Genomic DNA, 226,313 nt, shown 5'->3' on the forward strand with positions numbered 1-226,313 from the left:
TTCGTCTTTTTACGAAAGGTGGCGCAGGGGCGGCGGAAATCATGGCTTAACTGTTAAAGTCGAGCCGATTGACAGGAGAGTCATGTGAACGCGCTTGCTGCTACCGCCGCTGCCGACGACGCTGAAGGCCGCATCCTGGATGCGCTGCTGGCGCGCGGCCGGCTGAAGGAAGGCGATCTGGCACGTGCGCGGCCGCTGCACGCAGAGGCCGGCGGCAGCCTGCTGGGCCTGCTGGTGCGGCTGGGGCTGGTCTCCGAGCGTGACCAGGCCCAGGCCAGCGCCGAAGTGCTGGGGCTGCCGCTGCTGGAAGGCAAACAGCTGCCGGAAGCACCGCCACAAGGGCTGGCGGAAGGCTTGCCGTTGTCGCTGCGCTTCCTCAAGCAGTTCCATGTCTGCCCGCTCGCGCTGGATGAACAGGGGGTCCGGCTGTGGCTGGCCGATGCCCATGATCCTTATCCGCAGCAGGCCGTGCAGCTGGCACTGGGGGTACCGGTGACACCGGTGCTGGGCATGCGCGCAGAAATTGATGACCTGGTCGAGCGCTGGTTCGGCCAGGGCCGCAGCGCGATGGGCGCGATCGTCGAAACCGCCGATGGCGAGGGCGGTGCGGTCGATGACATCGAGCATCTGCGTGACCTCGCCTCGGAAGCGCCGGTGATCCGCCTGGTCAACCTGGTGATCCAGCGTGCAGTGGAGCTGCGCGCTTCGGACATCCATGTCGAACCGTTCGAAAGCCGGTTGAAGGTGCGTTACCGCGTCGATGGCGTGCTGGTGGAAGGCGAAAGCCCGCCGGCCAACCTCACTGCTGCGGTGATCAGCCGCATCAAGATCATGGCCCGGCTCAACATCGCCGAGCGCCGCCTGCCGCAGGACGGCCGCATCATGCTGCGCGTGCAGGGCAAGGAGCTGGACCTGCGCGTGAGCACGGTGCCGACCGCGCACGGCGAAAGCGTGGTGATGCGATTGCTGGACCGCGAAACGGTGGTGTTCGATTTCCATCGTCTCGGTTTCACTGACGCCTTCCTGCCGCAGTTCCGCAAGGTGCTGGAACAGCCGCACGGCATCCTGCTGGTGACCGGCCCGACCGGTTCAGGCAAGACCACCACGCTGTACACCGCGCTGAGCCAGCTGAACACTGCCGACGTCAAGATCATCACGGTCGAAGACCCGGTGGAATACCAGATCGAAGGCATCAACCAGATCCAGGCCAAGCCGCAGATCGGGCTCGACTTCGCCAACGCCCTGCGCAGCATCGTGCGCCAGGACCCGGACATCATCATGATCGGCGAAATGCGCGACCTGGAAACCGCGCGCATCGCGATCCAGTCGGCGCTGACCGGCCACCTGGTGCTGTCCACCCTGCATACCAACAACGCAGCCGGCGGCATCACGCGCCTGCTCGACATGGGCGTGGAAGACTACCTGCTCACCTCCACCATCAACGGCATCCTGGCCCAGCGCCTGGTGCGTCGGCTGGAGCCGACCCATGCCGAGCGCTATGAAGCCTCGCCGGAAGAGATCGAACGCTTCGAGCTGCGCCGCCTGCAGCCGGAAGGACCGATCCACCTGTACCGCCCGAAGCCCTCCGCGCTGGCGCCGACCGGTTACCTCGGCCGGACCACCATCATGGAATTTCTGGTGATGAACGACGCGCTGCGGCGCGCGGTGATGCGCCGCGACGGCATGGGCGAGATCGAACGCATTGCCCGCGAAGCCGGCATGCGCACGATGTACGAAGATGGTCTGTCCAAGGCCCTCAGTGGTCAGACGACCATCGAGGAAGTCCTGCGTGTCACCGAGGAAAGCTGATGCGCGCAGGACGCCGGGGCTGACATGCCGACCTACCGTTACAAGGCACTGAATCCGCACGGCGAGATCTTCGACGGGCAGATGGAAGCGGCAAGCGAGGCCGAGCTGGTCGCGCGCCTGCAGGACCAGGGCCATCTGCCGATGGAGACCCAGCTGGCCGATGGCGGTGCGATCGGTGGCAGTACCTGGCGCAACCTGTTCCGCCAACGGCCGCTGCAGGGCGCTGCATTGCTGCAGTTCACCCAGCAGCTGGCGACACTGCTCGGTGCAGGCCAGCCGCTGGATCGCGCGCTGTCGATCCTGCTCGGGTTGCCCGAAGACGAACGCTCGCGCCGCGCGATCACCGACATCCGCGATGTGGTGCGCGGTGGCGCGCCGCTGTCGACCGCACTGGAGCGCCAGCATGGGTTGTTCTCGCGCCTGTACGTGAACATGGTGCGGGCCGGTGAAGCCGGCGGCAGCCTGCACGAAACCCTGCAGCGCCTGGCCGACTACCTCGAACGCAGCCGCGCGTTGCAGGGCAAGGTGATCAACGCGCTGGTGTACCCGGCCATCCTGCTGGTGGTGGTGGGCGGCGCGCTGCTGTTCCTGCTCGGCTACGTGGTGCCGCAGTTCGCGCAGATGTACGAAAGCCTGGATGTGGCGCTGCCGTGGTTCACCAACGCGGTGCTGCAGCTGGGTCTGTTCGTGCGCGACTGGTGGGTGTTGCTGCTGGTGGTGCCAGGGATACTTGCGCTGTTCTTCGAACGCAAGGCGCGGCAACCAGCCTTCCGGCTGGCGCTGGATGGCTGGCTGCTGCAGCGTCGCGGCATCGGCCGCCTGCTCGGCGAACTGGAAACCGCGCGGCTGGCCCGCACGCTGGGCACGCTGCTGCGCAATGGTGTGCCGCTGCTGGGTGCCTTGGGCATCGCCCGCAACGTGCTGGGCAACCGCGCGCTGGCCGCCGATGTGGAAGCCGCCGCGGATGAAGTGAAAAACGGTACCGGCCTGTCGCTGGCGCTGTCGCGCGGCAAGCGTTTCCCGCGCCTGGCGCTGCAGATGATCCAGGTCGGCGAGGAATCCGGTGCACTCGATACCATGCTGCTGAAAGCGGCCGATACCTTCGAACAGGACAGCGCCCGGCGCATCGACCGCCTGCTGGCGGCGATGGTGCCGGCGATCACCCTGGTGCTGGCCTCGGTGGTCGGTGCGGTGATCGTTGCCGTGCTGGTACCGCTGTACGACCTGACCAATGCCATCGGTTGACGATGGATCCCTACGCAACCCCGACACTCCGCAACTGAAAGGACCGACCATGATTGCTTCCCGTCGACCGATCCGCCTTTCCTTCACCGCCGCGCGCAACCAGTCGGGCATGAGCCTGCTGGAAATCATCATCGTCATCGTGCTGATCGGTGCGGTGCTGACCCTGGTCGCCAGCCGCGTGCTGGGCGGCGCTGATCGCGGCAAGGCCAACATCGCCAAGGCGCAGGTGCAGACCGTTGCGTCCAAGGTCGACAACTACCAGATCGATACCGGCAAGCTGCCCGGCTCGCTCAACGATCTGGTGACCGCACCGGCGGGTGTCGGTGGCTGGCTGGGGCCGTATGCCAAGCCGGCTGACCTGAACGACCCGTGGGGCCACGCGCTGGAGTACCGTGCGCCGGGCGAAGGCCAGCCGTACGAGCTGATCAGCCTCGGCAAGGATGGCAAGGCCGGCGGCAGCAGCGTCGATGCCGACATCCGCTACCAGCCGTAATCCTGCATGACGTATTTCCTGCCGCGCCGGCTGCCTCGCCCGCGCCTGCACGGCAGGCGCGCAGCGGGCCTGTCGCTGCTGGAAATGCTGCTGGTGATCGCGCTGATCGCAGCGATCGGCCTGATTACCGCCGCCGGCCTGTCGCGCGGCTTCGCCGGCATGCAGCTGCGCAGCGCCGGCAAGGACATCGCCAACCAGCTGCGGGTGGTACGCGCGCAGGCGATCGCCCGCGGCGAGCCGCAACGCTTTGTCATCGAACCGGCAAAGCGGCGCTGGGAAGGCGCCAACCAGCGCCATGGTGACGTGCCGGCACAGCTGCAGGTGCAGTTCGAAGGCGCCGCGCAGCTGGCCACCGCGCCAGGGCAGGGCGTGATCGAGTTCCATCCCGATGGTGGCTCCAGCGGTGGCCGCATCCGGCTGCAGCGTGACGATGCCGAATGGCGCATCGACGTGGGCTGGCTGACCGGTGAGGTCCGCTCCGGCCCCTGGCGGGCACAATGAAGCGGCACGTTCGCGGCTTCACCCTGCTGGAAGTGATCATCGCCTTTGCCCTGCTCGGGCTGGCGCTGACCCTGCTGCTGGGCAGTCTGTCCGGTGGTGCCAGGCAGGTGCGCGAGGCCGAGCTGCGCACGCGCGCGATACTGCATGCGCAGTCGCTGCTGGCCGAAACCGGTGTCGCCACGCCACTGCAGGTGGGTAGCCAGCAGGGCGACTGGGAACAGGGACGCTACCACTGGGAGCTGCAGGTGCAGCCGTGGGTGGAGCCACGTGCCGGCAACGCCGTGCAGTCACAGTCGGCCGGTGCCCCCTGGCTGGCCGAACTGCAGCTGCAGGTGCGTTGGGGCGACAGCGAACGCGAGCAGCTGCGCTGGCGCAGCCTGCGCCTGCTGCCGCCGGACCTGGAGAGCGCGCGATGAAGCGCCGCGCCGCGGGTTTCACGCTGATTGAAGTGATGCTGGCCACGGTGCTGCTGGCCGGTGGCCTGGCGCTGGCGTTCGCCAGCGTCCGTTCGGCAATGGCGGTCAGTCAGCGTGGCGAGCAGATCGCGGCCGAGAGTGAGCGCATGCGCGCGGTGCAGGCGCTGTTGCGGCGGCAGCTGGCCGGTGCGCTGCGCACGCCGCTGGAAGTACCCGATCCCACCCGCGAACCGATCTTCTTCCAGGGCGAAGAGCAGCGCATGTTGTTCGCCGCCGATCTGCCGGGCTACCTCGGCCGCGGCGGACCCTACCTGCACGCGCTGCAGGTGGACGGCCGCGATGGCCAGCAGCGCCTGCTGCTGGACCTGGTGCTGCTGCAGGAAGGCGAGCGCATCGCCGAGAACCCGCCGCGCCCGCCGGAAGTGCTGGTGGAAAACCTGAAGTCGGTACAACTGCGCTATCGCGGCATCGATGCCAGTACCGGCCAGGTGAGCGACTGGATGCCGCGCTGGGACGATACCCGCCGCCTGCCGATGCTGGTGGAGATCAGGATCGTCCCGGCCAGGGGCGCGCCCTGGCCGACGCTGGTGGTGGCGCCGCGTAACGGTGGCAGCGGAGGCGCGCGATGAACCGGCAACACGGTGCGGCACTGGTACTGGTGCTGTGGTTGATCGCATTGATGACCGCGCTGGTCGGTGCGTTCGCGTTGAGCGCACGGGTCGAGCATCTGCAGCAGCGGGTGCTGGATGACGATGCACGCGGCCAGGAACGGGCGCGCGCCGGCCTGGAGTACGCGCTGCTGCGCCTGTCCGCCGATCCGCTGCGGGCGCCCTGGCGCGCTGATGGCCGAACCTACCGCTGGCAGTTCGATGACGCCAGCATCGAAATCAAGGTGCTGGACGAGAACGGCAAGATCAACCTGAACCTGGCCGACGTGACCTTGCTGACCGCGTTCCTCAAGGCGCTCGGCGAAGACGAAGGGGCAGCCCGGCAGCTGGCCGGTGCCATTGTCGACTGGCGTGATGAAGACAGCCTGCTGCAGCCGGGCGGCGGTGCCGAAGCCCCGGACTATGCGGCGGCGGGGTTGCCGTATGGCCCACGCAACAAGCGTTTCGAGACGCTCGGTGAACTGCAGCGGGTACTGGGCATGCGCGGCCCGCTGTACAAGGCCATGCTGCCGCACCTGACCCTGTACAGCCGCCAGGCACGCCCGGATCCCCAGTTCGCCAGCGCGCCGGTGCTGACCGCACTGGGCCTGGATGCGGATACCGTGCTGGCGCAGCGCGCACAGCAGGAGCGTGACGCAGATACCGCTGGTGGTGCGACAACGCTTGCCAGCAGCAGCGGCACCTATAGTATCGAGTCTCGTGCAACCGACGGCAGTGGACGCCGGTCGGTGTTGCAGGCAGTGGTACGCAATGGCTCGGGCGGGGTTCCCGGGCGGTCCTACACAGTGCTTCGCTGGGAGCAGGGAATGACAGCAAGATGACGGCATGGCAGGACAGTGTGCGGCAGGTGCAGGGCCGGATCGGCCCTGGCGCCGGCCGTTTCCTGCGCTGGTGGCGGCAATCGCTGCTGGCCTGGGTGCCGGCACGTTGGCAGTGGGCACTGGGCTGGGCACAGGCGCGCCTGCTGCTGCAGCGCCAGGGTGAGCAGCTGCAGGTCTGGCGAGAGGCCGGAGAACGCCGCGAAGCAGTTGCCAGCGTGCCATGGCCGCTGTCGCCGGCCGAACTGGACCGCGTGCTGGAACCGCGACTGCGCAGCCTGCCGCGGGTGTGGCTGCTGCCGGCCAGCGAGGTACTGCGTCGTCATCTGCGCCTGCCTGCGGCTGCGGCCGACCGGCTGCGCGCCGTGGTCGGTTTCGAGATCGACCGCCAGACGCCGTTCGAATCCAGCCAGGTCAGCTATGACGTGCGTGAACTCGGGGGCGCCGCCGAGGGCCAGCTGCAGGTCGAACTGATCGCCTGGCCACTGCGCCAGCTTGAGGCGTGGCGGGCCAGCGTAGGCGAATGGGCCGATGCACTGGCCGGTGTCGATGCCATCGACACCGAGGGTGAACCCCTGCAGGTGAATCTGCTGCCACCGGGGCAGCGCCAGCTGCGGGCAGACCCGACGCGGCGCTGGAATGTGCTGCTGGCCGTGGCCGCGCTGGTGATGCTGGTGCTGGCGGCCCTGCAGCTGCTCGACAACCGCCGCGCCGCCGCCGACGAACTGCGTGCGCAGGTCGAGCGCAGTGCACGCAGTGCGCGTGGTGTCGCCAGCGAACGCGCGCAGCTGCAGGCGCTGATCGATGGTGCCGCATTCCTGGAAAAGCAGCGCAGCCAGCGCGCCGGAACGGTGGAAATCTGGAATGAACTGACCCGGCGCCTGCCGGAGGGCACCTACCTGGAAAAGCTGGCCATCGAGAACAACAACCTGCAGCTGATCGGCCTGAGCCGCGAGGCCTCGCAGCTGGTGCAGCTGCTGCAGGACGCACCGCAGTGGCGCAAGGTCAATCTGACCGGCGTACTGCAGGCCGATGGCGCCGCCAGTGGCCGTGACCGCTTCACCATGACCGCCGAACTGCAGCCGTTGCCGGCTGCGGCCCCGACCCGGGAGGCGGCCGATGCCGATGCCAAGCGCACGCCGTGACCGCTGGCTGGCACTGGCGCTGCTGCTGGCAGTGCTGGGCCTGGCCTACCTGCTGCTGGTGCACCCCTGGTTCACCCAGCCACTGCGCGAAATCGACGCCGACGTGGCCGCCCTGCGCGAGCGCGAGCAGCGCGTGCAGGCGCAGCTGCAGCAGCAGCCGCAGATCGAACAGCGCCTGCGCGCCACCCGGGAGGCACTGCAGCAGCGGCCGGGCTTCCTGCGCGAAGCCACCGCCGAAGCTGCGGCCGCTGCGCTGGGCGCGAAGCTGCAGGATGCGGTGGCGATGGCCAGCCCGGGCAACCGCAGCTGCACCATCAGCAACCGTACGCCACTGACCGACAACCGCCGTGACGCCGAATTCGTGCGCGTGGCCATGCAGGTGCGCCTGCGTTGCGGTGTGGCCGAACTGGCCACGGTGCTGCACAGCCTGGAAACCGGCAGCCCGCGCCTGTTCGTCGACAACCTCAACCTGATCGCGCAGCGCTTCCAGCAGTCGCCCAACGAGTCCGGGCTCGGCCTGGACGTGTCGTTCGAACTGGCCGGTTACCTGCTGCCCGGTGCTGCGGCCGATGGCGCTGCGCCGGCACCTGCAGCCGAACCGGGCGCGGCGCCGCAACCGCCTTCGGCCACACCTGCACCGGCCGCCGCACCGGCTGCGCCGGAAGAAGGGCAGGAGGTGGCCGATGAAGCTTGAGCAGATCAGCCTGCGCACCGGCTTCCTGCTGGCACTGGCCGGCTGGGCGGCAGCGGTCTGGCTGGCCACCGGCTTCGGTCTGGGCAGCCAGCTGCCAGGTGCGGACGGTGATGCCGATGCGGTGCCTTCGTTGCCGGTGCTGCCGCCGTTGGCCGCAGAACGCATGGCCAGCGCCGACAGCTACAGCGCGATCGGCGAGCGACCGCTGTTCGCCGAGGACCGCAGGCCGAAGCCCTACCTGCTCGGCGGCAGCGAGCCCGCCGCCAGCGCCGCGCTGCGCCTGACCGGCGTGCTGCTGACCGGCGACTTCGGCATGGCCACCTTCACCACCGAACAGAACCGCTCGCTGCGCCTGCGCCTCAACGGTGAAGCCGTCGACGGCTGGCAGCTGGTCGCACTGCAGCCGCGTCAGGCCACCGTGATCGGCCCCGGTGGCAACCAGGTGCTGGAACTGGCGGTATTCAACGGGCAGGGGGGTGAACCACCGACCGTGCTGCGCGGCGCCAACGGTGCGCCACCGGCCGGTGCGATCGTTGTGCCGCCCCCGGCAGGCGCTCCGCCGGCACCGCCGCCGGCTGCGGCAACCGCATCGCCGTCGCCTGCTGGCAGTGCGCCAGCATCCTCGGCTGCGGCGGCCGCCACACCGCCTGCCAACAACAACGGCCCCAGCGAAGCGCAGATGCAGGCCATCCGCGAACGCATCCAGGCCCGTCGCCGCCAGCTGCAGCAACAACAACAGCAGCAACAACCGTCGCCGCCCCCGGGCGATGGCACCAACCGATAGAGTGAATGCATGAGCCTGCGTTTCCTTCCCTGGTCCTTTGCCCTCGCGCTGCTGGTCGGCTGCAGCACCGTGTCCGCACCGCATGTGCAGCGCAAGGGCAATCTGTCGCCCACTGCCGAGGCCGGCCAGGCGGCCGAAGTCGCCGCTGATGCTGCCCGTGACGCCCAGGGCGCTCCGCAGGCGGTGATCCGCCGTGGCACCGGCACCATGATCAACCGCGAAGCAGCACGCGCACCGGCTCCGGCACTGCATGGCGCCAGCACCGGTGAAGCAACCTTCAATTTCGAAGGCGAATCGGTGCATGCGGTGGTCAAGGCCATCCTCGGTGACATGCTGGGCCAGAACTACGTGATCGCACCGGGGGTGCAGGGCACAGTCACCCTGGCCACGCCCAAGCCGGTGTCGCCGGCGCAGGCGTTGAACCTGCTGGAGATGGTGCTGGGCTGGAACAATGCCCGCATGGTCTACAGCGGCGGCCGCTACAACATCGTCGCCGCCGATCAGGCATTGGCCGGTACTGTCGCGCCGAGCACGGCGCCGGCAGCCAGTGCGCGTGGCTTCGAGGTACGGGTGATCCCGCTGCAGTTCATCTCCGCAACTGAAATGAAGAAGGTGCTGGAGCCGTACGCGCGCCCCAACGCCATCGTCAACGTCGACAGCGGCCGCAACGTGATCACCCTGGGCGGTACCCGCGCCGAGCTGGAAAACTACATGCGCACCGTCGAGATCTTCGATGTCGACTGGCTGTCGGGCATGTCGGTGGGCGTGTTCCCGATCCAGTCCGGCAAGGCCGAGCAGGTGGCCGCCGACCTTGAGAAGGTGTTCGGCGAGGAGAGCAAGACGCCCAGCGCCGGCATGTTCCGCTTCCTGCCGCTGGAAAACGCCAACGCGGTGCTGGTGATCACCCCGCAGGTGCGTTACCTGGACCAGATCCAGCAGTGGCTGGACCGCATCGACACCGCCGGTGGCAGCGCCCGCCTGTTCTCCTATGAGCTGCGCTACATCAAGGCGCGCGATCTGGCCGAACGCCTCAGTGAAGCCTTCGCCAGCAGCGGCAACCGCGGCGGCTCCAGCCCGGCCTCGCTGGCACCGGGTGCAATGCCGTCGCAGCTGGGCAGCGACGGTGAGCGTGGCATGGACAGCAACAACAGCAGCAATTTCGGTTCGACGCCGGGCAGTGGCTCCAGTGGCACCGGCAACGGCAGCATGAACCTGCCGCAGCGCCAGTCCGGCAATGTCAGCGTCAGCCTGGAAGTGGAAGGCGATCGCGTGGGCGTGTCGGCGGTGGAGGAAACCAACACCCTGCTGGTGCGCTCGACCCCGCAGGCCTGGCGTTCGATCCGCGAAGTGATCGAGAAGCTGGACGTGATGCCGCTGCAGGTGCATATCGAAGCGCAGGTGGCCGAGGTCGCACTGGAGGGGGACCTGAAGTACGGCGTGAACTGGTTCTTCGACAACGCGGTGGCCGGGCGCGCGCTGACCGGCGCATTGGCCGGCGTGACCCTGCCGGCCGCCGCCGGCGGCTCCTGGAGCAGCTTTGCCGGTGCCGCGACCGGTGGCGAAGGCCTTGGCTGGGCATTCACCGGCCACAATGGCGCGGCGGTGGTGAGCGCGCTGGACAAGGTCACCGATGTGCGCCTGCTGCAGACCCCCTCGGTGTTCGTGCGCAACAACGCCGAGGCCACGCTCAACGTGGGTGACAAGGTGCCGATCAATACCACCACGGTGAACACCGGTATCGGCACCAGCAGCTACAGCTCGGTACAGTACATCGACACCGGCGTGATCCTGAAGGTGCGCCCGCGCGTCACCCGCGACGGCACGGTATTCCTCGACATCGTGCAGGAAGTGAGCAGCGCCTCGAACGTGCCGGAGAACTGCAACCCGCAGGAGCGCAACTGCAACCCGCGGATTTCCACCAAGAAGCTGTCGACCGAAGCGGCGGTGCAGAGCGGCGACACCATCATGCTGGCCGGCCTGATCACCGACACGGGCACCGATGGCAGCAGCGGCATCCCCGGCCTGAGCCGGATTCCGGTGGTGGGCGCACTGTTCGGGCAGAAGAGCCGCACCAGCCGTCGTTCGGAGGTGATCGTGCTGCTGACGCCGAGCATCGTGCGCAACGGGCAGGAGGCACGCACCCTGACCGACGAGTACAGCCAGCGCTTCCGCGCGATGGAACCGCTGAACCAGCCGCGCGCAAAGAAGTAAGGGGTTTACGGCCGGGCTGCGCCCGGCACCCGCAGAGGCCAGAGCTGGAGCAACGGCAACAGCGGGTTTACTGAGGGGGGCGGGGCACTGTGGGTTTGCGGGGACGCCGTAAATCCGTCCATGGAGGCTTGGTCGCCGCATCCATGCGGCTCACACCCCGCAAACCCACAGTGCCCCGCCTTCGACAGTTTCCTGCTGCTGTTGGTAGGTGTCGACCTTGGTCGACACGGTAGATCCACGCCATGCGTGAATGCTTTTCGATTCCAATTCGAAATATTCGATTCCGATGGAGATTCATCCACGCATGGCGTGGATCTACTGCAGATCGCAGAGATCTGTCGAAGGCGGGGTGGGTCCGGTTGTGGGGGCGTGAGCCGCATGGGCCCGAGGCATGCCTCGGGCGGGTTGGGCAGGACGCCCAACCCCGGTCTTGCCGTGTGCGCAGGACAGCGCACACGAGCAAGCGGCGACCGAGCTTACATGGACGTACTTGCAGCGTCCCCCGCAACCGGACCCACCCCGCCATCCCCCAGGAACCCAGCTTTTGCTCCGGCTGTTGCTTCGGCTCTGGCTCTGGCCTCTGCAGGTGCCGGGTGCAACCCGGCCGATACCCTCCCAGTGCTAGGCTGTGGCTACCGACAACCACGGAGGCGGGATGGGGGCGATCGTGTTGTTGCCGCTGTGCGTGGACGATGCCGCGCTCGACCGCTGCCTGGCCGCGCTGGATGCCGGCACCGCGCCGGGAACCGCGGTCTGGCTGGCCGATGACGCGCAGACCGGCCCGCGTGCGCAGGCGGTGGTGGAGCACTGGTTGGCGCATACGCCATTGCAGGCCGAATACACCCGCCGCGCGCGGCCGTTGGGCGAGGTCGCCCATCTGGATGAGATGCTGCGCGCCTGCGAGGGCATGGACGTGGCGGTGCTGGCGCCGGACAGCGTGCCCGCGCCGGGCTGGCTGCAGCAGCTGCAGGATGCCTTCGCCCGCGACGCCGCCATCGCCACCGCAACCCCGTGGTGCAATGCCGGCGAAACCGCTGCATGGCCGCGGCTGGGCGAAATCAATCCCGAACCGGAGGACCCGGCGCTGCTGGCACACACCTGTGCCACGCTGCCGGTGCTGCATCCGGAGCTGCCCTCGGCGGTCACCCACGCGGTACTGGTGCGCGGCAACGCGCGTCGCCGCGCCGGCGGCCTGGACGTGGACAGCTACGCCGGCTGGAACGCGGCACTGGTGGACCTGAGCCTGCGCATGGCTGGCCTGGGATGGCGCAACGTGCTGTGCGAGACCGCCTTCGTCAGCCGGGCAGGGGAGGCGGTCAGCCGTGATGGCGATCTCGAGGCCCTGGCCGCGCGCTGGCCGGGGTGGGTGCCACGGTTGGCTGACTTCCTCATGCACGATCCGTTGCATGGCCTGCGTGCCGATCTGCAGCAGCGCATGCGGCAGGCGATAATGCCGAAGGAACAGGGTGACCTGTTCGTCTCGTCTTCCGCGCCGGAGCCTCCTGCTTGAATGTTGCCATTGCCGCCATCGTCGTCACCTACCAGAGCGGCAGCACCATCGACGCCTGCCTCTCGCGTCTGCGCCAGGCGCAGGACGTGGCCGAGATCCGGGTGATCGACAATGGCTCGATGGATGGCACGCTGGATATCGTGCAGCGCCATGCCAGCCACGACCCGCGCGTGCGTTTCGTCGGCAATCCGGACAATCCCGGCTTTGCCGCCGCCAACAACCAGGGCGTGGCCGATTCGCACAGCCCATGGCTGGCCTTCATCAACCCGGACCTGATGGTCGAACCGGAGACGTTGGCCGCACTGCGCAGCCGCGCGGAAGGACTGGGGGACTGCCTGCTCGGTGTCGAGCAGGTGGACGAGCAGGGCCATGCCGACGAAGCCGTGCGCCGCCGCGACCCGGATTTCCTGATGATGCTGCGCTCGCCGGGCAAGGGCTCGAAGCTGGCGGTGCCGCGTGACCCGCAGCAGGCGCTGCAGCGGGTGCCGGCGCTGTCCGGTGCGCTGCTGATGATGCCGCGTGCATTGTTCGACTGCATCGGAGGTTGGGACGCCGGCTATCGTCTGCATGCCGAAGACCTGGACCTGTGCCGGCGTGCACGCGAAGCCGGAGCAGTGGTGGCGATCGCCAATGACCTGCAGGTCACCCACGTTCGTGGCGTCTCCAGCCGCTCGCGGCCGTTCTTCGTGGAATGGCACAAGCACAAGGGCCTGTGGCGCTATTTCCAGAAGTTTGAGGCCAGGCAGCGTTCGCTGCCGGTGCGGGTAGCGGTGTGGGGCGCGATCTGGGCGCACGCGCTGATGCTGGTGCCGAAGCTGCTGCGCAGGGCGCTGTAGCGCCGCAAGAGCATCCACGCATGGCGTGGATCTACCAATGTTGTTTCCCGTGAGCTGAGTGTGGCCGCAGGCACCCCGGTTCACCCTGCCGGGCGCATAATCCGCCCCATGCCTATCATCCAGTCCCTGCTCGACACCGACCTGTACAAGTTCACCATGATGCAGGCGGTGCTCCACCAGCACCCCGGCGCCCAGGTGCAGTACCGGTTCAAGTGCCGCACGCCCGGCATCGACCTGGCCCATTACATCGACCAGATCGACGAAGAGATCGACCACCTGTGCAGCCTGCGTTTCAGCGACGCGGAGCTGGACTACATGCGTGGCCTGCGCTTCGTGAAGCCGGACTTCGCCGATTTCCTCGGCCTGTTCCACCTCGACCGCAAGTACATCCAGCTGCGCGCGTCGAAGACCGTGCCCGGCGAGATCGAACTGGACATCACCGGGCCCTGGCTGCACACCATTCTGTTCGAAGTGCCGCTGCTGGCGATCATCAACGAAGTCTGGTTCCGCAACACCACCACCGCCGACTTCGCCGAGGGCGAGCGCCGCCTGCAGGCCAAGGCCGCGCTGCTGCGTGATACCCCGGGGTTCGAGCAGTGCCGCATCGCCGACTACGGCAGCCGCCGCCGCTACTCGCGTGACTGGCATGCCCGTCTGCTGCCGCTGCTGCGCGATGCGCTCGGCCCGCAGCTGGTCGGCACCAGCAACGTGCACTTCGCCCGCCTGTACGGCATGACCCCGCACGGCACCATGGCCCATGAGTACCTGCAGGCGTTCCAGGCGCTGGGCCCGCGCCTGCGCGATTCGCAGGTGGCGGCACTGGAGTCGTGGGCACGCGAGTATCGCGGCGACCTCGGCATCGCGCTGTCCGACGTGGTCGGCCTGGATGCGTTCCTGCGCGACTTCGACATGTACTTCTGCAAGCTGTTCGACGGCGTCCGCCATGACTCCGGCGATCCGTTCGACTGGGGCGACCGCATGCTGGCCCACTTCCAGCAGCGCCGGGTGGATGCACGCAGCAAGGTGCTGGTGTTCAGCGACGGGCTCGACATCGCCAAGGTGATGCGCCTGTACGACTACTTCCGTGGTCGCTGCCAGGTCGCCTTCGGCGTCGGCACCCACCTGACCAATGATCTGGGGCCAACGCCGCTCAACATCGTCATCAAGATGGTCCGCTGCAACGGCCAGCCGGTGGCCAAGCTCAGCGATTCGCCGGGCAAGAGCATGTGCGACGACCCGGGCTACCTGGCCTATCTGCGCCAGGTGTTCGAGCTGCCGCCGGCGTAAACACGTCGGCTTACAGGTAGTCGACCACCACCAGGTAGGCGCCCTGCAGCGGCTGCTGCTTCGAAGCCTGCACGCTGTAACGCTCGGAGAAGGCGATATCGCCGGCGCGCATCGCGCTGGCCGACACCGACAGCTTCTGGCCCTGGCGCTTGCCGTCGCGCAGCGTCGCGGCCTGGCCATCGGCCAGCGCCGTCACGGCCACCGTCGAGCCCTTGGCCGAGGGCGGGCAGGCGGCCAGGCTCAGCTCACCCTGGGACAGGTTCGTCGTGCAGCCCGGCTCGGCGATACGGCCGCTGAAACGGATGCTGCCGCTGCTGGCCTGGGCCAGCGCACTGACGGACATCAGAGCCACACACAGCAGAATGGAGTTCCTCATGACACGTTCTCTGGTTCGGTGTGTCCTAGTTAGCGACAGGTTCGATCCGTCTTTAATAGGACAAATCCGAATCTGCTAGGGCCATCACCAAGAAAGAGTGATGCGCATCAAATAAGGCGATTTCCACCTAAAAAAAGCCTGTTTTCCGCATGCCGAACGCGCCACGGGAAGCGTCATGCAGGGTCGTTTGTGACCTGATCGCCTTGCCGTCAAATCCCCCACGCCCGCCGGGCTCTCATTCCGCCTACCACGTCACATTTGAGGCGTCAATGAATTGGCGTTCAGAAAAATAATGAGACTTTCATCACAGTTGTGCCTATACTTGCGTCACGGATTCAGGGGAAGGTATGTCCGAGTCCGGCCACAGGTGAGACGCAAGGATGGGTCTTGATAGCCCGGCAGTGCTCCTTGCTTCCTCCTCTACTTCTCATCTCTTCAGTAGGGTTAGGTAAAAGCGAATGCACAAGATCAATATCATCGCCGCTCTGATGCTGGCCGCCGCTCCGCTGGCCGCCAACGCCGCCGACGGCACCATCACCTTCAACGGCAAGGTGACCGACAAGACCTGCACCATCTCGACCCCGGGCGGCAAGGACTTCTCCGTCAACCTGCCGACCGTGTCCAAGAACACCCTGGCCGCCGCCGGTAACGTTGCCGGTCGCACCCCGTTCGCCATCAACCTGACCAAGTGCAGCGCCGGCAACGTCGCGACCTACTTCGAGCCGGGTTCGACCGTTGACTTCAACACCGGTCGCCTGCTGAACCAGGCTTCGGCCAACGCTGCCACCAACGTGCAGCTGCAGCTGCTGGGCTCGAACAACCAGGTCCTGCCGATCAAGGCTGCAGGCGCTGGCCAGGCCCAGACCAACTCGCAGTGGGTCACCGTCGGCACCGACGGCTCGGCCGATCTGAACTACTACGCTGAGTACTACGCCACTGCCGCCGCCACCCCGGGCGACGTCACCAGCAGCGTCAAGTACACGATCATCTACAACTGATCGTAGTCGTACCCGCACTGGCCGGCGTACGCGCCGGCCAGTGCATCGCGGCCCCTGGCCACATACCTCGAGCGTAGTACTTCCGATGAAAGCATTCTTTCCCCGGGCGCTGCTGCTGGCAGCGTTCACGCTGCCCTTCTGCCAGAACGCTCTGGCCGGCGTGGTGGTCAATGGCACGCGAGTGATCTATCCGGCGCAGGCGCGCGAAGTCACCGTGCAGGTCGACAACGTGGGCGATTCGCCGGCGCTGGTGCAGGCCTGGATCGACAGCGGCGACGCCAACCAGACCGCCGATACCAGCGATGCCCCGTTCGTGCTGACGCCGCCGATCGCGCGCGTCGAACCGGGCCGCAGCCAGGCGCTGCGACTGATCTTCTCCGGCGCGCAGCTGCCGACCGACCGCGAGTCGGTGTTCTGGCTCAACGTGCTGGATGTTCCGCCGTCCCCGGACAACGCCGACAGCGGCGAACAGAATTACCTGCAGGTCGCGTTCCGTTCGCGCCTGAAGCTTTTCTACCGGCCGCAGGGCCTGAAGGGCGTCGCCAACGACGCGCCGGCAGCGCTGCGCTGGATCCGCACGGGCGACCGTCTGCGGGTGGAAAACCCGAGCCCCTTCCACGTCACTCTGGCCGAAGTACATGCCGTGACCGGCAGCAGTGAAAAGGCCGTCGAGGACAAGGGCGCGATGGTCGCGCCGAAGCAGAGCCTGGAGTTCGCCGCACCGGCGGGCACCGACCAGGTCCGCTTCATCACCATCAACGACTACGGCGGCCGGGTGGAACACACCATCCGCCTCGGCAGCACCGGGGGCTGAACGCGCCGCGCCGGCCTTGGGCCTGCGCATCCCGCCACCGCCGCTGTGCGGCGAATTGAAGGAATGTCAGTGTGATCGGAAACAGATTGACATTGTCGATCCATCAGGCGCTTTGCCTGTTGGTTGCTGGCGTGGCCTGCCCAGGATGGGCGCTGGCTGCCCCGGCCAATCTCGGCGAACAGGCGCTGATGGCGCAGAGTGGTGCGGCCAATGCGCGTGCACCGGAATCGGCCCAGTTCAACTCCAGCTTCCTGTCTGGCCAGGCCAAGCAGGTCGATCTGGCGGCCTTCAGCAACGGCAACCCGATGGTGGCCGGCAACTACCGTGTCGACGTCTACGTCAACGGTGCCTGGCAGGGCCGTCGCGATCTGCAGTTCAAGGCCGATGCGCAGGGCCGTGTCGACGCCTGCCTGCCGCTGCCGATGCTGGAAGAAATGGGCGTGGACAGCGAAGCCGTGCTGCTGCAGCAGGATCCGTCCGTGCCGACCGACAAGACCAGCTGCGTGCCGGTCCAGCAGCGCATGGCCAATGCCTATGGTGTCTATGACAGCGGCAACCTGCGCTACGACCTGAGCATCCCGCAGGTGTTCCTGCGTCGTGAGGCACGCGGCTACGTCAACCCGGCGCTGTGGGACCGCGGCATCAATGCCGGCTTCGTCGGCTACAGCTTCAATGCCATCGACAGCGACAGCCGTGTCGAAGGTGGCCAGCGCAACCGCAGTGCCTACCTCGGCCTCAACGCCGGCATGAACCTGGGTGGCTGGCAGTTCCGCCACGATTCGAACCTGACCTGGTCCGAGGGCGATGGCCGCCATTGGCAGAGCATCGCCACCTATGCGCAGCGCGGCATCCCGCAGGTGCGCGGCATGCTCACCATCGGTGAGGCCTACACCACCGGTGAACTGTTCGACTCGATCGGTTACCGCGGTGCCAGCCTGGCCAGCGACGACCGCATGCTGCCCGATTCGCTGCGCGGTTACGCGCCGGTCGTGCGCGGCATCGCCGAGACCAACGCACGCATCGAAGTGCGCCAGAACGAGCAGCTGATCTACTCCTCCACCGTGTCGCCGGGCAGCTTCGTCATCGACGACCTGTACCCGACCGGCTACGGCGGCGACCTGGAAGTGAGCGTGATCGAGGCCGATGGCCGCCGCCGCGAATTCAAGGTGCCGTTCGGTTCGGTGCCGCAGATGCTGCGCGAAGGCGTGTCGCGTTACTCACTGACCGCCGGCCAGGTGCGCAACAAGCTGCTGGCCGATGAGCCGTGGCTGGTGCAGGGCACCTACCAGCGCGGTATCGGCAACCAGCTGACGCTGTACGGTGGCAGTGCACTGAGCGACGGCTACCTGTCGCTGCTGTACGGCGTCGGCCTGTCCACGCCGGTTGGCGCGTTCGCCGCCGACGTCACCCACGCACGTACGACGTTCGACCACTACGGCAACCACACCGGTGCCAGCGTGCGCTTGAGCTACAGCAACATGATCGGCGAGACCGGGACCAACCTGACCCTGGCCGCCTACCGCTATTCGACCGAAGGCTTCTACAGCCTGCAGGACGCGCTATATGGCCGTGATGCGGACAAGCGCGGCATCGATCCGACCACCCGTGGCCGTCAGCGCAGCCAGTTCCAGGTAACGCTGAACCAGCCGCTGGGCCGTCGCGGCGGCGCGCTGTACGTGACCGGCTCGGTGCGTGACTTCTACGACCGCCCCGGCACCTCCAAGCAGTATCAGGTGGGCTACAACAACGCCTGGCGTTCGGTGAACTACGGCTTCTCGGCGCTGCGCACCGAAGAGGGCGTGCTCGGCCGTTCCGATACCCAGTACCTGCTGTCGATGAGCGTGCCGCTGGGTCGTGGTTCGCACCCGGTGTCGTTCAGCGCCGACCTCGGCGTGCGCGAGCGCGGTGGTTACGACAACAGTCGCGTTGGCATCACCGGTTCGACCGGCATCGACAACAACTTCAGCTACGGTGTGGCGCTGTCCGACTCCCGCGAAGGTGGCACCACCGCGGTGGGCAGTGCGGAATACCGCAGCCGCTACAGCGCGTTGAACGCGACCTACAGCCACTCGCGCGATTTCCGCCAGGCGTCGGTCGGTGCCAACGGCAGCGTGGTCGTGCATCCGGGTGGCTTCACCTTCACCCCGCAGCGTGGCGACACCATGGTGCTGGTGGAAGCGCCGGGCGCACGCGATGCGATCGTCAGCAACGCCCCGGGCCTGCGCGTCGATGGCCGCGGCTACGCGGTGGTCCCGTACGTGTCGCCGTACCGCCTCAACACCGTCACCCTCGACCCGCAGGGCATGGCCCACGACGTCGAGCTGGAAAGCACCAGCCAGTCGATCGCGCCGTTCGCCGGTGCCATCAGCTACCTGCGCTTCGATACCCGCAAGGGCAACGCGCTGCTGATCCAGGTGCGCAACCCCGATGGCCGCACCATGCCGTTCGGTGCGCAGGTCAAGGACGAGCAGGGCCAGCCGGTGGGCATGGTCAGCCAGGGCGGCCGCCTGTACGTGCGCAGCGAGAAGAACCAGGGCCAGTTGCAGGTCGAGTGGGGCGCAGGTGCCGATCAGCGCTGCACCATTGATTACCAGGTACCGGCGGGCGCCGACGCGTCCAAGACCGGCTTCATCCCGCTGGAGGCAGCATGCCGATGATTTCTTCCCGTGGCCGCAAGGCATTGGCCGCGTTGGCCCTGCTGGGTGGCGTGCTGCTGGCGCAGCAGGCCAGTGCGGCCTGCCGCATCCAGATCAACGGCTTCGTTGCACAGGACGTGCAGATGGACATGGGTCAGATCGTGATCCTGCCCAGTACACCGGTGGGTGGCGTGATCAAGGAAATCAGCGTGCCGATCAACCAGCAGAACAGCGTTGCCCGCTGTGACTACTGGTATAGCGGCTACTCGACAGGCGAGTACGTCAACGCGCCGCAGAAGCGACCGGTGGCCGGCTTTGCCAACGTCTATGAGACCGGCGTGGCCGGTGTGGGCATTCGCCTGTTCCGCGACTCCGGCGCGATCCAGGCCTATTACCCACATACCATCAATTTCGCGGCCAACTCCACGATCTCGCTGATCGGTGGCCAGTTCCGCATCCAGCTGATCAAGACCGCCGCGCAGACCGGTTCGGGCGTGATCGCACCGAACGGTCGCTTCACCACCTACTACTTCGATGGTGATGGCCCCAGCCGCCCGGTGCTGACCTCCACCTTCAGGGGCTCGGGCACCACCGTGGTCAGCCCGACCTGCGAAGTGCAGGCGGGCAGTCGCAACATTGCCGTCGATTTCGGCAGCGTGCCCAACACCACGTTCACCGGTGTCGGTTCCAAGGCTGTAGATCGCGATTTCGAGATACGCCTGAACTGCCAGGGCAGCAACGTTGCTGCCTACCAGAGCAAGATCGGCATCCGCCTCGACGCCGACCAGGACAGCTCGAACATGCCGGGCGTGCTGAAGCTCAGCGCGGCCACCAACAGTGCCACCCGCATCGGCATCCAGATGGTCCAGCGTGATGGCAGCACCGAGCGCGAAGTGCGTTTCGGCCAGACCGTCAACGTCGGCACCACCGTGCCGGGTACCAGTGTCATGGCGCTGCCGCTGCGTGCCCGCTATGTGCAGACCCAGGCCGGCACGGTGGGTGCAGGTGTCGCAAACGGCCAGGCCACCTTCACCATCCAGTACGAGTAAGGCGGCCGCAGGCCGCGCCACTGCTGCGTTCCACCGCAACGTCGCCCGTTCCACGGGCGGCGTTGACTGCGTCTTGATCTTCCAACGATGAAGATCAATGCCACGACGCACGTACCATCATTCGAATGTGATGTACGTCGCGATTTTGGAGTTTCCTCATGAGGTGACCGTCTCCTGCCTGCGGGTGTTGGACGGGAACGCCGAAAGGATCCAGACGTGGCTACAGCTCCTGGCATTCCCTCGCGCCGGCCTTTCGGAGCGCTGCGATGAAGGTCCTGTCGGTGTTCGGCACGCGACCGGAAGCGATCAAGATGGGGCCGCTGGTAAGGGCCTTGGCGGAGGCTGCGGGCATCGAATCGGTGGTCTGCATCACCGGCCAGCACCGGGCGATGCTGGACCAGGTGATGTCGCTGTTCGCGATCACCGCCGACCATGACCTCGATGTCATGGTGCCCAACCAGACCCTCAATGGCCTGTGTTCCAAGCTGTTCGAACGGCTTGACGCGCTCTACACGCAGGTTCGTCCGGACCGGGTACTGGTGCACGGCGATACCACCACGGCGATGACCGCCGCACTGGCTGCGTTCCACCACCGTATTCCGATCGGTCACGTCGAGGCCGGCCTGCGCACCGGCGACATCAACCGGCCGTGGCCGGAGGAAATGAACCGGCGGGTGATCGATGTGGTCGGCCACCAGCTGTACGCGCCCACGCCCAGCTCGCGCGCCAACCTGGCCGGTGAACACCTGGGCGGGCAGATCCTGGTCACCGGCAATACCGTCATCGATGCCCTGCAGCAGACCGTAGAGCGGCTGGATGCCGACCCGGCGCTGCGTGCGCGGGCTGACGAACCCTTCCACATGCTTGACCCCGATCGTCGCCTGCTGCTGGTCACCGGCCATCGCCGCGAGAGTTTCGGCCAGGGCTTCGAGGACATCTGCCGTGCGCTGGCCGAACTGGCGCGGCGGCCGGACCTGCAGGTGCTGTACCCGGTGCATCTCAACCCGAACGTGCAGGGCCCGGTCAACGCCCACCTCGGCCATCTCGACAACGTGCACCTGGTGCCGCCGCAGGACTACCTGCGCTTCGTGCGCCTGATGCAGCGCGCCGACGTCATCCTCACCGACTCCGGTGGCGTGCAGGAAGAAGCGCCTGCGCTGGCCAAGCCCGTGCTGGTCATGCGCGACGTCACCGAACGCCCGGAGGCGGTCGAGGCCGGAGTGGTGACGCTGGTCGGCACCAGGCCCTCGCGCATTGTCGAGGCGGTCAACGCGGCACTCGCACAACCACCGCATCCGACCCGCTTCGATCCCGACGCCAGTCCCTACGGCGATGGCCGTGCCAGCGCGCGCATCGTCGCCGCCCTGCGTGGCACGCCCCTTCCCGAATTCTCGCCCGGCCTCCGCAACAGCGGTGCCGCCCACCTCCATCCACGCGAAGTGACGCCATGACCCAGACCGGCCGCTCTCCCCTGTTTGCATCCGCCGCCGCGTTCGTCCTGTCGGGCGTGGTTGCCAGTGCCCATGCCGCCGACAGCGTCGCCGGCCAATTCGCCGAATGGAGCGGCGACAGCACGGTCAACCGGCAGATGACCTTGCGTGAACTCGGTTTCCGCCAACCGCTGGTGCTCAGCGGGCAGGAGAGCCAGCGCGAGGTCTACCTGCCGGTGCCGGTCGGCGTCGCCACCCGCGATGCGCAGCTGCAGCTGGACGGGCGCTATGTGCGCGGCCACGCCGGGCGCACTTCCGGCCTGTGGTCGGTCGATGGCGATCCGATCGCCGCGCGCTCGATCACTGATGCGCAGGGCGACGCCAGCCAGCTACTGGCCATTGATGGCGAACCCCGCCAGAACGGCTTCGTGCGGGTCGGCGTCGGCTGGTGGTCGATCGTCTCCGACTACCAATGTGCCGACCAGAGCGCGCCGGCCAACGTGTTGCGGCTGTCGCCGGACTCGCGTTTCAGCTACCGCTTCGATGGCCGGGCCGTGGACACCGTGGCCAAGGCCTGGGGCGCGCTGCCACCGCAGGTGCGCCTGCTGGTGGACGGCAAGGCGCTGCAGGCGCCGGCCTACGATGCCGCCTGGCGCGTCGGTACCGCGTTGCAGGGCGGTGGCAAGCAGGTGCAGGTGGTGGCGCTACCCAAGGTCGGTGACAGTGTCGACCTGACCGGCATCAGCATCCCGGCCAGCCTGCAGGGCGTGCCGGCCTACGCTGCGCTGGCGACGGGCGAGCGCGCGCATGTGATCAAGGATCTGGCTGAAGTTGGCGCGCTGCTGTCGCTGCGTGACAGCGGGCCCTTGGCCGCTGACGTGATGATCGGCAGTGATGCGCTGCGGGCCGGCGTACGCGCGGCACTGGACGCGCTGGCCGTACAGGTCGCGGCTACGGGTGCCGATGCGGGCGCTGCCTTCGCCGCGTGGCGCGGTACCGATATGGGCGGCCTGGAAAAGCCCACGGCCAACGCATCGGTCAGCGTGGTCGCCGTTGCTGGCCGTCCGACGCTGGTGGTCGGCCCGGCGGCGGCGGGCAAGGTCGCCGGGTTGTTCGCCGAACAGTGGCGCAGCTATGCGCTGGGCCGCAGCCTGCAGGTCAGCGCGGCGGGAACACCGAAGCTGGACGGAGACCAGGTGCTGCTGAGCCGGCTCGGCAACATCGCCGGTACGATGGATGTGGTCACCCGCGCGGACCGCAGTGCCACCTTCGACCTCGGCGCGCTGTCGGCCGATGGGCGCCTGCCCGAGGAAGTGGTGATCGATGTCTCGGCGGCGCCCAACGCCGCCGGGCAGGGCGCGGTGGCCACGATCCATTTCAACGATTACCTGCTGGGCGGCAAGGTGCTGTCGGCCAATGGCCAGCCGCAACGGCTGGTGGCCAAGGTGCCGGCCTACGCGCTGTCGGCGCGCAACGAGATCCGCGTCAGCTTCCTGCGCCAACCGGCACGACCTTATTGCCACGATCCGGCCACCGCCTATCCGGTCTCGATCCTGCCCAGCAGCCACCTGACCCTGGCCAAGCGGTCGCTGGGCAGTGATTTCGTCGGCGCCAGCAGTCAGCTGTCGCGCGGCAACCAGGTGTTCGTGCCGGCCACGTGGCTGCAGGATGCACCGGCATCGCTGCGCAAGGTGATTGCGGTGGCCAGTGCAGTGGGTGCCTCGCCGGAGGCGTCGGAACTGAAGGTGGTCGATGCCGGTGCGGCGGTCAGCCCGGGCGCACCGTGGCTGGCGTTCGGTGTGGCGCCATCGGGTGTCGATGTGGCCGGCCTGAAGGACGGTCATCTGCTGATCGGCGGGAAGCCGCAGCCGCTGCTGGATGTCAGCGGGTTGGATCGTGCCGCGGTGGTGCAGGTCGGCACCTCCGGCGGCCAGCTCGGCGTGCTGTACAGCGACCTGGGCGCACAGGCACCGCCGTTCGGCGCACCGTTCCGGCTGCTGCGCGGTGATCTCGCCGTGCTCGACGGCAGTGATGCCGTGCGCGAGTTCGACCGCCAGGATCCTTACGGGAGCCGCGTTGCCCAGGATGGCAATCCGCAATCGAAGTGGGAACGGCACATGGTCTGGTTGCTGCTGCTGGTCGGCGTGATCGTGTTCGCGCTGCTGGCCGCCCGCGTTACCCAGGTGCGCCGCCGCAAGTCCGCCAACACAGGGCACTGATCCACCGTGGACGGTCTGTTCTGGAACATCCAGCTGGCCAACTACTACGCTGCCCTGGAAACCACGGCGGCGGCGGTGGCCGTGCTGATCCTGATCTCCAGCCTCGATGACCTGTTCATCGATGTCTGGTACTGGGTGCGCGAGAGCTGGCGGGCGCTCACCATCAAGCGTCGCGAGGCGTACCGGCCACTGAGCCAGGAAGACCTGCTGCAGCGGCCGCAACAGCCGCTGGCGATCATGGTGCCGGCGTGGATGGAGTACGACGTCATCGCGCAGATGGTGGAGAACATGATCAACGTGCTCGACTACCGCGAGTACGTGGTGTTCGTCGGCACCTATCCCAACGACCAGCAGACCATCGACGAAGTGGAGCGCATGCGCCGCCGCTACAAGCGCCTGCGCCGCGTGGAAGTGCCGCATGACGGGCCGACCAGCAAGGCCGACTGCCTGAACTGGCTGATCCTGGCCATCTTCGATTACGAGAAGCGCCACGACATCGAGTTCGCCGGGGTGATCCTGCACGACAGCGAGGACGTGCTGCACCCGATGGAACTGCGCTTCTACAACTACCTTTTGCCGCGCAAGGACATGATCCAGTTGCCGGTCACCTCGCTGGACCGCGAGTGGTACGAACTGGTGGCCGGCGTCTACATGGACGAGTTCGCCGAATGGCATGCCAAGGATCTGGTGGTGCGTGAAAGTGTTTCCGGCATGGTGCCGTCGGCCGGTGTCGGTACCTGCTTCTCGCGGCGCGCGCTGCTGGCGCTGAGCGCGCAGACCGACAACCAGCCCTTCAACACCGACAGCCTCACCGAGGACTACGACGTCGGTGCGCGGCTGGCGGCGATGGGGATGCAGTCGATCTTCGCGCGCTTCCCGGTGCAGTTCCGCGTGCGTCGCCCGTCCTGGTTCGGCTGGGGCCCTGTACGCGAGCGCACCCAGCAGATGGCGCTGTGCGTGCGCGAGTACTTCCCCGACAACTTCCGCGCATCGTACCGGCAGAAGGCACGCTGGGTGCTGGGCATCGGGCTGCAGAGCTGGGAGTCGCTGGGCTGGCGCGGCTCGCTGGCCACCAAGTACCTGCTGGCGCGCGACCGCAAGGGCATCATCACCTCGTTCGTCAGCATCATCGCCTACGTCATCTTCCTGCAGCTGCTGCTGTTCTGGCTGTTGAAGATGACCGGGCTGTGGACGATGCAGTTTCCCAGCGTGTTCCAGGCCGGTACCTGGCAGATGAACGTGGCGCTGCTGACCACGGCGGCGCTGGCGACCCGGGTCGTGCAGCGCTTCTACTTCGTCAACCGGCTGTATGGCTGGGAGCATGCGCTGATGTCGATCCCGCGCATGGTGGTCGGAAACATGATCAATTTCATGGCCACCGCACGCGCGTGGAAGGTGTTCCTGGCCTACCTGCTGTTCGGCAAGCGCATGGTCTGGGACAAGACCATGCACGACTTCCCGGATGCGGCGCAGCTGGTGCAGACCCGCAAGCAGCTCGGTGAGCTGTTGACCACCTGGCAGGCGGTGGAACCCGAACGCCTGCAGCAGGCGCTGGATCAGCAGCAGGCAGGCCGCCAGCAGCCGTTGGGCCGCATCCTGCTCACCCAGGGCTGGCTGGATGATGAAACGCTGGCCGAGGCGATCGCCTTCCAGGGCGACCTGCCACGCGCGGTGATCGACGTGGATTACCTGCGTGCCTGCCAGTTCCCGGTCAGTGCCGATGCCTGCGTGCAATGGCGGATGCTGCCGCTGCCGCCGCGTCAGCAAGGTACCCTGCGGCTGGCCGTCGCCAGCCCATTGCCCGAAGAGGCGTTGGCACTGCTGAAGCAGGAAACCCGCAGCGAGCACGTTGAACAGAGCATCGCCCGCGAAAGCGAAATCAACGCGGGCCTGCGCCTGATCGGCGGCGACCGGCAGTGGCACCTGGACAACGTGCCCTTGCTGGGTGACCTGCTGGTGGAGATGCGCCTGATCGATCACGCGCGCTTCGAGATCGCACTGGATGACTACATGCCGCAGCGCGACGGCCGCATCGGCGATTACCTGGTCAAGCAGGGCATCACCACCGAGGAGGCCGTGGCCCAGGCCATGCAGGAACAGCGCCGGCGTGCGGCCACGCTGCAGTCACCGCCTCCCGGAGCCTTGCCGGCATGAAGACCACGCTGCTGTCCACCGTCATTGCCGTGGCGTTGGCCACGGCCAGCGTATCGGTACAGGCCCAGGCCGATGCGCAGCTGCCATTGTCTGGAGCTGCCTACCGTATCGCCGAACAGGCGTTTGCCGCCTATGAGCGTGGTGACTACCGAGCGGCGTACCAGCAGTCCACTGAAGCGATCCGGCTGCGCCCGGACGTGGTGCGGCTGCGCCTGCTGCAGATCTATGCGCTGCAGAAACTCGGGCGTGGTGCAGAAGCGCAGCAGCAGGCGCGGCGTGCGCTGGACGCGGGGATGAAAGATCCGGCCTTGCCGGCGCTGGCGGCTGTCACCGCTGCACGTAGCGCGGCAACCGGAGGCGAAGGTGCGCGCACGACATCCCCATCTCGTCCGGTCGGCAGCGCCGCAGACCGCAGCAGGCAGCAGGCCTACGCGCTGGCCACCGAGGCGTACGCGGCCTATGACGCCGGGCGGATGGGAGAGGCGGCCAGCAAGGCCGAGCAGGCGTTCCGGAAGCAGCCGAAACAGGGCGCATGGGCCCTGCTGTGGGTGGCGGCACTGGAGGCACAGCAACAGCCCGAACAGGCCGACGCCGCCATCGGTACCGCGCTGCAGTTGGGCGCACCCAACGTCGAAGAGCTGCGCGCGCGGCGCGTGGCATTGGGTCGCCAACGCGCGCTGCTGCTGGCCCAGCAAGCCTATCGATCGCTGTCCGCAGGTGATGATGCCGCGGCCATTGGACATGCGCGCGACGCCGTGAAGCTGGCACCGGAGGTGGCTTCGTACCGGTTGCTGCTGATCACCACGCAGCTGCAGGGCGATCAGCTGGCCGACGCGGAGCGCAGTGCCGATCAGGCACTGCAGGTGGATGCCAACGACCTCAATGCACGGGTCATGCGCGGTTACCTGCGCCAGCGCCAGGGCAGCACGTTGCGGGCCAATGAGGATTTCGACGCCGCGCTTGCCACGCCGGGATCAACCGCGCAGCAGCGCAACGTGCGCCTGCTCGCGGTGGATGCGGCACTGGCTGCCGGCGATCGGGTGCGTGCGGCTGCACTGCTGGCACCGTTGCAGGCGCCAGTGCCAGCAGATGAGAGAGACGCACGGGCACAGCTGCTGTTGCAGCAGGGCATCGAGCAACGCGCCCGGGCGATCCGTTCCAGTCGCGCGCTTCCCCGCATCAGCGCCCAGACCTACCCGGCACCGTTCCAGCACTGCCAGTCTAGCGACACAGGCAATGTTTGCGAGCTGATGCCGGCCGACCTGCAGGGCGACGGCGGTGCCGCACAGCGTGCCTATGCTGCCTACGCGCGCCAGGATTACACCGATGCCATCGGTGAGGCACGGCAGGCCGTGCAACTCGCACCGGACGACGCGAACCTGCAGGCCCTGCTGACCACCACGCTGGCAGCGGGCAACCGCGCACAGCAGGACGAAGCACGGCAGCGCCTGGATGCGGCACTGGCACAGCGTCCTGACGATGCGGAGGCGCTGATGCAGCGCGGCTACCTCAACCAGAAGGCGCACGAACCTGCGCAGGCACTGGCCGACTTCCGTGCCGCCGAGGCCACCGGCAAGGCACCGAAAAGCGTGGTGCTGGACCAGGCCTACGCCAGCGCAGCCAACGGCGATCATCCACAGGCGGTGTCACTGCTGCGTAGCGCCATCGACCGCGCCGACGTCGGTGAGCTGCCGCTGGATGAGCATCAGCGCTACAACGTGCGCAATGCCATCGCCAACTATTCACGCGAGTGGGGCGTGGTCGCCTCGGCGGGTTTCCGGGGGGCGCGCCAGGCCGCAACCAATGTCGGCGGTGCGGCGATCAGTACGCCCGGCGATTCGGTGTTCAGTACGCTGGAGGCGTTCTGGCGGCCCCCGGCCTTCAACGACCAGCATGGCACGCTGGAGCTCTACGCACGCCTGCTCAACACGCTGTACGACGAGGGCGGCACCTACGAGTCGATCCGTGCGGTGGATCCGTGCACCGGCGAATCAACGCCGGATGCGCGTGCACGCGCCGAGCGCCTCAGTCATTCGCGCTCGACCACCGGCTGGCCGTCCACCATCGCCTCGTTCGGCCTGCGCTACGCCTTTGGCCAGACCGGTTTGAGCGCCGGCATCGAGCGCCGCCAGTTCCTGGGCAGTGCCACCCGCCAGGGCGAGGTCTACCCCGCATCGGCAGCGGTGCAGTGCCGCCTGCAGCTGGCCCTGAACCGGCCACTGGAAGCCAGCACGCTGGCGCGCTACCGCTTGGCCAGCGGTTCCGGTGGATGGATGTCCTACCTGACCTACGGCTATTACCACGGCACCGATCTGCGCACCGATGTGAACCAGTGGTGGATGGTCAGTGGCTATGCGCAGGGGGGATATACCTGGGACGACAACGGTGCCACCTTCACCCTCGACGCGCTCGATGCCAACGGCACGCCGGTGCGGCGGATCGGCGACGCCAACGGGCGCCTGCATCGCGAACAGTGGTTCGTTGCCGGTGAACTGCGCGCCGGGCGCAGCTTCCGTTTCGGTGCCGGGCAGACCCACTGGGTGGTCACGCCGTACGTGGTGGTGGGAGCGGACTGGCTCGACCAGCACTCGCGCGTGCGCGACATCCGTTACCCGCTGTTCCCGGCGCAGTCGTTCGCGCTCAACGATACGCAGCGCAGCTGGTCACTTGGCGCAGGGCCAGGCGTGGGCGTGCGTTACTGGTTCCGCGAGGACCACTACAACACGCCGCGTTCCTACCTGGACCTGACCGTGCAGTACCGCATCGCCATCGGCGGTGGTGATACGCAGCGTGCCAAGGGCCTGTTCGCCACCGCCATCCTCTACTACTGAGGCAGGCCCCAGCGTCGCCGCAGCGCTGCGGCCTGCGGTGTGTCCTGGGTCAGCCATGGCTCCAATGCATAGACCAGCACGTGCTGTGCGCCGCTGCCGCGTGCCCATGCCAACTGCCGCTGGACGCGCGCGGCATTGGCAGTTTCGCCCTTGAATCCGCTGCCGTCGGCAGGGCCGCCGGGCAGTTCGCGGAACAGTTCAACGATCGCATCGAAGCCGATGCCGTTGGCATGGAGATGATCGAGCAGCGGTTGCAGCTGCTGCACGTTGCCGGCGCCGGCCACCCCCACGCCGTCCTGCACCATGGGCCGCACGGCCGCGTGCGCGAGTACCGCCTGCCACAGCGTGACCAGGTTGCCATTGGTCTGCAGGCGGCTGAAGTAACAGGAGATCGCACAGTCACCGCCGCGTGCGCCGGCGGCCTGCACCAGGCCGTGCAACCACTGCGCCAGCCACAGCTGGCGCGCCGGATCGGCCCAGTGGTACTGCTCCAGCTCGTAGGGCAGGTACCAGCCCCCGAAGGCCGGCTGCTGCGCCCAGGGCGCCTGTGCCAACCAGCGGCGTGCCTGCGCCAGGCTGTCGGCCAGGAAGGCCTGCAGCGAGGCATCGTCGGCGCCGATGGCCTGCCACCAGCGTTGCTGGAAGGGCAGGCCGACGCGGATGCGGATGTCGTTCTCGCTGGCGGCGGTGAACAGCTGCTGCAGGCTGCTGTCCGGCAGCGACCAGTCGCCGTCGCTGCCACCGACGATGCCGGTCCACTGCAGCACCAGCTGCCGGCAGCCCAGCGTACGTGCAAGCTTCAAGGATCGCTGCCAGTCGGCCAGGCCCCACTGCAGGTGGCTGCGCCACGGCTGCAGGAAGGTGCCATCGACCTGCACCGGCAACGAGCAGCCGGGCAGGGTGGTCAGCGCAGCGGCCAGCGGTGCCAGCACTGCCGCACGCAGCAGCCGGCGGCGCAACGGCGAAGACGGATCCGCGGGAAGGTCAGGCCGAACCATGCCCGCATCATCCCAGAGCACCGTGCGCAGTAGGTGAACCAGCACCCGGTAGCGCCGGCCGCTGGCCGAAGCGTGCTCTGGTAGTGCCGGCCGCTGGCCGGCATCACCTACCGCTTATTCCAACGCGTAGCGCAGGGTGAACAGCACCGCCACCAGCCACACCGCCGGATGCACTTCGCGCCAGCGGCCGGTACCGGCCTTCAGCGCGGCGTAGGCGATGAAGCCGAACGCCAGGCCATTGGCGATGGAGTAGGTGAACGGCATCGCCAGCGCGCACAGTGCCGCCGGCACCGATTCGGTCAGGTCGCTCCAGTCCACTTCCACCAGTTCGCGCAGCATCAGGCCAGCCACGAACAGCAACGCCGGTGCGGTGGCATAGCTGGGCACCATCGCCGCCAGCGGCGAGAACAGCAGCGCGGCCAGGAACAGTGCCGATACCACCAGTGCGGTCAGGCCGGTACGGCCACCTACCTGCACGCCCGAGGCGCTTTCGGCAAACGCGGTGGTACTGCTGGTACCGAGCATCGAGCCGGCCACGATCGCCGTGCTGTCGGCCAGCAGCGCACGGCCGAAGCGCTTCTGCGCGCCCGGAAGTTTCAGCAGGCCGGCGCGACCGACCACGCCGTACAGCGTGCCGGTGGCATCGAACACTTCCACCAGCACGAATACCAGCACCACCTGCAGCAGCACCGCGATCGGCGCGCCGCCGTCATGGTGCAGCAGGCCCGGCAGGTCCAGCTGCAGGAAGGTCGGCGCCAGGCTCGGCGGCAGCGAGACCAGGCCCTGGTACTGCACGTCGCCCAGCGCCCAGCCGGCGCCGGTCACCGCCAGGATGCCGATCAGGATCGCACCACGGATGCGGCGCGCTTCCAGTACCGCGATCAGCAGGAAGCCGGCCAGTGCCAGCAGCGGCGGCGCGGTGTTCAACGGGCCCAGCGCCACCAGCGTGTCTTCATTGCCGACGATCACGCCGGACTTCTGCAGCGCGATGATCGCCAGGAACAGGCCGATGCCGGCCACGATGGCCGAGCGCAGCGACGAAGGAATACCCGACACCAGCCATGCACGCACACCAGTCAGCGACAGCACCAGGAACACCAGGCCGGAGATGAACACCGCGCCCAGTGCCTGCTGCCACGGCAGGCCGGCAGCGCCGACCACAGTGAAAGCGAAGAACGCGTTCAGGCCCATGCCGGGCGCCATGCCGACCGGGAAGTTGGCGGCCAGCGCCATCACCGCCGAACCCAGTGCAGCCGCCAGGCAGGTGGCCACGAACACCGCGCCCGCATCCATGCCGGTGGTGCCGAGAATCTCGGGATTGACGAAGACGATGTAGGACATCGTCAGGAAGGTGGTGACACCGGCCAGCAGCTCGGTGCGCACGGTGGTGCCGTGCTGTTGCAACTGGAACAGGCGCTCGAACAGGGACATGGGGGAATCTCGCGACAATAATGCGTCACGACCAACGGTCGTGACCTACCCGAATGCAGAACGTGGGTGCCGACCGTTGGTCGGTACGCTTCACAGCGTCACCACCAACGGTGGCGACCTACCAAAAGGAGAAAGGCCGCGCGAGCGCGGCCTTTCCTGTTGCCTTACTTCAGCGCCTTGAAGCGCAGGCGCTTCGGCGCGGCGTCGTCGCCCATGCGGCGGCGCTTGTCTTCTTCGTACTCGCGGTAGTTGCCCTGGAAGAACTCCACGTGCGAGTCGCCTTCGAACGCCAGGATGTGGGTCGCGATGCGATCCAGGAACCAGCGGTCATGCGAAATGACGAAGGTGTTGCCCGGGAACTCCAGCAGCGCATCTTCCAGCGCACGCAGGGTTTCGATGTCCAGATCGTTGGACGGTTCGTCGAGCAGCAGCACGTTGCCACCCTGCAGCAGGGTCTTGGCCATGTGCAGGCGGCCACGTTCACCACCGGACAGCGAACCGACCATCTTCTGCTGGTCCTGGCCCTTGAAGTTGAAGCGGCCGATGTAGGCGCGCGACTGGATCTCGATGCCGTTGATGTTGAGGATGTCCAGGCCGCCAGCGATTTCCTGGAAGACGTTGTGGTTGCCTTCCAGCGCGTCGCGGCTCTGGTCCACGTAGGACAGCTTCACGGTCGGGCCGACCACGATCTCGCCGGTATCCGGCTTTTCCTGGCCGGTGATCATCTTGAACAGGGTCGACTTACCGGCACCGTTCGGGCCGATGATGCCGACGATGGCGCCGGCCGGCACCAGGAAGCTCAGGTTGTCGAACAGCAGGCGGTCGCCGAACTTCTTGGAGACGTTCTTGAACTCCATCACCGCATTGCCCAGGCGCTCGCCCGGCGGGATGAAGATTTCATTGGTCTCGTTGCGCTTCTGGTAATCGACCGACTGCAGCTCTTCCAGGCGGGCCAGACGGGCCTTGCCCTTGGTGCGGCCGCCCTTGGCGTTCTGGCGCGACCACTCCAGTTCCTTCTGGATCGCCTTCTGGCGAGCCTTTTCCTGGTTGTCTTCCTGCTTCAGGCGCTCATCCTTCTGGGTCAGCCAGTCGGTGTAGTTGCCCTTCCACGGAATGCCGCGGCCGCGGTCCAGTTCCAGGATCCACTCGGCGGCGTTGTCCAGGAAGTAGCGATCGTGGGTGACCGCCACCACAGTGCCGGTGTAGCGCGCCAGGAACTGTTCCAGCCATTCCACCGACTCGGCGTCGAGGTGGTTGGTCGGTTCGTCGAGCAGCAGCATGTCCGGCTTCTGCAGCAGCAGGCGGCACAGCGCCACGCGGCGCTTTTCACCACCGGACAGCTTGCCGACCACGGCATCCCACGGCGGCAGGCGCAGCGCATCGGCGGCCACGTCCAGCTGGTTCTCCAGGGTGTGCGCGTCGCCAGCGGCCAGGATCGCCTCCAGGCGCTCCTGTTCCTTGGCCAGCGCGTCGAAGTCGGCGCCTTCCTCGGCGTAGGCCAGGTACACCGCGTCCAGCGCGGCCTGGGCCTGCAGCACTTCGCCCACGCCTTCCTCGACCGCTTCACGCACGGTCTTGGTCGGGTCCAGTTCCGGTTCCTGCGCCAGGTAGCCGACCTTGATGCCCGGCTGCGGGCGGGCTTCGCCCTCGAAATCGGTGTCCACGCCGGCCATGATCTTCAGCACGGTGGACTTGCCGGCGCCGTTCAGGCCCAGCAGGCCGATCTTCGCGCCCGGGAAGAAGGACAGCGAGATGTCCTTGATGATCTGCCGCTTGGGCGGGACCACCTTGGACACGCGGTTCATGGTGTAGATGTATTGCGAGGACATGCGGTCTCCGTAGGCGCGGCCCTGCGCCCGACCCGTCACGGGAACATCCCGTTGCGGCAGCGGGCACAGACTGAAATGGAATACCGCCAATTATAGCCGGAACCGGTTCCGGGCCGCGCCCGGGCAGGGGCGCCGGGCTGGCCGCGGCCTGAATACCCGGTCACAGTCCTGTAGCGGGAAGCGTTTCCAGCCGGAAACGGTTCAGATCGGGTGCGCAATATGGGTTCACCACCCACCCGAGCAGAGGTCTGACATGCGCATCAATCGAGTAATGGCCGGCGCCGTGGCCTCTGTGCTGGCGCTCGGCGCCGTGGCCCCGGCCTTCGCCGACAACGACCACCGCCGCGACCATGATCGCCGCGAGTGGCGCGAGGACCGCCGCGAGTGGCGCCAGGATCGCCGTGACTGGGAGCGCGACCGCCGCGAGGCCCGGCGCGACTACCGCCAGGATCGCCGCGAGTGGCACCGCGACCATGACCGCTACTACCGCCCGGCACCGCCGCGTGTGGTGTACCGCCCGGCCTATGGCCCGGGCTACGGCTGGAAGGTCGGCCATCGCTACCGCGACTACTACCGTGGCCCGGTCTATGTGGTGAACGACTACCCGCGCTATCACCTGCGTCGCCCGCCGTATGGCCACCACTGGATCCGCGATGACCGCGGCAACATGCTGCTGGTGGCCATCGCCACCGGTGTGATCGCCCAGTACGTGCTCAGCAGCCGCTGAGTCCGCAGCCACCTCCACGCATGGCGTGGATCTACCGGTACGCCGGTACAGCGCACTCGAAACCATACGGGGCCGGATTCCTTCGGGGATGCCGGCCCCGTCCGTTTCGGCCCCGGCAGGCCCGGTGCGGAGCTACAATCGGGGGCTGAGCCGTACCCCTTTTCCCTGCCTGCTGGAGTACCCGATGTTCCCGCGTGACGTCCGCATCGAATCCTACGATCCCGAACTGGCCAAGGCCATCGCCGCTGAAACCCAGCGCCAGGAAGACCACGTCGAGCTGATCGCCAGCGAGAACTACACCAGCCCGGCGGTGATGGAAGCGCAGGGCAGCCAGCTGACCAACAAGTACGCCGAAGGCTACCCGGGCAAGCGCTACTACGGTGGTTGCGAATACGTGGACATCGCCGAGCAGCTGGCGATCGATCGCCTGAAGCAGCTGTTCGGCGCCGACTACGCCAACGTGCAGCCGCACAGCGGCTCGCAGGCCAACCAGGCCGTGTACTTCGCTCTGCTGCAGCCGGGTGACACCATCCTCGGCATGAGCCTGGCCCACGGCGGCCACCTCACCCACGGTGCCAAGGTCAATGCCTCGGGCAAGCTGTTCAACGCCGTGCAGTACGGTGTGAACGACCAGGGCCTGATCGATTACGACGAAGTCGAGCGCCTGGCCCTGGAGCACAAGCCGAAGATGGTCGTGGCCGGCTTCTCGGCCTACTCGCAGGTGATCGACTGGGCGCGCTTCCGCGCCATCGCCGACAAGGTCGGTGCCTACCTGTTCGTCGACATGGCCCACGTCGCCGGCCTGGTTGCTGCTGGCGTCTATCCCAGCCCGCTGGAACACGCGCACGTGGTCACCTCGACCACCCACAAGACCCTGCGCGGCCCGCGCGGCGGCATCATCGTCGCCAAGGGCGCCGACGAAGACCTGGTCAAGAAGCTGCAGTCGATCGTGTTCCCGGGCATCCAGGGCGGTCCGCTGATGCACGTCATCGCCGGCAAGGCCGTGGCCTTCAAGGAAGCGCTGGAACCGGGCTTCAAGGCCTACCAGCAGCAGGTGGTGAAGAACGCCCAGGCGATGGCCAACACGCTGATCGCGCGCGGCTACAAGATCGTCTCCGGCGGCACCCAGAACCACCTGATGCTGGTCGACATGATCGGCAAGGACGTGTCCGGCAAGGACGCGGAAGCCGCGCTGGGCAAGGCCCACATCACCGTCAACAAGAACTCGGTGCCGAACGATCCGCGTTCGCCGTTCGTGACCTCGGGCCTGCGCCTGGGCACCCCGGCGGTGACCACCCGTGGTTACGTCGAACAGGATTGCGTGGACCTGGCCAACTGGATCGCCGACGTGCTCGACGCACCGAACGATGACGCCGTCATCGCCCGCGTGCGCGACGCCGTCAGCGCGCAGTGCCGCAAGTACCCGGTCTACGGCTGATCGCAGCAGGGGTCGGATCCCTTCCCGCCGGGAAGGGCTCCGACCCCGGTATGGGAGTAACCGCGCATGGATGAGCGCCACCTCAAGTACCTCTACACCGTCCTGGCGGTGCTGTTCGGCCTGCCCAGCCTGGCGATGGGCGGCGCGGCGGCGACGATGCTGCTGCTGATGGGGCTGGGCCAGTTTGGTCATGGCACGCTGGCCTCGGTAACGGTGATGCCGCTGTGGGGCCTGGCCGGCATTGCCGGCTGCCTGGCCTGGTTGTGGCTGAGCGCGGGTTTTCTGCTGCAGGGGCGTGCCGGGCTGCACGTGCACCGCCTCTGGTGGTGGATGCTGCTGGCGGGCGGTCTCGCCGCCTTGCCGCCGCTGGGGCTGGCGCTGTGGTGGGGCATCGCCGTGCACGGCGAAGGCCTCGGCTTGTTGCTGCTGGGCCCATCGATGCTGGTGCCGGCTGCGATGCTGGTGTGGATCAAACGCCGCGGATGATGCGGCCCAGGGAAGGAAACCGAACGCATGGATGAGCGTCTGCACAAACGCTGGATGGCCATTGCCGGCCTGTTGGTGGGCCTGCCAACGGTGGCCGCCGGAGGCACGGGTGCCGTGCTGGGTCTGATGGTCGTATGGGATGGCAAGTACCTGACCGGTGACGAGTACAGGATCCTGCTGTTGTGGTCGTCGGCCGGGATCATCGGCCTGCTGTCGTGGTTGTGGCTGAGCGGCCTGTTCCTGTGGCGCGGTGTTACCGGCTTGCGCCAATCGCCGGTTGTCGCCTGGATAGGCCTGGCGCTGGGAAGCCTGGCCGCGCTGGGCGTGGTCGCCGCCACGCTGTACTTCACCTTCAAGCGCGGGGAGATCTCGACCCTGGCCTTCCTCGGGTTCGGCCCGCCGCTGCTGGTGATGGCAGGGCATCTGGCGTGGCTGCGTTGGGCGCGCGCGGCCTCGGCGCCGCCGGCACCCGGTTGAACGCGCAGCGCTGACAGCGCTGACCGCGCTGGCGGCTCTGTTCGGCCGAAATGCAGGCACTTCCGCGCAGACAGCATTTGCTGCGGGGCCCTTTCTCAGGTACCTTTGCGACGCTGCCATGACCGTGGCAATAGGTACTTTCCTGAGCCAGGCGTTCCATGCACTGCCCCTTCTGCCAACATGCCGATACCCGGGTCATCGACTCGCGCGTCTCCGAAGACGGCGCGACGATCCGTCGTCGGCGTGAATGCGAAGCCTGTGGCGAGCGCTTCAGCACCATGGAAACGGTGGAGTTGAAACTGCCCGCCATCGTCAAGAGCGATGGCACTCGTGAAGCATTCGACCAGCGCAAGGTCCGCGCTGGCTTCGACCGCGCGCTGCAGAAGCGTGCGGTGGCCGAAGACAAGATCGAAGCGGCGGTACGCGCCGTGGTCCACCAGCTGCGCATCAGCGGCGAGCGCGAAGTGCCCTCGATCAAGGTCGGCGAGTTCGTCATGAACGAACTGCGCAAGCTCGACCATGTCGGCTACGTACGCTTCGCGTCGGTCTACCGCAGCTTCGAGGACGTGGCAGATTTCCGCGAGGAGATCGAGAAGCTGGAGCGTGATCTGCCCTCCAGTACCGAACAGCTGCAGCTGCTGGGCGACGTGATCGCCCTGACCAAGAAGAAGAAGGGCTGACCGCCCCGGTAGATGCCAACCTTGGTTGGCGCCGATGGCACATCCACTGGTGGGTGCCAACCGTTGGTTGGCACAGTGGCGTCCATCCACGCATGGCGTGGATCTACACCGGCACCGGCGGCGTTACCATGGCCGCATGACCACCCCGTTCTCCGTCCTTGACCACCTGCACATGGCCAACGCACTGCGTCTGGCCGAGCGTGCCGCCTACACCACCCGCCCCAACCCGATGGTCGGCTGCGTGATCGCCCATGGCGAACGTGTGGTCGGGCAGGGCTGGCACCAGCGCGCCGGTGGACCGCACGCCGAAGTGTTCGCGCTGCGCGAGGCCGGCAGCGAGGCACGTGGTGCCACCGCCTATGTCACCCTGGAACCCTGCGCACACTACGGTCGTACGCCGCCGTGTGCGCTGGCCCTGATCGAAGCGGGCGTATCGCGCGTAGTCGCGGCGATGCGCGATCCGTTCCCGAAGGTCGATGGCGGTGGCTTTGATCTGCTGCGCAACGCCGGCATCGAGGTCGCCGAAGGGCTGATGGCGGCGCAGGCACGCGAGCTCAACAAGGGCTTCCTGTCGCGTGTGGAGCGCAACCGACCGTGGTTGCGGGTGAAGCTGGCCGCCAGCCTCGATGGCCGTACCGCGATGGCCGATGGCAGCTCCAAGTGGATCACCGGGCCGGCCGCGCGCGAAGACGTGCAGCACTGGCGGGCACGCGCCGGCGCGATCCTGACCGGCGCCGATACCGTGCTGGCCGACGACCCGATGCTGACCGTGCGCCTGGCGGACACCGAAGTGATGCCGCCACTGCGCGTGGTGCTCGATTCGCGCCTGCGTTCGCTCAAATGCAGCCGCGTGCGCGAGGGCGGGGCACCGACGCTGTACCTGCACGATGCTGCAGTGAGTGCACCGGATGCGGCCGACGCAGAATTCGCCAGCGTGCCCAGTGTTGACGGCCGTCTCGATCTTGGCGCGGTGTTGGCAGTGCTGGCCGAGCGCGGCATCAACGAGGTGCATACCGAGGCCGGCGCGACGCTGGCCGGTGCCTTGCTGCGCGGTGACTGGGTAGACGAACTACTGCTGTATCAGGCGCCTACGCTGCTGGGCGACAACGGCCGCCCGCTGCTGGCCGGTCTCGGCATCGATGCCATGGACCAGCAGCGTCGCCTGCGTGTGGTTGACCAGCGTCAGGTCGGCGGGGACATCAGGCTGCTGCTGCGCCCGTGAGGGAATGACGCAGAGCATGGGCTACGCCTTTGTCGTCAGGCATCTTCGTCGTCTTCTTCGCCGACCGGGCACTGGCCCTTCCATTGCTGCTTCCACAGCGCATGCAGGTTGCGGCAGTACGCGCCCAGTGCCTCGCCCGGCAGGTTCTTCGCCTTCAATCGCAACTGGTGACGGGTAAACCCGTCGTCGTACTCATGCGGCAATACCAGCACTGCACACTGATCGTGGTACATCAGGAACGCGTGACAGTCGTCGTCTTCGCTCATCCACGCATCCAGCTGCCTGTCGCTCAGCAGGGTTGACTCGAAGGCAACCGCTGGGATGACCGAGAAGGTCGTAATCCTGGACTTGGGTACTTTGGCTTGCCCGCACGCCACAAGCGCCAGCAGCGTCAGCAACATGACCATGGTCGACGTCGTGCGGTGTTTCATGCGGTTGCCCCGATGGAAGAGGGCAACAGCATTGACCATGCAGGCCACGCAGGGCCATGCAACGGTTCTGAAAGTGCGGCCGCCCTCGTCGTCGGCGACAATGAGCCGAGCGTGGGCTCGGCTCTACACGCGGCTCACGCGCACTCGTCGGTCCACATCATCTCGGCGATCGGGCGCAGTGCCTTGCACTCCTGCGTCATCTCATCGGCCGACTGCACCTGTGCCTTGGCCTTCAGCTCCTCGGCCATGGCGTCCACGCCGCTGATCTGGTCCGGTGCGACCTTCGCCACGCAGGCACGATGCTGCTGCAGCAACAGGTCGCAGCCCGGTACGCCGGTCACCTTCGGCGCGTTGGCCGCCTGCGCGTCCTGCATCCAGTCCTCGAACGGTGCCAGCGCACCGGCCACGGTGCCCACCAGGTCATCGAAATTGCCGCTGTACCAGTAGCCGTTGTCCTTGGCCGGGTACAGGGTGAAGGTGCCGCTGACCGGCACGCGCGCGCCACTCTGCAGCGCCTGGGTGTAGGCATCGGTGAACTGCTTGCGCGAGGCCGGGCTGGCATCGGATGCGAGGCTGGCGGCGAACAGCGGGCGCACCTTGCCCAGGTCGGGCAGCTGGCAGCTGTAGGTGATCCGCGCCAGCTTCTGGTCTTCAACGTATTCGTTGTCTTCGATCACGCTCTTGGTGGCGCGGCACTTCGAATCACGCAGCGCCTTGGCATACAGCGCTTCGGTGGCCGCAGCGTCGACCTTGGCGCCGGTGCTGGCCAGTACGGTCTGCCAGGGTTCGGCCAATGCCTTGGCCAGCGCACCCGGATTCGGGGTTACAGCGTCCTGGCCTTCGAATGCCGGTTTCAGTGCGTCGTTGAGCGCGCGCGTGGCGGTCGCGTCGTCTTCCAGCAGGGTGCGTGCATACAGGTCGAACGCCTGTTCGGGCGACAGCGTGGCCGGGGCGGCCGTGGCGATCAGCGGGGCGCACAACAGCATGCTGGCCAGCAGAGTACGGGTGGGGGTCTTCATGACGGTGTTTTCCTGTTCCAGAGGCGCGCAAGCCTAGCGCATCTGCGTGGACTTTCGATGGCGCGATGGGGTCACGAGGTCGTGTATGCCGGCCAAAAAAACGGGCCCCTTGCGGGGCCCGTTCGATCGCACGACGAGGAGCGATCGTTGGATCAGAAGCTGGCGCGGACGCCGGCCGAGTACTGGGTGACGTCGCGGTAGCCGGAGATCTCGCCCACCAGACCCCAGGTCCTGGTGAAGTTGATCTGGCCACCGATGGTGCCGACCCAGGTGCCCTTGTAGTTGTTGCCGCCGTCCATGTAACCGGCCTTGGCCCAGGCTTCGGTCATGCGCGACGGCTTGCCGCGGATGCCCATGGTGGCGCGGGCCAGGTTGGTATGGTCCTTGTAGCGGTCGCTGTAGCCGTCATAACGATCGGTCAGCTCAGCGTTCTGGCGCACCCAGGCGATGTCGGCGGTGAAGTCGACGCGGTCGGTCCACGGCATGTGGTAGCCGATGCCCAGCTCCGGCTGATTCAGTTCAACCTTCAGCGAACCGTCGCTGTAGTGATAGGTCTTGCTGGTGCGCGACCAGCCACCAAACACGTAGACCTGTTCGGCGATGGCCACGGAGCCACGCAGGTAGCCGCCGTCGACCTTCGGGTCGTCCAGTGCGTTGTCGTCAACCTTGACCTGCGTCCAACCGCCTTCAACGTAGGTGTAGCTCAGGGCGTCGGCCGAAGCCGAGAGCGGGGCGGCGGCCAGCAGGGCGGCCACGATCAGCATCTTGCGCATGGGAATTCCTGTGAATTTCAGTCCTTTGGCGGGCCTGCCCAGCGGGCTGCCCGTGGCGACCTCATGTCGTCCGGGGCAGAATTTTAATGAAAGTTTTACAAATTGCGAGCGACGGCCGTCACAGCTGTGGCATCCGACCCCGTTCAGCACGGGCTGGTACACTAGCCACGCCGGTTCGCCGGTACACAAACGTCTTCAGGGCGGGGTGCAATTCCCCACCGGCGGTAGGTGCGCAAGCACGAGCCCGCGAGCGCCCCGGCCCACGGCCGGGGGTCAGCAGATCCGGTCCAATGCCGGAGCCGACGGTCATAGTCCGGATGAAAGAAGACGGTGCCACAGGGCTCATGCCCTGCGTGCGCCTGTTTGCCTTGCGGCGTTTTTCGCTCACTTTTCGCGGAGAACGTTACTTGTTTACTGGAATCATCGAAGGCGTCGGCCGTCTGGCCGCACGCGAATCCATCGGCGGCGATGTCCGCTTTACCTTCAACGTCGGGAATCTGCCGTTCGACAACGTGCAGATGGGCGAGAGCATCGCCATCAACGGCGTCTGTCTCACCGTCATCGCATTCGACGCCAGCAGCTTCCAGGCCGATGCGTCCACCGAGACCCTGGGCCTGACCACGCTGGGCCAGTTGGGCGAAGGGGCGGTCATCAACCTGGAGCGCGCCATGCGCCCGACCGACCGCCTTGGCGGCCATCTGGTCAGCGGCCACGTCGACGGCCTCGGCCAGGTGCTGTCCATCCACGAAGACGCGCGTGCCCAGCGTTGGCGTTTCGCCGCGCCGGCCGCGCTGCGCCGCTACATCGCCAAGAAGGGCTCGATCTGCGTGGACGGCGTCAGCCTCACCGTCAACGAAGTGGATGATGAGGGCTTCGAAGTCGCCCTGATCCCGCACACGGTGGCCAACACCGCCTTCTCCGCCGCGGGCGTGGGCAGTGCGGTCAACCTTGAAATCGACCTGGTGGCCCGATACGTGGAGCGCCTGATCAGTGTGCCGGCCAACGGTCAGCACCCGCATGGAGATGCAGCATGAATTTCGCCCCGATTCCGGAGATCCTGGAAGACATCCGCCTGGGCCGCATGGTCGTCATCGTCGATGACGAAGACCGCGAGAACGAAGGCGACCTGATCATGGCCGCCGAGCTGGTCAAGGCCAGCGACATCAATTTCATGGTCACCCATGGCCGTGGCCTGGTGTGCCTGCCGCTGAACCGTACCCGCGCCGCCGATCTCGGCCTGGCGCCGATGGTGCAGGCCAATACCGCGCAGTTCCAGACCAATTTCACGGTCAGCATCGAGGCCGCCGAGGGTGTCACCACCGGCATCTCGGCGCATGACCGCGCGCATACCATCCGCACCGCGGTGAAGCCCAACGCCAAGCCGTCGGACCTGCACCAGCCGGGCCATATCTTCCCGCTGATCGCCCAGCCGGGCGGCGTGCTGACCCGCGCCGGCCACACCGAAGCCGCCGTGGACATGGCCATGCTGGCCGGGCTGGAACCGGCCGGCGTGCTGGTGGAGATCCTGAACCCGGATGGCAGCATGGCACGCCGCCCGGAACTGGAAGTGTTCGCCCGCGAGCACGGTCTGAAGATGGGCTCCATCGCCGACCTGATCGCCTACCGTCTGGCCACCGAGAAGACCGTCGAGCGCGTCGATGAACGCGACATCGATACCGAATTCGGCCCGTTCAAGCTGGTCACCTATCGCGACCGCATCGCCCACGACGTGCATTTCGCCCTGGTGCGCGGCACTCCGGATGCCGAAACGCCGACCCTGGTGCGCGTGCAGGTGGAAAACCCGCTGGCCGACCTGCTGCACTGGCGCCGTGACGACTTCGGCGTGGCCGCCACCGATGCCCTGCGTGCCATCGATGCCGAAGGCGCCGGTGTGATGGTGGTGCTGTCGGCTCCGCGCGACGGTGAGGCCCTGCTGGCGCGTCTGCGCCAGCAGCCGGCGCCGGTGGTGCCGGGCAAGGACAAGGACGTGAGCCAGTGGCGCCGCAATGGTGCTGGCGCGCAGATCCTGTCCGACCTGGGCCTGGGCAAGCTGCGCGTACTGGGCACCCCGCGTCGCCAGATCGGCCTGGCAGGCTACGGCCTGGAAGTGGTGGAGACGGTCACCCTGTAATGGGTAGTGCCGGCCGCTGGCCGGCAACCGCATCCCCGGGATTGCCGGCCAGCGGCCGGCACTACCGGCAGGTGCCGACCCCGTGCCACCGGTGGGTGCCGACCGTTGGTCGGCACGCCCCGGGCCCCCATCGGCCACGACCGGGGCCCATCCACGCTAGAATTACCCCCTTATCGAGTCCCCCAAGCCGCATATGAGCCACTTCGAAGGCGATCTTCGCACTCCCGAAACGGCGCGCTTCGCCATCCTGGCCAGCCGCTGGAATGCCCGCATCACCGACACGCTGGTCGCTGGCGCACGCCAGAGCCTGGCCGGCAACGGCATTGCCGAAGCCAACATCGACGTGATCCGCGTACCGGGTGCCTGGGAACTGCCGCTGGTCGCCGCGCGTCTGGCCGCTGCCCATGAGCACGCCGCCATCCTCACCCTTGGCTGTGTGATCCGTGGCGACACCCGCCACTACGAACACGTAGCCGACCGCTGCGCCGAAGGCCTGATGCGCGTGCAGCTGGACTTCGGCGTGCCGGTACTGAACGGCGTGCTGGCGGTCGAACGCGCCGAAGACGCCGAGGCCCGCGCAGGCGGCAGCCATGGCAACAAGGGTGAGGAAGTCGCACTCGCCGCATTGGAAATGGTCAACCTGCTGGAGCAACTGCCATGAACAAGAACACCCAGGGCAAGCCCTCCGGTAAGCCCGTCCGCCGCGATGGCGTCGACCCGGTGCTGCGCTCGCGCGCGCGCCGTCGTGCCGTGCAGGCCATCTATGCCTGGCAGATCTCCGGCGGCAACGCGCAGTCGCTGATCGCCCAGTTCGCCCACGAGCAGGCCCGCGAAATCGCCGACCTGGCGTACTTCGAAGCACTGCTGCACGGCGTGCTCGACAACCGCCGCGACATCGACGAAGCGCTCGGCCCGTACCTGGACCGTGGCATCGAAGAGGTGGACGCGATCGAACGCGCGGTGCTGCGCCTGGCGGCGTACGAGCTGCGCTACCGCTTGGACGTGCCGTACCGCGTGGTGATCAACGAAGCCATCGAATCGGCCAAGCGCTTCGGTTCCGAGCACGGCCACACCTACGTCAACGGCGTGCTGGATCGTGCGGCCGTGGAATGGCGCAAGGTCGAATCGGGTCACTGACCCACCTGTGGTAGTGCCGGCCGCTGGCCGGCAGCTGCAGGGATCCTGAGGTTGCCGGCCAGCGGCCGGCACTACCGCCCACCGCGCACTGCGCGGCACGTACAACAGCGGGAGCGCCCCATGTCCCTGGCCGAATTCGCCCTCATTGACCGCATCCGCGCCCGTACCCTCGAGCGCGACGACATCCTGCTCGGCATCGGCGACGACGCTGCGCTGCTGCAGCCGCGTGCCAATGAGCAACTGGTGGTCACTGCCGACACGCTCAACAGCGGCGTGCACTTCCCGGTGGAAACCCCGGCCTTCGACATCGGCTGGAAGACCCTGGCGGTCAACCTGTCGGACCTGGCCGCGATGGGCGCGCGCCCGGCGTGGTGCACGCTGGCGTTGTCGCTGCCGGAAGCCTCCGAAGACTGGATCGATGCGTTCGCCGATGGCTTTTTCGCCCTGGCCGATCAGCACGACATCGCGTTGATCGGCGGTGACACCACGCGTGGTCCGTTGTCGCTGTCGGTGACCGCGATGGGCCAGGTGGGACGTGGCCAGGCGCTGCGTCGCGACCGCGCGCAGGTGGGCGATGACATCTGGGTGAGCGGCACGCTCGGCGATGCCGCTGGCGCGCTGCGCCTGTGGCAGCAAGCTGCGCTGAGCATCGCCACCGCCACGCTGCTGGCCGACTACGAAAGCCTGCGCCTGCGTCTGCTGCGGCCGACGCCGCGTGTGACCCTGGGCCTGCGCCTGCGTGCGTTCGCACACGCGGCGGTGGATGTGTCCGATGGCCTGCTGGCCGATCTAGGTCACATCACCACGCGCAGCAACGTGGCCGCACATGTCGATGCCGATTCGTTGCCGATCTCCCACGCGCTGCGTGAGCTGCTCGGCCGCGATGGCGCGCGCGACTGCGCACTGCGCGGTGGCGACGACTACGAACTGTGCTTCACCGCCGCCGCCGACCAGCGCGACGCGCTGCACTACCTGGCCGAATCGCTGGACGTGCCGCTCACCCGTATTGGTCGTACTGCCGAAGGGCAGGGCGTACACGTGGATGGCGAAGCCGCCGACGGTGGATACCAGCACTTCGCGTAGCCGCAGCTGTACTGCTCCGGTGGGTGCCAACCTTGGTTGGCATGAACGTGCCAGCCGCTCGTGCCCCACGGTCGCGGAGGCACATCGGTGTCGCTCTGGTAGGTGCCAACCTTGGTTGGCACGAAGGTGTCAGCCACCCGTGCCCGTACGGTAGCGGAGGCATATCGGTGTTGCTCTGGTAGGTGCCAACCTTGGTTGGCACGAATGTGTCAGCCGCCCGTGCCCCCACGGTAGCGGAGGTGCCTCGGCATTGCTCTGGTAGGCGCCAACCTTGGTTGGCACGGATGTGTCAGCCGCGCGTGGCAACACCGTGTCGACCAAGGTCGACGCCTACCAAAGCGGGGCGACTACACGTGCGGAACTGGCGCACCGAAACGGTTGTCGCCCGGCGTGCTGGGCAGCACCAGGAACACCAGCAGCACCAGGCTGACGAACGGCACGAACGCCAGCAACAACCACCAGCCCGAGCGATCGGTATCGTGCAGGCGGCGAATGGTCGCCGCAATGCACGGCAAGGCGAACACCAGCCACATCACCACGCTCAGGCCGGTTGATGCCAGGGCCAGACCCTGCGAACCGCTGTAACCGGCATAGAAGCCCAGCACGTACAGCGGGATCGAAACGATCACGATGAACAACTGGAACCACCAGTACTCACTGCGGCCGGCACGCCCGCTGAACTGCGCATAGCGGGTAAGCGGAATCATCATCTTCTTCATGTTGCGTGTTTCTCTCATCAAGTAGCGCCCAGCCATTGCCTGGCGTCAATCAGTGAACGACCTTTGCCTGGGCATCGCGCGTGGTGCCGTAGTCGTCCAGCCACTGGAAGGTCAGGCTGGCCGGCGCCGATGCGCCGGCTGGCAGCGGCAGCCGCACCTGTGCACCGGGCGCGATCATGTCCGCCGGTACCCGGCTGCCATCGGGCAAGGTCAACGAAGCCAGCGTCACGTGATAAGCCGTGGGATTGCTCACCTGCAACGCCCCTGCCGCCATGCGCCACTGCAACTGGCCCGGCGCATCGCGCGCCTGGCCCGGCAGGCCCGCGGGGCGATGGAACAGCTTCACCCGCGTGCGCACCGCGAACTGCAGCAGGTTCTTGTCGCCGGCATTGGCGGGCTTGGGCGGAATATCCAGCAGGTTGAAGTAGAACACCGACTCGCGATCGGTCGGCAGCGGCGGCTCCGAGGGCCGCGGCGCATAGGTGATCCGGTAGGCCTGCCCCTGCTTGGCCTGCAACAAGCGCGGCTCGGACGGGGTCAGCCGGAACGGCGTGCGCACATTCTCCGGCCGCGCATGGCTGTCGCCGGCGTCGATCCAGACCTGCGTCATCGCGGGCCGCTCACCCACATTGCTGGCCTTGACCGTGACATCGCGGCCCTTGCTGGCGTCGTGCACGATGCGCGTGCCTTGCAAGGTGACCGCGGCCTGCGCCGGCAGCACAAGCACGATGGCCAGCAGGGCCGGCAACCACAACGATGGTCGGAGTTTCATGGAATACCTCATGCAGGAGGTGCACGCGCGCATCCGTGCGCGCGTACGCCGGATACCGTTTACTTGTAGAGCACCACGAAGTCGCCGGACGCGTTGGCGGTGCCAGCCGTCGCGTTCTGGCCCGGCGAGGCGTACCACGCGCTGTAATCCAGCTGGCCACTGCCACCGGCGGCGATGGTCACCCACTGGGTCGGGTCATCACCGATCTTCTGGTGGTCGCCCGCTGCGTCATACAGCGCCACGCCCACATTGCTCGCGCCCGAGGCAGCAGTCAGAGCCAGATTGCCGGTGCTGCCGTCAGGCGTGCCACCGAAGCGCACGCCGACTTCCTGCGCCGCACCCGAGCCGGTGCAGTCCAGGGCAATGCTGAAATTCTTCTGGCCGGCACGGGTACCGGCATTGACCGACGCCAGGTCCACCTTGCCCATCGGCACGGTGATGGTGCCACCGGCGGAGCCGACGCTGCAGGTGGAGGTCATCAGTTCGCCGGTGATTTCCAGCTGCTCGGCGTGGGCCGCAGGCGCGGCCATGATCGCCAGCGCAGACAGCGCCAGCAGGTTCAGTTTGATCGACATCGACGTTGTTCTCGTTGCGGAATGGGAGGCGCCGGCAGCCGAGGGCCACCGAACGATGCGCAGTGTCGATGTCGTACAGCCGCATCACCATGCAATTTGTTGTAAACGGTTTCCTCTTAGCGGCGAATACAACTTGTTGTATGGGGCGGGAGGAGGGGGCGAACTATCGTGCATGCCCTTGAAAGCCCTTCAACCCCTAGCGGCGCATGCGCAATTGATGCGGCGCCCTGCAGGAGTTCCGCATGAAATTCCATCTGCCACGACCGCTGGCGCTTCCCGCACTGCTCCTGTCATGTGCCGCATTCGACGCTCAGGCCGCTTGCCGTCTCCTGGGCGGAGATACGTTCATCGATCACGAGTTCGACGTTGCTTTCGTGCCCGACCTTCACCGCCCACTGGCCTCGGTGCAGGGAAGCCTGAAGTTCGTCTGCGACTCCGCAGGTGAGACGTACGGCACCATCGTGCCCAGTCTGCTGGGCCTGTCCTATATCGGCGACGTCTACAACGAAGCAAATTTGACGATGACAGCGGCGTACGCGATGGGGCCGGAATCCGCATTGCTGATGTTCCGCTTCGAGTCGCTGTCATACATCGAATGCCCCCCGGGAGATGACTGTCCCATTGAAGAGGGTCAGGCAGGAGGCTACTCCCTGCGCGACGGCAGGGGTGAGCCCTTGGACCGCATGGGCAGCGGGCGCGAGGGAGAGGTTCTGGTCTGGGTGGATGTCTATTCGCGGGGTGGCCAGATGATCGCTACGCCCAAGCGTTCGGTCGGATCGACGGCAACGATGCAGTCGGGCAACGTGGGACGCCACCATCTGAATATCGGGGTGCGCTTCAAGGCCCAGACCTGCGCAGTCACTCCCCAGTCCGTAACACTGGACCCGATCGATGCCCGCACGCTGGATCAGCAGCAGAGTGCAGGCGAGAAGTCCTTCAACGTCGCGGTCAACTGTGGCGCCAGCGGTCGCTCTCTGGTGCTGGAAATGAGCGATGTGCACGACGTGGCCAACACCGGCGATGTCCTGGCGCCCGCGCCGGGCAGCACCACAACCGGCGTGGCGCTGCAGGTCCTGCAGGACGGTACGCCGGTGCGCATGCAGCAGCCCTGGAGCTACGGCACGACCACCGGCACGGTCATGTCCGTGCCGTTCAGCGCCCGCTATCTGCGCACGCCTGCGGAGCTTCGCACCGGGAGCATCCTCGGCGAGGTCTCGCTGCTGGCGGACTACTACTGATGCCTGCGCACGCCTTCCTTTTCCTGTCATCGCGCCGCATCTCGCTGCGCGCCTTCATGCGTCCCCTGTCATGACCGCCGTTCGCTCCTGCGCGCGTTCCCGCGCACTCACCCTCTCCCACTTGCCATGCGCGATTGCAGGGGTGCTCTCCATCTCGCTTCCGCTTGCAGCCGCTGCCGCACCGGCCGTCGAGTTCAGCGAAGGATTCCTGATCGGCGGGCAGTCGATCGATATGCGCCGCTACGCGCAGGGCAATCCGGTCGAGGAAGGCGAGCACCGGGTGGATGTGTGGATCAATGGACAGTTCCACCAGACCCGCGACATCACGTTCAAGGCGTCAGAGGGCGAAGCCCATGCGCGCCCGTGCCTGCCTGCAGACCTGCTGGATGCACTGCAACTGCGCGAGGATCACCGGCAGGGCCTCCATGCACAGGTGGCCGGCGTCGGCTGTATCGATCTGCCAACCGCCATCGAGGGGGCCACCGCAACCTTCGACGACAGTGCACTGCAGTTGCAGCTGACCGTTCCGCAGGCGATGCAGGCACGGCGTGCGCGTGGCCATGTGCCGGCTGAACACCGTGACTCCGGAATCACGGCAGGATTCATCAACTACACCGCCAACCACTACCGTAGCACCCATCGCGACAGCAGCTACGTAGGGGTGAGTGCCGGCTTCAACATGGGCGACTGGCGCCTGCGCCATCGCGCTTCGTTCAATCACAGCAGCCAAGGCTCCCGCTATCGAACCATCAGCAGCCATCTGCAGCGCGACCTGCCGGCCTTGAACAGCCAGCTGTTGCTGGGCGAGGGCAATACTGGTGGCGAGCTGTTCGACAGTGTCCCGTTCATGGGGGCTCGTTTGTACACCGACGAACGCATGCTGCCCGACTCGCTGCGTGGCTATGCACCGGCCGTGCGCGGCATCGCCGAGGGCAACGCGGTGGTCAGCATCCGCCAGAACGGCATCGTCATCCATGAAGTCAGCGTTGCGCCCGGGCCGTTCGTCATCGACGATCTGTACCCGACCAACTCCGGTGGCGATCTGGAAGTGGTGGTTACCGAGGCGGACGGGCGCAGCCAGCGGTTCAACGTGAGCTTTTCCGCCGTGCCACAGGCATTGCGCGCAGGTACGTCCAGGTTCAGCGCGAGCGCGGGAACGCTGCGCGACGCCGGAGGCCGTCTGGCCCATCTCCGTTTCGCCGAGGGGACCTACGCGCGCGGTCTCAGCAATCACCTCACCGCGTTGGGGGGTGTTCAAGTCGCGCAGGGCTATCGCGCTGCGATTGCCGGTGCCGCCGTGAACACGCCAGTGGGGGCCGTCGGCATCGACATCACCCACTCGCAGGCGGAGCTGCCCGGACGCCCCAGCGTTGCCGGCAACAGCCTGCGGCTGAACTACCAGCGCTACGTGGCCAGTACTGGAACCAACGTGGGTCTGGCCGCGTACCGCTACAGTACGCGCGGATTTCTTACCCTGAACGACGTGGCCCATGCTGCGTCCGACGACTGGGGCTACGCCGGCCGCGCGCGACAGCGCTACCAGGCCAATCTCTCCCAGCGCCTGGGGTCGGCAAGCCAGCTGTTCCTCAATGGCGGACACGTGGCTTTCTGGGATACCGCGCAGCGCCAGACCGATTTCCAGTTCGGCTTCAGCAGCACCGTGGGGCGCGCGAACTACGGAATTTCGGTGTTCCGCTACCGGCTGGGCAATGGCCGCCCTGACACACGCTATACCTTCACCTTCGCAATGCCGCTGGGCCGTAGCGAGAATGCGCCGAGGGCGAGCACCCAGATCAGTCACGCCAGTGCTGGGCAGCAGGTGCAGGCGGGGGTGAGCGGCTACCTGGGCGAGCGGCGCGCGATGAACTACTCGGTATCCAGCACTCAAGGCGAGGGTGGCAACAGCAGCAGTGCCTATCTGGATTACCAGGGGCGCTACGCCAACGTCAACGCCGCCTACAGCCGCGCGACCGGGCACAGCAGCCAGACCCTGAGTGCTTCCGGCGCGTTGGTGGTACACGCAGGCGGCCTGAATATGGGGCCGCCGGCAGGCGAGGGCTTCGCGCTGGTGCATGCACCGGGCGCAGAGGGCGCACAGGTGGGTACGGGTGTGGATATCCGTGTGGCACGCAATGGTTACGCATTGTTGCCGCACGTCAGCCCCTACCGCTGGAACCGCATTGATCTGGATCCTTCGGGCCTGCCGCTGGAGGTGGAAATGCTGCAGACCTCGCAACGTGTTGCACCCACCGCCGGTGGCGTCGTGCGCGTACCGTTCGAAGTACGCCGCGAGCGCACCTTGTTCATCGATGCCACCGATGCATTGGGCCAGCCCTTGCCATTTGCGGCACGTGTGCAGCGCGAGGACGGCACGCCCGCAGGCGCGGTGGGGCAGGGCGGTGTCATCCAGTTGCGTGGCGCGCAGCCCGAAGGCGCGCTGATCGTTGACCCGGACGGGCCGCAACGCTGCCGCCTGGCCTATCAACTGCCTGACGCGCCCGATGCCTATGGCCTGTCCTGGGCCCACGCCACCTGCCAGCCCTTCGCTGTCTCACCCGAGCTGGCTGGCGCCGGCCCATCCATCCATTGACCTTCTGGAGTACCCGATGAAACGCTTGATGTTCCCCTCATTCACCCTTCTGGCACTGGCATTGCCCATCGGCAGTGCAGCGGCCGCCACGCTCACCATTTCCGGCCGCGTTCTGCCCGGCACCTGTACGTTGACGGCACCGGCCATCACGCTGGACAACGTAAAGGCCGATGAGCTGAAGGTGGGTGACAACCTGCTGAAGCAAAGTACGTTGAACTTCACGGGCTGCATCGGCGTTGCCAAAGCCACGCTGTCCTTCGACGGCACCGCAGCCGATGGTGATGCGCAGCGCTGGAAGAACACCGCCAGCACTGATCCGGCACGAGGCGTTTCGGTCGCCCTGTTGGCCGGCGCCACGGGCAACGTCTATCTGAAAAAGGGTGACACCGGCATTGAAGTGCCCGTGACCGGCGCCACTGCCAGCTACACGCTGCGCGCGGGCTATTACCTGCCCTCGACCAGTGGCGTCAACGCGGGCGCGATTCAGACGGCCATTACGGTTACCGCGCTCTACGATTGAGCGGGTTGCAGTTGCGGGCTGTCACGCCGCCCGCAACTGCACATCCACATACTCGGCCAGCCCACGGCAGGCCAGCAGCAGGCCCTCGCGCGCACCATCGCCCAGCTCCTGATCCATTTCACCGTCCACGCGCACACGTTCGGTGGCGTGCAGAAGTTCCAGCAGGAAAATCAGCCCCGCATTGGCGCGGTCGATGCTCGCCAATGCCAAGGGCTGCCCGGGCGTACGGGTGTTGCCGGGCCACGGTTGGCCATCGGCCGCGTCACCCTGGCGGATGTGCTGCAGGCAGGCCTGCAGTGTGATGGCGCCAGCGCTGTTGCCGGTCTGCAGCGCAACGAAGGTGTCTTCCAGTGTGCGTGCCAGGTCATCGGGCAGGCGCGTGGCGGCATCGCCCAGGGTGGCGAACAGGTGCGGATAGGGAGAAGTGGTCATGGCGGCGTCCTTGTGCAAGCGGCAAGGGGCCACCCTGCTTAACAGCAAGGGTGGCGGACGGTGCGTGGTTCCAATACCGGGTAGCGTCTGCAAAAGCCGGCGGGCACGAGGCCCCCACGCACCGCCCGCCATGGATGCGCGGGCAGAATGCCTGCCGACGTCACCCACAAGGAATGAGCGACGCCGGCAGGCAAGCGTAACGAACAGACACTACTAACGGGATTGGAAGCCCGTGCCACCCGTTATCGGTGGCGCTACATGATTTGCATGAAGCGCCAATGCTGCCAATGAGAATTGTTGGAAAGTTCGAAAGCGTAGGAATTTCGTCGCTGGCAGGCGGCACAGGGAGTTGCCTGCCGAATGCGACATTCCCTGCAGAGTCGAGCCATGCTCGACTCTGCAACTGCGTCGGGCTATGACCGGACCTGAACGATGTCCTTGCCTGTCGCGATCGTCCATTGAATGACTGCGGCAGCGGTGGTGATGCTGTCGGATCGTTCTCCACCCGTTGCCTGCATGTTCCCTCCCGAACGTTCCCACAATGCGGCCATCGATGGCCTGCGCGCATTGGCGGTGCTGGCCGTCGTCGTCTTCCACACCAACGCGACGTGGCTGCCCGGGGGCTTCACCGGGGTAGACCTGTTCTTCGTGGTGTCCGGCTTCGTGATCAGCCAGTCGCTGGCCTTGCGCACCCACGCGTCGCTGGGCGCGATGCTGCTCGACTTCTACCGGCGCCGCGTGCTGCGCCTGTTGCCGGCGCTGCTGGTGATGCTGATGGCGACCTTCGTGCTGTCGGCACTGTTCATCCCCCGCGCGTGGCGCAATGAGCAGTTCGACCAGACCGGTTGGGCCGCGCTGGTCGGCTTCAGCAACATCGTGCTGGCCGGCCAGCAGGACGACTATTTCTCACCCGGTGCTGAACTCAATCCGTTCCTGCATACATGGACGCTGGGCGTGGAAGAGCAGTTCTATCTGGTCTTCCCGTTGCTGTTCTTCGTGTGGCTGCGCGGGCGTGAGCACTGGCCGTGGTCGCGCTGGTTGCTGCCGGTGCTCACCCTGCTGTCCATGGCATGGGCAGGCTGGCAGGCGCAGACGGCACCGGCGGCAGCGTTCTATCTGCTGCCTGCGCGGTTCTGGGAGCTGGCCGCGGGCGCGCTGCTCTACCAGTGGATGCATGCGCGCACGCCGGGCAAGAACGGTGATGCGGTTGCAGTGATCGGTCTGGTGCTGCTGGGTGCAGGCGTGGTGACCGCACCGCAGCTGGCGATGCCGGTTCCGGGCGTGCTGGCCACCGTGGCCGGTACGTTGATGCTGTTGGCGAGCGTGTCGGCACCGGGTACATCGCGCATTGCGCGCGCGCTGGGCTGCGCACCGTTGGCCTACCTGGGCCGGCTGTCCTATTCGCTGTACCTGTGGCATTGGCCACTGCTGGTGCTGCTGCGCTGGACGTATGGCCTGCATGGCGTCGCGCTGTGGCTGTATCCGGTGCTGCTGCTGGCGGTCTCCGCCGTGTCGTATCACTTCATCGAGCGTCCACTGCGGAATGCGGCACCACTACTGCGCCTGGCGCCGGCCAAGGTGCTGGCGATGGCGCTGCCGCTGGTGGCGCTCTGTGGTGCGGGTGCCTGGGCCGCCGTGGAGTACCACGAGCAGGTCTCGCTGAGCGTCACCCGCAACAGCTATGCATGGCAGGCGCGCCGCTACCCGGCCTGGCGCCCGCTGGAGCCGGTGAGTGCGCCGGCGCTTGAAGGGCGGCGCCTGTTCGTGGCTGGCGATTCGCACGCGGCGGCGTATCGCACCATGACCAGCATGGTCGCGCGGCAGACCGGCATGGAGGTGCACCAGCAGGATCGCGGCGGCTGCAGCTTCGTCAATCTGCTGCGGGCCAGCCCGGTCGACTGCCAGGACTTCATTGAGGACGCGCTGTCGACCATCGAGAGCGAGGCACGTCCTGGTGACATCGTGCTGCTTGCGGCATTGCGCATGCCGGAGCTGCGCGGATTCGACTGGCAACAGCAGGATGCGCAGCAGGTCTATCGTCAATTGCTTGCCGAGCGTACCCCGACCGATGCGCAGGCCGCGCGCGATGAGGCTGATCATGTTCTTGGGCGTTTGCAGACGCTGGGCGTACACGTGGTGATCGACGCACCGCTACCGCTGTTCAAGGCCGGTGCGTACCGCTGTTCGGACTGGTTCAACCGCCACAACCCGGCATGCGCGGGAGGTCTGAGCATGCCGCGCGCTGACCTGGACAGGCTGCGCGCACCGCAGATGGCGCTGCTGGCCGAGCTGGCAGCACGCTATCCATCGCTGACGGTGTGGGACCCGCTGCCGTTGCTGTGCGGGCCAGACACCTGTTCGGCGGTGGAAGACGGTGAACCCCTGTTCTTCGACAATGACCATCTGAGCGGGCACGGTAATCGCGTGCTGTTGCCCAGCTTCCGCCAGACCCTTATCGACAGCGTAGGCAGCGCGCCCCGGTAGCGCCGGGCATGCCCGGCGGCGTTCACACCGGCGGCAGCACCTTGCCCGGGTTGAGAATGCCGTCCGGGTCCAGCGCGGCCTTGATCGCGCGCATCGTCGCCAGCGTTTCCGGGGTAAAGGCCTGCGCCATGAAATCGCGCTTGGCCAGGCCAATGCCGTGTTCGCCCGACAGGGTGCCACCCAGCGCCAGCGTCAGCGCGAAGATCTTTGGCAGCGCGGCATGTGCGCGCGCGTTCTCGTCGGCATCGTCCGGGTGATACAGGATGTTGACGTGTAGGTTGCCGTTGCCGGCATGGCCGAAGGTGACGATGGTCAGCGTGTAGTCGCGCGCCAGTGCCTGCACGCCCGCCACCAGCTCCGGAATGCGCGATACCGGCACCACCACGTCTTCATTGATCTTGCCCGGCGCAACGCTGCGCAGCGCAGGCGACAACGCCTTGCGTGCGGCCCACAGCTGGTCGCGCGCGCGTCCTTCCATCGCCACATCCAGTTCGATCATGCCGTCGCCTTCAGCGGCGCTGGCCAGGGCCTGCAGCAGATAGGGCAGGGTGTCGTGGTCACCATCGGCTTCCACCAGCAGCATTGCACCGGCCTCCGGCACGTCGGCACCGTTCAGCCGCAGCAGCTCGAGGCTACGTGCGTCCATGAACTCCAGGCGGGTGGGTACTACCGGCTGCGACATCAATCGCGATACCGCGGCTGCGGCGGCATCGGCATCGCGGTACAGCACGCGCAGCCCGGCCTGGCTGACCGGCAGCGGGGTCAGTTTCAGCGTGGCTTCCACGATCAATGCCAGCGTGCCTTCGCTGCCTACCAGCAGATGGGTGAGGTCGTACCCGGTGGCGTCCTTGGTGTAGGCGCCGCCGCAGCGGATGACGTCGCCGGTGCCGGTCACCGCCACCAGACCCAGTACGTTGTCGCGGCTGGTGCCGTACTTCACCGCGCGCGGGCCGCCGGCGTTGCAGGCGAGGTTGCCACCGATGCTGCAGATCTCGGCGCTGGAAGGGTCCGGTGCCCAGAACAGGCCATGCGGCGCCAGTGCCTGCTGCAGGGTACCGTTGAGCACGCCCGGTTGCACCACCGCGCAACGGTCACCGGCGCGGATCTCGACGATGCGGTCCATGCGGGTGAACGACAGCACGATACTGCCGGGCAGCGGCACCGCCGCGCCGGTGGTGCCGGTACCAGCGCCACGTGCGACCAAGGCCACGCCATGCGCACGGCAGGCCCGCACCAAAGCCTGCACCTGTTCGATGTCGGCTGGCAGCGCCACCGCCGCCGGGCGCTGGTGGCGCCACGAGTTGTCCTGCGCGTTCGCCTCCAGCGCGCTGTCATCCATGCGCCAGCCCTCCGCGCCCAGCAGGGTGGACAGTTCGGCAACCAGGGCAGCAGGCAGGGCAGGACTCATGACGGATCTCGTGGGGCAACGGGAGCGGGTTGGATCAGTTTCCAGGCAACAACGGCGGTAGCCAGTGGCAGCCACACCCAGCGCAGTTCAGAGAGCAGGGTGGCCACGCCGCGTGCGCTGAAGAACTGCGGCGCGAACGGAGAAACGCGGACGGGTCGCCACGGCGCGAAGAAGCGCTGTTCGCTCCATGGCCAGGCAAGGGCGACGCCGAGGCCGCCGGAGGTCATCGCATCCAGCAACGGATGGCTGGCGGCGGAGACGAAGACGAACACCGCCGCTTGTAGGGTCGATGCCACCGTTGGCCCTGCCTTGGTAGGTGTCAACCTTGGTTGGCACGAAACCGCCGACCAAGGTCGGCGACTACCGGAGTTGCGGGGCGCCGACCAAGGTCGGCGGCTACCAAAGAACGCCAACACCGCGGCCACCGCCGCCAGCACGCAGGCAAACAGCAACGAATGGCTGGCACCGCGGTGGCCGAAGGCATCGGCATAGGGAATGTGCAGTGCAAAGGCCAATACGTCCGCATCGGGCAGCATCGCAGCGATCACACCGGCCGCCAGCAGGCGCGGAGGGATGCGGCCACGGTCAGCGGCGCACCAGAGCGCCAACGGCACAGCGGCATGGGTGATGATCGAAGGCATCAGTCACGCACCGTGGTCGTGCCGGCCAGGCTGCGCTCTGGTAGGTGCCAACCTTGGTTGGCACAGAAGCGCCGACCAAAGTCGGCCTCTACCAGAGCGGACGGTAACCATCAGCAGTCATCCAGCCGGAACGCATCACGCAGCCACCGCAGCTGCGGCGGTTCACCACTGGCTTCAACCACATCGAAACGGCAGGGCGCATTGGCCAGTGCCGGGTTGTCCTGCAGGTACAGCTGCGCGGCATGCGCCAGGCGCCGGCATTTGCGCGCATCCACCGAGGCGGCGCCGCCACCGAAATCGGAGCGCGCGCGATAGCGCACTTCCACGAACACCACGGTGCCGGCGTCGTCCATCACCAGGTCCAGTTCACCGCCGCGATAGCGCACGTTGCGCGCACGTGGCTGCAGTCCGGCCTGTTGCAGGTGCTGCTCGGCGGCGGCTTCCACCGCCGAGCCACGTTGGCTGCGCTCAGCGACCACCGACGATCGGCATCGGCCGGCCGCCATTGAAGGTGGACCATGCCGGCTGGCGCAGGATGTTGCCGTTGCTGTCCAGGAACAGGGTGCCGGTGGCACCGTCCAGGCCGCCCTCGTTGGACAGCTTGTCCAGATAGGCGGTGATCTTCCAGGCATCGGCACCGAAAGCGAACAGGCGGCCAGCGGCGCCGCGAGCGCTGGGCAGCGCGCTGGCCACCTGGCTGGCCGACGGCAGGCCGGACACGCTGCGCACATTCCAGGCTTCGTTCGGGTAGACGATGCCGTCCAGCGCCACGTCTTCTTCCACCTTGCCGCTGCCGACGGTCAGCTGCGAGGTGCCGACGCGGGTCGCGCCACCGGCACCGGCCAACGCCAGCTGCGGCGCCAGCAGCCGGGCCTGCGGGGCGCGCACGGCGAGGAACACGGCGTCGACCTGACCGGCATTGCGCACCTGCGCGCCGACATCGCCGACGGCTTCGCTGACATTGACCGTGGCCACCACCTGGCCGCCGCGCTGTGCGAAGCGCTGGGCGAAGGCGGCGGCGGAACGGCGGCCGGTGTCGTCGTTGCTGCTGATCACCAGCGCGCGGTTGCGCTCGCGGCCACGCAGGTACTCGGCGGCGACGATACCGTCGTCTTCCGGTGCCAGCGAGAAGCCGGCGCTGCCGGCCGGCGGTGCATCCTTGCCGCGGTTCAGGGCCAGCACCGGTACCTGCAGCTGCTGGCGGCCGTACACGGCGTCCACTTCGTCGCGGCCCAACGGGCCGACCACGAAGTCGGCACCGGAGGCGACGGCCTTGTCGTAGGCGGCGAGGGCACCAGCCGGGGTGCCAGCGGTGTCGAAGAAATTGATGTCCGGGCGGCGACGGCTTTCACCGTAGTAGGCGCTCAGCAGGCCATCGCGCACCGGCTGTGCGGCGGTGGCCAGGCGGCCGCTGAGCGGCAGCAGCACGGCCAGCTTGGCCGGCGGCCGGTAACCGTCGCTCATCGCCGGCGGCCGCTTGCTGGTGTCGAACTGAGCCGCGCCATCGCGGTCGAACGGGCGCGGCAGCGGCAGGCCGCGCGCGATCAGCGCACGGCCCGCGAAGTTGTACAGAGGATCGTTGGCCGGCAGGGCGGCGGCACGGCTGCGCAAAGTGGCGTCGTCGAGGGTGCCGAGCAGGCCGGCGATGGCGGCCTGGTTCTCGCTGCGCGCACTGCCGGTCAGGCTGGCATGGGCGCGTGCACGTTCGGTGGCGGCGCCGAAGGCATCGCCGGTGCCCTGCAGGGCCTGGGCGCGGGCCAGCAGCCAGCGGGTGCGCAGGCCGACCGCAACACTGTCGGCATGATCCTTCAGCAGGGCCAGGGCCTGCGCCGGCTGCTTGTCGGCCAGTGCCAGCTCGGCGCCGGTCAGCTGGTAGCGCTGCAGGCTGGCGCCGGACAGCTGGCGCGCGGTGAGCTGGCCCAGCAGGCTGCGCGCGCGCGCACTGTCACCGGCCAGGTGCCAGGCCCAGGCCGCGTCGGCCAGCGCGTTGCTGCGAGCGCCGCCGCGCAGGGTGGCGGCCAGGGCTTCCAGCTGCAGCGCGGCGTCGCGCGGCTTGCCCTGTTCGATCAGCGCCAGCGCCTGGCTCTGGGCCGGCGAATCGGGCGTGCTGGTCAGGCTGGTGGTGGCGCAACCGGCCAGCAGCATCAGCGACAGCGACAGGGCGGAGATCCGTGCGGCGGGCTTGTTCATGATCGGGTCCATGCGATGAGGGCAGCGGCCTTGGCCGGGTACACGCTACGATTCTACCCTTGCCCCGTGAGTACCGCTGAAATGAGTGTGCCAACCCTGTACGTCGTCGCCACCCCGATCGGCAACCTGGCCGATCTGAGCCCGCGCGCGCAGGAGGTGCTGCGGTCGGTGGCGGCCATCTGTGCTGAAGACACCCGCCGCAGTGGCCAGCTGCTGTCCCATTTCGGCATCCAGCAGCCGTTGGTGGCCCTGCACGAACACAATGAAGAGGCCCTGGCCCAGCGCCTGGTATCGCGCCTGCAGGCCGGTGAATCGCTGGCGCTGGTCAGTGATGCCGGCACCCCGCTGGTCAGTGACCCCGGTTTCCGCCTGGTGCGTGCTGCGCGCGCGGCGGGCATCAAGGTCAGCCCGATTCCCGGCGCCTGTGCCGCCATCGCTGCGCTGAGCGTGGCCGGCCTGCCCAGCGACCGTTTCAGTTTCGAGGGTTTCCTGCCGGCCAAGGCCAGCGGCCGCCGCGACCGCCTGCAGGCGCTGGCCGGTGAAGTACGCACCATGGTGTTCTACGAATCCTCGCACCGCATCGCCGAATCGCTGGCCGACATGGCGGCGATCTTCGGCGGTGAGCGCCCGGCGGTGCTGGCCCGCGAGCTGACCAAGCTGTTCGAGACCGTGCTCGATGGTGACCTTGCCGGCCTGCTGGCGAAGGTGGAAGCCGACGAGAACCAGCGCAAGGGCGAGTTCGTGGTGATGGTGCAGGGTGCTGGCGACGATGAGGAAGCGCAGCTGGCGCATGGCCGCCGTGTCTACGCCAAATTGAGCGAGCATCTGCCGCCGTCGACCGCCGCCAAGCTGGCTGCCGAGCTGACCGGCGCACCGCGCAAGGCGTTGTACGGGCGTTGATGGATCGTGCGGACCAAGGTCCGCACCCACCAGAGCGGAATCCGCACCCACCAGAGCAGCGGAATCGGTAGATCCACGCCATGCGTGGATGAACGGGCCGCGCCGGGGTCTGCACCCACCCGGGCGGACCGATAGCGCCAGGCCTTGCGACGTCAGGACTGTACGGGTGTGTCGAGGGTGTCCAGATAGTTGGCAATCTCGGCAATCACCGAAGAGAGGTCCGGCGCGATCAGGCGATTCCTGCGCAGGAAGGCGCGCCACTGGGTCTGCTTCTGGGTATCTGCGGCGAATGACTGAGTCAGTCCGTAGGGCAGGGGCGTTGGCGCCGGGGTCCTTCGTCGATCAAACGTCGCCAATGGCCGCAACAAGGTGCGGGCGATCCATGGCGTCTTCGCGGATCAGTGCCAGCAAGTCGAAGAAGTCCTTCATCCTGCTGTTAGCGATGCCCAGTGCCGCTATAGCCTCGAGCTTTTCGGCAAACACGGTTTCGCGTGGATAGACGCGCAGGCAGGCTGGAGGGAATCCCTCCAGAATCACCGGATAGGTGATTTCCGGCGGCGGGGTGATCACCGCGTCGCCAAACCCGACGTCCCACTGCACATGGCAGCGTGCGCGGCCCAGATGTGCGATCAGGCGCATGCGCAGCCCCTCGTACGTGGCTTCTTCACGTATGGCCTCGATGACGATGCTGCCTGGATCGAAGCGCAGGCCGTCGTCCCCGGGCATTCCACAGAGCGAAAGTGCGATATGTAGCAGGCGATCGGGCTCAGCGCTGCCGGATCCCAGGAAATCGGCATCCCGTGTAGGGCGGTGCGGCGCGTCGAACCACACTGCGAACAGCATGGCACCCTTCAGCAGGAACTGGTCGCGGTATCGAGAAGCGGAGAGCCGGTAGAGCAGGCGCTCAACGGCGAACCTGTCCAGCACGAACTGCAAGTCCTCACCCCGCTTGCGTGCGAGATCGAGCAGCCGTTGCCGGATGGAAGCAACGCGGTGGGGAGGTGTTAGAGAGGGGATCAAGCCAGGGCATCGAGGTACGGTCTCATCAGTCTGGCAACGCGGCAGATCCGCGCATACTCCATCAACGCATCCGGCGTGGTTGCACGGCTGTGAAGCGCGTCACGCAGGGCTTCAAGTGCGACATCAAGCCCTACGAGATTGCGGAACTTGAAGCAATCGACGACGGTTTTGGCAGCGTTGCTGACGTATATGAGACGTCCGCCTACGCGACGTTCTTCCAGCCCCGCATTGAGGGTCGTTGCCGACATGCGGACCACACGGAGGGGCGGCCAGTCGATCCGCGGAACGCGGTCGCTGTTGCCGATGGAGACCCAGCGTTCGAATGGTGCTTGGGTGGTCAGGCCATGCAGGCGCAGGGCACTCAGCAGGCATAGACGGGGGTGTGGCAGGCGTTCTGCAATGATCCGCAGTCCATCATCGGTGTCGTCGCTCTTTCTTTCCGCCAACGCGTAGACGCCACGGGACAACCGGATCAGTGCGCCTGCCTCGACCAGGCGGGTCAGTTGGGCGCGGGCGATCCCGGCAGTCACCAGTTCGCGGGCGCGCAGGGTGCCTGCGCGTCGCAATAGCTTTCGTGCCTTGGCCTCGGCGTTTCCCATGACGGCATTGTTCCATAATGTCGGGTGTTTTGAATATCGACTGACAAAAAGGAACATCGTTGGCTGCGGCGAGTGACGAGTGAATGGTGCGGACCAAGGTCCGCACCCACCAGAGCGGAATCCGCACCCACCAGAGCCGCGCGGGTTTCGCCGGCCCTGTCCAGTGAATCGGTAGATCCACGCCATGCGTGGATGGATGAACCGGACGCCGCGATCAGCACGGCAGGAAGGGCGTGCGTAGGCTAGAATGTGCACTGGCGGAGCCGGCCAGACAGTCGCGTCATCCCTTCGGGGGTGCCGAGGAAAGTCCGGGCTCCATAGGGCAAGGTGCCAGGTAACGCCTGGGCGGCGCAAGCCGACGGAAAGTGCAACAGAAAGATACCGCCTACGTCTTCTTCGGAAGGCCGGTAAGGGTGAAATGGTGCGGTAAGAGCGCACCGCGAGTCTGGCAACAGACCGGCACGGCAAACCCCACCTGGAGCAAGACCAAATAGGGATCCTTTGGCGCGGCCCGCGTTGGATCCGGGTAGGTTGCTTGAGCGTTGCGGTGACGTAACGCCTAGAGGAATGACTGTCCACGACAGAACCCGGCTTATCGGCCGGCTCCGCCTCCTTCTTCCATATGCGTGAACCGCGCATCGGTAGTGCCGGCCGCTGGTCGGCAGCGTCACGATGCCTGCAGGGCGGACAGAGTGCCGGCCAGCGGCCGGCACTACCTCGACGCCGCGTGTTCCTCAACCCGGCGTGCGGTACTGCCCGGCGGAGATGAACTGCGAGAAGCGCTCGCACCACACCACGACCGTGGTGTAGTCGTCCACGTTGACGTCATCGGGTACATCGACCAGGAAGCGGTTGAAGGTCTTCACTTCACCGATGCGTTTCGCCTGTGCCTTGATCTTCAGGAAGTCGGCCTTGTTGTCGACGAAGTCGCGGACCAGGTACACCTTGTAATCCGGGCCCGGCCCCATCTTGCCGTCGAAGGCGACCTGGCGCGGGCTGACGCTGACTTTGCCTTCCGCCCAATGCACTGCATCGCTGCCCTTGAGGTCGCGGCGAAAGGTGGTGCGGTAGGGGGCATCAGTCATGGCGGCCTGCACCTGTGCGACCGGCGGGTCATCGGGGGCAATCAGGATCGGCAGGAAGTACACGCCCAGGCCGAAGCCAAGGCCGAGGGTGAGCAGGTGGGTGACGATCAGGATGAGGATGCGGCGCATGGGGCCTCCATGGGGGTTGCGGTCGATCGCGCGGCGGGGTGCCGGGCGCCACCACCCTGGGAGGTCAGGGGCGACATTTATAGACACAGTGCCGATTGCGAAAAGGGCACAGTGGGCGGACTGCGACGCCGGAGCCCCTGTGGCGTGGGCGGATCGCGGTCGCGGTTGGAAGCTGAATGACGTTTCGAGCCCGTTGCGATGACGACTGCCGTCGCGTGGATCGCGACAACGCGATGCCCGGTAGTGCCGGCCGCCGGCCGGCAGCTTCATGGCGCATCCAAAGATCCAGAGGTTGCCGGCCAGCGGCCGGCACTACCCTGCTGGAAAGGAATTCCCGCCAGCGGCCGGCACGACCCGGTCAGAAAATGACGTGACTCTGTCCGTTGGCTGCGCCCTGTGGGCCAAAGCGGCGCTCGTGGATCTGGCCGTGGCCATCGGCGTCGATCAGCAGCACGGTGCTGGCGCGGGTGCCGTAGTCGTCGCCGCGGATGAAGGCGGGGCTCAGCCAGCGCTCGCGTTCCAGGCCGATGCCGGTGTCGGGCAGGTCGCTGTCGGCGGGGCGATGTTCGTCGGCCAGGGCGGCCCAGAGCGGGGTCAGGTCCGGGGTCAGATCCTTTTCGCTTTGCGAAAGGGATCTGACCCGGTCTTCCTGCAGCCAGGCTTCAAGAGCCGCCATCAGCCGCCGGGTCTTCGGCCAGGGCGCGTCCAGCGCACCGTTGGACATGCCATGCACGCCCGGGCCCAGGCTCTGCCGCTCGGCGGGGTGGTTGCCCAGGAACTCCAGGCTGTGGCCGTCGGCCAGCAACAGGTTGAACGGCGCGTAGGCGCCGGCCACCGTTGCCAGTCGGTCGATATGCACGGCGGCCGGGTCGCGGCCGCGCAGGAAGTCGGCCACCAGCGCGCCCCGTGAAGGACCGGTCTGGGAGGCCAGCGGATCACGCACATTGGTGACCACCGCCATCCGGCCTGCGGCACCGACGCCCGCCCAGCCGCCGCCGGAGCGCAGGTCGCGCCCCCCGATGACGGAGGTCTCATCTTGCCAGGGGGCCAGCGCCGCCGTCGGGCGGGCGTGGAACTCATCACGGTTGCCGGTCATCACCAGCCGCCAGCGCGGGTGGTGCATCCAGCCAAGAGCGAGCAGGCACATGGCCTCATTGTGCACGGTTTGCGCAGTCTGGCGCCGCTTCCAGCCCGTTTTGGATGAATGCGCGGCCGATGTTTCACGCGCTGTCCACAGCCCTGAACTTCCGTTCAATCTCAAAAATTGAGACGGATCAGCAACTTGTGGATAAGCCTTGAACAATTCTCTAAAGGTTGTTGCAAGCCATTGATGTGGCTGGCGATTTCCCCGCTGAAAAGTTGTTGACAACCCTTCGGCCGCTGCTAAGGTGGGCATCAGAGGGAAATCCGGGTGTTTTGTGGGTTTTCGTGGTTCAATGTTTCACCGGGCGAAGGATAGGTGCACGCGTCGTGTTCCAGGGCGAGACGGCCATCACAGTTGACGATAAAGGGCGCATGGCGGTTCCCACCGCTTACCGCGACCTCGTCGCGCGCGCCAGCAACAACCGTCTCGTGCTGACCTACAACCCGTTCGAAGCCGGCTGCCTGTGGCTGTATGCAGAGTCGGAATGGGAGCGGGTCCGCGACGACGTGATGTCCAAGCCCAACACCCAGCGCGTCGTGCGCCTGTTGCAGCAGAAGCTGGTCGGCTCGGCCGCCCATCTTGAGCTGGACGGCAACGGTCGCATCAGCATCCCCGCCAGCCACCGCGGTGCGGTGGGCATTGAGAAGAAGGCGGTATTGCTCGGTATGGGCGACAAGTTCGAATTGTGGAGCGAGCAGGCGCATCGGGCCCTGATCCAGCAGACATTGTCTGACGAGGATCTGGGTGATGGGTTGCTCGACCTGAAGTTGTGAGCCGGGGTGCCCGGATGCGCCCAGAAGCGCAGGCCGGTCACCTTCCGGTGTCGCAGTCGCCGGCGGTGCACCTGCCGGTCCTGTACACCCAGGTCCTTGAAGGCCTGAGGGTGATCGAAAACGGACGTTATCTGGATGGCACGTTCGGTCGTGGCGGTCATGCACGTGGCGTGCTCACCCAGCTCGGTCCCGAGGGGCGCCTGCTGGTCATGGACAAGGATCCGGAAGCCATCGCCGTAGCCGAGCGCGATTTCGCGCCGGACCCGCGCGTGTCCATCTTCCGTGGCAGCTTCGCCCAGCTGCTGCAGTGGGATGCGACGGCTGAAGGCCTGGACGGCGTGCTGTTCGACCTGGGCGTGTCGTCGCCGCAGCTGGACGTGGCCGAGCGTGGCTTCAGCTTCGGCAAGGACGGCCCGCTGGACATGCGCATGGACCCGGACAGCGGTGAAAGTGCAGCGCAGTGGATCAACCGCGTTGAAGAACGCGAGATTGCCGACGTGCTGTGGACCTACGGCGAAGAGCGCCAGAGCCGCCGTATCGCGCGCGCCATCGTGGCCCGCCGCGAGAAGCAGCCGTTCTCCCGTACCGCCGAGCTGGCCGAGTTGATCGCCTCGGTGATGCCACGTGGCAAGGACAAGATCCATCCGGCCACGCGCAGCTTCCAGGCGATCCGCATCCACATCAACCGCGAGCTGGCCGATCTGGAAGCCGGCCTCGATGCGGCGGTGGAGCGGCTCAAGCCCGGCGGTCGTCTGGCGATCATCAGCTTCCACTCGCTGGAAGACCGCATCGTCAAGCAGTACATGAACCGCCTGGCCAAGGCCCCGCCGGCCAACCGCCGCCTGCCCGAGGCGGAGGTGTTCGTGCCGACCCTGGATCTGATCGGTGGCGCCATCAAGGCCACCGACGAAGAACTGGCGGCCAACCCGCGTGCCCGCAGCGCCGTGCTGCGCGTGGCCCAGAAGCGGGAGGCTGATGCATGAGCCGGCTGCTGCTGATCATCCTGTTGGCCTCGACCGTGGCCTCGGCGATCGGCGTCGTGTTCGTGCGTCACCGTCACCGGCAGACGTTCATCGAGCTGTCGCGCGCTGAGCGCAAGCGCGATGACATCAATCTGGAATTCGGCCGCCTGCAGCTGGAACAGGCCACCCTGGCCGAAGCCAACCGTGTGGATCGCATCGCCCGCGAGAAGCTCGGCATGAAGTTCCCCGAGGCCGCCGACATCGTGGTGGTGCGCCCATGAGCAAGACCGGCCGCAACCGCCCCCGCAACGCCTTCAACCTGCGCCAGCGCCTGCGTTGGGTTGCCCTGGCGCTCGGCCTGTGTTCGGTGTCGCTGGTGGGCCGTGCGGCCTACGTGCAGATCATCAACAGCGACTTCTACCAGCGCCAGGGCGAGGCCCGCTACCTGCGCGAGCTGCCGATCAAGACCTCGCGCGGCATGATCACCGACCGCAACGGCGAGCCGCTGGCGGTGTCGACCCCGGTCGCTTCGATCTGGGTCAACCCGCAGGACCTGCTGCGTTCGCCTGAGCGCATCCCTGAGCTGGCCCAGGCGGTCGGCATGTCGGTGGATGAACTGAGCAGCCGCCTGTCGCAGAAGTCGGACAAGGAATTCATGTACCTGCGCCGCCGGATCAATCCGGACGAGGCAGAGAAGGTGGTCGCGCTGAAGATTCCGGGCGTGGCCGCGCAGCGCGAGTTCCGCCGCTTCTACCCGCAGGGTGAGGCGATGGCGCACGTGCTGGGCTTCACCAACATCGACGACCGCGGCCAGGAAGGCCTGGAGCTGGCGTTCGACGAATGGCTGCGCGGCAAGGCCGGTGCCAAGCGGGTGATCCGCAACCGCAAGGGCGAGACCGTCGAAAGCGATCTGCTGCGCGCCGCCGAACCGGGCAAGGACCTGACCCTCAGCATCGACCGCCGCATCCAGTACCTGGCGTTCAAGGAACTGCGCAACGCGCTGGTGGCCAACAAGGCGGCAGGCGGTTCGATGGTGATCATGGATGTGACCACCGGCGAGATCCTGGCCATGGTCAACCTGCCGACCTACAACCCGAACTCGGTGGGTGGTGCGGCTCCGGACACCCGCCGCAACCGCGCGGTGACCGACCTGGTCGAGCCGGGTTCGACGATGAAGCCGCTGACCATCGCCACCGCGCTGCAGTCCGGCGCGGTGACCAAGGACACCATCATCGACACCAACCCGGGCTACATGACCCTGGGTCGCTTCACCATCCGCGACGTGCCGCGCAACAACGGCGTGCTGAACGTGACCGGCGTGATCACCCGCAGTTCGAACGTGGGTGCGGCCAAGGTCGCGGCGAAGATGCCGGACCAGGTGTTCTACGACGGCGTGCGCCGTTTCGGCTATGGCTCGGTACCGCACAGCGGCTTCCCGGGTGAGTCCGGCGGCGTGGTGCTGCGCCCGGCGCGCTGGTCGGGCACCACCAAGACCACGATGTCCTACGGCTATGGCCTGAACGTGACGCCGCTGCAGATCGCCACTGCTTACTCGGCGCTGGCCAATGGCGGCAGGTTGATCGCGCCGACCTTCGTCAAGGGCCAGCGCAACGAAGGCCAGCAGATCATCGACGAGAACGTCGCCAGGCAGGTGGTGGCGATGATGGAAACCGTGGTCACCCAGGGCGGCGCCAAGCAGGCGGCGGTGCTGGGCTACCGCGTGGCCGGCAAGACCGGTACCGCGCGCAAGGCCGGCCCCGGCGGTTACGAGCGCGGCCATTACAACGCGCTGTTCGCCGGCGTGGTGCCGGCCACCAATCCGCGCTTCGCCACCGTCATCGTCATCAACGACCCGCAGGCCGGCAAGTTCTATGGCGGCCTGGTGTCGGCGCCGGTCTACCACAACGTGATGGAAGGCACCCTGCGCCTGATGGACGTGCCGCTGGACGACCTGCAGTCGTGGCTGGCCGCACAGCAGTCCGGCAAGGTCGGCCATTCGGCCTCGATCCTGCCCGCGCCGCCGGCCGAGGCCGCGCTGCCGGTGGATGCCGCCGCTGAATTCGACGCTGCGCTGCCCAGCGCGCAAGCCCAGACGCCGCCCGCTACGGGAGGCACGCAATGAGTCCTTCGATGTTGCTTTCGCAGTTGCTTCCGGATGTGGCTCTGGCGGGCCACGATCCCGTTCTGACCGGCTTGGTGCTGGACAGCCGCGCCGTGCGCCCCGGCAATGCCTTCGTCGCCATCGCCGGTTTCGGCGCGCATGGCCTGGGCTTTGTCGAGCAGGCCCGTGCGGCCGGCGCTGGCGCCATCCTGTTCGAACCGCCGGCACCGGTCGAACTGCCGGCACCGGACGATGCGATCGCCGTGCCGGGCCTGCGCGCACGCATGGGTGCGATGGCCGACCAGTTCCATGGTGCGCCGTCGCGGGCGATGGCGATGGTGGGCGTCACCGGCACCAACGGCAAGACCTCCACCGTGCAGCTGCTGGCCCAGGCCTGGCACCTGCTCGGAACGCCCAGTGGCAGTATCGGCACGTTGGGCGCCGGACTTTATGGTTCGGTTGAGCCGACCGGTTTCACTACGCCGCTGGTGCTGCAGATGCATGCGCTGCTGGCGCAGCTGCGTGACGCCGGTGCGCGCGCGGTAGCGATGGAAGTCAGCTCGCACGCGCTGGACCAGGGCCGCGTGGATGCGGTGCACTACGACGTGGCGGTGTTTACCAATCTCACCCGCGACCATCTGGACTACCACGGCGACATGGCCAGCTACGGCGCGGCCAAGGCACGGCTGTTCCATCGCCCGGGACTGAAGGCCGCGGTGATCAATCTTGACGACGCGTTCGGTCGCCAGCTGTTTGCCGGCCTCCCGGCGGGCGTGCAGCCGATCGGCCTGAGCTCGCGCGGTGCCACCGATGCCAGCGTGCGCGCCGAGGCGCTGCAGCTGGACGGCCGTGGCATTGCCTTCGAACTGGTCATCGACGGCCAGCGCGCGGCGGTGCAGTCGCCGCTGCTGGGCCGCTTCAACGTGGACAACCTGCTGGCCGTGGCCGGCACCCTGCACGCGCAGGGTCAGCCGCTGCCGCGCATTGCCGAGGTGTTGTCGGCGCTGCAGCCGATCCGTGGCCGCATGAACCGCCTGGGCGGCGAAGACGGCCTGCCGACCGTGGTGGTCGATTACGCACATACCCCGGACGCACTGGAACAGGCGCTGGACAGCCTGCACGGCCACCTGCAGGGCACGCTGTTCTGCGTGTTCGGCTGCGGTGGCGAGCGTGATACCGGCAAGCGCCCGCAGATGGCGGCGATCGCCGAGCGCCTTGCCAACCAGGTCATCGTCACCGACGACAACCCGCGTGGCGAGGATGGCGACGTGATCGTGGCCGACATCCTGGCCGGCTTCCAGAACGCCGATGCCGTGACCGTGCAGCGCAGCCGCGCGCGTGCGATCGGCCTGGCGGTGAAGCGTGCCGGTGCCGGCGACATCATCCTGATCGCTGGCAAGGGCCACGAGCCGTACCAGGAAGTGAATGGCGTGCGCCATGACTTCGACGACACCGAAGTGGCCGCCGCTGCGTTGGCCGCCAAGGCCGGTGTGCTCAGCGCGCAGGCCGGGGAGGGCATCGCATGAAGCGCACTCTGCTTTCGCTGATCGCACACTGGGCCGGCGGCGAGATCCACGGCGACGACGTGGCCATCGATGCGGTCAGCAATGACACCCGCAGCCTCGGCCCGGGCAACCTGTATGTGGCGCTGCGCGGCGAGCGTTTCGATGGCCATGACTTTGCCGCCGACGCGCAGGCGCGCGGTGCCAGCGCGCTGCTGGTCGAGCGCCTGCTGCCGATCGAACTGCCGCAGGTGCTGGTGGCCGACAGCGAACTGGCGCTGGCGAAGATCGCCACCGGCATGCAGCGTGACCGTGATACCGAGGTGTTCGCGATCACCGGCAGCAACGGCAAGACCAGCGTGAAGAGCCTGCTGCTGTCGATCCTGCAGCAGGTGGCCCGTCATGCGCACAAGGTGGTCTACGCCAACCCGGGCAACCGCAACAACGAGATCGGCCTGCCGCTGGCAGTGATCGATGCCCCGGAAGATGCCGACTACGCTGTCTACGAGATGGGCGCGGGCAAGCCGGGTGACATCGCCTACCTGACCGACATCGCCCGCCCGCGCTATGCGCTGGTCAACAACATCGCCCCGGCGCACCTGGAACGCATGGGCAGCCTGCTCGGCGTGGCAGTGACCAAGGGCGCGATCTATGCCGCGCTGCCTGCCGATGGCGTGGCCGTGATCAACGTCGACGATGCCTACGGCCGCTGGTTCGAACAGCACTTCGTCGGCACCCCGCCGCGCTGCCGCGTACTGCGCTATGGCCTGGAGCACACCGCGGACATCACCGCGCGCGACATCCGCGCCGGCGCGCAGGGCAGCCAGTTCACCCTGGTCGCACCGGGCGGCGAAGCCCGCGTGGTGCTGGGCCTGCCGGGTCGCCACAACGTCAGCAATGCGCTGGCCGCTGCCAGCCTGGCGCTGGCCGCCGGTGTCGATCTGGCGCTGATCGCGGCCGGCCTGGCCGAAGCACAGCCGGTACCGGGCCGCCAGATCGCCCATCAGCTGCGCAACGGCGCGGTGCTGGTGGACGACAGCTACAACGCCAACCCCGGTTCGCTGGCCGCGGCCATCGACGCCCTTGCCGCCGCACCGGAAGAGGGTTGGCTGGTGCTGGGCGACATGCGCGAGCTGGGTCCGGACGCCGAAGCGCTGCACGCGCAGGCAGGGCTCCGCGCGCGCGCTGCTGGCCTCAAGCGCCTGTATGCGCTGGGCCCGCTCAGCGCCGCTGCCGCCACCGCCTTCGGTGAAGGCGGCCGTCATTTCGCCACCCATGACGCGCTGTCGCAGGCGCTGAAGGACGAGCTGCACGCCGGCGTGCGCTGCCTGGTCAAGGGTTCCCGTGGCAGCGCCATGGACACGATTGTCAAAGCGCTGCTGGCGCAAGGAGAGGAATCCCCGCATGTTGTATGAACTGGCTCGATGGTTGCAGCAGTTGGAGAGCCTGTTCGGGCTGTTCAACTACCAGACGTTCCGCGCCATCCTTGCCGCGTTGACGGCCCTGTTCCTGTCGCTGTGGCTCGGCCCGGCGATGATCCGCAAGCTTGCCCAGTTCAAGGGCGGCCAGCCGATCCGCAAGGACGGTCCGCAGACCCATTTCTCCAAGGCCGGTACGCCGACCATGGGCGGTTCGCTGATCCTGCTCACCATCACCCTGTCGGTGCTGATGTGGGCCGACCTGCGCAACCGCTACGTGTGGCTGGTGCTGGCGGTGATGCTGTGCTTCGGCGCCATCGGCTGGTATGACGACTGGATCAAGATCGTCCGCCGCGACCCGAACGGCCTGAAGTCGCGCTGGAAGTACCTGCTGCAGTCGATCTTCGGCCTGGCCGCGGGCCTGTTCCTGTTCTACACGGCCGACGTGCCGGCCGCGCTGACCTTCTACATCCCGATGTTCAAGTCGATCGCGCTGCCGCTGGCCGGCATCGGATTCGTGGCCATCGCCTACTTCTGGATCGTCGGCTTCTCCAACGCGGTGAACCTGACCGACGGCCTGGACGGCCTGGCGATCATGCCGACCGTGCTGGTGGCCTGCGCACTGGGCGTGTTCGCCTACGCCTCGGGCAACGTGGTGTTCGCCAACTACCTGCAGATCCCGCAGATCCCGGGCGCCGGCGAGCTGGTCATCATCTGCGCGGCCATCGCCGGTGCGGGCCTGGGGTTCCTGTGGTTCAACACCTATCCGGCCATGGTGTTCATGGGCGACATCGGCGCGCTGGCGCTGGGTGCGGTGCTGGGTACGATCGCAGTGATCACCCGCCAGGAGCTGGTGCTGGTGATCATGGGCGGCGTGTTCGTCATCGAAACGCTGTCGGTGATGATCCAGGTCGCCTCGTTCAAGCTGACCGGCAAGCGCGTGTTCCGCATGGCGCCGATCCACCACCACTTCGAACTGAAGGGTTGGCCGGAGCCGCGCGTGATCGTGCGCTTCTGGATCATCTCGGTCGTGCTCGTGCTGATCGGCCTGGCCACGTTGAAGGTGCGCTGAGATGAACGACCTGTCCCGCCAGGCAACACGCCTTGAGGCCATCGAAGGCAGCTACGACAAGTGGCTGCTGGGCGCGATCATCGCGCTCACGGGCATCGGCGTGGTGATGGTGGCGTCCAGCTCGATCGCTCTGATGAGCAGCCCGTTCTACTACCTCAACCGCCACCTGATCTTCCTGGCGGTGGGTATCGTGCTGGCGGTCGTTGCCGCCCGCACTGAACTGAAGTCCATCGAGCAGTACAACCAGATGCTGCTGCTGGGCTGCTTCGTGCTGCTGCTGGCGGTGTTCGCACCGGGCCTGGGCAGCACGGTCAACGGCGCACGCCGCTGGATCAATCTGGGCATCTCCAAGTTCCAGACGGTGGAAGCGGTGAAGGTGCTCTATATCGTCTGGCTGTCCAGCTACCTGGTGCGCTTCCGCGACGAGGTCAACGCGACCTGGCCGGCGATGCTCAAGCCTCTGGGCGTGGCCGGTGCGCTGGTGCTGTTGCTGCTGCTGCAGCCGGACTTCGGTTCCTCGACCCTGCTGCTGGCGATCACCGCCGGCATGTTGGTGCTGGGCGGTGTGAACATGCCGCGCATGTCGATGCCGGTGATCATCGGCCTGGTCGGCATGAGCGCGCTGGCGATCATCGAGCCGTACCGCATGCGCCGCATTACCTCCTTCCTCGACCCGTGGGCCGACCAGCAGGGCGACGGCTACCAGCTGTCCAACGCGCTGATGGCCGTGGGCCGCGGCGAGTGGACCGGCGTTGGCCTGGGCAACTCGGTGCAGAAGCTGTACTACCTGCCGGAAGCACATACCGACTTCATCTTCTCGGTCACCGCGGAGGAGTTCGGCTTCCTCGGCACCTGCGTGATCGTGGCCCTGTACGCGCTGCTGGTCGGCCGCACGTTCTGGCTGGGCATGCGCTGCGTGGAAATGAAGCGCCACTTCTCCGGTTACATCGCCTTCGGCATCGGCCTGTGGATCAGCATGCAGACCTTCGTCTCGATCGGCGTGAACCTGGGCATCCTGCCGACCAAGGGCCTGACCCTGCCGCTGATCTCCTCCGGCGGTTCGTCGGTGCTGATGACCTGTGTGGCGATGGGCCTGCTGCTGCGCGTGTCCTATGAACTCAAGCGCGCCGAGCGTCGCCAGGCCGTGCGCATCGGTGGTGGCGACGAGGCCGTGGCCGATGCACCCGTGGACGCGCCGGCCGCACCGGCTGCGGCCAGCGCGCCGATGAGCGCCGAGCCGACGGCTGCCGCTGCAGCGAACGCCGCACGCGGTACCAGCCGCCTGCAGTCGCGCATCGAACCGACCTTCGGGAGGCTGTCATGAGCGCAGCCACCAATAACGTGCGCCCGGTGATGATTCTGGCCGGTGGCACCGGCGGTCACATCTTCCCCGGCCTGGCCGTGGCCCGCGTGCTGCGCGCGCGGGGTACCGGTCACTTGGATGGGCGCCGATGGTGCGATGGAAACCCGCCTGGTGCCGCAGCACGACATTCCGATCGACACCCTGGCCATCACCGGTCTGCGCGGCAAAGGCAAGCTGGCCCTGCTGGGCGCGCCGTGGCGGCTGATGCGCGCGCTGCGCGCGGCCGGCATGATCATCCGCAAGCGCCAGCCGCGTGCGGTGGTCGCCTTCGGTGGCTTTGCCTCCGGTCCGGGCGGCATGGCCACGCGCCTGCATGGGCTGCCGTTGATCGTGCATGAGCAGAACCGTGCGCCGGGCCTGACCAACCGCATCCTGTCGCGTTATGCGCGCCGCCTGTTGACCGGTTTCCCGGGCACCTTCGCCAAGCGCGAGGAGTTCATCGGCAACCCGGTGCGTGCCGAAATCGCCGCCATCGCACCGCCGGAACAGCGCTTCGCCGACCGCCAGGGTCCGCTGCGCGTGCTGGTGGTCGGTGGCAGCCAGGGCGCGCGTGCGCTCAACACCGGCGTGCCGCAGGCCATCGCTGCGCTGGGTGCCACGGTGCCGGTGCAGGTACGCCACCAGAGTGGCGAAAAAATGCATGCCGAAGCGGTCGAGGCATATGCCAAGGCCGGTGTGCAGGCTGAAATCACGCCGTTCATCGCCGACATGGCCGAGGCCTTCGCCTGGGCCGATCTGGTGGTGTGCCGTGCCGGCGCTTCCACTCTGGCCGAGCTGTGCGCGGTGGGTGTCGGCAGCGTGCTGGTGCCATTCCCCGCCGCCGTCGACGATCACCAGACCCGCAACGCGGAGTACCTGGTCGAGCGCGGCGCGGCGGTTTTGCTGAAGCAGGACGGAACGCTGGCTGACGGCATTGCCGCACTGCTGCGCGATCTGTCCGAAAATCCCGCCCGCCGCATGCAGATGGCGCAAGCCGCGCGTGCCCTGGCCAAGGTCGATGCCGCCGAGCGCATCGCCGATATCATTCTTGAGGAAGCCGTATGAAGAAGGCATGCCACCGCGCCTGCCCTGCGCGAGGCCGCGCATGATCCGTCGCCTGCACGACACCAACGACCTGGTGCGCGCGTTCCCGCGCGTGCATTTCGTCGGCATCGGCGGCACCGGCATGAGCGGTATCGCCGAAGTGATGCTGACGCTGGGCTATGAAGTGTCCGGCTCGGACAACGCCGACAACGTGGCGACCCGCCGCCTGGCCAGCCTGGGTGCGCGCATCATGCGCGGCCACTCCGCTGCCAACGTGCTGGGTACCGACTGTGTGGTGGTCTCCAGTGCCATCCGCGAAGACAACCCGGAACTGATGGAAGCGCGCAGCCAGCGTATTCCGATCATGCCGCGTGCGGCGATGCTGGCCGAGCTGATGCGCTTCCGCCGCGGCATCGCTGTGGCCGGTACCCATGGCAAGACCACCACCACCAGCCTCACCGCTGCGGTGCTGAGCGAAGGCGGGCTCGACCCGACGTTCGTGATCGGTGGCCAGCTGCTGGCTGCCGGCGCCAACGCCAAGCTGGGCGGTGGACAGTGGCTGGTGGCCGAGGCCGACGAAAGCGATGGCAGCTTCCTGCGCCTGAACCCGCTGATGTCGATCATCACCAACATTGACGCCGATCACCTGGAGAACTACGGCAACGACTTTGCCCGCGTGCAGGCAGCGTTCGCCGAGTTCCTGCAGCGCCTGCCGTTCTACGGCCTGGCGGTGCTGTGCATCGACGATCCAGAAGTCGCGGCTCTGGCTGCCAAGACCCCGCGCCACGTGATGAGCTACGGCATGAGCCCGCAGGCCGACGTGCGCGCCGAGAACGTGGTGCAGGAAGGCTCGCGCATGCGCTTCACCCTGCGCCTGCCGCAGGGCACCAGCCAGGAAGTGGTGCTGGCGCTGCCGGGCAAGCACAACGTACTCAACGCGCTGGCCGCCGCTGCGGTGGGCTGGCAGCTGGGCGTGGCACCGGACGCGATCGCGCGCGCACTGGAAAGCTTCGCCGGTGTCGGCCGTCGCTTCAACGATCTGGGCGAAGTGACCACCGCCAGCGGCGCCAAGGTCCGCATCATCGACGACTACGGTCATCACCCGAGCGAGCTGGAAGCGGTGTTCGCCGCCGCCCGTGGTGGCTGGGCCGACAAGCGCCTGGTGGTGGCCTTCCAGCCGCACCGCTACAGCCGTACCCGCGACCAGTTCGACAAGTTCGCCGCGGTGCTGTCCAGCGTCGATGCACTGGTGCTGAGCGAGGTCTACCCGGCCGGCGAGGAACCGATTGCTGGTGCCGATTCGCATGCGTTGGCCCGCGCCATCCGTGCGCGTGGCCGCAGCGAGCCGGTGGTGGTGGGCAAGGCCGCCGAGCTGGCCAGCGTGCTGCCGGACGTGCTGCAGGACGGTGACCTGCTGCTGATGATGGGTGCCGGCGACATCGGTGCCGTGGCCACCCATATCGCGGTGGAAGGCTTCAAGGGGGAGGGCGAGGCGTGAGCGCGCTGACCTTCCCGCCGCTGCGCGTGACCGACCCGGCCGTGTTCGGCCGCGTCGCCGTGCTGCTCGGCGGCAGCTCCAGCGAACGCGAGGTGTCGCTGGACTCCGGCCGCAACGTACTGGAAGCGCTGCAGTCGCGCGGCGTCGATGCGTTCGCGGTGGATGGCATTCCGGCGCTGGCCAAGGCGCTCGCCGCCGGTGGCATCGATCGCGTGTTCAACATCCTGCATGGCCACAACGGTGGCGGTGAGGACGGCATCGTGCAGGGCCTGATGGACGCCTTCGGCGTGCCGTACACCGGCTCGAACGTGCTGGGCTCGGCGCTGAGCATGGACAAGATCCGCACCAAGCAGGTGTGGCTGTCGCTGGGCCTGCCCACCCCGCAGTACCGGAAGGTGGACGCGACCACGGTGCATGCACTGGCAGCCGAACTGGGCCTGCCGGTAGTGGTGAAGCCGGCCAACGAAGGCTCCAGCGTGGGCATCAGCCGGGTCACCGATGACGCCGGCCTGGACGAAGCGGTGGCCCTGGCCGCGCGCTACGACGGCCAGCTGCTGATGGAACAGATGGTGGTCGGCGACGAACTGACCGTGGCCATCCTCGGCGATGTCGCGCTGCCGTCGATCCGCATCGTGCCCAAGGGCCAGTGGTACGACTACAACGCCAAGTACATCGCCGAGGACACCCAGTACCTGTGCCCAGGCCTGGACGGTGACGACGAAGAGGAAATCCGCCGCATCGCGCTGGCCGCGTTCCGTGCCGCCGGCTGCCGTGGCTGGGGCCGCGTGGACGTGATGCGTGACCGCAGCAGCGGCCGCTTCTTCCTGCTGGAAGTGAATACCGCGCCGGGCATGACCAGCCATTCGCTGGTGCCCAAGGCCGCAGGCCAGGCCGGCATCAGCTTCGAAGAGCTGGTGTGGCGCGTGCTGGAACAGACCCTGGAGGCCTCGCACGCATGAACGCGGTGCTGCGCATCTTCGTCTGGCTGTTGGCGCTGTCGGTGGTTGCACTGCCGGTGGTGGCCGTGGTCAATGGCTGGGTCGGCGCCGAGCGCTGGCCGCTGGCGAAGCTGCGCGTGCATGGTGAGTTCAAGCGGGTGCCGGCCGAGCAGTTGCAGCAGGTGCTGCTGCCGTACGCGCATGCGGGCTTCTTCGCGGTCAAGCTGCAGGACGCGCAGGACGCCCTGGAGCAGCTGCCGTGGGTGGAAAGCGCGCAGGTGCGCAAGCAGTGGCCGGACGTGCTGGAAGTGACCCTGGTCGAGCACAAGCCGTTCGCGCGCTGGGGCAACGACCGCCTGGTTTCCGAGCAGGGCAAGTTGTTCCCCACGCCGAAGAAGCTGGCCGATCTGGCGCTGCCCGAACTGGACGGCCCCGACAGCCAGACCGAAGAAGTGATGAAGCTGTACAGCGACTCGCGTGCATTGTTCGCACCGGCCGGCGTCGACGTGCGCCGGGTGACGATGGATGCGCGCGGCAGCTGGTCGCTGGTGCTGAGCAACGGTACCGAAGTGGTGGTCGGCCGCGACGACGCGCGCTCGCGCATGCAGCGCTTCGTCAAGGTGCTGCCGCAGCTCAACCGTCAGGACGCGCCGATCGAGCGCGCCGACCTCCGTTACACCAATGGTTTCACGCTGAGCTGGGGTACCCCGGCCACGCCGGCGAAAACGCCGGCGACCCCAGCCAGCAGGACGCAGGAAAGGACATGAATCGCAAGGGTGACAAATCGCTGATCGTTGGGCTGGACATCGGCACCTCCAAGGTGGTGGCGCTGGTGGGCGAGTACTCGCCGGGCAACCCGATCGAAGTGATCGGCATCGGCTCGCACGAGTCGCGCGGGCTCAAGCGTGGCGTGGTGGTGGACATCGAATCGACCGTGCAGTCGATCCAGCGCGCGGTGGAAGAAGCCGAGCTGATGGCCGGCTGCGAGATCCGCTCGGTGTATGCCTCGATCTCCGGCAACCACGTGCAGTGCAAGAATTCGCCCGGCATCGTGCCGATCCGCGACGGCGAAGTGACCTGGGGCGACCTGGATCGCGTGCTCGATGCGGCCAAGGCCGTGGCGATTCCGGCCGACCAGAAGATTCTGCACGCGATCCCGCGCGAGTACGTCCTGGACGATTCGCAGGAAGGCATCCGCAACCCGGTCGGCATGACCGGCGTGCGCCTGGAAGTGCATGCCCACCTGGTGGTGTGCGCGCAGTCGGCTGCGGCCAACATCAGCAAGTGCGTCCAGCGCTGCGGCCTGCAGGTGGACGACCTGGTGCTGTCCTCGCTGGCCTCCAGCGTGGCGGTGCTGACCGCTGACGAGCGCGAGCTGGGCGTGGTGCTGGTCGACATGGGCGCCGGCACCACCGATATCGCGGTGTTCGTGCAGGGCGCGATCTGCCACACGGCTTCGCTGCCGATCGCCGGCGACCACGTCACCAATGACATCGCGCACATGCTGCGCACGCCGACCCCGGAAGCCGAGCAGATCAAGGTGCGCTATGCCTGCGCCCTGGCCCAGCTGGCCACCGCCGAGGAAAGCATCCAGGTGCCGTCGGTGGGCGACCGCCCGCCGCGCCGCATGCCGCGCCATTCGCTGGCGCAGGCCGTGCAGGGCCGCTACGAGGAAATCTTCGAGATGGTGCAGGCCGAACTGCGCCGCTCCGGCTTCGAGGAACTGGTACGCGCCGGCATGGTGCTGACCGGTGGCGCTTCGAAGATGGAAGGCGTGGTCGAACTGGCCGAGGAAATGCTGCAGATGCCGGTTCGCGTGGGCATCCCGCAGCACGTCACCGGCCTGGGCGAAGTGGTGGGCAACCCGGTGCATGCCACCGGCGTGGGCCTGCTGCTGATGGGCAGCCAGATCGAGCACCCGCGGCGGCCGTCGCTGCCGACCGGGCGCGCTGGAAGCATGTTCAAGAAACTCAAGACCTGGTTCCGCGGCGAGTTCTGACGCGGAACCCGTAACACCGGGCATCGCCCGGGCGCAGCACCCGCAGTACCCGTAGCACAACGCAACACCGGCAACACACAACCCACACAGCCGCAACGTCGGCATGCAGCAGGACGGCAGGACGCCCGAATGCCCATGCCAGCCAAAGCGGATACAACGAGGACACGGACATGGCGCATTTTGAACTGATCGAAAAGATGGCACCCAATGCGGTGATCAAGGTGGTTGGCGTGGGCGGCGGCGGCGGCAATGCCGTGGCGCACATGGTCAACTCGGCGGTGGACGGCGTGGAATTCATCACCGCCAACACCGACTCGCAGGCCATCAAGAATTGCGGTGCCAAGCTGCAGCTGCAGCTGGGTACCAACGTGACCAAGGGCCTGGGCGCAGGCGCGAACCCGGAAGTCGGCCGTCAGGCCGCGCTGGAAGACCGTGAGCGCATCATGGACGCCCTGCAGGGTGCGGACATGGTGTTCATCACCGCCGGCATGGGCGGTGGTACCGGCACCGGCGCTGCGCCGGTGGTGGCACAGCTGGCCAAGGAAATGGGCATCCTGACCGTGGCCGTGGTCACCAAGCCGTTCCCGTTCGAAGGCCGTCGCCGCATGCAGGTGGCGCTGAAGGGCATCGAGGAACTGAGCCAGCACTGCGACTCGCTGATCACCATCCCGAACGAGAAGCTGATCACCGTGCTGGGTCGCAACGCGACCATGATCCAAGCCTTCCGTGCCGCCAACGACGTGCTGCAGGGCGCCGTGCAGGGCATCGCCGACCTGATCGTGCGTCCGGGCCTGATCAACGTCGACTTCGCCGACGTGCGCACCGTCATGTCCGAAATGGGCCTGGCGATGATGGGTACCGGCACCGCCCGTGGTGATGACCGCGCCCAGGCCGCGGCCGAAGCCGCGATCCAGAACCCGCTGCTGGACGATGTGAACCTGGCCGGTGCCAACGGCATCCTGGTCAACATCACCGCCGGCGCCGACTTCACCATGGCCGAGTTCGACGAGATCGGCCGCACCATCGACGGCTTCGCTTCCGAAGACGCCACCGTGGTGGTCGGTACCGTGCTCGACCCGGACATGCAGGACGAAGTGCGCGTGACCGTGGTCGCCACCGGCCTGAACCGCGTCTCGGCCAGCAAGTCCCAGCGTCCGGGCGAGCGTGCGCCGATCAAGCTGGTCCGCAACGCCACCACCGGCCAGCCGGAATTCGGTGACTTCGACAACGGCGGCGACGCCGTGTCCAAGGCCGTGGGCGGCATGGGTCTGGGCCTGCGTCGCGCCAGCAGCGATACCGCGGCAGCCTCCGCTCCCTCGGCCCCGGCCGCTTCGGCCCCGGCGGCGGCGGAACTGCCGAACGATTACCTGGACATCCCGGCGTTCCTGCGCCGCCAGGCGGACTAAGCGGGGCGCCCGGGGCTTGTCCTCCCCGGGTTGCGCCACCATGTCCTGAAAACGCGGGCGCCGGGCCAGGATGGGTCCGGCTGCCCTGCTTCACGCGCGTCCCCGCGGCGTGCCGGTGCGTCCTGCCGGCAGCCTTCACTGGCGTTTCAGCCAGGGTAGGGGAGGGCGCGTGTTAATCTAATGTGTCACTTCCGGCCCATCCCCCATGATCCAGCAACGCACCCTCAAGAACACGATCCGCGCCACCGGCGTTGGCCTGCACAGCGGTGACAAGGTCTACATGACCCTGCGCCCGGCACCGGTCAACCATGGGATCGTGTTCCGTCGCGTGGATCTGGACCCGGTGGTGGAAGTGCCGGCCAAGGCCGAACTGGTCACCGAAGTGACCCTGTGCACCGGCCTGACCTGCAACGACGCCAAGATCCAGACCGTCGAACACCTGATGTCGGCGCTGGCCGGCCTGGGTGTGGACAACATCATCGTCGAACTGTCCTCGGCCGAGCTGCCGATCATGGACGGTTCGGCCGGCCCGTTCGTGTTCCTGCTGCAGTCGGCGGGCATCGTGGAACAGGACGCGCCCAAGCGCTTCATCCGCGTGCTGAAGACCGTGGAAGTGACCGAGGGCGACAAGGTGGCCCGCTTCAGCCCGTACGAGGGCTACAAGCTGGGCTTCACCATCCAGTTCGATCACCCGATGATCCCGGCCAAGCAGTCGCGCCAGGAAATCGAGTTCTCGACGCTGGCCTACACCAAGGAAATCTCCCGCGCGCGCACCTTCGGTTTCATGCGCGACCTGGAATACATGCGCGAGCGCAACCTGGGCCTGGGCGGTTCGATGGACAACGCCATCGTGCTGGACGAGTTCCGCGTGCTCAACGAAGACGGCCTGCGCTACGCCGACGAGTTCGTGCGCCACAAGATCCTCGACGCGATCGGCGACCTCTATCTGGCCGGTGGCCAGGTGCTGGGTGCCTACGAAGGCTTCAAGTCCGGTCACGCCCTCAACAACAAGCTGGTGCGGGCGCTGATGGCCGACGCCACCGCCTGGGAATGGGTCAGCTTCGACTCGCCGGCCACCCCGGACCCGGTGGAATATGCCACTCCGGCCTACGCTTGATTCCTGTAGATCGTTGAATTGAAAGACAAAAACGCCGCCTTCCAGGGCGGCGTTGTCGTTTCAGGCGTGTCCGGCGCATTCAGCATGCTTGACGCGCGTCAAGGCCGGTTCGAGGTCACGGTTTTGTGAACCTGTTGGATCGGAAGCCTGAATTTAACGCGGTTTTAACAACAATCTAACGACAGGCCCCCGGATGGCAGCTAGGATGCGACCCGGCCCCCGAATTGTTTCACGCCGTGGTGACACGCGCGACGGGGAGCGGAGCCGGATGCTCCGTTGTCGTCAGGACCGCTTCTTCGGCTTCGAAGGAACGTCCTGCAGGCAAGCCAAGGCGTCGCGTAGCCCTTTGTGCGTGGCGGCTGAAACTGCGTGGGGTCCATTCCGGTTGTCGAGCGCTGGGGAGCGCGTGGGAGTGGGAGACGCAGTCTTGATGGTCACCCTGGTGGCCTTCAGCCCGATGGAACGGGCCGCGTCGAGCAACTGGGCTTCGGCAAGCCGCAACTTGGCATGCCAGACCGGGGACTCGACGAGAAAAACGAGGTGTTCCCCGTCCACATTGGCCAGCCGGCAACGGCTGCGCAGAGGTGGCGGCAACTGGGGGCGCAACTGACGGTCCAGCGCGTCGAGCCACAAGGCACGCCGCAGCGGGTTCCCGCTTTTGTCCGCCATCACCGCATCCAGCGCCGGCTTCGGCACTGACGCGGGGCGAACGCTGGATTTCGGCTCAGACATGAAAACTCACTGATGGCATTCAAAAAGATCGTAATCAAAACGCGTGAAGGACAGGCCAAAGCGTCGCCGATCGCGCGTTTGCGGTTCTATTTCGAGGACCGCCCCCGCGCCCTGCTGGGCAGCGTGCTCGGGGTAGGCTGCATTATCGGCCTTGCCGGCGGCATTGGCGCCAGCGCGCTGAATGATTCCCGCCTGCAGGCCAAGGTCGAGCGCCAGGATGCAGAGCTGGCCAAGGTCAAGCGCGATGCGCAGACCCAGGTCAACGCGCTGGCGGCCCGCCTCGGCGAGCTGCAGGCCCAGGCCACCCGCCTCAACGCCCTCGGCGAACGGCTGACCCAGATGGGCAAGCTGGAAGACGGCGAGTTCGACTTCAACGAGACCCCCGGTCTCGGTGACGGCGACGCCGGCGGCCCGACCAGCGACATCCCGGTCAAGGACGTCAACGCCGACTTACAGGTGCTGGAGCAGCGCTTCGCTGCTTCAGGTCGCCAGTTGTCGGTGATGGAATCGCTGATGTTCGACCACCAGCTGCAGCAGAACGCCGTGCCGTCGCGCATGCCGATCCGCAACAGCTACGTGACCTCCGGTTTCGGCACCCGTGCCGACCCGTTCGGCCGCGGTGCCGCCACCCACAAGGGCATGGACTTCCACGCCAGGGTCGGTGACCCGGTGATGGCCGTGGCCGAAGGCGTGGTCAGCTTCTCCGGCGTGAAGGGCGGCTACGGCAACGTGGTCGACGTCGACCACGGTAACGGCTACGTCACCCGTTACGCGCACAATTCGCGCCTGGTGGTGAAGGTCGGCGACCTGGTCCGTGCCGGGCAGGAAGTAGCCAAGGCCGGTTCCACCGGTCGTTCGACCGGCGCCCACGTGCACTTCGAGGTGTGGGAGAACGGCAACGTGGTCAACCCGCGCAAGTTCCTCGGCGACGGCGGCAACACGCCGGTCGGCCGCGTCAGCCGCGGCTGATGCCCGGGTCGGACTCCTTCCGCGCCGCGGAAGGGCCCTGGCCCGATTCCGTTGATCTGGTAGTGCCGGCCGCTGGCCGGCAACCTCATGATCTTCGGCAGCATCGCGTACCCGGCCAGCGGCCGGCACTACCGGGAATGTTCGGATGCCATTGCCGCCAAAGGGTTGAAACCCCTTGCGGCCGTCCCAAGCTACAATGGGTGTTGCCATCGACAGGGCGCCAGGCGCCCTGTTTCGTTTGCGGCGGACGGATCCCAAGGGGGAGGCCGGGCGTCGTGTCCATCCAACCCGGTTCCTTCAATGATCAACAGCCTGCTTACCCGCGTATTTGGCAGTCGTAACGAACGACAGCTGCGCCAGCTCAACCGCATCGTCGCCAAGATCAATGCGCTGGAGCCGGAGATCGAGAAGCTTTCCGACGAGCAGCTTCAGGCCAAGACGCCGGAGTTCAAGCAGCGCATCGCCGACGGTGAAGCCCTGGACAAGGTGCTGCCGGAAGCGTTCGCGGTCTGCCGCGAAGCCGGTCGCCGCGTGCTGGGCATGCGCCACTACGACGTGCAGCTGATCGGCGGCATGGTGCTTCACCTGGGCAAGATCGCAGAAATGCGCACCGGTGAAGGCAAGACCCTGGTGGCGACCCTGCCGGTGTACCTCAACGCGCTGGAAGGCAAGGGCGTGCACGTGGTCACCGTGAACGACTACCTGGCCCGCCGCGACGCCGCGCAGATGGGCAAGCTGTACAACTGGCTGGGCCTGAGCGTGGGCGTGGTGTACCCGGGCATGCCGCACAGCGACAAGCGCGAAGCCTACGCCTCGGACATCACCTACGGCACCAACAACGAATTCGGCTTCGACTACCTGCGCGACAACATGGCGCTGTCCAAGGCCGACCGCTACCAGCGCGGCCTGCACTACGCCATCGTCGACGAAGTCGACTCCATCCTGATTGACGAAGCGCGTACCCCGCTGATCATCTCCGGCCCGGCCGACGATTCCCCGGAGCTGTACATCCGCGTCAACCGCGTCGTACCGAACCTGGTCAAGCAGGAAGCGGAAGACGGCGAAGGCGACTTCTGGGTCGATGAGAAGGGCAAGCAGGTGCACCTGTCCGAAGCGGGCATGGAGCACGCCGAGCAGCTGCTGGTCGAGGCCGGCATCCTCGACGGCGAGACCGAAGGCCTGTACGCGCCGCAGAACCTGACCGTGGTCCACCACCTGAACGCCGCGCTGCGCGCGCACGCGATCTACCAGCGTGACGTGGACTACATCGTGCGCGATGGCGAAGTGGTCATCGTCGATGAGTTCACCGGCCGCACCCTGTCCGGTCGCCGCTGGTCCGATGGCCTGCACCAGGCGGTGGAAGCGAAGGAAGGCGTGCCGGTCCAGCGCGAGAACCAGACGCTGGCGAGCATCACCTTCCAGAACCTGTTCCGCATGTACAAGAAGCTGTCCGGCATGACCGGTACGGCCGATACCGAAGCCTTCGAGTTCCAGAGCATCTACGGCCTGGAAGTGGTGGTGATCCCGACCAACCGCCCGACCATCCGCAAGGACAGCCCGGACCAGGTGTTCCTGAACCGCAAGGGCAAGTTCAATGCGGTGCTGGCCGACATCGAAGAGTGCGCCAAGCGTGGCCAGCCGGTGCTGGTGGGTACCACCTCGATCGAAACCTCGGAAATGCTGTCCGAGCACCTGCGCAAGGCCGGCGTGAAGCACGAAGTGCTCAACGCCAAGCAGCATGACCGCGAAGCGACCATCGTCGCCAATGCCGGTCGTCCGGCCGCGGTCACCATCGCCACCAACATGGCCGGTCGTGGTACCGACATCGTGCTGGGCGGTTCGCTGGAAGCGGAAATCCACGAGCTGGGCGAAGGCGCGACCGACGAACAGAAGGCCGCGGTCAAGGCCGATTGGCAGAAGCGCCACGAGGCCGTCAAGGCTGCCGGCGGCCTGCACATCGTCGGCACCGAGCGCCACGAATCGCGCCGTATCGACAACCAGCTGCGTGGCCGTTCGGGCCGCCAGGGTGACCCGGGTTCGTCCCGCTTCTACCTGTCGCTGGAAGACAACCTGATGCGCATCTTCGCCTCCGACTGGGTGCAGAAGGCCATGCGCATGATGGGCATGAAGGAAGACGACGTCATCGAGGACCGCCTGGTCAGCCGCCAGATCGAGAAGGCGCAGCGCAAGGTCGAGGCCCACAACTTCGACATCCGCAAGAACCTGCTGGACTTCGACGACGTCAACAACGACCAGCGCAAGGTGATCTACGCACAGCGCGATGAACTGCTGGACGCCGAGTCGGTGAAGGACAACGTCGACGGCATCCGCGACGACGTGATCTTCGACGTGGTGGCCCGCTTCGTGCCGCCGAACTCGATCGACGAGCAGTGGGACCTGCGTGGCCTGGAAGCGACCCTGGAGTCGGACTTCGGCCTGCAGATGTCGCTGACCGACCTGGTCAAGTCGCACGAAGAGCTGGACGCCGAAGCCATCGCTGCCAAGGTGCAGGAGCGCGTCAACCAGCACTTTGCCGAGAAGGAAGCCGGTGTCGGTGAGGAAACCATGCGCGCGCTGGAGAAGCACGTGATGCTGACCGTGCTGGACCAGAGCTGGAAGGAGCACCTGGCGCGCATGGACTACCTGCGCCAGGGCATCTACCTGCGTGGTTACGCGCAGAAGCAGCCGAAGCAGGAATACAAGAAGGAAGCCTTCGAGCTGTTCTCGGACATGCTGGAGAACGTCAAGCGCGAAGTGGTGACCCTGCTGTCGCGCGTGCGCATCCGCAGCGACGAGGAAGTGCAGGCGCTGGAAGCGGCCGAACGCCAGCAGGCCGAAGCGCGCCTGAGCCAGTCGCAGTTCCAGCACCAGGACGTGGGCGGCTACAGCGCCGACGAGGAAGCCGCGCAGGTGCAGGCTGCCCAGCAGGGCATTGCACAGGCGCAGCGCGATGAGCCGAAGATCGGCCGCAACGATCCATGCCCGTGCGGCAGTGGCAAGAAGTACAAGCACTGCCACGGCCAGCTGAGCTGACCCCGAAAAGCCCCGCGAAAGCGGGGCTCTTTTTTCATGGCGGCTGTTTCGCGGGGCTGATCCGGCCCGATCCGAGATTGCGCGGGCCGCCCTGTTCTGGGCATGCTTCCCCCATGGCTCCCCCCACCCGATCGATCCACGTCGTGGCCGCCGTCATCACCGACGCCCGTGGCCGCGTGCTGCTCAACCGTCGTACCGAGAACCGCGACATGGCCGGCCTGTGGGAGTTCCCCGGCGGCAAGCGCGAATCCGGCGAGACCTCCGAACAGGCGTTGGTTCGCGAGCTGCGCGAGGAACTGGGCATCGAAGCCGATGTCGGCGAATGGCTGATGGATGTGCCGCAGCGCTACCCGGACAAGCACCTGACCCTGGAAGTGCGCCACGTGCGCAGCTGGAAGGGGACGCCACGTGGCCGCGAGGGCCAGGCCATTACCTGGGTGGCGCCGGACAAACTGGGTCGCTATTCGATGCCACCGGCCGATCTGCCGGTGGTGGCCGCGCTGCGCCAGCCCGACAGCTACCTGATCACCCCGGCGCCGTCCGATGACGCCGACGGCGTGCAGCACTGGCATGAGCAGCTGCAGCGTGTGGTGGCGGCGGGCCAGCAGCGCATCCAGCTGCGGTTGCCGACGGCACATCCGGAGCGCCAGGCGATGGTCGAACAGGCCGTGCGCACGCATCGTCGCAGCGGGGTGCAGTGGCTGCTCAACCGCGATATCGAACGCGCGCGCGTACTGGGCGTTGGGGTGCACCTGGGCAGCGAGCAGCTGCTGGAGCTGTCGCAGCGTCCGCTGCCCGAAGGCCAGCTGGTGGCCGCGTCCTGCCATGACCTGCAGCAGCTGCAGGCCGCACAGCGGTTGGGCTGCGACTTCGCCGTGCTGGGCCCGGTGCAGGCCACGGCCAGCCATCCCGATGCCGTGCCGCTGGGCTGGAACGCGTTCGCCGAGCTGCGCGCGCAGGTGTCACTGCCAATCTACGCCCTGGGCGGCATGGGCCGCGGTCACATCGCCGAAGCGCGTCGCCATGGTGGGCAGGGCATCGCCGCCATCCGCGCGCTGTGGCCGGAGTAAAGCTGCTTCGCTCGCCGGGCATGGCCCGGCGCTACCGTGTGGGATGGAGGCAGTAGATCCACGCCATGCGTGGATGGATGCTCGCGATCACAGCGTGATCCAGAAACACCCGTATTGCCGTCGCAACCCCAGCACCGTCGAAGCGCGCGACGCGCTGCCGGGCAGGGTCTGCTCCAGGCGCAGGCCGATGGGATGCCGCGCCACAGAGGCCACAGGGTCGGATCCCAACGCGGCAGAGCTCTGATCCTCATCCTGCGATTGCGGCAGCGCCTGTGACGGATACACCGGCACCACGTCCACCAGGGGCCGCCGCGCCAACGATTCCAGCTGGCCGAGGATGCGCTGCGCGCCCGCATCGGAAACCGCGCCCCACAGATACAGTGAAGACAGCCGATTCACATCGTTGCTGACGATGCCGACGCGCAGCGCGTCCACCAGTTCACTCAGCCGCCGCGGGCAGCGTGCCCCCAGGGTGTCGCGCTGCAGGGTGTTGCCGGCGGGCGCAGGCGGTGGCAACCGCGACCGCGCGCCCAGGCTGTCGCAGGGCCGGTCGGTGTAGACGCTTTGGCCCTGGGCATCGGTGCAGCGGTTCAGGCGCGTGGACTGTGCGTGGGCGGCGCTCGACAGCACGCACGGCAGCAGCAACAGCAGGAAGGAAAGCCGGATCATCCTCGCAGGGTAGCGCCGATCACGCTTGCGCGCCGTGCTTTCAGCCCTGCAGCAGCTTCAGCACCGAAGTGGTCGGCTTGGCCAGGTTCAAGGTGTAGAAGTGCAGGCCGGGTGCGCCGCCTTCGATCAGGCGCTGGCACAGCTTGGCCACCACTTCAGTGCCGAATGCACGCACCGACTCTGCATCATCGCCATAGGCCTGCATCTTGCGGCTGATCCAGCGCGGGATCTCCGCACCGCACTGTTCGGAGAAGCGGCGCAGCTGGCTGAAGTTGGCGATCGGCATGATGCCGGGCGTGATCGGTACCTGCACGCCCAGCCGCCGCACTTCGTCGACGAAATGGAAGTAGGCATCGGGGTTGAAGAAGTACTGGGTGATCGCCGCATCGGCACCGGCGTCGATCTTGGCCTTGAAATGCTTCAGGTCGGCCAGTGCGTCGGAAGCCTGCGGGTGCGTTTCGGGGTACGCGCCCACTTCGATATGGAACGCATCACCGTGCTCGGCGCGGATGAAGTCGATCAGTTCGGCGGCATAGCGCATGTCACCGGGGAAACCCATGCCCGACGGCAGATCGCCGCGCAGCGCGACCAGGCGGCGGCAGCCGATGGCGCGGTACAGCTTGAGCAACTCGCGGATTTCCTGACGGGTGCCGCCGACGCAGGACAGATGCGGTGCGGCATCGAAGCCATGGTGCTGGTTGAGGTGGCGCACGGTCTCGGAGGTATAGCTCAGGGTCGAGCCACCGGCGCCGAAGGTACACGACACGTACTCGGGACCGTAGTCCTTCAGCCTGGCCGCGGCACGGTCCAGCTGGCTGCGCTGTTCGTCGGTCTTGGGCGGATAGAACTCGAAGCTGATGGCGGTCATGGCACGGGCGGCAGCGGCGGGTGCGGATCAGTATATCGCTTCATCAAGATGGATGTTGTAAATTTCTGCGGGCGAACATCGTCAGCCGCCTGCGACCGTTCGCCCCGGCGATCGGCCGCTGCTCCGAAATCGCCCCCCGGGTGCCGTGGCCGGCGGCACGCTGAGCCCATTCCGGCACCACCCACCTGACGAAGGAGCAGACGATGAAGATCTTCCTGGCACTCTGGTATGCAATGAAGGCCCTGGCCCGGCTGGCGATGATCGGCATGGCGATGGCCGTGCTCGGCTCCGGCTCGGCGCACGCCGCCAGCGCCCCGGCGGCGGGCAAGGTGCAGGTCGAGGTGGTCGGCAAGGGCCGCCCGCTGCTGATGATTCCCGGCCTCAACAGCAGCGCCGAGGTGTGGCGCGAGACCTGCCTGGCCCTGAAGGATGTGCAGTGCCATCTGGTGCAGCTGCCCGGCTTTGCCGGTGCGCTCGCGGCCGATCCGCGCCCGGTCGAGTTCCTGCCGGCGATGCGCGGGCAGCTGCTGGCCTACCTGCATGACCAGCATCTGGGGCCGGTGGTGGTGGTTGGCCACAGCCTCGGTGGCCTGCTGGGCCTGCAGATGGCGCAGGCCGAGCCGAAGGCGGTCAGCGCGCTGGTGGTGGTTGACGCCCTGCCATTCCTGCCGGCCGCGCGTGACCCGAAGGCCACCGCTGACAGCGTGCGGCCGGTGGCCGACCAGCTGCGCAAGGGCATGCTGGCCGCCGACGCCGCGCAATGGCAGGCGCAGTTGAAGGCGGGCCTGCCGGGGATGACCCGCGATACTCAGCGCCAGGCCGAACTGGGCCGCTGGGGCGAAGACAGCGATCGCCAGACCACGGCCGATGCCATGCATGCGGTGATGACCACTGACCTGCGTGACAGCATTGCCTCGATCACCGCACCGACGCTGGTGCTGGGCAGCTGGGCCGGCTATCAGCCGATGGGTGGCACCGAGGACGGCACCCGGGCGGTGTTCCAGGCCCAGTACGCGAAACTGCAGGGCGTACAGATCGCGATGAGCGCGCAGGGTTTCCACTTCCTGATGTGGGATGATCCGCGCTGGTTGCAGGAACAGGTGCAGGCCTTCCTCGACCGCCACCACTGAGTTTCAACACGCCTCGGAATGGACATGCCGGATTCCTCCTCGACGGTACGCTTCTGGCTGCTCAATGCGCTGGTATGGGCGCTCTATGGCGTTGCCGGAATCGGCCTGCGCCAAGCCTATTTCAGCGATGCCGGAAGCGCAGGCGTGTTGATCACGCTGGGCCTGGCGTTGGCCCTGTTCGGATGCAGCGGTGCCATCCGCGCGCTGGCGCTGCGTGCAGACTGGTGGGCGCGCGGAACGGCCGGGCTGTTGCTGCGGCTGGCGCTGTCGGTGGCATTGGGCGCGGCAGTGGCGCAGCTGCTGGTGAACATCGCGCTGCACTCGGCGCTGGCCTGGAACTGGGTGAGCCTGGGGCGGCAGACGGCCGACTTCAGCTCCAAGGCGCTGCTGCTCTACTGGTACACCACTGCGGTGATGCTGGCCCTGTGGGCAGCGCTTTGGGCAAGCCTGCACAGCCTGCGCCGGATACGCGGGGCGGAACTGGCCCGCCTGCGCGCCGAAGCCGAGCGCAGTGCGCTGGAACGCGATGCGCTGCGTGCACGGCTCAACCCGCACTTCATGTTCAATGCGCTGAACAACCTGCGCGCGCTGATCCTGGAAGATCCTGAGCGTGCGCGCGACATGGTCACCCGCCTGTCGCGCACGCTGCGCCAGGCGCTGGCGCACAACCGCAGTGAGCAGGTCACGCTGGCCGAGGAGCTGGCGGTGGTCGACGACTACCTGGCCATCGAGGCCATCCACTTCGAACAGCGCCTGCAGGTAAGCCAGCACATTGATGCCGATGCCATGCAGGCGCAGTTGCCGGCGATGGCACTACAGCTGCTGGTGGAGAACGCGATCAAGCACGGCATCGCCAGCCGCCCCGGCGGCGGCGAGGTGCAGATCCGTGCCACGCTGGACAATGACGTGCTGCGCCTGCAGGTGGACAATCCGCTGGGCAGCGCCAACGAGCCCACCCCTGGGCATGGCGTCGGCCTGGCGTACCTGCGTGCGCAGCTCGGTACGCAAGGTCGTTTCACCCTGCAGCCGGTCGGCGACCGCATGCGGGCCCTGCTGGAGATTCCGCAATGAGTGGCGTGCTGCGCGTATTGATCGTTGATGATGCGCGGCTGGCGCGGCAGGAGCTGCGCACGCTGTTGTCGGCGCTGCCGTGGGTGCAGTGCGTGGGCGAGGCCGACGATGTGCCGGCCGCGCGCGAGGCGATCGCCACACTGGCGCCGGACCTGGTGCTGCTGGATGTGCAGATGCCCTCCGGCAGTGGCTTCGATGTGCTGGATGGGCTGGAGACGGTGCCGGCGGTGATCTTCGTTACTGCCTACGACACCTACGCGGTGCGCGCGTTCCAGGCCAATGCGCTGGACTATCTGGTGAAGCCGGTCGAGGCACCGCGCTTGCTGGAAGCGTTGCAGCGGGCGCGCCAGCGCGAGGTGGTGGCGGGCGAAACGCCAGAGCCGCGCAGCACGCTGGGCGCGCAGGACCAGGTGTTCGTGCGCGAGGGCGAACGCTGCTGGTTCGTTGCGGTCTCGGAGATCCGCCGGCTGGTGGTGGATGGCAACTACACGCGGCTGTGGTTCCGCGACCAGAACGCGTTGCTGACCCGCAGCCTGAGTGCGCTGGAAGCACGTCTGCCGCCGGATCTGTTCTTCCGTGCCAACCGCAACACGCTGGTCAACCTGCGCCGTATCCGTGGGGTGTCGCCCAGCATCGCTGATGGTTATGACCTGGCGCTGGATGATGGCAGCGAGGTGGAAGTGTCGCGGCGGCAGGCGCGGGAGCTGCGCGAGCGGATGGCGTTGTAGCTGCCGCTACCGCTCGGCACTGACGGGGCTGGACCGCCGGAGGCGCTTCATGCCTCGGCTGGCTGCCCCCTCAAGCGGGCCATCACCCCGCCACCGCCGTGCTGGATGACCAGTTCGAGCCCGTAGTGGCTGCACAGTCGCCGCATGATATCCAGGCCCAGGCCGTTGCCCTCGCTGCCATCACGCTTGTCGAATGGCCGCGGCTCGGGCCAGTTGCCAAGGAAGGGCGAAGCACCTGCCGTGTTGTGCACCAGCAGCTGAGCGTCCTGCCATGCAATCAGGACCTGGCCCTGCGCGGTATGCGCGAACGCATTGCCGACCAGATTGGCCAGGACTACGCGCAGGGCCGCCTCGGGCGCGCGCAGCGTGGCCCCGTCGGGCACGGTCAGCTGTACCTCGACCGGCCGTGCAGCCAGCAACGGAGACTGCTCGATGATCACCCGTTCCAGCAGCGGCACAAGTTTGACCGGCGGAGCGCCGTGGCTGGCGGTTTCCTCGCGAGCCAGCGCCAGCAGCGCCGCAATGGCCTGCTGCAGCTGCAGTGCCGAAAGACGGATATGCTGCACATGCTGGCGGCCACGCTCGGACAGGCCCGACTCGCTGGCCAACTGGCCTGCCGCACTGGAGATGACGCTCAAGGGTGTGCGCAGTTCGTGGCTGGCATCGCGCGTGAACGCGTGTTCGCGGGCAACGAAGGCAGCGACGCGTGCGGACAATCCATCCAGGGCGCGCGCGAGCACGCCAATCTCGTCATCGTCGAAACGTGCTGCCAGGCGCACGCCGGGGCCTGGTTCCGGCTGCAGCGCTTCAACCTCCTCGACCAGCGCGTAGAGCGAGCGTGTGCTGCGATGGGCGAGCCAGATGCCGAGGACGATCGCCGCGATCAGGACCAGCAGTGCTGTGCCGGCAAGCAGCATTACGACCCGATCGCGGATCGGCCGGACCACCAGTTGCGCACTGACCTCCGATACAAGCCAAGCAGGGCGGGCGCCGGCCGGGGGATCGATCCGCTTGAGATGGTAGTGCCGACCATCGACACCCGCGAACTCCGAGCGCCACGGTTCCTTTGCGAACTCGCTGCGCAGATCGTCGGGGAAGGTAGAGGGTGAACGATGCAGCTGGATTGCGGCATCGGCAGGTGTACGCCAGTCCCCTTCGAGCGCGTGCCAGGCGAGCTGAGCCCGTGCTTCACGGTCCAGTTGGGCGTTGAAGATGCTGTCTTCCACCACATACATGAACACCAGCGAGTAGGTGCCGAACACCGTGGCGGTGAACAGCGCGAAGGCTGTGAATGTGATCAGCAGTCGACGGCGCAGGTGCTGGGTGGGCCGAGGTTTCATGGCGAAGCTTCCAGACGGAAGCCGACACCGTGGACGGTGCGCAGCATCTCGCCTTCGAACGGCCTGTCCAGTACCTGCCGCAACAGGTACAGATGCGAGCGCAGCGGATCGGAAGGAGGTGCTTCATCCCCCCACAGGCGTTGAACGAGCTCGCTGCGGGTGACGGTTCGCGGCCAGGCCTCGGCCAGTACGAGCAGGATGCGCTGCGGAACCTGTGCCAGCTCCAGCAGCAATCCCGCGCGCCAGGCCTGGCCGCTGCGGCGGTCGATGCTCAGCGGCCCAATCTGCAGGAGGTTCGGTTGACCCACGCGATGGCGGCGGGCGAGGGCGAGACAGCGGGCGAGCAGCTCGGCATCGTCGAAGGGCTTGACCAGATAGTCATCCGCGCCCGCAGCGAAGCCCTGCAGCTTGTCGTCGATCGCATCGCGTGCGGTCAGCATCAGGATGGGGACGTGCCGATCACTGCACTCGCGCAACCGACGGCAGACCGTCGTACCATCGGTGCCCGGCAACCCGATATCGAGCAGCAGCACATCCGGCGGTGACGCCAGCGCCAACTGCAGCCCGACGTGTCCGCCAGCGGCGAAATCGACCAGATGGCCATGCGCCTGCAGCATGTCGATGATGGCCGAGGCCAGCGGCAGGTTGTCTTCAATCAACAGCAGGCGCAGGCGCTCGGCGTCCATGGTCAGGGCTGCATGCGGGCCAGGAGAGCGTTAGCTTCGTCCAGACCGGGCTGCTTTTCCAGCACAGCCAGTACCTGCGAACGGGCCAGATCGGTCCGGCCCAGGCGCCAGTGCGCTTCTGCCATCGCGACCTGCAGCCTCGGCTCGTCCATATGCGGGCTGGCCAGCTGCATGATGGACAGCGCGTCGGCGGTTGCAGTGGCGTCCTTTGCTGCTTTCAGCTGGTAGAAACCCAGCATGCCGATCAGCTCGACGTGATGGTCGGACGGGCGCTGCGCCAGTATCTGCGCCGCCTGACCATCACGCTGCTGCAGGTGCTGCTCCACCAGCGCCATGCTGCGCTCATCGCGCCATGCCTGGCGTGCCAGTGGCACACGCCCGCTGGCGCGCACGAAGGCGTCAGCCAGTGCGGCGGTCGAGAACGGGTTCTGACCGGTCAGCAGGCGTCCATCGACTACGACCTTGGGCATCATCAGCGGTGCCTCCTGCCAGCGTGCGCCCAGCTCGCGCATGCGCGGTTCAAGCTGGAACGCGAATTCCTTCGCCCAACGTTTGCCGAACAGTGCTTCTTCCTCTTCCGTGAATCCGGTCATGGCGCGGCCTTCCACCATGGCCCGGCCATCGGGAAGGCGAACACCCGCCAGTGCGGCCGGACCATGGCATACCGCCGCGACCAGTCCTCCCTGCTGCCAGATTCCGGCAATCGTGGCATGCAGGGCCTTGTCGGCCGGAAGGTCGAACATGGCACCCTTGCCGCCGATCACCAGGACGCCCTGGTAGTCGCTGGCACGCAGTTGTGCAGTGGGCACGGTCGCGGCAAGCTTGCCCATGGCCTGGGAATCGGCAAGGACGGCTGCGTTGAAGGCCTCGGAGGGGTTGTACTTGTCAGCCTCGACGGCGCCGCCACGCGGACTTGCCACGTCGATGTCGAAGCCGTTCTGCTTGAGGATGAGCCAGGCCTGGGCGAATTCGTCCATCTCGAAGCCCGGACGGGTCTTCCCTTGGTCCCGGCCTTCGCTGCTGACGACGAGCAGCACGCGCGATGGTGCGGCAGACGCGGAAGATGGGGCCATGGCAGGGAGGAGAAGGACGGCCAGCAGGCCGGACAGCAGGGGGGAGCGGAAGCGGTTCATGCAGGACTCTCCGGGAGATGTGCGCGCACTGTGGCCGGCAAATGTGAAGCAGACTTCAAGCGCATCGACGGTTACCCTGAGGGCCTGTTCCCGTTCGTGCATGCCATGTCCATCGTCCTCACCGACTTCGCCCGTCCCCGCCTGTTCCCGCGCGTGCCGCGTGGCAACACCATCCAGGACTGTACTGCCGAGCAGTTCGAGGCACACCTCAATGCGCACGCGCCGCTGAAGGTGCTCGACGGCTACGCGCCGTTCTGCAAACTGTTCGTCTACGAGAACTGGACCAGCACGCGCTGCCTGACGGTGCCGGTCACCGAGGCCAACCGCCACCAGCTGCGCAGCGGCTACGAGGCGCGCAACCGCGAGGAACTGCCGGTACTGGTGCGCTGGTTCGAGGGCGTGGAGTCGCCGCGCGCGAACTATCTGGTGGTGATCCTGTACAGCGCCGGGCAGCTGGCGAAGGAGGGTTCACCGATCGAGGCCGACTGGGGCATCGTCGGCTGTATCTACACCGCCGAACCCGAAGAGGTACCGATGGCGCCGATCACCATGATGCGCAATGCACTGGGCGTGGAGGAGGGCGGTTCCGGTGTGCCGCTGGATCGCGAGGCTTACCAGCGCTCCGTCGCGTTCTGGGAGAACAACGCCAACTGGCGGCCGTGAGCCCACGCTGCGGCCGGACAGTCGGCATGTGAACAGGGAAGATTGCAGCGGGACGCTACCATGGCGGTGGATCAACGCAGGGAGCACAGGGATGGATGTTCGCAGTTGGATGCCGTTCGCATGGGTCGCCGCAGGCCTGCTGGCCGCGTGTGAGGGCTCTGCAGCAAAATACGATGCAGGCGCTGCCTGTGGTGCTTTGTCCGACGTGACGCCGATCCGCGATGCCGGCGTGGGTTCACTGCAGGCGCAGGCAACGTCGGGGCGCTGCACGTTCCATGTGGAAGCGGATGACGCTGCAGCGCTTTCGCGTCAGCAGTCGTTGCTGCAGAGCGTGTCGGCGATCGCCTGTAGTGCGCCAGCCACCACCCGGCCTTCGCAAGGGGCTGCAGGCTTCGACCTGCAGATGCCTGCACGTTGCCCACTCTCTTCCAGCACGCCCTTGATTGCCCGGGAAGGAGGCTGGCACCAGCGGCGACTTTCGTCGGTCCCGACGTATCCTGCGGCCGCCATGCGCGAGGCCCAGCAGGGAGGTGTCGAGCTGATGCTGCTGCTGGATGCGCAGGGCAAGACCCAGGCGATCATCCTGTCCCGATCCAGCGGCTACCCGCTGCTCGATGCGGCGGCGCTCAAGCACGCGCGTGATTGGCGTTACGAGCGTGAAGCGGCAGGCAAGGCACCAAGCATGAGCCTGATACGCGGCACGGTCACGTTCAAGCTCAACTAAGGCGTCTGCAGGGCGGGCTCGGGCTTCCACTCCCACCAGCGATAGTGGTACTCGCGCTCGGTCGCGCTCCATTGCTGCGCGCAGCAGGTGCACGTCAGCCGGTAGCATTCGCCCCAGCCGTCCTCCGCTTCGCCCCGTGCACGCAGCTGCACGTGACCTTGTTCCAGCAGCGGCTCGGGGCTGAAGAACACATAGGATGGGTAGAGCGCGCACAGGCAGCCTTCGCGTGCCTGCCAGTAGCGCAGCCGTTGCAGGGCCGCCTTCAGGTGCACCTGGTTGCTGATCAGCATGCCGCCAAGGGCGATGCCTTGGCAGCTGCGTTCGATCGTATCCACATGCGCGACCAGCGCGTCCAACGATGAGGCGCTGAACAGCCGAGCGACCGTACGCGTGGCATCGTTGATGCGCGTTGCATCGCGCGACAACAGGTCCTGCAGCAGCACATCGGCCTGTGCATCGTCGAGCCGGGGTATCGGTGCTGCAGACCACGGCCAGCGCATCAGCGTGACTTGCCGATGGCAGCGTAGTGGCCGGCAGTCAGCCGCAGCAGGTCGGCTGGTGCCAGTTCCACTTCCAGGCCGCGGCGACCGGCGCTGACATGCAGCGCGGGCAATGCCTGCGCGCTGGCGTCCAGGAAGGTGCGCAGGCGCTTCTTCTGCCCGAGTGGGCTGATGCCACCGACCAGGTAACCGGTCGCGCGCTGTGCGGCATCGGCCGCGGCCATTTCGCACTTCTTGCAGCCGGCCGCTTCGGCCAGCGCCTTCAGGTCCAGCTGGCCGGCCACCGGCACGATCGCTACCAGCAGTTCATGGGTCTCGGTGCTGGCCAGCAGGGTCTTGAACACCTGGGCCGGGTCGAGGCCGAGCTTGTCGACGGCTTCGCCGCCATACGATTCGGCGTGAGCATCGTGCACGTAGCTGCGCACGGTGTGGGCGATCTTCTCGCGCTTGAGCAGGTTGATGGCCGGAGTCATGGGGGCATCCTAGCGCGGGGCAGGGGTGTTGCCTTGACCGAGGCTATTGTTCCCGCTCCGGTGGGGAACATCCACGCATGGCGTGGATCTACTGTGGGTTGGCTGGGGGATATCCACGCATGGCGTGGATCTACTGGGGCCGGACGATCAGTAGATCCACGCCATGCGTGGATACGTGGTGTACGGCTGCAGGCAGACGCAGAACGGGCGCCCGAAGGCGCCCGTTCCGTGTGTTGCATGCACCGGTAGTGCCGGCCGCTGGCCGGCACCGCGCAGGCATCAGTAGCGGTAGTGGTCCGGCTTGAACGGGCCTTCCACCGGCACGCCGATGTAGTCGGCCTGTTCCTGGCTCAGGGTGGTCAGCTTCACGCCGATCTTTTCCAGGTGCAGGCGGGCCACTTCTTCGTCCAGCTTCTTCGGCAGCAGGTAGACCTTCTTCTCGTAGCTGTCCTTGTTCGCCCACAGGTCGATCTGTGCCAGGGTCTGGTTGGCGAAGCTGTTGGACATCACGAAGCTCGGGTGGCCGGTGGCGCAGCCCAGGTTCACCAGGCGGCCTTCGGCCAGCAGGAAGATCGCGTTGCCGTTCGGGAAGATGTACTTGTCCACCTGCGGCTTGATGTTGACGTGCTTGATGCCGGCGAACGACACCAGCGCATCGACCTGGATCTCGTTGTCGAAGTGGCCGATGTTGCAGACGATGGCCTGGTCCTTCATCGCGCTCAGGTGCTCGATGCGGATGATGTCCTTGTTGCCGGTGGTGGTGACGTACAGGTCGGCACGGCCCAGGGTCGATTCGATGGTGTTGACTTCATAGCCTTCCATCGCCGCCTGCAGGGCGCAGATCGGGTCGATTTCGGTGACGATCACGCGCGCGCCGTAGGCACGCAGCGAGGCCGCGCAGCCCTTGCCGACGTCGCCGTAGCCGCAGACCACGGCCACCTTGCCGGCCAGCATCACGTCCATCGCGCGCTTCAGGCCATCGGCCAGCGACTCGCGGCAGCCGTACAGGTTGTCGAACTTGCTCTTGGTGACCGAGTCGTTGACGTTGATCGCCGGGATCAGCAGGGTGCCGGCCTGGGCCAGCTGGTACAGGCGGTGCACGCCGGTGGTGGTCTCTTCGGAGACGCCCTTCCAGTCCTTGACCACGCGGCCCCAGTAACCCGGGCGCTCCTTGGCGACGCGCTTGAGCAGGTTCTTGATGACCTGTTCTTCGTGCGAGGCAGAGGCGGTGTTGACCCAGTCGCTGCCGTTTTCCAGCTCGTAGCCCTTGTGGATCAGCAGGGTCACGTCACCACCGTCGTCGACCACCAGCTCCGGGCCGGTCAGGGTGCCGTCGGCCAGGGTGAAGGTCAGCGCGTCCAGGGTGCAGTCCCAGTACTCTTCCAGGGTTTCGCCCTTCCAGGCGAACACCGGGGTGCCGGTGGCGGCGATGGCGGCAGCGGCGTGGTCCTGGGTCGAGAAGATGTTGCACGAGGCCCAGCGCACGTCGGCGCCGATGTCCTTCAGGGTCTCGATCAGCACCGCGGTCTGGATGGTCATGTGCAGCGAGCCGGTCACGCGCACGCCCTTCAGCGGCAGCTCGGCCTGGTACTTGCGGCGGATCGACATCAGGCCCGGCATTTCGTGCTCGGCGATGTCCAGTTCCTTGCGGCCCCAGTCGGCCAGCGTGATATCGCGGATCTTGTAGTCACCTTCGGTGGAGAAGGTCTTGGCAACAGCGTTCATTCGTGTGCTCCGGTTGTGGACGAGCGGATGCTCGCATCTAGCCGGGCGCCGTTGTTACAAAGCCACCTTACCGAGCCTGGCCGGGCCTCGTGGGATCCGGTCGCAGCGCCCCTCGGCAGGGGAGAACCCCCATTATATCGCGGCCCCGACGTGACATCCGGATGACCCAACCATCGGCAGATGGGGCCGCGTGCACGGCCTGTTAAGGTCGGTGTTTTCACGCATCACACAGGTGGAACGATGAGCATGCACGCGCGCCGTACTCGGCGCTGGACCGGCCTGGTCCTGTCGATGGGACTGCTGGCGGTGGCCCCGCTGGCCTGGGCCGCAGCGCCGCAGCCGGTGGCCGCACAGGCCCAGGGCGTCAACGGCTACGAACTGCCGTCGGCCGCGCTGCAGGCGGTGGTGGACGCGCCGCGCGCGCCCTCGCTGTACCTGTCGCCACGCCGCGATGTCGCCGCGATGATGCAGATGCCGTCGCTGCCGTCGATCCAGGTGGTAGCGCAGCCGGAACTGAAGCTGGCCGGCCTGCGCATCAACCCGCGCACCTTCTCCGACAGCCGCTTCAGCTTCGGCGAGAAGCTGTGGCTGATGAACGTGGCCGACGGCAAGGAACGGCAGATCAGCGGCCTGCCGGCCAAGCTGTCGATCGCCAGCGTGATGTGGTCGCCGGACCAGAAGTGGCTGGCCTTCAACCAGGTCGACGCCGCCAGCGGCGCCAATGAACTGTGGCTGGTGGATGTGGCCGGCGGCAGCGCCCGTCGTCTGGTCGCCGGCCTGAACACGGTGATCGGCAGTGGCTACCAGTGGCTGCCGGACAGCCGCGGCCTGGTGGTGTTCACCCGTCCGGCCAACCTTGGTGCGGCCCCGGCCGCCGACGGCATTCCGACCGGCCCGGCCGTGCAGCAGACCAGCCAGGGCGGCGGCGTGGTGTCGATCCGTACCTACCAGGACCTGCTGAAGAACGAGGCCGACGCGCGCCAGTTCGATTACTACGCCACCACCCAGCCGATGGAAGTCAGCCTGGATGGCAACACCCGCGCGATCGGCGCGGCCGGCATCTTCATGGGTTTCTCGGTGTCGCCGGATGGCCGCTTCGTGCTGCGCCAGCCGGTGCAGCGGCCGTATTCCTACGTGGTGCCGGTGAGCAGTTTCCCGCGCCGTATCGAAGTGATCGACCGGGCCAGCGGCAAGCTGGTGCACACCGTGGCCGTGCGTCCGCTGGTGGAAGGTCTGCCGACCGGCAACGACGCTGAAGTGACCGGCGTGCGCGATATCAGCTGGCGTGGTGATGCCGATGCCACGCTGGTCTGGGCCGAAGCCCAGGACGGCGGCGACCCGAACAGGGACGCCAAGGTGCGCGATGCGGTGCTGATGCAGGCTGCGCCGTTCGACAAACCGCCGGTCACCCTGGCCCAGCTTGGCAGCCGCCTGGCCGGCATCAGCTGGGGCCGCGGTGACCTGGCCCTGCTGACCGAATCGTGGTGGAAGACGCGCAGGACCAAGACCTGGTTGATCGCCCCGGACAACGCCGGTGCCGAGCCGCGCCTGCTGTGGGACCGCGATGCGCAGGACCGCTATGCCGATCCGGGCCGGCCGCTGTTGTCCAGCGACGACCGCGGGCGCTCGCTGCTGCAGACCAGCGCCGATGGCAGCAGCCTGTATCTGGCCGGTGCCGGTGCATCGCCGGAAGGCGATCGTCCGTTCGTGGACCGCTTCGACATCGCCACGGGCAAGGCAACCCGCCTGTTCCACTCGCAGGCGCCGAGCTATTCGCTGCCGGTGGCATTGCTGGACAACCAGGGCAGCTCGCTGCTGCTGAGCCGCGAGAGCCCGGACGAGCCGGCCAACTTCTACGTGCAGTCGCTGGCCGATGCCGGTGCTGCGCCGCGTGCGCTGACCCACTTCGCGCATCCGCTGCCGCAGTTGAAGGGCGTGCAGAAGGAGCAGATCCGCTACAAGCGCAAGGATGGCGTCGACCTGACCGCGACCCTGCTGCTGCCGCCGGGCTACGACCCGAAGCGCGACGGCCCGCGGCCGCTGCTGATGTGGGCCTACCCGGGCGAGTTCAAGAGTGCGGCTGCGGCCAGCCAGGTGACCGATTCGCCGTACCGCTTCAATGCGGTCAGCTACTGGGGCCCGCAGGCGTTCCTGGCCAAGGGCTATGTGGTGCTGGCCAGCCCGTCGATGCCGATCATCGGCGAAGGCGACAAGGAGCCGAACGACACCTACATCGAACAGCTGGTGGCCAACGCGCAGGCCGCCGTGGATGAAGTGGTGCGCCGTGGCGTGACCGATCGCGATCACATCGCCATTGGTGGCCATTCCTACGGTGCGTTCATGACCGCCAACCTGCTGGCGCACACGCGCCTGTTCAAGGCGGGCATCGCGCGCAGCGGCGCCTACAACCGCACGCTCACGCCGTTCGGCTTCCAGGCCGAGGAGCGCAACTACTGGCAGGCGCAGGACGTCTACCAGAAGATGGCGCCGTTCAACTACGCCGACAGGATCAAGGATCCGATCCTCTTCATCCACGGCGTGGACGACAACAACTCCGGCACGTTCCCGATGCAGAGCGAGCGCATGTTCGCCGCAGTGAAGGGCCTGGGTGGCACCGCGCGTCTGGTGATGCTGCCGAACGAATCGCATGCCTACCGTGCACGCGAGTCGATCATGACCATGCTGGCCGAAAGCGAGCGCTGGCTGGAACAGACCATCGGCCCGGCCGAGCAGGGCAAGGCGAAGAAGAAGCGCTGACGTGACCCGGTAGTGCCGGCCGCTGGCCGGCAACCTCATGGACCCACGCGACCTGAGGTTGCCGGCCAGCGGCCGGCACTACCAGATGAAACCATTTTTGCATCGCAGCACGATGCCCGTTCTGGTTTAGGCTTGGGGTCTGGATCCGTTGACCGAGGCCTGTGCGTCGCCGATGAACGAGTACCGCAGCAGCATCGAGTTTGCTTCCCCCGATCTTCCGCTTCGCGATGACGTGCGCCGGCTCGGCGCGCTGGTCGGAGACCTGCTGGTTGAACAGGTCTCTGCCGCCTTCCTCGATGATGTCGAAGACGTGCGCACCCGCGCCATCGCCCGCCGCGAGAACCAGGCGCCGCTGTCGGAGCTGGCCGATGGCCTGGCCGGGCGCACGCCGCAACAGGCCGAGACCATGGTGCGGGCCTTCAGCACCTACTTCCAGGTGGTCAACATCGCCGAGCGCGTGCATCGCATCCGCCGCCGCCGTGACTACCAGCGCGCCGGTACCGCAGGGGCGCAGCCCGATGGCCTGCAGGATGCACTGCAGCACCTGAAGGCGCAGGGCGTGGGCCTGGACGAGCTGGCGCAGTGGCTGCCCCGCATCGACATCGAACCGGTGTTCACCGCACATCCGACCGAAGCAGTGCGGCGCGCGCTGCTGGAGAAGGAGCAGCTGATGGTGGCCAGCCTGGTCGACAACCTCGACGGCCAGCGCACGCCGGGTGAAGCCGCCGCCGATGCCGCGCGCTTCCGTATGGCGCTGACCGCCTCATGGCAGACCACCGATTCCTCGCCGGTGCGACCCACCGTCGATGACGAGCGCGAGCACGTCGGCTTCTATCTGGTGCAGGTGCTGTACCGGGTGATTCCGGTGCTGTACGAATCGCTGCAGCAAGCGTTGCGTGATACCTACGGCGAAGAACTGCCGCTGCCGCGCCTGCTGCGCTTCGGTACCTGGGTGGGCGGCGACATGGACGGCAACCCGAACGTGGATGCCACCACCATCCGCAATACGCTGGATGCGCAGCGGCAGGCGGTGCTCGCGCGCTACCAGAAGGAACTGCTGCAGCTGGCCAGCCTGCTCAGCCAGTCCACCGAGCGGGTGGGTGTGAGCGATGCGCTGCAGGCACGGGTGGCGCACTACCAGCAGCTGCTGCCGCAGGTGCAGTCGCGCCCACGCCATGCCGACATGCCCTACCGCCTGCTCAATGACCGCATGCGTGCACGCCTGCAGGCCACACTGGATGACGGCGTAGGCGCCTACGCCGGTCCTGATGAACTGATCGAGGATCTGCAGCTGATCCTCGACAGCCTGCGCGCCAACCGCGGCGAACATGCCGGTGGCTTCGCCGTGCAGCGCCTGCTGTGGCGGGTGAAGACGTTCGGCTTCCATCTTGCGCGGTTGGACGTGCGCCAGGAATCGAGCGTGCACGCGCGCGCGCTGGCCACCGTGCTGGGCGGCGACGCGGCGTGGGACGGTCTGGACGCATTGGGCCGCGCGCGTCTGCTGGCGCCGCATGCCAGTGGTGACGCGCCGTTGCCGAAGGGCGACGACGAAGGCAACGAGCGCCTGGATGCGGTGTTCGCCGCCTTGGCCGATGCGCGTGCGCGCCATGGTGGCGATGCGCTGGGCAGCTACATCATCTCGATGGCACACGACCGCAGTGACGTGCTGGCCGTGCTGGCGCTGGCACGCCGTGGCGGCCTGGTGGAAGAGGGCGGTTCGGTGCCGCTGGATATTGCGCCACTGTTCGAGACGGTGGACGATCTCAAGCGTGGCACCGCGACCCTGCGCGACCTGCTGGCCGACCCGGTGTACCGTGCGCATCTGCACGCACGCGACGACGTGCAGATGGTGATGCTGGGCTATTCGGACAGCAGCAAGGACGGTGGCATCGCTGCTTCGCGCTGGGGCCTGCAGCGTGCGCAGGTGGAACTGCTGGAGGTGGCGGCCGAGGCCGGCATCCGCCTGACCTTCTTCCATGGCCGTGGCGGTTCGATCAGCCGTGGCGGTGGCAAGACCACGCACGCGGTCGATGCGTCGCCGCGCGGCAGCATCGATGGCCGCCTGCGGGTGACCGAGCAGGGCGAAGTGATCCATCGCAAATACGGCATCCGTGCGTTGGCGCTGCGCTCGCTGGAACAGGCTACGGGTGCGGTGTTGCGCGCCAGCCTGCGCCCGCGTGCCGCCGAACCCCGCGAGGATGAGTGGCGACCGGTGATGGACGTGGTGTCATCGGCCAGCAGCGAGGTGTACCGCGCCTTCGTCGGCCAGTCTGGGTTCATGGACTACTTCCGCACGGCCACGCCGATCGACGTGATCGAGCGGATGACGCTGGGTTCGCGTCCGTCGCGCCGGCTCGGCCAGGACGCGGCGTTGGGCAACCTGCGCGCGATTCCGTGGGTGTTCGCCTGGAGCCAGGCGCGTGCCGTCATTCCCGGCTGGTACGGCGTGGGCAGCGGCCTGCAGGCGGCGGTCGATGCTGGTCACGAGCAGACCCTGCGCGAGATGGCACGTGACTGGCCGTTCTTCCGTACCTTCCTCGACGACATCGCGATGGTGCTGTCCAAGGGCGATATCACTATCGCCGAGCAGTTCTCGAAGCTGTCAGGTGATCTGCACGGGCGCTTCTTCCCCCAGGTCGAGAAGGAGCTTGAACTCACCCGGCATTGGTTGCTGGCGCTGATGGGCCAGCAGACGCTGCTCGACCACGATGCGCGGCTGTCGCTTTCGATCCGTCTGCGCAATCCCTACGTCGATCCGATCAGCGTGCTGCAGGTGGATCTGCTGCAGCGTTGGCGCGAAAGCGGGCGCGAGGATGACGACCTGCTGCGCGCACTGGTGGCCTGCGTGAACGGTGTTTCGCAGGGTGTGCAGAACACCGGTTGATCCGCATCCGCCGGGCATGGCCCGGCGAATTCGAAATGGTAGTGCCGGCCGCTGGCCGGCAACCTCATGATGTCTGGCAACACGCGCGAGGTTGCCGGCCAGCGGCCGGCACTACCTCACTCTTCCGGCGACGGCGGGTTCGACGCCAGCAGTTCCAGATGGCGCTGCTCCATTTCCTGGCGCAGCTGGCGGCGGATCAATGCGGCCGCCTGGCGGCGCTTCTCGTCCGACGTGACCGGCTGCAATGACGGCACCGGCGTTGGCCGGCCTTCCTCATCCACGGCCACCATGGTGAAGAAGCAGCTGTTGGCATGGCGCACGCTGCGCTTGAGGATGTCCTCGGCCACCACCTTGATGCCGATCTCCATCGACGAGGTGCCGGTGTAATTCACCGAGGCCAGGAAGGTGACCAGCTCGCCCACCGCGATGGGCTGGCGGAACATCACCTGGTCCACCGACAGGGTGACCACGTAGCTGCCGGCGTAACGGCTGGCGCAGGCGTAGGCGACCTGGTCGAGCAGGCGCAGGATGGCGCCGCCGTGGACCTTGCCGGAGAAATTGGCCATCTCCGGCGACATCAGCACGGTCATGGACAGCTGGTGGGTTTTCAGTTCGGTCGACATGGGGCGATTGTATCGGCAACCGGTAGTGCCGGCCGCTGGCCGGCAACCACGCGATTGTTCCCGGAGGCCATGAAAAAGCCGGCCAGCGGCCGGCTCTACCAGAAGCAGAAGGGCCGCTTGCGCGGCCCTTCGTGTTTCTTACTTCAGCTTCGCATCGGCGCGCAGGGCGGCGGCGCGGTCGGTCTTCTCCCAGGAGAAGGCCGTGGCGTTGACGGTCTCGCCTTCGCCGTTGAGGTAGCTGAACTCCTTCGGCTTGCGGCCGAAGTGGCCGTAAGCCGCGGTCTGCTGGTACATCGGGTGCACCAGGTCCAGCATCTTGATGATGCCGTACGGGCGCAGGTCGAAGTGCTTGCGGATCAGCTTCTCGATCTTGTCGTCGCTGATCTTGCCGGTGCCGAAGGTGGTGACCGAGATCGAGGTCGGCTCAGCCACGCCGATGGCGTAGGAAACCTGCACTTCGCAACGGTCGGCCAGGCCGGCGGCAACCACGTTCTTGGCGACGTAGCGGGCCGCGTAGGCCGCCGAACGATCGACCTTGGACGGGTCCTTGCCGGAGAAGGCGCCACCACCGTGACGGGCCCAGCCGCCGTAGGTGTCGACGATGATCTTGCGGCCGGTCAGGCCGCAGTCGCCCACCGGGCCGCCGATCTCGAACTTGCCGGTCGGGTTGATGTGGAATTTGGTGCCCTTGTGCAGCCACTTGGCCGGCAGCACCGGCTTGATGATCTCTTCGCGGACGGCCTCGATGAGGTCCTTCTGCTTGATGCCCGGGGCATGCTGGGTCGACAGGACAACGGCGTCGATGGCCGAGACCACGCCGTTTTCATAGCGCAGGGTGACCTGGCTCTTGGCGTCCGGGCGCAGCCACGACAGCGGCGAGTTCTTCTTCTTGCGGATCTTGGCCTGCTGCTCGACCAGGCGGTGCGACAGGTGGATCGCGGCCGGCATGTAGCTGTCGGTCTCGTTGGTGGCATAGCCGAACATCAGGCCCTGGTCGCCAGCGCCCATTTCTTCCGGCTTCTTGCGATCCACGCCCTGGGCGATGTGCGGCGACTGCTTGCCGATCAGGTTCAGCACGCCGCAGGTGGCGCCGTCGAAGCCGACGTCGGAGCTGTCATAGCCGATGTCCACGATGACCTTGCGGGTCAGCGCTTCCAGGTCGATCCAGGCGCTGGTGGTGATTTCACCGGCCACAATGGCAACACCGGTCTTGACCATGGTCTCGCAGGCCACGCGGGCGCGCTGGTCCTGGGTCAGGATCGCGTCCAGCACCGCATCGGAGATCTGGTCGGCAACCTTGTCCGGATGGCCTTCGGAGACCGACTCGGAGGTGAAGAGATAGCTGGACATCAGGCGTAATATCCCTTGATTCGGATGGAAAGATGGGCGCGAATGATACACGGGGTGCGCCGCCTGTGCATTGTGAACCTGTACCGGTTGCCGGTGGTTAAGCCCGCGTAGGCCCGGCAGGGGCCGTCCGGCCGGGATTGGGGCTCAGCCTCGAGGTCCAGTGTTCCACCAGCGTGACAACGCAGCGCGCGGCTACCGGCCCCGACTGCGCGGGCCACAACGCCCGGCAGCGGCTGTGCGGCCGTCATCGTTCTGCCCAAAAACCGCCATCTGGCTGCCGCCTGCCGGGCGCAGGCTGTCGGCCAATCCGGCCGCCGGGCATGAGTGGATCCGCCATGCAGGAACTTGAACAGCGTCTCCAGCAACGCTTCCCCGATTGGTTCCATGGCCGCCGGGGCCAACTGGCGCGGCCACTGCTGCGCAGCGTCGGTCGCTGGTCGCGGTTGGACCAGATCGAAGCCTTCCTGCAGCGCAGCTCAGGCCTGCGTGGCTTCGGCTTCGTCGCCGCCGGCCTGGAGTTCATCGACGGCCAGTACCAGGTGGACCCGGCCGCGCTGGCCAGGATCCCGGCCACCGGCCGCCTGCTGATCGTCGCCAACCATCCCTCCGGGGCACTGGATGCCCTCGCCCTGCTGGACGCGGTCGGCCGCATCCGCCGTGACGTGCGGATCGTGGCCAACGACCTGTTGGGGGCAATCGCGCCACTGCAGGACCTGCTGCTGCCGGTACGCATCCTCGGTGGCAAGGCCCAGCGTGGCAGCCTGCATGCCGTCGAAGAGGCGCTGGCCGCCGAGCAGTGCGTGATCGTGTTCCCGGCCGGCGAGGTCTCGCGGCTGTCGCTGCGCGGCATCCGTGATGGTCGCTGGCAGCGCGGTTTCGTCCGCTTTGCCCGTGCCGCTGGCGCGCCGGTGCTGCCGGTGCGTGTGGAGGCGCGCAACTCGGCGCTGTTCTACGGCGCCTCGACCCTGTTCAAGCCGGCGGGCACCGCGCTGCTGGCGCGCGAGATGTTCACCCGTCGTGGCCGTCCGCTGCGGCTGAGCATCGGAGAGCCGATGCAGCTGGGCAAGGGCGGCGACCCGGGCGCACAGCTGCTGGCGGTGCGCCGCGCGCTGTATGCGCTGGGCCGTAATGGGGCCGCGGGCGATGCAGCTGCTGTAGCAGGCCCCGAGCCGCTGGCGTCCCCGGTGCCGCCTTCACAGGTGGCCGCAGGCATCGCCGCGGCGACCCAGCTGGGCCAGACCGCCGACGGCAAGCAGATCCTGCTGGCGACCTGTACCGCCGATTCGCCGCTGCTGCTGGAGCTGGGGCGTCTGCGCGAGCTGACCTTCCGCCAGGTAGGCGAGGGCACCGGGCGCAGCCGCGATCTGGATGATTACGATCCGCGGTACGAACACATCGTGATCTGGGACGCGGCCGCGCAGCGCATCGCCGGCGCCTACCGGATCATGCGTGGTGCCCACGCGCTGGCCCGGCACGGCCTGTCCGGGCTCTACAGCGCATCGCTGTTCCGCTATTCCGACGACGCCATCACCCACATCGCCGAAGGCCTGGAACTGGGCCGCAGCTTCGTGGTGCCTGATTACTGGGGCAGCCGCAGCCTGGACTACCTGTGGCAGGGCATCGGCGCCTACCTGCAGTGCCGGCCCGGCATCCGCTACCTGTTCGGCGCCGTGTCGATCAGCGCAGCGCTGCCACGCGATGCACGCGAGCAGCTGGTGGCGTACTACCAGCGCTACTACAGCGGTACCGCCGGCCTGGCCGAATCGAACCGCCCGTTCCAGTACTTCGCCGCGCCGCCAAGTTTCGGCGAGCTGGATGCAGGTGCCGCGTTCGATGTGCTCAAGGCCAACCTGGCCGCACTCGGCACTGGCGTGCCGACGCTGTATCGCCAGTACACCGATCTGTGCGAACCCGGTGGCGCCCGTTTCCTTGCCTTCGGTGTCGACCCGGACTTCAGTGATTCGATCGACGGCCTGATTGAAGTGGACCTGTGCGCGATCAGGCCGAACAAGCGCAAACGCTACCTGCGCGACGCGGGGGCGCCGGCATGAGCGCGCTGGCGAACCTGTCGCCGCACCGGCGCGCAGTGTTCGTCTCCGACGTGCACCTGGGGTCACGTCATTGCCATGCCACCGAGCTGGCGCGGTTCCTCTCGCAGCTGCGCTGCGAACGGTTGTACCTGGTGGGCGACATCATCGACCTGTGGTGGATGGCGCATCGCCGCGCCAACTGGCGCCAGTCGCACAGCGAAGTCATCCAGGCCCTGCACGCGCTGCGCCGTGCCGGGACCGAGATCGTCTACATCCCCGGCAACCATGACGCGTCACTGCGCCACGTGTGCGGGCTGATGCTCCCAGCGATGCAGGTGCGCCGCCGCGCCATCCATGTGACCGCCGATGGCCGTCGCCTGCTCGTTGCGCATGGGGACGAGTACGACGGCGTGACCCACTTCGGTGGCCTGCAGGAAAAGTTCGGTGACTGGCTGTACTACCGCATCCTGACCGGCAACCAGGCGTTGAATGCTGTGCGGCGGCTGCTGGGGATGCGCTACTGGTCGCTGTCGGAGTTCCTGAAGAAGCGCAGCGGTGCGGCCGAACGCTACATCGAGCGCTTCGTGCAGGCCGGGCTGGACGACGTGCGGCGGCGCGGACTGGATGGCATCGTCTGTGGCCACATCCACCGCGCCGCGCTGTTCGAGCGCGATGGCCTGGTCTATGCCAACGACGGCGACTGGGTGGAGAGCCTGACCGCGCTGGCCGAAGACCATGATGGCGCGCTGCGCCTGCTCGACCACAATGGCCAGACCCTGGTCGAACTTCCTGGCGCGCGCATCAAGCAAGCGGCTTGACCCACTCTTGTAGAGTCGAGCCATGCTCGACTGCTCTTCTCAGACTGCCCCGCATACAGCAGTCGAGCATGGCTCGACGCTACAAAAGAGCGCGAGCGGCTGTGCCATCAAGACGGCACGCCCGCAAGCCGCTAGCATCGGCCCATGGATTCCCTGACCCAGATCGTGCTCGGTGGCGCCGTCGCTGCTGCCATCGCCCCGCCCGGACATCGCCGTGCGGCCCTGCTGGCCGGTGCCGCGCTCGGCACCCTGCCGGACCTCGACGCCCTGTGGCTCGGCTTCACTGCCGCCGACCCGGTGGCGAACATGATCGAGCACCGCAGCTTCAGCCACTCGCTGCTGGTGCTGCCTTGGGTGGCGGCACTGATCTGGTGGTTGTTCAAGCGCTTCGGCAATGGCCGCGTCGCCCAGTCACCTGTGCGCTGGTTCTGGGCGATCCAGCTGGCGCTGGTCACCCATCCCATGCTGGATGCGTTCACCGTCTACGGCACCCAGCTGTGGTGGCCGCTGCGCCCACACCCGACCATGGGTTCCAGTGTCTTCATCATCGATCTCGGCTACACGGTATGGCTGCTGCTGGGCTGCGTGCTGGCCTGGTTTGGTCGCGCCCGCCCCTGGGCTGGCAAGGTGCTGGGTGTGGCGTTGCTGGTCAGCAGTGCGTACCTGGGTTGGGGCCTGATCGCCAAGGCGCAGGTCGACCGTGCTGCCCAGCAGAGCCTGGTGGCGATGGGCCTGGGCGATGCGCCGCGCTTCTCGGTGCCGATGCCATTCAACACCCTGCTGTGGCGCGTGGTGGCAATGACGCCGAACGGCTACGTGGTGGGCGACCGCTCGCTGGTGGCCGACCACGGGCCGATGCAGTTCGAAGGCCACGCATCCAATGTGCAGGCCTTGCGCGAAGCGCAGGCCATCCCGGCGGTGCAGCAGCTGACGTGGTTCAATCGTGGCTTCATGCGTGCGCAGGTGGTGGACGGCCGGCTGGTGCTGAGCGACCTGCGTATGGGGCTGGAACCGGACTACACCTTCAACTTCACGGTGGCCGAGCAGGCTGATGGGCAGTGGCGGGCGATCACGCCCGAGCAGGTGCGGGTGGATTACAGCAGCCCGGCTGCACGCGCCGACGTCGGACGCCGGTTGGCCGCGATGTGGCAGCGGATCTGGCAGGAGCCGGCAGCACAGCCGGGTGCGGCCGACCACAGCGCCGTGCATTGATCCGTAGATCCACGCCATGAGTGGATGGCGCGGACATTGGCGAAGACAGCCACGCATGGCGTGGCTCTACTGCCTCAATCGGCAGTGCAGTGTCGCATCCGTAGATCCACGCCATGCGTGGATGGTGCGGGCATCGGAAGGCAGCCACGCATGGCGTGGCTCTACTGCCTCCATCGGCAGTGCAGTGTCGCATCCGTAGATCCACGCCATGCGTGGATGACGCGGGCATCGGCGAAGGCAGCCACGCATGGCGTGGCTCTACTGCCTCCATCGGCGGTGCAGTGTCGCATCCGTAGATCCACGCCATGCGTGGATGGCGGGGGCATCGGCGAAGGCAGCCACGCATGACGTGGCTCCACCGAATCAATACACCGTGGCGCGGCCCTGCACGAACGAATAGAAGAACACCGCATTCGGGTCGTTCTGCACCAGACGGAACTCGCGACGCATGCCTTCCACGGTTTCTTCGTCCACCGATCCGGCCTGCAGCAGCTGGTCGGCAGCCGACAGCAGCAGCTGTTCCCAGAACGCGATCATCGTCTTGCGGCGTGCCGGTTCGCGGTTGTCCAGATGGATGGTCTTGATCTCGGTGTGCACATCGCGGAAGCCGCCAGCCAGCAGCAGGTTGCCCAGCTTGGCGCCGACGAACGGGTCGCCCCCGTGGTCGTACTGGAAATCGTTGAACGCCATCCAGTAGCGCCAGATATGCGGCGAATACGGGTCGAGCAGGAACGAGGCATTCATCACTTCGGTGATGTAGACCGGCGAACCCGGGGCCAGCACGCGGCGCACTTCGCTCAATACGCGTGCTGGTGACGGCACGTGCTCCAGCACCCAGCACAGGAACGCCGCGTCGAAGCTGCGTGCTTCGAACGGCAGCTCGCCGGCGTCGGCCTGCTGCAGGGTGTAGCGGTCGCTGCACCACGGTGTGCGCGCCAGGTTCTCGCGCGCGGTGGCCAGCTGTGTTTCGCTCAGGTCCACGCCGGTCACGTGCACATCGGGGAAGCGGCGCAGCAGGATTTCGGTCTGCGCGCCGACGCCGCTGCCGACTTCCAGCAGGCGACGCGCGCCGCTGTAGTCGATCTGGCCGAAGATGCTCGATTCCAGCAGCCGTGCCTGGGTCATCAGGCGCTGCTGCTCGGTGCCGGAGAATCCGTGCAGGTAGGTCGGGGAGGAGATCGGCGGGGTCATGGGGGCGGGCTCTTGTAGCGTCGAGCTTGCTCGACGGCTCCGGGAAATCAGTCGAGCAAGCTCGACTCGACGGCGTGGCAATACGCTCAGGCAGCAGATGACAACGCCGGTTCCCCGGCGATCAGGCGGTCGAAGTACTCGGTGGTCAGCGCGATCTGGCTCTGCGGGTCTTCGGCGCGGTTGACCACTGCGCGGAAGGCGGCATTCTCCGGTCGATCCTTGGCGTACCAGCCCAGGTGCTTGCGCGCGATGCGCACGCCCTGCGGCTCGCCATAAAACGCATGCAGTGCATGCAGGTGGCCGAGCAGGATGTCGCGCACTTCCGCCACCGATGGCGGCGGCAGTTCCTCTCCGGTGGCCAGGTAGTGCGCCACCTCGCGGAAGATCCATGGCCGGCCCTGTGCCGAGCGGCCGATCATCACTGCGTCCACGCCGGTCTCCTTCAGGACGAACGCCGCCTTCTGCGGCGAATCGATGTCACCGTTGGCGATCACCGGAATGCGCAGTGCGGCCTTGATCTCGCCGATCGTGGCGTACTCGGCCTGGCCGGTGTAGTGCTGGTCGCGGGTGCGGCCGTGCACAGCCAGTGCGGCGATGCCGCTGGCCTCGGCGATGCGGGCGATCAGAGGGCCGTTGCGGTGGTCGCAGTCCCAACCGGTACGGATCTTCAGGGTAACCGGCACGTCCACCGCGTTGACCACCGCTTCGAGGATGCGCGCCACCAGCTGTTCGTCGCGCATCAGTGCCGAACCGGCCCAGGCGTTGCACACCTTCTTGGCCGGGCAGCCCATGTTGATGTCGATGATCTGCGCGCCGTGGTCCACGTTGTAGCGCGCGGCCTCGGCCAACTGCTGCGGCTCTGTGCCGGCGATCTGCACGCTGATCGGTGCCGGCTCGCCGTCATGGTCCATGCGATGGATCGACTTGCGCGTGGTCCAGAAGCGCGGGTCGCTGATGGTCATTTCCGAGGCGGCCAGTCCCGCGCCCAGCCGTTTGCACAGCAGGCGGAAAGGCTTGTCGGTAACGCCGGCCATGGGCGCCAGCACGACGTTGGGGGCAATGGTGTACGGGCCGATCTGCATGCGCCCATTGTAGGGCGCGGGCGGCGGTACGGCCGTGTCGGGGGCGTTCCGGTTCAGGCCGATCCGCACCCAGCTCATGCCGTACCGGCATCAACAGATGCTTGACGGTTGCTTCCGCCGCCCCCAAGGGCGGGCGATGGTAGGCGGCTACCCCAGGCTCTGCCAGGCCTGGCGGGTACCCAACGCGAAGGCCAGCCCCAGGCTGAGGCAGGCCAGTGAACTGACTACCCAGAAGTACCGGCCGTTGTAGCCGGGCCGGAGCAGCGCCAGCCCGAAGCCCATCGCCGCGCGCACCAGCAACAGCAGGGCGATGCCCGACAGCACCGGACGGCTGGCCGGCAGCGGCGAATGCCAGCCTGCGGCTGCCAGCGCGTACAGCGTCCAGGCCACCAGCACGGCAGTAATGCCGGCGGTCATCAGTGGTGGCCACCAATGCCCCGCCTGTGCCAGCCGGACCATGCGCTGGCCAGCGCCGAACCACCGGTACCAGGGTGCCCCAAAGGCAATGCAGCCGATATGCAGCAAGGCTGCGATGGCACTGCCGGCGGCGGCAACCAGCAACCAGGGGAATCCGTTCATGTCCTGCCCGTGCAGAGAAGCTGCGCGGATGTTCGGCGAGGGGCGGGGTGAGGGCAATGCGGCAGGCGGTCGCAGAGCTGGACAATGGGCAAAAGAAAGGCCCGGATGCCAGCGCACCCGGGCCTTCCCATCCACGCATGGCGTGGATCTACTTCACTTCCACGTCGGCCGGGGTGAAGCGCGGCATCGCCGCCGCAGCGCCTTCCTTCTCGGTCGAACGACCGGCGAACTGGTTGGCGAAGCGCACGTGGCGGGCGAACGGGGCGTCGGCCACCTGCGCCAGCGACGCGGCCAGCGCACCGTTGAAGGCGTCACCGGCACCGGTGGTGTCGATCGCCTGCACCTGTTCGGCACCCACGCGGTAGTACGGCTGGGTATCGCCGCGCAGGTTCTCGTCGGCATGCGACACGAACACACCCACCGAACCCAGGGTCACCACCACGGTACCGTTGCCGACCAGCTTGCGGCACAGCGCATGCAGGCTGGCACCATCCAGCGCGGCGACGTCGTTGGCATCCACGCGCTCACCGACATGGCGGCCGAGCAGGGCGGCGAACTCGGTCTCGTTCGGGGTGATCACATCGGCCAGCTTGAGCAGGCCGATGGTCGAAGGGGCGTCGGCCGGTGCGGTGTTGAGCACGGTGGTGACGCCGGCCTCGCGGGCCGTGGCCAGTGCCGCTTCGATGGTCTGCACCGGCGATTCCAGCTGCACCAGCACCACCTTGGCGCCGGTCAGCAGGGCCTGCTGCTGTTGCAGGAAGTCGGTGCTCAGCGCGGCGTTGGCACCCGGTCCGATCACGATGGTGTTGCGGCCACGGGCATCGACGTAGATGCCGGCGGTGCCGGTCGGCTCGCTGCTGGCCTCGGCGATCAGCGCGAATCCATCCTGCGCGGCCAGCTCACGGGCGGTGGCACCACCGGCGTCGTCGCCCAGCGCGCATACGAAGTGCGTGTCGGCACCGGCGCGGCAGGCCGCCACGGCCTGGTTGAAGCCCTTGCCACCGGGGCCGGTGCTGTAACGGCCGGCAATGGTCGCACCCGGTGCCGGCAGCGACTCGCACCGCCACACGTGATCGACATTGAAGGAACCGACGACAACGACACTGCTGCTCATAGGGAATCTTTTCTCAACCAAGGGTTCAACTGAAGTGCGTCAGCACGCCGGCGATGGTCGCCGTCATGAAGGTGGCAATGGTACCGCCCAACACCGCGCGCAGGCCGAACTTGGCCAGGTCGTGGCGACGTTCCGGGGCCAGGCCGCCAATGCCGCCGATCTGGATCGCGATCGAGCTGAAGTTGGCGAAGCCGCACAGCGCGTAGGTGGCGATCAGACGACCTTCCTCGGACAGGCTCACGCCGGCGATCTGGCCGTTCACGATCTGCGACAGCTCGGTGTAGGCCACGAACTCGTTGATCACGACCTTCTGGCCGATCAGCGAACCGACGGTGGTGGCATCGGCCCACGGGGTGCCGATCACCCAGGCGATCGGGGCCAGCACGTAACCGAAGATGGTCGACAGGTTGGTCGGCTTGCCGATGGCGGCGGCCAGGCCGGTCACATCGCCGATCCAGGTCAGCGGGGCGTTCAGCAGCGCGATCAGGGCGATAAAGGCCAGCAGCATCGCACCGATGTTCAGCGCCAGCTTCAGGCCGTCACCGGCGCCGGCTGCGGCCGCGTCGATGATGTTGCTGGAGGTCTTCTCGACTTCCATCTTTACCGTGCCGCGGGTCAGCGGGGTGCCGGTCTCCGGAATCAGCAGCTTGGCCACGACCAGCGTGGCCGGCGCGGCCATGATGCTGGCCGCCAGCAGGTGCTTGGCGTAGAAGGCCTGCTGCGCCGGGTCGCCACCGCCGAGCATGCCCACGTAGGCCGCCAGCACGCCGCCGGCGATGTGGGCCATGCCGCCGATCATCATGGTCAGCAGCTCGGACTGGGTCATCCTGGCGATGTACGGGCGCACGGTCAGCGGCGCCTCGGTCTGGCCGATGAAGACGCTGGCGCAGACGCTGGTGGTTTCCGCACCGGACACGCGCATCACCTTGGTGATCGACCAGGCCATCACGCGCACGATGCCCTGCATGACGTTGAGGTGGTACATGACCCCCATCAGCGCCGAGAAGAAGATGATGGTCGGCAGCACCTGGAAGGCGAAGATGAAGCCGTAGTTCTTGACGTCCATCAACGAGCCGAAGATGAACTTCGAACCTTCGTTGACGAAACTCAGCACCTTCACGAAGCCGTGGCCCAGCGCATCGAACACGTCGCGGCCGCCCGGCACCAGGATCACCAGCGCCGCGAACGCGATCTGCAGGGTGATACCGGTGGCAACCAGCTTCCAGTCAACCGCGCGCTTGTTGTTGGAAAACAACCAGGTGATGCCGATCAGCACCGCCAACCCGAACAGGCCGAAGCCGATCCTGCCCAAACCTTCGACCATGTGAGTGACTCCCCTGGGGCGTCGCGAAAAACGGGAAGCCTAGTGCAGGGCAGGGGCCGGGGCAAGGAAAAGCAGCTTGCGCGCGGCCATCGGTACCGATCAGGCCAGCAACGGCAAGGGGTTGCAGCCGGCAGGGGCAGGTAGAATGGCGGTTCGATCCCGGCCCGGATGCGGGCCCGCAGCAGGAGATTCGCATGCAATACCGTCGCCTGGGCTCCACCGGCCTGCCGATTTCCGCCCTGTCCTTCGGTGCCTGGGTGACCTTCGGCGACCAGATCCCGCGCGACGAGGCCCGCAACCTGGTGGCCGCCGCCTGGGATCATGGCGTCAACTTCTTCGATAATGCGGAGGGCTACGCCAACGGCCGCGCCGAACAGGTGATGGGCGATGTGATCACCGACCTGCGCCTGCCGCGCGATGGCTTCTGCGTGTCCAGCAAGGTGTTTTTCGGCAGCGCCAAAGACCCTCGGCCGACCCAGCGTGGGTTGTCACGCAAGCACGTGACCGACGCCTGCCACGCCGCGCTCAAGCGCCTGCGGGTGGATTACCTCGACCTTTATTACTGCCACCGCCCGGATCCGGACGCACCGATCGCCGAGACCGTGCACGCCATGGACACCCTGGTGCGGCAAGGCAAGATCCTCTACTGGGGTACCTCGGAGTGGTCGGCGGCGCAGATCCAGCAGGCTCTGGACATCGCCGAAGCGCACAACCTGCAGGGCCCGTCGATGGAGCAGCCGCAGTACAACCTGCTGCACCGCGAGCGGGTCGAGGTCGAGTACGCGCCGCTGTATGCCGGCGCCGGCCTGGGGACCACCATCTTCTCGCCGTTGGCGTCAGGCCTGTTGAGCGGCAAGTACGACCAGGGCATCCCGGCCGATGCACGGTTGGGCCGCGAGGGCATGGAATGGCTGCAGGACCTGGTGCTGGGTGCAGACGCCGAGGCACGGCTGGCCCAGGTGCGCCGTTTCAGCGAGGTCGCGCGCTCGCTCGGCCACGCCCCGGCGACGCTGGCGATTGCCTGGTGCCTGCGCAACCCGAACGTTTCCAGCGTGATCCTCGGCGCCAGCCGGGTCAGCCAGCTGCTGCAGAACCTGCAGGCACTGGACGTGCTGGAGCAGGTCGACGCGGCCGGCTGGGCCCAGGTCGAAGCCGTCTTCGCCTGACAACCCTTTGGAGAGTCGAGCCACGCTCGACTCCAGGTTGGTCGGGCCTTTGTAGAGTCGAGCCATGCTCGACTCCGCACGTAGCGCGGGCATTTCCAGGCGACGGCGCGAGAGCAGTCGAGCGTGGCTCGACTCTACAAAAGCCGTGTGCCCATATTTCAATAGATGAAATCTATCGCATTTCAGAATTCGATCATTAATCTCATCAATGAAATTGAGAATGGTTGTTGATTGTCAACTGAGAATCATTATCATTTAACTCGTCCCTCGCACGAGTCCAGATGCTCATGAATGCTCAACCTGTACTGCTGCGCCCCGAAACGCTGACCCTCCGCGATCGACCGGTCCGCGTCGTTCCGCCGGAAGAGGTCATCGACAGCGAAGCCCTGCTCAAGGGCCGTCGTGAAATCCTGATCCAGCACGGCGACCGCTTCTATCGCCTGCGGCACACCAGCAACGACAAGCTGATCCTGACCAAGTAATCGCGGCCTGGTCGCCCGCCTCCCTCCCTCCTGCCGGCAGCGCCGACAGGGTGGGCGACCCGTCCGCTCCCGCTCTCTCCCCCTCGGTCTACCGCGTGCACCTTCCGGGTGTACCGGTAACCGGGGGTTCCCCTGCCTGACCGAATGAACCCGATGACCCGCCATACCGCCCTGTGTCTTGCTGTCTGGATGGCGTTGCCGCTGTCCGCCCACGCTGCTGCCGCCGCTGCGCCCGACGCGCGCGAATTTGACCGGGTGCAGGTCACCGCCACCCGCACCGAGCGGGCGGTGAGCGACGTGGCGGCCACCGTGGACGTCATCGACCGCGAGCAGATGGACCGGCACCTGGTGCAGGACATCAAGGATCTGGTGCGCTACGAGCCGGGCCTGTCGGTCACCCGCAGCGCGACCCGCTTCGGCCTGGATGGTTTCCGCATCCGTGGCCTGGACGGCAACCGTGTGCGCATCCAGACCGATGGCATCGTCATGCCGACCCGGTTCGACATCGGTTCGTTCGCCAGTTCCAACCGCAACTTCACCGACCTCGATACGCTCAAGCGCGTGGAGATCGTGCGCGGCCCGGCCAGCTCGCTGTACGGCTCCGATGCACTGGGCGGCGTGGTGGCGTTCGTCACCAAGGACCCGGCCGACTACCTCAAGGACGGCAAGAACAGCTACTTCGGCCTGAAGTTCGGCTACGACGGTGAGTGGAAGGGCCTGCTCGGCGGTGCCACCGCCGCCTTTGGTGGCGACCACTGGAGCGGCCTGGTCAACGTCAACCACCACCAGGGCCAGGAAACGGACAACAAGGGCACGGTGCGCAGCGACAACGACACCCGCACCGCGTCCAATCCGCAGGATCGTGATGGCCGCAGCCTGCTCAGCAAGCTGGTCTATGCACCGAGCGAAGACCAGCGCTTCCGCCTGACCGTGGAAGGCAACGAAGACACCACCGATACCAATGTGTTGTCGGCGATTGCCAGCGTTGCACCGCGCCCCGGCGCGATGGCTGCGGCTACTGGCATGAAGTCCCACGACACGCAGAAGCGAACCCGCGTGTCCTTTGCCCACGAAATGGATGCGCTGGACCAGCCGTTCGCCGACAGCCTGCATTGGCAGGTGTATGCGCAGAACAGCGAAACGCGGCAGCAGACCGACGAGACCCGCACCGACGGCAGCCGCCGTCACCGCGTGTTCTCCTTCGACCAGCATGCCTTTGGCCTGCAGGCGCAGTTCAACAAGGCGTTCAGCACCGGCAGCGTCGAGCACGCATTGACCTACGGCTTTGAAGGCACCCGTACCGAGATCCGCCAGAAGCGCGACGGCTACCAGGTCAACCGTGCCGGTGTGGTCAGCAACATCGTTACCCCCGACACCTTCCCGGTGCGTGACTTCCCGATCAGCAAGACCACCGAGTTGGGCCTGTACGCGCAGGATGAAATGCGCCTGGCCGACGGCAAGCTGTCGCTGGTGCCGGGCGTGCGCGTGGACCGTTACGAGCTGAAGCCGGAAGTGGACAGCATCTTCGCCGAAGACAACCCGACCACGGCCGTGGCGCAGCTGAAGAAGACCAGCGTGTCGCCGAAGCTGGGCATGGTCTGGCGCTTCACCGACCAGTGGTCGCTGTTCGCCGGGTATGCGCGCGGCTTCCGCTCGCCGCCGTACAACGACGTCAACATCGGCCTGACCAACGTGGCCTTCGGCTACACCGCCATCGCCAACCCGGACCTGAAGCCCGAAACCAGCGACGGCTACGAACTGGGCCTGCGCTTCATCGCGCCGGCGGCGTACGTCAGCGTCAGCGGCTACTACAACGACTACAAGGATTTCATCCAGTCCAACGTCGATACCGGCCGCAACGCACAGGGTTTGACCGTGTTCCAGTCGCAGAACATCGCCGACGCGCGCATCTATGGCGCGGAAATGAAGGCCGGCATCGAGTTCGGTGAACTCAGCCCGGCGCTGAAGGGCTGGGCGCTGCGCAGTGCGCTGGCCTGGTCGCGTGGTGACAACCGGACCGATGACGAACCGCTGGCCTCGGTCGATCCGCTGCGTGGCACGCTGGGCCTGATGTACGACACCGATACCTGGGGCGTCGAACTGGCCGGTACCTTCGTGCAGCGCAAGAAGCGCCTGCCGCCGCCGGCGGCGCAGACCAATCCGAACGCACCGGCGCCGTTCGTCTACCAGCCGGCCGGCTATGGCGTGCTGGACCTGATGGCGCACTGGAACTTCGCACCGGGTGCCACCTTCAATGTCGGCGTGTTCAACCTGGCCGACAAGCGCTACATCGAATGGTCGTCCATCACCCCGAGCCTGATCACCAATCGCGCACTGAGCGATCGTTTCAGCAGCCCGGGCCGCACCTTCTCCGCCAGCCTTGCCGTTTCCTGGTGACCTCATGAGCCGAGCACTGTCCGCACGCAGGAATGACTCCATCGCCGCGCCGTACAGCGCGGCCTGGCCGACCCCGGCACAGCTGGCCACGCTCGGCACCGTGCTGTGCCTGTACCACGCCGACGGCAACGAGCTGGGCGGCTGGCGCCAGGCCGTACGCGTGCATGCCTGCCAGGGCGTGGACAGCGAAGGCCTGCGCGAAAGCCTGTGCTTCCTCGATGGCCGCGGCCGCTGCGTGTGGCGCCTGTACCTGCTGCCGGACAGCGACTTCCTGGCCTGGGACCGGCTGGTGGCTGCGCTGCCGCCGGGGCCCGAGCACGACAGCGATGGCAGCGTCGGCGAACGCCTGTGGCGGCGCCTGGCCGGTCATCTGGGTGGCCAGCGCTGGCGCCTGTGCGCGCTGCGCCTGCATGCCGCCGACGATGGCCGCACGCTCGCCGCCAGTCTGTCAACCCTGTCCTCGCTGGGCGCAGCCACCGCGCGCCGCATTGCACGGCTGGAAGGTGCCGAAGGCGAGCTGGCAATCGACGATTGCTGCTGTGCCGATGCCGCGCGGCGTCCGGCGCCGCGGATTCCCGGCGACCTGCCGCTGATCCGCCTGTGACCCACTCCTGATGGAACGCCTGTCGGCCACGGACGGCCTCTCAACGCATCTGCAACCCCGAAGGAAGACCCCGATGAAGCTCCAGACAGCCAGCGCCCTGCTTGTGCTCGCCGCCAGCGGCGTGGCCAGCGCGCAGCCCTCCGATATCGCCCGTGACCACGACAGCATCCTTGCCATGCAGGGTGAGTACACCGTGGACTTCGCCTTCGATGAGACCGTGCTGCTGAAGCCGGGCTACGAGCGTGCGCCGGCGATGCGCAGCGGTGGCAACGAAGTGGTCATCGTGGTCGAGGACACGCCGAAGCGCATCGTGCTGCAGCACCTGCTGCTGGACGAGAAGAGCGGCCACATCACCAAGCATTGGCGCCAGGACTGGGTGTACGAAGCACCGAACCGTTTCGAGTTCAGTGCCGACCAGACCTGGAAGGTGCGCAGCATTCCGGCGGCGGTGAACCAGGGCGCCTGGACCCAGTGCGTATACGAAGTGAGCGACGCACCGCGCTATTGCGGCACCGGCACCTGGACCTACACCAACAACGTGCCGAGCTGGACCAGCGACCTGAGCTGGCGTCCGCTGCCGCGCCGCGAGTACACCAAGCGCAGTGACTACAACGCGCTGGCCGTGATCAACCGCCACACGCTGACCCCGAACGGCTGGACCCACGAGCAGTTCAACACCAAGGTGCAGCGCAACGCCGATGGCAGCCAGGTGGAGATCGCCCGCGAGTTCGGCTTCAACGACTACGTGAAGACCACCGAGGTCGACTTCACCCCGGCGCGCAACTACTGGAAGGCCACCGCCGGTTACTGGGCAAAGGTGCGCCAGCGCTGGGATGGCTTCCTCGGCCAGGCCCCGGGCGTGCACCTGAAGACCAAGATCGACGGCATGGCGATGATCATCCCGATGTTCACCCAGGCCGAAGAGATCCAGGCCGGCAAGAAGGTGAAGGACAAGCAGATCGACGACGTGTTCGCCAAGTACGTGGAAAAGGCCCAGTAAGTCGAGCCCTGCTCGACTCCACGGCCGCATCCACGCATGGCGTGGATCTACCAACCTCTGCTTCCGGTAGGTGCCGAGCTTGCTCGGCACGCTCTCCATCGGTGATCGCACGCTGCATCCACGCGTGATGTGGATGTGCCGTGCCGGATATCCGCTCCTGGTAGGTGCCGAGCTTGCTCGGCACGCTCTTCGTCGGTGATCGCACACCGCATCCACGCATGGCGTGGATCTACCGTGCCGCATATCCGCTCCTGGTAGGTGCCGAGCTTGCTCGGCACGCTCTTCGCCGGTGATCACAGACCGCATCCACGCGTGATGTGGATGTGCCGTGCCGGATATCTGCTCCTGGTAGGTGCCGAGCTTGCTCGGCACGCTTTCCATTGGTGATCGCACGCTGCATCCACGCCATGCGTGGATGCGATGCACTCAAGACGCCTTCTCGCCCAAGGTGGTCAGGTCCAGCCCAGCGTCCTGGAACGCACGCAAGGTGGCCTGCAGGCTGGCCTCGTCATCGCGGGTGCGGACGCCCATTACAGCTTGGTGGCAACGCACTCGATCCGTGCTGCAGGCGCTACGGTCCGGCAGCAGCAGCGCGGTCTGTGCGACGAGGATCGCCATGTGCGCCACTTCCTTTCTCGGCTTCGGTTGGCCCCGGTAGAACCGGTCGAACTCAGCACGCAGGTCGGCCACCACGTCGGCATCGCTGCGCGTGCGTGACACGCTGGCCGGAACCAGATAGGTCGGGTGGCCCTCGAGGAAGGCTTGCGCTTCATCGGCCAGCACCGTTTCCAGCACGAAGGCCTGCACCGCGTCAGGAACATAGCCCTCCGCCGCGCGGGCGCCTGCGGGCAGCACCGCGGTGAGCAGCGGGGAACTGGCCAGAAGGATGCGCAGGCAGAGGCTGTATTTCATCTTCATTCCTTGAACCTCGGGAGCGCGGGAGCAACCTTCCGCGCTTCCGGACGATCTGATCGGGTGGGGCGCGCAGCATAGCGCCCCACCCGAGCGTGTCACGATCGCGTCAGGCTTCGCGCAGGGCCAGTGCTGGTGGCGTATGCAGGATCGCCCGCGTACCCCACCAGCCTGCCAGCAGGCTCAAGCCGATGCCGACCAGGCCGCCGATCAGCAGGCCCGGCCACGGCGGCAGCAACGGCAGCTCGAACACCTTCTGCGAAACCGCCACGCCGATCGCAGCGGCCGCGCCCACCGCCAGCAACGCCGCCAGTGTGCCCAGCGCACCGAATTCCACCAGTACCGCGCCACGCAGCTGGCGCCGGGTCGCGCCCAGCGTGCGCAGCACCGCGCTGTCGTAGCGCCGTTCGCCCGCCGTGGCCTGCAGCGCGGCCAGCAGCACCAGCATGCCGGCCAGCAGGCTGAACACCATCACCAGCTGCACCGCCTGCGCCACCCGTTCCATCACATCGCGCACCTGCGAGATCACCGCGTCCACGTCCAGCAGCGACAGGTTCGGCTGCGCGCGTACCAGCTCGCCCAGTCCGGCGGCCTTGCCGGCCGGTAGATGGAATGCCGACAGCAGGTTGTGTGGCGTATCGCCCACCGCATTCGGGTTCAGCAGCACGAAGAAGTTCGGACGGAAAGTGTTCCAGTCGGCCTTGCGCACGCTGGTGACAGTGAACTCGCGTTCCTGCTCGCCCACCGCAATGGTGATGCGGTCGCCGGGATGCACGCCGTAGCGCTTGGCCCAGCCGATTTCCACCGAGGCTTCGGCGGCGGTGCTGTCTGCCTTCCAGAAGGTGCCGTTGACCAGTGTGTTGGCCGGCGGGAAGCTGCTGCGCCAGCTGAAGTTCAACGGCCGGTTTTCGTCATCGTCATCGCGCTGGCCTTCGCCGGACGCCGGCTGCCCGCTCTGTTCCGGCGAGCGGTCCACGCGCAGCGGCGGCTTGCCGTTGATCGCGATCAGGCGGCCGGTGGCCATCGGTTCGACGCTGGCGTCGTTGGCGCCCAGTCCACGCAGCGCGGCCAGCACGTTGTCGCGCTGCTCGGGCTGGATGTTGATCAGGAAGTAGTTCGGCGTATCCGCGGGCAGTCGCTCGCGCCACTGCTGCAGCAGGCCGGGACCGGTCACCGCCAGCAGCAACAGGGCGCACAGCGACAGCGACAGCCCCACCAGCTGCATCACCGCCAGCATCCGGCGCCGGGTCAGCGCCGCCAGGCCCAGTCGCCAGTTGCCATGCAGACGGTGCTGCAGGCCGCGCAGCAGCTGCAGCAGCACGAAGCCGACCACGCCGGCCGCCACCGCCAGCGCGGCCAGGCCGCCCAGCACCCACAACGCCAGCTTGAGATCACCGGTGACCTGCACCGCCAGCAGCAGACTGGCCGCCAACGCCGCCACGTAGGCCAGCAGCGAGGCCGGCGGCAGGGCGGCGAAGGAACGGTTGAGCACCCGCATCGGCGGTACCCCGCGCAGGCGCAGCAGCGGTGGCAGGCCGAAGCCGAACAGCAGCAACAGCCCGATGCCGGCACCGGTCAGCGCAGGCATTGCCTCGGGCAGCGGCAGGCGCTGCGGCACCAGACTGCCCAGCACCTGCACCAGGCCCTCCTGCGCCGCCATGCCCAGGCCGATGCCGAGTGCGCAGGCCGGCACCGCCAGCATCAGCAGCTGCAGTGCCAGACCGGACAGGATGTCGCGCTGGCGCGCGCCCAGGCAGCGCAGGATCGCCACCTGGTCGATGCGGCGCAGGGCGAAGCGGTTCGCCGCCAGCGCCGTGGCAACACCGGCCAGCAATACCGCCAGCAGCGCGCTGAGGCCGAGGAAGCGCCCGGCCAGGTCGAAGGCCTGGCGCACGCCACGCTGGGTGTCGTCCACACTCAGCAGGCGCAGGCCCTTCACCTGCGGCAGCAGCCATTGCCGAAGTGCCGCGATCGGCTCTGCTGCTCCGGCGAACATCAGCCGGTAGTTGATGCGGCTGCCCGGACCGAGCAGGCCGGTGCCTTCCACATCGGCGCGGTTGACCAGCAGGGTGGGGGAAAGCGTAAGCAGGTCGCCGCCGGTATCCGGCTCGGCCTCGATGATGCCGGCGATGCGCAGCGTGCCAGCGCCGAATTCAAGGTCGTCACCGGCCTTCAGTCCCAGCCCCTGGAGAAGGCGTGGGTCGGCATAGGCCTGGCCCTTGGCCGGCATGCCGGCGTTGTCGATCAGGGCGCCCCCGGGCGTGGCCCGCACCCGCAGCGTGCCACGCAGCGGATAGCCCGCCTGCACCGCCTTGATGCTGGCCATCTGGCTGGCATCACCGTTGAACAGCACGCTGCCGAAGCTGGCGATACGGGTGTAGGCCAGTCCGCGCCGCTGCGCCTCGTCGGCGAACGCCTGCGGCGGGTCATCGCGCCCGGCGATGCCGAGGTCGCCGCCTAGCATTTCCGCTGCGCTGCCGGTCAGTGCCAGGTTGACCCGGTTCACCAGCGTGCCGACTGCGGTCATCACCGCCACGCCCAGCACCAGCGCGGCGAACACGGTCAGCAGGTCGCCGGCCAGCGCCTCGCGGCGCAGCGCGCGCCACGCGTGTCGCAGCAGGTTCATGCCTGCGCCCCACGCTCGACCGGCAGCAGGCGGCCGTCGTCGATGCGGTGGATGTACTGGCAACGTTGGGCCAGGCGCAGGTCGTGAGTGACCAGCACCAGGGTGGTGCCGCTGCCGGCGTTCAGTTCGAACAGCAGGTCGCTGATGTGCTGGCCGGTGGCGTGGTCCAACGAGCCGGTCGGTTCGTCGGCGAACAGAATGCGCGGGCGGGTGACGAAGGCACGTGCCAGTGCCACGCGCTGCTGCTCGCCGCCCGACAACTGGCGTGGATAGTGGCGGGCGCGATGGGCCAGGCCGACCTGGGCCAGCACTTCATCGACCCGCGCCCGGTCTTCGCGCCCGGCCAGTTCCAGCGGCAGCGCGACATTCTCGGCGGCGGTCAGTGCCGGCAGCAGATGGAAGCTCTGGAACACGAAGCCGACCTCACGCGCGCGCAGCTGGGCGCGGGCCTCCTCGTCCAGCGCCGCCAGGTCCTGGCCGGCCAGCGCGATGCGGCCGCGGCTGGGCAGGTCCAGCCCGGCCAGCAGGCCGAGCAGGGTGGTCTTGCCGGAACCGGAGGCACCGACGATGGCCGCGCTGGTCCCTTCATGGACGGTCAGGGTGATGTTGTCCAGTATGTGGACTTCACCCTCCGGGCCCTGCACGGATTTGCCGACCTGGTCGACGGCGATGGCAACGGACGCGCTGCGGGGGGACAGGCTGTCGATGAGGAGACTCCAATGCGCAAGACGGGATGGAGCCGGCGAGCCGGCGTGATGATGGTGCTGCTGCTAGGGTTCCTGCTGCTGCCTGGGCTGGCCTGTGCCAAAGGTCCGGCTGGCACCGTGCTGGTGCTCGGCGACAGCCTCAGTGCTGCCCACAATATCCCTGCCGACGCCGGCTGGGTGAGCCTGCTGCAGCAGCGGGTCAGGCAGCAGTCGAAAACACCGGCGCGCATCGTCAACGCCAGCATGAGCGGGGAAACCACCGCCGGCGCGCTGACCCGCCTGCCGGGCCTGCTGGCGAAGGAAAACCCGACCGTGGTGGTGATTGCCCTCGGCGGCAACGATGCACTGCGCGGGCTGACCCCGGCGCAGGTGCAGGGCAACCTGGAAAAGATGGTGCAGGCCAGCCAGAAGGCCGGTGCCAAGGTGCTGCTGCTGGGCATCGACGTGCCGCCCAACTACGGGCCAGCCTATCGCCAGCGCCTGGCGGCGGCCTACAAGGCGCTGGCCACGCAGTACAAGGTGCCGCTGCTGCCGTTCCTGCTGGAGGGCGTGGCCCTGCAGCCGGGCATGATGCAGGCCGACGGGCTGCACCCGACCGCACAGGCGCAGCCGAAGGTGCTGGACAACGTCTGGCCGCTGCTCAGACCGCTGCTCTGAACCGTTTGTTTACCTCTTGACGGAACTTCACATCGCGTCCACCGTCGATCCGGCATGTTTCACAAAGCTGAAGTTAGAGGGAATCACATGCGTCAGACGAAGGAGACCTCCGGCTTGGTGCTGGTGGTCGAAGACAACCGCAACATCTCCGAGATGATCGGGGAATACCTGGAAGGTCGCGGCTTCGAAGTCGACTATGCACAGGACGGCCTGGATGGCTACCGCCTTGCGGCGGAAAACAGCTATGACGTCGTGGTGCTCGACTTGATGTTGCCGCGCCTGGATGGCATCGAAGTGTGCCGTCGCCTGCGCAACGATGCGCGCAAGTCCACCCCGGTGCTGATGCTCACGGCACGCGACACGCTGGACGACAAGCTCACCGGCCTCGGTTTCGGCGCCGATGACTACCTGACCAAGCCGTTCGCGATCCAGGAGCTGGAAGCCCGCCTGCGCGCGCTGATCCGCCGCGAGCGTCGCCAGGTGGGTTCGGAAGTGCTGAAGGTCGCCGACCTGGTGCTCGATCCGGTCAGCATGCGTGCCACCCGTGCCGGTACCGAGCTGCAGCTGTCGCCGATCGGCCTGCGCCTGCTGACCATCCTGATGCGCGAATCGCCGCGCGTGGTCACCCGCCAGGAGATCGAACGCGAGATCTGGGGCAACGGCCTGCCGGATTCGGACACCCTGCGCAGCCACCTGTACAACCTGCGCAAGATCATCGACAAGCCGTTCGACCGTCCGCTGCTGCATACCGTGCAGAGTGCCGGCTACCGCATTGCCGACATCGCCCAGCCGATGGCCTGAGCAGGCCCGCGCCGGTGCAGCCGCAGGCCGGGCCGGGCTGCGGCCAGGCACAAGGGCAGGGGATGACCGTCCGGCAGTGCCGCCGGTCATCGCCCGTGCATCCCAACGGCGCGGTGCGCTGCCTATAATCGCAGCGCTCTGACCGGGACCCCGCAATGCCGCACGGCCTGCCGCGCAAGATCCGTATCGCTTTCATCCTGCAGGCAGTGCTGGCCAGCCTGGGCATCCTGCTCGGTGCGTGGCTGGTTTCGCTGGTGATCAAGCACAGCCTGGTCGGCGCCGCCCTGCGCGAGGAGGCGGCGTACTTCTGGACGCTGCACGAGGCCTCGCCGGTGCAGCCGCCACCCAACACCCAGAACATCCGTGGCTACCTGCTGGAAAGCGGGCAGTCGGCCCTGTCGTTGCCGGCCAATCTGCGCAACCTGGAGCCCGGCTTTCACGAACTGCCCAAGGACGACCAGCTGGTGCTGGTCGATGTGCGCCCGGCCGGCCGCCTTTACCTGGTATTCCTGCGTTCGCGTGCGGAGATGCTGGCGTTCTGGTTCGGCATCGTGCCGGTGCTGCTGACCCTGCTGGCGGTGTATGGCGCCAGTTGGGTCACCTATCGTGCGTCCAAGCGCCTGGTATCGCCGGTGAACTGGCTGGCGCGGCGCGTCTCGCGCTGGGACCCGGGCCACCCGGAGGCGGCCGACCTGGAGCCGAACAAGCTGCCGGCGGACATGCAGGGCGAGACCCGGCAGCTGGCGGCCGCACTGCATTCGCTGGCCAACCGGGTCAGCGCGCACGTGGCGCGCGAGCGCAATTTCACCCGCGATGCCAGCCATGAACTGCGCACGCCGTTGACCGTCATCCGCGTGGCCAGCGACATGGCGTTGGGCGATGACAGCCTGGAGCCGCGCCTGCGCCGCAGCCTGCAGCGCATCCAGCGTGCCGGCCGTGACATGGAGGCGGTGATCGATGCCTTCCTGATCCTGGCCCGCGAGGCCGACGTCGAGCCCCAGATCGAGTTGTTCGACGTCAATGACATCGTCCGCTACGAAGTGGACAACGCCAACGAACTGCTGGGTACGCGCCCGGTGTCGGTGCACCTGCACAGCGATGGCCCGGTGCAGCTGCATGCGCCGCCGCGGGTGCTGCAGGTGGTGGTCAGCAACCTGGTGCGCAACGCGTGCAGTTACACCGATGAGGGGCGCATCGACGTGCATGTGCACAACGATCGGGTGGTGGTGCGCGATACCGGTATCGGCATGTCGGCCGACGCACTGTCGCGGGCCTTCGAGCCGTTCTACCGCGCCGAGCCGAGCCGCCCGCAGGGCACCGGCCTGGGCCTGTCGATCGTGCGCCGGCTGTGCGATCGCTTCGGCTGGAAGGTCAGCCTGGCCAGCGAGCCGGGTCAGGGCACCGAGGCCACGGTGGTGTTCCGCTGACGCGGCACCAGCGGCCTCGGTAGATGCCGACCTTGGTCGGCGCTTTCAACAGGATTCACGCCGGTGCCCCATGCCAACCAAGGTTGGCATCTACCGGAGCGAGGCCGCAGCCTTCTTCAATCGCACTTCACCTTCGGCGCCAGCGCCTTGGTCCAGATCGCGTAGCCGGCCGGGGTCATGTGCAGCATGTCCTCGCGGAACAGCGTCGCGTCCGGCTGTCCATCGGCGCCGAGCATCGGCGTGTAGACGTCGGTGAAGCCGGTATTGGGCAGCCTGGCCAGCGCGGCCTTGATCAGCGTGTTGGCTTCGTTGATCGCGGGCAGCAGGTGCGCACGCGACGGGCTCGGCTTGATCGACAGGTACTCCACCTTCGTCTTCGGCAGGTCGCGGTGCACGCGCTGCACGAAGGCGACCACATCGTCGCGCACCTGCACGGCGCTGCGGCCGCTGTTGAGGTCGTTGTCGCCGGCGTAGAAGAACACCTTGCATGGCGCATACGGCACCACGATGCGGTCGGCGTACCAGGTGCTGTCGCGCACTTCCGAACCGCCGAAACCACGGTTGAACACCGGCTGGCCGGGGAAGTCGGCTGCCAGGCCTTCCCACATGCGGATCGAGGAGCTGCCGATGAACTCGATGCCGCCCCGTGGCGGCGGGCTGGCCTGGTCGGCGCTGGCAAAGTGGGCCATGTCGCCGGCCCAGGCCACGTTGGAGACCTGCTCGGGCACGCGCGGCGGCTTGGCCGGGCTCAGCGCCTGGGCCAGGGGGGCGGCGGTCAGCAGGCCCAGCATCAGCAGGCAGGTACGGCGACGGGACATCAGGCGCTCCAGCAGGGAAGGGGAAAGCCATCATAGAAGCTGGGGCGGGCCGGGGCTTGCCCCTGGCAGTCCATTCACCGGGCCGGTGCCGGGATGCGGCTGGCGGCCTTGTGGCAAAATGGCGGCCATCTGCCTATCCCTGTGCACCCATGATTCCCTGCCGTGCGTCTGAGCGGTCGCTGCGCCGCGCCCCTGTTGCTGGATGTTCCACCCGTGGCTGATCAGTTCGGCCATCTGCCCCGCGGCCCGCGCCGCATCTTCCAGGCCGCCCGCTGGTCCTGGCAGGGCCTGCGCGCCGCCTGGCTGCATGAGTCCTCGTTCCGGCTGGAGGTCTACCTGCTGATCCTGCTGACCCCGGTCGCGGTCTGGCTGGGCCAGACCCCGGTCGAGCGTGCGCTGCTGATCGGATCGATGCTGCTGGTGCTGGCGATGGAACTGGCCAACTCGGCCATCGAGGCGGTGATCGAACGTTACGGCAGCGAGATCCACGAGCTGGCCGGCCGCGCCAAGGACATGGGTTCGGCGGCAGTGTTCGTGCTGATGATGAACGTGCTTCTGTGCTGGGCGCTGGTTGTGGTCCCGCATGCAATGGCCGGCAATTACGGCTGATCCCCATTCCCCCACTGCCCTGAAGAGTTTCCATGTCCTTTGAGTTCCTCGCCGACCCCAATGCCTGGGTGACCCTGTTCACCCTGAGCGCACTGGAAATCGTGCTCGGCATCGACAACCTGGTGTTCATTTCCATCGCGGTCAGCAAGCTGCCGGAAGAGCGTCGCCCGTTCGCGCGCAAGCTCGGCATCGCCGTGGCCTGCATCACCCGCATCGCCCTGCTGGTGTCGCTGGCCTATCTGGCGCACATGTCCGCCAACCTGTTCACCGTGGCTGGTATGGGCATCTCCATCCGCGACCTGGTGCTGATCGTCGGTGGCCTGTTCCTGATCATCAAGGGCTACATGGAGATCAAGGAACTGATCACCGGTGGCGAAGACGAGAACCCGGCCACCAGCAAGGCCTCGGGTGTATTCGGCATGGTCATCCTGCAGATCGCCATCATCGACATCGTGTTCTCGCTGGACTCGGTGATCACCGCCGTCGGCATCGCCGATCACATCCCGGTGATGGTCGCCGCCATCCTGCTGTCGGTGCTGGTGATGCTGCTGGCCGCCAACCCGCTGGGCCGCTTCATCGACGCAAACCCGACCGTGAAGATGCTGGCACTGGCCTTCATCCTGCTGATCGGTGCGGTGCTGATCCTGGATGGCCTGGACGTGCACGTGCCCAAGCCCTACATCTATGCCGCCATGGGCTTCTCGGTGCTGGTGGAATGGCTGAACCTGCTGATGCGCCGCCGCGCACGTGATCACCACGTGCCGGGTGCTGGCGACTGGTAAGCAGATCACAGGCAAATGTGTGTCCCAGAACCCCCGGCCAGCGCCGGGGGTTCTGCGTTATGGGACCCATTGGGCTCGCCGGGCCATGCCCGGCGGGGAGGTTCCCGCCAGCTGTGAATTGGGGTCAACAGTGTTTTCTCGGGGCGAGGCTTAATCCGGGCCGACAAAGCGCGCAGGCTACGCGCTCTTTTCCAGGACCTGCCCCACGCAGGATGACCCCATGAACTCCAGAGCCGCCTTGTTGGCCCTTGCCGTCGGCGCCTTCGCCATCGGCACCACTGAATTCGCGCCGATGGGCCTGCTGCCCGTCATTGCCGACGGCGTCGGCGTGAACATTCCCACCGCCGGCATGCTGATCACCGCCTATGCCGTGGGGGTGATGCTGGGCGCGCCGGTGATGACCCTGCTGATGGGACGGTTTGGCAAGCGCACCGCGCTGATGCTGCTGATGTCGATCTTCGTGGTCGGCAACCTGCTCTCGGCACTGGCCCCGAACTACGGCCTGCTGTTGCTGTCGCGTCTGGTCACCAGCCTCAATCACGGTGCCTTCTTCGGCATCGGTGCGGTGGTTGCCGCCAGCCTGGTGCCGAAGGACAAGCAGGCTGCCGCCGTGGCCACCATGTTCATGGGCCTGACCATCGCCAACATCGGCGGTGTGCCGCTGGCCACCTGGGTGGGCCAGCAGCTGGGCTGGCGTCTGTCCTTCGCCGGTACTGCGGTGCTGGGCCTGGTCGCGATCACCGCGCTCGGCCTCGCGCTGCCGGCATCCGCGCCGGGGCCGCGCCCGGACGTGCGCCGCGAACTGAGAGCGATCCTGCAGCCGCAGGTGCTGCTGGCGATGGCTACCACCGTGCTTGGCGCCGGCGCGATGTTCACCCTCTATACCTACGTGGCACCGGTGCTGACCGAACTGACCGGTGCCTCCAACGCCTTCATCGCGATGTCGCTCGCGCTGATCGGTATCGGCTTCACCTTCGGCAACGGCATCGGTGGGCGCATGGCCGACTGGTCGCTGGATGGTGCCACCCGCATCCTGCTGGCGGTCCTGGCCGTGTTGATGTTCGTGCTGCCGCTGGCCTTCATGAATCACGCCACGGCGGCGCTGGGCGTGCTGCTGTTCGGTGCGGCGACTTTCGCCATCGTGCCGCCGTTGCAGATCCGGGTGATGCAGGCGGCCAGCGAGGCGCCGGGACTGGCGTCGTCGATCAACGTCGGTGCGTTCAACCTGGGCAATGCCGTGGGTGCGGCGCTGGGCGGTGCGGTGATCAGTTCGGGCCTGGGCTATGCCGCGATTCCGGTGGCCGGTGGCCTGCTGGCGGCCTCAGGGTTGCTGCTGGCGTGGCTGGGGCGTCCGCGCACTGCGGTGGCCGAGGCCTGCTGAGGAGTGTTGGATTCCGGCAGGGCTTGCAGCCCTGCACCCGCAGACTCCAGAGCAACAGCAACACCCTGCATTCCGTGGGTTGGCGGGGTGGGTCCGGTTGAGGGGGACGGCGTAAATACGTCCATGTAGCCTCGGTCGCGCCATCCATGGCGCTCACGCCCCCTCAACCGGACCCACCCCGCCTTCGACAGGTTCCTGCGATCTGTCGGAACCTGCCGCTGATGGTGGGTGCCGACCGTTGGTCGGCACGAATGCCTGGAGCATGGGCTTCTGCAGGGACGACTTCGTGGATGGACCTGACTATCTAGTGTTTTTTCAATACGGCTTCGTCAGGGATCCAGTTGTCGTCGGCACCGTCCTGCAATGATGCCGGCACCATCCAGATCAGTACGCCGGCTTCCTCCCCTTCGAGTCGATGCGCGTAAATCCATAACTCAGTCCCCGCTCGATTGAATGCAAGGGATTTCAATGCGATTCCTTCAGGAACGCCGAGACGTGACACATGTCTGCCGGAATCCATGCGCCAGACATCGATGTAACGGCCCGGCGAAGCGCCTGTAGCCGTCATCGCGAGCAGCCTGCCATGCGCCGTGCGTGCCAGTGCCTGGGTGCCGGTTTTTCGTTCCATCTCGAATGCTGCTTCCCCGGTGAAAAGACGATGAATGCGAAGAACGTCCCTTTGCTCTATTGGATCACGAGCCTCTTCGGCGACCCAGTCACCCGCGACGCTTCCCAATACCAGGCGTCCACTGCCTCCGGACCTGACTGGAAAGCTCTTGACCACATCACCTGATGCAGGCTCAACACCGACCAGGCCGCAACTTGTGAACCAGAAAAGTCCGTCACCCAGATCCGGTGCCGGGCCTGGGTAGCAGGATTGCATGTAGCCGAAGACGCGCTGTCTCAAGTTGGTTCTATCTTTCCAAAGCTCCTTCATTTCGATGGCTTTTCCCGACCCTGCATCCATGATCCGCTCAGGGAAGCGGTCCTCCGTCGCCATATGAGACTCTGAGTAAAGATAGGAGTTGCCATCGCGATCGAGTTGCCATCGCTGATCCATGGTGCTCTGCATGCAGTGGTCGCCCCGAATCGCACCGGTGGAATCACCGCTGATCTGTACTGGACAGGACGTGAGAATCTGCTGCGTCGGGCTCGGCTCGGCTGCTGTCAGAGCCCATAGGCGTCCCTTTCGGTCCACCTTCGTCTCAGTGACCCGCTGACCGCCGCCCATCTGCCGTGCCGTAACGGTCCCAGCCTTCTTCGCGGCGATGTAACCGTATGAACTGTCTTTGTCTGACGTGATATGGAACTGGTCATGGGGCAATGAACGAATCTGACCAGAGCCGCAGCCAGGCTGAATTTCCTGGATGGCGTGCCACTGCAACATCGGCATCGCACCGTCCACGGGTAGTCGGGGGACAATAAGCGGAACCGGCGCCTCATCACGTAGATCGAACAGATGCGAGATGACATCCAATGTAGTTTCAGGGCCCGCTGGGAAGTTTGCCGCCAGCGCCTGCACCTCTGCTGAGAATTTCTTGCTGGGGTCCCTCTCAGTGATCAGCTCGGTTTCCCAGTGCGGGTAGGGAATAGCCGTAACCCCCGGGATGGATGCAAAGGCCTTCCATTTGGTGCGGCGTTGCTCTTGGCGTTTCTCTGCATACCAGAGCAGCGTCTGCGAAGGAGCGCCTGTAAGATCAGTGAGATCGATCAGAACAACGTATTTTTCGCCAGATCTGCGGCGCGCGAAATCAGTGTGGAAACTGGAGAACGTCAACCGCTCCACTGCCAGGTCAGTGAACGCGGCGGCTGCGGAGTCGAGATCGGAAGGAGACAGCTGCTCGACGTGGGCGCGCCAGCGGGATTTCTCTTCCGGAGCAATGGCGCCTGCCGCTGCTGCGGCATCAATCGCAGCAATATTCCCCGCGAACGCGATTGCACTCTTCTCCGGATGGAAGTGCCCGTAGACCTTTGCCCACTTCCGCTCCATGTCACCGACAATGGGTCGAGCAACACCACTTTCGCGAAATGACGTTGAGAAATAGCTCCGCGCTAGAAGGGCTGAGCTGACGTCCTGGATCGAAGCAGACACGATGTAGGCCTTGCCCACATAGCTGTCGCCGTCAGCGCGAAGTTGCATGTCCCGGGTATGAGCGTCGCTTGACGCGGTGGGGACAGGTGCGGGCGACAGAGCATCCTGCTTGGGATCCGGGCTCTCCTGGGCGCATGCCGTCGGCATGAGCAGGGCGATGATCGCTGCTGTTGGCAGAATTTTGTGCATGGTTGAGGTCTATGTCCATTTTCCGGCCGATGGCTGCTGCCTCTGAGTGGCGCGGGTAGTGCAAGTGCGAGTTGCCTGCACTATCTGATGCAGAATCTGTGCTGGGCCATGCAACAAGTACGAAATGGGCCTGTAGTTGGCCGGAGCTCGCAGGCCCGGCGCGGGTGCGCGGCCACGGCCCAGGCAATGCGCCAGACCGTTGGCATCAGCGCCCCGCTGCCCTGGAGCCATTGGCCCTGCCGGATTCCTGTTCATCTCCACACGCCCGTTAACACCGGCCATGGCATGCTCGGCGCCAAGCCCACCCGGAACCTCCGCCATGCGCCTGTTCACCCGTGTCCTGCCCCTGATGCTGTTGGCCTCCCTGCTCTCCGGCTGCGGCTACAACGCCATCCAGCAGAAGGATGAAGCGGTCAAGGCCAGCTGGTCGGAGGTCATCAACCAGTACAAGCGCCGCGCCGACCTGGTGCCCAACCTGGTGCAGACCGTGAAGGGCTTCGCCAGCCAGGAAGAGCGTGTGCTGACTGAAGTGACCAACGCCCGTTCGCGTGTCGGCCAGATCAACGTCAATGCCGACGACGAAGCCTCGCTCAAGCAGTTCCAGCAGGCCCAGGGCGAACTTGGCAGCGCGCTGTCGCGGCTGCTGGTGGTCACCGAGAACTACCCGGAGCTGAAGTCGAACCAGAACTTCCGCGACCTGCAGGCGCAGCTGGAAGGTACCGAGAACCGGGTCACCGTCGCCCGCGGCCGTTACATCCAGCAGGTGCAGGACTACAACACCTACATCCGCTCGTTCCCGCAGGTGATCACCGCCAAGATCTTCGGCTACAAGACCAAGCCGAACTTCACCGTGGACAACGAAGCGCAGATCTCCAACGCGCCGGCGGTCGATTTCGGCAACGCGCCGCAGCAGCAGCCGGCACCGCAGCCGGGGACCTGATCGATGCGCCTGGCCTCTGCGCTGCTGGCCCTGCTGCTGTGGCTGCCGCTGGCCTCGCATGCGCAGCAGCTGGCGCCGGTTCCTGCGCTGGATTCGCCGGTGGTCGATACCACCGGCACGCTGGACGCCACGCAGAAGCAGGTGCTGGTGCAGCAGGCGATCGAACTGCAGCAGCGCAAGGGCAGCCAGCTGCAGGTGCTGGTGGTGCCGACCACCCAGCCGGAGGACATCGCGCAGTACACCACGCGGGTCTTCGACCAGTGGCAGATCGGCCGCAAGGGCGTGGATGACGGGGTGCTGCTGGTGGTGGCCAAGGACGACCGGCGCGTGCGCATCGAGCCGGGCTACGGTCTGGAAGGCGCCATTCCCGATGCCATCGCCAACCGGGTCATCCAGGAATACCTGGTGCCGCGCTTCCGCAGCGGCGACTACGCCGGTGGCATCACCGACGCCACGGCGGTGCTGGTCAAGCTGATCGACGGCGAAACGCTGCCGGCACCGGTCAGCGGCCATCGCGGGCGTGAGCCCAGCGGTGGTGGCGATACCTGGTTCCTGGCGCTGTTCATCGGTGTGTTCGCCGGCAGCATCCTGCGCGGCGTGTTCTCGCGCGTGCCGCGCCCGCTGCGAGGCCTTCTCGGCGGCGCCGGTGCAGCGCTGGCGGCGTTCCTGTTCACGTCCACGCTGCTGGCCAGTGGCCTGGCCGGCATCGTAGGGCTGATCGTGGCCATGCTCTCCGGCCATCCGGGCCGCTTTGCCGGTGGCGGCGGCTGGGGCGGTGGCAGCTGGGGCGGCGGAGGCGGCTTCGGCGGGGGCGGTGGATTTGGTGGTGGTGGCGGCTGGGGTGGCGGTGGTGGCCGCTCCGGTGGTGGCGGTGCTTCGGGGGGCTGGTGATGATCCAACGTCTATGTCGGCACGTGTTTTCGCCGTCGGTACGGCGCGCATTCCCGCCCGCCACATTGCAGGCGATCACCGAGGCCATCGCGGCCGGTGAGCAGCGCCACGGTGGGCAGGTGATGTTCGCGGTGGAAGCGGACCTGCCGCTGGCCGCGCTGTGGCACAAGGTCACCCCGCGCCAGGCTGCCGAGCATGCCTTTGCCCGCCTGCGCACCTGGGATACCACCCACAACAACGGTGTACTGATCTACCTGCTGCTGGCTGACCACGCCATCGAGATCGTCGCCGACCGGGGCCTGCAGGGCCGGGTCAGTCCGGCGCAGTGGCAGCGGGTCTGCACCCACCTGCGCGAGGGCCTGCGTGGTTCCCATCCGGTGGAAGCGCTGCAGGATGCCATCGACGAGGTCTCCAGCCTGATCGAAGGGCACTTTCCGGCCCCGACGCGGTCGAACGATGACGCGTTGCCGAACTCGCCCCAGCTCCTTGGTTGAGCCGGGGCGGCACTGGCCCGAGAATAGGCGTTCAACCGCAAGGCACCTTCCATGATCTATTTCCACGACATCGACCCCATCGCCCTCTCGCTGGGGCCGATCAAGGTGCACTGGTACGGCATCATGTACCTGCTCGGCTTCACCGCAGCCTGGCTGCTGGGCCGCAAGCGCATCGCCGATGGGCGCCTGCCGGGAGTCGATGCCAATGGTTTCTCCGACCTGCTGTTCTACGCCATGCTGGGCGTGGTGCTGGGCGGACGCATCGGCTACATGCTGTTCTACGCGCTGGGTGATTTCCTGCACAACCCGCTGCTGCTGTTCAAGGTGTGGGACGGCGGCATGAGCTTCCACGGTGGCCTGCTGGGCGTGATCGCCGCCTGCTGGTGGTGGTCGCGCAAGCACCGCCTGCATTTCTTCGACACCATGGACTTCATGGCGCCGCTGGTGCCGCTGGGCCTGGGCTTCGGCCGCATCGGCAACTTCATTGGTGCCGAGCTGTGGGGCAAGTACACCGACGGCAGCTGGGGCGTGGTGTTCCCGTCCGGCCTGCCGGCACCGCTGAACCAGCTCGACCACGCCACCCTGCAGGCGCAGTTCGCCACCGGCGCGCTGAACCAGTTCGCCCGCCATCCCTCGCAGCTGTATGAAGCGTTGCTGGAAGGCCTGGTGATGTTCGTGGTGCTGTGGACGGTGTCGGCCAAGCCGCGCCACCGCTACCTGGTGGGCGGCCTGTTCGCGCTGCTGTACGGTGTCTTCCGCTTCGCGGTGGAATTCGTGCGCATGCCGGACAACGGCGTCTACGTTGCCTTCGGCTGGCTGACCAAGGGCCAGATCCTGTGCGTGCCGCTGATCGTCTTCGGCCTGGTGCTGCTGGCGATGTCGCGCCGCGCGCCGGTGCTGCAGCCGCAGCTGCCAGTGGCTGTCGAGGGCAAGGCATGAAGGCTTACCTGGACCTGCTCTCGCACGTGCTGGAACACGGCGCCGAGAAGAGCGACCGTACCGGTACCGGCACCCGCAGCGTGTTCGGCTGGCAGATGCGCTTCAACCTGGCAGACGGTTTCCCGCTGGTCACCACCAAGAAGCTGCACCTGCGCTCGATCATCCACGAGCTGCTGTGGTTCCTGAAGGGCGACACCAACATCGGCTACCTGAAGGACAACCAGGTGCGGATCTGGGACGAGTGGGCCGACGAGAACGGCGACCTCGGCCCGGTCTACGGCAAGCAGTGGCGCAGCTGGGCTACCGCCGATGGCGGCGAGATCGACCAGATGCAGTGGCTGGTGGACGAGATCAAGCGCAACCCCGATTCGCGCCGGCTGGTGGTCAGCGCCTGGAACGTGGGCGAGCTTTCGCAGATGGCGCTGATGCCGTGCCACAACCTGTTCCAGTTCTACGTGGTGGATGGCAAGCTCAGCTGCCAGCTCTACCAGCGCAGCGGCGACATCTTCCTCGGCGTGCCGTTCAACATTGCCAGCTACGCGCTGCTGACTCACATGGTTGCGCAGGCCACCGGCCTGGGCGTGGGTGACTTCGTGCACACGCTGGGCGATGCGCACCTGTATTCGAACCACTTCGAGCAGGCCCGCGAGCAGCTGTCGCGTGAACCGCGCGCGCTGCCGACGCTGTGGTTGAACCCGGAGGTGACCGACCTGTTCGGCTTCCAGTTCGACGACATCCGCATCGACGGCTACGATCCGCATCCGGCCATCAAGGCGCCGGTGGCGGTATGAGTACCCGCCTGATTTCCAGGGGCCTGCTGGCGCTGTGCGGCCTGCTGCCGCTGGCCATGGTGCAGGCCGGACCGGCCGATGCGCTGTCGTTGGCCAGGCAGGTCAATGAGCAGATCGTGCACAAGCACATGCGCGAGGAAGTGCAGGCGTTCGCCGGAGCATTCAACGGCAGCACGATGCTGCCCCAGGATGTTCCGGAAGGCTGCCGGGCGCAGATGCGTGAGGCGGTAACCGGCATGTACACGGCGATGACCGAGCACCTGAAGGCGGGCGTCGAGAACCCGGCGTATCAGCGTGAGCTTGAACAGGGTCTGGCCACCGTCTATTCCAACGACCAGCTGAAAGCGTTCCTGGCGCGCGGCGCCAGCGACGATATCGCTGCGCTGTCGGCAGAGATCCTGTCGGGACCGGGCCTGAAGGAGATCGAAGAGGCGCAGAAGCAGAAGATCCTCGCTGGCCTGGATGAGCAGACCACGTCCAGCCCTGCGCTGGCTGCGGCGTTGCAGGCCGCCAGTGCCGCAAACGCTGCCTGCGAACGCCTGCAGATCGACGCCAGCTGAGGAGGTGGTAGCAATGAAGCTGTCGATGATCGTGGCGCTGGACCGCAACCGTGGCATCGGCCAGGGCAATGCCATGCCCTGGCACCTGCCGGATGATTTCAAGCATTTCAAGGCGCTCACCCTGGGCAAGCCGATCCTGATGGGGCGCAAGACCGCCGAGTCGATCGGCCGCGTGCTGCCGGGGCGGACCAACCTGGTGCTGACCCGCAGCGGCCAGGTGCCGTTCGAGGGCATGCGTGCGGTGGCGTCGCTGGACGAAGCGAAGTTGATTGCCGAAGGCGAGGGCGCCAGCGAGCTGTGCATCATCGGCGGCGGCGAGATCTTCCACCAGCTGCTGGAGCAGGCCAGTGACCTGTACCTGACCTGGGTGGATGCCGAAGTCCCCGCCGATACCCATTTCCCCGAAGTGGACGTGCAGGACTGGCGGGAAGTGAGCAGCGAGCCGCACCCGGCCGACGAACGCCACGCGTACGCGTTCCGCTTCGTGCACTACGTGCGCCGTTGACCGCCGCCCATCTGTAGAGCCGAGCCATGCTCGGCTGCTGTTGCCGGACACATCCCGTAGCCGAGCATGGCTCGGCTCTACAGGATTGCCTACGGCATCCGGTAATGCCCGATGATCGTGTGCTGGAACAACAGGTTCTCTTCCCGCGTGCCGCGCGCGATGTTGTGCAGCACCAGCGGCGTGCCATCGGCCAGCTGCCGGTCGGAGACGATGCCCACGTGCAGCAGGCCGTTGCCGTTGAGCTTCCAGGCGACGATGTCGCCGGCTGCGTAGTCGGCGGCGGCGGTGCTGATCGGCTGCTGCCAGCGCTGCCGCTCGAACCAGCGCATCAGGTTCGGTACACGACGATGATCGATGTTGCGGTCCGGCCGTGACAGGCCCCAGATCGCCGGATAGGCACTGAAGTTGCCGCGCATGTCTTCATGCACGCGTGCCTGCAGGTCCAGGCCCTGGCTGCGCAGGGCGCGCACCACCACATCGGTGCACACGCCGCGATCCAGTGGCACGTCGCCGTCGGGATAGGCCAGCACATGATAGGCAGGGTCGTAGCGGGTGGTGACGCCGATCTGCGCGCGCGCCGCAGCCACCAGTGGCGGCGTCGGTGTGCGTTCAGCGTTGTCCGCAGCCGTGGGAGCAGTCGGCGAGCCGGGATGGCAGCCGCTGGCCAGGGCCAGCGTCAGCAGCAGCACCGTCCATGGTGCCCAGCCGTGCCGCGTCATGCCTGCGGCGGGGTGCTGTTGTTGTTGGGACCGCCGGAGCCACCACCACCAGCGCCACCACGGCGACGACGACGGCGCGGGCCGCGGTTGCCCGGGTTGGGGGCCGGAGCATTGCCGCCGCCCTGTTCCTTGCCCTGCGCCGGTGCAGCCGGGCGCTCGTGCGCCGGGCGCGCTGGCGGGCGGGCGTTGGGCACGGGTGCCGGTACATCGCGGCCTGGCACCTGCACCACGCGCAGTTCATCGGTATCGAGCTGGATCGCGGTCAGCTTGCCGCCCCAGACCGCGCCGGTGTCGATGGCGTGCACGCCCTGGGTGATGGTCAGGCCCAGCGCCGACCAGTGGCCGCAGACCACCTTGAGGTCACGCTCGACCCGGCCCGGCACTTCGAACCAGGGATACAGCCCCTGTTCCTGGGTGCCCGGCGTGCCCTTGTCCTCGATGCCGATACGCCCGCGCGGGGTGCAGTAGCGCATGCGGGTGAGCACGTTGATGATCGCGCGCGAGCGGTCGTAGCCGGACAGGTTCGGTGCCCAGCTCGGCTTGTCGCCGTACATGTTGCGGAACAGCTTGCGGTAGCCGGCGCCGTGCAGCTGCACCTCGACTTCGGCTGCATGCTTCTCGGCCATCTGCGTGGTCCACTTCGGCGCCAGGCCGGCGTGCACCATCATCCAGCCCAGCTCGCGGTCCACGTGCACCAGCTTCTGCAGGCGCAGCCAGTCCAGCAGTTCGTCGCGGTCCTCGGCCTGCACGATGCGCAGCAGGTCCGGGTTGACCTTGCGCTGTTCCTCTTCGGTGCGCGCACCGACGGCCAGCAGCGAAAGGTCATGGTTGCCCAGCACCACTACGCTGTGCTCGCGCAGCGAATGCACCAGCCGCAGCGTTTCCAGTGACTGGCCACCGCGGTTGACCAGGTCGCCGCAGAACCACAGGGTGTCCTGCGCCGGGTCGAAACGGATCTTCTCCAGCAGTCGCTGGGTGACGTCATAGCAGCCCTGCAGGTCGCCGATCGCCCACACACTCATCGTTCGGCCTCCGTGTCAGTGCAGGGTACGCGGGATGGCCAGCACGAAAGGTGCGACCGGCGCGGCAAATTCGGTGCCGTCGTCGGCGACCATGTCGTAGTGGCCCTGCATGGTCCCGTGATCGGTCCCCAGCATGACACCGGACGTGTAATGGAAGTCTTCACCGGGACGCAGGCGCGGCTGCTCGCCGATCACCCCGTCACCATCGACGTGCTCGACGCGGCCGTTGGCATCGGTGATGCGCCAGTGGCGTGCGACCAGGCGCGCGGCAACACGCCCCTGGTTGTGGATGCGGATCGTGTAGGCGAACGCATAGCGCCCGTCTTCCGGCGCGGATTGATCGTCGAGGAAGCGCGGTGCGACTTCGACGGAGATGGCATAAACGTCAGCGTCTTCCATACCGGCAGTGTAATCAGGAGGCATTGGCCAAAGCGATGAATTCGGCCACGTCCAGCTGTTCGGCGCGGGCATCGGGACGCACGCCGGCGGCAACGAACTGTTCGGCGGACACCACGTTGTTCAGGGCGTTGCGCAGGGTCTTGCGGCGCTGCCCGAAGGCGGCCTTGACCACCTCGGCGAAACGCTTGTGGTCGTGGATGTTGATCGTGGCCGGGTCACGCGGCACCAGCCGCACCACGGCCGAATCGACCTTCGGCGGCGGCCGGAACGCGCCCGGCGGCACCACGAACAGCGAGGTCACCTGGCAGTAGGCCTGCAGCATCACGCTGAGCCGGCCGTACACCTTGCTGCCGGGGCCGGCGGCCATGCGGTCGACCACTTCCTTCTGCAGCATGAAGTGCATGTCGCGGATCACCGCCGCATGTTCCAGTGCATGGAACAGGATCGGCGAGGAGATGTTGTAGGGCAGGTTGCCGACCAGGCGGATCGGCTGGCCGGCAGCCAGCTCGGTGAAGTCCACGCGCAGCACGTCGCGGTGGACGATGGTCAGCTCGCCCAGCGGCTCGGCGGCGGCGGTCAGTGGCGCGATCAGGTCGCGGTCGAACTCGATCACCGTCAGTTTCGGATGCACGCGCAGCAGCGGCAGGGTGATCGCGCCCTGGCCGGGGCCGATCTCGACCAGGCGGTCACCTTCTTTCGGGTTGACCGCCATCACGATCTTGTCGATGTAGTGGCGGTCGGCCAGGAAATGCTGGCCAAGCTGCTTCTTGGCCGGGGCGGTGAACACCGGGCCGGAGGGGGAATGCGGGGAATTCATGCGCTCAGTGTACGTTGCCGCGCAAGCTGCGCACACAGCGTCGTTGCCGCCTGCAGGCTGGAAGGATCGGCAATGCCGCGGCCGGCAAGGTCCAGCGCGGTGCCATGGTCCACCGCCACGCGCGGGTAGGGCAGGCCCAGGGTCAGGTTCACCGCCTGCTCGAAGCCCGAATACTTCAGCACCGGCAGGCCCTGGTCGTGGTACATCGCCAGCACGGTGTCGAAGCCTGCCAGCTTGGCCGGCAGGAAGGCGGTATCGGCCGGCAGCGGCCCGATCAGGTCCATGCCCTCCGCGCGCAGGCGCTGCAGCAGCGGGATGACCAGGTCCAGTTCCTCGCGGCCCAGATGACCGTCTTCACCGGCATGCGGGTTCAGGCCGAGCACGGCGATGCGTGGTGCGGGCAGGCCGAATTCGCGGCGCAGCGCAGCGTGCACGGTGCGCAGGGTGTGTTCCAGGCCGGGCGCGGTGATCGCGTCGGCCACCTCGCGCAGTGGCAGGTGGGTGGTGGCCAGGGCCACGCGCACGATGTGGTTGGCCAGCATCATCACCACCTTCACCCCGGCCTGGTCGGCCAGCAGTTCGGTGGTGCCGCTGTAGGCGATGCCGCCTTCGTTGATGACCGCCTTGTGCACCGGGCCGGTGACTACGCCGTGCAGTTCGCCGGACAGGCACGCTTGGCCGGCACCGAGCAGGGCGCCGATGACGGCGCCGGCGTTGGCCGGATTGGCCTGGCCGAAGTGGCTGGGCACGGTATTGGCCACCACGCGCACACGCAGATCGCCGGGGACGCGTGCTTCGGCGTCCTCGGGCAACAGCTGCAGGGGCAGGTTCAGCGCGGCCGCGGCCGCGCGCAGGGTATCCGGGTCGGCGAAGGCCAGCAGCCGGCAATCTTCACGCGGCTGCTGGACGAGGCGGACACACAGCTCCGGGCCGATCCCGGCGGGCTCGCCCGGTACCAGAGCGAGCTCGGGGCGCATCGGTCAGGACTGCGGCGGCGTGGCGGTGTTTTCCGCGCGGTCGCCGCTGCGGAAGCTGACGTAGGCTTCGCCACGCAGTTCCTGCAGGAAGCGGTTGTACTCGTCTTCCAGCTTGCGGCGGCCGATGGTCTCGCGGACCTGGGCACGCTGGTTGTCAGTGGTCACGTCGGTCTGGCGGGTGCCCACGCGCTGCACGATGTGCCAGCCGGCATCGGTGCGGAACGGCTGGCTGACGCCGCCGTCCTGGATGCCGGACACCTGCTGGCCGAACGCCGGACCGAACGCGTCGGCCGGGAACCAGCCCAGATCGCCGCCCTGGCCCTTGCTGTTGTTGTCCTCGGAGGACTCCTTGGCCACGGTCTCGAAGTCCGCGCCACCGGCGATGCGGGCACGCAAGGTATCGATCTTGGCCTTGGCGGCAGCGTCGGTCTGGTGATCGTCCACGCGCACCAGGATGTGGCGGCCGTGGTACTCGGTGACCGTGTGCTCGCCACCGCTGGCGGCGCTGGCATCACGCACTTCCACCAGCTTCAGCAGCTGGAAGCCGCTGGGGCCGCGGATCGGGCCGACCACTTCGCCGGGCTTCATCTTTTCCATCATCTGCGCGAAGGCCTGCGGGATTTCGTCCAGGCTGCGCCAGCCCAGGTCGCCGCCTTCCAGCGCGTTGGGGCTGTCCGAATAACGCACGGCGGCGGCGTTGAAGTCCAGCTCACCCTTGTCCAGCAGGGCCTTCACGCCTTCGGCCTTCTTCTGGCCGGTGGCGATCTGGTCGGCGTTGGAGCCGTCGGGCAGGGCGATCAGGATGTGCGCCAGGTGGTACTGGTTGCCAACCGTGGCCTGCTGCTTCAGGGCGGCGTCGACTTCGCCCTCGCTGACGCTGATGCGGCTCTGCGCGAAGCTCTGGCGCAGGCGCTGCACGGTGATTTCATCGCGCACCGAAGCGCGGAAATCGTTGAAGTCGATGCCGTCGTGGGCCAGGCGCTGGCGCAGTGCATCCAGGTTCGAGCCGTTCTGCTGGGCGATGGCATTCATCGCCTGGTTCAGCTCCTGGTCGCTGACGCGGATGCCGCTGCCCTGGGCGCGGGCCACCTGCAGCTTGACCAGCACCAGGCGCTCGAGCACCTGGCGGCTGAGTACGTCTTCCGGCGGCAGCTGGTTTTCACGGCCGGCGTACTGCGCCTTGATGTTGGCGATCGCACGCTGGAGCTCGCTCTGCAGGATCACGTCCTCGTCGACGACGGCGGCGATGCGGTCCAACGGCTGCGCCTCCTGCGCGAGCACCTGCAGGGGGGCGGACACGCTGGACACCGCCAGCAGGGAGGCGAGAAGAACGGGGAAGCGCTTGGTCATGGGATCTGATTCGGATCGTAGTCATCCCGGGTCGCCCCGGTGTTGCTGGGCGGCACGAGATAGAGGTCGTCGCGGTTGTAGCCGAGGATAGCACGGCGCAGCGTACGGTCCGTGTCCTGGCCGATGGAGCTGAGGCCCTTGAGGACGAACTCCAGCTGGATGGAATTGTTCATGTCGCCTTCGCGGTTGCGCACGTAGCGGCGGGCCACTGCACGCACGGCCAGGCAGCAGCTGTCCCACTGCACGCCGGCGATGATCTCCAGCGGTTCCTTGTCCTGCAGCGAGTAGTAATACCGGCCCACCAGGCTCCAGCGCGCATTCAGCGGGTACAGGAACGACAGGTCGGCCTGCTCCAGCAGGGTCCGGTCATGCTTGTTGGCGGTTGCCGGGGCGCCGGCATTGATGCGGTAGCGGTAGCTGAGGTTGATCACGCCATCGTTGGGCATCAGATAACGGGCGCGGACGCTGGCCAGATCCTCGCGCTTGTACTTCGGGTCCCACTGGTAGGTGGCGCCCAGGGTCCAGCGGTCGTTGATCATGTAGTTGCCGTCGGCGATCCATGCCGACTTGCCCTTCTCCACCGGCGCGCCGCCCGGCGTGGTGCTCACCCGCGATTCGTCGAAGTACTGGATCTGGCCGATCGCGGCCGAGAAGCGTTCCTTGCCGGTGGTCTGGTCGATGAAGCGGGTGCCCAGTGCCAGGGTCAGCTGGTTGGCATCGTTCTGGCGGTCGGCGCCGGTATAGCGCGAGTCGCGGAACAGCTGGCCCCAGCTGAAGGTGAAGTCACGGGTGTCGAAGATCGGCAGCTCGTCCTGGTTGCGGTAGGGCGTGCGCAGGTAGAACAGGCGCGGCTCCAGGGTGTGCAGGAACGACTTGCCGCGGATGGTGGTCTCGCGGTCGAAGAACAGGCCGGCATCGAGGCTGCCGATCGGCAGGCTGCGGCTGGGCGAGGTATTGCCGCGCAGCTGCTCGGGCGTGGCGGTGTTCGGATCGATGCCCTGGGAGGTGAGCACGGTACGGCGGACGCTGTCGGCCAGGCCGCGATCCAGGTCATAGGCGGTGTAGCGGTAGGCCAGGGTCGGGGTTACGTACCAGGCTGCGCCACTGATCGGGAACGACACGTAGGGCTTCACGTCCAGGCGCGAGCCACCGAACATGCGCTGCACCTGCCCGTTGCGGGTGTACTGCAGGTCGGTGCCGGCACTGGCGTCGTACTTGAAGTTGACGTCGTCGTGGGTGAAGCGCACCGCTTCGGTGTAGATGCCGGTTTCCAGCCACGGCAGCACCGGCTTGTTCCAGTTGAAGAACAGGCGTGGCTCGCGGTTGTAGGGCAGGGCGCGCTCGTCGAGGGTGTAGTCGGTCAGCTGCCAGCGGTCGGCCATGATGCCGGCCGTCCAGTTCTGGCCTGTGCCGTACAGGCCGATGGTGCTCTGCAGGTTGGAGGCGGTCACCCCCACCAAGCGGTTGGCGAAGTCCTCGACATAGCGTTCGTCGCTCACCCAGGCCAGGTTGGCGCGGGCCTGCCAGTGGCTGTTCACGTTGTGGTAGCCGTCGAACATCACCCGGCCGCGGTCGCGGTCGCGCAGCTTGTCGTTGGGCATGTAGCTGGTCAGCACCTCGCCACGGCCGCCGTTGTAGAGGTAGCGGAACTCGTTGTCGAGCAGCAGGCCGCGCCGGCTCATGTAGCGCGGGGTCAGGGTGTCGTCGTAGTTCGGCGCCAGGTTGAAATAGATCGGCTGCGCATAATCGAAGCCATTGCGCCCGGACATGCCCAGCTGCGGGAACAGCAGGCCGGTCTTGCGGCGGTCATCGATCGGGAACTTGAAGTAGGGCGCCCACAGCACCGGCACCTTGCCGATCCGCAGCACGGCGTTGCGGGCCGTGCCGAAGCCTTCGTCGTTGTCCACTTCGATCTGCGGCGCCGACAGCTTCCACACCGGCTGCGACGGGTCGCAGGTGGTGTAGGTGGAGCGGTGCATCTGGCCGACCGCGCCCTGCAGGTCGACCGACTCGGCATCACCGTTGCCCCGGCGCGACACCAGCTGGTACTTGATGTCGGAGATCTTGTGGGTGTCGCTTTCCTGGTTGCCTTCGGCGCGCTTGGCGACCATCCGGATCGACCCGTCCTGGTAGCGGACATTGCCGTCGGCGATGTAGTTGCCGGTCTCGGTGTCGAAGCTGAGCTTGTCGGTACCGACGAACTGGTCACCCCGGCGCAGCGCCACGTTGCCCTCGTACTGCGGCACCGTGGTGGTGCCCAGCAGCTGGTCGCCTTCGATGTCGGTCGGCTGGTTCTCACGGGCGGCTGCGGCAGCAGCCTTGTCCTGGGCCGGGACCGGGGTGGGGGCGTCGGTGAACGCGGGAATGACGTCGGTGGCCGGGCACAGGCCCCAGTTGAGCGGCTTATCATCGGCCATCGCCGGCAGGCTGATGGCGATGCTCAGAGGCAGGGGAAGCAGGCGGAGGGCTCGGCGCACGCGGTTCGGATTCGGGCGAAAACGGACGGTAGCTTGCCCCATCCCTTGCATAGGGGCAATGAAGGGCGCCGGAGCCTGCCGGTTCGGGTTCATCCGGCGGAGGCACCCGCAGAGGGGGTGATCAGGGCCTGGACATGGGCCACGCTGCACTCGGCCAGGGCCTGCAGGTCGTAGCCGCCCTCCAGCATCGAGACCACCCGGCCGGCGGCGTGACGGCGTGCCAGCGCATGCAGTTCACGGGTGATCCAGGCGAAATCGTCGGTCTCCAGCATCAGATCGGCCTGCGGGTCGCGCAGGTGGGCGTCGAAGCCGGCGGAGATCAGCAGCAGCTGCGGACGGAAGTCGTCGATGGCTGGCAGCATCTCGTCGGCCCAGACGTTGCGGAAGCGGAAGCCGCCGCTGCCCGGTGGCAACAGGATGTTCATCAGGTTGCCGGCACCGCGGTCGCGGCGCAGGCCGGAATTGGGGAACAGCCCGGCCTGGTGGGTGCTGTAGTAGGAGACCCGGGCATCGTGCTGGAAGATGTCCTGGGTGCCATTGCCGTGGTGGACGTCGAAGTCGACCACCGCGATACGCTCCAGGCCATGGCGGTCACGGGCATAGGCGGCAGCGATGGCGATGTTGTTCAGCAGGCAGAAGCCCATCGCCGTGCTGCTGGTGGCGTGGTGGCCCGGCGGGCGTACCGCGCAGAAGGCCAGCGGGTCCTCGCCCAGCATCACCGCATCGACCGCGGCCACGCCGGCACCGGCGGCGTGCACGGCGGCGCTGGCCGAGCCGGGCGAGGTCCAGGTGTCCATGTCCAGCTGGCGCAGCGGCGCGGTCTGCGGCTGCAGCACGAAGTCGAGCAGGGCGCTGTCGTGGACCCGGGTCAGTTCGCCGAACTTGGCCGGCGGCGCCTCGCGCCAGTCCAGCTGATCAGGGAAGGCGGCGTGCAGTGCGTCGAGTACGTACTGCAGGCGCTGCGGGCACTCCGGGTGGCCGGGGCCGGGGTCATGCAGCAGGCAGGACGGGTGGGTATAGACCAGCATCGTGCCGACTCAGCGCTGGCGCTGCTGTGGTTGCCACAGCGCTTCGCCGTGGCCATCGGCACGGGCCAGCACCCGGGCCAGCACGAACAGCAGGTCCGACAGCCGGTTGAGATACTGCAGCGCCTCGCTGCGCACGGCCTCGTGGCGGGCCAGGGTGACCGTCTCGCGCTCGGCGCGGCGGACGATGGTGCGGGCCAGATGGCAGCGCGCGGCGGCTTCGCCGCCGGCCGGCAGGATGAATTCCTTCAGCATCGGCAGGTCGGCGTTGTAATGGTCCAGCTGCTGTTCCAGGGCCGAGACGTCGGCGGCGTGGATCGCGGCATGGCCGGGAATGCACAGCTCGGCGCCCAGGTCGAACAACTGGTGCTGCAGATGCACCACCAGCGCGCGCACATCCTCGGGCAGGGGCGCGGCCAGCAGCAGGCCGAGCGCGGCATTGGCCTCGTCGACGGTGCCGTAGGACGCCACGCGGGCGTCATCCTTGGCTACGCGCTGGCCGTCGCCAAGGCCGGTACTGCCGTCGTCGCCGGTGCGGGTGTAGATGCGCGAGAGGCGATGACCCATGGCGCGGCTCAGTGGCGGATGTCGCGGCGGGCCTGCTGGAGCTTCAGCACCTGCTCCACGGCCAGCTGCAGGGCGGCGGCCAGCGCCACATAGATCGCCGTGGTGCGCAGGTAGGGCCCGAACCACTGCGCGTAGTTCTGTGCCCAGCCGGCCAGGGTCGGCTCGGCCACGTTGCGGCTGCTCCAGTAGAAACCGCCCTGTGCCAGCAGGTGGCAGACCGCCACCGAAGCGACCAGCAGCAGTGCGCCCTTGGCCAGTACCGGCCAGCGCGCGCTCTGGTAGTTGCGGCCCAGCAGCATGCCGCCGGCCCACAAAGAGAAGTAGGCCGGCAGCAGCAGCCAGTAGCCCGGCGACACGCAGTAGTGCTGCCAGAAATCCAGACCGCTGCTGCGGATCACGATCCAGTCCACCAGCACCGCGAACACCATCAGCAGCGGGAACGCCCAGCGCGTCCAGCGCGCCAGGTAGAAGCCACCGATGAAGAACACGGCCCAGGAGGCATCCGGAATGGCCGCGAAGTGATTGACCCGGGTCGCCGCCAGCAGCAGTACGAGTACGGACAGGACGAAGGCGCGGTTGGCGGTATCGGACATGGTGGGGGCCCGGAGCGGATTCAGGTTTCATTCTAGCCCGCCGCGCAGGTTGGCGCAGGTGCCGCCCGTTCGGCGTACAGTCGGGGCGAGCGCGTATCATGAACACATGAGTGAACGACATGACGTGCTGATTGTCGGTGGTGGCCTGGTGGGTGCCAGCCTGGCCATTGCCCTGGACCGCCTGGGCCGCGACGTGGGCCTGCTTGAGGCCAGCCCGGCCGGCGAGCTGCCTGCGGTGTTCGACCAGCGCAATCTCAGTTTCGCCGCTGCCACCGTCAATGCGCTGACCGCGCTGGGGGTGATGCAGAAGCTGGCGATGGCACCGGGCCCGATCCGGCGCATCCATGTCAGTCGTGCCGGCGATTTCGGCCGTGTGCAGCTCGAAGCGGCCGATTACGACCGGCCGTGGTTCGGCCAGGTGGTGGTCGCGCGCGATTTCGGCCAGGCGCTGGAAGCGCGCCTGCAGGAACTGCCGCGCCTGCGCCGTTACCGGCCGATGCGGTTCCTGGGGCTGGGTGAGGTGGTCGATGGTTACCGCCAGGTACGGGTGGCTGACCAGGCTGGCGAACGCGTGCTGCTGGCACGGTTGGTGGTGGGGGCCGATGGCACCACCAGCGGCGTGCGTGGCGCGCTGGGCATCGAAGTCGACCGCCATGATTTCCAGCAGACCCTGTTCGTGGCCCGCGTGCGCAGCCAGCGCGCGCCGGATGGCACCGCCTGGGAACGCTTCACCGATACCGGCCCAACCGCCCTGCTGCCGCGTGGCGATCGTCACTTCGGAACCGTGCACGGCGTAGCGCGCGACCAGGTCGATGCGGTGATGGCGTTGGACGATGCGGCCTGGCTGCAACGCCTGCAGAACGCGATCGGCTGGCGTGCCGGCCGCCTGCTTGAATCCGGCCCGCGCAGTGCCTACCCGCTCATCCAGGTGCTGGCGCGCGCGCTGGCCGGTGAGCGCACGGTGCTGCTCGGCAATGCCGCGCAGACCATCCATCCGCTGGGCGCACAGGGCTTCAACCTGGGCCTTCGCGATGCGCTGACCCTGGCCGAACTGCTGGAGGATGCGCATGAGGATGCCGGCAGCGATGCGCTGCTGAAGGCCTACGTCGCGCGCCGCGAGGAAGATCGCCGGCAGACGGTGGCGTTCTCCGGTGGGCTGGCACGATTGACCAGCAACCCGGCACCGCTGATGCGGCCGCTGCGCAGCCTCGGCCTGGTGGCCGCACAGCGCGCGTCGGTGCAGTCGATGCTGGTCGGTGGTGCGATGGGCTTCCGTGGTGACGTGCCGCGCCTGTGCCGCGGAGAAGCCGCATGAGCCGGCGCACGCGTCTTGATGTGGCCATCGTTGGTGGTGGCGTGGTCGGTGCCGCGTGTGCGCTGGCGCTGGCCGATGCCGGCCTGTCGGTTGCGCTGGTGGAAGGCCGCGAACCGGCACCGTGGCAGGCCGCACAGCCGGACCTGCGGGTGTTCGCCTTCGCCGCCGACAACGTGCAGCTGTTGAACCGCCTGGGTGTGTGGCCAGCCATCGCGCAGGCCCGCGCCTGGCCTTACCGGCGCATGCAGGTGTGGGATGCCGCGGGTGGCGAGGATCTGTTGTTCGACGCCGATCGCTTCGGCCGTCGTGAGCTGGGCTACATCGTCGAGAACGGCCTGCTGCAGGATCGCCTGTGGGCGGCGCTGCCGGCGGCGGGCGTGCAGCTGCACTGCCCGGCACGGGTGGAAGCGCTGGAACAGGATGAAGACGGCGTGCGCCTGCGGCTGGATGACGGGCGCCGCCTGGAAGCGGCGCTGGCGGTGGCCGCCGACGGTGCCGAGTCAACCCTGCGCCAGCTGGCCGGGATCGAGGTTGAAAAGCATGACTACCACCAGCGTGGCGTGGTGGCCTATGTGGACAGCGATCTTCCCAACCAGGCCACCGCATGGCAGCGCTTCCTGCCGACCGGGCCGCTGGCGCTGCTGCCGGTGGCCGAGCGCCGCAGTTCGATCGTCTGGACCCTGCCCGAGGATGAAGCGGCTCGCGTACTGGCCCTGGACGAGGACGCCTTCAACCGCGAACTGACCCGCGCCTTCGCCGCGCGCCTGGGCGAACTGCGATTGGCGTCACCGCGTGCGGCCTTCCCGCTGCGTCGCCAGCTGGCCCGTCACTACGTGGCTGGCCGCGTGCTGGCGCTGGGTGATGCTGCGCATGTGGTGCATCCGCTGGCCGGGCAGGGCGTGAACCTGGGCCTGCGCGATGTCGCCGCCCTGCAGCAGTGGCTGGCGCCGTCGGCCGAACGCCGCGGCCAGCCGCGGCTGTCGCCGCAGCGCCTGCAGCGCTGGGCACGCGAACGGCGCAGCGACAACCACATCGCCGCCTACAGTTTCGATGCGATCAATCGGCTGTTCTCCAACGACGAAATGCACCTGACCCTGGCCCGCGGCCGCGCGCTGGGCTGTGTCGGCAAATGGCCGCCGCTGGTGCAGGCGTTCTGGAAGCGCGCCGCCGGGGTCTGACCGGAATACAGGTCGCTCTGGCAGGTGCCAACGCCGCTCTGGTAGGTGCCAACCTTGGTTGGCACAAGGCTGGAAGTACCCTCGCCTCATCTGGGCCCAGGATGCCTGATGGATGTGCCAACCAAGGTTGGCACCTACCAGAAGCGGGCTCCGCTACCGCCGTTGATCCAGTAGATCCACGCCATGCGTGGATGAAGATCGCGCCGGTGGATCAATCAACCAGCCAACCAGCTAGGTCGGCACGATCCAGCTTGCCGCGACGCTTCACGTCCAACGCATTGAACTCATCGGCCAGCGCCGGATTGGCCTGCGCTTCCTCGCGGCTGATGAAGCCATCACCGTTCACATCCAGCGCGGCGAAGTGGATGCGGTACTGGCCGACCACGCTGCTCGGTTCCAGCGAACGCACGGTCACCTGTGCCTCGCCGGCTGGCCGTGCAATCTCGACGCTGCCGCTGACCCGGCCGGCATCCAGCGGTTGCTGGCGGATCGCGCCGCCGGTCGGGCCCAGTGGCTGGCTCTGTGCAGGGGTGTGCGGCAGCTGCTGGGCAATGGCCGGTGTGGCTGCCAGCACGGTGATCAGCATGGCGAGCGGGTGGTATCGCATGGTTCCCTTCCTCGGTAGCGCCGGGCCATGCCCGGCGGGCGCGATGGCCTCAGCGCAGCGGCGAGGCCAGCACCGTGATCTCTTCACGGTCGTGATACAGCTGCTTGGCACGTACCACCAGCGGCTTGCCGGCCTGCTCCTGGAACAGGTCCAGGCACAAGCGGGTTTCGTCCCAGCGCTTCTTCATCGGCAGCTTCAGATTGAAGATCGCGTGCCTGCACCAGCCTTCGCGGAACCAGGTGGCCATGCGTTCGGCCACGCGCCGCGGCTGCTCGACCATGTCGCAGACCATCCAGTCCAGCGGCTGTTCCGGGTGCCAGTGGAAGCCATCGGCACGCAGGTGCTCGACCAGGCCGGTGTCCAGCACGTGCTGGCGCAGCGGGCCGTTGTCGATGCTCAGCACGTGCATGTGCTGGCGCGTCAGCACCCAGGTCCAGCCGCCCGGTGCGGCACCCAGGTCGGCCGCGCGCATGCCGGGCCTGGCCAGCGCCTCGCGCTCTTCCGGGGTCAACAGGGTCAGCAGTGCTTCGTCCAGCTTCAGCGCCGAACGCGACGGCGCTTCGGGCAGCAGCTTCAATCGCGGGATGCCCAGTGCCCACGGCGCGCTGTCGGCCGGGTCGGCCACGCAGACGAAGGCGTGGGTGCCGTCGACGAACACCACGTGCAGGCGCGGCAGATGGTCGTTCGGCTTGTCGGTGAGCTTGCCGGCCTTGCGCAGCGCCGGGCGCAGCGCATTGCCGAAGGCACGGGCCAGCCCGGACAGCGGCTTGCCGGCGTCCGAATCGGGATGTTCCACCCACAGGTCGCCGAAGCGCGGCGCATCGGCCAGCACCTCCAGCATCGGGGTGATGCGGTCGGCCGGGTCCAGCTGCGGCAGCTCGGCCAGCACCACCAGCTTCTGCCGTGCGAAGATCAGTTCGCGCCAGCGCAGGCGCGGCGCCAGTGCCGCAGCTTCGTCGCACATGAACAGCACGTAGCCATCATTGCGCTGGGTGCGCGCGTAGCCGGCGAAACCGGCTTCACCGGCGCGGAACTGCAGTTCGCCGGCCAGCTCGGGCTCGAAGCCCTGCCGGCACAGGCACAGCAGGCCGATGCCGGCCTCAGTAACGGGCGCCATCGCTTTCCCCATAGGCGCGCAGCACGCTGCGTGCGGCGTCGCGGTTCAGGCCCTGCACCACTTCGATGCCGCGCTTGTTGAGTTCACCCACCCAGTCGGCCGGCAGCGGGCCTTCGTCGAACGGGGTCAGCTCTTCGACGTCGGCCGAGTTGGCACCGATCAGCAGGCGATCGATGCCGGCCCACACCGTGGCGCCGTAGCACTGGCAGCACGGCTGCGAGCTGGTGGCCAGGGTGACCGGCGACAGCACCGCGTTCAGGCGCGGGGTCTGCAGGCGCTGCTGGGCCAGCATGTAGGCCATGTTCTCGGCATGCGCCAGCGAGGTCGCGTGCGGCATCACCCGGTTCACGCCGGCGGCGATCACCTTGTCATCCGGGCCGAACACCACGGCGCCGAACGGGCCGCCACTGGCGTGCTCGACGTTCAGCCGCGACAGCTCGATCGCCAGCGCGACCTTGGCCTCATCGCCCGGATATCGACGATCCAGGTCGATCTGGTCGTGGATCCAGGCGGGAAGGGTCAGGTGGACTTGCGCGTACAGCATCGCGGGGGTGCCTCGTAATGGGATGGAAGAAGGTGCGGTTGCTTGGGAAACCGGCGCGCAGTGTAGCCGCACCGGCCTGTATCGGGTGTGGCGGTGGGTCAGCCCGGCGAGCCGGTGCGGATCACTACGTACTGCTTGCGGAACTCCAGCCCGGCCTGCGGCCAGCTGGCCGCGTAGGCGCGCAGCAGGGGCAGGGCGGCGGCGAAGTCGTGGCCGTTGACCCGGCAGTCGGCTTCGCACAGGCCGTCGGCATCGCGCGAGGCGAACAGGCGGATGGCGAGGAACTGGCGGGCTTTCAGCAGCTCATCGAAGGCCTCCATACTGCGGGTGAACAGGCAGCAGGGGCAGGAACCGTGGTCGTCCTCGCTGCAGGTGGAGGCATCCACCTCCTGTGCGCGGTAGTGCGCCAGCGGCCCCAGTACCACGGTGCGCTCGTGTTCCTCGCCATCGTCACCGGCCGGATAGGTCAGGCCCATCATCGGCAGGCCCTGCGCGTCTTCGGCGCCGATCGCGGTCTGCAGCGTCGCCAGGTCCACCCGCACCCAGGTCTGGAAGCCAGACAGCAGCGATGCCTGCTCATCGGCACCGTTGGCGTGCTGGTACTCGAACAGGCCATCGGCGAACAGCAGCGGATGCTGGCTCTCGATGACGGTAGATGTCTGCCAGCCGCCGTTGTCGCGCGCGTGCGCGGCCATCGCATGCGGGGTCAGGCGCAGGCCGCTGTCCAGCAGCAGCGCGTCGCCGTCGACGTGGCTGGCGATGCCGGCCTCCTGCAGGACCTGCTGCAGCAGCGGGAGGAGGGCGGTGGAGGTCGTGGTCATGTCAGGCCTGTGGATGGATGGGGTGGAACATCCAGGCAAGGCCTGGGGATCTAGCGGTCGAGCGCGTCAAGTTCGGCGCGATATCGCTGCGCGTCGGACTGCTGCTGCGGATCGTTGCCGTGGTCGCGCAGCCACGTTTCCAGTTCGCGGCGATAGTCCGCGCGGAAATCGGCATTGCCCGGGCTGAAGTGCAGCTTGCGCGCCGCCACTTCCACCCGCTCGCGCGCGCTGGCCCGGGCCTGGGCGATGCCGTGCGGCGATTCATTGGTGAGGATGACGAAGTTGCGCGGGAAACCCGGCGTGTACTTGACCACGAACGGCTGGTCGCGCGCCGGGATGCGGATCGCGTTCTCCAGCGGCCACAGCGAGGCGGTGTTGGTGTGGAACACCACCTCCACGTCGCGGCCCTCGGCCGTACGCAGCACCCCTTCGTAGCGCCAGATGTACTGCTCGTTGAGCGTGGAGCTGGTTCGCTCGGCCTTGACGATCACCGCTTCACCACGCTCGCCCACCACGTTGAGGAAGGTGGCGTTGAGGAAGTGGCCGAGGAACATGTTGAGCATCGCCAGCGGGAACACCACGATGGCGTAGCCCGGAAAGCGCCGCCACCACGAGACCAGCCCGGCCAGCACCATCGCTGCAAAGAACGTCAGCAGCGGATGCTGCGAGATGAACCAGAACAGGACGGAGAGGGCGGTGATCATTGTCGATGGCGTGCGGGCGCCGTGCTGGCGCCCGCGCAGGTCCTCAGGCCGACCAGGTATCGCGCAGGGTCACGCTGCGGTTGAACACCGGCTTGGCTTCGGTGTGGTCGCGGCGGTCGGCGACGAAGTAGCCGGTACGTTCGAACTGGAACGACTGCTCCGGCGCGGCGCTGGCCGCGGCCGGCTCGACATAGCCGGTGACGGTGCGGCGCGATTCCGGATTGAGGTAATCGCGGTAGGTCTTGCCTTCCGATTCATCATCCGGGTTCGGCACCGAGAACAGGCGGTCGTACAGGCGGATCTCGGCCGGCACGCCATGCACGGCGCTGACCCAGTGGATGGTGCCCTTGACCTTGCGGTTGGCGCCTTCCATGCCCGGACGCGATTCCGGATCCAGCCAGCCGCGCAGCTCGGTGATGGTGCCGCCGGCATCCTTGATCACTTCGTCGCAGCGGATGATGCCGGCGCCGCGCAGGCGCACTTCGCCACCCGGCACCAGGCGCTTCCAGCCCTTCGGCGGCACTTCGGCGAAGTCCTCGCGGTCGATCCACACTTCCCGTGCGAACGGCACTTCCCGGCTGCCGAAGCTCTCGTCTTTCGGGTGGTTGCTGAAGGTCAGCTGTTCTTCATGGCCCTCAGGCAGATTGGTCAGCACCAGCTTGACCGGATCGATCACTGCCATGCGGCGCGGCGCTGCACTGTCCAGGTCTTCGCGCAACGCGCCTTCCAGCACGCTGAAGTCGATCAGCGAGTTCTGCTTGCTGATGCCCACGCGCTCGGCGAACAGGCGCATCGCGGCCGGGGTGTAGCCACGGCGACGCAGGCCCTGCAGGGTCGGCATGCGCGGGTCTTCCCAGCCGTCCACCAGCTGCTCGGTGACCAGCGCCATCAGCTTGCGCTTGCTCATCACCGTGTAGTTGATGTTCAGGCGCGAGAACTCGATCTGGCGCGGCTTGGCGGCTTCGCGCGGCAGGCCGGCATCGACCAGCGGCTGGGTCAGCGCATCGTCATGGGCGAAATCAACGTTGTCCACGCACCAGTCGTACAGCGGGCGGTGGTCTTCGAACTCCAGCGTGCACAGCGAGTGGGTGATGCCCTCGATCGAATCACCCAGCGCGTGGGCGAAGTCGTACATCGGGTAGATCGGCCACGCGTTGCCGGTGTTCTGGTGCTCGACGTGCTTGATGCGGTACAGCGCCGGATCGCGCAGGTTGATGTTGCCGCTGGCCATGTCGATCTTCGCGCGCAGGGTGCGCGCGCCATCCGGGAATTCACCTGCGCGCATGCGGCGGAACAGATCGAGGTTTTCCTCGACGCTGCGGTCGCGCCACGGCGACGGGCGGCCCGGCTCGGTGAGGGTGCCGCGGTAGGCGCGCACTTCCTCGGCCGACAGGTCGCAGACATAGGCCTTGCCCTGTTCGATCAGCTTCTCGGCGGCCAGGTAGTAGGTCTGGAAATAGTCCGAGGCGTGGCGCAGTTCGTTCCAGCTGAAGCCCAGCCAGCGCACGTCGTCCTGGATCGCGGCCACGTATTCCGGGTCTTCCTTGGCCGGGTTGGTGTCATCGAAGCGCAGGTTGCAGACGCCGCTGAACTCGCCGGCGATGCCGAAGTTCAGGCAGATCGACTTGGCATGGCCGATGTGCAGGTAGCCGTTCGGTTCCGGCGGGAAACGGGTCTTGATCGCCTGGTGCTTTCCGCTGGCCAGGTCCTCGCGCACGATCTGGCGGATGAAATCGCGCTTTTCGTGGCTGTCGGCGGGGGTCTCGGGGCTGGCGGGGGTGTGCTCGGACATGAGTCGGCGAAAAGAAAGGCAGAAAGACCAACAGTCTAGCGCGTACCGGGCAGGGCTGCCCGGTGGGGCGTGGGGATGCCGGCCAGCGGCCGGCACTACCAACCCCTCTTCCGGTAGCGCCGGCCGCCGGCCGGCGGAATGTGGATCGCCGTGCAATTGGGTAGTGCCGGCCGCTGGCCGGCAGAACGGTCATGCGCCGTCACCACCACCATTCAGCCCCCGGGCGTATGCTGGAATCCTGTCCCACGGAGCTGCCGCATGCACATCGTGTACAAGGCCGACAACCTGTTCGACGCCCACCTGGTCAAGCACGCGCTGGAGGATGCCGGCATCCCGGCCTTCGTGTTCGGCGAGTCGTTGCTGGGTGGCATGGGCGAGCTGCCGCTGTTCGGCGTGCTGCGGGTGGGCATCCCTGATGCGGCACGGCCGCAGGCCGAGGACATCGTGGCGGCGCTGGACTTGGGCCAGGCGCCGGACGCCCCCATTTCCGATGCAGACGACATAGCCGGCCTTCCGGCGTAGGAGCGCATCATGTTGGGAATTGGCCAGGGCATCCTCGGCATCGGCGCCTTCAAGCAGCGCCTGCCGCGCCCGGAAGAGGCGCTGCCGGGGCGCGATCAACCGCTGCCGCTGCACAGCAACCAGCACTTCGTGAACAGCCATCCGCTGAAGGACCGTTTCGCCGGCCTGCAGCAGATCCGCTTCGCGCTGGGCTGCTTCTGGGGCGCCGAGCGCAAGTTCTGGACCGAACCGGGCGTGTACAGCACATCGGTGGGCTATGCCGGCGGCATCACCCCGAACCCGACCTATGAAGAGGTGTGCTCGGGCCTGACCGGCCACACCGAAGTGGTGCAGGTGGTGTTCGACCCGGCGGTGGTGAGCCTGGAGCGGCTGCTGCAGCTGTTCTGGGAAAGCCACGACCCGACCCAGGGCATGCGCCAGGGCAACGACACCGGCACCCAGTACCGTTCGGCGATCCACGCCACCGACGAGGCGCAGTACGCTGCCGCGCTGGCCAGCCGCGAGGCCTACCAGGCGCAGTTGGCCGCAGCCGGCTACGGGGTGATCACCACCGAGATCGAGTACCCGGCACCGGCGTACTACTACGCCGAGGACTATCACCAGCAGTACCTGGCGAAGAATCCGAACGGCTACTGCGGTATCGGCGGCACCGGGGTGAGCTGCCCGATCGGGTTGGATGTGGAGGCGCCGCGCTGACGCGCGGTGGTCCGCCTGCGGCGGGCAGAATCTACGGCAGAAGCCAAAGCCAAAGCGGCTCTGCGTTTCTGCGGGTTGGGCGGGGCGGTGTGGGTTGTCAGGACGCGCCGTAAACCCGTCCTTGGGGGCTCGATGGCGCCATCCATGGCGCCAACGGTCCTGCCAACCCACACCGCCCCACCTCCGAGAGTTTCCCGGTGACGGTGGGCAAGAGCATGGGTTACTGACGAACTGAAAGAAAACAAAAAGGACGCGGCCTTCGCCGCGTCCTTTTTGTTTGATCGTGCATTGCCCTTGTAGCCGAGCCATGCTCGGCTGCGAGCAAGCGAAGCGCGCGACCCGCTTTGCTCTTCTTTCTTTCATCCGTGGCGGGCGGCCGCCGGAAACTGTCAGAGGGCGGGCGGGTTGGGTTCGCGGGAGTGTCCGCCGCATGGATGCGGCGGCCAAGCCTCCAGGGACGGATTCACGGCGTCTCCCGCGAACCCAACCCGCCCGACCCAGCGCGGCTTTCGCTCTTGCTTCAACGCGACCAAGCCCCCGCCACGAGGGGCTCAGCCGTTCGCCGGAATCACAGTTCCGAACGAATGCGCTCGCGCAGCGCCTGCAGATCCTTGGCAAACGCATCGATGCCGGTCGCCAGCTTCTCGGTCGCCATCGGATCGGCCGCCAGATCCGCCGCGAACTTCGCCGCGTCGATCGGGGTCACGGGCACGCCATCCGCCGCACCGGCCACCAGCTTGCGCGGCAGCTCGCCGTGGTCGGCGTCCAACTTCTCCAGCAGGTCCGGCGAAATCGTCAGGCGGTCGCAGCCGGCCAGCGCTTCGATCTGCGCGGTCGAACGGAACGAGGCGCCCATCACCACCGTCGGCGAACCGCGGCGCTTGAATTCGGCATACACGCCGCGCACGAACTTCACGCCCGGGTCTTCATCGATGTTGGCCGGGGTCTGGCCGTTGGCCACGTACCAGTCCAGGATGCGGCCGACGAACGGCGAGATCAGGAACGCGCCGGCTTCGCTGCAGGCCAGCGCCTGGGTCGGGTTGAAGATCAGGGTCAGGTTGCAGTCGATGCCCTCGGCCTGCAGGATGCGCGCGGCTTCCACGCCTTCCCAGGTCGCGGCGATCTTGATCAGGATCTTCTCGCGCGGCACGCCGGCATCGGCGTACATCTGGATGAACTGGCGGGCCTTGGCTACGGTGGCAGCGGTGTCGTGGGCCTGGTCGGCATCCACTTCGGTGGACACGCGGCCCGGCACCAGCGTGCTCAGCAGCGCGCCGACGCCGATGGTCAGGCGGTCGGCCACGGCGTGCACCACGGCTTCGCGGTCGCCACTCTGCTGGCGGCCCCAGGCCAGTTCGCGTTCGATCAGCTCGGCGTAGACCGGAAGGTCCAGCGCCTTCTTCACCAGGGTCGGGTTGGTGGTGCAGTCCACCGGCTGCAGGCGCTTGATCGCCTCGTAGTCACCGGTATCGGCAACGACCACGGACAGTTCGCGCAGCTGGGACAGTTTGGACGGGGTACTCATTACGGCTCCTGGTGCAGGGGGATCGAATCGCGCGCGGTGCGCAGCGGTAATCAGGGGCGGTCGTTGTGGACCGCGGTCACGCGCAGGCGCAGCTTGCGGCCGCCGGGCGCGTTCCAGTCGATGCTCTGGCCGATCGAAAGGCCGAGCAGGGCACTGCCGACCGGGGCCAGCACGGAAACCTTGCCTTCATCGACGTTGGCTTCGCGGGGGAAGACCAGGGTCAGGACGTGCTTCTCGCCCGACACTTCATCTTCGCACTCCACGCGCGAATGCATCATGACGATGCCTTCGGGAATCTGGTCCGGTGCCAGCACGGTGGCACGGTTGAGTTCTTCAGCAAGCGCGAGCGCGGCAGGCGTCTGGCTCAGCGCAGGGGATTCGAGCATGGCGTCCAGGCGGTCCATGTCGAAGGTGGAAACGGTGATCGACGGCGGCAGGCCGCTGGCGGTACTCATGGTGAAGCTCCTTGGTTGAAAGCCATGCAAAAGGCGGCACCTGCTGGCGCCGCCTGACTGTATTGTGGGGACAAATGCGACCGGAATCGACTCCTGCCGATTCCAGGCCGGTGCTGCGGGGGTTCAGCCGTTCAGCGCGGGGCCGGGCAGGGCGGTCGTGTCGCCGGCGGCGTTGACCGCTTCCAGGGTGAACAGCGCCTGCGGCAGGCGCTTGAACTGATCGGCCAGCTCCATCAGGAAGTCGTTCATGGCCGAGCTGCGGCGCCAGATCATGGCGATGCGGCGGCTGGGGCGGCCTTCGCCGGTGAAGTCGAGCAGGCGGATGTTGTTCGAGCGCGGCACCGGCGGCTGCACTGACAGGCTTGGCAGCAGGGTGATGCCGACGTCGGCGGCGACCATCTGCCGCAGGGTTTCCAGGCTGGTGGCGCGGAACTCGGACTTCTCGTTGGCACCGAACAGGCGGCAGACTTCCAGTGCCTGATCGCGCAGGCAATGGCCATCTTCCAGCAGCAGCAGCTTCTGCGTGGCCAGCTCCTGCACGTCCAGGTGTTCGCGACGGGCCAGCGGGTGGCGCCCGGATACGGCCAGCAGGAAGGGTTCCTCGAACAGAAACTCGGCATGCAGCTGGTCGTCGATCACCGGCAGGGCCAGCAGTGCAGCGTCGAGCTTGCCTTCGCGCAGGCGGTCCAGCAGCACATCGCTCTTTTCCTCGACCAGCAGCAGTTCCAGCTCCGGGAAGCGATCGCGGATGCGCGGAATCACATGCGGCAGCAGGTACGGGCCCAGGGTCGGGAAGATCCCCAGGCGCACCGTACCGGCTTCCGGATCGCGACTGCGACGTGCCGCTTCCTTCAGCTGTTCCACTTCGGACACGATCACCCGTGCCCGTGCTGCTGCTTCCTGGCCGGCCGGGGTCAGCATCACCTTGCGCGGTGCACGTTCCACCAGCGGCAGGCCCAGCTCTTCTTCCAGCTTGCGGATCTGCGTGGACAGCGTCGGCTGGCTGACGAAGCAGGAGGCGGCAGCCCGGCCGAAATGCTTGTGGTCGGCCAGGGCTACCAGGTACTTCAGATCACGTAGGTTCATCCTTACACCCCAGGGGTAACGGACCGGCTGACGGCATGGTTACCCGACAGGCAGACAATATTCCCGGTGATCTGGGAACGATGGATCAGGCAGCTTCAGCAACGGCACCGCTGCTGCTGCTCACCGACGAGCGGATCAGGTGGTCGAACGCGCTCAGTGCGGCGGTCGAACCGGCGCCCATGGCAATGATGATCTGCTTGTAGGGTACCGTCGTGCAATCGCCAGCAGCGAACACGCCCGGCAGGTTGGTCTGGCCGCGGTCATCGATGACGACCTCGCCACGCGGCGACAGCGCCACGGTGTCCTTCAGCCACTCGGTATTGGGCAGCAGGCCGATCTGCACGAAGATGCCTTCCAGCTCGACGCGGTGGGCGTCGCCGCCGACACGGTCCTTGTAGACCAGGCCGGTGACACGGCTGCCGTCGCCCAGCACTTCGGTGGTCTGTGCGCTGGTCAGCACGGTGACGTTGGCCAGGCTGCGCAGTTTCTTCTGCAGCACTTCGTCGGCGCGCAGGCTGGAATCGAACTCCAGCAGGGTTACATGCGACACGATGCCGGCCAGATCGATGGCCGCTTCCACGCCGGAGTTGCCGCCGCCGATCACCGCCACGCGCTTGCCCTTGAACAGCGGACCATCGCAGTGCGGGCAGTAGGCCACGCCCTTGTTGCGGTACTGGTCTTCGCCCGGCACGTTCATCTGGCGCCAGCGTGCGCCGGTGGACAGGATCACCGAACGCGACTTCAGCACCGCGCCGTTTTCCAGCTGCACCTGCACCAGGCCGTCTTCACCGGCCGGCACCAGCGCACTGGCGCGCTGCAGGTTCATGATGTCCACCTCGTACTCGCGCACGTGCTGTTCCAGCGCCGTGGCCAGCTTCGGGCCTTCGGTCTCCTTCACCGAAATGAAGTTCTCGATCGCCATGGTGTCCAGCACCTGGCCACCGAAACGCTCGGCGGCGATACCGGTGCGGATGCCCTTGCGTGCGGCATAGATCGCCGCTGCCGCGCCAGCCGGGCCACCGCCGACCACCAGCACGTCGAAAGCGTCCTTGGCGGCGATCTTCTCGGCATCGCGCTTGCTGGCATTGGTGTCCAGCTTGGCCACGATCTGCTCGAGGGTCATGCGGCCCTGGTCGAAGACTTCACCGTTGAGGTACACGGTCGGCACCGACATGATCTCGCGCTGCTCGACTTCGTCCTGGAACAGGGCACCGTCGATGGCCACGTGCTGGATGCGCGGGTTGAGTACCGCGGCCAGGTTCAGTGCCTGCACCACGTCCGGGCAGTTCTGGCAGGACAGCGAGAAGTAGGTTTCGAACTTGTATTCACCTTCCAGGTTCTGCACCTGCTCGATCAGCTCGGCGGTGGCCTTGGACGGGTGGCCGCCGACCTGCAGCAGCGCCAGCACCAGCGAGGTGAACTCGTGGCCCATCGGCAGGCCGGCGAAGGTCAGGTGGATATCCTGGCCCGGGGTGCTCAGGTCGAAGGACGGCACGCGGCCCTGGCCATCGCGCAGCACCTGCAGCGAGATCTTGTCCGACAGGCTGTCCAGGGTCTGCAGCAGTTCCAGCATTTCCTGCGACTTGGCGCCGTCGTCGGCGTGCGCGGTGATCTGGATCGGGCGGGTCACGCGCTCCAGATAGGTCTTCAGCTGCGACTGCAGGTTGGCGTCCAACATCGGGTCATCTCCTGGCTTCAGGCAAACAGGGGGCGTGGCACCGCTGTAGAAGGTAGCGGACCAGCAGGGGGTAGGGGTGAACCCAAGACAGCGACCGTGGAAGGGGCTGGCTGGCCAAGGCGGGCGAGCGTTGGCTGTCTTGGGTTCACCCCCACGCCGGTGGGGGGACCGGCACGGGGATGAAAGGCGCGCCGTGGCGTGGGGCCACGGCAGGCCGGTACCGCTTTAGATCTTGCCGACCAGGTCCAGCGACGGGGTCAGGGTCTTCTCGCCTTCCTTCCACTTGGCCGGGCACACCTGGTTCGGGTTGGCGGCGGTGAACTGGGCAGCCTTCAGCTTGCGCAGGGTTTCGGAGACGTCACGGGCGATCTCGTTGGAGTGGATCTCCAGGGTCTTGATCACGCCTTCCGGGTTGATGATGAAGGTGCCGCGCAGGGCCAGGCCTTCTTCCGGAATGTGCACGCCGAAGGCGTTGGTCAGCTGGTGGGTCGGGTCGCCAACCAGCGGGAACTGGGCCTTGCCGACGGCCGGCGAGGTTTCGTGCCACACCTTGTGCGAGAAGTGGGTGTCGGTGGTGACGATGTAGACCTCGGCGCCGGCCTTCTTGAACTCGGCGTAATGGTCAGCGGCGTCTTCGATCTCGGTCGGGCAGTTGAAGGTGAAGGCGGCCGGCATGAAGATCAGGACCGACCACTGGCCCTTCAGGGTGCTGTCGGAAACCTTGATGAACTCGCCATTCAGGTAAGCATTGGCTTCGAACGGCTGGATCTGGGTGTTGATCAGGGACATCGTTTTTCCTCTGGGTGAAGGGGAGTGGGTGAATCGACAGGACCTAGAGTACCGACTCGCTATCGATAAGAACAATCCATTGATTGCATCTATTTGATAGATGTAGTCTATCAAAATGCACTGAGCAGGCACTGAACCCGGACGCTTTCATCCTGCAACTGCCTGTGTGACAAGGAAAATCTTCCGGAACGGCTGAATAGGGCCAATAGTCCCTCCTTATCTGCTCGGGCAGAACCTGAACGGATTGCAGCCTTTTGTAGAGTCGAGTCATGCTCGACTGCGGACCTGTGGATGTGTAGCTCGACTGCGGCAGAAGCAGCCGAGCATGGGCTCCGCTCTACAATTGCGGCATGCTTTCCCAAACCGAACCCACCCTGCGCCAGATCGTGGCCGAGGCCAGTGCCCGCCTCGGCGGCGTCGAGGCCCGCCACGAGGCCGAACTGCTGCTGCTGCATGTGCTGGAGCGCCCGCGCAGCTGGCTGTTCGCGCATGCCACCGATCCGCTGGCCGCCGCCGACCTGGCCGCCTTCGAAGCGTTGCTGGCCCGCCGCGTGGCCGGTGAGCCGGTGGCCTACCTGACCGGCCGCCGCGGTTTCTGGACGCTGGACCTGGAGGTCGACTCGGCCACGCTGATCCCGCGTCCGGAAACCGAGCTGCTGGTCGAGCTGGCGCTGGAGCGGCTGCCGCCAGACCAATCGCTGCAGCTGGCTGACCTGGGCACCGGCAGCGGTGCGATTGCACTTGCACTGGCCACCGAACGGCCCCAAGCGCAGGTGCTGGCTACCGATGCCAGCCCGGGCGCGCTGGCCGTGGCCGCGCGCAATGCTGCGCGCCATGAACTGCGCAACGTCCGCTTCGCCGAGGGCGGGCACGACTGGTATGCGCCACTGCAGGGTGCACGCTTCGACCTGATTGCCAGCAACCCGCCATACATCGCCAGCGATGATCCGCACCTGGCACAGGGCGACCTGCGTTTTGAACCGGCCACCGCGCTGGCCTCCGGCGTGGACGGGCTGGATGACATCCGCCGCATCGTCGACGGTGGCCAGGCCCATCTGCTGCCCGGCGGTTGGCTGCTGATCGAGCACGGTTGGGATCAGGGCGCGGCGATCCGCGCGCTGTTCGATGCGGCGGGTTTTGCGGAAGTACAGACCGTGCAGGATCTGGAGCAGCGCGACCGCATCACCCTGGGCCGGCGTCCGGCCTAGAATGGAGGTTCTCCTGCCCCGGCAGGGCATCACCCTGGAGCTGCAAGCATGCGTACGCTGTACCCCGCCATCACCCCCTACGACGTCGGCACCCTGAAGGTCGACGACCGCCACACGCTGTACTTCGAACAGTGCGGCAACCCGGACGGCAAGCCGGTGGTGATGCTGCACGGTGGCCCGGGCGGCGGCTGCAGCGACAAGATGCGCCAGTTCCACGACCCGTCCAAGTACCGCATCATCCTGTTCGACCAGCGCGGTGCCGGCCGTTCCACCCCGCACGCGGACCTGGTGGACAACACCACCTGGGACCTCGTCGCCGATATCGAGAAGCTGCGCGAGCACCTCAAGGTTGATCGCTGGCAGGTGTTCGGCGGCAGCTGGGGTTCGACCCTGGCACTGGCCTATGCCGAAACCCACCCGCAGCGCGTGACCGAACTGGTCCTGCGCGGCATCTTCATGCTGCGTCGCTGGGAACTGGAATGGTTCTACCAGGAAGGCGCCAACCGCTTGTTCCCGGATGCGTGGGAGCACTACCTCAAGCCGATTCCGTCGGTGGAGCGTCATGACCTGATCTCGGCCTTCCACCGCCGCCTGACCAGCGAAGACGAAACCACCCGCCTGGAAGCGGCCAAAGCCTGGGCGGTGTGGGAAGGCGCGACCAGCTTCCTGCACGTCGATGATGACTTCATCAACAGCCACGAAGACCCGCATTTTGCGCTGGCGTTTGCCCGCATCGAGAACCACTACTTCGTCAACGGCGGCTTCTTCGAGGTGGAAGACCAGCTGCTGCGCGACGCGCACCGCATCGCTGACATTCCCGGCGTGATCGTGCACGGCCGCTACGACGTGGTCTGCCCGCTGGCCAACGCCTGGGACCTGACCAAGGTGTGGCCGAAGGCGAAGCTGGAAATCACGCCGGCCTCGGGCCACTCGGCGTTCGAAGCCGAGAACGTGGACGCACTGGTGCGCGCCACCGATAGCTTCGCCTGATCGGTAACGCCGGGCCATGCCCGGCGCTACCGGCCCTCATCCACGCATGGCGTGGATCTACCGCAGCCTGGTAGTGCCGGCCGCTGGCCGGCAACCCGGAAACGGTTGGATGCGCGCAGACGCCGGCCAGCGGCCGGCGCTACCACTGCCCGGCCAGCAACGCGTCGGCCAGTACCTGCAGCTTCGGCGAATGCTGGCGCGACGGTGGGTAGATCAACGACAGTTCGCGGCTGCGGCCTTCGAACGGCTGCAGCACGCGCTGCAGGCGGCCATCGGCCAAGGCGTCGGCCACGGCGAAATCCATCACCTGCACGATGCCGATACCGGCGATGGCCGCTTCCACCAGCGGATCGCCGCTGTCGAACACAATCCGCGTCGGCGGCGTGAACTCGCGCAGTTGCCCGTCCTGCAGGAGCTGCCAGTCCACCAGCCGGCCACTGCGCAGGTTGCGCACCGCCAGGCAGGCATGATCCTGCAGCGCGGACACATCGTCCGGTGCGCCGCAACGGGCCAGATAGGCGGGGCTGGCCACCGTCACCCAGCGCAGCGGTCGCAATGGCCGCGCGACGATGCGCTGGTCGGCGATGACGCCGGTGCGCAGCGCGGCATCGAAGCCTTCCTCGACCAGATCGACCAGACGGTCGCTGAGCACCGCTTCCACCTGCAGCTGCGGATGCTGTTGCAGCAACGGCGCCAGCATCGGCACCAGCACCTTGCGCCCGAACATCGACGGCGCACTGATCTTCAACGTGCCCGAGGGCGTGCACGGACGGTCGGCCAGTTGCCGCTCGGCATCGTCCAGGCCGGCCAGCAGCGGTGCCACCTGTTCGACGAATTGGCGGCCATCCGGGGTCAGCGCCACATTGCGGGTGTTCCGCTGCAGCAGCTTCACCCCCAGCGTGGCTTCCAGCCTTCCGATCGCGCGCGACAGGCCGGACTGGCTCAGGCCCAGCTGGCCGGCGGCCACGGTGAAACTGCGCGCTTCGGCCACCTGCACCAGCATGCGCACCGCATTGAGGTCCATCGAGGCTCCATTCATGCCGAAAATCATGACAGATATGGTCGGGGAGGGGTTTATTGATTGGCTAGCATCAATGAGACTGCGCTCCCCCACCGCGCCAGACCGCCGATGCCTCCCCTCAAATACCCGCGCTGGGCGCTGACCCTGCTGGCCACCGCCCAGCTGATCATCGCCCTGGATGCCACCATCATCTTCGTTGCCCTGCATGACATGGGCCGCGCGCTGCAGATCAACGCGCAGCAGCTGCAATGGGTGGTCAGTGCCTACACCGTGGCGTTCGGCGGCAGCCTGTTGCTGGGTGGCCGTGCCGCCGACCTGATCGGCCGCCGCCGCTTCTACCGGCTGGGCATGCTGCTGTTCGCGCTGGCCTCGCTGCTCGGCGCGCTGGCGCCGAACGCCACGCTGTTGATCATCGCGCGCGCCGCACAAGGCGTCGGGGCGGCGCTGCTGTTCCCGGCCACGCTGGCGCTGATCAACACGCTGTACGCCGAAGGCCCGGTACGCAATCGTGCGCTGGCGATCTGGAGCATGGCCAGTGCGGTGGGCCTGGCGCTGGGCACGCTGCTCGGCGGCGTGCTGACCCAGGCGTTCGGCTGGCCGGCGGTGCTGGCGGTGATCGTGCCGCTGGCCACGGCGTGCGCGGTCGCGGCCGGTACATGGCTGCCGTCCGATGGTCCACGCGTGCAGGGCCGTTCCTTCGATCTGGCCGGTTGTCTCACTGTCACCGCCGGCGGCAGCCTGTTGGTCACCACCCTGGTGCAAGGGCCGGAGTGGGGCTGGACGGCGCCGGCTACGCTCATCTGCCTGCTGCTTTCAGCCGTACTGTTGACGGTGTTCGTACAGATCGAAAAGCGCAGCCGTGACCCGCTGATGCAGTTTTCGCTGTTGCGCCTGCCCGGCCTCCGCGCCGCGCTGGGTCTGACCTTCGCTTTCATGAGCAGCTATGGCGTGCAGTACTACTTCCTGGCGCTCTACTTCCAGGATGGCTATGGCTGGAGCCCGCTGCAGGCCGGTATGGCCTTCCTGCTGCCGACATTGGTGTGCACCTTCGGCATCCGTATTGCCGAACGCATGCTGCGGCGCCGTTCGCCACGGCAGGTGCTGGCCTGGGGCTTCGCCGCAGGTGCCGTCGGCATCGCCGCGGTGGCGCTGGCGATGCCGCATGGCGCCAGCTACTGGCCGCTGTTGCCGGGCATCGTGGTGCTCAGCGTCGGCCAGGGCATGAGCTGGACGGCGATGTGGATCGTGGCCGGGCAGGGCGTGCCGGGTCCGCAGCAAGGCGTCGCGTCCGGCATGGCGGCCACCGCCCAGCAGATCGGCGGCGCCTTGGGATTGGCGGTACTGGTGATGGTCGCCAACGCCGCGCGCGGCACGCAGGCGGCAACCAGCCCTGATGCGTTGCAGGGCATGGTCAATGCACAGTACGGCGCCGCGCTGTTCGCCGCGCTCGGCGTGGTGATCGCGCTGGGCCTGCGCCCGGCAACAGTAGTGGTAGTGCCGGCCGCTGGCCGGCAAACACAATGACCCAACTACCCTGAGGTTGCCGGCCAGCGGCCGGCACTACCAACCCGGGATGGATCCACGCGCGTTCAACCCAATGCCAGCAACTGCGGCTGCAGCGCGCTGAAGATCCGCGCCAGCCGCTCCGCCCATGCCTGCTGCCCGGCGGCATCGGCGATCAGGTCCTGGCGGATCTCCAGTTCCACGTGCACCAGCCCGCGGCCTTCGCCATGCACCGGCACCGCGTAGTCGCTGGTGCTGCTGACTGAATAGGGTTCGTTGTCACCCACCACCAGGTCGCCTTCGTCGCGCAGTGCCTGCAGCAGTGCATGCGCAAAGCGCGTGTCCTGGTTGTACAGCACGCCGGCATGCCACGGCCGCTGCATGCCGTTCATCGCTGGCGTGAAGCTGTGCATCATCACCAGCAGGGTGGGGCGACCGGCATCGCGGCGTGCGTCCAGTTCGGCGTCGATGCGTGCGTGGTACGGCGCGTGGATCGCATCGATGCGCTGTTGCCGCTGTGCCACTGACAGACCGGCATTGCCCGGGACCACGGTGTGGTCGCTTACTTCCGGAATCAGCGTCGGCGAGGCCAGTGGGCGGTTGCAGTCGATCAGCAGCCGCGAATAGGTCTGTTCGATCGCCCAGGCATCCAGCCGTTCGGCCAGTGCGCGGGTGGTGCCGGCAATGCCGATGTCCCAGCCGATGTGGCGATCCAGTTCGGCCTGTGGCAAGCCCAGGCCGGCGAGGGTACCCGGCACCTGTTGGCCGGCATGGTCGGCCAGCAGCAGGTACGGCGAAGCGCCCTGAGGCCGGTGAATCGCGTAGATTGCCGGATCATCGGCGCCGAGCAGCGCCGGCAGCGCATGTAGGTCGGCGTCAGCCACGCGGGCGCCCGTCCAGGTGGTGCTCGATCATCCACAGGCCGGCCCAGAGCTTGGCGTCCAGCTCGTAGCCTTCGCCCATCTTCTGCACCAGCCAGGCCGCGGCCTCACTGCGTGGAATCTCGTGCACGGTGATGTCCTCGCTGTCATCACCGCCACCTTCGCCGATCCGGCGCAGGCCGGTAGCGCGTACGAAGGCGATCTTCTCGCTGCTGGCGCCGGACGACGTCGGGCCGATCATCAGCACTTCGGCGTGATCGGCGGTCCAGCCGGTTTCTTCTTCCAGTTCGCGCACGGCCGAGACTTCAATCGATTCGCCGGCGTGGATGTCGCCGACCAGGCCGGCCGGCATCTCGATGGTGGGTGCCTGCAGCGGCACGCGGAACTGCTCGACGAACAGCACCTTGTCCTCAGGGGTGACGGCGATGATGATTGCGGCCAGGCCACCGGCGTGGGTACGTTCGCTGTATTCCCAGGTGCCGCGCACCAGCATGCGCTGGTACTTGCCTTCATAGACGACACGCGGGGCTTCGGTGTTGCGCTGGCTCATGCGGGCTCGCTGGAATTGGAAAAGGATGGAGTGGGAACGGGGTCGGCCACACCGGCGGCATCGAACAGCCGGCGGCGGGTCATCGGGCCGAAGCGCAGGGTCTGGCACAGGCCACCGAGCAGCTCCGGGTCGGCCGCCTGGCGCAGCAGACCGGGTTGGCTGCCGTCCAGCGGCGCGTCCAGCGCGATGGTGGTCAGCTGGCGCCAGAGCTGGGCGTGCTCGCGCTGTTCGCGCAGGCGCGCCGCCATCTGTGCCGCGCCGCGCAGGCGCAGGAACGGCACTTCGTCCAGGCGTTCGTACAGCGCATCCATGCTGCCGAAGTGGGCCAGCAGCACGGCGGCGGACTTGCTGCCGACACCACTGACACCGGGAATGTTGTCCACCGCATCGCCGCACAGTGCCAGGTAATCGGCGATCTGGTGCGCGTGCACGCCGTGCCGCGCCTTCACTCCGGTTACGTCCCAACGCTGGTTGCGTGCGTAGTCCCACTGCTCGTCGTGATCCAGCAGCAGCTGCGACAGGTCCTTGTCGGCGGAGATGATCACCCCGCGGTGGCTGCCACGGTGCACGTGCAGGGCGCTGCCGATCAGGTCATCGGCTTCGTATTCGTGGTGGGCAAGCACCGCAAGGCCCAACGCCGCGCACAGCGCCTTGCAGTGTACGAACTGGCGCTTGAGCGCTTCCGGCGCCGGGTCCCGATTGGCCTTGTAGGCAGGGTACAGGCGATGGCGGAAGCCGCTGTCGAGCGCTTCGTCGAAGGCGATGGCGATGTGCTGGGGGCGCTCGCGCTCCAGCAGGTCCAGCAGGAAGCGGGCGAAGCCGTGCACGGCGTTGGTCGGCCAGCCCTGCGCGTCCTGGAACTGGTCTGGCAGCGAATGCCAGGCGCGGAACACGTAGATGCTGGCATCAACCAGGTACAGCGACGGCGGCGGAGCCGGCAGGGTCATGCCGGTGGCGTCCAGTCGCGCAGCAGGGCCGCCGGATCGGGGCGCTCGCGTTCGGGTACATCGGCCTTGGGCGTGCCAATGTGGATGAAGCCGGCGATGCCTTCGCCTTCGGCCAGGCCCAGATGTGCCTGCACGACCGGGTCGAAGGCCATCCATGCAGTCAGCCACTGCGCACCGAAGCCCAGCGCCTGCGCGGCCTGCAGCAGGGCGAAGCAGACGCAGCCGGTGGTCATCAGCTGTTCCTGTTCGGGCACCTTCGGGTCCGGGCGCGGGCTGGCGACCACCACGATCACCAGCGGCGCATGGCTGAAACGCTGGCGGTCCTTCTCGAATACCGCCTCGCCGGCATGCGGGTCGCGCTGGCGGCTGCGCTCGGCCAGGAAGTCGCCCAGAGTGTGACGTGCATCGCCGGCAATCTTCAGGAAGCGGAACGGTACGCGCTTGCCGTGGTCGGGCACGCGCACGGCCGAGGCCAGCATGCGCTGCAGGGTGGCTGGATCCGGTCCGGGCTCGCCCAGTTGCCGCGAGGGCACCGAGCGGCGGGCATCCAGGGCAAGCAGGGCAGCGGGGTCGGGCATGGAGTCTGAACCGGTCATCACGGGTGTTTGATTATAGTCGGGGTGGTCAATGACGCCGTCTGTGTCGCGTCCCGCCCCTGAATATCAAACTGTGATGAACATCATGCCACTGGCGGGAAAGGGACGACCGCTTCCTCTCGCCTCGTGGGCCTCGCACGGCTTACGATATCTATCTTGCCGGGCCGCCGGTCATGAGGTTTGAAGTGAGGACTGTTTCACTGTCCGTGACGGGCTGGCCGGCCTACCATCGACGTACCGGCACATGGGGTGTGCCGGCCGTCGCGATGTCCATGCTGTCTGTCGTACCAGAGAAGGTGGGGAGCCTTCCCGAATGATGAGCGCGCCCACACCGATGGGATCGCCGGGCCGTGACCCGGTCCAGCTTCAGCGTGCCCGGGACATGGTCCTGCCGGCGCTGTGCCAGGCGTTCGGGGCCGCACTGGCGCGTTTCGACGATGCACTGTTCGACCGCGCCGGCAATGCTGGCTCGTCGCAGCTGCTGTTCCTGGATGCGATGCGCGAGCTGCGCCGTCGCCGTGAGGACATCGCCGCCGCCTTCGCCGGCCACCTGCAGCGGGCCTGGGATGCACTGGCCAGTGGCGAGCCGTTGTCGGCCGAAGCCACCCTGTCCGGGCCGGCCGAGGATGGCCTGAGCCTGCTGGCTGAACATGTACTGGAATCGCGGCTGGCGGTGCGCAATTTCGCCACCGTGCTGCTGCGTGACTTCAAGCCGGTGCTGGCGCGGCTGGACCGCCGCCTCGGCCGCCTGATCGGCGGCGCCGAGCTGGACGCCGACCACAACCCGGTCAGCCCCGAACACCTGGGCGTGGCCATCCATGAGGCCTTTGCCGGCTGCGAACTGGCGCCGGAAGTGCACCTGGTGCTGATCAAGCTGTGCGAGCGCGACCTGCGCGCGCCGGTGGGCCGCATCTACGAGAAGCTGGACGAGCAGCTGGCCGCCGCTGGCGTGATGTCGCAGATGGGGGCGCCGCGGCGTCCACTGTCTGCCGCGCCCGACCCGCGCATGGCGCCCGGGTCGGACGATCTGGGCGAGCCGCGCCACGCGGCGGGCTTCGAATCCGAATTCAGCGATGATGAACAGGCCGCGCCGGCCTGGGCACAGCGCTTCGCTGCGCGCTGGTCCGAGCGCCGTGGCCACATGCAGCAGCACCTCGGGAGCGAGGATGCCGGCAACGGCGAGGCGTATGCCGGCCAGCAGGGAATGCTGCTGGAGGCCCTGCATGAGCTGCTGCAGCAGACCCGTCATGTCCGCGAGGACGCCACCTCGGCAGCGCAGGTCGCGGTTGGCCAGCACCGCCCGTTGAGCCAGCGCGAGATGATGTCGGTGCTGTCGCTGCTGCAGGCCACGCCCAGCGCCACCCTGCGTGCGGCCATCGGCGAGGACGGCGAATCACTGGCGCAGCGGCTGAAGAGTGAAGTGCTGTCCAGCGCCACCCGTCTCGGCGTCGATCCTGGCCAGACCCGGCTGGACCCGCAGGACGAAGATGCGATCGATCTGGTTGGCATGCTGTTCGACGTGATGCTGGACGAACGCGAGCTGGAGGGCCGTTCGCGCGAGTTGATCGGCCGCCTGGTGGTGCCCTTCGTCAAGGTGGCGATGCTCGACCGCCGCATGTTCGTGCAGAAGACCCACCCGGCCCGCAAGCTGCTCAACTCGCTGGCCGAAGCCTGCGAGGGCAATACCGGCGAAAGCCAGGCCGAGCGCATGCTGATGGCCAAGGTCGAGGAAATCATCGAGCGCCTGGTGGCCGAGTTCAACGAGAACCTGGCGATCTTCCTGACCCTGGAAGAAGAATTCCGCGAGTTCCTCGTGCAGCACCGCCGCCGCGTGGAAATCGCCGAGCGCCGTGCCGCCGAAACGCAGCGCGGCCAGGAGAAGCTGGAAATGGCCCGCAGCCGGGCGGGTGCCGAACTGGATCGCCGCATCGGCGATGCCACCCTCCCGCCGGCCATCGCTGAGTTCCTGCGCCAGCCATGGCAGCACCACCTGACCCTGGCGCTGCTGCGCGAGGGCGAGGAGGGCGCGTCGGTGGCCGAGGCACTGAGCCTGGCTGACGGCCTGCTGGAGGAAGTGGCCGAGGCCCGCCGCCAGATCGTCGGCAAGCCGTGGCTGCAGGCCTGGCAGCCGGTGCTGGCCAAGGTATTTGCCAGCGTCGGCGTGCACGGCGATGCCGCCACCGGTGCCATCGACGCCCTGCACGACACCCTGCAGGGCATTGCGGAATCGCGACCGGAACTGCAGCGCGCGCTGCCGGAGCTGCCGCAGGTCGCCTTGCCGGCGCCGCCGGTGGCTGAGTCGCCAGCGGTGGAGCTCGGCGGGCAGATCGACGCCGACGATTTCGACAACGCCGACGCCGACCGCTTCCGCCGCATGGAAATCGGCAACTGGCTGGACTTCGTCGACAAGGACGGCAAGGTGCAGGCCGGCAAGCTGTCCTGGGTCAGCCCGATTTCCTCGCGCCTGCTGTTCGTCAACCGCCGCGGCGTGCGCTTCTGCGTGGCCTCGCCGGAAGAACTGGCGGTGATGGTGCGGCTGGGCCGCCTGCGCGCTCACGTCGACGATGGCGCCTTCGACAGCGCGATGCAGGGTGTGATCGATCGGCTGGACCCGGGCAGCGCAACACTGCACTGAGCCGTGGCCGCCTGCTAGGATCGGGAAAACTCACCGATCAGCGGGGACCTGCATGGCCGTGGCGTTGCTGGGGATCAAGGAGACCGCGCCGGGCGAACGGCGCGTGGCGTTGACGCCGGAAACCGCGCGCAAGCTCGGTGCCTTGGGCATCACTGTCTGGTATGAGGCCGGCGCCGGTCTGGCGGCGGGATTTACCGATGCTGACTATGACGACGCCGGTGCACGTGTGTTCGATGTAGGTCGCTGGGCCGAGATCGATATCCTGCTGTGCGTGCAGGCACCGCCGGTGGCGGTGCTGGAGCAGCTCAAGCCCACTGCCAGCGTGGTCGGCCTGCTGACCCCGGCCAGCGATCCGGCGCTTGCGGCATTGGCCGCTGGCGACCGCCTGCACCTGTTCCCACTGCAGCAGCTGCCGCGCACCACCCGCGCGCAGGCGATGGATGTACTCAGCTCGCAGGCCGGCATGGCCGGTTACAAGGCGGCACTGATCGCGGCCGGGCGTGCGCCGCGTTTCTTCCCGATGCTGACCACCGCCGCCGGTACCGTGCGCCCGGCCAAGGTGCTGGTGATCGGTGCCGGTGTGGCCGGTCTGCAGGCCATCGCCACCGCGCGTCGTCTCGGTGCACAGGTGGAAGGTTTCGACGTGCGCCCGGAAACCCGCGAGCAGATCCAGTCGCTGGGCGCGCGCTTCCTTGATCTTGGTGTGAGTGCAGCCGGTGAAGGCGGCTATGCGCGTGCGTTGAACGATGAGGAACGCGCCGAGCAGCAGCGCCGGCTGGCCGACCACCTGCGCAGCGTGGATGTGGTGATCTGCACGGCAGCGGTACCGGGGCGACCGGCGCCGACGATCGTGACTGCCGCGATGGTGGAGGGCATGGCCACCGGCAGCGTGATCGTGGACCTGGCGGCAGAGAGCGGCGGCAACTGCGCACTGACCCAGCCGGGGCAGTGCATCGAACATCAGGGCGTGACCATCGATGGCCCGCTTGGCCTGGCCAGCCGCGGCGCGACCCAGGCCAGCGAGATGTACGCGCGCAACCTGCTCAACTTCGTCGCCTTGTTCGTGCGCGAAGGGGAGCTCAGTTTCGACTGGGACGACGAGTTGCTGGCGAAGACACGCTGGCAGGCGTGAGCCGGTAGCGCCGGTTGCCTTCCCGGTAGATCCACGCCATGCGTGGAGGAATGGCCCAGCGTGCGGACCAGGGTCCGCACCCACCCTGCAGATGCCGGCGTTACCGCGGCTTCGCCGGCGGCGGGTTGTCGCGCACCCAGTCCTTGCGTTGTTCCGGCGTCATCTGCGACCAGCGCTCGCGCAGGGTGTCGCGCTGTTCCGGCGGCATGTTCCGCATCTGACCGAACAGGGCCCGGGCCTGCTCACGCTGTTCCGGGTTCATGTGCTCGAAGCGGCGCAGGCCACGGCGGGCCTTGTCGCGCTCCTCCGGGCTCATCGATTGCCAGCGCTGGCCATGCGAAAGCATGCGCTGGCGCTGGCCGGCATCGGCGCTGTTCCAGCGGTCGCGCAGCGGCGCCAGCAGGGATTCGCGCTGCGCTTCGCTCAGGTGTTCCCACGCCGGCAGCGGTGCGGCCGGCGCAGGGCGTGCGGCAGGGGCGGGCGCGGCGCTCTGCGCCAGTGCCGGGAAGGCCGGCAGCAGCAACAGGGTCATCAGCAGGGGCAGGGTGTGCAGTCGGGACATGATTCACTCCATCGCCAGGTCGGTATCGCCCAGCCACAGGTACAGATCGGGATTTTCGTCGTAGAGCGCGCTGTTGTCTTCCGCCGAGGCAAGCACAGGTGCCGGCGCAGGGCCCGTCAGGGTGCCGTGGCCGGTGAACTGCAGGCCGATACCCAGTGCCACCACCAGTGAACAGGTACTGGCCAGCCACCAGCGCCAGCGCCCGCGATGGGCGGCCGTGGCGCCGTGGCGAGCCTGGCGCAGCCGGGCCAGCGTTGCCGGCGACAGCGCGTGCAGCGACTGCGCGTGCAGGCTGCGCAGGGTGTCATCGGAAGGCAGGGAGCGGTTCACGGGTGGGTCTCCAGATAATCCTGCAGCGCCTGGCGGGCGCGTGCCAGATGGGTTTTTACCGCGCCTTCGCTGCAGCCCATGGCGCGGGCGGTGGTGGCCCCGTCCAGGTCCTGCAGCACGCGCAGGGTGAAGGCCTCGCGCTGGCGGGCGGGCAGGCGGCGCAACGCGTCCACCAGCTGTTGGTACTGCTGGCGCTGTTCGTGCGCCTGTGCCGGGTCCGGGCCGGGGTCGGCCCAGTCGATCTCGCCGCCGTCGGCGTCCTGGTTGTCGCGCCAGAACGGCAGTCGGAAGCGGCGCCGGCGCTGCACGTCGATCACGCGCCGGCGCAGGATGCTCCAGAACAGCGGGGCCCATTCGGCAGCCGGCTTGTCGGCGTAGTCCAGCATGCGCAGCAGCGCGTCCTGCACCGCGTCCATGGCGTCTTCGCGCTGGCGCAGGCCGGCCTCGGCGAAGCGGAACGCGCGCGGGCCAACACTGGCCAGGAACGCCTCCAGCGACGCCGGCAGGGCATCGGTCTCGGCGCTCGGGGGGACGGGGCTGCTCACCAGCACAGGGTACGGTTCCTCGCTCGGGGTCACCATCGACAACGCGTGAGCGCGGCTTCGGTTGACGCCGGGCGCGCACCGGGTTCAGCCCATGGTTATGATGGGACAACGAAGACAGAGCAGGAGCGTTGCCGGTGAGTGACGGGTTCGTAGCGCTGTACATCTTCATGCTGGCAGCCATCGCCGGCCACGTGATCATTTCGCGGGTGCCGGTGATCCTGCATACCCCGCTGATGTCGGGCTCCAACTTCATCCACGGCATCGTGCTGATCGGTGCAATGGTGGTGCTGGGGCACGCGCAGACACCGCTGGAGAAAGCGCTGGGCTTCCTCGCCGTGGTGCTTGGTGCTGGCAACGCCGCCGGTGGCTACGTGGTCACCGCGCGCATGCTGGAAATGTTCAAGCCGAGCGCGCCCAAGGGCGGCAAGGACGAGCCGAAGGAGCCGCAGGCTTGAACATCAGCACCGTCGAACTGCTCGATTGGCTGGTCAAGGCCAGCTACCTCGTCGCCGCCACGCTGTTCCTGCTGGGCCTGCAGCGCATGGCCTCGCCGCTGACCGCGCGCAGCGGCATCCGCTGGGCCGGGCTGGGCATGCTGCTGGCCACGGTGGCGACTTTCTTCCTGCCCGAACTGCATAACGTGCCGCTGATCCTGGTGGCGCTGCTGCTGGGCGCGGGCCTGGCCTGGTGGTCGGCCGGCAAGGTTGCCATCACCGACATGCCGCAGATGGTGGCGCTGTACAACGGCATGGGCGGCGGCTCGGCCGCGGCCATCGGTGCAGTGGAACTGCTGCGCTACGCCTTCCTCGCCAACCGTGATACCAGCCACTGGAGCGCACAGGCGCTGGCCGACCTCGCTGCCCGCCAACCCTCGGGCATGGTGCTGCTGCTGGCGGTGGTCGGCGCGGCCATCGGTGCGGTGTCGCTGTCCGGCTCGGTGATTGCCTGGGCCAAGCTCGATGGCCGCCTGGACAAGCGGGTGACCTGGCCGGGCCAGCAGGTGATGAACCTGCTGGTGGCACTGGCGGTGGTGGTGCTGGCGATCATCGCGGCCAGCACGCTCAACACCTGGGCGATCGTCGCGTTCTTCGTGCTGGCACTGGCACTGGGCGTGCTGATGACGCTGCCGATCGGTGGCGCCGACATGCCGGTGGTGATCTCGCTGTACAACGCGTTCACCGGCCTGGCGGTGTCGTTCGAAGGCTATGTGCTGGGCAACGAGGCGCTGATCATCGCCGGCATGATGGTCGGCGCGGCGGGCATCCTGCTGACCCGGCTGATGGCCAAGGCGATGAACCGGCCGATCCGCAACGTGTTGTTCTCCAACTTCGGCGGCGGCGGCGTCGGCGGCGAAGCGCAGGCGATCACTGGCGCGCAGAAGCCGATTGAAGCGTCGGACGTCGCGGCGATGATGGCCTACGCCGAACGCGTGGTGATCGTGCCCGGTTATGGCATGGCGGTGGCGCAGGCCCAGCACAAGATCTGGGAGCTGGCGCAGCGGTTGGGCCAGCGCGGGGTGAAGGTGAAGTTCGCGATCCACCCGGTGGCTGGGCGCATGCCTGGGCACATGAACGTGCTGCTGGCCGAAGCGGGTGTGCCCTACGACCTGATCGCCGACATGGACGACATCAACCCGGAATTCGCCAACACCGATGTGGTGCTGGTGATCGGTGCCAACGACGTGGTCAATCCGGTGGCACGTACCGACCCGGCCAGCCCGATCTACGGCATGCCGGTGCTGGATGTGGTCAACGCGCGCAACGTGGTGGTGATCAAGCGCGGCAAGGGCACCGGTTTTGCCGGCATCGAGAATGCGCTGTTCTACGCCGACAACACCCGCATGCTGTACGGCGATGGTGCGGAAGCGGCGGCCTCGCTGGTGAGCGAACTGAAGGCGCTCGACGGCGGGCATTGAGCGGCGGCTGCATCGGGTAGGTGCGGACCTTGGTCCGCACGCATTTGCCGGCCAGCGGCCGGCACTACCGAATCCATGCGTGGTGGCTGCATCGGGTAGGTGCGGACCTTGGTCCGCATGCTTCTGCCGGCCAGCGGCCGGCACTACCGAATCCATGCGTGGTGGTTGCATCGGGTAGGTGCGGACCTTGGTCCGCACGCTTCTGCCGGCCAGCGGCCGGCACTACCTGCCGGTGGGTCAGCGCGCCAGCCAGGCGCCCACGGCCAGGCCCAGGGCCAGCCACAGCCATTCCATCGCGCCATTGGCGAGGGTGATCAGGGTCCAGGCCAGGTGCGGGCCCATCCGCAGGGTGGCGTCCCACAGGTCCAGCCCGATCGAGCCGCCCATCCACGCGCTGGCGATGGCCCAGTTGGCCACGGCCGCCACCAGCAGGGTGCCCAGCACGACCAGGGCGATGCGCAGCCGGCCCGGGCCCAGCGTGCCCATGCGCAGCATGAACACCAGTTCCAGGGCGGTCAGTACCGCCATCCAGCCGACCTGCCGGCCGGTCATCAACGCCAGCATCATCCAGGCGAGGGGAGCAACAAGCAGACCCAGCAACAGCATGATGGGCCAGAGCCAGGTCACGGTCCTGGCACGCGCGGCATTGGAGGACATCGAAGCTCCCTGAAGATCACTCACAGGATACTGTGGTTTGCCGCAGTGCACCGGCGGCGGCAGGGCGGCTGGGCTAGAATGCCGTCTTGCGTGGCCTTGGCCACGGCCCCATATCGGTCCCCATGTATTCCCGTAGCAGCGAACCTGTCCACTTCGAACGCGATTGCGAGGCCGTGATGGTCCCGCAGGGCGACACCGTGACCCTGCCCGCCGGCAGCTATGGGTACATCACCCAGGCGCTGGGTGGCAGTTATTCGGTGTTCGTCGAGGGCAACCTGTTCCGCATCGCCGGCAAGGACGGCGACGCCATCGGCAAGGAGGCACCGGCACCGCTCGAGCTGCCGGCTGACGCCACCGATGAACAGGTGGAACAGCTGGTGTGGCAGCAGCTGCGCACCTGCTTTGATCCGGAAATTCCGGTGAACATCGTCGAACTGGGCCTGGTCTACGAGGTCGAGATCAAGCACCTGGACGAAGGCAAGCGCGAGATCGACGTGAAGATGACCCTGACCGCACCGGGCTGCGGCATGGGCGAGATCCTGGTCGACGACGTGCGCAGCAAGCTCGAAATGATTCCGACGGTGGCCGAGGCCGACGTCGACCTGGTGTTCGACCCGCCGTGGAACCAGCACATGATGTCCGAGGCGGCCCGGCTCGAGACCGGCATGCTTTGACCCACGGCCCGCAGTGACGCGGGCCGGGCATTACCCGCAACCAGAACAGGAAATCTCCGGTGTCCCAGTCCATTCCCAGCTTCGCCGTCACCCGTTCGGACCACCCGCGCAGCGCTGAAGAGCGCGCCCAGATCCTGGAGAAGCCGGGTTTCGGCCTGCACTTCACCGACCACATGGTGGAAGTGCGCTGGGACAAGGACACCGGCTGGCACAACGCCAACGTGCGCGCCTACGGTCCGCTGCAGCTGGACCCGGCCGCGGCCGTGCTGCACTACGGCCAGGAAATCTTCGAGGGCATCAAGGCCTACCGCCATGCCGACGGTTCGATCTGGACCTTCCGCCCGGATGCCAACGGCCGTCGCCTGCAGCGTTCGGCGCAGCGCCTGGCGCTGCCGGAACTGCCGGTGGAGATCTTCGTTGAATCGCTGAAGCAGCTGATCGCCGTCGACAGCGCCTGGGTGCCGTCGGCCGATGAGTCGAGCCTGTACTTCCGTCCGTTCATGATCGGCGACGAAGCCTTCCTCGGCGTGCGCGGCGCGCACAAGGCCGGCTACTACGTCATCGCCAGCCCGGCCGGCCCGTACTTCGCCAAGGGCGTCGCCCCGGTGTCGATCTGGCTGTCCACCGAATACGCACGTGCAGCCAAGGGCGGCACCGGTGCTGCCAAGTGCGGTGGCAACTACGCGGCTTCGCTGCTGCCGCAGCAGAAGGCGCAGGCACAGGGCTGCTCGCAGGTGCTGTTCCTCGACCCGGTCGAAGGCAAGTACCTGGAAGAACTGGGTGGCATGAACGTGTTCCTGGTCTACAAGGACGGCACGCTGGTTACCCCGCAGCTGTCCGGCAGCATCCTCGAAGGCATCACCCGCGAGAGCATCCTGCAGCTGGCCCGCGACCGCGGCATGAAGGTCGAAGAGCGCAAGGTCACCATCGATGAGTGGAAGCAGGGTGTGACCTCGGGCGAGATCGCCGAAGTGTTCGCCTGCGGTACCGCTGCGGTGGTCACCCCGATCGGCCAGCTGAAGGGCGAAGGCTTCTCGGTGGGCGACATCAACGCACCGGCCGGCGAAGTGACCATGTCGCTGCGCAAGGAACTGACCGACATCCAGTACGGCCGCCTGCCGGACCGCCACAACTGGCTGGTCAAGCTGGGCTGATCGCCCGCGTTGAACCGGTAGCGCCGGGCCATGCCCGGCGGCGCTTCTTGAAAGCCCGTCCCAGTGACGGGCTTTCTGCGTTGTGGGCCCGCCCGTCGACCGCAGCAGGCGGGCGCTTGACGCAAATAGGTTTGCACTGCAAACTAAATTCAAGCGACCCCGATGGAGCGTGTCATGCAGCAGCCGTCCGTCATTGATCCTTCCTCGCGCCTGCAGGCGCTGACCCGTGAATATTCGCGGTACTCGCGAAGTGCCGGGGGCCTGTCGGCGATGGCAGGCGGCATTGCCTGCCTGGCCTCGTTCCTTGCCGGCGCGCTGCTGCCGACCACCCTGGCGCTGCGCATCGTGCTGATTGCCGTGCCGGTGCTGTGGATCGTCGGCAAGCAGTGGCTGGCGCGCCGCTACTACCAGCGCCTGGGCCAGGTCGAGGAGCAGGTCACGCCGGCCGAGCGCAATTTCCAGCGCTTCTTCATTGCCTTCACCGCGCTGGTAAGCGTGCTGGTGATCGGCAGCGTGCTGACCCGGCTGGCGCCGATGGGTGAGCTGCCCTGGGACCTGCGCGCCATTGGTTACCTGGCCATGGTGGCGCTGCTGCCCTGGGTGGTGTGGCGCTGGCTGCGTACGCCGCTGGAGTTCATCGTGGGCGTGTTCCTGTTGTGCCAGGCCGCGCTGGCCTTCACCGGGCAGGCGTATGGCTTCGCCCTGAGCACGGCCGTGTTTCCGCTGGCATCCGTCGCACTGATCGTGGTCGGCTGGCGTGACCACCAGCGCTTCCAGCGGCTGCAGGTGGAGATGCGCGCGTTCATGGCGGCGCGGACGAACGTCGGATGACGCAGCTGCCTGATTCCAGAGCGCTGCTTCAGCTCGACCGCTTGATCCACGAGCCGGCACGCCTGCTGATCCTGTCGATCCTGGCAGGTGCCGAATCCGCCGAGTTCGGCTTTGTCGAACATCTCAGCGGGTTGAGCAAGGGCAACCTCTCCAGCCATCTGAGCAAGCTGGAGGCTGCTGGACTGGTCGCCATCGACAAGTCGTTCCGCGGCAAGCGCCCACTGACCACCCTGCAGTTGACGCCGATGGGCCGCACTGCCCTGGCCGAGTACCGCACACAGCTGGCGGCGATCGTTGCCGGCATTCCCGATCCGGATCGAAAGGACGCCTGACATGACATTGCTCCCGCGCCTGTTTGCAGTTCTGGTCGTTTCCTTCTCTGCCCTCATCGGCTCGGCCGCGGCCGCAGATCCGCGCCATCAGGGAGCCACGCTGACCACGCAGTTCTACGAAGGGCACATCGACGCCCTGTGGGAACGGATGACGCCGCAGATGCAGGCGGGGCTGCAGTCCCCGCAGAACCTGGTGGCGCTGCGCGAGCAGGTGCTGGCGGGCTGGGGCGCAGAAACCGAGCTGGTCAGTGAGAAGGTCGAGAAGGTTGATGGATTCGACACCTATCTGCGGCAGGCGCGCTTCGCCAGGAGCCCAGACGTCATCCAGGTGCTGTGGGCCATCGATGCCGACGGGCGGATTGGCGGCTTCTACATCCGCCCGCTCCAGACCACGCCACCGCAGGCCGCAGCGAGCGGGTTCCTCGACTATCAGACCCGCACACGGCTGCAACTGCCGTTCAACGATGAGTACTACGTGTTCTGGGGCGGGCGTACCGTCGAACAGAACTACCATGCGGCCCATGCCGGCCAGCGCTTCGCGCTGGATCTGCTGGTGGTCCGCGATGGCCGCTCGCACCGTGGCGATGGCCTGCGCAACGATGATTACTACTGCTTCGGTCGCCCGATCCTCGCGCCCGCCGACGGCACGGTGGTGGAGGTGATCGAGGGTGTCGCCGACAACGTGCCGGGCCAGATGAATGCCGCCCAGCTCACCGGCAACCGCGTCATCCTCGACCACGGCAACGAGGAATACTCGGTGCTGGCGCACCTGCGCCAGGGCAGTGTGCGTGTGGCGCAGGGACAGGCTGTCCGCAGCGGCGCGCACCTCGGTGACTGTGGCAACAGCGGCAACTCCTCCGAGCCGCACCTGCACTACCAGCTGCAGGCCGGGCCCGTGTTCGGTGTCGGCGAAGCGCTCCCGGCACAGTTCTCCGGTTATGTGGCCGATGACCAGCCAGTTGCACGCGGCGAGCCGGTCAAAGGGCAGCGGATCCGGCCGGCGCGCCTCCCGCAGGCAAAGTAGTCAGCGCGTCCGACGCGATGGGCAGGCACGCCGCGGGCACGCTGCGCCGTCGTTGGTGTCAGCAGTGGACGCCGATGTCGGCAAAGTCATCGCAGGACATGTGATGACCCAGTCAGGTGCGTGCAGGGCAGGAGAAAGTTCCTTCACCTTCACAAACCCTCGACCCGAAAAGTCTCAGAACGAACATTTCATCTTGCTGAAAAGACGCTGAAAATCTTGTGGTGTCCGGTTTTGGTCATTAGCGTCATCTGCACGGCGGATCGTTAGGGGGATCCGCTGGCTCGCCGGACTTCGAACCTCGCCAACGCAAGCCAGCCCAGGGTTCGGGCCGGTGCTTCTGCCGATTCCGGCATTCACACCACAAGAAAGGGAAATACGATGTCCCAGGTAACGCAACCGCGTGTGCGTCGAGTGTGGGTGGTCCTTGGTGCGTCCGTTCTGTCATCGCTGCTGCTGGCCACGCCTGCGCTGGCCGGTGATGTCCAGCTCAGCGGCCTGCAGTCCGCACAGACCCACCAGCGTTTCATCGTGAAGTACCGCGACGGCAGTGCCCCGGTGGCCAACACCACCGCACTGGCCTCTTCACTGAAGAGTGCCGCCGCCGGCCTGGCCAGCAGCCAGGGCCGTGCGCTGGGCCTGCAGCAGGTCCGCAAGCTGGCCGTCGGCCCGACCCTGGTCAGGACCGATCGTCCGCTCGACCAGGCCGAATCCGAGCAGCTGATGCGTAAGCTGGCCGCCGACCCGAACGTGGAATACGTCGAAGTCGACCAGATCATGCGCGCCACGCTGACCCCGAACGACACCCGCTTCAGCGAGCAATGGGGCTTCGGCACCTCCAATGCCGGCATCAACATCCGGCCGGCCTGGGACAAGGCCACCGGCACCGGTGTGGTCGTGGCGGTGATCGACACCGGCATCACCAATCACGCCGACCTCAATGCCAACATCCTGCCGGGCTACGACTTCATCAGTGATGCGGCGATGGCGCGCGACGGCAACGGCCGCGACAACAACCCGAACGATGAGGGCGACTGGTACGGCGACAACGAGTGCCAGGCGGGCTACCCGGGTTCGAACTCCAGCTGGCACGGTACCCACGTGGCCGGCACGGTAGCGGCGGTGACCAACAACAGCACCGGCGTGGCAGGTACTGCGTTCAACGCCAAGGTCGTGCCGGTGCGCGTGCTCGGCAAGTGCGGCGGTTACACCTCCGACATTGCCGACGCGATCGTGTGGGCGTCCGGCGGCAGCGTCAGCGGCGTGCCGGCCAATGCCAATCCGGCCGAGGTCATCAACCTCTCGCTGGGCGGCGGCGGCAGCTGTTCGACCACCTACCAGAACGCGATCAATGGCGCTGTCGGGCGTGGCACCACCGTGGTGGTCGCCGCCGGCAACAGCAACACCAACGTGTCCTCGTCGGTGCCGGCCAACTGCCCGAACGTGATCGCAGTGGCGGCCACCACCTCGGCCGGTGCGCGTGCCAGCTTCTCCAACTATGGCAACGGCATCGATATCTCGGCACCGGGCCAGGGCATCCTGTCCACCCTCAACAGCGGCACCACCACCCCGGGCAGTGCCAGCTACGCTTCGTACAACGGCACCTCGATGGCGGCACCGCACGTGGCCGGCGTGGTCGCGCTGATGCAGTCCGTAGCCCCGAGCCCGCTGAGCCCGGCGCAGGTGGAGAGCATCATCAAGAGCACTGCACGTCCGCTGCCGGGCGCCTGCTCGGGCGGCTGCGGCGCCGGCATCATCGACGCCGACGCGGCCGTGGCTGCGGCGATCAACGGTGGCGGCCCGAACCCGGGTGGCAACGTCCTGCAGAACAACGTTCCGGTCACCGGCCTCGGCGCTGCCAGTGGCGCTTCGCTGAGTTACACCGTGAACGTTCCGGCCGGCAGCACCCAGCTGCGCGTGGCGATCAGTGGCGGCAGCGGTGATGCCGACCTGTACGTGCGCCAGGGCAGTGCCCCGACCGATACCGCCTACACCTGCCGCCCGTACCTGAGCGGCAACAGCGAGACCTGCACCATCAACAGTCCGGCTGCCGGCACGTGGTATGTGCGGGTGAAGGCCTACAGCACCTTCTCGGGCCTGACTCTCAACGCCCAGTACTGAGCCCAAGCCCCTCTCCATGGGCACGCCCCGGCTCCGGCCGGGGCGTTTTTGCATGGGGACGCGCGGTGATGCGAGCCGCCGCGTCGTGGTGGGTGCCGACCTTGGTCGGCACGCTGTTCCTCACACCGATTCGAAGCGGTTCGCGGCCACGTTCTTGCGCACGTGCTGCGGGTCGAAAATCCGCCCGTTCATCGCGATGTACACGCCGCTCGGCAGCGACTGCACCGCACCGATCGCGCAGCCGATGTTGAACTCCGCATCCGAGCCGCGGAAACGCGCCGGGCTCAGCGCGCCGGTCATCACGATGGTCTTGTCCGGGATCGTCGCCAGCACCTGGCCGGTCTGCACCATCGAATCGGTGCCGTGGGTCACCAGCACGTGGCGGGTCGGCTGCGCGGCGATGGTGGCGCGGATCAGTTCGCGGTCCTCATCGTTGATGTGCAGCGAATCCTTGCGCAGGATCGGAATCACGTTGAAGCGGAACGTCACGCCCAGCTCGCGCAGGATCATGCCGATCTGGGGGTCGCCGATCTGGTAGTCCGACTTGTCGTCGAAGTAGATCTTGTCGATCGTGCCACCGGTGGTGACGACCAGGAGCTCTTCCATCATGTGCATGCGCGAAACCAGGACAGGTACAGCGGCGCGGGGCCAGGAACACAGATGATACGGCCCGGCGGGCGCAGCGTCAGCGTCGCTTGCCGAAGCGGGCGCGCAGCCCGGGGAGGCTGGCGCTGAAGATCACCAGCAGGGCCAGCGCGATCTCGATCAGCGCCAGCCAGCGTGTTTCCGGGTGGCTCCAGGCACTCATCACCCCGTGGCTGAACCAGCCCAGGGCCAGCACCGAGGCCCAGAAACCGGCCTTGCGCCAGCCCAGTCGCAGGGCAACGGCCAACGCCAGCGGCGGCGCGGTGAACACCAGCTGGGTGGCCAGCCAGTGCTTGTCATTGATGAACCAGCCGGCGAACAGCGCGGCCAGCCCCATCAGGGCCAGCAGCAGGGCCGTGCGCGGCGCGGCGCTCATCGGGCCAACCGCTGCGCGATGTCGGCCACCCGGCGGCCCAGCGCGCGCGCCAGCACGGCTTCATCGTCGGTCGGCTGCGGGTCGTCGGCTGCACCGGCCACATGGCTGGCGCCATACGGCGTGCCGCCACTGGTGGTGTGGCTCAGCGCCGGCTCGGTGAACGGGATGCCGACGATCACGCAGCCATGGTGCAGCAGCGGCACCTGCATCGACAGCAGGGTCGATTCCTGGCCGCCATGCATCGAGGCGGTGGAGGTGAACACGCCGGCCGGCTTGCCGGAGAGGGTGCCGTTGACCCATTCGGCGCCCAGCCCGTCCAGGAAGTGCTTGACCGGCGCCGCCATGTTGCCGAAGCGGGTGGGGCTGCCAAGCAGCAGGCCCTGGCATTCGACCAGGTCCTGCACGCTCACGTAGGGGGCACCATCGTCGGGGACCGGCGGCTGTGCGGTCTGGGTCACGGCGGCCACCGGCGGCACTGTGCGCAGGCGCGCGGTCATGCCCGGCACTTCGCCGATGCCCCGCGCGATCTGGCGCGCCAGCCGTGCCACTGAACCGCCCCGGCTGTAGTACAGCACCAGAATCTCGCCCATCGTGCCCGCTTCTCCTCGTCGTGTGGCCACCAGTATGGCTATCCTGCGAGCATTCCGCATCGGGTACCCTTTCGCCGATGGAACCTTTGGATACGCTCAACCTGTGGATGGAGCGCGCGCGGGATCGCGCACGGGCCATCAGTTTCGGCCGCTTCCTGTGGCATCGCTTCCTCGACGACCGCCTGTTCCAGGCGGCGGCGGCGCTCGCGTACACCACGGTGTTCGCGCTGGTGCCGCTGGCCATCGTGGTGTTCGGCGTGCTCTCGGCCTTCCCTGTCTTCGACCGCTGGAGTGACCAGCTCAGCGATTACGTCTTCTCCAACTTCGTGCCCAACGCCGCGCGTGCGGCGGAGGGCTACCTGCGGCAGTTCTCGGCCAGTGCCGGCCAGCTCACGGCTGCCGGCTTCATCGCACTGGTGGTCTCGTTGCTGATCACCCTCAACAGCGTTGAAGAGACCTTCAACCAGATCTGGCGGGTCGGCTCGACCCGGCCCAAGCTGACCCGCTTCCTGGTCTACTGGACCGTGCTGACCCTGGGCGCAATGCTCGCTGCCGCTTCGCTGGCGGTGTCGGCGCGGGTGTTCGCGATGCCACTGTTCGGCACCCAGGAGGGCCGCTGGCTGGCCGAGTTCGCGCTGCGGCTGGCGCCGATCCTGATCGAGTTCGTCTGCATCACGCTGATGTTCCGGGTGGTGCCGCACCACACCGTGAAATGGCGGCACGCGGTGCCCGGCGCGATTCTCGCGGCGGTCATCCTGGAACTGGTGAAGTGGGGCATCGGCGCCTACCTGGGCAGCTTCCAGTCCTACCAGAAGCTCTACGGCACGGTCGCCTTCGTGCCGATCCTGCTGCTGTGGATCTACCTGTGCTGGGTGGCGGTGCTGCTGGGCGCGTCGCTGTCCTCGTCGATGGCCGCCTTCCGCTACCAGCCGGTGGAACTGCGCCTGCCGCAGGGCTACGAGTTCTATGGCCTGCTGCGCCTGCTCGGCCGCTTCCACCATGCCCGAGCCAGGGGCAAGGGCCTGGCCGATGATGAAATCCTGCGGCTGGAGCCGATGCTGACCGATTCGCTGCTGCAGGACCTGGCCTGCAATCTGCAGGAGATCGGCCTGCTGCGCCGCGATGAACGTGGCGAATGGCTGCTCTCGCGCGACCTGGACCAGGTCAGCCTGGCCGATCTGTACGAATGTACCCAGTTGCGCATTCCGGTAGCCGAGCAGCATCTGCCATACCGCGACGACACACTGGGCCGTGCTGCGCTGGCGGCACTGGACGATCTGCGATTGCCCCTGCGCGAACGCCTCAAGCGCAAGGTCAGCGATATCTACACCGATTCCGGAGACATGCCATGACCCGCAAGACCCCGTTGCTGCTCCCGCTGGCCCTGTTGCTGGCGCTGTCGGCCTGCAAACCGGCCCAGGAGCCGACCCCCGCCAGCAGCCAGCCGCCAGCACAGGCACCGACGCCGACCACACCGGCACCGGTCGAAGAGACCCCGGCCGAGCGCACCACTGCCGAGTTCCCGACGCTGAGGATGAAGGCGGTGGATGGCAGCGACTACGACCTGGCCGCGCACCGCGGCAAGTGGGTGATCGTGAATTTCTGGGCGACCTGGTGTGCCCCGTGCCGCAAGGAGATGCCGGAGCTGTCTGCGCTGCATGCGATGCGCAGCAACATCGAGGTGGTTGGCCTGGCCTATGAGGATATCGAGGTGCCGGAGATGCAGTCGTTCCTGACCAAGCACCCGGTGACCTATCCGATCGTGATCGTGGACCCGTTCGATCCGCCGGCGGACTTCGCCACGCCGCGTGGCCTGCCGTTGACGCATCTGCTGAATCCGCAGGGCAAGCTGGCGCACACCTTCCTCGGCCCAGTGACGGCCGCCGACATCGAAAAGCAGATCGCTGCGGCCAAGTAGTGGGTTGGTCGGCAGGGCCTGCGGCCCTGCACCCGTGGAGGCCAGAGCAACAGCAACGGCAACAGCCGAAGCAAAGGCGGGTCTCCTGAGGGATGGCGGGGTGGGGCCGGTTGCGGCGTCCCCGCACTCCGACACCGCCCCACCACCCCACGGAATACCCGCTGTTGCTGTTGCTCTGGCCTCTGCAGGTGCAGGGCGCAGCCCTGCCGACCCACCCTAATCTTCGACCGGGAACTCCTCGATCGGCTTCAGTACATCGTAGTGCTCGCGATGCAGCTTGCCCTTCAGCTTCGGCAGCTCCGGCAACGGCGCATCCACCCGCGTGTCCGGCAACCGGTCCAGCAGGTTGCGCACCAGCGTCAGCCGGCCCAACCGCTGGTCGTTGAAATCCACCAGCGTCCACGGTGCTGCTTCGCGATGCGTCGCGCGCAGCATCGCCTCGCGGGCCTCGGTGTAGGCGCTGTACTTGCTGCGGGATTTCAGGTCCACCGGGGAGAGCTTCCAGCCCTTCAGCGGATCGAGGTGGCGCTCGGCGAAGCGTTTTTCCTGCTGTTCCTGATCCACGCACAGCCAGTACTTGAACAGCAGGATGCCGTCGTCCACCAGCAGTTGCTCGAATACCGGCGCCTGATGCAGGAACTGCTGGTACTCGGTTTCGCTGCAGTAACCCATCACCCGCTCGACGCCGGCACGGTTGTACCAGCTGCGGTCCATCAGCACGATCTCGCCGGCGGCCGGAAGGTGCGAGGCATAGCGCTGGAAATACCACTGCGTGGCTTCGCGGTCGGTCGGCTTGGGCAGTGCCACCACCCGGCATTGACGCGGGTTGAGGTGCTGGCTGATGGCCTGGATCGCGCCGCCTTTGCCTGCGGTATCTCGACCTTCGAACAGCACCAGCAGGCGTTGCCCGCTGTGCTGCACCCAGCGCGCCATCGCGGTCAGTTCCAGCTGCAGCGGCAGCAGCAGTTCGTCGTAGTCCTTGCGCTTGAGCTTGGCCATCATCACACCACGCGGGGAGGGAGCCCGAGCGTAGCGCAGGGATCGCTCAGGCGATGTCGAGGCCCTGCCAGCCATGCTCGCCGGCCAGTCGCTGCAGCAGCGCCGACAGGTCGCGGGCGAAGCTGGCCATGTCGAACAATCCACTGCGCTCGCGTGCCTGCGCCAGCTCGGCGTGCAACGCTGCCAGTGCTGCCGGGTCGTTGCCCAGCACGCTGGCGGTGGCGATGAATGCCGCATCGTCGGCGACATTCATCCGTGCCAGCCCCAGATGGTGATTGAGGCTGCCGGCCACGCGCGCGGCGAAGGTGTCGCCGGGGCAGGTCAGCACCGGGCAGCCAGCCCATAGTGCGTCGGACGCGGTGGTGTGCGCGTTGTACGGATGCGTGTCGAGGAACAGGTCGGCCAGCGGATAGCGAGCCAGGTACTGCGGATGTGGCAGCTTGGCCATGAACACCAGGCGTGCCGGATCCAGGCCAGCGGCCTGTGCGGCGCTGCGCAGGCGCGCGTCGGCCTGGCCGGGACCGGACAGCAGCCACAGTACGCTGCCGGGTACCGCCTGCAGCACCGCGAAGGCGCGGCCCATGCTGCATGGATTGAGCTTGTAGCTGTTGTTGAAGCAGCAGAACACCACGCCCTGTTCGGGCAGGCCGCACTCGGCCCGGGACGGTGCCGGTTCGAGCAAGCGGGTGTTGTCCGAGGGCTGGAACGCACGCGGCAGGCGCAGTACGCACTCGCTGTAGTGGGGTTCCAGTGACGGCGGCAGAACGAAGCTGTCGCCGATCACCGCATCCATCCACGGCGCACCGGACGTGCCGGGATAGGCCAGCCAGTTCAACTGCAGCGGGGCAGGGCGCATCGCCAGCACTTCCGGCGTACCGCCGCCGCCCCAGCCGCGCAGGTCGAACAGCAGGTCGATGCCCTGTGCGCGGATGCGTGCAGCAGTGTCTGCATGGCGCAGCGCGGCCACATCATGCAGCTGCGTGGCCACCTGCAGGCGCTGGCGGATGCGGCTGCCGTCATCGTGGTTCAACGCGAACAGGTGCAGCTGCAACGCCGGGTCACGACGCAACTGCTCGAACAGGGCCACGGTCAACAATCCGGTGGGATGGGCGCCGAAACCATTGGAAAGGAAGCCGACCCGCAGCGGGCCCTGGGAACGCACCTTCACTGGCGGCAACGGCCGCACTGAAGTGGCAACGGCGGATGCACGGGCACGCGCGCAGGCCAACTGCTCGGCTGCGCTGGCATCTTCGCTGAGGAACGCGAACGGTTCGACCACGCCCTGCCCAGAGGCAAGTGCACCACGTACCTGTGCCGCCAGCGCGTCCACGTCCTGCCAGTCGCACAGGCGACGCTGCCAGGCCAGGCGCTGGGCGGCGATATAGGGTTCGCCCGGCATCAGTGCATGCGCACGGCGATAGGCTGCCGCCGCGCCTTCGGCATCATCGGCATCTTCCAGCGCATGGCCCAGCCACAGGGCAATGCCCGGGTGCTGCGGGGCCAACGCCGAGGCCTGGCCGAGCAGTTTCGCCGCATCGGCATGCGCGCCGGCCATCCAGGCCACGCGGCCCAGCCGCGCCAGCGCTTCAGGGTGGTTCGGGCGCAGCTGCAGTGCACGGCGCGCGGCCTGCTCGCCGGCGGCGATGTCGCCGGCTTCCAGTTCCAGGTCCGCCAGCATCACCCAGGCGACGAAGTCGCCCGGCTGGCGTGCAATCGCCTGTTGCAGGTGCTGCCGCTGCTGCCAGGCCGACATGCGACTCAGCCCGCCGACAACTGGGCCAGGGCGTCGACCTGGTGCTCGTGGCTGAGCCGCTGCAGCAGCGGGTCGAGGTCGCCGGCCAGCACGTTGGGCAGGTCGTACATCGTCAGGCCTTCCACGCGATGGTCGGTGATCCGGCCCTGCGGGAAGTTGTAGGTGCGGATGCGCTGGCTGCGGTCACCGCTGCCCACCTGCAGGCGCCGCGACTCGGCCTGCGCCGCGTCCTGGCGCTGGCGCTCGGCATCGAGCAGCTGTGCCTTCAGGCGCTTCATCGCCTTGTCGCGGTTGGCGTGCTGGCTGCGCTCGGTCTGGCATTCCACCACCACGCCGGTCGGCACGTGGGTGATGCGGATGGCCGATTCGGTCTTGTTGACGTGCTGGCCGCCGGCACCGGACGAACGGAACGTATCCACCTTCAGGTCGGCCGGGTTGATGACGATGTCATCGACCTCATCGGCCTCGGGAATGATCGCCACGGTGGCTGCCGAGGTATGGATGCGGCCCTGCGATTCGGTGGCCGGCACGCGCTGCACGCGGTGCGTGCCCGATTCGAACTTCAGGCGCGAGAACGCGCCACGCCCGACCACGCGCGCCACCACTTCCTTGTAGCCGCCATGCTCGCCCGGGCTGTCCGATTCGATCTCGACCTTCCAGCCCTGGCGCTCGGCGTAGCGGGCGTACATGCGGAACAGGTCGCCGGCAAAGATCGCGGCCTCGTCGCCGCCGGTACCGGCGCGCACTTCCAGGAACAGGTTGCCTTCGTCACGCGGGTCGCGCGGCACCAGCAGCAGCGCCAGCTCCTGCTCCAGTTCCTGCAGGCGCGCCTGTGCAGCAGCGATTTCCTCATCGGCCAGCTCGCGCAGGTCCGGGTCGGCGCGCATGCCTTCGGCGGCGGCCAGATCGGCCTTGGCACGGGCTTCATCGGCCAGGGCGATGGCGATCGGTTCAAGTTGGGCGAATTCGCGCGAAAGGTCGCGGAAACGAGTGTTGTCGGCGACCACATCGGGTTCGGCGAGCAGGCGTTCCAGTTCTTCGCGGCGCTCGGCCAGCGCTTCCAGCTTACGGCGCAGGGTCGGCGTCATCGGGTCTCACGGGTGGGTGGCGGTAACCCGGCGTGGCCGGGAACAGGCGCTCGGCGGCGCGGGTCAGGTCGGCATCGCCACTCAGCGCGGCCGCACGCAGGGCGGCGGTCGGCGGATGCAGCAGGCGGTTGGTCAGGCCGTGGGCAAGCAGCTCCAGCACTTCGTCGGCCGGCTTGCCGTTGGCCAGTTGCTGGCGTGCGCGCTCCAGCAGCTCGGCACGGGTGGCTTCGCCGAACGCGCGCAGCTGCCGCAGCGGCGCCTGGTGGGCGCTGGCCTGCTGGGTCTCGACGAAGCGCGACACCTGCAGGTCGATGATCGCCTCGGCTTCGGCGGCGGCCTCGCGGCGGCCACGGCGGTTGTCTTCCACCGCGCGTTCGAGATCGTCCACGGTGTAGAGGAAGGCGTCGTTGAGCGTGCCGACCTCGGCCTCGATGTCGCGCGGTACGGCCAGGTCGAACAGCAGCATCGGCTTGTGCCGGCGCGCGCGCAGGGCCTTGGCCACCATTTCGCGATGGATCACCGGTTCGCGCGCAGCGGTGGCCGAGAACACCACGTCGGCCTCACCCAGGTGGCGGTCCAGTTCGGTCAGCGGCAGCGCCACGCCACCATGTCGGCTGGCCAGTTCCTGCGCGTGGGCGAGGGTGCGGTTGGCGATCAGCAGCCGGCGTACCTTGCCTTCGCTCAGGTGCCGTGCAGCCAGTTCGATGGTCTCGCCGGCACCGACCAGCAGTACGGTGGAATCGTCCAGCCGCGCGAACGCGTTCTGCGCCAGGCGCACCGCAGCCGACGCCACCGATACCGGGTTGGCGCCGACCTGGGTATCGGTGCGCGCACGCTTGGCCACCGAGAAGGTCTGCTGGAACAGGCGGTCCAGGCGTTGGCCGAGCAGGCCATGGTCGCGCGCGGTCGACCAGGCATCCTTCACCTGGCCGAGGATCTGCGGTTCACCCAGCACCATCGAGTCCAGCCCGGTGGCGACCCGGAACAGGTGGCGCACGGCCGCGGCGTCGGCGTGCTGGTACAGGTAGCCCTGCAGGTCGCCGGCCTGGGTGTGCAGCCACTGGTCCAGCACCTGTGCCGAATCGGCCACGGCGTACAGCTCGGTGCGGTTGCAGGTGGACAGCAGCACCGCCTCGGCGATCTGCGGGGTATCGCGCAGCGAACCGAGCGCGCGCGGCAATGCCTCACCGGCGAAGGCCGCGCGTTCGCGCAGCTCCACCGGTGCGGTCTGGTGATTCAGTCCGAGCACCCACAGGGTCATTGTTCAGTTGCTTGCGATAAGCTGCTGGCCATTGGACGACATTTTAAGGCCCCGATGCCGACGATGCCCGCATTGATTCGCATCCCCAGTGTTCTGCTGCTGTCCCTGGCCTGCAGCCAGGCCCTGGCGGCGGTGCCGGCCAAGGCCCCCGTGCGGGCCGCGGCCACTGAGGAACTGGCGCTGGAACCGGTGATGGCCGGTGAGTTCGCCCTGCAGGCCGGCAAGCTGGCCGAGGCCGCGCGCTGGTACCTGCAGGCGGCCCAGCAGACCGACGGCGACGCCGGCCTGGCCGAGCGCGCGACCCGCATTTCCATGCTCGCCAACGATGATGCCAGCGCCGCCAAGGGCCTGGCCCTGTGGCAGCAGCGCGCCCCGCGTTCGTTGACCATGCGCAGTGCGGCCGGTGCGCTGGCCATGCGCCAGGGCGATGTGAAGGCGGCCCGCACCGAACTGCAGGGCCTGCTGGCCGACCCCGACGAGCGCGGCTGGAAGTTCGCCCTGGCCGCACTGATCGGTGGCGGCCGTGATCCAGCGGTGCCCGCGCAGGTGCTGGGTGAGCTGGTCGACGCCAATGCCATTCCGCCGAAGATCGAAGCCTGGCAGGAGTTTGGCCGCCTGGCCCTGCGCATGGAAAAGCCCGAGCTGGCCCGGCGCATGATCGATGAAGTGGTCAAGCGCTTCCCGGAAGAGCCACGTGTGGCGCTGCTGCGTGCCAGCCAGCTGCAACAGGCGGGAGAGACCGGCAAGGCGTTGTCGCTGCTGCACGATGTGGAGCCGAAGACCCGCCAGGACCCGGAACTGCGCAATGCGGTGGCCATTGCCTATGACAGTCTCGGCCAGCCGTCCGCCGCCGAGCGCGTGCTGGCGTTCGGCCCGCAGGACGTGCAGACCTGGGGCATGCGCGCCTCGCTGCTGGCCAAGCAGGGCGACAAGGCCGCGCTGTCCAATCTCTATAACGAACTGTCGCGGCAGGCGGCCAAGCCGGACCCGGCGCAGCGCCTGCTGCTGGGCAAGATCGCCGAGTACCTGAAGCGTTATCCCGAGGCGGTGCAGTGGTACCACAGCGTGCCTGGTGGCGATGAGCTGAGCGAAGCGCGCCTGCGCGCAGCCAATGCCCAGGCCCTGGCCGGGCGCCTGCCGCTGGCGCTGGACGAAGTGCATGCGATCCAGTCCGATGCGGTGGTCGACGACGATGTGCGCCGCGACGCCTACCTGCTGGAAGCCGAGCTGCGCCAGCGCGCCGACGACAGTGCCGGTGAACTGGATGCGCTGGCCCGCGGCCTGGCCGCATACCCGGATGACAACGGCCTGCTGTACGCCCGTGCGCTCACCTGGGAACGCCGCGACGATATCCCGCGCGCCGAGGCGGATCTGCGCAAGATCCTGGTGACCGAGCCGGAGAACGTGCCGGCTTTGAACGCGCTGGGTTACACCCTGGCCGATCGCACCGGCCGCCTGCAGGAAGCACTGGAGCTGATCGACCGCGCCCGCGTGGCCGAACCGGACAACGCCGCCATCGTCGACAGCTACGGCTGGGTGCTGTATCGCCTGGGCCGCAAGGAAGAGGCACTGGTGCAGCTGCGCCGGGCCTGGACCCTGGCCAAGGACCCGGAGATCGCTTCGCACGTTGGCGAAGTGCTGTGGGTGCTGGGCAAGCACGATGAGGCCCGTCATTTCTTCGAGGAAGCGGCCAAGCTCGACCCTGAAAACCGCGCGCTGCTGCGCGCCCGCGAGAAATTCAATCCATGAGTGTTTCCCTGATCCGGCCGCTGCTGTTGGCGGCCGCGACCCTGGCGGTCAGCGCCTGCACCAGCGTGGGCACGCAGAAGACCCCGGCGCCGGCGGTGGTCGAGATCGTTTCGGCCGAAGCGGCGCAGGCCGAGGCCGCACGCGTGGCCGCGCTGCAGGCACGGCCGGACTGGGCCTTCCAGGGTCGGGTCGCGGTCAGCAAGGGCAAGGACGGCGGCAGCGGTCGCATCGACTGGAAGCAGGAAGGGCGCCGTTATGTGGTCGAATTGAGCGCGCCGGTGACCCGGCAGAGCTGGAAGCTGACCGGCGATACCCATTCCGAAGCTGGCCGCCTGGAAGGGCTGGCCGGCGGTCCGCGCGATGGCGAGGACGCCCAGCAGCTGCTGCTGGAGGCGACCGGCTGGGACATTCCGGTCAACCAGCTGCCGGAGTGGATCCGTGGCCTGGTGGCCGGCGACGCCGCTGGCCCGGAGAAGGTCGAGCGCGATGGTGAAGGCCGGCCGCGTCGCATGCAGCAGATGGGCTGGCAGGTGCAGTACCTGGACTGGTACCCGGCCGAGGCCGGGCGCCCGGCGTTGCCGCGCCGGATCGAAGCCAGCAATGGCGACGCCAAGGTACGCCTGCTGGTGGACCAGTGGGGGCAGGGCGCGCCATGAGCGGGGCAGTCGACGACGCGGGCTGGTCCTGGTGGCCGGCCCCGGCCAAGCTGAACCTGTTCCTGCATATCACCGGCCGCCGCGCCGACGGTTACCACGAGCTGCAGACCGTGTTCCGGCTGCTGGACTGGGGCGACCGCATCGGCCTGCGCCTGCGTGAAGACGGCCAGGTGCGCCGGCAGGGCGAGGGGCTGGCTGGCGTGGCCGAGGCCGATGATCTGGCGGTGCGTGCCGCGCGATTGCTCAAAGAAGTGGCAAATGTCGCGCAAGGTGCGGACATCGTCGTTGAAAAGCATGTATCTGCCGGTGGCGGCTTCGGCGGCGGTTCGTCCGATGCCGCCACCGTGCTGGTGGTGCTGAACCGCCTGTGGCGGGCCGGTCTGGACGAGGACGCGCTTGCCGCGCTGGGCCTGCGCCTGGGTGCGGACGTGCCGGTGTTCGTGCGCGGGCGCAATGCCTGGGCCGAAGGGGTGGGCGAGCGCCTGCAGCCGATCGTGCTGGAACCGGCCTGGTATGTGGTGGTTGAACCGGGCGTTCATGTTCCCACCCCGGCCCTGTTCGCAGACCCGGATTTGACGCGCGACAGCCCAGTGGCGAAAATAGAGGACTTCGCTTCCGGAACCCTGGTCGGGAACGCGTTCGAACCGGTGCTGCGCCGCCGTGAGCCTGCCGTCGAGGCAGCGTTCGCAGCGTTGAGCGACATCGGCACGGCGCGGCTGACCGGTTCGGGAAGTGGTTGTTTCGTCGAGTTCGCATCGCAGTCTGCCGCAGAGCAGGGACGGTCGAAGTTGCCGAAGGAGTTGCGGGCAAGGGTGGCAGCGGGCGTTGCGCGTTCGCCACTGCTGGATGCACTCGAGCAACACTGATTTATCAATGCAGGGGCGTCGCCAAGAGGCCCAAGGCACCAGGTTTTGATCCTGGCATTCGTAGGTTCGAATCCTACCGCCCCTGCCAATAGCGGCTGTGTCCGCGCCTTCCAGCGCATCGCCTGCGCGGGACGTGGAAACAACCGCGGTGTTGTCAGCAGCAAGGGTCCATCGGGTCCTTGCCGACTCCGGATCCCCGCCACTCGTCCCCGCCCGAGACAATCATGATGCAAGAGTCCCCGAACCTGCTGGTCTTTTCCGGCAACGCCAACAAACGTCTGGCGCAGAACATCTGCAAGGAACTGGGGGTTCGCCCGGGCAAGGCGCTGGTCTCGCATTTCTCCGATGGTGAAGTGCAGGTGGAAATCGAAGAGAACGTCCGCAAGCAGGACGTGTTCGTGATCCAGCCGACCTGCGCGCCGAGCGCGGAAAACCTGATGGAACTGCTGGTGCTGATCGACGCGCTCAAGCGCGCATCGGTGGCCAGCGTGACCGCCGTGGTGCCGTACTTCGGCTACTCGCGCCAGGATCGCCGCATGCGTTCCTCGCGCGTGCCGATCACAGCCAAGCTGGCGGCGAAGATGTTCAGCACCGCTGGCGCTGATCGCGTGCTGACCGTCGACCTGCACGCCGACCAGATCCAGGGCTTCTTCGATATTCCGGTGGACAACGTGTATGCGTCCCCGCTGCTGCTGGCCGACATCTGGCGCGCCTACGGCACCGAGAACCTGATCGTTGTGTCGCCGGACGTGGGCGGCGTGGTCCGCGCCCGTGCGGTCGCCAAGCGCCTGGATGACGCCGATCTGGCGATCATCGACAAGCGCCGCCCGCGCGCCAACGTCTCCACCGTGATGAACATCATCGGTGACGTCGAAGGCAAGACCTGCGTGATGGTCGATGACATCGTCGATACCGCCGGCACCCTGTGCGCCGCTGCCGCTGCCCTGAAGGCGCGCGGTGCGCTCAAGGTCGCCGCCTACTGCACCCACGCGGTGCTGTCGGGCCCGGCGGTGGACAACATCACCAATTCCCAGCTCGACGAGCTGGTGGTGACCGACACCATCCCGCTGAAAGACGCAGCGCGGGTGTGCAGCAAGATCCGCCAGCTGAGCGTGGCGGAAATGCTGGCCGAAACGATGCGCCGCATCGCCTTCGGCGAGTCGGTCAGCTCGCTGTACGTCGACTGAGTTTTTCGTCCCTGCCGGCAACGGCGGGGACATACCCCGGGTGCTTCTGGTCGCGGAAGCATCTTCAACCGCCACGCCGCAAGGCGCGGCAACAACCTGAGTAGTCGAAAATGTCGAAGACCCATGAAATCAAGGTCACCAAGCGTGAACTGCAGCGTAAGGGTGCGAGCCGCCGCCTGCGTCACGCTGGTGTGATCCCGGCCATCGTGTACGGCGGCAACGCCGAGCCGGTCGCCATCAGCCTGGACCACAACGAAATCTGGCTGGCCCAGCAGAACGAGTGGTTCTATGCCTCGATCCTGGACCTGAACCTGGACGGCCAGGTGCAGAAGGTCCTGCTGCGTGACATGCAGCGCCACCCGTACAAGCAGCTGATCATGCACCTGGACTTCCAGCGCGTGAACGAGAACGAAGCCCTGACCGCTTCGGTCCCGCTGCACTTCATCAACGAAGACACCTCGCCGGCTGGCAAGGCTGCCGACGTCGTGGTCACCCACGAACTGAAGGAAGTGACCATCACCTGCCTGCCGAAGGACCTGCCGGAGTCGATCGAAGTCGACCTGGGCGAGCTGAAGGCCGGTGACGTGGTGTACCTGTCCAACATCAAGCTGCCGAAGGGCGTGGAAATCCCGGCCCTGGCGCTGGGCAAGGACCACGACGACGCCATCGTCACCGCCAAGGCCGGCAAGGCCGACGCGGCTGACGAAGAAGCGGCTGCCGCCGAGTAATACCGCTACGGTGCCTGCCTCCGGGCAGGCACCGTATTGGAAGGAACCATGGCAGGACTGCGACTGATCGTCGGTCTGGGCAACCCCGGATCGGAACACGCCCGGACCCGGCACAATGCCGGGTTTCATTTCGTTGAGGCCCTGGCGGAAAAAGCCGGTGCGCGATGGAATGTGGACAGCAAGCTGTTCGGTGAGACCGCCAAGGTCGAGATCGCCGGGCAGACGGTGTGGCTGCTCAAGCCCGCCACCTTCATGAACCTCAGCGGCAAGTCGGTCACCGCCGCACAGCGGTTCTGGAAGATCGAGCCGGAAGAAACCCTGCTGGCCCACGACGAACTGGACCTGGCGCCCGGCGTGGCGCGGCTGAAGTTCGACGGTGGCCACGGTGGCCAGAACGGCCTGCGCGACACCATCCGCCTGCTCGGCCACGGCAAGTTCCATCGCCTGCGCGTGGGTATCGGCCATCCTGGCCACAAGGACCGCGTGGTGGGTTGGGTGCTGGGGCGCCCGTCCAAGGACGACGACGTGCTGATCGCGCGCGCCATCGATGATGCGATCGACGTGCTGCCGCTGGCGGTGCAGGGCGATTTCAGCGAAGCGATGAAGCGGCTTCATACCCCGCGCTGACCATGACCGACCCGCGTACTCCCTGCACCGTGTGTGGCGCCATGATCCTGCTGGCGACGGCGGCCCGGAACGATGGGCTCTGCATGCCTTGCCGGAATGGCACGCGGCAAAGCATGGAAGAGGCGAGGGTGCGAAATCGGGAGATACGCGAAGCGCAGGGGCGTTTTGATGATTCCCCGGAAGGACGCTATTGGCGCTGGCTTGTGGATCAGGTTCACAGGACAGAGAGTGGATTGGAAGGGCTCTCGATAGCCGATCAGCGGTACTACATGGTTTCGGTGGTTAGCGGCGAAGTGTGGCGCGGTGGGATCGGGACATACTTTGATAGCTCCTCAGGCGCCTACTACGATGGGACGCTTGCTGGTCTTGAAGAATTGGGGCTGGTCGAACTGCGCGACGTGCTGAAAGAAGCCAAGATGGCCCTGTTCGGTGATGAAGCAGTACCGATGGATGAAGGTGTTCGCTGGCAAAGGATGTACGGTCAGCATGATCAATTGCCGGATGGTGTCGAGGTTCTGCTGGACCGCTTGAGCCAGAGATTCTGCGATGCTGAGAAGTCGCTCGGGCTTTCGGCTGTGTTGCAGGCCTACGCTGAGAAGCACAAGCTTTACGCCGCGTTCTAGCGCGGGCCACTGGAAGGACGATTGGGGATTGAGGGCATGCCCGCGGGTGAGCCTTGAATCCCGAATCATCCACTTACACTCAAACCCGGATTCAACCCATGGGTATCAAATGCGGCATCGTCGGCCTGCCCAACGTCGGCAAGTCGACCCTGTTCAATGCGCTGACCAAGGCGGGTATCGCCGCGGCGAACTTCCCGTTCTGCACCATCGAACCGAACGTCGGCATCGTGCCGGTGCCGGATCCGCGCCTGAACGAGCTGGCAGCGATCATCAACCCGCAGAAGGTCATCCCGACCGCGGTCGAATTCGTCGACATTGCCGGCCTGGTGGCCGGTGCCGCCAGCGGTGAAGGCCTGGGCAACAAGTTCCTGGCGCACATCCGTGAAGTCGATGCGATCACCCACGTGGTGCGCTGCTTCGAGAACGCCGACGTCATCCACGTCAACAACAAGGTCGACCCGATCTCGGACATCGAAACCATCGATACCGAGCTGGCGCTGGCCGACCTGGACAGCGTCGAGAAGGCGCTGAACCGCGCCGAGCGTGCGGCCAAGGGTGGTGACAAGGACGCCGCGGCGCGCAAGCCGGTGCTGGCCAAGCTGCAGGCGGCGCTGTCCGACGGCAAGTCCGGCCGTTCGGTGGGCCTGGACGAGGAAGAGAAGGCGCTGGTGCGCGATCTGTTCCTGCTGACCCTGAAGCCGGTGATGTACATCGCCAACGTGCTGGAAGACGGTTTCGAGAACAACCCGCACCTGGAAGCCGTGCGCGCGCATGCTGCCGCCGAAGGCGCGCAAGTGGTGCCGGTGTCGGCCGCGATCGAAGAGGAGCTGTCCCAGCTCGATGACGAAGACCGCGATACCTTCCTGGCCGATCTGGGCCTGAGCGAGCCGGGCCTGAACCGCGTGATCAACGCGGCCTACAGCCTGCTCGGCCTGCAGACCTACTTCACCGCTGGCGTGAAGGAAGTCCGCGCGTGGACCGTGCGCAAGGGCGCCACCGCCCCGCAGGCCGCCGCGGTCATCCACACCGACTTCGAGAAGGGCTTCATCCGCGCCGAAACCATCGCGTATGACGACTTCATCAAGTACAAGGGCGAAGCCGGCGCCAAGGAAGCCGGTCGCCTTCGCCTGGAAGGCAAGGAATACCGAGTGCAGGAAGGCGACATCCTGCACTTCCGCTTCAACGTCTGATCCAGCGGCATCGGATCGACCCAAGACGCCCCGCCTTGTGCGGGGCGTTCGCGTTTCCGGCGTCGGTTGCATGCGTGGACAAAAATTGATCATGCTCTGAAGCGCCTGCGGCACAGGGCTCGCAAGTACTTGTCCACACCAAACCCCCACCGCTTTCCACGCACGGTGTGGAAAACCCTGCGTATCGCTGCAGGGCCGAGCCCATGCTCGGCTGATGCCAGCCGGAGCCGAGCATGGGGTCGGCTCTGCAGGGATTGCCCGGGCAGTGTGGATAAATTTTCGCCATGCTTCGAAACGCTTGCGTGGCAACACTCCCACTTACTTGTCCACACGTAGTTCCCATCGCTTTCCACGGCGCATGTGGAGAACCCGGATTCTGTCTGGACAAAAAATTGCCACCCTTCGAAACCATTGCAATGCGTGGCTCGCAGGGACTTGTCCACACCAAACCCCCATCGCTTTCCACGTGCGGTGTGGAAAACCCAGGGCGGGTGCGCGGCAACGAATGCCTACCAAGATGGGCATCTACCAGAGCCAGGTTCCCAAACAACAAGGCCCGCCAATGGCGGGCCCTGTCGTCCACGTTCTGCAATGCGGCGTGCCTTACAGCGCGCTGCCACCGAACTTGTGGGTGTACTGCAGGTTGATGGTGCGGCCGACGCTGTCGAACCAGGACACGTCGTAGTACGGATACGCGGTGTACGTGGCGTCCTTCGGCGGCATCTTGTTGAACACGTTGACCACCGACAGCGACAGGCGCGAGTGGTCGTCGAAGCGGTACTGCAGCGACGCGTTGTAGCGGTAGGTTGCCTTGATGTACGGGCTGTCACCGCTGTCCCAGTCGAAGGTCTGGCCGTAGCTGTCATAGGTTGGCAGCTTGCCAAGTCGTGAACCGTAGACTGTCGCCGACCACGCAGCCTTCTCCCAGGTCACGCTCAGGCTGGTTTTGGTGCGTGGAATATCGAAACCGCTGTTGACCGCGAACTGATCTTCGACGGGGTCGCCGGGGTAGCGCTGGAAGTCGTGCTTCTTCACCCAGGTGTGGGTGCCGTTGAGGATGAAGTCGCCGATACCGGTCTGCAGGCGGTAACGCAAGCCGATGTCGATGCCGGAGGTGGATTCGCGGGCGACGTTGATCGGGGCGACACGCACGCCGTACAGGCGGCCATCACTGGTGCGGGTAACGCGGTCGAGCGCGTCCACGCAGGTCGGTGAATTGATGTCGGCACTGCCGAGGCGGCAGTTCGCTTCGCTGGCCAGAATCGTGCGCACTTCCATGTCCTGCACCTGCTTGCGCATGTCGATGTCGAACCAGTCCACCGACAGATCCAGGCCGATTGCCGGCGACCAGACGAAGCCGGCACTCCACGAGGTGCTGGTTTCCGGGTCGAGCTGGCGATTGCCGGTGCGGCTGCGGATGATGCTGACGTCTTCGTCGCATTCGGTGCCATTGGCGCGACAGTCGTACAGATCCACTACGTCAGTCTCGTCGTTGCCCGGGCCGGCGAACACGTAGTGCAGGTCCGGTGCGCGGAACGCGGTGCCATACGAACCGCGTACCAGAAGCGTGTCGATCGGGCGCCATTCCAGGCCGCCGCTCCAAGTTGCCTTGCCGATGGTGTGGCCGGAATAGCGGTACTGGTCGTAGCGGCCTGCCACGCTCAGGTTGACCGTCTCGTGCAGGGGCATGCGCAGTTCGGCCGCTGTGGCCCAGCGGTTGCGCGAACCGTTGCCGTCCGAATCCTTCCAGCTGTAGTAGTAGTACTGGGTCGCCAGCGGATCGGGATTGAGCGAGTACGCCTGCTGGCCCACTTCCACGGTCGCGGCAAAGCCGGCATCCCCCCCGGCAGGCCGAACAGCGCGGAATTGGTCAGCGTTAACGCAGCCGTTTCGGTGCGCGACTTCGGGGTGTAGGTGGTGCGCGCTGCGATCGAATCGTACTCGGCGCGGGTCAGCGGCCGGTACAGGCGTGACGGGTCGGCATTGAAAATCGGGAATACGTTGCCTTCGTCATCGGTGTAATCGCCCAACTGCGGGCCCAGGAGCAGGTCATTGGCCTTAGCGGCGATGATCTTCGCCCAGCTGATCCGCGACTGGTACTGCGAATGGCTCAGCGCGGCCTCGTAGTCCCAGTTGCCGGTCAGATTGCCCTTGAAGCCAGTGGTCACGCTGAAGGTCTTCTGCGTGCTGCGCACCATGCCGTTGCGCAGGCCGCCCATTTCCTCCGGCGAAAACTGGCGGTTCCAGGATTCGATCTGTTGATCGGCCTCCGTGCTGGCAATGTTTCTGAAATAGCCCGCTTCATTGCCGTCTGAGCTCATGTAGCCCCAGGACGTCACATCGCGCATCAGCGACATCGTGTGATAACCCAGCTGCACGTCGGCGAACCACTGCTGACCGTTGTCGAAGTCGTAGCTCAGCGAGGCGTAGCCATTGGCGCCGCGGCGCTTGCTGAGGATGGTGCCGTAGCCGATTGACGTATCGCTGCCACAATACCAGCCGGAGCGCGGCCGGTAGGCATGGTAAGTACTGCCCTGGTTCTGCCCGGCCAGCGCTTCGCAGGTGGTCGCGCCCGGATCCAGATAGTCGTCGTTGTAGTCCGTGCGCAGATAGGCGCGACGAGCGGCACGCGTACGTTCAGTCGGTGCGTCCTGGGTCGAATCCTGGATATCGCGCTCGTACGCCCACAGCGGGGTCTGCGACTGCAGTTCAACGCTGTACACGGCGTTGAAGTTGCCACGGCTGAAGCCACTGGCCAGGCTCATGTCGAACGACTCGCCACCGCCTTCGCTGGTGGTGCCCATGCGCATGTCGACGGTGGTGCCGTCGGCCTTCTTCTTCAGGATGAAGTTGACCACGCCGGCGATCGCGTCCGAACCGTAGATGGCCGAGGCACTGCCGGTCAGCACTTCGATGCGCTCGATCATGCCCAGCGGAATGTTGGAGACATCGGTGAAGTTGCTGCGGCCCTTGAACGGCATCGGGAAGTCGGCGATGCGGCGGCCATTGACCAGCACCAGCGTGTGGTTCGGGCCCAGCCCGCGCAGGTCCACCTGCTGGGCGCCCGGCGAGAAGTCGGCGCCGCTGGACGACTGCTGGCTCTGCGTCTCACCGCCGTTCTGGGTCATCGAGCGCAGCACGTCGGGCACGCTGGTGAAGCCGCTGGAGCGGATCTGCTCGGCGCTGATCACCGTGATCGGGGCGGGGCCTTCCACCTGGGCGCGCGGAATGCGCGAACCGGTGACCTGCACCGCATCCAGTTGTTGAACCGAAGAGGAGGCCGGTGCCTGGGCCGCCGCGGAAGCAGCCACGCCCATCAACGCCAGCTGGATCGACCACGCCATCGCCTTTCTACGCATGAGGAATTCTCGGAAATGAAGCCGGCCCGCAGAGGAGGGGCCCTGTCCCCCATTCAGATTTCCGGAATGGGCGCGCGCATTTAACGCCTTTTTTATGCCCTTGACTACTGGGTCCCTATCTGGCAAAGAGTGAAAACGCTTGCAAGTCGATTTTGTTCAGGGAGATCAAGATGCGACGCCTCCATTGCACCCTGCGTGCCCCCTTCGCCTGGCTGGCGCTGCTGGTGTTGGCCGTGCCGTTGGCCGCCCTTGCGCAGGACCTGCAGGGCCCGGGCTTCGCCTACTACGAAGCCGGGGATCTTGACGCACCCCGGCCCGGCCCGCGCGCGCCGGCCATGATGCTGATGGGCGGTGGCGAATGGGTGCCGGAGGCCTTTCACTGGTGGCTGAAGCAGGCCGGTAACGGCCGCGTGCTGATCCTGCGCGCTTCTGGCAGTGATGAGCTGCAGGACCGCCTGTATCGCGAGATTGGCGGGACCACCGCAGTGCAGACGCTGGTCTTCGACAGCCGCCGCGGCGCCGACGATCCGGCCGTGCTGCGCGTGGTGGCTGCGGCCGATGCCATCTTCATTGCCGGTGGTGACCAGTCGCGCTACATCCGCTTCTGGAAGGGCACCGCGCTCAACCGCGCGCTCAATGCCCATGTGCGCGCCGGCAAGCCGATTGCCGGTACCAGCGCCGGGCTGGCCATCCTCGGTGGCTATGCCTACGGCGCGATGGACGGCGGCAGCATCACCTCCGCCGGTGCGCTGGCCGACCCGATGGGCAGTGCGGTGACCATGGACAGTGGCTTCCTGCAGATGCCCTACCTGCAGCGCGTGGTCACCGACACCCACTTCGACAAGCGCGATCGGCTCGGCCGCCTGATCGTGTTCGTGGCGCGCGCCGCGCAGGACAGTGGCGACCCCGACATCGTCGGCATCGGCGTCGACGAGGACACCGCCCTGTGCGTGGAGCCCGATGGCCAGGCACAGGTCTACAGCGCCGACGGCGAAGGCAAGGTCTGGGTGGTCAGCCCCGGGCGTGATGCGGACCGCATGGTCGAAGGTGAGCCGTTGCGCTTCCATGCAGTGCCGGTGACGGTGGTCGCCAGCGGCAGCCGCATGCGCCTGGACGATTTCCAGGCCGACGCCGATTACCAGGCGATGGCCGACGTCAGCGACGGCGAGATTGAGTTCACGCTTCGGTAGTGCCGGCCGCTGGCCGGCAACTCATCTTCCCTGATGCGCCCCTTGCCGGCCAGCGGCCGGCACTACCCCGCAATCCATTCACTCGTTCTGCTGGAGACGTACCCGATGAAACTGCGCCTGGCGCTGTCCGCACTGTTGTCCCTGCCCATGCTTGCCCAGGCCGCACCGGCGGCTTCACCGCTGCTGGTCATCCACGGCGGCGCCGGCGTCGAGCGCAAGGACCTGTCGCCGGCCGAGGAAAAGGCCGCACGTGACGCGCTGCGGGCGGCCCTGTTGAAGGGGCATGCGGAGCTGGCGGCGGGTCGCCCCGCGTTGGCTGCAGTCACCGCTGCGATCACCGTCCTGGAGGACGATCCCACCTTCAACGCCGGCAAGGGTGCGGTGTTCACCCACGACGGCCATAACGAGCTGGATGCGGCTGTCATGGATGGCGCGAGCCAGGCGGCGGGCGCGGTGGCCGGCGTGCAGCGGGTGCGCAACCCGATCCTGCTGGCGCAGACCGTGATGCAGCAATCCAGGCACGTGATGATGGTGGGGCAGGGCGCCGAAGCCTTCGCGGTCGAGCAGGGGATGTCTCTGGTCGATCCCTCCTACTTCCGTACGGAGAAGCGTTGGCAGCAGCTGCAGCGTGCACTGAAAGAAGAGGCCAGTGGCCAGGCGCATGCCGACCTGGAGACTGCAAAGCACTTCGGGACCGTCGGTGCAGTCGCATTGGATGTGCAGGGGCACCTGGCCGCCGGTACCTCCACTGGCGGCATGACCAACAAGCGCTATGGCCGGGTGGGTGACTCGCCGATCATCGGTGCAGGCACCTGGGCCGATGCGCGCTGTGCGGTGTCCGGCACCGGCTGGGGCGAGTACTACATCCGCACCGCGGCCGCGCACGAGATCTGCGCACGCATGCGCTACCAGGGGCAGACGCCGGAACAGGCCGGCAAGGGCGTGATCAACGAGACGATTCCGCAGATGGGGGGTGACGGCGGTGCGATCGTGCTCGCTGCAGACGGAAAAATGGCCACGCCATTCAACACCCAGGGCATGTATCGGGGCTGGATCGGCGGCGACGGCGTCCCTCATGTCGCAATTTTCGCCAACGAGACCCTTGCGGTCCCGGGGCAATAACCTTGCGTATCAATGGGTTTGCGACAGCGTGTGAAAAAAGTGGAAAAAAGCGTTGACAGCCCCCCGTCCCATCAGCAGAATAAGCGGCTCACCACCACACACCGCAACGCTTCGGCGGCAACGGAATGGGGTGGTAAGGAAGGGATACCCAAGCGGCCAACGGGGGCAGACTGTAAATCTGCTGGCTTACGCCTTCGGTGGTTCGAATCCACCTCCCTCCACCAGTTTCACGTTGTGACATTCCCGGCGCGGGAGTAGTTCAATGGTAGAACCTCAGCCTTCCAAGCTGATGGTGCGGGTTCGATTCCCGTCTCCCGCTCCATTGAATGAACTTTGAATATTATCGAGTTCATGTCATAATGCAAAACTCGGCTCACGTAGCTCAGTCGGTAGAGCACTTCCTTGGTAAGGAAGAGGTCGAAGGTTCGATTCCTTTCGTGAGCACCATCTTAAGCATCACCTCTCAGACGAATTCGAGATAAGCAGCCATGGCCAAGGGTAAGTTCGAGCGCACCAAGCCGCACGTCAATGTCGGCACCATCGGTCACGTCGACCACGGCAAGACCACGCTGACCGCCGCACTGACCAAGATCGGTGCCGAGCGCTTCGGTGGCGAGTTCAAGGACTACTCCTCGATCGACGCCGCGCCGGAAGAAAAGGCTCGTGGTATCACGATCTCGACCGCGCACGTCGAATACGAATCCCCGGTCCGTCACTACGCCCACGTCGATTGCCCGGGCCACGCTGACTACGTCAAGAACATGATCACCGGTGCCGCCCAGATGGACGGCGCGATCCTGGTGTGCTCGGCCGCTGACGGCCCGATGCCGCAGACCCGCGAGCACATCCTGCTGTCGCGTCAGGTCGGCGTGCCGTACATCGTCGTGTTCCTGAACAAGGCCGACATGGTTGACGACGCCGAGCTGCTCGAGCTGGTCGAGATGGAAGTGCGCGAGCTGCTGAGCAAGTACGACTTCCCGGGCGACGACACCCCGATCATCGCCGGTTCGGCCCGTCTGGCGCTGGAAGGCGACCAGAGCGACATCGGCGTGCCGGCCATCCTGAAGCTGGTCGATGCCCTGGACAGCTGGATTCCGGAGCCGGAGCGTGCGATCGACAAGCCGTTCCTGATGCCGGTGGAAGACGTGTTCTCGATCTCGGGCCGCGGCACCGTGGTGACCGGTCGTATCGAGCGCGGCGTGATCAAGGTTGGCGACGAAATCGAAATCGTCGGCATCCGTCCGGTGCAGAAGACCACCGTGACCGGCGTTGAAATGTTCCGCAAGCTGCTGGACCAGGGTCAGGCAGGCGACAACGCTGGCCTGCTGCTGCGCGGCACCAAGCGTGACGACGTCGAGCGTGGCCAGGTTCTGGCCAAGCCGGGTTCGATCAAGCCGCACACCAAGTTCGAAGGCGAAGTCTACGTCCTGTCGAAGGACGAGGGCGGCCGTCACACCCCGTTCTTCAACGGCTACCGTCCGCAGTTCTACTTCCGCACCACCGACATCACCGGCGCAGCTGCTCTGCCGGAAGGCGTCGAAATGGTGATGCCGGGTGACAACGTCAAGATGGTCGTCACCCTGATCAACCCGGTGGCAATGGACGAAGGCCTGCGCTTCGCTATCCGCGAAGGCGGCCGTACCGTCGGCGCCGGCGTGGTCTCGAAGATCATCGAGTAAGCCTGCAGTACCGGTGGTTGCATAGCGCCGCCGGTTACGCGAATGGCGGGCCGGGAACCTCGGTCCGCCTTCGCCGTCTAAGGGAAGGCAAGTTTCAACACGTACGCCAGTAGCTCAATTGGCAGAGCAGCGGTCTCCAAAACCGCAGGTTGGGGGTTCGAGTCCCTCCTGGCGTGCCATCTGCCCACCTTATCCAGCGGCCTGGGCCGCTAAAGCAGACACAGCCGGATGAATAGCAAGATCGAACACTCCAAGGACAACTCCGCCAACGGCGGGGATATCGTCAAGTACGTCGCCGCATCGCTGCTGGTGCTGGCCGGTCTGTTCGTCTGGTTCTGGTTCTCCGCCGACTCCGGTCGCGCCACCCAGCTGGGTGCGTGGGCGGGTCAGCTGCGTGCGTTGGCGGTTGTGGTCGGTCTGGTTGGCGGTATCGGCGTGTTCATGCTGACCGGCAAGGGGCGCGACACCCGCGAATTCCTCTCCGAGTCGCGCTTCGAACTGCGCAAGGTGGTCTGGCCGACGCGCCAGGAAGCCATCCGCATGACCTGGGTCGTGATGGTGGTGGTGACCATTCTCAGTCTGTTGCTGGGTGGGTTCGATTACGTCATTCAGTGGCTGGTTCAGTTGTTCCTGAGCCGCTAAGGAGAATTGCATGAAGCGTTGGTACGTCGTTCACGCCTATTCGGGCTTCGAGAAGTCGGTGGCGCAGGCTCTGCGCGATCGCATCGTCCGTGACGGCATGGAAGAGCGCTTCGGCGATGTCCTGGTCCCGACCGAAGAAGTGGTCGAGATGCGCGCTGGCCAGAAGCGCCGCTCCGAGCGCAAGTTCTTCCCGGGTTACGTGCTGGTCCAGATCGAGACCCACGAAGAAGCCGGTATTCCGCGCATCGACAACGAAAGCTGGCACCTGGTCAAGGAAACCCCGCGCGTGATGGGCTTCATCGGCGGCACCGCCGACCGTCCGCTGCCGATCGCCGATTCCGAGGCCGAAGCCATCCTGAATCGCGTTCAGGAAGGTGTCGAGAAGCCGCGTCCGAAGGTGCTGTTCGAGCCGGGCCAGATGGTCCGCGTTACCGACGGCCCGTTCAACGATTTCAATGGCGTCGTCGAAGAAGTCAACTACGAGAAGAGCCGTCTGCGCGTCTCGGTGCTGATCTTCGGTCGTGCCACTCCGGTCGAACTCGAGTTCGGCCAGGTCGAAAAGGCCGTCTGACCGGTCCTGTAGGGTCGAGCCATGCTCGACTCCAGGCTCCGGATGGCGGTGCAGTCGAGCATGGCTCGACTCTACAAGGGGAACCGGGCTTTGCCCGGTTTCGTCCGTTTACGTGCCGCTTCAGGCATGTGAAGAAAAAACCTGATATAGTGCGCGGCTCCCCGCTGGGAAGCCAGCAGGACGAGGCCGCCGCAAGGTGGCCTTCAGCATGATTTCAAAACGCGATGCCGGGACGCGTGATTCCCGGTCCGATGGGGAGCCTGTTGTCGAAAGGCGCTAGCACCCGGAGAGTACTCACATGGCAAAGAAAGTTGTCGGTTACATCAAGCTGCAGGTGAAGGCCGGTCAGGCCAACCCCTCGCCGCCGGTCGGTCCTGCGCTGGGTCAGCGCGGTCTGAACATCATGGAATTCTGTAAGGCGTTCAACGCTGCCACGCAGAAGCTCGAGCCGGGTCTGCCGGTTCCGGTGATCATCACGGCCTACTCGGACCGTACGTTCACCTTCATCACCAAGAGCACCCCGGCCACCACCCTGCTGAAGAAGGCCGCTGGCATCTCGTCGGGCTCCAAGCGCCCGAACACCGAGAAGGTCGGCAAGGTCACCCGTAAGCAGCTGGAAGAGATCGCCAAGGCGAAGGAACCGGATCTGACTGCCGCCGATCTGGACGCCGCCGTGCGTACCATCGCTGGCTCTGCCCGTTCCATGGGCCTCGTGGTGGAGGGTTAATAAGATGGCACAGACCAAGCGTGAGAAGGCCATCAAGGCCGCCGTCGTTCCGGGCAAGGCATACGCCTTCGAGGACGCGATCAACATCCTGAAGAGCGCCACCAAGGCCAAGTTCGTCGAGTCGATCGACGTCGCTGTGCGCCTGGGCGTCGATGCGAAGAAGTCCGACCAGCAGGTCCGTGGCTCCACCGTGCTGCCGGCCGGTACCGGCAAGTCGGTCCGCGTCGCCGTGTTCGCTCCGGCCGGTGCCAAGGCTGACGAAGCCCTGGCCGCTGGCGCCGAAGCCGTCGGTATGGATGATCTGGCCGAGAAGATGCAGGCCGGCGATCTGAACTACGACGTCGTCATCGCGACCCCGGACGCCATGCGCGTCGTCGGTAAGCTGGGCACCGTGCTGGGCCCGCGCGGCCTGATGCCGAACCCGAAGGTCGGCACCGTTTCCCCGAACCCGGGTGAAGCCGTGAAGAACGCCAAGTCGGGTCAGGTCCGTTACCGCACCGACAAGGCTGGCATCATCCACTGCACCATCGGCAAGGCCGACTTCGCCGAAGACGCGCTGAAGTCGAACCTGACCGCGCTGCTGCTGGACCTGATCAAGGCCAAGCCGGCCACCTCGAAGGGCACCTACCTGCAGAAGGTTTCGGTCAGCTCGACGATGGGCCCGGGCGTCACCGTCGACCAGTCGTCGCTGACCCTGAAGTAATTGTTTCAAGCGGTCACGGTACCTTCGGTGCCGTGACCGTGACATTTGAAGGCATCGCTGGCCGTACATCGCCCGCGGTAGCCGTCAAAGACCGCAGGCGCGGTCGTGGCAATACCGGCGACGGGCACGGAAGCTCGATCTGGCAAGGAGTCGCCGCCGGAGCAGTCATGAGCGCTTAATCGATTCCCCGGAATCACCCTGCGTAGATGGTGCCCTTCTGGAGTTTTTCTGGTTCACGCACGTCTGGGTTTCCCAGGTTGGCCCACTCCAGGTCTAGAACGGCCCACCCCCGGAACATCATCCCGATGTTCCCGGCGTCCAGGACGGATGCCGCACAGGACCGCACACGGCAGGAGCCGTAAGCGGAGTTCAATAGGAGGAGTGCAATGGCTCTCAATCTGTCCCAGAAGCAAGAAGTAGTCGCCGAGCTGGCAGACGTCGCCGCCAAGGCCCACTCCTTGATCGCAGCCGAATACGCTGGCACCACGGTCGCCCAGATGACCGCGATGCGCAAGCAGGCTCGTGAAACCGGTGTTTTCTTGAAGGTTGTCAAGAACACCCTGGCTTCGCGCGCCGTTGAAGGCACCGAGTTCGCAGTCGCCCAGGACCAGATGGTTGGTCCGCTGCTGTACGCGTTCTCGCTCGAGGAGCCCGGCGCTGCCGGTCGCCTGATCAAGGAAGCCGCCAAGGGCAACGACAAGCTGAAGGCTAAGGTCGTCGCCATCGGTGGCGAAGTGTTCCCGGCAAGCCACGTCGAAGTGCTGGCCTCGCTGCCGACCCGCGACCAGGCCCTGGCCATGCTGGCCCGCGTCCTGACCGAGCCGGTCACGATGTTTGCCCGCGCCATCAAGGCCGTTGGCGAGAAGCAGGGTGGTGGCGACGTCGCCGCCGACGCTGCCGAGCCGGCCGCCGAGACCGCCTGAGTTTCGACTTACCGTGGTTCCTGACGGAACCTCAACCCAGAAAATCATCCAAAGGTATTAATCATGTCCCTTACCAACGAACAGATCGTCGACGCCATCGCCGAGAAGTCCCTGATGGAAGTGATGGAGCTGGTCAAGGCCATCGAAGAGAAGTTCGGCGTCTCCGCCGCTGCTCCGGTTGCCGTGGCTGCTGCTGCTGGCCCGGCCGCTGCTGTTGAAGAGCAGACCGAGTTCACCGTCACCCTGAAGTCGGCCGGCGACAAGAAGGTCGAAGTCATCAAGGCCGTCCGCGCCATCACCGGCCTGGGCCTGAAGGAAGCGAAGGACCTGGCCGAAGCCGGTGGCGTCCTGAAGGAAGGCGCTTCGAAGGACGACGCCGAGAAGATGAAGAAGGACCTGGAAGCTGCTGGCGCGACTGTCGAAGTCAAGTAAGCAGTTACCTTGCATCGTCACCGATTCACGGCGATGCAGCCAAGGCTGGGGGCGTAAGCCCCCGGCCTTTGGTCGTTGTTGCAGTACCGGTAGGGTCGACTGTTAGTCGACTGTTTCAAAAGCAGAAAAAGCCCAACACGGGCTGCGGTCAGACCCCGGCAGGCCAGCGCAGAGCGCGGCAGCGGGGGAGTGGATGCAGACGAGTTGGCAGTTGGAAGTAGCGGGAGAAGGCGTGCTGGTGCCGGCAATACCAGCGACTTCCAACTGACAATTTCAAGTTCCCTTCGGATCGTGGGCGCACGATCCGCACAACAAGGTGGAAGACCTCATGACGTCCTATTCGTTCACCGAAAAAAAGCGTATCCGCAAGGATTTCGGCAAGCAGCGCTCGATTCTCGAAGTGCCGTTCCTGCTCGCCATCCAGGTGGATTCCTATCGTGAATTCCTGCAGGAAAACGTCGATCCGGCCAAGCGCACGGACCACGGCCTGCACGCTGCGCTGAAGTCGGTCTTCCCGATCGCCAGCTACAGCGGCAATGCTGCCCTGGAATACGTCGGCTACAAGCTGGGCGAACCGGTCTTCGACGAGCGTGAGTGCCGCCAGCGTGGCATGAGCTACGGCGCCCCGCTGCGCGTGACCGTGCGCCTGGTGATCTACGACCGTGAGTCGTCGACCAAGGCCATCAAGTACGTGAAGGAGCAGGAGGTCTATCTGGGCGAAATCCCGCTGATGACCGAGAACGGCACCTTCATCGTCAACGGCACCGAGCGCGTCATCGTCTCGCAGCTGCACCGTTCGCCGGGCGTGTTCTTCGACCACGACCGTGGCAAGACCCACAGCTCGGGCAAGCTGCTGTACAGCGCCCGCATCATTCCTTACCGCGGCTCCTGGCTGGACTTCGAGTTCGACCCGAAGGATGCGCTGTTCACCCGTATCGACCGTCGCCGCAAGCTGCCGGTGTCGATCCTGCTGCGCGCGCTCGGCTACAGCAACGAAGAGATGCTGGCCGAGTTCTTCGAGATCAACACCTTCCACATCAACCCGGATGAAGGCGTCCAGCTGGAGCTGGTGCCGGAGCGCCTGCGTGGCGAAACCCTGGGCTTCGACCTCGCCGACGGCGACAAGGTCATCGTGGAAGCCGGCAAGCGCATCACCGCGCGTCACATCAAGCAGCTGGAAGCCTCGGGCATCGCCGCCCTGGCCGTGCCGGACGACTACATCGTCGGCCGCATCCTGTCGCACGACGTGGTCGATGCTTCGACCGGCGAACTGCTGGCCCAGGCCAATGACGAGATCACCGACGAGCAGCTGCAGGCCTTCCGCAAGGCCGGTGTGGATGCCGTGGGCACCCTGTGGGTGAACGATCTGGATCGTGGCCCGTACCTGTCCAACACCCTGCGCATCGACCCGACCAAGACCCAGCTGGAAGCCCTGGTCGAGATCTACCGCATGATGCGTCCGGGCGAGCCGCCGACCAAGGACGCCGCGCAGAACCTGTTCCACAACCTGTTCTTCACCTTCGAGCGCTACGACCTGTCCGCGGTCGGCCGCATGAAGTTCAACCGTCGCGTGGGCCGCAAGGAAACCACCGGCGAAGCCGTGCTGTACGACCGCAAGTACTACGGTGAGCGCAACGACGAAGAGTCCAAGCGCCTGGTTGCCGCCCATGGCGACAGCTCCGACATCCTGGACGTGATCAAGGTTCTGACCGAGATCCGCAACGGTCGCGGCGTGGTCGATGACATCGATCACCTGGGCAACCGTCGCGTGCGTTCGGTCGGTGAAATGGCCGAGAACGTGTTCCGCGTGGGCCTGGTCCGCGTCGAGCGCGCGGTCAAGGAGCGCCTGTCGATGGCCGAGTCGGAAGGCCTGACCCCGCAGGAGCTGATCAACGCCAAGCCGGTCGCCGCTGCCATCAAGGAGTTCTTCGGCTCCTCGCAGCTGTCGCAGTTCATGGACCAGAACAACCCGCTGTCGGAAGTGACCCACAAGCGTCGCGTCTCGGCCCTGGGCCCGGGCGGCCTGACCCGTGAGCGCGCCGGCTTCGAAGTGCGCGACGTGCACCCGACCCATTACGGCCGCGTCTGCACCATCGAAACCCCGGAAGGCCCGAACATCGGCCTGATCAACTCGCTGGCCGTGTACGCCCGCACCAACCAGTACGGTTTCCTCGAGACCCCGTACCGCAAGGTCGTGGACGGCAAGGTCTATGACGAAGTCGAGTTCCTGTCGGCCATCGAAGAAAACGAGTACGTCATTGCGCAGGCCAACGCCCTGACCAATGCCGACAGCGTGCTGACCGAGCAGTTCGTTCCGTGCCGCTTCCAGGGCGAGTCGCTGCTGAAGCCGCCGGCGGAAGTCCACTTCATGGACGTCTCGCCGATGCAGACCGTGTCGATCGCGGCCGCGCTGGTTCCGTTCCTGGAGCACGATGACGCCAACCGTGCACTGATGGGCGCCAACATGCAGCGTCAGGCCGTGCCGACCCTGCGTGCGCAGAAGCCGCTGGTCGGTACCGGCATCGAGCGCGCCGTGGCGCGTGACTCCGGTGTGACCGTGAATGCCCGTCGTGGTGGCGAGATCGTGCAGATCGATGCCGCCCGTATCGTGGTCAAGGTCAACGAGGAAGAGATCGTTGGCGCCACCGACGCAGGCGTGGACATCTACAACCTGGTCAAGTACACCCGTTCGAACCAGAACACCTGCATCAACCAGCGTCCGCTGGTCCAGGTGGGTGACGTCATCGCCCGCGGCGACGTGCTGGCCGACGGTCCGTCCACCGACATCGGCGAACTGGCCCTGGGCCAGAACATGCTGATCGCGTTCATGCCGTGGAACGGCTACAACTTCGAAGACTCCATCCTGCTCTCCGAGCGCGTGGTGGAAGAGGATCGTTACACCACGATCCACATCGAAGAGCTGACCTGCGTCGCGCGTGACACCAAGCTGGGGCCGGAGGAAATCTCGGCCGACATCCCGAACGTCTCCGAGCAGGCGCTGAACCGCCTGGACGAGAGCGGCGTGGTGTACATCGGTGCGGAAGTCCGCGCCGGCGACATCATGGTCGGCAAGGTCACCCCGAAGGGCGAAAGCCAGCTGACCCCGGAAGAGAAGCTGCTGCGCGCGATCTTCGGCGAGAAGGCTTCGGACGTGAAGGACAGCTCGCTGCGCGTTCCGCCGGGCATGGACGGCACCGTCATCGACGTGCAGGTCTTCACCCGCGACGGCATCGAGAAGGACAAGCGCGCCCGCCAGATCGAAGAGTCTGAAATCAAGCGCGTCAAGAAGGACTTCGACGACCAGTTCCGCATCCTGGAAGCCGCCATCTACATGCGTCTGCGTTCGCAGATCGTGGGCAAGGTGGTCAACGGTGGCGCTGGCCTGAAGAAGGGCGACGTCATCAGCGACGCGTTCCTGGACGGCCTGAAGAAGGCTGACTGGTTCGCCCTGCGCATGAAGGACGAGGACGCCTCGGAAGCCATCGAGCGCGCGCAGAAGCAGATCCAGGCGCACGAGAAGGAATTCGAGCGTCGCTTCGCCGACAAGCGCGGCAAGATCACCGCCGGTGACGACCTCGCCCCGGGCGTGCTGAAGATGGTCAAGGTGTTCCTGGCCGTGAAGCGCCGCATCCAGCCGGGCGACAAGATGGCAGGCCGCCACGGCAACAAGGGTGTGGTCTCCAACGTGGTGCCGGTCGAGGACATGCCGTACATGGCCTCGGGCGAAACCGTGGACATCGTGCTGAACCCGCTGGGCGTGCCGTCGCGTATGAACATCGGCCAGATCCTGGAAGTGCATCTGGGCTGGGCTGCCAAGGGCCTGGGCCGCAAGATCCAGGCGATGATGGAAGCCCAGGCGGCGGTTGCCGACCTGCGCAAGTTCCTGGACGACATCTACAACCACGACGACACCAACGTGGCTAACCGTGTCGACCTGTCGCAGTTCAGCGACGAGGAACTGCTGCGTCTGGCCCGTAACCTGACCGACGGCGTGCCGATGGCCACCCCGGTGTTCGACGGCGCCACCGAAGCGGAAATCAAGCGCATGCTGGAACTGGCCGACCTGCCGAGCAGTGGCCAGACCCAGCTGTACGACGGCCGCACCGGTGAAGCGTTCGATCGCCACACCACCGTGGGTTACATGCACTACCTGAAGCTGAACCACCTGGTCGACGACAAGATGCACGCCCGTTCGACCGGCCCGTACTCGCTCGTCACCCAGCAGCCGCTGGGCGGCAAGGCGCAGTTCGGCGGCCAGCGCTTCGGTGAAATGGAAGTCTGGGCGCTGGAAGCCTACGGCGCGGCCTACACCCTGCAGGAAATGCTGACGGTGAAGTCCGATGACGTGCAGGGCCGCAACCAGATGTACAAGAACATCGTCGACGGTGAGCACGAGATGGTCGCGGGCATGCCGGAATCCTTCAACGTGCTCGTGAAGGAAATCCGCTCGCTGGCCATCAACATGGAACTGGAAGACAACTGATCCATGCCGGCGCGGCGGCCTCCGCCGCCGCGCCGCTGGCAGTCAACTGAAAGCCCATCGACACAGCATTCCTCCTTCTGGAGAACACCATGAAAGACCTGCTCAACCTCTTCAACCAGCAGCGCCAGACGCTGGACTTCGACGCGATCAAGATCGCGCTGGCCTCGCCGGACCTGATCCGTTCGTGGTCCTTCGGCGAAGTGAAGAAGCCGGAAACCATCAACTACCGTACCTTCAAGCCGGAACGCGACGGCCTGTTCTGCGCCGCCATCTTCGGCCCGGTGAAGGACTACGAGTGCCTGTGCGGCAAGTACAAGCGCATGAAGCACCGCGGCGTGGTCTGCGAAAAGTGCGGCACCGAAGTGACCCTGGCCAAGGTGCGTCGTGAGCGCATGGGCCACATCGACCTGGCCTCGCCGGTCGCGCACATCTGGTTCCTCAAGTCGCTGCCGTCGCGCATCGGCCTGATGCTGGACATGACCCTGCGCGACATCGAGCGCGTGCTGTACTTCGAAGCCTACGTGGTGACCGAGCCGGGCCTGACCGCCCTGGAACGCCGCCAGCTGCTGACCGAAGAACAGTACCTGCAGGCCCGCCAGGAGCACGGTGACGACTTCGACGCCGCCATGGGCGCCGAGGCCGTGTACGAACTGCTGCGCACCATCGACCTGCAGTCGGAAATGACCCGCCTGCGCGAGGAAATCGCTGCTACCGGTTCGGAAACCAAGCTCAAGCGCCTCACCAAGCGCATCAAGCTGATCGAAGCCTTCCTGGAATCGGGCAACCGTCCGGAATGGATGGTCATGACCGTGCTGCCGGTGCTGCCGCCGGACCTGCGTCCGCTGGTTCCGCTGGATGGCGGCCGCTTCGCGACCTCCGACCTGAACGACCTGTACCGCCGCGTCATCAACCGCAACAACCGCCTGCGCCGCCTGCTCGAACTGAGCGCGCCGGACATCATCGTGCGCAATGAAAAGCGCATGCTGCAGGAATCGGTCGATGCGCTGCTGGACAACGGCCGTCGTGGCCGTGCCATCACCGGCACCAACAAGCGCCCGCTGAAGTCGCTGGCCGACATGATCAAGGGCAAGCAGGGTCGCTTCCGCCAGAACCTGCTGGGCAAGCGCGTCGACTACTCGGGCCGTTCGGTCATCGTGGTCGGTCCGTACCTGCGCCTGCACCAGTGCGGCCTGCCGAAGAAGATGGCGCTTGAGCTGTTCAAGCCGTTCGTCTTCGCCAAGCTGCAGCGTCGTGGCCTGGCCACCACCATCAAGGCCGCCAAGAAGCTGGTCGAGCGCGAAGAAGCCGAAGTCTGGGACATCCTGGAAGAGGTCATCCGCGAGCATCCGGTGATGCTGAACCGTGCGCCGACCCTGCACCGTCTGGGCATCCAGGCGTTCGAGCCGGTGCTGATCGAAGGCAAGGCCATCCAGCTGCACCCGCTGGTCTGCACCGCGTTCAACGCCGACTTCGACGGTGACCAGATGGCCGTCCACGTGCCGCTCTCGCTGGAAGCCCAGCTGGAAGCGCGTGCGCTGATGATGTCGACCAACAACATCCTGTCGCCGGCCAACGGCGAGCCGATCATCGTGCCGTCGCAGGACGTCGTGCTGGGTCTGTACTACATGACCCGCTCGCTGGAAAACAAGAAGGGCGAGGGCATGGCCTTCGCCAACATCGCCGAAGTGAAGCGTGCCTACGACAACCGCGTGGTGGAACTGCACGCGCGCGTCAAGGTCCGCATCACCGAGGTGGTGACCGACGAAGACGGCATCAAGCAGAACAAGACCTCGATCGTGGACACCACGATCGGTCGCGCCCTGCTGGCTGAAATCCTGCCGGAAGGCCTGCCGTTCGCGCTGGCCAACACCGAGCTGACCAAGAAGAACATCAGCCGCCTGATCAACTCCAGCTACCGCCAGCTGGGTCTGAAGGACACGGTCGTGTTCGCCGACAAGCTGATGTACACCGGCTTCGCCTACGCGACCCGCGCCGGCGTCTCGATCGGCATCGATGACATGCTGATCCCGGACGAGAAGAAGGGCATCCTCACCGAGGCCGAAGCCGAAGTGCTGGAAATCCAGGAGCAGTACCAGTCGGGCTTGGTCACCGCCGGCGAGCGCTACAACAAGGTGGTCGACATCTGGTCGCGCACCAACGAGCGCATCGCCAAGGCGATGATGGACACCATCGGTACCGAAAAGGTCGTCAATGCCAAGGGTGAGACCATCGACCAGAAGTCGATGAACTCGCTGTACATCATGGCCGACTCCGGTGCGCGTGGTTCGCAGGCGCAGATCCGTCAGCTGGCCGGTATGCGTGGCCTGATGGCGCGTCCGGACGGCTCGATCATCGAGACGCCCATCAAGGCGAACTTCCGTGAAGGCCTGAACGTGCAGGAGTACTTCAACTCCACCCACGGTGCCCGTAAGGGTCTGGCCGATACCGCGCTGAAGACCGCGAACTCGGGTTACCTGACCCGTCGTCTGGTCGACGTCGCGCAGGACGTGGTGATCACCGAGGTGGATTGCGGTACCACCGAAGGCCTGATCATGACCCCGATCGTGGAAGGCGGCGACGTGGTCGAGCCGCTGAAGGACCGCGTGCTGGGTCGCGTGGTTGCCGAGGACGTGTTCCTGCCGGGCAACGACGAAGATCCGATCGTCACCCGCAACACCCTGCTGGACGAAGCCTGGGTCGCCAAGCTGGAAGACGCCGGCGTGCAGAGCATCAAGGTGCGTTCGACGATCTCGTGCGAATCGGCCTTCGGTGTCTGCGGTCGCTGCTACGGCCGCGATCTGGCCCGTGGCCACCTGGTAAACATCGGTGAAGCGGTCGGCGTCATCGCCGCCCAGTCCATCGGTGAGCCGGGTACCCAGCTGACCATGCGTACGTTCCACATCGGTGGTGCGGCGTCGCGAGCTGCTGCGGTCGACAACATCACCGTCAAGACCACCGGCTCGGTCAAGTTCAGCAACCTCAAGTCCGTCGAGCATGCCAACGGCTCGCTGGTGGCAGTGTCGCGCTCGGGCGAAATCTCGGTGCTCGATGCCCACGGCCGTGAGCGTGAGCGCTACAAGCTGCCGTACGGTGCGACCATCACGTCCAAGGACGGTGATGCGATCAAGGCTGGCCAGACCGTGGCCAACTGGGATCCGCATAACCACCCGATCGTGTCGGAAGTGGCCGGTTTCATCCGCTTCATCGACTTCGTCGACGGCATCACCGTCATCGAGAAGACCGACGAGCTGACCGGCCTGGCGTCGCGCGAAATCACCGATCCGAAGCGTCGTGGTACCCAGGCCAAGGACCTGCGCCCGATCGTGCGCATCGTCGACGCCAAGGGCAACGACCTGTCGATCCCGGGCACCGACCTGCCGGCGCAGTACCTGCTGCCGCCGCGCTCGATCGTCAACCTGCAGGACGGCGCTGCCGTCGGCGTGGGTGACGTGGTCGCCAAGATTCCGCAGGAAGCGTCGAAGACCCGCGACATCACCGGTGGTCTGCCGCGCGTGGCCGATCTGTTCGAAGCGCGCAAGCCGAAGGATCCGGCGGTGCTGGCCGAGCGTTCGGGCATCATCAGCTTCGGCAAGGACACCAAGGGCAAGCAGCGCCTGATCATCAAGGACACCGATGGTTCGGAGCACGAAGAGCTGATCCCGAAGTACCGCCAGGTCATCGTGTTCGAAGGCGAGCATGTCACCAAGGGTGAAACCATCGTGGACGGCGAGCCGAGCCCGCAGGACATCCTGCGTCTGCTGGGTGTCGAACCGCTGGCGGCCTACCTGGTGAAGGAAATCCAGGACGTGTACCGCCTGCAGGGCGTGAAGATCAACGACAAGCACATCGAGGTGATCACCCGCCAGATGCTGCGCAAGGTCGAGATCACCGACCAGGGCAGCAGCAAGTTCCTGAACGGCGAACAGGTGGAGCGTCAGCGTGTTATCGAGGAGAATGCGCGCCTGTCGACCCGCAACGAGCTGCCGGCGCACTTCGATCCGGTCCTGCTGGGTATCACCAAGGCCTCGCTGGCGACCGAATCGTTCATCTCGGCCGCGTCGTTCCAGGAAACCACCCGCGTGCTGACCGAAGCGGCCGTCCGCGGCACCTCGGACAACCTGCGTGGCCTGAAGGAAAACGTCATCGTGGGTCGCCTGATTCCGGCCGGTACCGGCCTGGCGTACCACAGCAACCGCCGTCGCGGTGCTTCCGGTCTCACCGAGTCGGAAATGCAGACCCTGGCCGGCACCCCGGCTGCGGTCGAGGCACCGGTGGTTGAAGCCGAAGCTGAACAGGCCTCGGGCGAAGAATGAGGTATCCGGTCCGGCCGCAAGGCCGGACCACCCCATCGGTCCATCGATGGGATTGGGAAAGGGCAGGGGAGATCGTCCGCGATCGACCCGGCCAACCTGAACGGGGTACATGGAGGCCCCCCAGTAACGTTCCGGGATCAGGAACGGGCTTGACAGGAGGCGTTTGACTGCTTTCCTGGCAGGTTGCTACAATCGTCTGTCTCAGCAGGCCAGAATTTTGGCCTGCTTTAACATTTCCGCATCTCTGGTCGGATTTTCCGGCCACCAATCAGAAGAACCTACTGATGGCGACGATCAACCAGCTGGTCCGCAAGCCGCGGCAAGCGACCACCTACAAGAGTGCCTCGCCGGCGCTCGACAAGTGCCCGCAGCGCCGTGGCGTCTGCACCCGTGTCTACACCACCACTCCGAAGAAGCCGAACTCGGCTCTGCGCAAGGTTGCCAAGGTCCGCCTGACCAACCAGGAAGAAGTGATTTCCTACATCGGTGGTGAAGGCCACAACCTGCAGGAGCACTCCGTGGTCCTGATCCGCGGCGGTCGCGTCAAGGACCTGCCGGGTGTGCGTTACCACACCGTTCGTGGCTCGCTCGACGCCGCCGGCGTTGCCAAGCGTCGCCAGGCCCGTTCCAAGTACGGCGCCAAGCGTCCGAAGGCATAAGGAGAGAGCACTATGTCGCGTAAGGGTAATACTCCGCAGCGTTCCGTCCTGCCCGATCCGAAGCACGGAAGCGAAACCATCGCCCGCTTCATCAACATGGTCATGCAGAGCGGCAAGAAGTCCGTCGCCGAAAAGATCGTGTACGGCGCCATGGACGTGATCACCGAGAAGAACAGCAGCGCCAACGCCATTGAACTGGTGCAGAAGGCTCTGGACAACGTCGCTCCGGCGGTCGAAGTCAAGTCGCGCCGCGTCGGTGGTGCCACCTACCAGGTGCCGGTCGAAGTGCGTTCGTCGCGCAAGATGGCCCTGGCCATGCGCTGGCTGATCGACTCCGCGCGCAAGCGTGGTGAGAACACCATGCCGAAGAAGCTGGCTGCTGAACTGATCGACGCCTCGGAAAACCGTGGCGGCGCCATCAAGAAGCGCGAAGAAACCCACCGCATGGCCGAAGCCAACAAGGCATTCGCCCACTACCGCTGGTGAGTTTGACGGCCTTGTAAAACAGGCAGGGCAGCACCACTTCGGTGCGTGCTGCCTCGCGGTCCCAGAAGGACTGCGCCAATCCGAAGGCCGCCGAAAGGCGGCGTTCGGCCATCCGAAATCCAAGAAATCTGAGAGGCTCCCGTGGCCCGTTCCACTCCCATCGAGCGTTACCGTAACTTCGGCATCATGGCTCACATCGATGCCGGCAAGACCACCACGTCCGAGCGCATCCTGTTCTACACCGGCAAGAGCCACAAGATCGGTGAAGTGCACGACGGCGCCGCCACCATGGACTGGATGGAGCAGGAGCAGGAGCGTGGCATCACGATCCAGTCCGCTGCCACCACCGCGTTCTGGAAGGGCATGGACAAGTCCCTGCCGGAGCACCGCTTCAACATCATCGACACCCCCGGGCACGTCGACTTCACCATCGAAGTGGAGCGCTCGCTGCGCGTGCTCGACGGTGCCGTCTTCGTCCTGTGCGCCGTCGGTGGCGTGCAGCCGCAGTCGGAAACCGTGTGGCGCCAGGCCAACAAGTACCACGTGCCGCGCATCGCGTTCGTCAACAAGATGGACCGCACCGGTGCCAACTTCCAGAAGGTCGTCGGCCAGCTGAAGGCCAAGCTGGGCGCGGTTGCCGTGCCGATGCAGCTGCCGATCGGCGCTGAAGACAACTTCAAGGGCGTTGTCGACCTGCTGAAGATGAAGGCCATCCATTGGGATGAGGCTTCGCAGGGCATGAAGTTCGAATACGGTGAAATCCCGGCCGATCTGCAGGGCCCGGCTGAAGAGGCTCGCCAGTTCATGGTCGAGACCGCTGCCGAAGCCAGCGAAGAGCTGATGGAAAAGTACCTGGGCGGCGAAGAGCTGGCCGAGGCTGAAATCATCAACGCGCTGCGTACCCGCACCCTGGCCACCGAGATCGTGCCGATGTACTGCGGCTCGGCCTTCAAGAACAAGGGCGTGCAGGCCATGCTGGACGGCGTGATCCAGCTGCTGCCGTCGCCGGTCGACGTGCCGGACGTGAAGGGCGTGGACGTTGACGACGACACCGTCGAAATGACCCGCAAGTCGGACGACAAGGCTCCGTTCTCGTCGCTGGCCTTCAAGATCATCACCGACCCGTTCGTCGGCGCGCTGACCTTCTTCCGTGTCTACTCGGGCACCCTGAACGGTGGCGACACCGTGCTGAACTCGGTGAAGGGCAAGAAGGAGCGCATCGGCCGCATCCTGCAGATGCACTCGAACAACCGCGAGGAAATCAAGGAAGTTCTGGCCGGTGACATCGCCGCTGCCGTGGGCCTGAAGGACACCACCACCGGTGACACCCTGTGCGCCGTGGACGCCCCGATCATCCTGGAGCGCATGACGTTCCCGGAGCCGGTGATCTCGATGGCCGTCGAGCCGAAGACCAAGTCGGACCAGGAAAAGATGGGTCTGGCCCTGGGCCGTCTGGCGCAGGAAGATCCGTCGTTCCGCGTCAAGACCGACGAAGAATCCGGCCAGACCATCATCTCGGGCATGGGCGAGCTGCACCTGGACATCATCGTCGACCGCCTGAAGCGCGAGTTCAACGTTGAAGCCAACGTCGGCGCGCCGCAGGTGGCCTACCGCGAAACCATCACCCTGGCCGACGTCAAGTCGGACTACAAGCACGCCAAGCAGTCCGGTGGTAAGGGTCAGTACGGTCACGTCGTGATCGAACTGTCGCCGATCACCGCTGCCGACCGTGCCGATCCGAAGCTGGCTCCGGCCATCAAGGACGACTTCCTGTTCATCAACGACATCACCGGCGGCGTGATCCCGAAGGAATTCATTCCGTCGGTTGAAAAGGGCCTGCGCGAAACCATCACCAGCGGTCCGCTGGCTGGCTTCCCGGTCGTGGACGTCAAGGTGAAGCTGGTGTTCGGTTCGTACCACGACGTCGACTCCTCGGAAATGGCGTTCAAGCTGGCTTCGTCGATGGCCTTCAAGCAGGGCTTCGCCAAGGCCAAGCCGGTGCTGCTGGAGCCGATCATGAAGGTCGAGATCGTGACCCCGGAGGATTACCAGGGTGACGTGATGGGCGACGTCAGCCGTCGTCGCGGCGTGCTGCAGGGTTCCGACACCACCGGTGACGGCTCCGCTTCGATCATCAACGCGATGATCCCGCTGGGTGAAATGTTCGGCTACGCCACTGCGCTGCGTTCGCAGACCCAGGGCCGCGCCACCTTCACCATGGAATTCGATCACTACGAGCCGGCTCCGACCAACATCGCCGAAGCCGTCATGAAGAAGGGCTGAGCCTCGCTCAGCCTCTCTTGAAACCACTTACGAACAATCAAGGTATAGAACAATGGCAAAGGGTAAGTTCGAGCGCACCAAGCCGCACGTCAACGTCGGCACCATCGGTCACGTCGATCACGGCAAGACCACGCTGACCGCTGCACTGACCAAGATCGGTGCCGAGCGCTTCGGTGGCGAGTTCAAGGATTACTCCTCGATCGACGCCGCGCCGGAAGAAAAGGCGCGTGGTATCACGATCTCGACCGCGCACGTCGAATACGAATCCCCGGTCCGTCACTACGCCCACGTCGATTGCCCGGGCCACGCTGACTACGTCAAGAACATGATCACCGGTGCCGCCCAGATGGACGGCGCGATCCTGGTGTGCTCGGCCGCTGACGGCCCGATGCCGCAGACCCGCGAGCACATCCTGCTGTCGCGTCAGGTCGGCGTGCCGTACATCGTCGTGTTCCTGAACAAGGCCGACATGGTTGACGACGCCGAGCTGCTCGAGCTGGTCGAGATGGAAGTGCGCGAGCTGCTGAGCAAGTACGACTTCCCGGGCGACGACACCCCGATCATCGCCGGTTCGGCCCGTCTGGCGCTGGAAGGCGACCAGAGCGACATCGGCGTGCCGGCCATCCTGAAGCTGGTCGATGCCCTGGACAGCTGGATTCCGGAGCCGGAGCGTGCGATCGACAAGCCGTTCCTGATGCCGGTGGAAGACGTGTTCTCGATCTCGGGCCGCGGCACCGTGGTGACCGGTCGTATCGAGCGCGGCGTGATCAAGGTTGGCGACGAAATCGAAATCGTCGGCATCCGTCCGGTGCAGAAGACCACCGTGACCGGCGTTGAAATGTTCCGCAAGCTGCTGGACCAGGGTCAGGCAGGCGACAACGCTGGCCTGCTGCTGCGCGGCACCAAGCGTGACGACGTCGAGCGTGGCCAGGTTCTGGCCAAGCCGGGTTCGATCAAGCCGCACACCAAGTTCGAAGGCGAAGTCTACGTCCTGTCGAAGGACGAGGGCGGCCGTCACACCCCGTTCTTCAACGGCTACCGTCCGCAGTTCTACTTCCGCACCACCGACATCACCGGCGCAGCTGCTCTGCCGGAAGGCGTCGAAATGGTGATGCCGGGTGACAATGTCAAGATGGTCGTCACCCTGATCAACCCGGTGGCAATGGACGAAGGCCTGCGCTTCGCCATCCGCGAAGGCGGCCGTACCGTCGGCGCCGGCGTGGTCTCGAAGATCATCGAGTAATCTGGTAGTATCTGCGCCCCGATGTTGCCTGGGTAGGGCATCGGGGCGTATCAAATGGGAAAGCAGGCACAGGATGTGCCTTGTGTTCCCCGGACCAGGAAGGGTCAATGCCATTCAGGCGGCGTCAACAGGCGACTGTTGACAGCTGCCTTGCGTGCCATTATGCTTCTACGTCTGGGCAGGCCGGGTAACTGGTCTGCCTACGTTTTT

The 226,313-nt window shown here is 66.7% G+C and carries 201 protein-coding genes, 5 tRNA genes, 1 other RNA gene, 3 pseudogenes and 2 riboswitches; of the genes and pseudogenes, 132 read left to right on the forward strand and 78 right to left on the reverse strand.

Going from position 1 to position 226,313, the window contains the following annotated elements:
* Window positions 1-84 precede the first annotated feature (84 nt).
* From gspE to pncB, 14 genes are all read left to right on the forward strand, one after another.
* Window positions 85-1,809 (forward strand): type II secretion system ATPase GspE, encoded by a 1,725-nt coding sequence (gene gspE, locus ACZK13_RS02755; protein ID WP_049424954.1) that lies wholly within the window; start codon window positions 85-87, stop codon window positions 1,807-1,809.
* 24 nt (window positions 1,810-1,833) lie between these two features.
* Window positions 1,834-3,054 carry a type II secretion system protein XpsF gene (gene xpsF, locus ACZK13_RS02760; RefSeq protein WP_032130133.1) on the forward strand — a complete coding sequence of 407 codons (1,221 nt, stop codon included), beginning with the start codon at window positions 1,834-1,836 and terminating at the stop codon, window positions 3,052-3,054.
* A 49-nt stretch (window positions 3,055-3,103) separates the two neighbouring features.
* Window positions 3,104-3,547, forward strand: coding sequence for a type II secretion system major pseudopilin GspG (gspG, locus tag ACZK13_RS02765; RefSeq protein ID WP_004142831.1), 444 nt, complete (start codon window positions 3,104-3,106; stop codon window positions 3,545-3,547).
* Window positions 3,548-3,553: 6 nt separating this feature from the next.
* Complete coding sequence (xpsH, locus tag ACZK13_RS02770; protein WP_032130132.1) at window positions 3,554-4,048, forward strand: type II secretion system protein XpsH; 495 nt, start codon at window positions 3,554-3,556, stop codon at window positions 4,046-4,048.
* Complete coding sequence (gene xpsI, locus ACZK13_RS02775) at window positions 4,045-4,464, forward strand: type II secretion system protein XpsI (protein ID WP_032130131.1); 420 nt, start codon at window positions 4,045-4,047, stop codon at window positions 4,462-4,464. Before xpsH ends, xpsI begins: the two co-directional genes overlap by 4 nt.
* The gene (locus ACZK13_RS02780; protein WP_180838638.1) at window positions 4,461-5,093 is read left to right on the forward strand and encodes a type II secretion system protein J; all 633 of its coding nucleotides are present in this window, start codon (window positions 4,461-4,463) and stop codon (window positions 5,091-5,093) included. The genes xpsI and ACZK13_RS02780 overlap by 4 nt, the downstream gene beginning before the upstream one ends.
* On the forward strand, window positions 5,090-5,953 hold the full coding sequence (locus ACZK13_RS02785) for a type II secretion system minor pseudopilin (protein ID WP_032130129.1): 864 nt from the start codon (window positions 5,090-5,092) through the stop codon (window positions 5,951-5,953). Before ACZK13_RS02780 ends, ACZK13_RS02785 begins: the two co-directional genes overlap by 4 nt.
* Window positions 5,950-7,095 (forward strand): PilN domain-containing protein, encoded by a 1,146-nt coding sequence (locus ACZK13_RS02790; protein ID WP_032130128.1) that lies wholly within the window; start codon window positions 5,950-5,952, stop codon window positions 7,093-7,095. Before ACZK13_RS02785 ends, ACZK13_RS02790 begins: the two co-directional genes overlap by 4 nt.
* Window positions 7,070-7,789 (forward strand): type II secretion system protein GspM, encoded by a 720-nt coding sequence (gene gspM / locus ACZK13_RS02795; RefSeq protein ID WP_032130127.1) that lies wholly within the window; start codon window positions 7,070-7,072, stop codon window positions 7,787-7,789. Before ACZK13_RS02790 ends, gspM begins: the two co-directional genes overlap by 26 nt.
* Entirely contained in the window at window positions 7,779-8,573 is a 795-nt protein-coding gene (locus ACZK13_RS02800; RefSeq protein ID WP_032130126.1) for a hypothetical protein, read from the forward strand. Before gspM ends, ACZK13_RS02800 begins: the two co-directional genes overlap by 11 nt.
* A gap of 9 nt (window positions 8,574-8,582) precedes the next feature.
* Window positions 8,583-10,784 carry a type II secretion system secretin GspD gene (gene gspD / locus ACZK13_RS02805; protein ID WP_478477908.1) on the forward strand — a complete coding sequence of 734 codons (2,202 nt, stop codon included), beginning with the start codon at window positions 8,583-8,585 and terminating at the stop codon, window positions 10,782-10,784.
* A 655-nt stretch (window positions 10,785-11,439) separates the two neighbouring features.
* Window positions 11,440-12,294: a glycosyltransferase family 2 protein gene (locus tag ACZK13_RS02810; RefSeq protein ID WP_032128059.1), complete on the forward strand. Its 855-nt coding sequence runs from the start codon at window positions 11,440-11,442 to the stop codon at window positions 12,292-12,294.
* Window positions 12,291-13,130 carry a glycosyltransferase family 2 protein gene (locus ACZK13_RS02815; RefSeq protein WP_032128058.1) on the forward strand — a complete coding sequence of 280 codons (840 nt, stop codon included), beginning with the start codon at window positions 12,291-12,293 and terminating at the stop codon, window positions 13,128-13,130. Before ACZK13_RS02810 ends, ACZK13_RS02815 begins: the two co-directional genes overlap by 4 nt.
* A 108-nt stretch (window positions 13,131-13,238) precedes the next feature.
* On the forward strand, window positions 13,239-14,417 hold the full coding sequence (pncB, locus tag ACZK13_RS02820) for a nicotinate phosphoribosyltransferase (RefSeq protein WP_010482009.1): 1,179 nt from the start codon (window positions 13,239-13,241) through the stop codon (window positions 14,415-14,417).
* A gap of 10 nt (window positions 14,418-14,427) precedes the next feature.
* Here the strand turns inward: pncB and ACZK13_RS02825 are convergent, their stop codons facing one another.
* A complete protein-coding gene (locus ACZK13_RS02825) occupies window positions 14,428-14,793 on the reverse strand; it encodes a hypothetical protein (RefSeq protein WP_014645902.1) in 366 nt (121 codons plus the stop codon).
* A gap of 458 nt (window positions 14,794-15,251) precedes the next feature.
* Between ACZK13_RS02825 and ACZK13_RS02830 the strand changes: the two genes are divergently transcribed.
* The 8 genes from ACZK13_RS02830 to ACZK13_RS02865 all read left to right on the forward strand — a co-directional run bounded on the left by ACZK13_RS02830 (window position 15,252) and on the right by ACZK13_RS02865 (window position 28,924).
* Window positions 15,252-15,791 (forward strand): fimbrial protein, encoded by a 540-nt coding sequence (locus ACZK13_RS02830; RefSeq protein WP_032128057.1) that lies wholly within the window; start codon window positions 15,252-15,254, stop codon window positions 15,789-15,791.
* Between the two features lie 85 nt (window positions 15,792-15,876).
* Complete coding sequence (locus tag ACZK13_RS02835; RefSeq protein WP_253143425.1) at window positions 15,877-16,605, forward strand: fimbrial biogenesis chaperone; 729 nt, start codon at window positions 15,877-15,879, stop codon at window positions 16,603-16,605.
* Window positions 16,606-16,697: 92 nt separating this feature from the next.
* Window positions 16,698-19,262 carry a fimbria/pilus outer membrane usher protein gene (locus ACZK13_RS02840; protein WP_317618049.1) on the forward strand — a complete coding sequence of 855 codons (2,565 nt, stop codon included), beginning with the start codon at window positions 16,698-16,700 and terminating at the stop codon, window positions 19,260-19,262.
* Entirely contained in the window at window positions 19,253-20,290 is a 1,038-nt protein-coding gene (locus tag ACZK13_RS02845) for a fimbrial protein (RefSeq protein WP_253143427.1), read from the forward strand. Before ACZK13_RS02840 ends, ACZK13_RS02845 begins: the two co-directional genes overlap by 10 nt.
* A gap of 266 nt (window positions 20,291-20,556) precedes the next feature.
* Window positions 20,557-21,741: a non-hydrolyzing UDP-N-acetylglucosamine 2-epimerase gene (gene wecB / locus ACZK13_RS02850; RefSeq protein ID WP_253143428.1), complete on the forward strand. Its 1,185-nt coding sequence runs from the start codon at window positions 20,557-20,559 to the stop codon at window positions 21,739-21,741.
* Window positions 21,738-23,939 (forward strand): cellulose biosynthesis cyclic di-GMP-binding regulatory protein BcsB, encoded by a 2,202-nt coding sequence (locus ACZK13_RS02855; RefSeq protein ID WP_253143429.1) that lies wholly within the window; start codon window positions 21,738-21,740, stop codon window positions 23,937-23,939. The genes wecB and ACZK13_RS02855 overlap by 4 nt, the downstream gene beginning before the upstream one ends.
* A 6-nt stretch (window positions 23,940-23,945) precedes the next feature.
* A complete protein-coding gene (locus tag ACZK13_RS02860; protein WP_253143430.1) occupies window positions 23,946-26,093 on the forward strand; it encodes a glycosyl transferase family protein in 2,148 nt (715 codons plus the stop codon).
* A complete protein-coding gene (locus ACZK13_RS02865) occupies window positions 26,090-28,924 on the forward strand; it encodes an NfrA family protein (protein ID WP_253143431.1) in 2,835 nt (944 codons plus the stop codon). The genes ACZK13_RS02860 and ACZK13_RS02865 overlap by 4 nt, the downstream gene beginning before the upstream one ends.
* On the opposite strand, the gene ACZK13_RS02870 is transcribed toward ACZK13_RS02865, so the two are convergent.
* From ACZK13_RS02870 to ettA, 3 genes are all read right to left on the reverse strand, one after another.
* Window positions 28,918-29,922 carry a DUF4434 domain-containing protein gene (locus ACZK13_RS02870; RefSeq protein ID WP_253143432.1) on the reverse strand — a complete coding sequence of 335 codons (1,005 nt, stop codon included), beginning with the start codon at window positions 29,920-29,922 and terminating at the stop codon, window positions 28,918-28,920. The genes ACZK13_RS02865 and ACZK13_RS02870 overlap by 7 nt on opposite strands.
* 114 nt (window positions 29,923-30,036) lie before the next feature.
* Complete coding sequence (locus ACZK13_RS02875) at window positions 30,037-31,353, reverse strand: NCS2 family permease (protein ID WP_005408048.1); 1,317 nt, start codon at window positions 31,351-31,353, stop codon at window positions 30,037-30,039.
* 164 nt (window positions 31,354-31,517) lie between these two features.
* On the reverse strand, window positions 31,518-33,182 hold the full coding sequence (gene ettA, locus ACZK13_RS02880) for an energy-dependent translational throttle protein EttA (protein ID WP_005412220.1): 1,665 nt from the start codon (window positions 33,180-33,182) through the stop codon (window positions 31,518-31,520).
* Window positions 33,183-33,435: 253 nt separating this feature from the next.
* Here ettA and ACZK13_RS02885 point away from each other — a divergent pair, with 253 nt between their 5' ends.
* The 6 genes from ACZK13_RS02885 (at window position 33,436) to ribD (ending at window position 38,212) form a co-directional block, all read left to right on the forward strand.
* Entirely contained in the window at window positions 33,436-33,909 is a 474-nt protein-coding gene (locus tag ACZK13_RS02885; protein ID WP_049424990.1) for an RcnB family protein, read from the forward strand.
* A 184-nt stretch (window positions 33,910-34,093) separates the two neighbouring features.
* On the forward strand, window positions 34,094-35,347 hold the full coding sequence (gene glyA, locus ACZK13_RS02890) for a serine hydroxymethyltransferase (RefSeq protein ID WP_010481990.1): 1,254 nt from the start codon (window positions 34,094-34,096) through the stop codon (window positions 35,345-35,347).
* 66 nt (window positions 35,348-35,413) lie between these two features.
* Complete coding sequence (locus ACZK13_RS02895; RefSeq protein ID WP_253143433.1) at window positions 35,414-35,833, forward strand: hypothetical protein; 420 nt, start codon at window positions 35,414-35,416, stop codon at window positions 35,831-35,833.
* A 27-nt stretch (window positions 35,834-35,860) separates the two neighbouring features.
* A complete protein-coding gene (locus ACZK13_RS02900) occupies window positions 35,861-36,310 on the forward strand; it encodes a hypothetical protein (protein WP_125894913.1) in 450 nt (149 codons plus the stop codon).
* Between the two features lie 158 nt (window positions 36,311-36,468).
* Complete coding sequence (gene nrdR / locus ACZK13_RS02905; protein ID WP_004143350.1) at window positions 36,469-36,990, forward strand: transcriptional regulator NrdR; 522 nt, start codon at window positions 36,469-36,471, stop codon at window positions 36,988-36,990.
* Between the two features lie 136 nt (window positions 36,991-37,126).
* The gene (gene ribD, locus ACZK13_RS02910; protein ID WP_253143434.1) at window positions 37,127-38,212 is read left to right on the forward strand and encodes a bifunctional diaminohydroxyphosphoribosylaminopyrimidine deaminase/5-amino-6-(5-phosphoribosylamino)uracil reductase RibD; all 1,086 of its coding nucleotides are present in this window, start codon (window positions 37,127-37,129) and stop codon (window positions 38,210-38,212) included.
* 35 nt (window positions 38,213-38,247) lie between these two features.
* Here ribD and ACZK13_RS02915 read toward each other — a convergent pair whose 3' ends face one another.
* The 3 genes from ACZK13_RS02915 to ACZK13_RS02925 form a co-directional block, all read right to left on the reverse strand.
* Window positions 38,248-38,682 carry a hypothetical protein gene (locus tag ACZK13_RS02915; protein WP_478482252.1) on the reverse strand — a complete coding sequence of 145 codons (435 nt, stop codon included), beginning with the start codon at window positions 38,680-38,682 and terminating at the stop codon, window positions 38,248-38,250.
* A gap of 95 nt (window positions 38,683-38,777) precedes the next feature.
* Window positions 38,778-39,662 carry a hypothetical protein gene (locus tag ACZK13_RS02920; RefSeq protein ID WP_121504865.1) on the reverse strand — a complete coding sequence of 295 codons (885 nt, stop codon included), beginning with the start codon at window positions 39,660-39,662 and terminating at the stop codon, window positions 38,778-38,780.
* A gap of 152 nt (window positions 39,663-39,814) precedes the next feature.
* A complete protein-coding gene (locus ACZK13_RS02925) occupies window positions 39,815-40,435 on the reverse strand; it encodes a hypothetical protein (protein WP_032128042.1) in 621 nt (206 codons plus the stop codon).
* Between the two features lie 187 nt (window positions 40,436-40,622).
* A riboswitch (FMN riboswitch) is annotated at window positions 40,623-40,768 on the forward strand.
* Between the two features lie 74 nt (window positions 40,769-40,842).
* Here ACZK13_RS02925 and ACZK13_RS02930 point away from each other — a divergent pair.
* From ACZK13_RS02930 to thiL, 5 genes are all read left to right on the forward strand, one after another.
* Window positions 40,843-41,469, forward strand: coding sequence for a riboflavin synthase (locus ACZK13_RS02930; protein WP_253143436.1), 627 nt, complete (start codon window positions 40,843-40,845; stop codon window positions 41,467-41,469).
* Window positions 41,466-42,566: a 3,4-dihydroxy-2-butanone-4-phosphate synthase gene (gene ribB, locus ACZK13_RS02935; protein WP_125894905.1), complete on the forward strand. Its 1,101-nt coding sequence runs from the start codon at window positions 41,466-41,468 to the stop codon at window positions 42,564-42,566. Before ACZK13_RS02930 ends, ribB begins: the two co-directional genes overlap by 4 nt.
* Window positions 42,567-42,759: 193 nt before the next feature.
* The gene (gene ribH / locus ACZK13_RS02940; protein WP_253144647.1) at window positions 42,760-43,227 is read left to right on the forward strand and encodes a 6,7-dimethyl-8-ribityllumazine synthase; all 468 of its coding nucleotides are present in this window, start codon (window positions 42,760-42,762) and stop codon (window positions 43,225-43,227) included.
* A complete protein-coding gene (gene nusB / locus ACZK13_RS02945; protein WP_005408062.1) occupies window positions 43,224-43,703 on the forward strand; it encodes a transcription antitermination factor NusB in 480 nt (159 codons plus the stop codon). Before ribH ends, nusB begins: the two co-directional genes overlap by 4 nt.
* Before the next feature lie 120 nt (window positions 43,704-43,823).
* Entirely contained in the window at window positions 43,824-44,786 is a 963-nt protein-coding gene (thiL, locus tag ACZK13_RS02950) for a thiamine-phosphate kinase (protein ID WP_253144650.1), read from the forward strand.
* Window positions 44,787-45,133: 347 nt separating this feature from the next.
* Here thiL and ACZK13_RS02955 read toward each other — a convergent pair whose 3' ends face one another.
* The 3 genes from ACZK13_RS02955 to ACZK13_RS02965 are packed head-to-tail and all read right to left on the reverse strand — an operon-like array spanning window position 45,134 to window position 46,852.
* Window positions 45,134-45,505: a DUF805 domain-containing protein gene (locus tag ACZK13_RS02955; RefSeq protein WP_253144653.1), complete on the reverse strand. Its 372-nt coding sequence runs from the start codon at window positions 45,503-45,505 to the stop codon at window positions 45,134-45,136.
* A gap of 49 nt (window positions 45,506-45,554) precedes the next feature.
* Window positions 45,555-46,277 (reverse strand): fimbrial biogenesis chaperone, encoded by a 723-nt coding sequence (locus ACZK13_RS02960; RefSeq protein WP_253144656.1) that lies wholly within the window; start codon window positions 46,275-46,277, stop codon window positions 45,555-45,557.
* Between the two features lie 59 nt (window positions 46,278-46,336).
* A complete protein-coding gene (locus ACZK13_RS02965) occupies window positions 46,337-46,852 on the reverse strand; it encodes a fimbrial protein (protein WP_253144660.1) in 516 nt (171 codons plus the stop codon).
* Window positions 46,853-47,094: 242 nt separating this feature from the next.
* Between ACZK13_RS02965 and ACZK13_RS02970 the strand changes: the two genes are divergently transcribed.
* The 3 genes from ACZK13_RS02970 (at window position 47,095) to ACZK13_RS02980 (ending at window position 51,200) form a co-directional block, all read left to right on the forward strand.
* Window positions 47,095-48,090 carry a fimbrial protein gene (locus ACZK13_RS02970; RefSeq protein ID WP_253144662.1) on the forward strand — a complete coding sequence of 332 codons (996 nt, stop codon included), beginning with the start codon at window positions 47,095-47,097 and terminating at the stop codon, window positions 48,088-48,090.
* Window positions 48,091-48,232: 142 nt separating this feature from the next.
* A complete protein-coding gene (locus ACZK13_RS02975; protein ID WP_317618060.1) occupies window positions 48,233-50,680 on the forward strand; it encodes a fimbria/pilus outer membrane usher protein in 2,448 nt (815 codons plus the stop codon).
* Between the two features lie 16 nt (window positions 50,681-50,696).
* Window positions 50,697-51,200, forward strand: a complete 504-nt coding sequence (locus ACZK13_RS02980) for a fimbrial protein (RefSeq protein WP_111686872.1) — start codon at window positions 50,697-50,699, stop codon at window positions 51,198-51,200.
* A gap of 21 nt (window positions 51,201-51,221) precedes the next feature.
* Here the strand turns inward: ACZK13_RS02980 and ACZK13_RS02985 are convergent, their stop codons facing one another.
* Window positions 51,222-51,632, reverse strand: a complete 411-nt coding sequence (locus ACZK13_RS02985; RefSeq protein WP_111686873.1) for a hypothetical protein — start codon at window positions 51,630-51,632, stop codon at window positions 51,222-51,224.
* A 462-nt stretch (window positions 51,633-52,094) separates the two neighbouring features.
* Here ACZK13_RS02985 and ACZK13_RS02990 point away from each other — a divergent pair, with 462 nt between their 5' ends.
* Window positions 52,095-54,116 (forward strand): acyltransferase family protein, encoded by a 2,022-nt coding sequence (locus ACZK13_RS02990; protein ID WP_317618061.1) that lies wholly within the window; start codon window positions 52,095-52,097, stop codon window positions 54,114-54,116.
* A 22-nt stretch (window positions 54,117-54,138) separates the two neighbouring features.
* On the opposite strand, the gene ACZK13_RS02995 is transcribed toward ACZK13_RS02990, so the two are convergent.
* The 4 genes from ACZK13_RS02995 to ACZK13_RS03010 all read right to left on the reverse strand — a co-directional run bounded on the left by ACZK13_RS02995 (window position 54,139) and on the right by ACZK13_RS03010 (window position 58,355).
* The gene (locus tag ACZK13_RS02995) at window positions 54,139-55,524 is read right to left on the reverse strand and encodes an FAD-binding oxidoreductase (RefSeq protein ID WP_125895334.1); all 1,386 of its coding nucleotides are present in this window, start codon (window positions 55,522-55,524) and stop codon (window positions 54,139-54,141) included.
* On the reverse strand, window positions 55,521-56,165 hold the full coding sequence (locus ACZK13_RS03000) for a metal-dependent hydrolase (RefSeq protein WP_253144668.1): 645 nt from the start codon (window positions 56,163-56,165) through the stop codon (window positions 55,521-55,523). Before ACZK13_RS03000 ends, ACZK13_RS02995 begins: the two co-directional genes overlap by 4 nt.
* 110 nt (window positions 56,166-56,275) lie before the next feature.
* Complete coding sequence (locus tag ACZK13_RS03005) at window positions 56,276-56,644, reverse strand: YraN family protein (RefSeq protein WP_041864472.1); 369 nt, start codon at window positions 56,642-56,644, stop codon at window positions 56,276-56,278.
* The gene (locus ACZK13_RS03010; RefSeq protein WP_125895337.1) at window positions 56,634-58,355 is read right to left on the reverse strand and encodes a penicillin-binding protein activator; all 1,722 of its coding nucleotides are present in this window, start codon (window positions 58,353-58,355) and stop codon (window positions 56,634-56,636) included. Before ACZK13_RS03010 ends, ACZK13_RS03005 begins: the two co-directional genes overlap by 11 nt.
* Window positions 58,356-58,436: 81 nt before the next feature.
* On the opposite strand from ACZK13_RS03010, the gene rsmI reads away from it, so the two are divergent.
* On the forward strand, window positions 58,437-59,255 hold the full coding sequence (gene rsmI, locus ACZK13_RS03015; protein WP_253144671.1) for a 16S rRNA (cytidine(1402)-2'-O)-methyltransferase: 819 nt from the start codon (window positions 58,437-58,439) through the stop codon (window positions 59,253-59,255).
* Window positions 59,256-59,597: 342 nt separating this feature from the next.
* Here the strand turns inward: rsmI and ACZK13_RS03020 are convergent, their stop codons facing one another.
* Both ACZK13_RS03020 and ACZK13_RS03025 read right to left on the reverse strand, forming a co-directional pair.
* Window positions 59,598-60,182: a nucleotidyl transferase AbiEii/AbiGii toxin family protein gene (locus ACZK13_RS03020; RefSeq protein ID WP_253144708.1), complete on the reverse strand. Its 585-nt coding sequence runs from the start codon at window positions 60,180-60,182 to the stop codon at window positions 59,598-59,600.
* Between the two features lie 89 nt (window positions 60,183-60,271).
* Window positions 60,272-60,931 carry a type IV toxin-antitoxin system AbiEi family antitoxin domain-containing protein gene (locus ACZK13_RS03025; protein WP_180838387.1) on the reverse strand — a complete coding sequence of 220 codons (660 nt, stop codon included), beginning with the start codon at window positions 60,929-60,931 and terminating at the stop codon, window positions 60,272-60,274.
* Between the two features lie 202 nt (window positions 60,932-61,133).
* Between ACZK13_RS03025 and rnpB the strand changes: the two genes are divergently transcribed.
* Window positions 61,134-61,485: RNase P RNA component class A (gene rnpB, locus ACZK13_RS03030), an RNA gene on the forward strand.
* Between the two features lie 123 nt (window positions 61,486-61,608).
* Here the strand turns inward: rnpB and ACZK13_RS03035 are convergent.
* A complete protein-coding gene (locus ACZK13_RS03035) occupies window positions 61,609-62,088 on the reverse strand; it encodes a DM13 domain-containing protein (protein ID WP_100467800.1) in 480 nt (159 codons plus the stop codon).
* A gap of 358 nt (window positions 62,089-62,446) precedes the next feature.
* Entirely contained in the window at window positions 62,447-63,235 is a 789-nt protein-coding gene (locus tag ACZK13_RS03040; protein WP_049425018.1) for an NRDE family protein, read from the reverse strand.
* Window positions 63,236-63,603: 368 nt separating this feature from the next.
* On the opposite strand from ACZK13_RS03040, the gene ACZK13_RS03045 reads away from it, so the two are divergent.
* From ACZK13_RS03045 to lpxC, 15 genes and pseudogenes are all read left to right on the forward strand, one after another.
* Window positions 63,604-64,005 carry a division/cell wall cluster transcriptional repressor MraZ gene (locus ACZK13_RS03045; protein ID WP_008266948.1) on the forward strand — a complete coding sequence of 134 codons (402 nt, stop codon included), beginning with the start codon at window positions 63,604-63,606 and terminating at the stop codon, window positions 64,003-64,005.
* Window positions 64,006-64,019: 14 nt separating this feature from the next.
* Window positions 64,020-64,988 carry a 16S rRNA (cytosine(1402)-N(4))-methyltransferase RsmH gene (rsmH, locus tag ACZK13_RS03050; RefSeq protein WP_100434042.1) on the forward strand — a complete coding sequence of 323 codons (969 nt, stop codon included), beginning with the start codon at window positions 64,020-64,022 and terminating at the stop codon, window positions 64,986-64,988.
* Window positions 64,985-65,248, forward strand: a complete 264-nt coding sequence (gene ftsL / locus ACZK13_RS03055) for a cell division protein FtsL (protein WP_005412242.1) — start codon at window positions 64,985-64,987, stop codon at window positions 65,246-65,248. The genes rsmH and ftsL overlap by 4 nt, the downstream gene beginning before the upstream one ends.
* Complete coding sequence (locus tag ACZK13_RS03060) at window positions 65,245-67,089, forward strand: peptidoglycan D,D-transpeptidase FtsI family protein (protein WP_253144674.1); 1,845 nt, start codon at window positions 65,245-65,247, stop codon at window positions 67,087-67,089. Before ftsL ends, ACZK13_RS03060 begins: the two co-directional genes overlap by 4 nt.
* Entirely contained in the window at window positions 67,086-68,594 is a 1,509-nt protein-coding gene (locus ACZK13_RS03065; RefSeq protein ID WP_125895340.1) for a UDP-N-acetylmuramoyl-L-alanyl-D-glutamate--2,6-diaminopimelate ligase, read from the forward strand. The genes ACZK13_RS03060 and ACZK13_RS03065 overlap by 4 nt, the downstream gene beginning before the upstream one ends.
* Entirely contained in the window at window positions 68,591-69,985 is a 1,395-nt protein-coding gene (locus ACZK13_RS03070) for a UDP-N-acetylmuramoyl-tripeptide--D-alanyl-D-alanine ligase (RefSeq protein WP_180838390.1), read from the forward strand. Before ACZK13_RS03065 ends, ACZK13_RS03070 begins: the two co-directional genes overlap by 4 nt.
* Window positions 69,975-71,060: a phospho-N-acetylmuramoyl-pentapeptide-transferase gene (gene mraY, locus ACZK13_RS03075; RefSeq protein ID WP_010481929.1), complete on the forward strand. Its 1,086-nt coding sequence runs from the start codon at window positions 69,975-69,977 to the stop codon at window positions 71,058-71,060. The genes ACZK13_RS03070 and mraY overlap by 11 nt, the downstream gene beginning before the upstream one ends.
* A gap of 1 nt (window position 71,061) precedes the next feature.
* Window positions 71,062-72,384: a putative lipid II flippase FtsW gene (gene ftsW / locus ACZK13_RS03080; protein WP_125895342.1), complete on the forward strand. Its 1,323-nt coding sequence runs from the start codon at window positions 71,062-71,064 to the stop codon at window positions 72,382-72,384.
* Window positions 72,381-73,467 (forward strand): annotated as a pseudogene (murG, locus tag ACZK13_RS03085) (undecaprenyldiphospho-muramoylpentapeptide beta-N-acetylglucosaminyltransferase). Before ftsW ends, murG begins: the two are co-directional and overlap by 4 nt.
* A gap of 40 nt (window positions 73,468-73,507) precedes the next feature.
* Window positions 73,508-74,944: a UDP-N-acetylmuramate--L-alanine ligase gene (gene murC, locus ACZK13_RS03090; RefSeq protein ID WP_253144680.1), complete on the forward strand. Its 1,437-nt coding sequence runs from the start codon at window positions 73,508-73,510 to the stop codon at window positions 74,942-74,944.
* Window positions 74,941-75,903, forward strand: coding sequence for a D-alanine--D-alanine ligase (locus ACZK13_RS03095; protein WP_049399805.1), 963 nt, complete (start codon window positions 74,941-74,943; stop codon window positions 75,901-75,903). Before murC ends, ACZK13_RS03095 begins: the two co-directional genes overlap by 4 nt.
* Window positions 75,900-76,577: pseudogene (locus ACZK13_RS03100) on the forward strand (cell division protein FtsQ/DivIB); the annotation flags it as partial. The gene ACZK13_RS03095 and the pseudogene ACZK13_RS03100, both read left to right, overlap by 4 nt.
* 68 nt (window positions 76,578-76,645) lie before the next feature.
* On the forward strand, window positions 76,646-77,881 hold the full coding sequence (gene ftsA, locus ACZK13_RS03105) for a cell division protein FtsA (RefSeq protein ID WP_005408083.1): 1,236 nt from the start codon (window positions 76,646-76,648) through the stop codon (window positions 77,879-77,881).
* Between the two features lie 170 nt (window positions 77,882-78,051).
* Window positions 78,052-79,287, forward strand: coding sequence for a cell division protein FtsZ (gene ftsZ, locus ACZK13_RS03110; protein WP_125895345.1), 1,236 nt, complete (start codon window positions 78,052-78,054; stop codon window positions 79,285-79,287).
* 205 nt (window positions 79,288-79,492) lie between these two features.
* A complete protein-coding gene (gene lpxC / locus ACZK13_RS03115; RefSeq protein ID WP_005408085.1) occupies window positions 79,493-80,404 on the forward strand; it encodes a UDP-3-O-acyl-N-acetylglucosamine deacetylase in 912 nt (303 codons plus the stop codon).
* A gap of 282 nt (window positions 80,405-80,686) precedes the next feature.
* On the opposite strand, the gene ACZK13_RS03120 is transcribed toward lpxC, so the two are convergent.
* The gene (locus tag ACZK13_RS03120) at window positions 80,687-81,136 is read right to left on the reverse strand and encodes a DciA family protein (RefSeq protein ID WP_005408086.1); all 450 of its coding nucleotides are present in this window, start codon (window positions 81,134-81,136) and stop codon (window positions 80,687-80,689) included.
* Window positions 81,137-81,148: 12 nt separating this feature from the next.
* On the opposite strand from ACZK13_RS03120, the gene ACZK13_RS03125 reads away from it, so the two are divergent.
* From ACZK13_RS03125 to ACZK13_RS03135, 3 genes are all read left to right on the forward strand, one after another.
* A complete protein-coding gene (locus ACZK13_RS03125; RefSeq protein ID WP_107432410.1) occupies window positions 81,149-82,105 on the forward strand; it encodes a M23 family metallopeptidase in 957 nt (318 codons plus the stop codon).
* A gap of 300 nt (window positions 82,106-82,405) precedes the next feature.
* A complete protein-coding gene (gene secA / locus ACZK13_RS03130; RefSeq protein WP_032129708.1) occupies window positions 82,406-85,138 on the forward strand; it encodes a preprotein translocase subunit SecA in 2,733 nt (910 codons plus the stop codon).
* A gap of 113 nt (window positions 85,139-85,251) precedes the next feature.
* Entirely contained in the window at window positions 85,252-86,208 is a 957-nt protein-coding gene (locus ACZK13_RS03135; protein WP_253144682.1) for a Nudix family hydrolase, read from the forward strand.
* Window positions 86,209-86,295: 87 nt separating this feature from the next.
* Here the strand turns inward: ACZK13_RS03135 and ACZK13_RS03140 are convergent, their stop codons facing one another.
* Together ACZK13_RS03140 and metF are read right to left on the reverse strand one after the other, a co-directional pair.
* A complete protein-coding gene (locus tag ACZK13_RS03140; protein ID WP_253144684.1) occupies window positions 86,296-86,877 on the reverse strand; it encodes a DUF4124 domain-containing protein in 582 nt (193 codons plus the stop codon).
* Window positions 86,878-86,917: 40 nt separating this feature from the next.
* Entirely contained in the window at window positions 86,918-87,745 is an 828-nt protein-coding gene (gene metF, locus ACZK13_RS03145) for a methylenetetrahydrofolate reductase [NAD(P)H] (RefSeq protein WP_049399801.1), read from the reverse strand.
* A gap of 203 nt (window positions 87,746-87,948) precedes the next feature.
* Between metF and ACZK13_RS03150 the strand changes: the two genes are divergently transcribed.
* From ACZK13_RS03150 to ACZK13_RS03160, 3 genes are read left to right on the forward strand one after another with little or no spacing between them, the layout of a single operon-like run.
* Window positions 87,949-88,875, forward strand: a complete 927-nt coding sequence (locus ACZK13_RS03150) for an alpha/beta fold hydrolase (RefSeq protein ID WP_253144686.1) — start codon at window positions 87,949-87,951, stop codon at window positions 88,873-88,875.
* A gap of 24 nt (window positions 88,876-88,899) precedes the next feature.
* Window positions 88,900-89,946, forward strand: coding sequence for a sensor histidine kinase (locus tag ACZK13_RS03155; protein WP_253144689.1), 1,047 nt, complete (start codon window positions 88,900-88,902; stop codon window positions 89,944-89,946).
* Entirely contained in the window at window positions 89,943-90,674 is a 732-nt protein-coding gene (locus tag ACZK13_RS03160; protein WP_253144692.1) for a LytR/AlgR family response regulator transcription factor, read from the forward strand. The genes ACZK13_RS03155 and ACZK13_RS03160 overlap by 4 nt, the downstream gene beginning before the upstream one ends.
* Window positions 90,675-90,721: 47 nt before the next feature.
* Here the strand turns inward: ACZK13_RS03160 and ACZK13_RS03165 are convergent, their stop codons facing one another.
* The 3 genes from ACZK13_RS03165 to ACZK13_RS03175 are packed head-to-tail and all read right to left on the reverse strand — an operon-like array spanning window position 90,722 to window position 93,833.
* Window positions 90,722-92,014 carry a sensor histidine kinase gene (locus ACZK13_RS03165; protein WP_180865283.1) on the reverse strand — a complete coding sequence of 431 codons (1,293 nt, stop codon included), beginning with the start codon at window positions 92,012-92,014 and terminating at the stop codon, window positions 90,722-90,724.
* Window positions 92,011-92,700, reverse strand: coding sequence for a response regulator transcription factor (locus ACZK13_RS03170; RefSeq protein WP_032129701.1), 690 nt, complete (start codon window positions 92,698-92,700; stop codon window positions 92,011-92,013). The genes ACZK13_RS03165 and ACZK13_RS03170 overlap by 4 nt, the downstream gene beginning before the upstream one ends.
* Window positions 92,701-92,702: 2 nt before the next feature.
* A complete protein-coding gene (locus ACZK13_RS03175) occupies window positions 92,703-93,833 on the reverse strand; it encodes a type 1 glutamine amidotransferase domain-containing protein (protein ID WP_049399797.1) in 1,131 nt (376 codons plus the stop codon).
* 105 nt (window positions 93,834-93,938) lie between these two features.
* Here ACZK13_RS03175 and ACZK13_RS03180 point away from each other — a divergent pair, with 105 nt between their 5' ends.
* Together ACZK13_RS03180 and ACZK13_RS03185 are read left to right on the forward strand one after the other, a co-directional pair.
* Window positions 93,939-94,496: a DUF3228 family protein gene (locus tag ACZK13_RS03180; protein ID WP_049425078.1), complete on the forward strand. Its 558-nt coding sequence runs from the start codon at window positions 93,939-93,941 to the stop codon at window positions 94,494-94,496.
* 28 nt (window positions 94,497-94,524) lie between these two features.
* Window positions 94,525-95,220 carry an energy transducer TonB gene (locus ACZK13_RS03185; protein ID WP_346487017.1) on the forward strand — a complete coding sequence of 232 codons (696 nt, stop codon included), beginning with the start codon at window positions 94,525-94,527 and terminating at the stop codon, window positions 95,218-95,220.
* On the opposite strand, the gene ACZK13_RS03190 is transcribed toward ACZK13_RS03185, so the two are convergent.
* The 3 genes from ACZK13_RS03190 to ahcY all read right to left on the reverse strand — a co-directional run bounded on the left by ACZK13_RS03190 (window position 95,217) and on the right by ahcY (window position 97,918).
* A complete protein-coding gene (locus ACZK13_RS03190) occupies window positions 95,217-95,720 on the reverse strand; it encodes a hypothetical protein (protein ID WP_180838395.1) in 504 nt (167 codons plus the stop codon). The two genes, ACZK13_RS03185 and ACZK13_RS03190, sit on opposite strands and share 4 nt — an antisense overlap.
* Complete coding sequence (gene ybaK / locus ACZK13_RS03195) at window positions 95,720-96,193, reverse strand: Cys-tRNA(Pro) deacylase (protein ID WP_049399794.1); 474 nt, start codon at window positions 96,191-96,193, stop codon at window positions 95,720-95,722. The genes ACZK13_RS03190 and ybaK overlap by 1 nt, the downstream gene beginning before the upstream one ends.
* 279 nt (window positions 96,194-96,472) lie before the next feature.
* Window positions 96,473-97,918 (reverse strand): adenosylhomocysteinase, encoded by a 1,446-nt coding sequence (gene ahcY, locus ACZK13_RS03200; protein ID WP_014036003.1) that lies wholly within the window; start codon window positions 97,916-97,918, stop codon window positions 96,473-96,475.
* Window positions 97,919-97,954: 36 nt separating this feature from the next.
* A riboswitch (S-adenosyl-L-homocysteine riboswitch) is annotated at window positions 97,955-98,038 on the reverse strand.
* Window positions 98,039-98,158: 120 nt separating this feature from the next.
* On the opposite strand from ahcY, the gene ACZK13_RS03205 reads away from it, so the two are divergent.
* Window positions 98,159-100,675, forward strand: coding sequence for a S9 family peptidase (locus ACZK13_RS03205; protein ID WP_253144694.1), 2,517 nt, complete (start codon window positions 98,159-98,161; stop codon window positions 100,673-100,675).
* A gap of 172 nt (window positions 100,676-100,847) precedes the next feature.
* Window positions 100,848-103,559, forward strand: a complete 2,712-nt coding sequence (gene ppc, locus ACZK13_RS03210) for a phosphoenolpyruvate carboxylase (RefSeq protein ID WP_253144710.1) — start codon at window positions 100,848-100,850, stop codon at window positions 103,557-103,559.
* Between the two features lie 116 nt (window positions 103,560-103,675).
* On the opposite strand, the gene ACZK13_RS03215 is transcribed toward ppc, so the two are convergent.
* A complete protein-coding gene (locus tag ACZK13_RS03215; RefSeq protein WP_049399791.1) occupies window positions 103,676-104,182 on the reverse strand; it encodes an acyl-CoA thioesterase in 507 nt (168 codons plus the stop codon).
* Between the two features lie 138 nt (window positions 104,183-104,320).
* Complete coding sequence (gene metK, locus ACZK13_RS03220; protein WP_012510070.1) at window positions 104,321-105,532, reverse strand: methionine adenosyltransferase; 1,212 nt, start codon at window positions 105,530-105,532, stop codon at window positions 104,321-104,323.
* Window positions 105,533-105,867: 335 nt separating this feature from the next.
* Here metK and olsF point away from each other — a divergent pair, with 335 nt between their 5' ends.
* The 3 genes from olsF to ACZK13_RS03235 all read left to right on the forward strand — a co-directional run bounded on the left by olsF (window position 105,868) and on the right by ACZK13_RS03235 (window position 109,592).
* Window positions 105,868-107,583, forward strand: a complete 1,716-nt coding sequence (olsF, locus tag ACZK13_RS03225) for a bifunctional ornithine lipid synthase OlsF (protein ID WP_180838324.1) — start codon at window positions 105,868-105,870, stop codon at window positions 107,581-107,583.
* Complete coding sequence (locus ACZK13_RS03230; RefSeq protein WP_253144696.1) at window positions 107,580-108,380, forward strand: UDP-2,3-diacylglucosamine diphosphatase; 801 nt, start codon at window positions 107,580-107,582, stop codon at window positions 108,378-108,380. The genes olsF and ACZK13_RS03230 overlap by 4 nt, the downstream gene beginning before the upstream one ends.
* Before the next feature lie 144 nt (window positions 108,381-108,524).
* On the forward strand, window positions 108,525-109,592 hold the full coding sequence (locus ACZK13_RS03235; RefSeq protein WP_253144698.1) for a metal-dependent hydrolase: 1,068 nt from the start codon (window positions 108,525-108,527) through the stop codon (window positions 109,590-109,592).
* 363 nt (window positions 109,593-109,955) lie between these two features.
* On the opposite strand, the gene ACZK13_RS03240 is transcribed toward ACZK13_RS03235, so the two are convergent.
* The 5 genes from ACZK13_RS03240 to ACZK13_RS03260 form a co-directional block, all read right to left on the reverse strand.
* On the reverse strand, window positions 109,956-110,783 hold the full coding sequence (locus tag ACZK13_RS03240; protein ID WP_253144700.1) for a class I SAM-dependent methyltransferase: 828 nt from the start codon (window positions 110,781-110,783) through the stop codon (window positions 109,956-109,958).
* A gap of 86 nt (window positions 110,784-110,869) precedes the next feature.
* On the reverse strand, window positions 110,870-111,865 hold the full coding sequence (dusB, locus tag ACZK13_RS03245; protein WP_253144702.1) for a tRNA dihydrouridine synthase DusB: 996 nt from the start codon (window positions 111,863-111,865) through the stop codon (window positions 110,870-110,872).
* Window positions 111,866-112,012: 147 nt separating this feature from the next.
* Complete coding sequence (locus ACZK13_RS03250) at window positions 112,013-112,444, reverse strand: hypothetical protein (protein WP_125895534.1); 432 nt, start codon at window positions 112,442-112,444, stop codon at window positions 112,013-112,015.
* Between the two features lie 148 nt (window positions 112,445-112,592).
* Window positions 112,593-113,558: a ribokinase gene (locus ACZK13_RS03255; RefSeq protein WP_032129936.1), complete on the reverse strand. Its 966-nt coding sequence runs from the start codon at window positions 113,556-113,558 to the stop codon at window positions 112,593-112,595.
* Between the two features lie 25 nt (window positions 113,559-113,583).
* The gene (locus ACZK13_RS03260; protein ID WP_253144704.1) at window positions 113,584-114,882 is read right to left on the reverse strand and encodes a NupC/NupG family nucleoside CNT transporter; all 1,299 of its coding nucleotides are present in this window, start codon (window positions 114,880-114,882) and stop codon (window positions 113,584-113,586) included.
* Between the two features lie 194 nt (window positions 114,883-115,076).
* Here ACZK13_RS03260 and ACZK13_RS03265 point away from each other — a divergent pair, with 194 nt between their 5' ends.
* The 5 genes from ACZK13_RS03265 (at window position 115,077) to ACZK13_RS03285 (ending at window position 120,531) form a co-directional block, all read left to right on the forward strand.
* Window positions 115,077-116,048, forward strand: a complete 972-nt coding sequence (locus ACZK13_RS03265) for an aldo/keto reductase (RefSeq protein ID WP_253144706.1) — start codon at window positions 115,077-115,079, stop codon at window positions 116,046-116,048.
* Window positions 116,049-116,335: 287 nt separating this feature from the next.
* The gene (gene hemP, locus ACZK13_RS03270; RefSeq protein ID WP_005412278.1) at window positions 116,336-116,530 is read left to right on the forward strand and encodes a hemin uptake protein HemP; all 195 of its coding nucleotides are present in this window, start codon (window positions 116,336-116,338) and stop codon (window positions 116,528-116,530) included.
* Window positions 116,531-116,683: 153 nt separating this feature from the next.
* Window positions 116,684-118,927, forward strand: coding sequence for a TonB-dependent hemoglobin/transferrin/lactoferrin family receptor (locus ACZK13_RS03275; RefSeq protein ID WP_430542009.1), 2,244 nt, complete (start codon window positions 116,684-116,686; stop codon window positions 118,925-118,927).
* 4 nt (window positions 118,928-118,931) lie between these two features.
* Window positions 118,932-119,531: a ChuX/HutX family heme-like substrate-binding protein gene (locus tag ACZK13_RS03280; protein WP_049399785.1), complete on the forward strand. Its 600-nt coding sequence runs from the start codon at window positions 118,932-118,934 to the stop codon at window positions 119,529-119,531.
* Window positions 119,532-119,604: 73 nt separating this feature from the next.
* Window positions 119,605-120,531, forward strand: a complete 927-nt coding sequence (locus ACZK13_RS03285; RefSeq protein ID WP_121504894.1) for a DUF6607 family protein — start codon at window positions 119,605-119,607, stop codon at window positions 120,529-120,531.
* A gap of 426 nt (window positions 120,532-120,957) precedes the next feature.
* Here the strand turns inward: ACZK13_RS03285 and ACZK13_RS03290 are convergent, their stop codons facing one another.
* The 3 genes from ACZK13_RS03290 to ACZK13_RS03300 all read right to left on the reverse strand — a co-directional run bounded on the left by ACZK13_RS03290 (window position 120,958) and on the right by ACZK13_RS03300 (window position 124,713).
* Entirely contained in the window at window positions 120,958-121,443 is a 486-nt protein-coding gene (locus ACZK13_RS03290; protein ID WP_478482253.1) for a hypothetical protein, read from the reverse strand.
* Between the two features lie 109 nt (window positions 121,444-121,552).
* Window positions 121,553-124,069, reverse strand: coding sequence for an ABC transporter permease (locus ACZK13_RS03295; protein WP_478482254.1), 2,517 nt, complete (start codon window positions 124,067-124,069; stop codon window positions 121,553-121,555).
* Window positions 124,066-124,713 carry an ABC transporter ATP-binding protein gene (locus ACZK13_RS03300; RefSeq protein ID WP_154262358.1) on the reverse strand — a complete coding sequence of 216 codons (648 nt, stop codon included), beginning with the start codon at window positions 124,711-124,713 and terminating at the stop codon, window positions 124,066-124,068. Before ACZK13_RS03300 ends, ACZK13_RS03295 begins: the two co-directional genes overlap by 4 nt.
* A 75-nt stretch (window positions 124,714-124,788) precedes the next feature.
* On the opposite strand from ACZK13_RS03300, the gene ACZK13_RS03305 reads away from it, so the two are divergent.
* From ACZK13_RS03305 to ACZK13_RS03315, 3 genes are all read left to right on the forward strand, one after another.
* Window positions 124,789-125,433 carry an arylesterase gene (locus tag ACZK13_RS03305; protein ID WP_004144386.1) on the forward strand — a complete coding sequence of 215 codons (645 nt, stop codon included), beginning with the start codon at window positions 124,789-124,791 and terminating at the stop codon, window positions 125,431-125,433.
* 87 nt (window positions 125,434-125,520) lie between these two features.
* Window positions 125,521-126,234, forward strand: coding sequence for a response regulator transcription factor (locus tag ACZK13_RS03310; protein WP_002811889.1), 714 nt, complete (start codon window positions 125,521-125,523; stop codon window positions 126,232-126,234).
* Window positions 126,235-126,389: 155 nt separating this feature from the next.
* On the forward strand, window positions 126,390-127,661 hold the full coding sequence (locus tag ACZK13_RS03315; RefSeq protein ID WP_100437903.1) for a sensor histidine kinase: 1,272 nt from the start codon (window positions 126,390-126,392) through the stop codon (window positions 127,659-127,661).
* 116 nt (window positions 127,662-127,777) lie between these two features.
* Here ACZK13_RS03315 and ACZK13_RS03320 read toward each other — a convergent pair whose 3' ends face one another.
* Window positions 127,778-128,479, reverse strand: coding sequence for an SGNH/GDSL hydrolase family protein (locus ACZK13_RS03320; RefSeq protein WP_478482255.1), 702 nt, complete (start codon window positions 128,477-128,479; stop codon window positions 127,778-127,780).
* Between the two features lie 213 nt (window positions 128,480-128,692).
* Here ACZK13_RS03320 and ACZK13_RS03325 point away from each other — a divergent pair, with 213 nt between their 5' ends.
* The 3 genes from ACZK13_RS03325 (at window position 128,693) to ACZK13_RS03335 (ending at window position 131,251) form a co-directional block, all read left to right on the forward strand.
* Window positions 128,693-129,088 carry a diacylglycerol kinase gene (locus ACZK13_RS03325; RefSeq protein ID WP_032129924.1) on the forward strand — a complete coding sequence of 132 codons (396 nt, stop codon included), beginning with the start codon at window positions 128,693-128,695 and terminating at the stop codon, window positions 129,086-129,088.
* 32 nt (window positions 129,089-129,120) lie between these two features.
* On the forward strand, window positions 129,121-129,870 hold the full coding sequence (locus ACZK13_RS03330; RefSeq protein ID WP_004144462.1) for a TerC family protein: 750 nt from the start codon (window positions 129,121-129,123) through the stop codon (window positions 129,868-129,870).
* Between the two features lie 220 nt (window positions 129,871-130,090).
* Window positions 130,091-131,251 carry an MFS transporter gene (locus tag ACZK13_RS03335; protein WP_032129923.1) on the forward strand — a complete coding sequence of 387 codons (1,161 nt, stop codon included), beginning with the start codon at window positions 130,091-130,093 and terminating at the stop codon, window positions 131,249-131,251.
* Between the two features lie 304 nt (window positions 131,252-131,555).
* Here the strand turns inward: ACZK13_RS03335 and ACZK13_RS03340 are convergent, their stop codons facing one another.
* Window positions 131,556-133,532, reverse strand: coding sequence for a hypothetical protein (locus tag ACZK13_RS03340; protein WP_478482256.1), 1,977 nt, complete (start codon window positions 133,530-133,532; stop codon window positions 131,556-131,558).
* A 319-nt stretch (window positions 133,533-133,851) separates the two neighbouring features.
* Between ACZK13_RS03340 and ACZK13_RS03345 the strand changes: the two genes are divergently transcribed.
* The 7 genes from ACZK13_RS03345 to ACZK13_RS03375 are packed head-to-tail and all read left to right on the forward strand — an operon-like array spanning window position 133,852 to window position 138,652.
* Window positions 133,852-134,472 carry a LemA family protein gene (locus ACZK13_RS03345; protein WP_032130538.1) on the forward strand — a complete coding sequence of 207 codons (621 nt, stop codon included), beginning with the start codon at window positions 133,852-133,854 and terminating at the stop codon, window positions 134,470-134,472.
* 3 nt (window positions 134,473-134,475) lie between these two features.
* Window positions 134,476-135,363 carry a TPM domain-containing protein gene (locus ACZK13_RS03350; protein ID WP_478482257.1) on the forward strand — a complete coding sequence of 296 codons (888 nt, stop codon included), beginning with the start codon at window positions 134,476-134,478 and terminating at the stop codon, window positions 135,361-135,363.
* A complete protein-coding gene (locus ACZK13_RS03355; protein WP_478482258.1) occupies window positions 135,363-135,857 on the forward strand; it encodes a TPM domain-containing protein in 495 nt (164 codons plus the stop codon). Before ACZK13_RS03350 ends, ACZK13_RS03355 begins: the two co-directional genes overlap by 1 nt.
* A gap of 51 nt (window positions 135,858-135,908) precedes the next feature.
* Window positions 135,909-136,796: a prolipoprotein diacylglyceryl transferase gene (gene lgt / locus ACZK13_RS03360; protein ID WP_478450479.1), complete on the forward strand. Its 888-nt coding sequence runs from the start codon at window positions 135,909-135,911 to the stop codon at window positions 136,794-136,796.
* Complete coding sequence (locus tag ACZK13_RS03365) at window positions 136,793-137,587, forward strand: thymidylate synthase (RefSeq protein ID WP_049398135.1); 795 nt, start codon at window positions 136,793-136,795, stop codon at window positions 137,585-137,587. The genes lgt and ACZK13_RS03365 overlap by 4 nt, the downstream gene beginning before the upstream one ends.
* Window positions 137,584-138,147 (forward strand): hypothetical protein, encoded by a 564-nt coding sequence (locus ACZK13_RS03370; protein WP_329894088.1) that lies wholly within the window; start codon window positions 137,584-137,586, stop codon window positions 138,145-138,147. Before ACZK13_RS03365 ends, ACZK13_RS03370 begins: the two co-directional genes overlap by 4 nt.
* Before the next feature lie 13 nt (window positions 138,148-138,160).
* Window positions 138,161-138,652, forward strand: a complete 492-nt coding sequence (locus ACZK13_RS03375; RefSeq protein WP_285303309.1) for a dihydrofolate reductase — start codon at window positions 138,161-138,163, stop codon at window positions 138,650-138,652.
* Window positions 138,653-138,741: 89 nt separating this feature from the next.
* Here ACZK13_RS03375 and ACZK13_RS03380 read toward each other — a convergent pair whose 3' ends face one another.
* From ACZK13_RS03380 to ACZK13_RS03425, 10 genes are all read right to left on the reverse strand, one after another.
* Window positions 138,742-139,371: a DUF1287 domain-containing protein gene (locus ACZK13_RS03380; RefSeq protein ID WP_478482259.1), complete on the reverse strand. Its 630-nt coding sequence runs from the start codon at window positions 139,369-139,371 to the stop codon at window positions 138,742-138,744.
* The gene (locus ACZK13_RS03385; protein WP_478482260.1) at window positions 139,368-140,393 is read right to left on the reverse strand and encodes a symmetrical bis(5'-nucleosyl)-tetraphosphatase; all 1,026 of its coding nucleotides are present in this window, start codon (window positions 140,391-140,393) and stop codon (window positions 139,368-139,370) included. Before ACZK13_RS03385 ends, ACZK13_RS03380 begins: the two co-directional genes overlap by 4 nt.
* Before the next feature lie 15 nt (window positions 140,394-140,408).
* Window positions 140,409-140,792, reverse strand: a complete 384-nt coding sequence (gene apaG / locus ACZK13_RS03390) for a Co2+/Mg2+ efflux protein ApaG (protein ID WP_005412297.1) — start codon at window positions 140,790-140,792, stop codon at window positions 140,409-140,411.
* A 13-nt stretch (window positions 140,793-140,805) separates the two neighbouring features.
* Window positions 140,806-141,609, reverse strand: coding sequence for a 16S rRNA (adenine(1518)-N(6)/adenine(1519)-N(6))-dimethyltransferase RsmA (rsmA, locus tag ACZK13_RS03395; protein ID WP_369352424.1), 804 nt, complete (start codon window positions 141,607-141,609; stop codon window positions 140,806-140,808).
* Entirely contained in the window at window positions 141,606-142,586 is a 981-nt protein-coding gene (pdxA, locus tag ACZK13_RS03400; protein WP_049398141.1) for a 4-hydroxythreonine-4-phosphate dehydrogenase PdxA, read from the reverse strand. The genes rsmA and pdxA overlap by 4 nt, the downstream gene beginning before the upstream one ends.
* Window positions 142,587-142,589: 3 nt before the next feature.
* The gene (locus ACZK13_RS03405; protein ID WP_032129906.1) at window positions 142,590-143,936 is read right to left on the reverse strand and encodes a peptidylprolyl isomerase; all 1,347 of its coding nucleotides are present in this window, start codon (window positions 143,934-143,936) and stop codon (window positions 142,590-142,592) included.
* Window positions 143,933-146,413, reverse strand: coding sequence for an LPS-assembly protein LptD (gene lptD, locus ACZK13_RS03410; protein ID WP_080355245.1), 2,481 nt, complete (start codon window positions 146,411-146,413; stop codon window positions 143,933-143,935). The genes ACZK13_RS03405 and lptD overlap by 4 nt, the downstream gene beginning before the upstream one ends.
* A gap of 89 nt (window positions 146,414-146,502) precedes the next feature.
* Window positions 146,503-147,441, reverse strand: coding sequence for a histone deacetylase family protein (locus ACZK13_RS03415; protein ID WP_032129908.1), 939 nt, complete (start codon window positions 147,439-147,441; stop codon window positions 146,503-146,505).
* 9 nt (window positions 147,442-147,450) lie between these two features.
* Complete coding sequence (locus ACZK13_RS03420) at window positions 147,451-148,005, reverse strand: cob(I)yrinic acid a,c-diamide adenosyltransferase (protein ID WP_049460916.1); 555 nt, start codon at window positions 148,003-148,005, stop codon at window positions 147,451-147,453.
* Window positions 148,006-148,013: 8 nt separating this feature from the next.
* A complete protein-coding gene (locus ACZK13_RS03425) occupies window positions 148,014-148,598 on the reverse strand; it encodes a hypothetical protein (protein WP_019338105.1) in 585 nt (194 codons plus the stop codon).
* 106 nt (window positions 148,599-148,704) lie between these two features.
* Between ACZK13_RS03425 and ubiH the strand changes: the two genes are divergently transcribed.
* Both ubiH and ACZK13_RS03435 read left to right on the forward strand, forming a co-directional pair.
* Window positions 148,705-149,913 (forward strand): 2-octaprenyl-6-methoxyphenyl hydroxylase, encoded by a 1,209-nt coding sequence (gene ubiH / locus ACZK13_RS03430; RefSeq protein ID WP_293798322.1) that lies wholly within the window; start codon window positions 148,705-148,707, stop codon window positions 149,911-149,913.
* Window positions 149,910-151,091 carry a UbiH/UbiF family hydroxylase gene (locus ACZK13_RS03435; RefSeq protein ID WP_049398145.1) on the forward strand — a complete coding sequence of 394 codons (1,182 nt, stop codon included), beginning with the start codon at window positions 149,910-149,912 and terminating at the stop codon, window positions 151,089-151,091. Before ubiH ends, ACZK13_RS03435 begins: the two co-directional genes overlap by 4 nt.
* 211 nt (window positions 151,092-151,302) lie before the next feature.
* Here the strand turns inward: ACZK13_RS03435 and ACZK13_RS03440 are convergent, their stop codons facing one another.
* The 6 genes from ACZK13_RS03440 to ACZK13_RS03465 form a co-directional block, all read right to left on the reverse strand.
* Window positions 151,303-151,698 carry an EF-hand domain-containing protein gene (locus ACZK13_RS03440; RefSeq protein WP_478445450.1) on the reverse strand — a complete coding sequence of 132 codons (396 nt, stop codon included), beginning with the start codon at window positions 151,696-151,698 and terminating at the stop codon, window positions 151,303-151,305.
* A gap of 49 nt (window positions 151,699-151,747) precedes the next feature.
* Window positions 151,748-152,815 (reverse strand): 23S rRNA (cytidine(2498)-2'-O)-methyltransferase RlmM, encoded by a 1,068-nt coding sequence (gene rlmM / locus ACZK13_RS03445; RefSeq protein ID WP_478482261.1) that lies wholly within the window; start codon window positions 152,813-152,815, stop codon window positions 151,748-151,750.
* A complete protein-coding gene (locus ACZK13_RS03450; RefSeq protein WP_004154307.1) occupies window positions 152,799-153,359 on the reverse strand; it encodes a nucleoside deaminase in 561 nt (186 codons plus the stop codon). Before ACZK13_RS03450 ends, rlmM begins: the two co-directional genes overlap by 17 nt.
* A 98-nt stretch (window positions 153,360-153,457) precedes the next feature.
* Window positions 153,458-154,180 carry a DUF6348 family protein gene (locus tag ACZK13_RS03455; RefSeq protein ID WP_125895686.1) on the reverse strand — a complete coding sequence of 241 codons (723 nt, stop codon included), beginning with the start codon at window positions 154,178-154,180 and terminating at the stop codon, window positions 153,458-153,460.
* A 50-nt stretch (window positions 154,181-154,230) separates the two neighbouring features.
* On the reverse strand, window positions 154,231-154,884 hold the full coding sequence (locus ACZK13_RS03460) for a hypothetical protein (RefSeq protein WP_478482262.1): 654 nt from the start codon (window positions 154,882-154,884) through the stop codon (window positions 154,231-154,233).
* 43 nt (window positions 154,885-154,927) lie between these two features.
* Complete coding sequence (locus ACZK13_RS03465; RefSeq protein WP_478482263.1) at window positions 154,928-156,676, reverse strand: glutamine--tRNA ligase/YqeY domain fusion protein; 1,749 nt, start codon at window positions 156,674-156,676, stop codon at window positions 154,928-154,930.
* A gap of 258 nt (window positions 156,677-156,934) precedes the next feature.
* Between ACZK13_RS03465 and ACZK13_RS03470 the strand changes: the two genes are divergently transcribed.
* Together ACZK13_RS03470 and msrA are read left to right on the forward strand one after the other, a co-directional pair.
* Window positions 156,935-157,198 (forward strand): putative signal transducing protein, encoded by a 264-nt coding sequence (locus ACZK13_RS03470; protein ID WP_285303320.1) that lies wholly within the window; start codon window positions 156,935-156,937, stop codon window positions 157,196-157,198.
* Window positions 157,199-157,228: 30 nt separating this feature from the next.
* Entirely contained in the window at window positions 157,229-157,894 is a 666-nt protein-coding gene (gene msrA / locus ACZK13_RS03475; RefSeq protein ID WP_279943243.1) for a peptide-methionine (S)-S-oxide reductase MsrA, read from the forward strand.
* A 568-nt stretch (window positions 157,895-158,462) separates the two neighbouring features.
* Here msrA and ACZK13_RS03480 read toward each other — a convergent pair.
* The 5 genes from ACZK13_RS03480 to ahpC form a co-directional block, all read right to left on the reverse strand.
* Window positions 158,463-159,419: a transaldolase gene (locus ACZK13_RS03480; RefSeq protein ID WP_478482264.1), complete on the reverse strand. Its 957-nt coding sequence runs from the start codon at window positions 159,417-159,419 to the stop codon at window positions 158,463-158,465.
* A gap of 50 nt (window positions 159,420-159,469) precedes the next feature.
* Entirely contained in the window at window positions 159,470-159,874 is a 405-nt protein-coding gene (rnk, locus tag ACZK13_RS03485) for a nucleoside diphosphate kinase regulator (protein ID WP_005408156.1), read from the reverse strand.
* A 123-nt stretch (window positions 159,875-159,997) separates the two neighbouring features.
* Complete coding sequence (locus ACZK13_RS03490; protein WP_032129919.1) at window positions 159,998-160,960, reverse strand: LysR substrate-binding domain-containing protein; 963 nt, start codon at window positions 160,958-160,960, stop codon at window positions 159,998-160,000.
* A gap of 85 nt (window positions 160,961-161,045) precedes the next feature.
* The gene (gene ahpF / locus ACZK13_RS03495; protein ID WP_478482265.1) at window positions 161,046-162,638 is read right to left on the reverse strand and encodes an alkyl hydroperoxide reductase subunit F; all 1,593 of its coding nucleotides are present in this window, start codon (window positions 162,636-162,638) and stop codon (window positions 161,046-161,048) included.
* A gap of 225 nt (window positions 162,639-162,863) precedes the next feature.
* Window positions 162,864-163,427 carry an alkyl hydroperoxide reductase subunit C gene (gene ahpC, locus ACZK13_RS03500; RefSeq protein ID WP_004144811.1) on the reverse strand — a complete coding sequence of 188 codons (564 nt, stop codon included), beginning with the start codon at window positions 163,425-163,427 and terminating at the stop codon, window positions 162,864-162,866.
* 350 nt (window positions 163,428-163,777) lie between these two features.
* Between ahpC and prmC the strand changes: the two genes are divergently transcribed.
* On the forward strand, window positions 163,778-164,635 hold the full coding sequence (prmC, locus tag ACZK13_RS03505; RefSeq protein WP_346487219.1) for a peptide chain release factor N(5)-glutamine methyltransferase: 858 nt from the start codon (window positions 163,778-163,780) through the stop codon (window positions 164,633-164,635).
* 48 nt (window positions 164,636-164,683) lie between these two features.
* Window positions 164,684-165,625: a prolyl aminopeptidase gene (gene pip, locus ACZK13_RS03510; protein WP_032130095.1), complete on the forward strand. Its 942-nt coding sequence runs from the start codon at window positions 164,684-164,686 to the stop codon at window positions 165,623-165,625.
* Between the two features lie 139 nt (window positions 165,626-165,764).
* Here the strand turns inward: pip and ACZK13_RS03515 are convergent, their stop codons facing one another.
* Entirely contained in the window at window positions 165,765-166,649 is an 885-nt protein-coding gene (locus tag ACZK13_RS03515) for a LysR family transcriptional regulator (protein WP_478482507.1), read from the reverse strand.
* Window positions 166,650-166,754: 105 nt separating this feature from the next.
* Here ACZK13_RS03515 and ACZK13_RS03520 point away from each other — a divergent pair, with 105 nt between their 5' ends.
* A complete protein-coding gene (locus ACZK13_RS03520) occupies window positions 166,755-168,170 on the forward strand; it encodes an MFS transporter (RefSeq protein WP_125895501.1) in 1,416 nt (471 codons plus the stop codon).
* A 65-nt stretch (window positions 168,171-168,235) separates the two neighbouring features.
* Here the strand turns inward: ACZK13_RS03520 and ACZK13_RS03525 are convergent, their stop codons facing one another.
* From ACZK13_RS03525 to ACZK13_RS03540, 4 genes are read right to left on the reverse strand one after another with little or no spacing between them, the layout of a single operon-like run.
* On the reverse strand, window positions 168,236-169,033 hold the full coding sequence (locus ACZK13_RS03525) for an N-formylglutamate amidohydrolase (protein ID WP_478482266.1): 798 nt from the start codon (window positions 169,031-169,033) through the stop codon (window positions 168,236-168,238).
* Window positions 169,026-169,580, reverse strand: a complete 555-nt coding sequence (locus tag ACZK13_RS03530) for an NUDIX hydrolase (RefSeq protein WP_010481791.1) — start codon at window positions 169,578-169,580, stop codon at window positions 169,026-169,028. Before ACZK13_RS03530 ends, ACZK13_RS03525 begins: the two co-directional genes overlap by 8 nt.
* Window positions 169,577-170,527: a 5'-3' exonuclease gene (locus ACZK13_RS03535; RefSeq protein WP_478482267.1), complete on the reverse strand. Its 951-nt coding sequence runs from the start codon at window positions 170,525-170,527 to the stop codon at window positions 169,577-169,579. The genes ACZK13_RS03530 and ACZK13_RS03535 overlap by 4 nt, the downstream gene beginning before the upstream one ends.
* Window positions 170,524-171,105 carry a nitroreductase family protein gene (locus ACZK13_RS03540; RefSeq protein WP_478482268.1) on the reverse strand — a complete coding sequence of 194 codons (582 nt, stop codon included), beginning with the start codon at window positions 171,103-171,105 and terminating at the stop codon, window positions 170,524-170,526. Before ACZK13_RS03540 ends, ACZK13_RS03535 begins: the two co-directional genes overlap by 4 nt.
* Before the next feature lie 331 nt (window positions 171,106-171,436).
* Between ACZK13_RS03540 and ACZK13_RS03545 the strand changes: the two genes are divergently transcribed.
* Together ACZK13_RS03545 and ACZK13_RS03550 are read left to right on the forward strand one after the other, a co-directional pair.
* Entirely contained in the window at window positions 171,437-173,758 is a 2,322-nt protein-coding gene (locus ACZK13_RS03545) for a DUF1631 domain-containing protein (protein WP_032130089.1), read from the forward strand.
* Between the two features lie 52 nt (window positions 173,759-173,810).
* Window positions 173,811-174,890, forward strand: a complete 1,080-nt coding sequence (locus ACZK13_RS03550; RefSeq protein WP_478482269.1) for an NAD(P) transhydrogenase subunit alpha — start codon at window positions 173,811-173,813, stop codon at window positions 174,888-174,890.
* Window positions 174,891-174,990: 100 nt separating this feature from the next.
* Here ACZK13_RS03550 and ACZK13_RS03555 read toward each other — a convergent pair whose 3' ends face one another.
* The 3 genes from ACZK13_RS03555 to ACZK13_RS03565 are packed head-to-tail and all read right to left on the reverse strand — an operon-like array spanning window position 174,991 to window position 176,363.
* Window positions 174,991-175,452 (reverse strand): DUF3106 domain-containing protein, encoded by a 462-nt coding sequence (locus ACZK13_RS03555; protein WP_346486346.1) that lies wholly within the window; start codon window positions 175,450-175,452, stop codon window positions 174,991-174,993.
* A 3-nt stretch (window positions 175,453-175,455) separates the two neighbouring features.
* Window positions 175,456-175,782, reverse strand: a complete 327-nt coding sequence (locus tag ACZK13_RS03560; protein WP_253145879.1) for a hypothetical protein — start codon at window positions 175,780-175,782, stop codon at window positions 175,456-175,458.
* The gene (locus ACZK13_RS03565) at window positions 175,779-176,363 is read right to left on the reverse strand and encodes an RNA polymerase sigma factor (RefSeq protein ID WP_080356593.1); all 585 of its coding nucleotides are present in this window, start codon (window positions 176,361-176,363) and stop codon (window positions 175,779-175,781) included. The genes ACZK13_RS03560 and ACZK13_RS03565 overlap by 4 nt, the downstream gene beginning before the upstream one ends.
* A gap of 98 nt (window positions 176,364-176,461) precedes the next feature.
* Between ACZK13_RS03565 and ACZK13_RS03570 the strand changes: the two genes are divergently transcribed.
* Complete coding sequence (locus ACZK13_RS03570) at window positions 176,462-176,782, forward strand: NAD(P) transhydrogenase subunit alpha part 2 (protein WP_005408173.1); 321 nt, start codon at window positions 176,462-176,464, stop codon at window positions 176,780-176,782.
* On the forward strand, window positions 176,779-178,242 hold the full coding sequence (locus ACZK13_RS03575) for an NAD(P)(+) transhydrogenase (Re/Si-specific) subunit beta (protein WP_293796206.1): 1,464 nt from the start codon (window positions 176,779-176,781) through the stop codon (window positions 178,240-178,242). Before ACZK13_RS03570 ends, ACZK13_RS03575 begins: the two co-directional genes overlap by 4 nt.
* Window positions 178,243-178,479: 237 nt before the next feature.
* Here ACZK13_RS03575 and ACZK13_RS03580 read toward each other — a convergent pair whose 3' ends face one another.
* Entirely contained in the window at window positions 178,480-178,899 is a 420-nt protein-coding gene (locus ACZK13_RS03580; protein WP_253145884.1) for a hypothetical protein, read from the reverse strand.
* A 122-nt stretch (window positions 178,900-179,021) separates the two neighbouring features.
* On the opposite strand from ACZK13_RS03580, the gene sufT reads away from it, so the two are divergent.
* From sufT to ACZK13_RS03610, 6 genes are all read left to right on the forward strand, one after another.
* Window positions 179,022-179,573 carry a putative Fe-S cluster assembly protein SufT gene (sufT, locus tag ACZK13_RS03585; protein WP_005415385.1) on the forward strand — a complete coding sequence of 184 codons (552 nt, stop codon included), beginning with the start codon at window positions 179,022-179,024 and terminating at the stop codon, window positions 179,571-179,573.
* Window positions 179,574-179,632: 59 nt separating this feature from the next.
* On the forward strand, window positions 179,633-180,727 hold the full coding sequence (locus ACZK13_RS03590; protein WP_004144913.1) for a branched-chain amino acid aminotransferase: 1,095 nt from the start codon (window positions 179,633-179,635) through the stop codon (window positions 180,725-180,727).
* A gap of 174 nt (window positions 180,728-180,901) precedes the next feature.
* Window positions 180,902-181,558, forward strand: coding sequence for a hypothetical protein (locus ACZK13_RS03595; RefSeq protein WP_293796213.1), 657 nt, complete (start codon window positions 180,902-180,904; stop codon window positions 181,556-181,558).
* Complete coding sequence (locus ACZK13_RS03600; RefSeq protein WP_012510131.1) at window positions 181,555-181,890, forward strand: transcriptional regulator; 336 nt, start codon at window positions 181,555-181,557, stop codon at window positions 181,888-181,890. The genes ACZK13_RS03595 and ACZK13_RS03600 overlap by 4 nt, the downstream gene beginning before the upstream one ends.
* Window position 181,891: 1 nt before the next feature.
* A complete protein-coding gene (locus ACZK13_RS03605; RefSeq protein ID WP_478482270.1) occupies window positions 181,892-182,914 on the forward strand; it encodes a M23 family metallopeptidase in 1,023 nt (340 codons plus the stop codon).
* 378 nt (window positions 182,915-183,292) lie between these two features.
* Complete coding sequence (locus ACZK13_RS03610) at window positions 183,293-185,032, forward strand: S8 family peptidase (RefSeq protein WP_100434086.1); 1,740 nt, start codon at window positions 183,293-183,295, stop codon at window positions 185,030-185,032.
* A 120-nt stretch (window positions 185,033-185,152) separates the two neighbouring features.
* On the opposite strand, the gene ACZK13_RS03615 is transcribed toward ACZK13_RS03610, so the two are convergent.
* The 3 genes from ACZK13_RS03615 to wrbA all read right to left on the reverse strand — a co-directional run bounded on the left by ACZK13_RS03615 (window position 185,153) and on the right by wrbA (window position 186,643).
* Complete coding sequence (locus ACZK13_RS03615; RefSeq protein WP_032130424.1) at window positions 185,153-185,638, reverse strand: asparaginase domain-containing protein; 486 nt, start codon at window positions 185,636-185,638, stop codon at window positions 185,153-185,155.
* Between the two features lie 79 nt (window positions 185,639-185,717).
* Complete coding sequence (locus tag ACZK13_RS03620; protein ID WP_049422884.1) at window positions 185,718-186,053, reverse strand: DUF2069 domain-containing protein; 336 nt, start codon at window positions 186,051-186,053, stop codon at window positions 185,718-185,720.
* Window positions 186,050-186,643, reverse strand: coding sequence for an NAD(P)H:quinone oxidoreductase (gene wrbA, locus ACZK13_RS03625; protein WP_012510135.1), 594 nt, complete (start codon window positions 186,641-186,643; stop codon window positions 186,050-186,052). Before wrbA ends, ACZK13_RS03620 begins: the two co-directional genes overlap by 4 nt.
* A 77-nt stretch (window positions 186,644-186,720) precedes the next feature.
* On the opposite strand from wrbA, the gene ACZK13_RS03630 reads away from it, so the two are divergent.
* Window positions 186,721-187,995, forward strand: coding sequence for a YihY family inner membrane protein (locus tag ACZK13_RS03630; RefSeq protein ID WP_478482271.1), 1,275 nt, complete (start codon window positions 186,721-186,723; stop codon window positions 187,993-187,995).
* Window positions 187,992-188,561, forward strand: coding sequence for a TlpA family protein disulfide reductase (locus tag ACZK13_RS03635; RefSeq protein WP_478482272.1), 570 nt, complete (start codon window positions 187,992-187,994; stop codon window positions 188,559-188,561). Before ACZK13_RS03630 ends, ACZK13_RS03635 begins: the two co-directional genes overlap by 4 nt.
* A 216-nt stretch (window positions 188,562-188,777) precedes the next feature.
* On the opposite strand, the gene ppk2 is transcribed toward ACZK13_RS03635, so the two are convergent.
* From ppk2 to hemA, 4 genes are read right to left on the reverse strand one after another with little or no spacing between them, the layout of a single operon-like run.
* Window positions 188,778-189,560, reverse strand: a complete 783-nt coding sequence (ppk2, locus tag ACZK13_RS03640; RefSeq protein ID WP_032130438.1) for a polyphosphate kinase 2 — start codon at window positions 189,558-189,560, stop codon at window positions 188,778-188,780.
* 46 nt (window positions 189,561-189,606) lie between these two features.
* Window positions 189,607-191,313 (reverse strand): O-linked N-acetylglucosamine transferase, SPINDLY family protein, encoded by a 1,707-nt coding sequence (locus ACZK13_RS03645; protein ID WP_253144830.1) that lies wholly within the window; start codon window positions 191,311-191,313, stop codon window positions 189,607-189,609.
* A 5-nt stretch (window positions 191,314-191,318) separates the two neighbouring features.
* Entirely contained in the window at window positions 191,319-192,401 is a 1,083-nt protein-coding gene (gene prfA, locus ACZK13_RS03650; RefSeq protein WP_253144833.1) for a peptide chain release factor 1, read from the reverse strand.
* Window positions 192,379-193,662 (reverse strand): glutamyl-tRNA reductase, encoded by a 1,284-nt coding sequence (gene hemA, locus ACZK13_RS03655; RefSeq protein WP_253144836.1) that lies wholly within the window; start codon window positions 193,660-193,662, stop codon window positions 192,379-192,381. The genes prfA and hemA overlap by 23 nt, the downstream gene beginning before the upstream one ends.
* Before the next feature lie 63 nt (window positions 193,663-193,725).
* Between hemA and ACZK13_RS03660 the strand changes: the two genes are divergently transcribed.
* The 9 genes from ACZK13_RS03660 (at window position 193,726) to ychF (ending at window position 201,288) form a co-directional block, all read left to right on the forward strand.
* Entirely contained in the window at window positions 193,726-195,411 is a 1,686-nt protein-coding gene (locus tag ACZK13_RS03660; RefSeq protein WP_182267307.1) for a tetratricopeptide repeat protein, read from the forward strand.
* On the forward strand, window positions 195,408-196,067 hold the full coding sequence (gene lolB / locus ACZK13_RS03665) for a lipoprotein insertase outer membrane protein LolB (protein ID WP_253144839.1): 660 nt from the start codon (window positions 195,408-195,410) through the stop codon (window positions 196,065-196,067). Before ACZK13_RS03660 ends, lolB begins: the two co-directional genes overlap by 4 nt.
* On the forward strand, window positions 196,064-196,933 hold the full coding sequence (gene ispE / locus ACZK13_RS03670; protein WP_125895167.1) for a 4-(cytidine 5'-diphospho)-2-C-methyl-D-erythritol kinase: 870 nt from the start codon (window positions 196,064-196,066) through the stop codon (window positions 196,931-196,933). The genes lolB and ispE overlap by 4 nt, the downstream gene beginning before the upstream one ends.
* Window positions 196,934-196,944: 11 nt before the next feature.
* A tRNA-Gln gene (locus ACZK13_RS03675) sits at window positions 196,945-197,021 on the forward strand.
* A gap of 139 nt (window positions 197,022-197,160) precedes the next feature.
* Entirely contained in the window at window positions 197,161-198,120 is a 960-nt protein-coding gene (locus tag ACZK13_RS03680) for a ribose-phosphate diphosphokinase (protein WP_005415400.1), read from the forward strand.
* Between the two features lie 110 nt (window positions 198,121-198,230).
* Window positions 198,231-198,848: a 50S ribosomal protein L25/general stress protein Ctc gene (locus ACZK13_RS03685; RefSeq protein ID WP_014036085.1), complete on the forward strand. Its 618-nt coding sequence runs from the start codon at window positions 198,231-198,233 to the stop codon at window positions 198,846-198,848.
* A 48-nt stretch (window positions 198,849-198,896) separates the two neighbouring features.
* Window positions 198,897-199,475, forward strand: coding sequence for an aminoacyl-tRNA hydrolase (gene pth / locus ACZK13_RS03690; RefSeq protein ID WP_125895169.1), 579 nt, complete (start codon window positions 198,897-198,899; stop codon window positions 199,473-199,475).
* Window positions 199,476-199,516: 41 nt separating this feature from the next.
* Window positions 199,517-200,098, forward strand: coding sequence for a DMP19 family protein (locus tag ACZK13_RS03695; protein WP_478450495.1), 582 nt, complete (start codon window positions 199,517-199,519; stop codon window positions 200,096-200,098).
* 98 nt (window positions 200,099-200,196) lie between these two features.
* Window positions 200,197-201,288 (forward strand): redox-regulated ATPase YchF, encoded by a 1,092-nt coding sequence (ychF, locus tag ACZK13_RS03700; protein WP_014036087.1) that lies wholly within the window; start codon window positions 200,197-200,199, stop codon window positions 201,286-201,288.
* Between the two features lie 603 nt (window positions 201,289-201,891).
* Here ychF and ACZK13_RS03705 read toward each other — a convergent pair.
* Window positions 201,892-204,647: pseudogene (locus ACZK13_RS03705) on the reverse strand (TonB-dependent receptor plug domain-containing protein).
* Between the two features lie 170 nt (window positions 204,648-204,817).
* Between ACZK13_RS03705 and ACZK13_RS03710 the strand changes: the two are divergent.
* The 19 genes from ACZK13_RS03710 to tuf (ACZK13_RS03800) all read left to right on the forward strand — a co-directional run bounded on the left by ACZK13_RS03710 (window position 204,818) and on the right by tuf (ACZK13_RS03800) (window position 226,103).
* The gene (locus ACZK13_RS03710) at window positions 204,818-205,837 is read left to right on the forward strand and encodes a cyanophycinase (protein WP_478445466.1); all 1,020 of its coding nucleotides are present in this window, start codon (window positions 204,818-204,820) and stop codon (window positions 205,835-205,837) included.
* Window positions 205,838-205,942: 105 nt separating this feature from the next.
* Window positions 205,943-206,959 (forward strand): isoaspartyl peptidase/L-asparaginase family protein, encoded by a 1,017-nt coding sequence (locus ACZK13_RS03715; RefSeq protein WP_253144850.1) that lies wholly within the window; start codon window positions 205,943-205,945, stop codon window positions 206,957-206,959.
* A gap of 138 nt (window positions 206,960-207,097) precedes the next feature.
* A tRNA-Tyr gene (locus ACZK13_RS03720) sits at window positions 207,098-207,183 on the forward strand.
* Window positions 207,184-207,207: 24 nt separating this feature from the next.
* Window positions 207,208-207,281: transfer RNA gene (locus tag ACZK13_RS03725), tRNA-Gly, on the forward strand.
* 49 nt (window positions 207,282-207,330) lie between these two features.
* Window positions 207,331-207,406: transfer RNA gene (locus ACZK13_RS03730), tRNA-Thr, on the forward strand.
* Window positions 207,407-207,447: 41 nt separating this feature from the next.
* Complete coding sequence (tuf, locus tag ACZK13_RS03735; RefSeq protein WP_004154360.1) at window positions 207,448-208,638, forward strand: elongation factor Tu; 1,191 nt, start codon at window positions 207,448-207,450, stop codon at window positions 208,636-208,638.
* 103 nt (window positions 208,639-208,741) lie between these two features.
* A tRNA-Trp gene (locus ACZK13_RS03740) sits at window positions 208,742-208,817 on the forward strand.
* A 49-nt stretch (window positions 208,818-208,866) separates the two neighbouring features.
* Window positions 208,867-209,280, forward strand: coding sequence for a preprotein translocase subunit SecE (secE, locus tag ACZK13_RS03745; protein ID WP_005408202.1), 414 nt, complete (start codon window positions 208,867-208,869; stop codon window positions 209,278-209,280).
* Window positions 209,281-209,290: 10 nt separating this feature from the next.
* Complete coding sequence (gene nusG / locus ACZK13_RS03750) at window positions 209,291-209,851, forward strand: transcription termination/antitermination protein NusG (RefSeq protein WP_004154362.1); 561 nt, start codon at window positions 209,291-209,293, stop codon at window positions 209,849-209,851.
* Between the two features lie 298 nt (window positions 209,852-210,149).
* Window positions 210,150-210,578, forward strand: coding sequence for a 50S ribosomal protein L11 (gene rplK / locus ACZK13_RS03755; protein ID WP_004145248.1), 429 nt, complete (start codon window positions 210,150-210,152; stop codon window positions 210,576-210,578).
* Window positions 210,579-210,582: 4 nt separating this feature from the next.
* Window positions 210,583-211,281 carry a 50S ribosomal protein L1 gene (gene rplA, locus ACZK13_RS03760; RefSeq protein ID WP_004154350.1) on the forward strand — a complete coding sequence of 233 codons (699 nt, stop codon included), beginning with the start codon at window positions 210,583-210,585 and terminating at the stop codon, window positions 211,279-211,281.
* A 386-nt stretch (window positions 211,282-211,667) separates the two neighbouring features.
* The gene (rplJ, locus tag ACZK13_RS03765) at window positions 211,668-212,204 is read left to right on the forward strand and encodes a 50S ribosomal protein L10 (protein WP_010480377.1); all 537 of its coding nucleotides are present in this window, start codon (window positions 211,668-211,670) and stop codon (window positions 212,202-212,204) included.
* A 63-nt stretch (window positions 212,205-212,267) separates the two neighbouring features.
* Window positions 212,268-212,636: a 50S ribosomal protein L7/L12 gene (rplL, locus tag ACZK13_RS03770; protein ID WP_010480374.1), complete on the forward strand. Its 369-nt coding sequence runs from the start codon at window positions 212,268-212,270 to the stop codon at window positions 212,634-212,636.
* A 328-nt stretch (window positions 212,637-212,964) separates the two neighbouring features.
* Window positions 212,965-217,119 (forward strand): DNA-directed RNA polymerase subunit beta, encoded by a 4,155-nt coding sequence (gene rpoB / locus ACZK13_RS03775; RefSeq protein ID WP_049401089.1) that lies wholly within the window; start codon window positions 212,965-212,967, stop codon window positions 217,117-217,119.
* An 89-nt stretch (window positions 217,120-217,208) separates the two neighbouring features.
* Window positions 217,209-221,432 (forward strand): DNA-directed RNA polymerase subunit beta', encoded by a 4,224-nt coding sequence (gene rpoC / locus ACZK13_RS03780; RefSeq protein WP_032129760.1) that lies wholly within the window; start codon window positions 217,209-217,211, stop codon window positions 221,430-221,432.
* A gap of 284 nt (window positions 221,433-221,716) precedes the next feature.
* A complete protein-coding gene (gene rpsL / locus ACZK13_RS03785) occupies window positions 221,717-222,091 on the forward strand; it encodes a 30S ribosomal protein S12 (protein WP_004145320.1) in 375 nt (124 codons plus the stop codon).
* A 12-nt stretch (window positions 222,092-222,103) separates the two neighbouring features.
* On the forward strand, window positions 222,104-222,577 hold the full coding sequence (gene rpsG / locus ACZK13_RS03790; RefSeq protein ID WP_004145321.1) for a 30S ribosomal protein S7: 474 nt from the start codon (window positions 222,104-222,106) through the stop codon (window positions 222,575-222,577).
* Window positions 222,578-222,718: 141 nt separating this feature from the next.
* Window positions 222,719-224,860, forward strand: coding sequence for an elongation factor G (gene fusA / locus ACZK13_RS03795; RefSeq protein WP_049435135.1), 2,142 nt, complete (start codon window positions 222,719-222,721; stop codon window positions 224,858-224,860).
* A gap of 52 nt (window positions 224,861-224,912) precedes the next feature.
* A complete protein-coding gene (gene tuf / locus ACZK13_RS03800) occupies window positions 224,913-226,103 on the forward strand; it encodes an elongation factor Tu (protein WP_004154360.1) in 1,191 nt (396 codons plus the stop codon).
* Window positions 226,104-226,313 lie beyond the last annotated feature (210 nt).

The organism is Stenotrophomonas sp. 99219_Sma (genome assembly GCF_056480785.1).

Coding starts and splice junctions, on each gene's coding strand:
- xpsF (WP_032130133.1), top strand. CDS start 1,834: ATGCCGACCTACCGTTACAAGGCACTGAATCCGCACGGCGAGATCTTC.
- gspG (WP_004142831.1), top strand. CDS start 3,104: ATGATTGCTTCCCGTCGACCGATCCGCCTTTCCTTCACCGCCGCGCGC.
- xpsH (WP_032130132.1), top strand. CDS start 3,554: ATGACGTATTTCCTGCCGCGCCGGCTGCCTCGCCCGCGCCTGCACGGC.
- xpsI (WP_032130131.1), top strand. CDS start 4,045: ATGAAGCGGCACGTTCGCGGCTTCACCCTGCTGGAAGTGATCATCGCC.
- ACZK13_RS02780 (WP_180838638.1), top strand. CDS start 4,461: ATGAAGCGCCGCGCCGCGGGTTTCACGCTGATTGAAGTGATGCTGGCC.
- ACZK13_RS02785 (WP_032130129.1), top strand. CDS start 5,090: ATGAACCGGCAACACGGTGCGGCACTGGTACTGGTGCTGTGGTTGATC.
- ACZK13_RS02790 (WP_032130128.1), top strand. CDS start 5,950: ATGACGGCATGGCAGGACAGTGTGCGGCAGGTGCAGGGCCGGATCGGC.
- gspM (WP_032130127.1), top strand. CDS start 7,070: ATGCCGATGCCAAGCGCACGCCGTGACCGCTGGCTGGCACTGGCGCTG.
- ACZK13_RS02800 (WP_032130126.1), top strand. CDS start 7,779: ATGAAGCTTGAGCAGATCAGCCTGCGCACCGGCTTCCTGCTGGCACTG.
- gspD (WP_478477908.1), top strand. CDS start 8,583: ATGAGCCTGCGTTTCCTTCCCTGGTCCTTTGCCCTCGCGCTGCTGGTC.
- ACZK13_RS02810 (WP_032128059.1), top strand. CDS start 11,440: ATGGGGGCGATCGTGTTGTTGCCGCTGTGCGTGGACGATGCCGCGCTC.
- pncB (WP_010482009.1), top strand. CDS start 13,239: ATGCCTATCATCCAGTCCCTGCTCGACACCGACCTGTACAAGTTCACC.
- ACZK13_RS02825 (WP_014645902.1), bottom strand. CDS start 14,793: ATGAGGAACTCCATTCTGCTGTGTGTGGCTCTGATGTCCGTCAGTGCG.
- ACZK13_RS02830 (WP_032128057.1), top strand. CDS start 15,252: ATGCACAAGATCAATATCATCGCCGCTCTGATGCTGGCCGCCGCTCCG.
- ACZK13_RS02835 (WP_253143425.1), top strand. CDS start 15,877: ATGAAAGCATTCTTTCCCCGGGCGCTGCTGCTGGCAGCGTTCACGCTG.
- ACZK13_RS02845 (WP_253143427.1), top strand. CDS start 19,253: ATGCCGATGATTTCTTCCCGTGGCCGCAAGGCATTGGCCGCGTTGGCC.
- wecB (WP_253143428.1), top strand. CDS start 20,557: ATGAAGGTCCTGTCGGTGTTCGGCACGCGACCGGAAGCGATCAAGATG.
- ACZK13_RS02855 (WP_253143429.1), top strand. CDS start 21,738: ATGACCCAGACCGGCCGCTCTCCCCTGTTTGCATCCGCCGCCGCGTTC.
- ACZK13_RS02865 (WP_253143431.1), top strand. CDS start 26,090: ATGAAGACCACGCTGCTGTCCACCGTCATTGCCGTGGCGTTGGCCACG.
- ACZK13_RS02870 (WP_253143432.1), bottom strand. CDS start 29,922: ATGGTTCGGCCTGACCTTCCCGCGGATCCGTCTTCGCCGTTGCGCCGC.
- ACZK13_RS02875 (WP_005408048.1), bottom strand. CDS start 31,353: ATGTCCCTGTTCGAGCGCCTGTTCCAGTTGCAACAGCACGGCACCACC.
- ettA (WP_005412220.1), bottom strand. CDS start 33,182: ATGTCCTCGCAATACATCTACACCATGAACCGCGTGTCCAAGGTGGTC.
- ACZK13_RS02885 (WP_049424990.1), top strand. CDS start 33,436: ATGCGCATCAATCGAGTAATGGCCGGCGCCGTGGCCTCTGTGCTGGCG.
- glyA (WP_010481990.1), top strand. CDS start 34,094: ATGTTCCCGCGTGACGTCCGCATCGAATCCTACGATCCCGAACTGGCC.
- ACZK13_RS02895 (WP_253143433.1), top strand. CDS start 35,414: ATGGATGAGCGCCACCTCAAGTACCTCTACACCGTCCTGGCGGTGCTG.
- ACZK13_RS02900 (WP_125894913.1), top strand. CDS start 35,861: ATGGATGAGCGTCTGCACAAACGCTGGATGGCCATTGCCGGCCTGTTG.
- nrdR (WP_004143350.1), top strand. CDS start 36,469: ATGCACTGCCCCTTCTGCCAACATGCCGATACCCGGGTCATCGACTCG.
- ribD (WP_253143434.1), top strand. CDS start 37,127: ATGACCACCCCGTTCTCCGTCCTTGACCACCTGCACATGGCCAACGCA.
- ACZK13_RS02915 (WP_478482252.1), bottom strand. CDS start 38,682: ATGGTCAATGCTGTTGCCCTCTTCCATCGGGGCAACCGCATGAAACAC.
- ACZK13_RS02920 (WP_121504865.1), bottom strand. CDS start 39,662: ATGAAGACCCCCACCCGTACTCTGCTGGCCAGCATGCTGTTGTGCGCC.
- ACZK13_RS02925 (WP_032128042.1), bottom strand. CDS start 40,435: ATGCGCAAGATGCTGATCGTGGCCGCCCTGCTGGCCGCCGCCCCGCTC.
- ribB (WP_125894905.1), top strand. CDS start 41,466: ATGAATTTCGCCCCGATTCCGGAGATCCTGGAAGACATCCGCCTGGGC.
- ribH (WP_253144647.1), top strand. CDS start 42,760: ATGAGCCACTTCGAAGGCGATCTTCGCACTCCCGAAACGGCGCGCTTC.
- nusB (WP_005408062.1), top strand. CDS start 43,224: ATGAACAAGAACACCCAGGGCAAGCCCTCCGGTAAGCCCGTCCGCCGC.
- thiL (WP_253144650.1), top strand. CDS start 43,824: ATGTCCCTGGCCGAATTCGCCCTCATTGACCGCATCCGCGCCCGTACC.
- ACZK13_RS02955 (WP_253144653.1), bottom strand. CDS start 45,505: ATGAAGAAGATGATGATTCCGCTTACCCGCTATGCGCAGTTCAGCGGG.
- ACZK13_RS02960 (WP_253144656.1), bottom strand. CDS start 46,277: ATGAAACTCCGACCATCGTTGTGGTTGCCGGCCCTGCTGGCCATCGTG.
- ACZK13_RS02965 (WP_253144660.1), bottom strand. CDS start 46,852: ATGTCGATCAAACTGAACCTGCTGGCGCTGTCTGCGCTGGCGATCATG.
- ACZK13_RS02970 (WP_253144662.1), top strand. CDS start 47,095: ATGAAATTCCATCTGCCACGACCGCTGGCGCTTCCCGCACTGCTCCTG.
- ACZK13_RS02980 (WP_111686872.1), top strand. CDS start 50,697: ATGAAACGCTTGATGTTCCCCTCATTCACCCTTCTGGCACTGGCATTG.
- ACZK13_RS02985 (WP_111686873.1), bottom strand. CDS start 51,632: ATGACCACTTCTCCCTATCCGCACCTGTTCGCCACCCTGGGCGATGCC.
- ACZK13_RS02990 (WP_317618061.1), top strand. CDS start 52,095: ATGACTGCGGCAGCGGTGGTGATGCTGTCGGATCGTTCTCCACCCGTT.
- ACZK13_RS02995 (WP_125895334.1), bottom strand. CDS start 55,524: ATGAGTCCTGCCCTGCCTGCTGCCCTGGTTGCCGAACTGTCCACCCTG.
- ACZK13_RS03000 (WP_253144668.1), bottom strand. CDS start 56,165: ATGCCTTCGATCATCACCCATGCCGCTGTGCCGTTGGCGCTCTGGTGC.
- ACZK13_RS03010 (WP_125895337.1), bottom strand. CDS start 58,355: ATGAACAAGCCCGCCGCACGGATCTCCGCCCTGTCGCTGTCGCTGATG.
- rsmI (WP_253144671.1), top strand. CDS start 58,437: ATGAGTGTGCCAACCCTGTACGTCGTCGCCACCCCGATCGGCAACCTG.
- ACZK13_RS03025 (WP_180838387.1), bottom strand. CDS start 60,931: ATGTTCCTTTTTGTCAGTCGATATTCAAAACACCCGACATTATGGAAC.
- ACZK13_RS03035 (WP_100467800.1), bottom strand. CDS start 62,088: ATGCGCCGCATCCTCATCCTGATCGTCACCCACCTGCTCACCCTCGGC.
- ACZK13_RS03040 (WP_049425018.1), bottom strand. CDS start 63,235: ATGTGCCTGCTCGCTCTTGGCTGGATGCACCACCCGCGCTGGCGGCTG.
- ACZK13_RS03045 (WP_008266948.1), top strand. CDS start 63,604: ATGGCGGTTCCCACCGCTTACCGCGACCTCGTCGCGCGCGCCAGCAAC.
- rsmH (WP_100434042.1), top strand. CDS start 64,020: ATGCGCCCAGAAGCGCAGGCCGGTCACCTTCCGGTGTCGCAGTCGCCG.
- ftsL (WP_005412242.1), top strand. CDS start 64,985: ATGAGCCGGCTGCTGCTGATCATCCTGTTGGCCTCGACCGTGGCCTCG.
- ACZK13_RS03060 (WP_253144674.1), top strand. CDS start 65,245: ATGAGCAAGACCGGCCGCAACCGCCCCCGCAACGCCTTCAACCTGCGC.
- ACZK13_RS03065 (WP_125895340.1), top strand. CDS start 67,086: ATGAGTCCTTCGATGTTGCTTTCGCAGTTGCTTCCGGATGTGGCTCTG.
- ACZK13_RS03070 (WP_180838390.1), top strand. CDS start 68,591: ATGAAGCGCACTCTGCTTTCGCTGATCGCACACTGGGCCGGCGGCGAG.
- mraY (WP_010481929.1), top strand. CDS start 69,975: ATGTTGTATGAACTGGCTCGATGGTTGCAGCAGTTGGAGAGCCTGTTC.
- ftsW (WP_125895342.1), top strand. CDS start 71,062: ATGAACGACCTGTCCCGCCAGGCAACACGCCTTGAGGCCATCGAAGGC.
- murC (WP_253144680.1), top strand. CDS start 73,508: ATGATCCGTCGCCTGCACGACACCAACGACCTGGTGCGCGCGTTCCCG.
- ftsA (WP_005408083.1), top strand. CDS start 76,646: ATGAATCGCAAGGGTGACAAATCGCTGATCGTTGGGCTGGACATCGGC.
- ftsZ (WP_125895345.1), top strand. CDS start 78,052: ATGGCGCATTTTGAACTGATCGAAAAGATGGCACCCAATGCGGTGATC.
- lpxC (WP_005408085.1), top strand. CDS start 79,493: ATGATCCAGCAACGCACCCTCAAGAACACGATCCGCGCCACCGGCGTT.
- ACZK13_RS03120 (WP_005408086.1), bottom strand. CDS start 81,136: ATGTCTGAGCCGAAATCCAGCGTTCGCCCCGCGTCAGTGCCGAAGCCG.
- ACZK13_RS03125 (WP_107432410.1), top strand. CDS start 81,149: ATGGCATTCAAAAAGATCGTAATCAAAACGCGTGAAGGACAGGCCAAA.
- secA (WP_032129708.1), top strand. CDS start 82,406: ATGATCAACAGCCTGCTTACCCGCGTATTTGGCAGTCGTAACGAACGA.
- ACZK13_RS03135 (WP_253144682.1), top strand. CDS start 85,252: ATGGCTCCCCCCACCCGATCGATCCACGTCGTGGCCGCCGTCATCACC.
- ACZK13_RS03140 (WP_253144684.1), bottom strand. CDS start 86,877: ATGATCCGGCTTTCCTTCCTGCTGTTGCTGCTGCCGTGCGTGCTGTCG.
- metF (WP_049399801.1), bottom strand. CDS start 87,745: ATGACCGCCATCAGCTTCGAGTTCTATCCGCCCAAGACCGACGAACAG.
- ACZK13_RS03150 (WP_253144686.1), top strand. CDS start 87,949: ATGAAGATCTTCCTGGCACTCTGGTATGCAATGAAGGCCCTGGCCCGG.
- ACZK13_RS03155 (WP_253144689.1), top strand. CDS start 88,900: ATGCCGGATTCCTCCTCGACGGTACGCTTCTGGCTGCTCAATGCGCTG.
- ACZK13_RS03160 (WP_253144692.1), top strand. CDS start 89,943: ATGAGTGGCGTGCTGCGCGTATTGATCGTTGATGATGCGCGGCTGGCG.
- ACZK13_RS03165 (WP_180865283.1), bottom strand. CDS start 92,014: ATGAAACCTCGGCCCACCCAGCACCTGCGCCGTCGACTGCTGATCACA.
- ACZK13_RS03170 (WP_032129701.1), bottom strand. CDS start 92,700: ATGGACGCCGAGCGCCTGCGCCTGCTGTTGATTGAAGACAACCTGCCG.
- ACZK13_RS03175 (WP_049399797.1), bottom strand. CDS start 93,833: ATGAACCGCTTCCGCTCCCCCCTGCTGTCCGGCCTGCTGGCCGTCCTT.
- ACZK13_RS03180 (WP_049425078.1), top strand. CDS start 93,939: ATGTCCATCGTCCTCACCGACTTCGCCCGTCCCCGCCTGTTCCCGCGC.
- ACZK13_RS03190 (WP_180838395.1), bottom strand. CDS start 95,720: ATGCGCTGGCCGTGGTCTGCAGCACCGATACCCCGGCTCGACGATGCA.
- ybaK (WP_049399794.1), bottom strand. CDS start 96,193: ATGACTCCGGCCATCAACCTGCTCAAGCGCGAGAAGATCGCCCACACC.
- ahcY (WP_014036003.1), bottom strand. CDS start 97,918: ATGAACGCTGTTGCCAAGACCTTCTCCACCGAAGGTGACTACAAGATC.
- ACZK13_RS03205 (WP_253144694.1), top strand. CDS start 98,159: ATGAGCATGCACGCGCGCCGTACTCGGCGCTGGACCGGCCTGGTCCTG.
- ppc (WP_253144710.1), top strand. CDS start 100,848: ATGAACGAGTACCGCAGCAGCATCGAGTTTGCTTCCCCCGATCTTCCG.
- ACZK13_RS03215 (WP_049399791.1), bottom strand. CDS start 104,182: ATGTCGACCGAACTGAAAACCCACCAGCTGTCCATGACCGTGCTGATG.
- metK (WP_012510070.1), bottom strand. CDS start 105,532: ATGTCCAGCTATCTCTTCACCTCCGAGTCGGTCTCCGAAGGCCATCCG.
- olsF (WP_180838324.1), top strand. CDS start 105,868: ATGCAGGAACTTGAACAGCGTCTCCAGCAACGCTTCCCCGATTGGTTC.
- ACZK13_RS03230 (WP_253144696.1), top strand. CDS start 107,580: ATGAGCGCGCTGGCGAACCTGTCGCCGCACCGGCGCGCAGTGTTCGTC.
- ACZK13_RS03235 (WP_253144698.1), top strand. CDS start 108,525: ATGGATTCCCTGACCCAGATCGTGCTCGGTGGCGCCGTCGCTGCTGCC.
- ACZK13_RS03240 (WP_253144700.1), bottom strand. CDS start 110,783: ATGACCCCGCCGATCTCCTCCCCGACCTACCTGCACGGATTCTCCGGC.
- dusB (WP_253144702.1), bottom strand. CDS start 111,865: ATGCAGATCGGCCCGTACACCATTGCCCCCAACGTCGTGCTGGCGCCC.
- ACZK13_RS03250 (WP_125895534.1), bottom strand. CDS start 112,444: ATGAACGGATTCCCCTGGTTGCTGGTTGCCGCCGCCGGCAGTGCCATC.
- ACZK13_RS03255 (WP_032129936.1), bottom strand. CDS start 113,558: ATGAGCAGCAGTGTCGTTGTCGTCGGTTCCTTCAATGTCGATCACGTG.
- ACZK13_RS03260 (WP_253144704.1), bottom strand. CDS start 114,882: ATGGTCGAAGGTTTGGGCAGGATCGGCTTCGGCCTGTTCGGGTTGGCG.
- ACZK13_RS03265 (WP_253144706.1), top strand. CDS start 115,077: ATGCAATACCGTCGCCTGGGCTCCACCGGCCTGCCGATTTCCGCCCTG.
- hemP (WP_005412278.1), top strand. CDS start 116,336: ATGAATGCTCAACCTGTACTGCTGCGCCCCGAAACGCTGACCCTCCGC.
- ACZK13_RS03275 (WP_430542009.1), top strand. CDS start 116,684: ATGACCCGCCATACCGCCCTGTGTCTTGCTGTCTGGATGGCGTTGCCG.
- ACZK13_RS03280 (WP_049399785.1), top strand. CDS start 118,932: ATGAGCCGAGCACTGTCCGCACGCAGGAATGACTCCATCGCCGCGCCG.
- ACZK13_RS03285 (WP_121504894.1), top strand. CDS start 119,605: ATGAAGCTCCAGACAGCCAGCGCCCTGCTTGTGCTCGCCGCCAGCGGC.
- ACZK13_RS03290 (WP_478482253.1), bottom strand. CDS start 121,443: ATGAAATACAGCCTCTGCCTGCGCATCCTTCTGGCCAGTTCCCCGCTG.
- ACZK13_RS03295 (WP_478482254.1), bottom strand. CDS start 124,069: ATGAACCTGCTGCGACACGCGTGGCGCGCGCTGCGCCGCGAGGCGCTG.
- ACZK13_RS03305 (WP_004144386.1), top strand. CDS start 124,789: ATGCGCAAGACGGGATGGAGCCGGCGAGCCGGCGTGATGATGGTGCTG.
- ACZK13_RS03310 (WP_002811889.1), top strand. CDS start 125,521: ATGCGTCAGACGAAGGAGACCTCCGGCTTGGTGCTGGTGGTCGAAGAC.
- ACZK13_RS03315 (WP_100437903.1), top strand. CDS start 126,390: ATGCCGCACGGCCTGCCGCGCAAGATCCGTATCGCTTTCATCCTGCAG.
- ACZK13_RS03320 (WP_478482255.1), bottom strand. CDS start 128,479: ATGTCCCGTCGCCGTACCTGCCTGCTGATGCTGGGCCTGCTGACCGCC.
- ACZK13_RS03330 (WP_004144462.1), top strand. CDS start 129,121: ATGTCCTTTGAGTTCCTCGCCGACCCCAATGCCTGGGTGACCCTGTTC.
- ACZK13_RS03335 (WP_032129923.1), top strand. CDS start 130,091: ATGAACTCCAGAGCCGCCTTGTTGGCCCTTGCCGTCGGCGCCTTCGCC.
- ACZK13_RS03340 (WP_478482256.1), bottom strand. CDS start 133,532: ATGCACAAAATTCTGCCAACAGCAGCGATCATCGCCCTGCTCATGCCG.
- ACZK13_RS03345 (WP_032130538.1), top strand. CDS start 133,852: ATGCGCCTGTTCACCCGTGTCCTGCCCCTGATGCTGTTGGCCTCCCTG.
- ACZK13_RS03350 (WP_478482257.1), top strand. CDS start 134,476: ATGCGCCTGGCCTCTGCGCTGCTGGCCCTGCTGCTGTGGCTGCCGCTG.
- ACZK13_RS03355 (WP_478482258.1), top strand. CDS start 135,363: ATGATCCAACGTCTATGTCGGCACGTGTTTTCGCCGTCGGTACGGCGC.
- lgt (WP_478450479.1), top strand. CDS start 135,909: ATGATCTATTTCCACGACATCGACCCCATCGCCCTCTCGCTGGGGCCG.
- ACZK13_RS03365 (WP_049398135.1), top strand. CDS start 136,793: ATGAAGGCTTACCTGGACCTGCTCTCGCACGTGCTGGAACACGGCGCC.
- ACZK13_RS03370 (WP_329894088.1), top strand. CDS start 137,584: ATGAGTACCCGCCTGATTTCCAGGGGCCTGCTGGCGCTGTGCGGCCTG.
- ACZK13_RS03375 (WP_285303309.1), top strand. CDS start 138,161: ATGAAGCTGTCGATGATCGTGGCGCTGGACCGCAACCGTGGCATCGGC.
- ACZK13_RS03380 (WP_478482259.1), bottom strand. CDS start 139,371: ATGACGCGGCACGGCTGGGCACCATGGACGGTGCTGCTGCTGACGCTG.
- ACZK13_RS03385 (WP_478482260.1), bottom strand. CDS start 140,393: ATGAGTGTGTGGGCGATCGGCGACCTGCAGGGCTGCTATGACGTCACC.
- apaG (WP_005412297.1), bottom strand. CDS start 140,792: ATGGAAGACGCTGACGTTTATGCCATCTCCGTCGAAGTCGCACCGCGC.
- rsmA (WP_369352424.1), bottom strand. CDS start 141,609: ATGAATTCCCCGCATTCCCCCTCCGGCCCGGTGTTCACCGCCCCGGCC.
- pdxA (WP_049398141.1), bottom strand. CDS start 142,586: ATGCGCCCCGAGCTCGCTCTGGTACCGGGCGAGCCCGCCGGGATCGGC.
- ACZK13_RS03405 (WP_032129906.1), bottom strand. CDS start 143,936: ATGACCAAGCGCTTCCCCGTTCTTCTCGCCTCCCTGCTGGCGGTGTCC.
- ACZK13_RS03415 (WP_032129908.1), bottom strand. CDS start 147,441: ATGCTGGTCTATACCCACCCGTCCTGCCTGCTGCATGACCCCGGCCCC.
- ACZK13_RS03420 (WP_049460916.1), bottom strand. CDS start 148,005: ATGGGTCATCGCCTCTCGCGCATCTACACCCGCACCGGCGACGACGGC.
- ACZK13_RS03425 (WP_019338105.1), bottom strand. CDS start 148,598: ATGTCCGATACCGCCAACCGCGCCTTCGTCCTGTCCGTACTCGTACTG.
- ubiH (WP_293798322.1), top strand. CDS start 148,705: ATGAGTGAACGACATGACGTGCTGATTGTCGGTGGTGGCCTGGTGGGT.
- ACZK13_RS03435 (WP_049398145.1), top strand. CDS start 149,910: ATGAGCCGGCGCACGCGTCTTGATGTGGCCATCGTTGGTGGTGGCGTG.
- ACZK13_RS03440 (WP_478445450.1), bottom strand. CDS start 151,698: ATGCGATACCACCCGCTCGCCATGCTGATCACCGTGCTGGCAGCCACA.
- rlmM (WP_478482261.1), bottom strand. CDS start 152,815: ATGGCGCCCGTTACTGAGGCCGGCATCGGCCTGCTGTGCCTGTGCCGG.
- ACZK13_RS03450 (WP_004154307.1), bottom strand. CDS start 153,359: ATGCTGTACGCGCAAGTCCACCTGACCCTTCCCGCCTGGATCCACGAC.
- ACZK13_RS03455 (WP_125895686.1), bottom strand. CDS start 154,180: ATGACCACGACCTCCACCGCCCTCCTCCCGCTGCTGCAGCAGGTCCTG.
- ACZK13_RS03460 (WP_478482262.1), bottom strand. CDS start 154,884: ATGATCACCGCCCTCTCCGTCCTGTTCTGGTTCATCTCGCAGCATCCG.
- ACZK13_RS03465 (WP_478482263.1), bottom strand. CDS start 156,676: ATGTCCGAGCACACCCCCGCCAGCCCCGAGACCCCCGCCGACAGCCAC.
- ACZK13_RS03470 (WP_285303320.1), top strand. CDS start 156,935: ATGCACATCGTGTACAAGGCCGACAACCTGTTCGACGCCCACCTGGTC.
- ACZK13_RS03480 (WP_478482264.1), bottom strand. CDS start 159,419: ATGAGTACCCCGTCCAAACTGTCCCAGCTGCGCGAACTGTCCGTGGTC.
- rnk (WP_005408156.1), bottom strand. CDS start 159,874: ATGAGTACCGCCAGCGGCCTGCCGCCGTCGATCACCGTTTCCACCTTC.
- ACZK13_RS03490 (WP_032129919.1), bottom strand. CDS start 160,960: ATGAACCTACGTGATCTGAAGTACCTGGTAGCCCTGGCCGACCACAAG.
- ahpF (WP_478482265.1), bottom strand. CDS start 162,638: ATGTTGGACGCCAACCTGCAGTCGCAGCTGAAGACCTATCTGGAGCGC.
- ahpC (WP_004144811.1), bottom strand. CDS start 163,427: ATGTCCCTGATCAACACCCAGATCCAGCCGTTCGAAGCCAATGCTTAC.
- prmC (WP_346487219.1), top strand. CDS start 163,778: ATGCTTTCCCAAACCGAACCCACCCTGCGCCAGATCGTGGCCGAGGCC.
- pip (WP_032130095.1), top strand. CDS start 164,684: ATGCGTACGCTGTACCCCGCCATCACCCCCTACGACGTCGGCACCCTG.
- ACZK13_RS03515 (WP_478482507.1), bottom strand. CDS start 166,649: ATGGACCTCAATGCGGTGCGCATGCTGGTGCAGGTGGCCGAAGCGCGC.
- ACZK13_RS03520 (WP_125895501.1), top strand. CDS start 166,755: ATGCCTCCCCTCAAATACCCGCGCTGGGCGCTGACCCTGCTGGCCACC.
- ACZK13_RS03530 (WP_010481791.1), bottom strand. CDS start 169,580: ATGAGCCAGCGCAACACCGAAGCCCCGCGTGTCGTCTATGAAGGCAAG.
- ACZK13_RS03535 (WP_478482267.1), bottom strand. CDS start 170,527: ATGACCCTGCCGGCTCCGCCGCCGTCGCTGTACCTGGTTGATGCCAGC.
- ACZK13_RS03540 (WP_478482268.1), bottom strand. CDS start 171,105: ATGCCCGACCCCGCTGCCCTGCTTGCCCTGGATGCCCGCCGCTCGGTG.
- ACZK13_RS03545 (WP_032130089.1), top strand. CDS start 171,437: ATGATGAGCGCGCCCACACCGATGGGATCGCCGGGCCGTGACCCGGTC.
- ACZK13_RS03550 (WP_478482269.1), top strand. CDS start 173,811: ATGGCCGTGGCGTTGCTGGGGATCAAGGAGACCGCGCCGGGCGAACGG.
- ACZK13_RS03555 (WP_346486346.1), bottom strand. CDS start 175,452: ATGTCCCGACTGCACACCCTGCCCCTGCTGATGACCCTGTTGCTGCTG.
- ACZK13_RS03565 (WP_080356593.1), bottom strand. CDS start 176,363: ATGGTGACCCCGAGCGAGGAACCGTACCCTGTGCTGGTGAGCAGCCCC.
- ACZK13_RS03580 (WP_253145884.1), bottom strand. CDS start 178,899: ATGTCCTCCAATGCCGCGCGTGCCAGGACCGTGACCTGGCTCTGGCCC.
- sufT (WP_005415385.1), top strand. CDS start 179,022: ATGTATTCCCGTAGCAGCGAACCTGTCCACTTCGAACGCGATTGCGAG.
- ACZK13_RS03595 (WP_293796213.1), top strand. CDS start 180,902: ATGCAGCAGCCGTCCGTCATTGATCCTTCCTCGCGCCTGCAGGCGCTG.
- ACZK13_RS03600 (WP_012510131.1), top strand. CDS start 181,555: ATGACGCAGCTGCCTGATTCCAGAGCGCTGCTTCAGCTCGACCGCTTG.
- ACZK13_RS03605 (WP_478482270.1), top strand. CDS start 181,892: ATGACATTGCTCCCGCGCCTGTTTGCAGTTCTGGTCGTTTCCTTCTCT.
- ACZK13_RS03610 (WP_100434086.1), top strand. CDS start 183,293: ATGTCCCAGGTAACGCAACCGCGTGTGCGTCGAGTGTGGGTGGTCCTT.
- ACZK13_RS03615 (WP_032130424.1), bottom strand. CDS start 185,638: ATGGAAGAGCTCCTGGTCGTCACCACCGGTGGCACGATCGACAAGATC.
- ACZK13_RS03620 (WP_049422884.1), bottom strand. CDS start 186,053: ATGAGCGCCGCGCCGCGCACGGCCCTGCTGCTGGCCCTGATGGGGCTG.
- wrbA (WP_012510135.1), bottom strand. CDS start 186,643: ATGGGCGAGATTCTGGTGCTGTACTACAGCCGGGGCGGTTCAGTGGCA.
- ACZK13_RS03630 (WP_478482271.1), top strand. CDS start 186,721: ATGGAACCTTTGGATACGCTCAACCTGTGGATGGAGCGCGCGCGGGAT.
- ACZK13_RS03635 (WP_478482272.1), top strand. CDS start 187,992: ATGACCCGCAAGACCCCGTTGCTGCTCCCGCTGGCCCTGTTGCTGGCG.
- ppk2 (WP_032130438.1), bottom strand. CDS start 189,560: ATGGCCAAGCTCAAGCGCAAGGACTACGACGAACTGCTGCTGCCGCTG.
- ACZK13_RS03645 (WP_253144830.1), bottom strand. CDS start 191,313: ATGTCGGCCTGGCAGCAGCGGCAGCACCTGCAACAGGCGATTGCACGC.
- prfA (WP_253144833.1), bottom strand. CDS start 192,401: ATGACGCCGACCCTGCGCCGTAAGCTGGAAGCGCTGGCCGAGCGCCGC.
- hemA (WP_253144836.1), bottom strand. CDS start 193,662: ATGACCCTGTGGGTGCTCGGACTGAATCACCAGACCGCACCGGTGGAG.
- ACZK13_RS03660 (WP_182267307.1), top strand. CDS start 193,726: ATGCCCGCATTGATTCGCATCCCCAGTGTTCTGCTGCTGTCCCTGGCC.
- lolB (WP_253144839.1), top strand. CDS start 195,408: ATGAGTGTTTCCCTGATCCGGCCGCTGCTGTTGGCGGCCGCGACCCTG.
- ispE (WP_125895167.1), top strand. CDS start 196,064: ATGAGCGGGGCAGTCGACGACGCGGGCTGGTCCTGGTGGCCGGCCCCG.
- ACZK13_RS03680 (WP_005415400.1), top strand. CDS start 197,161: ATGCAAGAGTCCCCGAACCTGCTGGTCTTTTCCGGCAACGCCAACAAA.
- ACZK13_RS03685 (WP_014036085.1), top strand. CDS start 198,231: ATGTCGAAGACCCATGAAATCAAGGTCACCAAGCGTGAACTGCAGCGT.
- pth (WP_125895169.1), top strand. CDS start 198,897: ATGGCAGGACTGCGACTGATCGTCGGTCTGGGCAACCCCGGATCGGAA.
- ACZK13_RS03695 (WP_478450495.1), top strand. CDS start 199,517: ATGATCCTGCTGGCGACGGCGGCCCGGAACGATGGGCTCTGCATGCCT.
- ychF (WP_014036087.1), top strand. CDS start 200,197: ATGGGTATCAAATGCGGCATCGTCGGCCTGCCCAACGTCGGCAAGTCG.
- ACZK13_RS03710 (WP_478445466.1), top strand. CDS start 204,818: ATGCGACGCCTCCATTGCACCCTGCGTGCCCCCTTCGCCTGGCTGGCG.
- ACZK13_RS03715 (WP_253144850.1), top strand. CDS start 205,943: ATGAAACTGCGCCTGGCGCTGTCCGCACTGTTGTCCCTGCCCATGCTT.
- tuf (WP_004154360.1), top strand. CDS start 207,448: ATGGCCAAGGGTAAGTTCGAGCGCACCAAGCCGCACGTCAATGTCGGC.
- secE (WP_005408202.1), top strand. CDS start 208,867: ATGAATAGCAAGATCGAACACTCCAAGGACAACTCCGCCAACGGCGGG.
- nusG (WP_004154362.1), top strand. CDS start 209,291: ATGAAGCGTTGGTACGTCGTTCACGCCTATTCGGGCTTCGAGAAGTCG.
- rplK (WP_004145248.1), top strand. CDS start 210,150: ATGGCAAAGAAAGTTGTCGGTTACATCAAGCTGCAGGTGAAGGCCGGT.
- rplA (WP_004154350.1), top strand. CDS start 210,583: ATGGCACAGACCAAGCGTGAGAAGGCCATCAAGGCCGCCGTCGTTCCG.
- rplJ (WP_010480377.1), top strand. CDS start 211,668: ATGGCTCTCAATCTGTCCCAGAAGCAAGAAGTAGTCGCCGAGCTGGCA.
- rplL (WP_010480374.1), top strand. CDS start 212,268: ATGTCCCTTACCAACGAACAGATCGTCGACGCCATCGCCGAGAAGTCC.
- rpoB (WP_049401089.1), top strand. CDS start 212,965: ATGACGTCCTATTCGTTCACCGAAAAAAAGCGTATCCGCAAGGATTTC.
- rpoC (WP_032129760.1), top strand. CDS start 217,209: ATGAAAGACCTGCTCAACCTCTTCAACCAGCAGCGCCAGACGCTGGAC.
- rpsL (WP_004145320.1), top strand. CDS start 221,717: ATGGCGACGATCAACCAGCTGGTCCGCAAGCCGCGGCAAGCGACCACC.
- rpsG (WP_004145321.1), top strand. CDS start 222,104: ATGTCGCGTAAGGGTAATACTCCGCAGCGTTCCGTCCTGCCCGATCCG.
- tuf (WP_004154360.1), top strand. CDS start 224,913: ATGGCAAAGGGTAAGTTCGAGCGCACCAAGCCGCACGTCAACGTCGGC.